General features: G+C 63.6%; 188 protein-coding genes, 2 tRNA genes and 1 pseudogene. 70 read left to right on the plus strand and 121 right to left on the minus strand.

Going from position 1 to position 186,819, the window contains the following annotated elements; all coding sequences use genetic code 11:
- Positions 1 to 188: 188 nt before the first annotated feature.
- From sbcB to icd, 5 genes are all read right to left on the minus strand, one after another.
- Positions 189 to 1,658: an exodeoxyribonuclease I gene (gene sbcB, locus AC1D1F_RS06105; protein ID WP_477697527.1), complete on the minus strand. Its 1,470-nt coding sequence runs from the start codon at positions 1,656 to 1,658 to the stop codon at positions 189 to 191.
- Positions 1,659 to 1,678: 20 nt separating this feature from the next.
- Positions 1,679 to 3,136 carry a cardiolipin synthase gene (gene cls / locus AC1D1F_RS06110; protein ID WP_477678791.1) on the minus strand — a complete coding sequence of 486 codons (1,458 nt, stop codon included), beginning with the start codon at positions 3,134 to 3,136 and terminating at the stop codon, positions 1,679 to 1,681.
- Positions 3,137 to 3,244: 108 nt separating this feature from the next.
- Complete coding sequence (gene clpA / locus AC1D1F_RS06115) at positions 3,245 to 5,581, minus strand: ATP-dependent Clp protease ATP-binding subunit ClpA (protein ID WP_477651965.1); 2,337 nt, start codon at positions 5,579 to 5,581, stop codon at positions 3,245 to 3,247.
- A 68-nt stretch (positions 5,582 to 5,649) separates the two neighbouring features.
- A complete protein-coding gene (gene clpS, locus AC1D1F_RS06120) occupies positions 5,650 to 6,021 on the minus strand; it encodes an ATP-dependent Clp protease adapter ClpS (RefSeq protein WP_477678533.1) in 372 nt (123 codons plus the stop codon).
- 168 nt (positions 6,022 to 6,189) lie between these two features.
- Positions 6,190 to 7,443 (minus strand): NADP-dependent isocitrate dehydrogenase, encoded by a 1,254-nt coding sequence (icd, locus tag AC1D1F_RS06125; protein ID WP_477651967.1) that lies wholly within the window; start codon positions 7,441 to 7,443, stop codon positions 6,190 to 6,192.
- Between the two features lie 203 nt (positions 7,444 to 7,646).
- On the opposite strand from icd, the gene AC1D1F_RS06130 reads away from it, so the two are divergent.
- On the plus strand, positions 7,647 to 7,976 hold the full coding sequence (locus AC1D1F_RS06130; RefSeq protein ID WP_477678534.1) for a cell envelope biogenesis protein TolA: 330 nt from the start codon (positions 7,647 to 7,649) through the stop codon (positions 7,974 to 7,976).
- A 93-nt stretch (positions 7,977 to 8,069) separates the two neighbouring features.
- Positions 8,070 to 8,564, plus strand: a complete 495-nt coding sequence (locus AC1D1F_RS06135) for a DUF192 domain-containing protein (RefSeq protein ID WP_477700673.1) — start codon at positions 8,070 to 8,072, stop codon at positions 8,562 to 8,564.
- Between the two features lie 80 nt (positions 8,565 to 8,644).
- Here AC1D1F_RS06135 and AC1D1F_RS06140 read toward each other — a convergent pair whose 3' ends face one another.
- Complete coding sequence (locus AC1D1F_RS06140; protein ID WP_477678536.1) at positions 8,645 to 9,226, minus strand: superoxide dismutase; 582 nt, start codon at positions 9,224 to 9,226, stop codon at positions 8,645 to 8,647.
- Between the two features lie 66 nt (positions 9,227 to 9,292).
- On the minus strand, positions 9,293 to 10,612 hold the full coding sequence (xseA, locus tag AC1D1F_RS06145; protein WP_477697240.1) for an exodeoxyribonuclease VII large subunit: 1,320 nt from the start codon (positions 10,610 to 10,612) through the stop codon (positions 9,293 to 9,295).
- A 344-nt stretch (positions 10,613 to 10,956) separates the two neighbouring features.
- Here xseA and AC1D1F_RS06150 point away from each other — a divergent pair, with 344 nt between their 5' ends.
- From AC1D1F_RS06150 to adk, 6 genes are all read left to right on the plus strand, one after another.
- Positions 10,957 to 11,595, plus strand: coding sequence for a MotA/TolQ/ExbB proton channel family protein (locus AC1D1F_RS06150; RefSeq protein ID WP_436154481.1), 639 nt, complete (start codon positions 10,957 to 10,959; stop codon positions 11,593 to 11,595).
- On the plus strand, positions 11,592 to 12,020 hold the full coding sequence (locus AC1D1F_RS06155) for an ExbD/TolR family protein (protein ID WP_477679100.1): 429 nt from the start codon (positions 11,592 to 11,594) through the stop codon (positions 12,018 to 12,020). Before AC1D1F_RS06150 ends, AC1D1F_RS06155 begins: the two co-directional genes overlap by 4 nt.
- Before the next feature lie 50 nt (positions 12,021 to 12,070).
- Positions 12,071 to 13,102 (plus strand): tetraacyldisaccharide 4'-kinase, encoded by a 1,032-nt coding sequence (gene lpxK / locus AC1D1F_RS06160; protein WP_477697239.1) that lies wholly within the window; start codon positions 12,071 to 12,073, stop codon positions 13,100 to 13,102.
- A complete protein-coding gene (locus tag AC1D1F_RS06165) occupies positions 13,083 to 13,265 on the plus strand; it encodes a Trm112 family protein (RefSeq protein WP_477651974.1) in 183 nt (60 codons plus the stop codon). The genes lpxK and AC1D1F_RS06165 overlap by 20 nt, the downstream gene beginning before the upstream one ends.
- On the plus strand, positions 13,262 to 14,020 hold the full coding sequence (kdsB, locus tag AC1D1F_RS06170; RefSeq protein ID WP_477679101.1) for a 3-deoxy-manno-octulosonate cytidylyltransferase: 759 nt from the start codon (positions 13,262 to 13,264) through the stop codon (positions 14,018 to 14,020). Before AC1D1F_RS06165 ends, kdsB begins: the two co-directional genes overlap by 4 nt.
- Positions 14,021 to 14,212: 192 nt before the next feature.
- A complete protein-coding gene (gene adk / locus AC1D1F_RS06175) occupies positions 14,213 to 14,869 on the plus strand; it encodes an adenylate kinase (RefSeq protein WP_477678652.1) in 657 nt (218 codons plus the stop codon).
- A 43-nt stretch (positions 14,870 to 14,912) separates the two neighbouring features.
- Here adk and AC1D1F_RS06180 read toward each other — a convergent pair whose 3' ends face one another.
- Positions 14,913 to 16,598, minus strand: coding sequence for a M14 family zinc carboxypeptidase (locus AC1D1F_RS06180; RefSeq protein ID WP_477678653.1), 1,686 nt, complete (start codon positions 16,596 to 16,598; stop codon positions 14,913 to 14,915).
- Positions 16,599 to 16,670: 72 nt separating this feature from the next.
- Positions 16,671 to 17,618 (minus strand): asparaginase, encoded by a 948-nt coding sequence (locus tag AC1D1F_RS06185; protein ID WP_477678654.1) that lies wholly within the window; start codon positions 17,616 to 17,618, stop codon positions 16,671 to 16,673.
- Positions 17,619 to 17,752: 134 nt separating this feature from the next.
- Here AC1D1F_RS06185 and lexA point away from each other — a divergent pair, with 134 nt between their 5' ends.
- The 3 genes from lexA to AC1D1F_RS06200 all read left to right on the plus strand — a co-directional run bounded on the left by lexA (position 17,753) and on the right by AC1D1F_RS06200 (position 20,154).
- Positions 17,753 to 18,457, plus strand: coding sequence for a transcriptional repressor LexA (gene lexA / locus AC1D1F_RS06190; protein WP_436154473.1), 705 nt, complete (start codon positions 17,753 to 17,755; stop codon positions 18,455 to 18,457).
- A 132-nt stretch (positions 18,458 to 18,589) separates the two neighbouring features.
- Positions 18,590 to 18,961: a hypothetical protein gene (locus AC1D1F_RS06195; RefSeq protein ID WP_477678655.1), complete on the plus strand. Its 372-nt coding sequence runs from the start codon at positions 18,590 to 18,592 to the stop codon at positions 18,959 to 18,961.
- Between the two features lie 185 nt (positions 18,962 to 19,146).
- The gene (locus tag AC1D1F_RS06200) at positions 19,147 to 20,154 is read left to right on the plus strand and encodes a D-2-hydroxyacid dehydrogenase family protein (protein WP_477651980.1); all 1,008 of its coding nucleotides are present in this window, start codon (positions 19,147 to 19,149) and stop codon (positions 20,152 to 20,154) included.
- 41 nt (positions 20,155 to 20,195) lie between these two features.
- Here AC1D1F_RS06200 and AC1D1F_RS06205 read toward each other — a convergent pair whose 3' ends face one another.
- Positions 20,196 to 22,265: a type IV pilus assembly protein FimV gene (locus AC1D1F_RS06205; RefSeq protein WP_477696391.1), complete on the minus strand. Its 2,070-nt coding sequence runs from the start codon at positions 22,263 to 22,265 to the stop codon at positions 20,196 to 20,198.
- 36 nt (positions 22,266 to 22,301) lie between these two features.
- Here AC1D1F_RS06205 and AC1D1F_RS06210 point away from each other — a divergent pair, with 36 nt between their 5' ends.
- The 5 genes from AC1D1F_RS06210 (at position 22,302) to AC1D1F_RS06230 (ending at position 28,057) form a co-directional block, all read left to right on the plus strand.
- Complete coding sequence (locus AC1D1F_RS06210; protein WP_477696392.1) at positions 22,302 to 23,822, plus strand: 3-hydroxyacyl-CoA dehydrogenase; 1,521 nt, start codon at positions 22,302 to 22,304, stop codon at positions 23,820 to 23,822.
- 150 nt (positions 23,823 to 23,972) lie between these two features.
- Positions 23,973 to 24,752, plus strand: a complete 780-nt coding sequence (locus tag AC1D1F_RS06215) for an oxepin-CoA hydrolase, alternative type (RefSeq protein WP_477678207.1) — start codon at positions 23,973 to 23,975, stop codon at positions 24,750 to 24,752.
- A 149-nt stretch (positions 24,753 to 24,901) separates the two neighbouring features.
- The gene (locus tag AC1D1F_RS06220) at positions 24,902 to 25,627 is read left to right on the plus strand and encodes a Crp/Fnr family transcriptional regulator (protein WP_431096232.1); all 726 of its coding nucleotides are present in this window, start codon (positions 24,902 to 24,904) and stop codon (positions 25,625 to 25,627) included.
- Positions 25,628 to 25,646: 19 nt separating this feature from the next.
- Entirely contained in the window at positions 25,647 to 26,744 is a 1,098-nt protein-coding gene (locus AC1D1F_RS06225) for a phosphotransferase (protein ID WP_477700674.1), read from the plus strand.
- 53 nt (positions 26,745 to 26,797) lie between these two features.
- Complete coding sequence (locus tag AC1D1F_RS06230) at positions 26,798 to 28,057, plus strand: acyl-CoA dehydrogenase family protein (RefSeq protein WP_477678970.1); 1,260 nt, start codon at positions 26,798 to 26,800, stop codon at positions 28,055 to 28,057.
- A gap of 4 nt (positions 28,058 to 28,061) precedes the next feature.
- Here the strand turns inward: AC1D1F_RS06230 and AC1D1F_RS06235 are convergent, their stop codons facing one another.
- Positions 28,062 to 28,748, minus strand: coding sequence for a hypothetical protein (locus AC1D1F_RS06235; RefSeq protein ID WP_477678971.1), 687 nt, complete (start codon positions 28,746 to 28,748; stop codon positions 28,062 to 28,064).
- A 56-nt stretch (positions 28,749 to 28,804) separates the two neighbouring features.
- On the opposite strand from AC1D1F_RS06235, the gene AC1D1F_RS06240 reads away from it, so the two are divergent.
- The 3 genes from AC1D1F_RS06240 to AC1D1F_RS06250 all read left to right on the plus strand — a co-directional run bounded on the left by AC1D1F_RS06240 (position 28,805) and on the right by AC1D1F_RS06250 (position 30,292).
- The gene (locus tag AC1D1F_RS06240; RefSeq protein ID WP_477696395.1) at positions 28,805 to 29,509 is read left to right on the plus strand and encodes a glutathione binding-like protein; all 705 of its coding nucleotides are present in this window, start codon (positions 28,805 to 28,807) and stop codon (positions 29,507 to 29,509) included.
- A gap of 132 nt (positions 29,510 to 29,641) precedes the next feature.
- A tRNA-Arg gene (locus AC1D1F_RS06245) sits at positions 29,642 to 29,718 on the plus strand.
- Between the two features lie 133 nt (positions 29,719 to 29,851).
- Complete coding sequence (locus AC1D1F_RS06250) at positions 29,852 to 30,292, plus strand: response regulator (protein WP_477651988.1); 441 nt, start codon at positions 29,852 to 29,854, stop codon at positions 30,290 to 30,292.
- 62 nt (positions 30,293 to 30,354) lie between these two features.
- On the opposite strand, the gene AC1D1F_RS06255 is transcribed toward AC1D1F_RS06250, so the two are convergent.
- A tRNA-Pro gene (locus tag AC1D1F_RS06255) sits at positions 30,355 to 30,431 on the minus strand.
- A gap of 154 nt (positions 30,432 to 30,585) precedes the next feature.
- Here AC1D1F_RS06255 and AC1D1F_RS06260 point away from each other — a divergent pair.
- Genes AC1D1F_RS06260 through AC1D1F_RS06270 form a run of 3 tightly spaced genes read left to right on the plus strand, consistent with a single transcriptional unit; the run spans position 30,586 to position 32,996 of the window.
- Positions 30,586 to 31,089, plus strand: a complete 504-nt coding sequence (locus AC1D1F_RS06260; RefSeq protein ID WP_477675903.1) for a C4-dicarboxylate ABC transporter substrate-binding protein — start codon at positions 30,586 to 30,588, stop codon at positions 31,087 to 31,089.
- The gene (locus AC1D1F_RS06265) at positions 31,086 to 32,561 is read left to right on the plus strand and encodes a TRAP transporter large permease subunit (RefSeq protein WP_477675902.1); all 1,476 of its coding nucleotides are present in this window, start codon (positions 31,086 to 31,088) and stop codon (positions 32,559 to 32,561) included. The genes AC1D1F_RS06260 and AC1D1F_RS06265 overlap by 4 nt, the downstream gene beginning before the upstream one ends.
- Positions 32,562 to 32,609: 48 nt before the next feature.
- A complete protein-coding gene (locus AC1D1F_RS06270) occupies positions 32,610 to 32,996 on the plus strand; it encodes a DUF488 domain-containing protein (RefSeq protein WP_477675901.1) in 387 nt (128 codons plus the stop codon).
- Between the two features lie 72 nt (positions 32,997 to 33,068).
- On the opposite strand, the gene boxB is transcribed toward AC1D1F_RS06270, so the two are convergent.
- From boxB to AC1D1F_RS06285, 3 genes are read right to left on the minus strand one after another with little or no spacing between them, the layout of a single operon-like run.
- Positions 33,069 to 34,493 (minus strand): benzoyl-CoA 2,3-epoxidase subunit BoxB, encoded by a 1,425-nt coding sequence (boxB, locus tag AC1D1F_RS06275; RefSeq protein WP_436154460.1) that lies wholly within the window; start codon positions 34,491 to 34,493, stop codon positions 33,069 to 33,071.
- 9 nt (positions 34,494 to 34,502) lie between these two features.
- A complete protein-coding gene (gene boxC / locus AC1D1F_RS06280; RefSeq protein ID WP_477675904.1) occupies positions 34,503 to 36,197 on the minus strand; it encodes a 2,3-epoxybenzoyl-CoA dihydrolase in 1,695 nt (564 codons plus the stop codon).
- Between the two features lie 22 nt (positions 36,198 to 36,219).
- Positions 36,220 to 37,116 (minus strand): helix-turn-helix transcriptional regulator, encoded by an 897-nt coding sequence (locus AC1D1F_RS06285; protein WP_477675899.1) that lies wholly within the window; start codon positions 37,114 to 37,116, stop codon positions 36,220 to 36,222.
- A 136-nt stretch (positions 37,117 to 37,252) separates the two neighbouring features.
- On the opposite strand from AC1D1F_RS06285, the gene AC1D1F_RS06290 reads away from it, so the two are divergent.
- The 11 genes and pseudogenes from AC1D1F_RS06290 to AC1D1F_RS06340 all read left to right on the plus strand — a co-directional run bounded on the left by AC1D1F_RS06290 (position 37,253) and on the right by AC1D1F_RS06340 (position 46,897).
- Positions 37,253 to 37,744, plus strand: a complete 492-nt coding sequence (locus AC1D1F_RS06290; protein ID WP_477675898.1) for a flavodoxin domain-containing protein — start codon at positions 37,253 to 37,255, stop codon at positions 37,742 to 37,744.
- Between the two features lie 94 nt (positions 37,745 to 37,838).
- Positions 37,839 to 39,416: a benzoate-CoA ligase family protein gene (locus AC1D1F_RS06295; RefSeq protein WP_477675897.1), complete on the plus strand. Its 1,578-nt coding sequence runs from the start codon at positions 37,839 to 37,841 to the stop codon at positions 39,414 to 39,416.
- Between the two features lie 191 nt (positions 39,417 to 39,607).
- Positions 39,608 to 40,795 carry an ABC transporter substrate-binding protein gene (locus AC1D1F_RS06300; protein ID WP_477696397.1) on the plus strand — a complete coding sequence of 396 codons (1,188 nt, stop codon included), beginning with the start codon at positions 39,608 to 39,610 and terminating at the stop codon, positions 40,793 to 40,795.
- A 106-nt stretch (positions 40,796 to 40,901) separates the two neighbouring features.
- Positions 40,902 to 41,528: a LysE family translocator gene (locus tag AC1D1F_RS06305; RefSeq protein WP_477675895.1), complete on the plus strand. Its 627-nt coding sequence runs from the start codon at positions 40,902 to 40,904 to the stop codon at positions 41,526 to 41,528.
- A gap of 8 nt (positions 41,529 to 41,536) precedes the next feature.
- Positions 41,537 to 42,400 (plus strand): branched-chain amino acid ABC transporter permease, encoded by an 864-nt coding sequence (locus AC1D1F_RS06310; protein ID WP_477675894.1) that lies wholly within the window; start codon positions 41,537 to 41,539, stop codon positions 42,398 to 42,400.
- Entirely contained in the window at positions 42,397 to 43,425 is a 1,029-nt protein-coding gene (locus AC1D1F_RS06315; RefSeq protein ID WP_477675893.1) for a branched-chain amino acid ABC transporter permease, read from the plus strand. The genes AC1D1F_RS06310 and AC1D1F_RS06315 overlap by 4 nt, the downstream gene beginning before the upstream one ends.
- Positions 43,418 to 43,936: pseudogene (locus AC1D1F_RS06320) on the plus strand (ABC transporter ATP-binding protein); the annotation flags it as partial. The gene AC1D1F_RS06315 and the pseudogene AC1D1F_RS06320, both read left to right, overlap by 8 nt.
- 138 nt (positions 43,937 to 44,074) lie before the next feature.
- Positions 44,075 to 44,167 carry an ABC transporter ATP-binding protein C-terminal domain-containing protein gene (locus tag AC1D1F_RS06325; protein ID WP_477651161.1) on the plus strand — a complete coding sequence of 31 codons (93 nt, stop codon included), beginning with the start codon at positions 44,075 to 44,077 and terminating at the stop codon, positions 44,165 to 44,167.
- Positions 44,167 to 44,898, plus strand: coding sequence for an ABC transporter ATP-binding protein (locus tag AC1D1F_RS06330; RefSeq protein ID WP_477675891.1), 732 nt, complete (start codon positions 44,167 to 44,169; stop codon positions 44,896 to 44,898). Before AC1D1F_RS06325 ends, AC1D1F_RS06330 begins: the two co-directional genes overlap by 1 nt.
- A gap of 27 nt (positions 44,899 to 44,925) precedes the next feature.
- A complete protein-coding gene (locus tag AC1D1F_RS06335) occupies positions 44,926 to 45,774 on the plus strand; it encodes a DMT family transporter (protein ID WP_477675890.1) in 849 nt (282 codons plus the stop codon).
- Between the two features lie 136 nt (positions 45,775 to 45,910).
- Positions 45,911 to 46,897 (plus strand): Bug family tripartite tricarboxylate transporter substrate binding protein, encoded by a 987-nt coding sequence (locus tag AC1D1F_RS06340; protein WP_477675889.1) that lies wholly within the window; start codon positions 45,911 to 45,913, stop codon positions 46,895 to 46,897.
- Positions 46,898 to 46,904: 7 nt separating this feature from the next.
- Here the strand turns inward: AC1D1F_RS06340 and AC1D1F_RS06345 are convergent, their stop codons facing one another.
- Positions 46,905 to 47,747: an IclR family transcriptional regulator domain-containing protein gene (locus AC1D1F_RS06345; RefSeq protein WP_477696399.1), complete on the minus strand. Its 843-nt coding sequence runs from the start codon at positions 47,745 to 47,747 to the stop codon at positions 46,905 to 46,907.
- Positions 47,748 to 47,859: 112 nt separating this feature from the next.
- Here AC1D1F_RS06345 and pobA point away from each other — a divergent pair, with 112 nt between their 5' ends.
- The gene (gene pobA / locus AC1D1F_RS06350; protein ID WP_477696400.1) at positions 47,860 to 49,029 is read left to right on the plus strand and encodes a 4-hydroxybenzoate 3-monooxygenase; all 1,170 of its coding nucleotides are present in this window, start codon (positions 47,860 to 47,862) and stop codon (positions 49,027 to 49,029) included.
- Between the two features lie 30 nt (positions 49,030 to 49,059).
- Here pobA and AC1D1F_RS06355 read toward each other — a convergent pair whose 3' ends face one another.
- The 4 genes from AC1D1F_RS06355 to AC1D1F_RS06370 are packed head-to-tail and all read right to left on the minus strand — an operon-like array spanning position 49,060 to position 50,481.
- Entirely contained in the window at positions 49,060 to 49,389 is a 330-nt protein-coding gene (locus AC1D1F_RS06355; protein ID WP_477675886.1) for a TfoX/Sxy family protein, read from the minus strand.
- Between the two features lie 55 nt (positions 49,390 to 49,444).
- A complete protein-coding gene (locus tag AC1D1F_RS06360) occupies positions 49,445 to 49,645 on the minus strand; it encodes a hypothetical protein (protein ID WP_477675885.1) in 201 nt (66 codons plus the stop codon).
- 22 nt (positions 49,646 to 49,667) lie between these two features.
- On the minus strand, positions 49,668 to 49,883 hold the full coding sequence (locus tag AC1D1F_RS06365; RefSeq protein WP_477675884.1) for a helix-turn-helix domain-containing protein: 216 nt from the start codon (positions 49,881 to 49,883) through the stop codon (positions 49,668 to 49,670).
- Positions 49,884 to 49,911: 28 nt separating this feature from the next.
- Positions 49,912 to 50,481 carry a DUF2975 domain-containing protein gene (locus tag AC1D1F_RS06370; RefSeq protein WP_477675883.1) on the minus strand — a complete coding sequence of 190 codons (570 nt, stop codon included), beginning with the start codon at positions 50,479 to 50,481 and terminating at the stop codon, positions 49,912 to 49,914.
- Between the two features lie 209 nt (positions 50,482 to 50,690).
- Here AC1D1F_RS06370 and AC1D1F_RS06375 point away from each other — a divergent pair, with 209 nt between their 5' ends.
- Positions 50,691 to 51,629: a CoA transferase gene (locus AC1D1F_RS06375; RefSeq protein ID WP_477700675.1), complete on the plus strand. Its 939-nt coding sequence runs from the start codon at positions 50,691 to 50,693 to the stop codon at positions 51,627 to 51,629.
- A gap of 16 nt (positions 51,630 to 51,645) precedes the next feature.
- Here AC1D1F_RS06375 and AC1D1F_RS06380 read toward each other — a convergent pair whose 3' ends face one another.
- The 4 genes from AC1D1F_RS06380 to AC1D1F_RS06395 all read right to left on the minus strand — a co-directional run bounded on the left by AC1D1F_RS06380 (position 51,646) and on the right by AC1D1F_RS06395 (position 57,154).
- Complete coding sequence (locus AC1D1F_RS06380; RefSeq protein ID WP_477675882.1) at positions 51,646 to 52,551, minus strand: DMT family transporter; 906 nt, start codon at positions 52,549 to 52,551, stop codon at positions 51,646 to 51,648.
- A gap of 232 nt (positions 52,552 to 52,783) precedes the next feature.
- The gene (locus AC1D1F_RS06385) at positions 52,784 to 53,740 is read right to left on the minus strand and encodes a TraB/GumN family protein (protein WP_477675881.1); all 957 of its coding nucleotides are present in this window, start codon (positions 53,738 to 53,740) and stop codon (positions 52,784 to 52,786) included.
- 48 nt (positions 53,741 to 53,788) lie between these two features.
- Positions 53,789 to 54,634 (minus strand): hypothetical protein, encoded by an 846-nt coding sequence (locus tag AC1D1F_RS06390; protein ID WP_477675880.1) that lies wholly within the window; start codon positions 54,632 to 54,634, stop codon positions 53,789 to 53,791.
- Positions 54,635 to 54,763: 129 nt separating this feature from the next.
- Positions 54,764 to 57,154 (minus strand): YgiQ family radical SAM protein, encoded by a 2,391-nt coding sequence (locus AC1D1F_RS06395; protein ID WP_477675879.1) that lies wholly within the window; start codon positions 57,152 to 57,154, stop codon positions 54,764 to 54,766.
- Between the two features lie 157 nt (positions 57,155 to 57,311).
- Between AC1D1F_RS06395 and AC1D1F_RS06400 the strand changes: the two genes are divergently transcribed.
- A complete protein-coding gene (locus AC1D1F_RS06400; protein WP_477675878.1) occupies positions 57,312 to 57,728 on the plus strand; it encodes a DUF2784 domain-containing protein in 417 nt (138 codons plus the stop codon).
- On the opposite strand, the gene AC1D1F_RS06405 is transcribed toward AC1D1F_RS06400, so the two are convergent.
- From AC1D1F_RS06405 to AC1D1F_RS06445, 9 genes are all read right to left on the minus strand, one after another.
- A complete protein-coding gene (locus AC1D1F_RS06405) occupies positions 57,719 to 58,063 on the minus strand; it encodes an antibiotic biosynthesis monooxygenase family protein (RefSeq protein WP_477675877.1) in 345 nt (114 codons plus the stop codon). The two genes, AC1D1F_RS06400 and AC1D1F_RS06405, sit on opposite strands and share 10 nt — an antisense overlap.
- Positions 58,064 to 58,106: 43 nt before the next feature.
- A complete protein-coding gene (locus AC1D1F_RS06410) occupies positions 58,107 to 59,285 on the minus strand; it encodes a cytochrome P450 (RefSeq protein ID WP_477675876.1) in 1,179 nt (392 codons plus the stop codon).
- A gap of 63 nt (positions 59,286 to 59,348) precedes the next feature.
- A complete protein-coding gene (gene fahA, locus AC1D1F_RS06415) occupies positions 59,349 to 60,620 on the minus strand; it encodes a fumarylacetoacetase (protein WP_477696403.1) in 1,272 nt (423 codons plus the stop codon).
- A 30-nt stretch (positions 60,621 to 60,650) separates the two neighbouring features.
- The gene (gene hmgA, locus AC1D1F_RS06420) at positions 60,651 to 61,958 is read right to left on the minus strand and encodes a homogentisate 1,2-dioxygenase (protein WP_477679142.1); all 1,308 of its coding nucleotides are present in this window, start codon (positions 61,956 to 61,958) and stop codon (positions 60,651 to 60,653) included.
- 24 nt (positions 61,959 to 61,982) lie between these two features.
- Positions 61,983 to 62,444 carry a MarR family winged helix-turn-helix transcriptional regulator gene (locus tag AC1D1F_RS06425; protein WP_477679143.1) on the minus strand — a complete coding sequence of 154 codons (462 nt, stop codon included), beginning with the start codon at positions 62,442 to 62,444 and terminating at the stop codon, positions 61,983 to 61,985.
- 43 nt (positions 62,445 to 62,487) lie between these two features.
- Positions 62,488 to 63,462 (minus strand): Bug family tripartite tricarboxylate transporter substrate binding protein, encoded by a 975-nt coding sequence (locus tag AC1D1F_RS06430; protein ID WP_477696404.1) that lies wholly within the window; start codon positions 63,460 to 63,462, stop codon positions 62,488 to 62,490.
- A 49-nt stretch (positions 63,463 to 63,511) separates the two neighbouring features.
- On the minus strand, positions 63,512 to 63,706 hold the full coding sequence (locus AC1D1F_RS06435; protein WP_477675380.1) for a hypothetical protein: 195 nt from the start codon (positions 63,704 to 63,706) through the stop codon (positions 63,512 to 63,514).
- A gap of 17 nt (positions 63,707 to 63,723) precedes the next feature.
- The gene (locus tag AC1D1F_RS06440) at positions 63,724 to 65,367 is read right to left on the minus strand and encodes an FAD-dependent oxidoreductase (protein WP_477675379.1); all 1,644 of its coding nucleotides are present in this window, start codon (positions 65,365 to 65,367) and stop codon (positions 63,724 to 63,726) included.
- Positions 65,368 to 65,476: 109 nt separating this feature from the next.
- The gene (locus tag AC1D1F_RS06445; RefSeq protein ID WP_477652026.1) at positions 65,477 to 65,938 is read right to left on the minus strand and encodes a CHRD domain-containing protein; all 462 of its coding nucleotides are present in this window, start codon (positions 65,936 to 65,938) and stop codon (positions 65,477 to 65,479) included.
- 181 nt (positions 65,939 to 66,119) lie between these two features.
- Between AC1D1F_RS06445 and ku the strand changes: the two genes are divergently transcribed.
- From ku to AC1D1F_RS06470, 5 genes are all read left to right on the plus strand, one after another.
- On the plus strand, positions 66,120 to 67,046 hold the full coding sequence (gene ku / locus AC1D1F_RS06450; RefSeq protein WP_477675378.1) for a non-homologous end joining protein Ku: 927 nt from the start codon (positions 66,120 to 66,122) through the stop codon (positions 67,044 to 67,046).
- Positions 67,047 to 67,073: 27 nt separating this feature from the next.
- Positions 67,074 to 69,722 (plus strand): DNA ligase D, encoded by a 2,649-nt coding sequence (ligD, locus tag AC1D1F_RS06455; protein ID WP_477675377.1) that lies wholly within the window; start codon positions 67,074 to 67,076, stop codon positions 69,720 to 69,722.
- 144 nt (positions 69,723 to 69,866) lie between these two features.
- Positions 69,867 to 70,154, plus strand: a complete 288-nt coding sequence (locus AC1D1F_RS06460; RefSeq protein ID WP_477675376.1) for a hypothetical protein — start codon at positions 69,867 to 69,869, stop codon at positions 70,152 to 70,154.
- A gap of 59 nt (positions 70,155 to 70,213) precedes the next feature.
- Positions 70,214 to 70,471, plus strand: coding sequence for a hypothetical protein (locus AC1D1F_RS06465; RefSeq protein ID WP_477700676.1), 258 nt, complete (start codon positions 70,214 to 70,216; stop codon positions 70,469 to 70,471).
- A 261-nt stretch (positions 70,472 to 70,732) separates the two neighbouring features.
- Positions 70,733 to 71,056, plus strand: a complete 324-nt coding sequence (locus AC1D1F_RS06470) for a hypothetical protein (RefSeq protein WP_477675374.1) — start codon at positions 70,733 to 70,735, stop codon at positions 71,054 to 71,056.
- A gap of 100 nt (positions 71,057 to 71,156) precedes the next feature.
- Here the strand turns inward: AC1D1F_RS06470 and AC1D1F_RS06475 are convergent, their stop codons facing one another.
- Together AC1D1F_RS06475 and AC1D1F_RS06480 are read right to left on the minus strand one after the other, a co-directional pair.
- Positions 71,157 to 72,140 (minus strand): ferritin-like domain-containing protein, encoded by a 984-nt coding sequence (locus AC1D1F_RS06475; protein WP_477675373.1) that lies wholly within the window; start codon positions 72,138 to 72,140, stop codon positions 71,157 to 71,159.
- Between the two features lie 185 nt (positions 72,141 to 72,325).
- Complete coding sequence (locus AC1D1F_RS06480) at positions 72,326 to 73,054, minus strand: glutathione S-transferase (protein ID WP_477675372.1); 729 nt, start codon at positions 73,052 to 73,054, stop codon at positions 72,326 to 72,328.
- Positions 73,055 to 73,263: 209 nt separating this feature from the next.
- Here AC1D1F_RS06480 and AC1D1F_RS06485 point away from each other — a divergent pair, with 209 nt between their 5' ends.
- Positions 73,264 to 73,608: a MoaF N-terminal domain-containing protein gene (locus AC1D1F_RS06485; protein ID WP_477675371.1), complete on the plus strand. Its 345-nt coding sequence runs from the start codon at positions 73,264 to 73,266 to the stop codon at positions 73,606 to 73,608.
- Between the two features lie 3 nt (positions 73,609 to 73,611).
- On the opposite strand, the gene AC1D1F_RS06490 is transcribed toward AC1D1F_RS06485, so the two are convergent.
- Positions 73,612 to 74,280, minus strand: a complete 669-nt coding sequence (locus AC1D1F_RS06490) for a DsbA family oxidoreductase (protein WP_477675370.1) — start codon at positions 74,278 to 74,280, stop codon at positions 73,612 to 73,614.
- A gap of 253 nt (positions 74,281 to 74,533) precedes the next feature.
- Between AC1D1F_RS06490 and AC1D1F_RS06495 the strand changes: the two genes are divergently transcribed.
- Both AC1D1F_RS06495 and AC1D1F_RS06500 read left to right on the plus strand, forming a co-directional pair.
- Positions 74,534 to 76,489: a PhoX family protein gene (locus AC1D1F_RS06495; RefSeq protein WP_477675369.1), complete on the plus strand. Its 1,956-nt coding sequence runs from the start codon at positions 74,534 to 74,536 to the stop codon at positions 76,487 to 76,489.
- 172 nt (positions 76,490 to 76,661) lie between these two features.
- Complete coding sequence (locus AC1D1F_RS06500) at positions 76,662 to 77,711, plus strand: Ldh family oxidoreductase (RefSeq protein WP_477675368.1); 1,050 nt, start codon at positions 76,662 to 76,664, stop codon at positions 77,709 to 77,711.
- A gap of 18 nt (positions 77,712 to 77,729) precedes the next feature.
- Here AC1D1F_RS06500 and AC1D1F_RS06505 read toward each other — a convergent pair whose 3' ends face one another.
- The 3 genes from AC1D1F_RS06505 to AC1D1F_RS06515 all read right to left on the minus strand — a co-directional run bounded on the left by AC1D1F_RS06505 (position 77,730) and on the right by AC1D1F_RS06515 (position 80,823).
- Positions 77,730 to 79,220: a tripartite tricarboxylate transporter permease gene (locus AC1D1F_RS06505; protein ID WP_477675367.1), complete on the minus strand. Its 1,491-nt coding sequence runs from the start codon at positions 79,218 to 79,220 to the stop codon at positions 77,730 to 77,732.
- A gap of 51 nt (positions 79,221 to 79,271) precedes the next feature.
- Positions 79,272 to 79,745 (minus strand): tripartite tricarboxylate transporter TctB family protein, encoded by a 474-nt coding sequence (locus AC1D1F_RS06510; protein WP_477675366.1) that lies wholly within the window; start codon positions 79,743 to 79,745, stop codon positions 79,272 to 79,274.
- 85 nt (positions 79,746 to 79,830) lie between these two features.
- Positions 79,831 to 80,823, minus strand: a complete 993-nt coding sequence (locus tag AC1D1F_RS06515) for a tripartite tricarboxylate transporter substrate binding protein (protein WP_477675365.1) — start codon at positions 80,821 to 80,823, stop codon at positions 79,831 to 79,833.
- 487 nt (positions 80,824 to 81,310) lie between these two features.
- On the opposite strand from AC1D1F_RS06515, the gene xylF reads away from it, so the two are divergent.
- From xylF to AC1D1F_RS06540, 5 genes are all read left to right on the plus strand, one after another.
- Positions 81,311 to 82,327 carry a D-xylose ABC transporter substrate-binding protein gene (gene xylF, locus AC1D1F_RS06520; RefSeq protein WP_477675364.1) on the plus strand — a complete coding sequence of 339 codons (1,017 nt, stop codon included), beginning with the start codon at positions 81,311 to 81,313 and terminating at the stop codon, positions 82,325 to 82,327.
- 98 nt (positions 82,328 to 82,425) lie between these two features.
- Positions 82,426 to 83,613 (plus strand): sugar ABC transporter permease, encoded by a 1,188-nt coding sequence (locus tag AC1D1F_RS06525; protein ID WP_477675363.1) that lies wholly within the window; start codon positions 82,426 to 82,428, stop codon positions 83,611 to 83,613.
- 1 nt (position 83,614) lies between these two features.
- Entirely contained in the window at positions 83,615 to 84,412 is a 798-nt protein-coding gene (locus AC1D1F_RS06530) for an ATP-binding cassette domain-containing protein (protein ID WP_477675362.1), read from the plus strand.
- Between the two features lie 15 nt (positions 84,413 to 84,427).
- Positions 84,428 to 85,624: an ROK family protein gene (locus AC1D1F_RS06535; RefSeq protein WP_477675361.1), complete on the plus strand. Its 1,197-nt coding sequence runs from the start codon at positions 84,428 to 84,430 to the stop codon at positions 85,622 to 85,624.
- A 90-nt stretch (positions 85,625 to 85,714) separates the two neighbouring features.
- On the plus strand, positions 85,715 to 85,885 hold the full coding sequence (locus AC1D1F_RS06540) for a hypothetical protein (RefSeq protein ID WP_175456022.1): 171 nt from the start codon (positions 85,715 to 85,717) through the stop codon (positions 85,883 to 85,885).
- Between the two features lie 217 nt (positions 85,886 to 86,102).
- Here AC1D1F_RS06540 and AC1D1F_RS06545 read toward each other — a convergent pair whose 3' ends face one another.
- Together AC1D1F_RS06545 and AC1D1F_RS06550 are read right to left on the minus strand one after the other, a co-directional pair.
- The gene (locus tag AC1D1F_RS06545; protein ID WP_477675360.1) at positions 86,103 to 86,777 is read right to left on the minus strand and encodes a hypothetical protein; all 675 of its coding nucleotides are present in this window, start codon (positions 86,775 to 86,777) and stop codon (positions 86,103 to 86,105) included.
- Between the two features lie 124 nt (positions 86,778 to 86,901).
- Positions 86,902 to 87,417 carry a MarR family winged helix-turn-helix transcriptional regulator gene (locus tag AC1D1F_RS06550; RefSeq protein ID WP_477675359.1) on the minus strand — a complete coding sequence of 172 codons (516 nt, stop codon included), beginning with the start codon at positions 87,415 to 87,417 and terminating at the stop codon, positions 86,902 to 86,904.
- A 61-nt stretch (positions 87,418 to 87,478) separates the two neighbouring features.
- Between AC1D1F_RS06550 and AC1D1F_RS06555 the strand changes: the two genes are divergently transcribed.
- Positions 87,479 to 87,883 carry a GFA family protein gene (locus tag AC1D1F_RS06555; RefSeq protein WP_477675358.1) on the plus strand — a complete coding sequence of 135 codons (405 nt, stop codon included), beginning with the start codon at positions 87,479 to 87,481 and terminating at the stop codon, positions 87,881 to 87,883.
- 31 nt (positions 87,884 to 87,914) lie between these two features.
- On the opposite strand, the gene AC1D1F_RS06560 is transcribed toward AC1D1F_RS06555, so the two are convergent.
- Positions 87,915 to 89,078, minus strand: a complete 1,164-nt coding sequence (locus tag AC1D1F_RS06560) for an acyl-CoA dehydrogenase family protein (protein ID WP_477696405.1) — start codon at positions 89,076 to 89,078, stop codon at positions 87,915 to 87,917.
- A 132-nt stretch (positions 89,079 to 89,210) separates the two neighbouring features.
- Between AC1D1F_RS06560 and AC1D1F_RS06565 the strand changes: the two genes are divergently transcribed.
- From AC1D1F_RS06565 to fabG, 3 genes are read left to right on the plus strand one after another with little or no spacing between them, the layout of a single operon-like run.
- Positions 89,211 to 90,419, plus strand: a complete 1,209-nt coding sequence (locus AC1D1F_RS06565; protein WP_477696406.1) for an acetyl-CoA C-acetyltransferase — start codon at positions 89,211 to 89,213, stop codon at positions 90,417 to 90,419.
- Positions 90,420 to 90,424: 5 nt separating this feature from the next.
- Positions 90,425 to 92,572, plus strand: a complete 2,148-nt coding sequence (locus tag AC1D1F_RS06570) for a 3-hydroxyacyl-CoA dehydrogenase NAD-binding domain-containing protein (protein WP_477696407.1) — start codon at positions 90,425 to 90,427, stop codon at positions 92,570 to 92,572.
- Between the two features lie 46 nt (positions 92,573 to 92,618).
- Positions 92,619 to 93,362 carry a 3-oxoacyl-ACP reductase FabG gene (gene fabG / locus AC1D1F_RS06575; RefSeq protein ID WP_477678550.1) on the plus strand — a complete coding sequence of 248 codons (744 nt, stop codon included), beginning with the start codon at positions 92,619 to 92,621 and terminating at the stop codon, positions 93,360 to 93,362.
- A 43-nt stretch (positions 93,363 to 93,405) separates the two neighbouring features.
- On the opposite strand, the gene AC1D1F_RS06580 is transcribed toward fabG, so the two are convergent.
- The 14 genes from AC1D1F_RS06580 to AC1D1F_RS06645 form a co-directional block, all read right to left on the minus strand.
- Positions 93,406 to 93,804 carry a hypothetical protein gene (locus AC1D1F_RS06580; RefSeq protein WP_477696408.1) on the minus strand — a complete coding sequence of 133 codons (399 nt, stop codon included), beginning with the start codon at positions 93,802 to 93,804 and terminating at the stop codon, positions 93,406 to 93,408.
- A gap of 100 nt (positions 93,805 to 93,904) precedes the next feature.
- On the minus strand, positions 93,905 to 94,894 hold the full coding sequence (locus tag AC1D1F_RS06585) for a hypothetical protein (protein ID WP_477678548.1): 990 nt from the start codon (positions 94,892 to 94,894) through the stop codon (positions 93,905 to 93,907).
- A 76-nt stretch (positions 94,895 to 94,970) separates the two neighbouring features.
- Positions 94,971 to 96,497: an ankyrin repeat domain-containing protein gene (locus AC1D1F_RS06590; protein WP_477696409.1), complete on the minus strand. Its 1,527-nt coding sequence runs from the start codon at positions 96,495 to 96,497 to the stop codon at positions 94,971 to 94,973.
- Between the two features lie 92 nt (positions 96,498 to 96,589).
- Positions 96,590 to 97,336, minus strand: a complete 747-nt coding sequence (locus AC1D1F_RS06595; protein ID WP_477678545.1) for a hypothetical protein — start codon at positions 97,334 to 97,336, stop codon at positions 96,590 to 96,592.
- A 69-nt stretch (positions 97,337 to 97,405) separates the two neighbouring features.
- Positions 97,406 to 98,800, minus strand: a complete 1,395-nt coding sequence (locus tag AC1D1F_RS06600) for a tetratricopeptide repeat protein (RefSeq protein WP_477678544.1) — start codon at positions 98,798 to 98,800, stop codon at positions 97,406 to 97,408.
- A gap of 22 nt (positions 98,801 to 98,822) precedes the next feature.
- Complete coding sequence (locus AC1D1F_RS06605; protein ID WP_477700677.1) at positions 98,823 to 99,551, minus strand: hypothetical protein; 729 nt, start codon at positions 99,549 to 99,551, stop codon at positions 98,823 to 98,825.
- Between the two features lie 113 nt (positions 99,552 to 99,664).
- Positions 99,665 to 100,069: a hypothetical protein gene (locus AC1D1F_RS06610; RefSeq protein WP_477700686.1), complete on the minus strand. Its 405-nt coding sequence runs from the start codon at positions 100,067 to 100,069 to the stop codon at positions 99,665 to 99,667.
- Positions 100,041 to 101,594: an ankyrin repeat domain-containing protein gene (locus tag AC1D1F_RS06615; protein WP_477700678.1), complete on the minus strand. Its 1,554-nt coding sequence runs from the start codon at positions 101,592 to 101,594 to the stop codon at positions 100,041 to 100,043. Before AC1D1F_RS06615 ends, AC1D1F_RS06610 begins: the two co-directional genes overlap by 29 nt.
- Positions 101,595 to 101,732: 138 nt before the next feature.
- Positions 101,733 to 102,263 (minus strand): DUF4124 domain-containing protein, encoded by a 531-nt coding sequence (locus AC1D1F_RS06620; RefSeq protein WP_477700679.1) that lies wholly within the window; start codon positions 102,261 to 102,263, stop codon positions 101,733 to 101,735.
- A 124-nt stretch (positions 102,264 to 102,387) separates the two neighbouring features.
- Positions 102,388 to 102,858: an SRPBCC family protein gene (locus AC1D1F_RS06625; RefSeq protein ID WP_477697506.1), complete on the minus strand. Its 471-nt coding sequence runs from the start codon at positions 102,856 to 102,858 to the stop codon at positions 102,388 to 102,390.
- Between the two features lie 236 nt (positions 102,859 to 103,094).
- On the minus strand, positions 103,095 to 104,009 hold the full coding sequence (locus AC1D1F_RS06630; RefSeq protein WP_477697507.1) for a helix-turn-helix domain-containing protein: 915 nt from the start codon (positions 104,007 to 104,009) through the stop codon (positions 103,095 to 103,097).
- Positions 104,010 to 104,040: 31 nt separating this feature from the next.
- Complete coding sequence (locus AC1D1F_RS06635) at positions 104,041 to 104,415, minus strand: hypothetical protein (RefSeq protein WP_477679150.1); 375 nt, start codon at positions 104,413 to 104,415, stop codon at positions 104,041 to 104,043.
- Complete coding sequence (locus tag AC1D1F_RS06640) at positions 104,412 to 104,972, minus strand: hypothetical protein (RefSeq protein WP_477700680.1); 561 nt, start codon at positions 104,970 to 104,972, stop codon at positions 104,412 to 104,414. Before AC1D1F_RS06640 ends, AC1D1F_RS06635 begins: the two co-directional genes overlap by 4 nt.
- 54 nt (positions 104,973 to 105,026) lie before the next feature.
- Positions 105,027 to 105,335, minus strand: a complete 309-nt coding sequence (locus AC1D1F_RS06645) for a hypothetical protein (protein WP_477679220.1) — start codon at positions 105,333 to 105,335, stop codon at positions 105,027 to 105,029.
- 421 nt (positions 105,336 to 105,756) lie between these two features.
- On the opposite strand from AC1D1F_RS06645, the gene AC1D1F_RS06650 reads away from it, so the two are divergent.
- A complete protein-coding gene (locus AC1D1F_RS06650) occupies positions 105,757 to 105,996 on the plus strand; it encodes a hypothetical protein (protein WP_477697509.1) in 240 nt (79 codons plus the stop codon).
- Between the two features lie 29 nt (positions 105,997 to 106,025).
- On the opposite strand, the gene AC1D1F_RS06655 is transcribed toward AC1D1F_RS06650, so the two are convergent.
- The 8 genes from AC1D1F_RS06655 to AC1D1F_RS06690 form a co-directional block, all read right to left on the minus strand.
- The gene (locus AC1D1F_RS06655) at positions 106,026 to 107,903 is read right to left on the minus strand and encodes a PAS domain-containing hybrid sensor histidine kinase/response regulator (RefSeq protein ID WP_477697510.1); all 1,878 of its coding nucleotides are present in this window, start codon (positions 107,901 to 107,903) and stop codon (positions 106,026 to 106,028) included.
- A 268-nt stretch (positions 107,904 to 108,171) separates the two neighbouring features.
- Positions 108,172 to 108,579: a GNAT family N-acetyltransferase gene (locus tag AC1D1F_RS06660; protein WP_477678312.1), complete on the minus strand. Its 408-nt coding sequence runs from the start codon at positions 108,577 to 108,579 to the stop codon at positions 108,172 to 108,174.
- 118 nt (positions 108,580 to 108,697) lie between these two features.
- On the minus strand, positions 108,698 to 108,973 hold the full coding sequence (locus AC1D1F_RS06665; RefSeq protein WP_477678311.1) for a hypothetical protein: 276 nt from the start codon (positions 108,971 to 108,973) through the stop codon (positions 108,698 to 108,700).
- Positions 108,974 to 109,007: 34 nt separating this feature from the next.
- Positions 109,008 to 109,388 carry a RidA family protein gene (locus tag AC1D1F_RS06670; RefSeq protein ID WP_477678310.1) on the minus strand — a complete coding sequence of 127 codons (381 nt, stop codon included), beginning with the start codon at positions 109,386 to 109,388 and terminating at the stop codon, positions 109,008 to 109,010.
- A 98-nt stretch (positions 109,389 to 109,486) separates the two neighbouring features.
- Positions 109,487 to 109,864, minus strand: a complete 378-nt coding sequence (locus AC1D1F_RS06675) for a hypothetical protein (RefSeq protein ID WP_477678309.1) — start codon at positions 109,862 to 109,864, stop codon at positions 109,487 to 109,489.
- A gap of 67 nt (positions 109,865 to 109,931) precedes the next feature.
- Entirely contained in the window at positions 109,932 to 110,396 is a 465-nt protein-coding gene (locus AC1D1F_RS06680; protein ID WP_477678308.1) for a hypothetical protein, read from the minus strand.
- 124 nt (positions 110,397 to 110,520) lie between these two features.
- Positions 110,521 to 110,748, minus strand: a complete 228-nt coding sequence (locus AC1D1F_RS06685) for a hypothetical protein (RefSeq protein WP_477678307.1) — start codon at positions 110,746 to 110,748, stop codon at positions 110,521 to 110,523.
- Positions 110,749 to 110,787: 39 nt separating this feature from the next.
- A complete protein-coding gene (locus AC1D1F_RS06690; RefSeq protein WP_477678306.1) occupies positions 110,788 to 111,657 on the minus strand; it encodes an AraC family transcriptional regulator in 870 nt (289 codons plus the stop codon).
- Positions 111,658 to 111,730: 73 nt separating this feature from the next.
- Between AC1D1F_RS06690 and AC1D1F_RS06695 the strand changes: the two genes are divergently transcribed.
- The 4 genes from AC1D1F_RS06695 (at position 111,731) to AC1D1F_RS06710 (ending at position 114,465) form a co-directional block, all read left to right on the plus strand.
- Positions 111,731 to 112,090 carry a cupin domain-containing protein gene (locus tag AC1D1F_RS06695; RefSeq protein WP_477700681.1) on the plus strand — a complete coding sequence of 120 codons (360 nt, stop codon included), beginning with the start codon at positions 111,731 to 111,733 and terminating at the stop codon, positions 112,088 to 112,090.
- An 80-nt stretch (positions 112,091 to 112,170) separates the two neighbouring features.
- Complete coding sequence (locus tag AC1D1F_RS06700; protein ID WP_477696647.1) at positions 112,171 to 113,154, plus strand: bifunctional helix-turn-helix transcriptional regulator/GNAT family N-acetyltransferase; 984 nt, start codon at positions 112,171 to 112,173, stop codon at positions 113,152 to 113,154.
- 145 nt (positions 113,155 to 113,299) lie between these two features.
- A complete protein-coding gene (locus AC1D1F_RS06705) occupies positions 113,300 to 113,875 on the plus strand; it encodes a chromate transporter (protein WP_477696646.1) in 576 nt (191 codons plus the stop codon).
- Positions 113,872 to 114,465: a chromate transporter gene (locus tag AC1D1F_RS06710; protein WP_477652069.1), complete on the plus strand. Its 594-nt coding sequence runs from the start codon at positions 113,872 to 113,874 to the stop codon at positions 114,463 to 114,465. Before AC1D1F_RS06705 ends, AC1D1F_RS06710 begins: the two co-directional genes overlap by 4 nt.
- A gap of 19 nt (positions 114,466 to 114,484) precedes the next feature.
- On the opposite strand, the gene rlmB is transcribed toward AC1D1F_RS06710, so the two are convergent.
- Complete coding sequence (rlmB, locus tag AC1D1F_RS06715) at positions 114,485 to 115,243, minus strand: 23S rRNA (guanosine(2251)-2'-O)-methyltransferase RlmB (RefSeq protein ID WP_477675305.1); 759 nt, start codon at positions 115,241 to 115,243, stop codon at positions 114,485 to 114,487.
- 198 nt (positions 115,244 to 115,441) lie between these two features.
- Here rlmB and AC1D1F_RS06720 point away from each other — a divergent pair, with 198 nt between their 5' ends.
- Both AC1D1F_RS06720 and AC1D1F_RS06725 read left to right on the plus strand, forming a co-directional pair.
- On the plus strand, positions 115,442 to 116,320 hold the full coding sequence (locus tag AC1D1F_RS06720; protein WP_477675306.1) for a c-type heme family protein: 879 nt from the start codon (positions 115,442 to 115,444) through the stop codon (positions 116,318 to 116,320).
- Between the two features lie 40 nt (positions 116,321 to 116,360).
- Complete coding sequence (locus tag AC1D1F_RS06725; RefSeq protein WP_477675307.1) at positions 116,361 to 118,661, plus strand: protein kinase domain-containing protein; 2,301 nt, start codon at positions 116,361 to 116,363, stop codon at positions 118,659 to 118,661.
- Positions 118,662 to 118,675: 14 nt separating this feature from the next.
- Here AC1D1F_RS06725 and AC1D1F_RS06730 read toward each other — a convergent pair whose 3' ends face one another.
- On the minus strand, positions 118,676 to 119,392 hold the full coding sequence (locus AC1D1F_RS06730; protein ID WP_477675327.1) for an ABC transporter ATP-binding protein: 717 nt from the start codon (positions 119,390 to 119,392) through the stop codon (positions 118,676 to 118,678).
- Positions 119,393 to 119,450: 58 nt separating this feature from the next.
- Between AC1D1F_RS06730 and AC1D1F_RS06735 the strand changes: the two genes are divergently transcribed.
- From AC1D1F_RS06735 to AC1D1F_RS06745, 3 genes are read left to right on the plus strand one after another with little or no spacing between them, the layout of a single operon-like run.
- A complete protein-coding gene (locus AC1D1F_RS06735; RefSeq protein WP_477675308.1) occupies positions 119,451 to 120,143 on the plus strand; it encodes an arylesterase in 693 nt (230 codons plus the stop codon).
- On the plus strand, positions 120,140 to 121,207 hold the full coding sequence (gene mnmH, locus AC1D1F_RS06740; protein ID WP_477675309.1) for a tRNA 2-selenouridine(34) synthase MnmH: 1,068 nt from the start codon (positions 120,140 to 120,142) through the stop codon (positions 121,205 to 121,207). Before AC1D1F_RS06735 ends, mnmH begins: the two co-directional genes overlap by 4 nt.
- On the plus strand, positions 121,204 to 122,301 hold the full coding sequence (locus tag AC1D1F_RS06745; RefSeq protein ID WP_477696644.1) for an SMP-30/gluconolactonase/LRE family protein: 1,098 nt from the start codon (positions 121,204 to 121,206) through the stop codon (positions 122,299 to 122,301). The genes mnmH and AC1D1F_RS06745 overlap by 4 nt, the downstream gene beginning before the upstream one ends.
- Positions 122,302 to 122,432: 131 nt before the next feature.
- Here AC1D1F_RS06745 and AC1D1F_RS06750 read toward each other — a convergent pair whose 3' ends face one another.
- The 22 genes from AC1D1F_RS06750 to AC1D1F_RS06855 form a co-directional block, all read right to left on the minus strand.
- Positions 122,433 to 122,618, minus strand: a complete 186-nt coding sequence (locus AC1D1F_RS06750) for a hypothetical protein (RefSeq protein ID WP_477652077.1) — start codon at positions 122,616 to 122,618, stop codon at positions 122,433 to 122,435.
- A gap of 81 nt (positions 122,619 to 122,699) precedes the next feature.
- Positions 122,700 to 123,878 carry a PLP-dependent transferase gene (locus AC1D1F_RS06755; protein ID WP_477675311.1) on the minus strand — a complete coding sequence of 393 codons (1,179 nt, stop codon included), beginning with the start codon at positions 123,876 to 123,878 and terminating at the stop codon, positions 122,700 to 122,702.
- Between the two features lie 184 nt (positions 123,879 to 124,062).
- The gene (locus AC1D1F_RS06760; RefSeq protein ID WP_411877599.1) at positions 124,063 to 124,587 is read right to left on the minus strand and encodes a phosphoribosyltransferase; all 525 of its coding nucleotides are present in this window, start codon (positions 124,585 to 124,587) and stop codon (positions 124,063 to 124,065) included.
- A gap of 84 nt (positions 124,588 to 124,671) precedes the next feature.
- Positions 124,672 to 126,015 (minus strand): adenylosuccinate synthase, encoded by a 1,344-nt coding sequence (locus AC1D1F_RS06765; protein ID WP_477652079.1) that lies wholly within the window; start codon positions 126,013 to 126,015, stop codon positions 124,672 to 124,674.
- A 53-nt stretch (positions 126,016 to 126,068) separates the two neighbouring features.
- Entirely contained in the window at positions 126,069 to 127,259 is a 1,191-nt protein-coding gene (locus tag AC1D1F_RS06770) for an ATP phosphoribosyltransferase regulatory subunit (protein ID WP_477675312.1), read from the minus strand.
- A 117-nt stretch (positions 127,260 to 127,376) separates the two neighbouring features.
- Positions 127,377 to 127,565 (minus strand): DUF2065 domain-containing protein, encoded by a 189-nt coding sequence (locus AC1D1F_RS06775; protein ID WP_477675313.1) that lies wholly within the window; start codon positions 127,563 to 127,565, stop codon positions 127,377 to 127,379.
- A gap of 6 nt (positions 127,566 to 127,571) precedes the next feature.
- On the minus strand, positions 127,572 to 128,474 hold the full coding sequence (gene hflC, locus AC1D1F_RS06780; protein WP_436154375.1) for a protease modulator HflC: 903 nt from the start codon (positions 128,472 to 128,474) through the stop codon (positions 127,572 to 127,574).
- 11 nt (positions 128,475 to 128,485) lie between these two features.
- Entirely contained in the window at positions 128,486 to 129,910 is a 1,425-nt protein-coding gene (hflK, locus tag AC1D1F_RS06785) for an FtsH protease activity modulator HflK (RefSeq protein WP_477696643.1), read from the minus strand.
- Between the two features lie 57 nt (positions 129,911 to 129,967).
- Complete coding sequence (gene hflX, locus AC1D1F_RS06790; protein WP_477675328.1) at positions 129,968 to 131,149, minus strand: GTPase HflX; 1,182 nt, start codon at positions 131,147 to 131,149, stop codon at positions 129,968 to 129,970.
- Positions 131,146 to 131,397, minus strand: a complete 252-nt coding sequence (hfq, locus tag AC1D1F_RS06795) for an RNA chaperone Hfq (protein WP_007871209.1) — start codon at positions 131,395 to 131,397, stop codon at positions 131,146 to 131,148. The genes hflX and hfq overlap by 4 nt, the downstream gene beginning before the upstream one ends.
- Positions 131,398 to 131,466: 69 nt before the next feature.
- On the minus strand, positions 131,467 to 132,810 hold the full coding sequence (der, locus tag AC1D1F_RS06800) for a ribosome biogenesis GTPase Der (RefSeq protein ID WP_477675315.1): 1,344 nt from the start codon (positions 132,808 to 132,810) through the stop codon (positions 131,467 to 131,469).
- Between the two features lie 30 nt (positions 132,811 to 132,840).
- On the minus strand, positions 132,841 to 133,995 hold the full coding sequence (bamB, locus tag AC1D1F_RS06805) for an outer membrane protein assembly factor BamB (RefSeq protein WP_477684465.1): 1,155 nt from the start codon (positions 133,993 to 133,995) through the stop codon (positions 132,841 to 132,843).
- A complete protein-coding gene (locus AC1D1F_RS06810; protein ID WP_477675317.1) occupies positions 133,992 to 134,684 on the minus strand; it encodes a YfgM family protein in 693 nt (230 codons plus the stop codon). Before AC1D1F_RS06810 ends, bamB begins: the two co-directional genes overlap by 4 nt.
- Positions 134,685 to 134,777: 93 nt before the next feature.
- The gene (gene hisS / locus AC1D1F_RS06815) at positions 134,778 to 136,127 is read right to left on the minus strand and encodes a histidine--tRNA ligase (RefSeq protein ID WP_477675318.1); all 1,350 of its coding nucleotides are present in this window, start codon (positions 136,125 to 136,127) and stop codon (positions 134,778 to 134,780) included.
- Between the two features lie 5 nt (positions 136,128 to 136,132).
- Positions 136,133 to 137,407, minus strand: coding sequence for a flavodoxin-dependent (E)-4-hydroxy-3-methylbut-2-enyl-diphosphate synthase (gene ispG / locus AC1D1F_RS06820; protein ID WP_477696650.1), 1,275 nt, complete (start codon positions 137,405 to 137,407; stop codon positions 136,133 to 136,135).
- Positions 137,408 to 137,409: 2 nt separating this feature from the next.
- Complete coding sequence (locus tag AC1D1F_RS06825; protein WP_477675319.1) at positions 137,410 to 138,435, minus strand: RodZ domain-containing protein; 1,026 nt, start codon at positions 138,433 to 138,435, stop codon at positions 137,410 to 137,412.
- A complete protein-coding gene (gene pilW, locus AC1D1F_RS06830) occupies positions 138,428 to 139,246 on the minus strand; it encodes a type IV pilus biogenesis/stability protein PilW (RefSeq protein ID WP_477675320.1) in 819 nt (272 codons plus the stop codon). The genes AC1D1F_RS06825 and pilW overlap by 8 nt, the downstream gene beginning before the upstream one ends.
- Entirely contained in the window at positions 139,243 to 140,391 is a 1,149-nt protein-coding gene (gene rlmN, locus AC1D1F_RS06835) for a dual-specificity RNA methyltransferase RlmN (RefSeq protein WP_477675321.1), read from the minus strand. The genes pilW and rlmN overlap by 4 nt, the downstream gene beginning before the upstream one ends.
- Before the next feature lie 80 nt (positions 140,392 to 140,471).
- A complete protein-coding gene (ndk, locus tag AC1D1F_RS06840; RefSeq protein ID WP_122956648.1) occupies positions 140,472 to 140,897 on the minus strand; it encodes a nucleoside-diphosphate kinase in 426 nt (141 codons plus the stop codon).
- 127 nt (positions 140,898 to 141,024) lie between these two features.
- Positions 141,025 to 142,647, minus strand: a complete 1,623-nt coding sequence (locus tag AC1D1F_RS06845) for a pseudouridine synthase (protein WP_477696642.1) — start codon at positions 142,645 to 142,647, stop codon at positions 141,025 to 141,027.
- 3 nt (positions 142,648 to 142,650) lie between these two features.
- Positions 142,651 to 143,472: an SMC-Scp complex subunit ScpB gene (gene scpB, locus AC1D1F_RS06850; RefSeq protein ID WP_477675323.1), complete on the minus strand. Its 822-nt coding sequence runs from the start codon at positions 143,470 to 143,472 to the stop codon at positions 142,651 to 142,653.
- Positions 143,473 to 143,593: 121 nt separating this feature from the next.
- The gene (locus AC1D1F_RS06855; RefSeq protein ID WP_477675324.1) at positions 143,594 to 144,628 is read right to left on the minus strand and encodes an RluA family pseudouridine synthase; all 1,035 of its coding nucleotides are present in this window, start codon (positions 144,626 to 144,628) and stop codon (positions 143,594 to 143,596) included.
- A gap of 17 nt (positions 144,629 to 144,645) precedes the next feature.
- Between AC1D1F_RS06855 and AC1D1F_RS06860 the strand changes: the two genes are divergently transcribed.
- Entirely contained in the window at positions 144,646 to 145,470 is an 825-nt protein-coding gene (locus AC1D1F_RS06860; protein WP_477696641.1) for an outer membrane protein assembly factor BamD, read from the plus strand.
- Here the strand turns inward: AC1D1F_RS06860 and AC1D1F_RS06865 are convergent.
- The gene (locus tag AC1D1F_RS06865; RefSeq protein ID WP_477696640.1) at positions 145,433 to 147,439 is read right to left on the minus strand and encodes an ATP-dependent DNA helicase; all 2,007 of its coding nucleotides are present in this window, start codon (positions 147,437 to 147,439) and stop codon (positions 145,433 to 145,435) included. The genes AC1D1F_RS06860 and AC1D1F_RS06865 overlap by 38 nt on opposite strands.
- Positions 147,439 to 147,642 (minus strand): DUF465 domain-containing protein, encoded by a 204-nt coding sequence (locus tag AC1D1F_RS06870; protein ID WP_092125858.1) that lies wholly within the window; start codon positions 147,640 to 147,642, stop codon positions 147,439 to 147,441. The genes AC1D1F_RS06865 and AC1D1F_RS06870 overlap by 1 nt, the downstream gene beginning before the upstream one ends.
- Positions 147,643 to 147,726: 84 nt before the next feature.
- Between AC1D1F_RS06870 and AC1D1F_RS06875 the strand changes: the two genes are divergently transcribed.
- Positions 147,727 to 148,512 (plus strand): PP2C family protein-serine/threonine phosphatase, encoded by a 786-nt coding sequence (locus tag AC1D1F_RS06875; RefSeq protein ID WP_477678823.1) that lies wholly within the window; start codon positions 147,727 to 147,729, stop codon positions 148,510 to 148,512.
- On the opposite strand, the gene AC1D1F_RS06880 is transcribed toward AC1D1F_RS06875, so the two are convergent.
- The 14 genes from AC1D1F_RS06880 to AC1D1F_RS06945 form a co-directional block, all read right to left on the minus strand.
- Positions 148,501 to 149,163, minus strand: a complete 663-nt coding sequence (locus AC1D1F_RS06880; RefSeq protein WP_477678824.1) for a hypothetical protein — start codon at positions 149,161 to 149,163, stop codon at positions 148,501 to 148,503. The genes AC1D1F_RS06875 and AC1D1F_RS06880 overlap by 12 nt on opposite strands.
- The gene (gene zapE / locus AC1D1F_RS06885; protein ID WP_477696639.1) at positions 149,160 to 150,263 is read right to left on the minus strand and encodes a cell division protein ZapE; all 1,104 of its coding nucleotides are present in this window, start codon (positions 150,261 to 150,263) and stop codon (positions 149,160 to 149,162) included. Before zapE ends, AC1D1F_RS06880 begins: the two co-directional genes overlap by 4 nt.
- A gap of 19 nt (positions 150,264 to 150,282) precedes the next feature.
- Complete coding sequence (gene lpdA / locus AC1D1F_RS06890) at positions 150,283 to 151,713, minus strand: dihydrolipoyl dehydrogenase (RefSeq protein ID WP_477696638.1); 1,431 nt, start codon at positions 151,711 to 151,713, stop codon at positions 150,283 to 150,285.
- An 8-nt stretch (positions 151,714 to 151,721) separates the two neighbouring features.
- Entirely contained in the window at positions 151,722 to 152,225 is a 504-nt protein-coding gene (locus tag AC1D1F_RS06895) for a hypothetical protein (RefSeq protein WP_477696637.1), read from the minus strand.
- Positions 152,225 to 153,502 (minus strand): 2-oxoglutarate dehydrogenase complex dihydrolipoyllysine-residue succinyltransferase, encoded by a 1,278-nt coding sequence (gene odhB / locus AC1D1F_RS06900; RefSeq protein ID WP_477676846.1) that lies wholly within the window; start codon positions 153,500 to 153,502, stop codon positions 152,225 to 152,227. Before odhB ends, AC1D1F_RS06895 begins: the two co-directional genes overlap by 1 nt.
- 51 nt (positions 153,503 to 153,553) lie before the next feature.
- Positions 153,554 to 156,442 carry a 2-oxoglutarate dehydrogenase E1 component gene (locus AC1D1F_RS06905; RefSeq protein WP_477696636.1) on the minus strand — a complete coding sequence of 963 codons (2,889 nt, stop codon included), beginning with the start codon at positions 156,440 to 156,442 and terminating at the stop codon, positions 153,554 to 153,556.
- A gap of 267 nt (positions 156,443 to 156,709) precedes the next feature.
- A complete protein-coding gene (gene soxB / locus AC1D1F_RS06910; protein WP_477676844.1) occupies positions 156,710 to 158,428 on the minus strand; it encodes a thiosulfohydrolase SoxB in 1,719 nt (572 codons plus the stop codon).
- 75 nt (positions 158,429 to 158,503) lie between these two features.
- Positions 158,504 to 159,163 (minus strand): sulfur oxidation c-type cytochrome SoxX, encoded by a 660-nt coding sequence (gene soxX, locus AC1D1F_RS06915; RefSeq protein ID WP_477676843.1) that lies wholly within the window; start codon positions 159,161 to 159,163, stop codon positions 158,504 to 158,506.
- Between the two features lie 31 nt (positions 159,164 to 159,194).
- Positions 159,195 to 160,001: a sulfur oxidation c-type cytochrome SoxA gene (gene soxA, locus AC1D1F_RS06920; RefSeq protein ID WP_477700682.1), complete on the minus strand. Its 807-nt coding sequence runs from the start codon at positions 159,999 to 160,001 to the stop codon at positions 159,195 to 159,197.
- A gap of 61 nt (positions 160,002 to 160,062) precedes the next feature.
- Positions 160,063 to 160,374, minus strand: a complete 312-nt coding sequence (gene soxZ, locus AC1D1F_RS06925; RefSeq protein ID WP_477676841.1) for a thiosulfate oxidation carrier complex protein SoxZ — start codon at positions 160,372 to 160,374, stop codon at positions 160,063 to 160,065.
- 36 nt (positions 160,375 to 160,410) lie between these two features.
- Positions 160,411 to 160,878, minus strand: coding sequence for a thiosulfate oxidation carrier protein SoxY (soxY, locus tag AC1D1F_RS06930; RefSeq protein ID WP_477676840.1), 468 nt, complete (start codon positions 160,876 to 160,878; stop codon positions 160,411 to 160,413).
- A gap of 127 nt (positions 160,879 to 161,005) precedes the next feature.
- The gene (locus AC1D1F_RS06935) at positions 161,006 to 162,148 is read right to left on the minus strand and encodes a c-type cytochrome (RefSeq protein ID WP_477676839.1); all 1,143 of its coding nucleotides are present in this window, start codon (positions 162,146 to 162,148) and stop codon (positions 161,006 to 161,008) included.
- The gene (gene soxC / locus AC1D1F_RS06940) at positions 162,135 to 163,475 is read right to left on the minus strand and encodes a sulfite dehydrogenase (protein ID WP_477676849.1); all 1,341 of its coding nucleotides are present in this window, start codon (positions 163,473 to 163,475) and stop codon (positions 162,135 to 162,137) included. The genes AC1D1F_RS06935 and soxC overlap by 14 nt, the downstream gene beginning before the upstream one ends.
- The gene (locus AC1D1F_RS06945; protein WP_477676838.1) at positions 163,475 to 163,879 is read right to left on the minus strand and encodes an ArsR/SmtB family transcription factor; all 405 of its coding nucleotides are present in this window, start codon (positions 163,877 to 163,879) and stop codon (positions 163,475 to 163,477) included. The genes soxC and AC1D1F_RS06945 overlap by 1 nt, the downstream gene beginning before the upstream one ends.
- Positions 163,880 to 164,135: 256 nt before the next feature.
- On the opposite strand from AC1D1F_RS06945, the gene AC1D1F_RS06950 reads away from it, so the two are divergent.
- From AC1D1F_RS06950 to AC1D1F_RS06960, 3 genes are all read left to right on the plus strand, one after another.
- Positions 164,136 to 165,470 (plus strand): surface lipoprotein assembly modifier, encoded by a 1,335-nt coding sequence (locus AC1D1F_RS06950; protein WP_477676837.1) that lies wholly within the window; start codon positions 164,136 to 164,138, stop codon positions 165,468 to 165,470.
- 26 nt (positions 165,471 to 165,496) lie between these two features.
- On the plus strand, positions 165,497 to 166,939 hold the full coding sequence (locus AC1D1F_RS06955) for a FecR family protein (RefSeq protein WP_477676836.1): 1,443 nt from the start codon (positions 165,497 to 165,499) through the stop codon (positions 166,937 to 166,939).
- A 67-nt stretch (positions 166,940 to 167,006) separates the two neighbouring features.
- Positions 167,007 to 168,362 (plus strand): FecR family protein, encoded by a 1,356-nt coding sequence (locus AC1D1F_RS06960; RefSeq protein WP_477676835.1) that lies wholly within the window; start codon positions 167,007 to 167,009, stop codon positions 168,360 to 168,362.
- 10 nt (positions 168,363 to 168,372) lie between these two features.
- Here the strand turns inward: AC1D1F_RS06960 and AC1D1F_RS06965 are convergent, their stop codons facing one another.
- Complete coding sequence (locus AC1D1F_RS06965) at positions 168,373 to 169,380, minus strand: glycosyltransferase family 4 protein (RefSeq protein ID WP_477696634.1); 1,008 nt, start codon at positions 169,378 to 169,380, stop codon at positions 168,373 to 168,375.
- A 52-nt stretch (positions 169,381 to 169,432) separates the two neighbouring features.
- On the opposite strand from AC1D1F_RS06965, the gene AC1D1F_RS06970 reads away from it, so the two are divergent.
- Complete coding sequence (locus tag AC1D1F_RS06970; RefSeq protein ID WP_477700683.1) at positions 169,433 to 171,601, plus strand: O-linked N-acetylglucosamine transferase family protein; 2,169 nt, start codon at positions 169,433 to 169,435, stop codon at positions 171,599 to 171,601.
- Here AC1D1F_RS06970 and AC1D1F_RS06975 read toward each other — a convergent pair.
- From AC1D1F_RS06975 to AC1D1F_RS06985, 3 genes are all read right to left on the minus strand, one after another.
- Positions 171,598 to 172,647 carry an XdhC family protein gene (locus tag AC1D1F_RS06975; RefSeq protein ID WP_477676831.1) on the minus strand — a complete coding sequence of 350 codons (1,050 nt, stop codon included), beginning with the start codon at positions 172,645 to 172,647 and terminating at the stop codon, positions 171,598 to 171,600. The two genes, AC1D1F_RS06970 and AC1D1F_RS06975, sit on opposite strands and share 4 nt — an antisense overlap.
- 63 nt (positions 172,648 to 172,710) lie before the next feature.
- On the minus strand, positions 172,711 to 174,858 hold the full coding sequence (locus AC1D1F_RS06980; protein WP_477676830.1) for a xanthine dehydrogenase family protein molybdopterin-binding subunit: 2,148 nt from the start codon (positions 174,856 to 174,858) through the stop codon (positions 172,711 to 172,713).
- An 11-nt stretch (positions 174,859 to 174,869) separates the two neighbouring features.
- Entirely contained in the window at positions 174,870 to 175,334 is a 465-nt protein-coding gene (locus tag AC1D1F_RS06985) for a (2Fe-2S)-binding protein (RefSeq protein WP_436154339.1), read from the minus strand.
- A gap of 333 nt (positions 175,335 to 175,667) precedes the next feature.
- Here AC1D1F_RS06985 and AC1D1F_RS06990 point away from each other — a divergent pair, with 333 nt between their 5' ends.
- Positions 175,668 to 177,341, plus strand: coding sequence for a hypothetical protein (locus AC1D1F_RS06990; protein WP_477700684.1), 1,674 nt, complete (start codon positions 175,668 to 175,670; stop codon positions 177,339 to 177,341).
- A 49-nt stretch (positions 177,342 to 177,390) separates the two neighbouring features.
- Here AC1D1F_RS06990 and AC1D1F_RS06995 read toward each other — a convergent pair whose 3' ends face one another.
- The 13 genes from AC1D1F_RS06995 to AC1D1F_RS07055 form a co-directional block, all read right to left on the minus strand.
- On the minus strand, positions 177,391 to 179,301 hold the full coding sequence (locus AC1D1F_RS06995; protein ID WP_477697316.1) for a propionate--CoA ligase: 1,911 nt from the start codon (positions 179,299 to 179,301) through the stop codon (positions 177,391 to 177,393).
- Positions 179,302 to 179,332: 31 nt separating this feature from the next.
- On the minus strand, positions 179,333 to 180,310 hold the full coding sequence (acuI, locus tag AC1D1F_RS07000; protein ID WP_477697317.1) for an acrylyl-CoA reductase (NADPH): 978 nt from the start codon (positions 180,308 to 180,310) through the stop codon (positions 179,333 to 179,335).
- 173 nt (positions 180,311 to 180,483) lie between these two features.
- Positions 180,484 to 180,897: an SgcJ/EcaC family oxidoreductase gene (locus AC1D1F_RS07005; protein ID WP_477700685.1), complete on the minus strand. Its 414-nt coding sequence runs from the start codon at positions 180,895 to 180,897 to the stop codon at positions 180,484 to 180,486.
- A 55-nt stretch (positions 180,898 to 180,952) separates the two neighbouring features.
- Positions 180,953 to 181,348 (minus strand): NAD(+)--rifampin ADP-ribosyltransferase, encoded by a 396-nt coding sequence (gene arr, locus AC1D1F_RS07010; RefSeq protein WP_477676824.1) that lies wholly within the window; start codon positions 181,346 to 181,348, stop codon positions 180,953 to 180,955.
- Positions 181,349 to 181,532: 184 nt separating this feature from the next.
- The gene (locus AC1D1F_RS07015) at positions 181,533 to 182,003 is read right to left on the minus strand and encodes a hypothetical protein (RefSeq protein WP_477676823.1); all 471 of its coding nucleotides are present in this window, start codon (positions 182,001 to 182,003) and stop codon (positions 181,533 to 181,535) included.
- Positions 182,004 to 182,600: 597 nt separating this feature from the next.
- A complete protein-coding gene (locus tag AC1D1F_RS07020; RefSeq protein WP_477676822.1) occupies positions 182,601 to 183,026 on the minus strand; it encodes a hypothetical protein in 426 nt (141 codons plus the stop codon).
- A gap of 15 nt (positions 183,027 to 183,041) precedes the next feature.
- Positions 183,042 to 183,404 (minus strand): hypothetical protein, encoded by a 363-nt coding sequence (locus AC1D1F_RS07025; protein ID WP_477676821.1) that lies wholly within the window; start codon positions 183,402 to 183,404, stop codon positions 183,042 to 183,044.
- A 189-nt stretch (positions 183,405 to 183,593) separates the two neighbouring features.
- Positions 183,594 to 184,097 (minus strand): anthrone oxygenase family protein, encoded by a 504-nt coding sequence (locus AC1D1F_RS07030; protein ID WP_477676820.1) that lies wholly within the window; start codon positions 184,095 to 184,097, stop codon positions 183,594 to 183,596.
- 84 nt (positions 184,098 to 184,181) lie between these two features.
- The gene (locus AC1D1F_RS07035) at positions 184,182 to 184,262 is read right to left on the minus strand and encodes a DUF2059 domain-containing protein (RefSeq protein ID WP_477676848.1); all 81 of its coding nucleotides are present in this window, start codon (positions 184,260 to 184,262) and stop codon (positions 184,182 to 184,184) included.
- A 9-nt stretch (positions 184,263 to 184,271) separates the two neighbouring features.
- Positions 184,272 to 184,766 (minus strand): hypothetical protein, encoded by a 495-nt coding sequence (locus AC1D1F_RS07040; protein ID WP_477697318.1) that lies wholly within the window; start codon positions 184,764 to 184,766, stop codon positions 184,272 to 184,274.
- A 57-nt stretch (positions 184,767 to 184,823) separates the two neighbouring features.
- On the minus strand, positions 184,824 to 185,156 hold the full coding sequence (locus tag AC1D1F_RS07045; RefSeq protein WP_477679217.1) for an energy transducer TonB: 333 nt from the start codon (positions 185,154 to 185,156) through the stop codon (positions 184,824 to 184,826).
- A 29-nt stretch (positions 185,157 to 185,185) separates the two neighbouring features.
- Complete coding sequence (locus AC1D1F_RS07050) at positions 185,186 to 185,809, minus strand: isochorismatase family protein (protein WP_477679216.1); 624 nt, start codon at positions 185,807 to 185,809, stop codon at positions 185,186 to 185,188.
- A gap of 28 nt (positions 185,810 to 185,837) precedes the next feature.
- Complete coding sequence (locus AC1D1F_RS07055; protein ID WP_477679215.1) at positions 185,838 to 186,461, minus strand: TetR/AcrR family transcriptional regulator; 624 nt, start codon at positions 186,459 to 186,461, stop codon at positions 185,838 to 185,840.
- Positions 186,462 to 186,819: the final 358 nt, after the last annotated feature.

Raw genomic sequence — 186,819 nt, forward strand, 5'->3', positions numbered from 1 at the left:
CCGCCGTAGTCGAGCACCGCAGGTTGCCCGAAGCGAAGCGTAGGGACCCAGACTGCGGGTCGCCTTTTCTTTGGTGACTTTCTTTTKGCGAAGCAAAAGAAAGTTACTTGCTGCCGGGCAACCCCCGGCCAGCAGAACTTAGAAGAGAGAACAGAGGGAGCGGCGCCTGCCGGCGCAAGACCCGGCACCTAAACCTCTGGCGCCACAAACTCCGCATATTCATAAAGCGAGCCCAAAATCCCTTCCCCCCGTTCGTCGGCAGTTTCCGAGAGCGTGTCGATCCGCGCGAACAACGCATCCACATTGCGCGCCCCGCCCTCGCCTTCGAGCAGCCAGGCGACGCGGTGCGCCTCCCAGCGCTCGGCGTCCTCGGGCGACAGGGTCTCGGGGAAATTGCGGGCGCGGTAGCGGAACAGCATTTCTTCGAGCCTGTCGTCGTCAAAACCGGTTCGGCTGTGGGCGAGTTCTGCGGGCGATAGCGCGCGCAGCTGGTTCAGGCGGCGCCGATCGGTGTTGTTGATGAAGCCGCCGTAGAGGTCTTCATCGACGTCGGGCGTGCCTTCTTTGGGGCGCTGAAAGACTTCCGGCCAGATGGCGCTCATGTCGGGCAGGCCGGCGGCTTTTTCGGCGTTGCGCAGGGCGGCGTCTATGTCCACGCCCCACTGGGCCGCCATCTCGGGCGTCAGGGTGGCGAGTTTGCGCACCACCATGGGCGACTTGTTGAGGTGCACCGACTTGATGGGCAGGCGCTGCACGCCCTCGGGCAGGTCGGCGGATTTGCTGAAGAGGCGCTGGCGCAGCGTGGCGACGTCCAGCAGCGGCAGCTCGCTGGGGTCTTGCGACAGGTCCCAGGCCAGCAGTTCGTTCTTGTTGGTGGGATGGGTGGCCAGCGGCCACATGACGCCCAGGCAGCCGCGCTCGGGCGGGAACATGCCCGAGATGTGCAGAAAGGGCTGGGCCGTCTGCGGGCTGGTGGGCAGGCCGAGTTCGGCGGCGACGCGGTCCTTCTTGTGCAGGCTCAAGGCAAAGTCGAAGAGCTTGGGCTGCGCCTGGCGGATCAGCCGGGCCAGCGCGATGGTGGCGCGCACGTCGGACAACGCATCGTGCGCCGCGTCATGCATCAGGCCGTTGGCGCGCGCCAGGTCTTCGAGCTTGAAGCTGGGCCGGGTCGCCTTCGGGTCGTCGGGAAAGCGCTCGTCGGGCTTGCGCGGCCAGGTGATGCCTTCGGGCCGCAGCGCATAGGCCATGCGCACCACGTCCAGCAGATCCCAGCGGCCGCAGTCGTTCTGCCACTCGCGCGCATAGGGGTCGATGAGGTTGCGCCAGAACAGGTGGCGTGTGACCTCGTCGTCAAAGCGGATGGTGTTGTAACCCACGCCTATGGTGCCGGGCTCGGCCAGCACGGCCTCGATGCGGGCGGCGAATTCGTGCTCGGCCACGCCGCGCTCCAGGCACAGCTGCGGCGTGATGCCGGTGAGCAGGCAGGACTCCGGGTCGGGCAGATAGTCGTTGGCGGGTTTGCAGTAGAGCATCAGCGGCTCGCCGATTTCATTGAGTTCGGCGTCGGTGCGTATGCCGGCGAACTGCGCGGGACGGTCGCGCCGGGGGTTGATGCCGAAAGTCTCGTAGTCGTGCCAGAGAAAGGTGTGGGAGGCCATGAAGCTTCTCGGAAGGATGGTTAAAGCAAGGGGGAAAACAGCCGCGCGGTGGCGTCGGCCAGCCGTACCAAAAAGCGCTGCGGCCTGTGGGCGCGCACGGCGGCGGCGCTGCGCAGGTCGGTTTCAAACTGCTCGGCCAGCGGCCCGGCCAGCGCCGGGCCGTAGACCACCGCCATGACCTCGAAGTTCAGGCGGAAGCTGCGGTTGTCGAAGTTGGCAGTGCCGGCCATGGCGCAGTGGTCGTCGACCACCAGGGTCTTGGAGTGCAGCATGCGGGCCTTGTATTCCCAGACCTTGACGCCGGCGGCGATCAGCTCGTCGTAGTAGGAGCGCGCGGCGGCGCTGACGATCAGGCTGTCGCTGCGGCGCGGCACCAGCAGGCGCACGTCGACGCCGCGCAGTGCGGCGCTGGTCAGCGCCATCAGCGCGGGCTCGCCGGGCACGAAGTACGGCGTGGTCAGCCAGGCGCGCTGGCAAGAGGCGTTGATGGCCGCCACGTGCATGCGGTGTATGGGCTCCAGCGTGGTGTCGGGCCCGCTGGTGACGATCTGCACCGGTATCTCGCCGGCCTCGGCTTCGGGCTGCAGCCGCGGCAACAGCTGCGGCAAGGCGCGCTGCCCGTCGTTCAGGGACTCGCCGGTGGTATAGGCCCAGTCCTCGAGGAAGGTGGTCTGCAGCCAGCGCACGGCGCTGCCTTCTATGCGCAGGTGCACATCGTGGTAGGCGTCGCTGCGGGTGCGCCGGTCTTCTTCGTCGGTGATGTTGACGCCGCCGGTAAAGCCTATGCTGCCGTCGCAGACCACGATCTTGCGGTGCGTGCGGTAGTTGGTCACCGGGCGCAGCCGCCGGCCTATGCGGGTGTCGTGGAAAAACGCGACCTGGCCTCCGGCGGCCAGCAGCGGCGCCAGGAAGCTGCTGCCCAGGCGCTTGGAGCCCAACGCGTCGACCAGCAGCCGCACCGTGACGCCCTCCCCGGCTTTTTGCACCAGCAGGTCGCGCAGCTGGGTGCCGATCTGGTCGGGCTCGAAAATGTAGTACTCGAGGTGGACGTGGTCGCGGGCCTCGCGCACCGCCTCGAAGATGCGGTCAAAGGTGCGGGCGCCGCCCGAGAGCAGCTCGACCGAGGTCGCGCTGGATACCGGCAAGCCGCAGGCGGCGGTGCCCAGCGCGGCCATCTGCCGCAGGGCCGCGGGCGCCATTTCCGCGGCCTCGCGCAGCAAGGCCAGGTCCGCGCCCGCGCGCTCGCCGGCACGGCTGCGCAGGCGCTTGAGACGCTGCTTTTTCAGGCGCTGGGGCCCGAGGAAGTAATAGACGACAAAGCCCGCGAAAGGCAGCAAGGCCAGCGACAGTATCCAGCTCATGGTGGACACCGGGGCGCGCTTTTGCATCACGATCCAGATGGACAGCACCGCGATGTAGGCGCTCCAGGCCAGGGAAAGGCCGGTTTTCCATTCGGAGCTGAGTTCGGGAAGCGTCAAGACAGGATTTGAAGGGGTTGGCGGCGCTGGCGGGCATGAAAAAAGGCCGATAGCGTGATGCTACCGGCCTTTTGGGTGGGTGCTGAAAAATCAGCGCCTGCCAAGCCCTCAGTTGGTCTCAGCCGCTTCGGCTTCGGGTTTGGCCTTGCCCTCTTTCTTGGGCAGCGGCTGGATGTCGAGTTCGACCTCGCCAGTTTCCACGCCTTTTTCGTCGGCCGTCACTTTCATGTCGACCGTGAGGCGCCCGCCGTCCATCAGGCGGCCGAACAGCAGTTCGTCGGCCAGGGCGCGGCGAATCGTGTCCTGGATCAGGCGCTGCATCGGGCGTGCGCCCATCAGCGGGTCGAAGCCCTTCTTGCCGAGGTACTTGCGCAGCGTGTCGGTGAAGGTGACCTCAACCTTCTTCTCGGCCAGCTGGGTCTCGAGCTGCAGCAGGAACTTGTCAACCACGCGCAGGATGACGGTTTCGTCGAGCGCCTTGAAGCTCACGGTCGCATCCAGGCGGTTGCGGAACTCGGGCGTGAACAGGCGCTTGATGTCGGCCATCTCGTCGCCGGACTCGCGCGGATTGGTAAAGCCGATGGTCGCCTTGTTCATCGTCTCGGCACCGGCGTTGGTGGTCATGACGATGATGACATTGCGGAAATCGGCCTTGCGCCCGTTGTTGTCCGTCAGCGTCCCGTGGTCCATGACCTGCAGCAGCACGTTGAAGATGTCCGGGTGCGCCTTTTCGATCTCGTCGAGCAGCAGCACCGCGTGCGGCTTCTTGGTGATGGCCTCGGTCAGCAAGCCGCCCTGGTCGAAACCGACGTAGCCCGGGGGCGCGCCTATCAGGCGGCTCACGGCATGGCGCTCCATGTACTCGGACATGTCGAAGCGGATCAGCTCAATGCCCATGATGTAGGCCAGTTGCTTGGCGGCTTCCGTCTTGCCGACGCCCGTGGGGCCGGAGAACAGGAAGGAGCCGATGGGCTTGTCGTCCTTGCCCAGGCCCGAGCGCGCCATCTTGACGGCTGACGAAAGCACGTCGAGCGCCTTGTCCTGGCCGAAGACCACGCTCTTGAGGTCGCGTTCCAGCGTCTTGAGCTTGCCGCGGTCGTCGTTGGAGACGTTGGCGGGCGGGATGCGGGCGATCTTGGCCACGATCTCTTCGACCTCGGCCTTGGTGATGATCTTCTTGCGTTTGGACGCGGGCAGGATGCGCTGGGCGGCGCCGGCTTCATCGATCACGTCAATTGCCTTGTCGGGCAGGTGGCGGTCGTTGATGTACTTGGCGCTGAGCTCCGCCGCGGCCTGCAGGGCCGCCACGGCGTACTTGACGCTGTGGTGCTCTTCAAAGCGCGACTTCAGGCCCTTGAGGATGTCCACGGTTTCCTGCACCGTGGGCTCGACCACGTCGACCTTCTGGAAACGGCGCGACAGGGCCGCGTCTTTTTCGAAGATGCCGCGATATTCGGTGAAGGTGGTCGCGCCAATGCACTTGAGCTGGCCCGAGCTGAGCGCGGGCTTGAGCAGGTTGGACGCGTCCAGCGTGCCGCCCGAGGCCGCGCCGGCACCGATCAGGGTGTGGATCTCGTCGATGAAGAGGATGCCGTTGGGCTTGTCCTTCAGCGCCTTGAGCACGCCCTTGAGGCGCTGCTCGAAGTCGCCGCGGTATTTGGTGCCCGCGAGCAAGGCGCCCATGTCGAGCGAATACACATTGGCTTCGGCCAGGATCTCGGGCACGTCTTTTTGCGTGATGCGCCAGGCCAGGCCCTCGGCGATGGCGGTCTTGCCCACGCCGGCCTCGCCGACCAGCAGCGGGTTGTTCTTGCGGCGGCGGCAGAGGATCTGGATGACGCGCTCGACCTCGTACTGGCGGCCGATCAACGGGTCGATCTTGCCGTCCTTGGCGAGCTGGTTCAGGTTGACGGTGAACTGCTCGAGCGGAGAGGCCTTTTCGTTCTTCTCGGCGCCCTCTTCGTTCTCGGCCGCGCTCTCGCCGGCCTTGGCGGGCTCGGGCGGATCGCTCTTCTTGATGCCGTGGGCGATGAAGTTCACCACGTCCAGGCGGGTGACGCCCTGCTGGTGGAGGTAATACACGGCGTGCGAGTCTTTCTCGCCGAAGATGGCGACCAGCACGTTGGCGCCGGTGACTTCCTTCTTGCCGTTGCCGGTGGACTGCACGTGCATGATGGCGCGCTGGATCACGCGCTGGAAGCCCAGCGTGGGCTGCGTGTCGACATCATCGGTGCCCGCCACCTGCGGGGTGTTGTCCTTGATGAAGTTGGCGAGCGACTTGCGCAAATCGTCGACATTGGCGGAGCAGGCTCGCAGCACTTCGGCGGCACTGGGGTTGTCCAGCAAGGCAAGCAGGAGGTGCTCAACGGTGATGAACTCGTGGCGCTGCTGGCGCGCCTCGACAAACGCCATGTGCAAGCTGACTTCTAATTCCTGGGCAATCATTGATCTTCCTTTCGGCTTGCTTGGGTTACTTAACTGACTTATAGCTCGAATATTGGCCGGATTTGCAATTATTCAATGGGCTCGCTGACACACTGCAGCGGATGGCCGTTCTTGCGGGCGGCTTCGGTGACCTGGTCGACCTTGGTGGCGGCCACATCCCTGGAGAAAACCCCGCAGACGCCTTTGCCGTCCAGGTGGATCTTCAGCATGATCTGCGTGGCGGTTTCCCGGTCCTTGTTAAAAAACTCCTGGATCACCACCACCACGAACTCCATGGGGGTGTAGTCGTCGTTGAGCAGGACGACCTGGTACATCTGCGGCGGTTTGGTCTTTTGCGGCCGGCGCTCCAGCACGACCGAATCCCCTCCGTTGTCCGGCCTGACGGCTGGTACCGGATGCTGCACCGGAGTGTTTGGGGTTTTGGGAGACTTGGTTGCCATGGAATTCATTCTAGCCACCGATATAACCCAGTGCGCCTGTTAGGGAAATTGGTGGCGGGAACGCGACATTCAAGCGTGATTTTTTGCTTATTTCGCGGACATGAAAAAACCGCCTCGGGATTGCTCCCGGGCGGCTTCAGAATAGAGGGCTGGGCCCGCTTAGGCGCTTTACATGTGGTCGATCATGACCTGGCCGAAACCGGAGCAGCTGACCTGGGTCGCGCCTTCCATGAGGCGGGCGAAGTCATAGGTGACCTTCTTGGACTCGATGGACTTTTCCATCGAGCTGATGATCAGGTCGGCAGCCTTGGTCCAGCCCATGTGGCGCAGCATCATTTCGGCCGAGAGGATTTCGGAACCGGGATTGACGTAGTCCTTGCCGGCGTACTTGGGCGCCGTGCCGTGGGTGGCTTCAAACATCGCGACGGTGTCGCTCAGGTTGGCGCCGGGGGCGATGCCGATGCCGCCGACCTGGGCCGCCAGCGCGTCGGACACATAGTCGCCGTTCAGGTTCAGGGTGGCGATCACGCTGTATTCAGCGGGGCGCAACAGGATCTGCTGCAGGAAGGCGTCGGCGATGCTGTCCTTGACGGTGATTTCCTTGCCGGTCCTCGGGTTCTTGAACTTCATCCATGGGCCGCCGTCGATTTCCACCGCGCCGAATTCCTTCTTGGCCAGGGCGTAGGCCCAGTCACGGAAGCCGCCTTCGGTGAACTTCATGATGTTGCCCTTGTGCACGATGGTCACGCTGGGCTTGTCGTTGTCGATAGCGTACTGGATGGCCTTGCGCACCAGGCGCTCGGTGCCTTCGCTGGAAACCGGCTTGATGCCGATGCCCGAGGTGTTCGGGAAGCGGATCTTCTTGACGCCCATCTCGTCCTGCAGGAACTTGATGAGCTTTTTGGCCTTGTCGCTGCCGGATTCGAATTCGATGCCGGCGTAGATGTCTTCCGAGTTCTCGCGGAAGATGACCATGTGGGTCTTTTCAGGCTCTTTGACCGGGGAAGGAACGCCCTTGAAGTACTGGATGGGGCGCAGGCAGACGTAGAGGTCGAGTTCCTGGCGCAGCGCGACGTTCAGGCTGCGGATGCCGCCGCCCACGGGCGTCGTCAACGGGCCTTTGATCGAGACGACGTAGTCGCGCACGGCGTGCAGGGTTTCTTCGGGCAGCCACACGTCGGGGCCGTAGACCTTGGTGGACTTTTCACCGGCAAACACTTCCATCCAATGGATCTTCTTCTTGCCGCCATAGGCTTTGGCAACAGCAGCATCAACCACCTTCAACATGACCGGCGTGATGTCGGCACCGGTGCCGTCGCCTTCGATGAACGGAATGACGGGTTCGTCAGGGACGTTCAGGGAGTTGTCGGCGTTGACAGTGATTTTCTGGCCTTGGGAAGGCACCTTGATGTGCTGGTACATGTAGGAAAGTCTCCGGTGAGCGCTGAGGCGTGGAAGGTACGCCCTGTAGCAGTTAGGTAAAAACCCCTAAATTCTAGCCGTAAATCCAGGGAGCAAAAGAATTTGGGGGCTTGTGTCAACGGCCGGGGAAGGGGCTCCGTTACGGTAGGGCCTCCGAGAAGTTCGGGGTATTTTTTCCAATAACGTTATCAAGGAAATTCCAAATGAACAAAATCCTCGCTGCTTTGATCGCTGGCCTCTTCGCCGTTGGTGCATACGCACAAGCTCCTGCTGCCAAGCCTGCTGCCGCTCCCGCTGCTGCAGCCGCTCCAGCACCTGCTGCCGCTCCCGCCGCAGCTGCCAAGGCTGAAGCCAAGCCAGCCAAGATGACCAAGGAAGAAAAAGCTGCCGCCAAGGCCGCCAAGAAAGAAAAAGCCGCTGCTGAAAAGAAAGCAAAAGCTGAAGCCGCCGCAGCCAAGAAAGCTGAAGCCGCTGCCGCCAAGAAGGCAAAGGCTGACGCCGCTGTCGCCAAGAAAGCTGAAGCCAAGAAGTAATTCCTGGTGACTTCGGTCAAAATGCCCGCCGCGTGCGGGCATTTTTATGCGCGTCGTTTATGCTGGCAGATCAACTTCATGCGTGGTGACTTTATGTTTTCCAAACCTGGCGCCCATTCTTTGGGCAAGGTATTCCAGATCCTGGCCAGCGCCTTGGCCCTGGCCGCCCTGCTCTCCCCGCTGCGCGCTTCGGCCCAGGAGGCGCCGCAGATGAACCTGCAGCGCGTCAAGCTGTCTGCCGGCATGCACCTGATTGATGCACAGGTGGCCCTTACGCCCGAGCAGCGGCAAATCGGCCTGATGTTCCGCAAGGAGATGCCGCACCAGGAAGGCATGATCTTCGTGTTCGAGCAGCCCAGCCAGCAGTGTTTCTGGATGAAAAACACCTTGCTGCCCCTAACGGCGGCATTCGTGGCGGACGACGGCACCATCGTGAACCTGGCTGACATGAAGCCGCAAACCACGGACCCCCATTGCTCCGCCAAGCCGGTGCGCTACGTCCTGGAAATGAACAAGGGCTGGTTTGCCCAGAAGGGCATCAAGGCCGGCAGCAAGCTGGGCGGGCCCCCGTTTGAAGCCAGGCGCTGATTTTTCCGCCTGCCCGAAAGCAAAAAAAGCCGACTTGAGGTCGGCTTTTTTACGGGCGCTGAGTGCGCCGGCAGCATCAATCAGGCGAAGTTGGCTTCCGCGAAACTCCAGTTGACCAGGTTGGACAGGAAAGTTTCAACGAACTTGGGGCGCAGGTTGCGGTAGTCGATGTAGTAGGCGTGTTCCCAGACGTCGACCGTCAGCAGAGCTTTGTCGGCGGTGGTCAGCGGGGTGCCGGCCGGGCCGGTGTTGACGATGTCCACCGTGCCGTCGGCCTTCTTAACCAGCCAGGTCCAGCCGGAGCCGAAATTGCCCACGGCGGACTTGACGAAAGCCTCCTTGAAGGCGGCATAGGAGCCGAATTTGGCGTTGATGGCCGCAGCCAGCGCGCCGCTGGGTTCACCGCCGCCGGCGGGCTTCATGCAGCTCCAGAAAAAGGTGTGGTTCCAGATCTGGGCCGCGTTGTTGTAAACGCCGCCGCTGGATTTTTTGACGATCTCTTCGAGCGTCATGGCTTCGAACTCGGTGCCTTTTTGCAGGTTGTTGAGGTTCACCACGTAAGCGTTGTGGTGCTTGCCATGGTGGTACTCAAAGGCTTCCTGGCTGTAGTGCGGCGCCAGCGCGTCGATCGGGTAAGGGAGTGGTGGGAGCTTGTGTTCCATGATTTTCCTCGTGGTGATGAATAAACTGTTATTCGGTTGTGAACGCTGTCTGGGCCATTGTAAAAACTAAATCAGGCGGCGCGCCGTGACGGTCAAATCGACCTCGCCGCCGGCAAGGGTAGCGCGCACGGGCTGGCCTTCATGCGTCGTCTCGGGGCTGGTGATCGGCTGGCCCTGCAGATCGGCCAGCCAGGCATAACCGCGCTTGAGGACCAGTTTCGGGTCCAGCAATTCCAGCCGCAATTGCGCGCGTTCCAGGCGCTGCCGGCCGCGCCGCAGGCTGCCCTCCACTTCGCGAGGAAACTCGCTCGCCAGGGACTGCAGCTTGAGCCGCTCGTGCTGCAGGGCAGAGCGTACGGCGTGATTCAGGCCCTGCCCCAAACCGGCCAGGCGCGCATGCTGGCGAGTCACCAAATGTGACGGCCGGCTGACCCGGGACGCCGCCCAGTCCAGGCGCTGGTTGTGTGATTGCAGCTGACGGTCCACGCCGTTCTGCAGGCGCGACAAGGCCAGATCCAGTGCGCTGAGCCAGGTGCTTTGCGGCTGCGCGCACAGCTCGGCAGCAGCGGTGGGCGTCGGCGCGCGCACGTCGGCGCAAAAGTCGGCGATGGTGAAGTCGGTTTCATGGCCCACGCCGCTGACCACCGGCACCGGCGAGGCCACGATGGCCCGCGCGAGCTGTTCGTCATTGAAGGCCCACAAGTCTTCCATAGCGCCGCCGCCGCGCACCAGCAGCAGGACGTCAACCCGGTCCTGGGCGCGCCTCTGGTAGGCCTTATGGAGGGCCTCGCGCAATTCGCCCGCAGCCTGCGCGCCCTGCACGCTGGCCGGGTAGACCACCACGGGGATGTGCGGCACACGCCGCTGCAGCGCGCTCACCACGTCATGCAGGGCCGCGGCGCCCAGCGAGGTGACGACGCCGATCGCACGCGGCAACAGGGGCAAGGGGCGCTTGCGGCCCTGCTCGAAAAGGCCCTCAGCCTCCAGCTTGGCCTTGAGCTGCAGGAACTGCTCGAACAGGTTGCCCTGCCCGGCCTGACGCATGGATTCCACCACCAACTGCAGCTCGCCGCGCGGTTCATACACGCCCAAGCGGCCGCGCAGCTCCACCAGTTGGCCGTCCCGCGGGGCGAAATCGAGCAAACCGGCCGCGCGGCGAAACATGGCGCAGCGGATCTGGCCCTGCTCATCCTTGAGGGAAAAATAGCAATGGCCGCTGGCCGCCCGCGAAAACCCGCTGATTTCGCCCTGCACCGCTACCGGGTTGAAGCGCGCCTCCAGGCTGTCCGCAATCGCGCGCAGCAGGGAGCCCACCGGCCAGATACGCACACCCGCCTCGCGTCCGGCCGGAAACGGCCTCTCGGGACGCGCCGCTGGCTCAAACACGGCCAAACCCCTTGATTTCGCGGGGGCAGTACTCCACAGAGCGCCGTCCCGCATGGGTGAAAGACCCTGTTCCCTGCGGATGACGCGATAAATTCGTGTAACTCATTGATTTTGAATAACTTAATTCTGCTCAAATTTTCATCGTTTTGTCATATTCACGATTTGACGCGGCTTGGCGGGCGCACCGCCCTCACTTGCTCACAAAGTTATCCACAACTTCTGTGGGCTACGTCTGACAAAAACCGGATATTGAAAACATTCGTGGTGGATGCGCCGCGCATCGCGCGGCGCTGCAGTATCTGTAAGCCATAATCCACCACAAATTATCTGCTTGGAGATGTGCATTGTTTTCGATCATACAAGCCGCAGGCTGGCCGATCTGGCCCTTGGTTGCCTGTTCCGTCTTGGCTCTCGCCCTGGTTATCGAGCGTTTCACCAGCCTCAAAATCCGCAAAGTCGCGCCCCCCAAGCTGCTTGACGAAGCCATCACCGTCTCCCGCGCGTCCATTCCTTCGCCCGACGTCGTCGCGCAGCTCGAGCAGAACTCGGTGCTCGGTGAAGTATTGGCCAGCGGCTTTCGCGCGCTGAACACCAACCCACGCATCAGCGAGGACGATCTGCGCTCCATCCTCGAAGGCGCCGGGCGCCAGGCGGCGCACAAGCTGGAGCGCTACCTCGCGGCCCTGGCGACCATCGCCTCCGCCGCCCCGCTGCTGGGCCTGCTGGGCACGGTGATCGGCATGATTGAAATCTTCGGCTCCCAGGCGGGCGGCGGCGGTGTCGGCGGCGCGACCGGCGGCAACCCGGCGCAGCTGGCGCACGGTATTTCGATCGCGCTCTACAACACGGCTTTCGGCCTGATGGTGGCCATTCCAGCGCTGATCTTCTGGCGCTATTTCCGGGCCCGCGTGGATGGCTACCTGCTGAGCATGGAACTGGCCGCCGAGCGCTTCGTCCGCCACCTCAATACTCTCCGCAAATGAACTTCCGCCCGCATCCCCACGACGAACCGGAGATCAACCTGATCCCCTTCATCGACGTGCTGCTCGTGGTGCTGATCTTCCTGATGCTGTCCACCACCTACAGCAAGTTCACCGAGCTCCAGGTCAAGTTGCCGGTAGCCGACGCCGAGCAGCAACGCGACTATCCCAAGGAAGTCATTGTCGCGGTGAGCAGCGACGGCCGCTACATGGTGAACAAGACCCTGGTCGAAGGCCGCGGCATCGAGGCGCTGGGCACCGCGCTGGCCGAGGCGGCCAAGGCTGGCAAGGAGAGCGTCATCATCATCAGTGCCGACGCCAGCGCCACGCACCAGGCGGTCATCACCGTCATGGAGGCGGCGCGCCGCCAGGGCCTCACACAAATCACTTTTGCCACACAGAGCGCCGCGATGGGCGGGGCGAAATAAGCCCCTGGCCACTCCCGGCCGCAACAGCCGCCCTCCCCCGCGAAACGGCCGTGAAACACCTTCTGCAGAACGCCTGGCTCACCCGTGGGGCGCTGGCATGCCTGCTCTGGCCGCTGGCTCAGCTATACGGCCTGCTGGTGCGCCTGCGCCGGGCCCTGTACCGCCACGGCCTCCTGCGGTCCGAGCGTTTCAAGGTTCCCGTTGTGGTGGTCGGCAATGTGGTCGCCGGCGGGGCCGGCAAAACCCCCTTGGTAATCGCCCTTGTCAGGCATCTCCAGGCGCGGCATATTGCGGTGGGCGTGGTGTCGCGCGGCTATGGGCGCTCCGGTTCGGACTGCGTCGAGGTCACGCCCACCGCGCCGCTCGCGCAAACCGGCGACGAACCGGCCCTGATCCACAGGCTGACCGGCTTGCCGGTTTTTGTAGCGGACAAGCGCACCGAAGCACTGCGGGCCTTGCTGGCCGTCCACCCCGAGACGGCCGTGGTGCTGTGCGACGACGGCCTGCAGCATTACGCCCTGCAGCGCGACATCGAAATCGCCGCATTTGACGACCGTGGCGCCGGCAATGGCTGGCTGCTGCCGGCCGGCCCGCTGCGCGAACCCTGGCCCGGGCGCAAACGTCATGGCCTGGACCTTGTGCTCCATACCGGGCAAAAACCCGCCTTCGAAGGCTTCACCTCCAGCCGGCAACTGGCGGAAGACGCCTGGTCACCCGGCGGCGACCGGGTCGCGCTGGCCGGCTTGCGCGGCCGGCCGGTGACGGCGCTGGCGGGCATCGCCAATCCACAGGCGTTTTTCGGCATGCTGGAGGACCGCGGCCTGACGCTGGAAGCCACCATCACCCTGCCCGACCACCATGTCTTCAGCGAGGCCGACCTGGCTGGGCTGCGAGGCCGGACCGTGCTGTGCACCGAAAAGGACGCCGTCAAGCTGTTTGCCCTGCCGGGCGCCGCCGGGTTGGACCTGCTGGCCGTGCCCCTGGTGTTTTCGCCTGAACCGGCCTTTTTCGCCGCCTTTGACGCACTGCTGGCGCCCCTGCTTTCTCCATTACCATCGAAACATGGACACCAAACTGCTTGAATTGCTGGTCTGCCCCGTGACCAAAGGCCCGCTTGACTACGACCGGGAAAAACAGGAACTGCTCTCCCGCAGCGCCCGGCTGGCTTACCCCGTGCGCGACGGCCTGCCCGTGCTGCTGGAAAGCGAAGCACGCACCATGACCGACGAAGAGCTGGGCCTGTGAGCTTCACTGTCCTGATCCCGGCCCGGCTGGCCTCCACCCGCCTTCCCAACAAGCCGCTGGCCGACATAGGCGGCGCCCCCATGGTTGTGCGCGTTGCCCAGCGCGCCATGCAAAGCGCGGCCTTGCGCACCGTCGTCGCAACCGACAGCCAGGAAATCATTGAAAGATGCGCGTCCTTCGGCGTCTCGGCCGTGCTGACCCGCGTCGACCACCCCAGCGGCAGCGACCGGCTGGCCGAAGCCTGCGGCGTGCTGGGCCTGGCGGATGAGGACATCGTGGTCAACGTCCAGGGCGACGAGCCGCTGATAGCCCCGGCGCTGATCAACGCCGTGGCGAGCCTGCTCAACGAACGGCTCGACTGCGCCATGAGCACTGCGGCGCACCCCATAGGCCAGCTGGCCGACCTGCAGAACCCGAACGTGGTCAAGGTGGTGCTGGATGCCCGCCACACCGCGCTCTACTTCAGCCGCTCACCGATTCCGGCGGGCCGCGACTTCGCCGGCCAGGCCTGGTGGGAAACCGGCAGCACGCTGCCCAAGCCGCTGCGCCATGTAGGCATCTACGGCTACCGCGTGGGTTTTCTGCGGGAGTTTCCCCGCCTTCCCCAGGCGCCGCTGGAGCAGCTCGAGCAACTGGAGCAGCTGCGCGCCCTGTGGCATGGCCACCGCATCGCCGTGCACATCACCGACGACGCGCCCGGCCCGGGCGTCGACACCGCAGAAGACCTGGACCGCGCCCGCAAGCTGTTTACCTGAGCGCGCCTTCCCGCCGGGAAGCCCTTGCCTGTAAGGTGCTGTCAGGGGTGCATGCTATCCTTGGGAAAAACGCAAGTGGAAGGCCTGCAGGACGCGCTGGCAACCCTTCACACCTGCCCCAAGCAACCCCATCGGTAACCGGCGCGCCGGCCCGGGGTTGGCTTCACGAATTCATAAAATCCGAGGACATCCATGAGACTGATATTGTTGGGCGCGCCTGGCGCGGGCAAGGGGACGCAAGCGACCTTCATCTGCCAGAAGTACGGCATCCCCCAGATTTCCACCGGCGACATGCTTCGCGCGGCCGTCAAGGCCGGCACACCTCTGGGAATTGAAGCCAAAAAAATCATGGATGCCGGCGCGCTGGTCAGCGATGACCTGATCATCAACCTCGTGAAGGAACGTATTGCCCAGTCCGATTGCGCGAAGGGCTTTCTGTTCGACGGTTTCCCTCGCACCATCCCCCAGGCCGACGCGATGAAGTCGGCGGGTGTCAAACTCGACTATGTGCTGGAAATCGACGTGCCCTTCGAGGCCATCATTGAGCGCATGAGCGGACGCCGCTCGCACCCCGCCTCGGGCCGCACCTACCATGTCAAATTCAACCCGCCCAAGGTTGAGGGCAAGGACGATGTGACCGGCGAGCCGCTGATCCAGCGCGAAGACGACAAGGAAGAAACCGTGCGCAAGCGGCTGGAGGTCTACAGCGCCCAGACCCGCCCGCTGGTGGACTACTACTCCGGCTGGGCCAAGGTCGCGCCCGACGCCGCACCCAAGTACCGCGCCATCAGCGGCATGGGCACGGTAGACCAGATCACGGCGCGCGCCCTCGAAGCTCTGTCCGCTTAGGCCCTCGCAGGTTCACAAAAAAGCCGTCTTCCGACGGCTTTTTTCATGGGCGCTCAAAAATCGACAGCACCGGATAGCGGCGCCATTGCGGCTCGGCGTGGCGCGCGCAGTTCTCGAAGATAAAGCCCAGGACCTGCTGGGGATCCGACAACAGTTGGGGGTTGGCCGCCTTCCACTGCTCAAAACGCGCGCGTAGCGCAGGCTCGTCCTTGAGCAGCTGCAGCGCCAGGTCTTCGAAGACGTAGTCCGAGAAATGCTCTTTCTTTTCGAGGATGCTGTTGAAAAATCCCCAACGGAAGAAGCTGTCGTGCGCCTGTGGCTCTAGCGTTTCGACGGCATAACGGGCCTTGTCCTGGTCCAGCGGCACCCACCAGTCGCCGGCCTGCAGTTCGACGGCCTCCAGGCTGGTCTCCAGCCTGACCTCGTCATGGAACATGTGGCCTTCATAGGCGCCGGCGCGGCTTTGGACGCTCTTGATACGGCTGACCTGAGCCTGAACCGTGCGGGCTGCGCCCAGGCGCTCCATACGAACGCCATTCCAGTCCAGGCGTTCAATCACGGCGCGCCAGGCTTGCGGGACGACGTAGGCCAGGGGCGCGGGCACGGAAACTTCTTCCGAGAAGTGCGTGAAGTAGTCGATCTCGCGCTCCCAGGGCTGGTCTCTGTCGTAAGACAGGCGCTGGTAGTCGCCCAGCAAGCTGGGCGAGCGCAGCGCTGCATAGCCCTTGAAACGCAGGCGCGAGCGGCGGGTTTCATCGAGCTTCCAGCGGACAGGCCAATGCGTCCTGCCGCCCGCCGCTTGCCGGGCCTGCCGCCGCAGCGCCTGGATCTCCGGCGCGTTCGCCACCGTGAACGCCAGCGTCACATCCAGCAGCGCGCGCATGGACTCATAGCGATCCTTGAAGGGCTTGAGCATATGGGTCTCGGGCATGAAGCCTATGGTGTGGTTCAGCGCCGCATAGCCGGTCGAGAACCGCGGCACCTCCAGGAAATCGGCAATCCCCTGGTCCGGGCTCACATGCACGGGATTCACATAGGGACAGGTCGGCCAGCCGCGCGCCTCCATGCCCTGGTAAATCACCGGCAGCATGCGCTCCCGCAGGAACGCGCCCAGGCCGCCGCCCAGCTTGTCGGCCTGGGTGTGGATCAGCGTCATGGTGTAGCTGTAGTCAGCGCCGTTGGAAGTGTGGGTATCAACCATCACGTCCGGGTCCCAGGCCGTGAAGAAGCGGTTGAACAGCTGCGCGTTGAGGCTGTCGCACTTGATGAAGTCGCGGTTCAGGTCGAGGTGCAGGCTGTTGCCGCGAAAGCCGAAGGCCTCCGGCCCGTCCTGGTTGACGCGGCTGGCATCACCACGGTTGCAGCTGCCGTCGACGTTGTAGACCGGGATGAACAGGTAGACCGTGCTGCCCAGCGCGGCCAGGCGCTCGGGCTCCAGGCACAGGTCGCGCACCAGCGCCATGCAGGCATCTACGCCTTCGGGCTCGCCGGGGTGGATGCCGTTGTTGTTGAAAAAGACAGCGCGCCCCGCTTGCCGGATCTGCTCACGGTCAAACACGCCGTCGGCGCTCACGATGCCCGCGTGGAGGGGCACGCCGGCGTCGGAAACGCCAATCTGCGAAAACTGCAGGACGCCGGGGCAGCGCAGCGCCAGCGCTTCGTAAAACCGGATGCAGGCATCCCAGGTCGTGGTCTGGTTCTGGTTGCCGAGTTCGTACGGGGTTTGCATGGAAGGTCGTCCGCGAAAGTTCAAAAGGAATGGGGTGGAACCCGGTGCGCCAGCGCTACCGGGCTCGGGTGATCAGGCCAGCAGTTGCAGGATCAGTTGGACCCTGGCCTTGACCGGGCTCAGGCCTTCTGAATCCGGAATTGCGTCAGCCGGGGTCGGCAGCACCCGTCCGGCGGTACAGCGGCTGGCGCGAATGACCTTGACGCCCGCGGCTTGCGCCTTCAGCAAGGCAGCCTCCAGTTCGTGGTGCAGGCTGCCGTTGCCGGTGCCGGCCACCACCAATCCTTGCACGCCCTGCGCCTGCAAGGCCTGCACGATGGCGCCGCCGGCGCCGGCATGGTTCATGAGGATTTCGACACGGGGCACGGCGGTGCTGGCCAGGCTGGCGATGGTTTGTGCAGCGGCCTGCGCGCGGCCCGCCTGAGCTTGCTGCCAACTGCGCAACTGCCTCAGCCGCCCTTCCTCCACATAGCCGATGGGTCCGGCGTCGCCCGAACTGAAAGGGTCAAGCCGGTAGGTATGCGCCTTCTGGACGTCCGCCGCACCGTGGACGACGCCGGCGCACACCGCGACCACGCCCTGCGCTCCCGCGTGGCGCGCCACGGCCACCGCATCCAGCAAGTTTTGCGGCCCATCAGGAACCAGCGCCGTGGCCGGGCGCATTGCGCAAGTCAGCACCACGGGTTTGGCCGGCGCCAACAGCGCTTGCAGAAAAAAAGCGGTTTCCTCCAGCGTATCGGTGCCGTGGGTGATGACGATGCCCTGGACGTCGGGCTGCGCGAGGTAATGGCTGACGCGCGCGGCCAGCTTGGCCCACACCGCAAAACTCATGTCCTTGCTATCAACCTGCGCCACCTGCTCCGTCAGCACGGTGCCGGCCTGCGCCAGGGCGGGGATGGCGGCCAGCAACTCCTCAACGCCCACCTGGGCGGCGGTGTAACCGATGTTGTCCGACACACTGGCAGCCCGGCCGGCGATCGTGCCGCCGGTGCCCAGAATCACAATATTTTGAGGATGCATGGAAAGTGATCTTGCAATCTTTTAAAAACTGGATGAAAATACAGGTACTGGATATTAAAACAGGTCGACGGCAGGCAAACGGTTTGCAGCCCTCAACTCTGCCTTTAACTCTGAAGAACTATAGGAGTCCCGCCATGAGCATCCTCGCTGATTTCCCGCATTTTCCCTCCGAAGGTCCCAAGCTCACGGCGCGCCAGCAACAAATCCTGGAACTGATCCAGAGCGCCATTGCCCGCACCGGCGCACCCCCAACCCGCGCCGAAATCGCGAATGAACTGGGTTTCAAGTCCGCCAACGCCGCCGAAGAGCACCTGCAGGCGCTGGCCCGCAAAGGCGTCATTGAACTCGTCAGCGGCACCTCACGCGGCATACGCCTGCGCGGCGACACCCTGCGTTCCATCAACGAATCGCGCACCAAACAGTTTTCCCTGCCGTTGCAAAGCCTGGCCCAGCTCGCCCTACCTTTGGTAGGGCGGGTTGCTGCTGGCAGCCCGATTCTCGCGCAGGAACATATCGAGCAAACCTATTATTTTGAAAGCAGCCTGTTCCAGCGCCAGCCCGACTACCTGCTCAAGGTTCGCGGCATGAGCATGCGCGACGTCGGCATCATGGACGGCGACCTGCTGGCCGTCAAACAGGCCAAGGAAGCCAAGAACGGCCAGATCGTCGTGGCCCGTCTCGGCGATGAAGTCACCGTCAAACGCTTTCGCCGCAACAAGAATCTGATCGAGCTTTTGCCCGAAAACCCCGACTTCAACATCATTGTGGTCGAGCCCGGTGAGCCGTTTGAACTCGAAGGCCTGGCCGTCGGTTTGATACGCAACACCATGCTGATGTAAGCCTTCCAATCCGGCCACGCACCAGGTGGCGGGCGTTTGGCTGTATGGCCAACACCCTGGTGCAGCGGCCCTGCCGGCTGTAGCCGGTCCGAAATCCTGCCTGTGTAAACCTCTCTCATACAGGAGTTCATCATGGGAATCGTCAGTTTTTCACATTCACCCCTTCTGTCTCTCCTGCTGGCTCCCGTGCAGGCGCTGGCAGCCTGGTTTGTGCCCGCACAGCACAGCAGGGCCAGCCGTTTTTCCACACCTATGCGTGCCCAGCGCGCGGCCGGCCAGCTGGCATTACCTTTTTCCTCGGGTGTCGCCGTTGCGCCGCGCGAAGCCACCCAAGCCGGCAAGGCAAGGCCCCGCAACCCCACGCCCAGCCGCCTGCGCATCGTGCGCGAATTCGACGCCAATGTCGGCCCGGCTTGCGCCGGCCGCATGGTTATCTCCGGCCGCATGGCCGACGTCTGCGCGGAGCTTGAGCGCATGGCCCAGCGCGAGGCCGCCTTGCAATAGAAAGGCCCTGCCCGCTCTCGCCCGCTCTGAGGGGGCTATTTCCCGGCTGCGTGAAGGTCAATGAGCCCGCCCGGTGCGCCACGGCAGGACTGAAATGCCTCGACAGGTTTCCTTGCGATACAAAATGCAAGCATTCGGGTAGCCCTTCCCGCGAGGAAGAAAAATCTTGCAGGCACAATATCGGCATGAATATTGTGATCCTCGACGACTACCAGGACGCAGTGCGAAAACTGAACTGCGCTGCCAAACTTGAGGCCTACCCCGCCAAGGTCTACACCAACACCGTCAAAGGCATAGGCCAGCTGTCCGTCCGGCTCAAGGATGCCGACGTCATCGTCCTTATCCGGGAACGGACCCAGCTCAACCGGCAGGTCATTGAAAAACTCCCCAAGCTCAAACTGATCGTGCAGACCGGCCGCGTCGGAAGCCACGTCGACGTTGCCGCCTGCACCGAGCGCGGCATCGCGGTGGCAGAAGGCACCGGATCACCCACGGCGCCGGCGGAACTGGCCTGGGCACTGGTCATGGCCGCCATGCGCCGCATTCCCCACTACGTGGCCCACCTCAAGCACGGGGCCTGGCAGCAGGCGGGCCTCAAGTCGGCCTCCATGCCGCCGAATTTCGGCATAGGTTCGGTCCTCAAGGGCAAGACCCTGGGCATCTGGAGCTACGGAAAGATCGGGCAGATCGTGGCCGGCTACGGCCGGGCCTTCGGCATGCGGGTCATCATCTGGGGCCGCGATGCCTCGCGTGAACGGGCCCAGGCCGATGGCTACGAGATCGCCGACAGCAAGGCCGAGTTTTTTGAACAAAGCGATGTGTTGAGCCTGCACCTGCGGCTGAACGACGAAACGCGCGGCATCGTCACACTCGAAGACCTGTCGCGCATGAAAACCACATCCTTGCTGGTCAACACCTCGCGCGCCGAGCTGATAGAACCCGAAGCCCTGATTGCCTCGCTCAACCGCGGCCGCCCAGGCCTGGCGGCGATCGACGTGTTTGAATCCGAGCCCATTCTGCAGGGCCATGCCCTGCTTCGCCTGGAGAACTGCATCTGCACACCGCATATCGGCTACGTGGAGCAAGACAGTTATGAGCTCTACTTCGGCGCGGCCTTCGACAACGTGGTCAATTTCATCAAGGGCACGCCCACCAACATCGTGAACCCCGGCGCCCTGCAAGTACGGCGCTAGGTATACCTTGCCCCCAAGGCGGGGGCCGAAACCGCCGGGAACTAGGCGTTCCGGGCCGGTGCCGCGACCGGGCCATCGAGATCGAACTCGATGAGATTGCCGAAGTCTCCGGCTTCGGCCTCGGCGTCCATCGCTACGATGACCGGCAGCGGTTCAAGCGCGCCGCCCACGTCCTGGCTCAAGTCAATGTCCAGCCCCAGCCTCGGTGAAACCGGGGGCCGCGTCAGGTCGGGCGTCAATGCGATTTCCGTGGAAAGGGCAGCCGCCACAGCGCTGGGAACCACGGCGGCAAGCGGCGGAGGCGGTGCCTGAAACCGGGCTGACAAGGGCAGGATATTGGTCGGGCCAAAACTGGTCGTTTGCGGCAAGGCGGCCGGCACATCCAGGGCGGAAGGCAGAGCAGGCTCGCCGCCCTTCTCTTCCGGCTGTCCAGGGCGGGAAATAAGCTTCTTGGCAATGGAGTGAAGCAGCAGCAGTTCGCGATAAGCCGCAAGGCTGAAAACCTCGTTGCGCGAATCGGGCTTGCGGAAGATGGATTCTTCCAGGACGTCCAGCACCTTGGGCGTCGGCCACAGCGACTCAATGCGCGTGAGGGCCTCCACATAGAACTCCAGGCCGTGCGTGTCTATCGCATAGTCATCGAAGGCCGGCACCTGAGCATTGAACATCCGGTGGAAGTCCTTGCGCAATGCGTCATAGTCGTCCCTGCGTCCCAGGCTGTGGTAGAGGTCGAACAGGTCCAGATAGACCAGCGCGCTCGTCTCCACGTTGTCCATGATGTGCAGGCGCAGGACATCCACCGCCTTGTCGGGATGGCCCAGCGAGAGGAAAAAATCCGCCTGCTGCTGGACATCAAAAAGCTCTTCGGCATTGACGATACGGGGCATGCCGCTCAAGCCGCCCAGGCTGGGCAGGAATTCCGGGCGATCAGCAGATTCAGCCGGCCTGGACGCAGGCAGCTTGCGCGTGCTTTCGAAATGAAGCGCATCCAGGTCGAGGTCCACCACGGGCTTGGGCGGGCGCTCTTCGTGTGCCGGTTCAGTGCCGGGGTGCCCGGACGCCGGCCCTGCATAAACCGCAAAATCGCTCTGTCCATCATTCTTGTCCCACCAGGGACCATGGCTCAAGCGCAGCGCGTGCTGCCGGTTGCGCCTCCATAAAAAGCCGGCTGCCAGCAGCGCGAACAGCAGGACAGCGCCCAGGGCATACACCAGCCAGTTGCTGTAACGCTCCTGGCGCGCCTGCTCCAGCTGGCCCTGCAACTGCGTCACGACCTGTTCGGTTTTGCGGCTTTGCGCCAGCATGGCGGCCACGTCGGACTCCAGGGACTTGAGGCGCTGGCCGTCGCGAACTAGGTCTTGCGGCTGGGCATTCAAAGCCTGCCACAAGGCGGCTGCGGAGGCGCGTTGCTGGGCATCGGTGGAAGGCGGCGTCAGCAGTTCCGGCGATGAACGAAGCACCGGATCGCGTTCGACGGTGAGGTCAATCGGGGCCAGTTGCAGTCGTGCCCGCGATTGACGCACCGGCGCCGGAGGCTTGCCTGCCGCGCGGACCGGCGGTGTGGCCAGTGAAGAGGCCATCCCGGCGCGGGGTTCCGGCTTCGCCCTCGATGTCCCGGAGCGGGATGGCGCTGCCGGGCGAAACTGTACCGAGCTTGCCGCAGCCGCCGCTTGCGGAAGGACCGAAGGCATCGGGGCCATGTTGTCGCCCAGCATCTCGGCCAACAGGACGTACTTGCGCGAATTCTTTTGCTGGCACCCTTCGCGTGCATGGATCGTCACGACCGGCTCATCCAGCGCGGAAGTCGTGCGGATGCGAATCAGGATTTCACCAGCGCCGGCACCCGGCGAGATCGTGGTGCGTATCCTGTCAGGGAAAACCTGGCTGTCGCCGAAAAACACATCAGCGGACACGCAAGCGGAGCCGGAGTTTTCAGCGCCGTCCAGTTGCGCGGACAGGGTGACGTCGAGTGGGTGCCCAACGATGGCCGCGCCGCGCATGCGGCCCAAGGACGCGGCCAGGGTGTTGGCGGCAAGCCCCATCAGCAAAGCGCCAAGCAGGCATTTCAGGAACTTCTCGGCGACTTTCATGGGGTGCGCAAATTTTGCCATGCACCTCTAGCGAATACGCTCAGCCATAATTCGGGCATGAAAGTAAATTTCGCAAATGTGGGAATAGTTGGCACTGGTGCGATGGGGCGCGGCATCGCGCAGATCGCGGCGCAGGCCGGCAGCACCGTCAAGCTGATGGACGCGCAGGCGGGCGCCGCCGAAAAGGCGCGCGAAGCGATTTGTGCCCAATGGGACAAGCTGGTCGAAAAAGGCAGGCTCGACGCGGCCGTGGCCACCGGCCACAAGGACCGGTTGCTGCTCGCCGGCACGCTGCCCGACCTGGCGGGCTGCGACCTCGTCATCGAAGCCATCGTGGAACGCCTGGACGTCAAGCGCGCGCTGTTCGCCGAACTCGAAGCCCTGGTGCCCGCGAGCGCCGTGCTGGCCAGCAATACCTCATCGCTTTCAGTGACGGCCATCGCGGCGGCGCTCAAACATCCCGAGCGCCTGGCCGGTTTTCACTTCTTCAATCCCGTTCCGCTGATGAAAGTGGTGGAAGTGATCGCGGGCCTGAAGACCAGCCCCGCGGTCTGCGAAGGCCTGAGCCAATACGCGCGGCAGATGGGCCACACACCCGTGCAGGCGCAAGATACGCCCGGCTTCATCGTCAACCACGCCGGCCGGGGCTTCGGCACCGAGGCGCTGCGCATCGTCAGCGAAGGCATTGCCGATTTCGCCACCATAGACCGCATCCTGCGCGACCAGGCCGGCTTCAAGCTGGGCCCTTTCGAGCTGATGGACCTGACCGCGCTCGACGTTTCCCATCCCGTGATGGAGTCGATTTACCACCAGTACTATGAAGAAGCCCGCTACCGCCCCAGCGTGATCACGGCGCAGCGCCTGGCCGGCGGCATGCTGGGCCGCAAGACCGGCGAAGGCTTTTACCGCTATGTGGACGGGGCCATGCAGGTGCAGCCCGAGCCCCCTGTCCCCGAGGTTGCCGAACTTCCGCCGGTGTGGGTCTCGCCGCGGGCTTCGCGGCGCTCGGAACTGCTGCAACTGCTCAAGACCCTCGGCGCCAAAATCGAGACCGGCGCCTCTGCCTCGCCGCAGGCCCTCATGCTGGTCGCGCCACTGGGCTTTGACATCACCACGGTGGCCGTGGTGGAGCGCCTGGACCCGGCCCGTACCATCGGCATCGACATGCTGATCGACGACGCGGCCACCAAGCGGCGCGTGCTGGCCACCAATCCGGCCACACGCAGCGACATGCGCGACGCGGCCCATGCCCTCTTCGCCCGCGACGGCAGGGCCGTCAGTGTGATCCGGGACAGCGGCGGCTTCGTCACCCAGCGAGTGGTGGCCGCCATCGTCAACATCGCCAGCGACATCTGCCAGCAGGGCATCTGCAGCCCGAAAGACCTGGAAACCGCCGTGACCCTCGGGCTGGGCTATCCCATGGGCCCGCTGGCCATGGGCGACCGCTACGGCCCCACCAATGTGCTGGAAGTGCTGTTCAACATGCAGACCGTGTACGGCGACCAGCGCTACCGCCCTTCCCCCTGGTTACGGCGCCGCGGTGCGATCGGCTTGAGCCTCCTACACCAGGAAGAATGAAACACCCCCTTCGGATGCTCACTTCGTGTAGCACCTTCCCCCCTCCAGGGGGCGGCGCTTGCGGCCTGGCGAAGCCAGTTCCGCGGCCCCCACTGGCGTGGGAATCCCTCCTCCGGCGACCACACATTCTTTCGTATTGGAACAACTGACATGGCAGGCGCAATCAAAGGTACGAGTGAGGGCCAGACCCTTATCCTGACGATCAGCAACCCGGAGTTCAGGAATGCCCTGGGTCCCGATATTTATGCGGCGGGCATTGAGGCCTTGAACGCCGCCGAGAACAACCCCGACATCCGCAGCGTGGTCATCACCGGCGAGGGTGCCATCTTTTGCGCGGGTGGCAACCTGCAGCGGCTGCAGGCCAACCGCCGTGAAGCACCCGAGGTGCAGGCCCAGAGCATCGAAGGCCTGCACAACTGGATCGACTCGATACGCACCTACCCCAAGCCGGTGATTGCCGCCGTGGAAGGCCCGGCCGCTGGTGCCGGTTTTTCGCTGGTGCTGGCCTGCGATTTTGTGGTGGCGGCGGACAACGCCGTGTTCGTGATGTCCTACAGCACGGTCGCGCTGTCGCCCGACGGCGGCGGCAGCTGGGCCCTGGCGCGCGCCCTGCCGCGCGCGCTGGCCAGCGAACTGCTGATGACCGGCGAACGCATAGGCCCACGCCGCTTGCATGATCTCGGGCTGGTCAACCGCGTCACGGCCCCGGGCGAAGCCCTGGCCCAGGCCCTGCAGCTGGCCGACAGCCTCAATGCGCGCGCGCCGAACGCGCTGGCCAGCATCAAGGAACTGATCAACGACGCAGCCGGCAATACGCTGAACCAGCAGTTGGCCCGAGAGCAAGACCACTTCGTGCGCAACCTGCACGACGCCAACGCCGGTGAAGGCATAGACGCCTTCCTGAACAAGCGCACGCCGCACTACCGCTAGCCGGTCCTTGCGCGGGGGGCCCTGTCGCGGCCCTCCCTCGCCATTTCCCGGCCCCTCCGGCCGGGCGACACCCATGCGACAGCCCGCTGGCGCGGGGCGGGTCCCTCAAGCGACAATGGACGTCTTGTTAGTCACTCAAAAGACAGACCATGGACGATCCCATTCTTACGATAGAGGAACGAGAGGCCATTAATAACGGCCGCTGGTTTTCATCCCTGTCCCCATCCCTGAGGCACGACATACTTCGATGCGCCTACGTCAAACGCTACAAAGACGGCGAACTCATCAGCGCCCGCGGCGACGCGCCGGAAGAATGGATATCCTGCGCGCGCGGCGCCATCCGGGTGAGCTCGACCTCGATTTCGGGCAAGCAGGTCACCCTGACCTATGTGGAGCCCGGCATCTGGGTCGGCGACGTGGCGATCTTCGACGGGGAGCGGCGCACCCACGACTCCTATGCCCATGGCGAAACCACGCTGCTGTGCGTCTCGCGCGCCGACCTGCGCAAAATCCTGAGCCAGCATGTCGAGCTCTACGAAGCCCTGCTGCGCCTGCATGCGCGGCGCATACGGCAGCTCTTCGGCCTGGTGGAAGACCTCAACACCCTGCCCCTGCGCGCGCGGCTGGCCAAGCAACTGTTGCACCTGGTCCGCAGCTACGGTGTGCCCAGCCTGGCGGACAGCGGCGAAGTGCGCATCGGCCTGCAGCTGGCGCAGGAGGAACTGGCCCAACTGCTGGGCGCCTCGCGCCAGCGCGTGAACCAGGAACTCAAGTCCATGGAGCGCGAGGAAGCCATACGCATAGAGCCGGGCGGCCTGGTGGTGCGCAACCGCCAGGCCCTGATGCGCATTTCCGAAGCCGAAATCGACAAATAAACACACGGGGGCCAGCCCTTTGAGCACGAGCAATTTCGACCACTTTGTCGGCACTCGGGCCGTGTCCGGCGCGCACGCCTTTGACCTCGATGCGCTCACCGCTTACCTGGGCAGCCACCTGCCCGGCTTCAAAGGCCCGCTGACGGCGGAGATCTTCAAAGGCGGCCAGTCCAACCCGACCTACAAGCTGATCACGCCGGGTGCCTCTTACGTGATGCGCGCCAAGCCCGGGCCTGTGGCCAAACTGCTGCCCTCGGCCCATGCGGTGGAGCGCGAATTCAAGGTCATGCAGGGCCTGCAGGGTACCGACGTGCCTGTGCCCAAGATGTATTGCCTCTGCGAGGACGAGTCGGTGATAGGCCGCGCTTTCTATGTGATGGAGTTCGTCGAGGGCCGCGTGCTCTGGGACCAGTCCCTGCCCGGCATGAGCCAGGCCCAGCGCGGCGAGATCTACGACGAGATGAACCGTGTGGTCTCCGCCCTGCACAAAGTGAAATTCGCCGAGCGCGGCCTGGCCGACTACGGCAAGCCCGGCAACTACTTCGAGCGCCAGATAGGCCGCTGGAGGAAGCAGTACGCCGCCTCCATCACCCAGCCCATCGCCGAGATGGACAGCCTGATGCAATGGCTGCCCGCCAACATCCCGGCCGGCGCGCGCGACGACAGCATGGTCTCCATCGTGCACGGCGACTTCCGGCTCGACAACCTGCTGTTCCACGCGACCGAGCCGCGCGTGCTGGCCGTGCTCGACTGGGAGCTGTCCACGCTGGGCCATCCGCTGGCCGACTTCAGCTACCACTGCATGGCCTGGCACATCCCGCCCGGGGCCTTTCGCGGCATAGGCGGGCTGGACGTCGAAAGCCTGGGCATTCCCACCGAATCCGAGTACATACGCCGCTACTGCGAGCGCACCGGCCTTGCCACACCCGAGGCGCTCAAGGCCGACTGGAACTTCTACATGGCCTACAACCTGTTTCGCATCGCGGCCATCCTGCAGGGCATCGCCAAGCGGGTCGAGGCCGGAACAGCCTCCAGCGCCCAGGCCGTCAGCTCGGCCGCCGGCGCGCCGCTGCTGGCCAAAATGGCCTGGGGCTTTGCCCTCAAAAGCCAGGGCTGAAGCCTGCTCTTTTTCACAACAACATCGCCCCCCACATCCCTTCTGGAGATTTCATGGACTTCAACTACACCCCCAAAGTACAGGAACTGCGGGCGCGCCTGCTCAAGTTCATGGACGAGAACATCTACCCGAACGAGGCACGCTTTTTCCGCGAAATCGCCGAGAACCGCGCCAAGGGCAATGCCTGGGTCCCGACCAAACTGGTCGAGGAACTCAAACCCAAGGCCCGCGCCGCCGGCCTGTGGAACCTGTTTTTGCCGCACTCGCCGCGCGCGCCTGAAGGCCTGTCCAACCTCGAATACGCGCCGCTGTGCGAAATCATGGGCCGCGTGCCTTTCGCGGCCGAGGTCTTCAACTGCTCCGCGCCGGATACCGGCAACATGGAAACCATCGCCCGCTACGGCTCCGAAGCCAACAAGGACCAGTGGCTGGACCCGCTGCTCAAGGGTGAGATCCGCTCGGCCTTTTTGATGACGGAGCCCGAAGTCGCCTCGTCCGACGCGACCAACATCCAGTGCCGCATTGAGCGCGACGGCGACGATTACGTGCTCAACGGCCTCAAGTGGTGGTCGTCGGGCGCGGGCGACCCGCGCTGCGCGGTCTACATCGTCATGGGCAAAACCAACCCCGACGCCGGCCGCCACGAGCAGCAATCGATGATCCTGGTGCCGGCCAACACGCCCGGCATCACCGTGATCCGCCCGCTGTCGGTGTTCGGCTACGACGACGCGCCCCACGGCCACATGGAAGTGCGCCTGACCAACGTGCGCGTCCCCGTAGCCAACCTGCTGCTGGGTGAAGGCCGCGGTTTTGAGATCGCCCAGGGCCGCCTCGGCCCCGGCCGCATCCACCACTGCATGCGCAGCATAGGCATCGCCGAACGCGCGCTGGAGCTGATGTGCAAGCGCCTGAACAGCCGGGTCGCCTTCGGTAAGCCGATCGCCAGCCAGTCCGTCTGGCACGAGCGCATCGCCGAGGCCCGCTGCATGATTGAGCAGGCCCGGCTATTGACGCTCAAGGCCGCCTACATGATGGACACCGTGGGCAACAAGGTCGCCAAGGCTGAGATCGCGATGATCAAGGTGGTAGCGCCCAACATGGCCTGCCAGATCATCGACTGGGCCATCCAGGCCCACGGCGGCGGCGGCGTGTCCGACGACTTCCCGCTGGCCTATGCCTACGCCAGCCAGCGCACCCTGCGCCTGGCCGACGGCCCGGACGAGGTGCACCGCGCGTCGCTGGCCAAGCTGGAGCTGGCCAAGCACCTCCTGATGCCCGGCGAAGTCGAAATGCCCGTCACGCGCGGCGGCTGAAGCCTTACAAGGTCAGGTCGTTAGAGAGTCCGGCGATCGCCGACTCACAGGCCGTGGTGAAAATCAGCGCCGCATGCTCCAGCGTGGGCATGTCGGCCGGGGTGTACTGCATGCGCAAATAGGTTTTGCCGCGCAGCACCATCAGGATAAAAGGCACTTGCGCGTCGGGTGAAGGCTCGGGCCAGGACATCAACAACTCGACCAGTTGCGAGTCCAGCCACGCCAGTGCGTTGGAGCGATGGTCGGCCATCACCGCATAACGTTGCCAGAAGGGCTTGGGCAGGCTTTCCCAGCCGACTTCGGGGTACATGGCCAGCCAGCGCACCTCTTCGGGCATGCTGGGGTCGGCGGTGGTCTGCAGGGTGTCGGTATAAGCTTGGTAGGCGCGCTTTTCCAGCCCCTCCTTCAAGGCCCGGTTCATGACCAGGACCGTGACGTCGTCGTTGACCTTGACCTCGCCCCGGGCACGCAGTTCTTCGCCGCGGATGTAGTCGCGCGATGGGCTGCCGCGCTCCAGCTTCCAGGGCTTGCCGCCCACGTTGCCCTTGAGCGCAAACCCCTTGCCCTGCCCCATGCCGGTAAAGGAAAAGCCACGGGTGCCGGCCCATTCGGACACGGCCTCGTCGGACGCGGCGGCATCGCCGGCTTCCGCCTTACCCCCGACCAAGACTTTCTTCAGCCGCTCGAACATGGTTTTCGCTTTTCTCTTAAAGTGCAGCAAGCATCATAGTAGTCAAGGAAGTTCCAATGATCAATGTTTACTCATGGCCCACGCCCAACGGCCACAAAGTCCACATCATGCTGGAGGAATGCGGCCTGCAACTGGGCCGCGACTGGCAGGCCAACCCAATCAATATCGGCACCGGCGACCAGTTCAAGCCCGAATTCCTGGCCATCAGCCCGAACAACAAGATCCCGGCGCTGGTCGACCCGGTCGGCCCCGACGGCAAGCCCATCTCGGTGTTCGAATCAGGTGCCATCCTGCTCTACCTGGCCGCCAAAACCGGCAAGCTGCTGCCGAAAACCGACCGCCTGAAGTTCCAGGTGCTGCAATGGCTGATGTTCCAGATGGGCGGCGTCGGCCCCATGATCGGGCAGACTCACCATTTCCGGCAGTACGCGCCCGAAAAGATAGCCTACGCCATCAACCGCTACACCAATGAAACGAAGCGGCTTTACGGCGTCATGGACAAGCAGCTGGCCGGCAGCCGGTTCATCGCCTGCGACGAGTACAGCATTGCCGACATCGCCATCTTCCCCTGGCTGCGCAACTGGGAAAACCACGGCATAGACTGGATCGACTACCCGCACCTGAAAAAGTGGTTTGACCTGATCAGTGAACGCCCCGCCGTGCAGCGCGGCGTCAAGGTGCTGGCCGAGCTGCGCAGGCCCATCACCGACGACAAGGCGCGGGAAGTGCTGTTCGGCAAGACGCAGTACGAAAAGCGCTGAGAAAAGCGCTGAAAAGCGCTGGGTGGAGGCCGGCCGGCCGGGGTTGGCAGACCTCGATTGAAGGTATGATTCGCGACGAGCTGGAAACGGCGGCCGCCCCTGCGTGGCCTTGCCCCTGCTCCCACACACAAACTGCCCGTAGCTCAGTCGGATAGAGCATCAGCCTTCTAAGCTGAGGGTCGGGGGTTCGATCCCCTCCGGGCAGGCCAATTCGCGGCGTCAGTCGTACCCGCCCTTTCCCCCCGCGATCAACGAACTTCGCTTACACACCCTCGGAATCGGGGTATATAGTCGGGATTCGGCCCCGTGCAAAGGCCGGCAAGACCAAGGAGGCGAGAAAAGATGGCCAGACCAACCATGTTGCTGGTGGAGGACAACCCCGCTCACGTCGAGTTGACGTTGCTGACGCTGCAGGAAAACGGCGCCGACCATGAAGTCATCGTGGCCCGCGACGGCACGGAAGCCCTGGAATACCTTTTCTGCGAAGGTGCTTACAGCAACCGGCCCAACGACCATCCGCCGGAACTGGTCATGCTGGACCTGAATTTGCCTGGGATCAGCGGCGCGGAAGTCATGCAGCGCATGCGTGGAGACCCCCGCACTTTCTTCGTACCCGTCGTCATCCTGACCTCCGAGCCCAAATACTCGCCAATCGTGAAAGAGATTCAGGGCGGTCTTAACAGTTACGTACGCAAACCGCTGCATTTCCGGGATTTCCAGGAAAAACTGGAACAGGTGCGCGAATACTGGCGCACTTCTAACTTCGGGCCGCTCAAGTCCTGAGGGCTTCGCCGCCATGCGGACATGAAAAAGCCCACTGACGTGGGCTTTTTGCTGGGAAATGATGGTCGGAGTACAAGGATTCGAACCTTGGACCCCCTGGTCCCAAACCAGGTGCGCTACCAGACTGCGCCACACTCCGACTAGTCAAATATTATAGCCCGAACCCGCTACACTTTCCCGCGCCCCCTTCATTTTTTCCATTCACTGGATTACCCAATGAAATTTCGCCTCGCTGTCCAGCCTGATCAGCACCGGCCCGACGCAAAGGCTTGCCGCCGCAACTTTGGGGCCGCATGAGGATGGGGACCGCCGCCGCGGCCGCGTCCCAAGTCGACAAAGGACTGACGCGCCTGACTGCGGCATTCGCGCTGCTGGTGCTGCCGCTGGCGGCGCTGCTGTTGGCCCAGTGGCCGCTGCGTGAACTTGTGCAAGCCTACTCACGCCAGGCCAACGATGCGGCGCAGGTGCTGTTCGCGCTGTATGTGGCGGTGGCCGTGACGGCGGCCTCCAGAAACCACGCCCACCTGGCCTCCCTGCAGCCTCATCCGTCCGGCGCGCCCCGGCCGCGCTGGCATGCCTGGGCGCTACTGGCCTGTGTCATGCCCTGGGCGCTGTTCATGCTGTGGGCCGGCTGGCCGCTGGTTGCTGCCTCTGTAGCCTCTTTTGAGCGATTTGGCGAAACGCTCACACCGGGTTATTTCGTGATCAAACTCGCCATGGCGTTGATGCTCTTGCTGGTGCTGGCCGAAGGCCTGCTCGAACTCTTGCCGCACGGCCGTACGCCGGGCTCGCCATGAACCTGACCGGCCCGCTCGCGGGTGTGTGGATGCTGCTGGCGCTGGGCGCGCTGATTCTCGCCACCGGCCTGCCGGTCTGGGCCCTGCTGATAGGCGTCTCAAGCCTGTTCGCGGTGCTGGGCCTGGCGGCGGGCGCTTTCGACCTGCAAATCCTGCAAGCCCTTCCGGTACGCACCTTGGGGTTGCTTGAAAACGATTTGCTGCAGGCCATGCCGCTGTATGTGTTCATGGGTGTGCTGCTGCAGCGCCTGACGGTGGCCGACGCCCTGTACTCCGCGCTGCTGCGGCTGTTTCGCCCGCTGGCCGGCGCGCACGCCCTCTCGGCCCTGGGCGTAGGCGCCCTGATTGCGCCCATGAACGGCTCGGTCGCCTCCAGTTCGGCCCTGCTTTCACGCCTTGTTGCCCCGCGCATGGCGCACCTGGACACCGCGCGGGCCGTCTCCATCATCAGCGTGGCCGCCACCATAGGCGTGGTGGTTCCGCCCTCGCTGGTCTTGCTGTTGCTGGGCGATGCCATGCTGCTGGCACACCTGGAGGCCAGCCGGCTGCCGGGCTATATGCAGACAGGCCAGCGCATCATCAACACCCAGGACGTGATGCATGCGGCGTTGCTGCCTGCCCTGTGCGTGTTGGCGCTCTGGGCCGTAGTGGCCTGGCGCCAGGCCGGAAAACAGAAAGAACACCCGCCCCAACTCCCGGCCAGCCGCGCCCAGACTGCCGTCGCCCTGCTCACGGGCGGCACCATCGTCCTGCTGCTGGCCGGTGTCTTTACCGGAAAGCTCTACGCGGTGGAGGCGGCGGCAACCGGCGCGATGCTGCTGGTCGTCTCGGCCCTCCTGGGCCGCTCGCTGCCGGCGGCCGGCTGGCAGGCGGTGCTGGCTGACACGCTCAAACTCAGCGGCGCCCTGTTTGCGCTGCTGGTGGGCGCCACCACTTTCAGCCTGGTGTTTCGCGTATTCGGCACCGACCGCTGGCTTAACGGCCTGCTGCTGGGCTCCACGCTCCCGCCAGGGGTGACGGCGGCCTTGGTACTGTTGCTGGTCGCTTTGTGCGCCTGGGTGCTGGATGCATTCGAGATGATTTTTGTCATCGTGCCCATCGTCGCGCCGGCGCTGATCGCGCGCCTGGGCGACGCACAGCAGGCGGCGGTGCTGCTACTGTTGGTGCTGCAGCTCAGCTTCCTGATTCCACCCATGGGCTACGCCGTACTAATGGCGAGGTCCCGCTCGGGCCTGCCGGCCATTTCAAGCCGACGGCTGCTGGCAGCGCTATGGCCCATGCTGCTGGTGCAGGTGGCGCTCACGGTAGCGGTGTTCACTTTTCCGTTCACCGTGCACTGGCTGGATGCTCCCGCACCCGCGGCCTCCGCGCAGGCGCCCATGGCCGAAGATGAAATCGCGCGCCAGATGCGGGAGATGTCACGCGTAGAGCCACCCGAACCGGGTGCCGCCACCGCTCCGGCCGCGCCCTGAACCGCTTCAACAAAGAGCTTGTGAACGTTCGCAGAAAAGGAGACTGCAATGGCCATCAGAATCATCAGGCTGGGCACAGCCCGCAGCACCGACGAGGGTTTGCGCATAGGCACGGTGCGCAGGCCGCCGCGCGGCGTGCCCAAGGCCGAGTTCGCCTCGCAGGATTGGTACGACGTCTGGTACCCCAACCTCGCGCCCAGCGTGGAAACCATGAAGCTGGGCCAGAGTGTGGACTCCGACAAGGACTGGGCTGCCTTCAGCAAAAAATACCGCTCGGAAATGAACGAGCCCGACGCCAGCCGCAGCCTCGACCTGCTGGCGGCGCTGTCACACCGGGCGAACTTCGCGATGGGCTGCTATTGCGAAAACGAGGCGCGCTGCCATCGCTCGCTGCTGCGGGACCTGCTCAAAGAGCGCGGCGCCAAGATCGATTAGCCCCACGGTTGCTCACTGCGAGCGCCCGAGGCCTTGCAGTCCCGCGGCCCCGACCTGGCTTAAATCGCGCCTTTAGAGCTTTACGTATTCGTACTCGAGTGGATTGGCATTGATGCCGCGATCCGGCGGCGCAATCCAGGCGGCCATCTTGCCGGGTTCGGTGACGCGGTTCATCAGGCTTTTCACAAAAGCCGTGTCGGCCGGCGTCGGCAGCCACTGGTCTTTCTTCGCCTCGAAATCGGCGGCGCTGATCGGGTTGCCCAGCGGATCGGTGAAATTACCGGCCCAGGCGCCGACTTCGCGGCGAAAGCGCGTCGATGGCAAGGTGAGTTCAAAGTCCACGCCGGCGCGTTTGATGCCCATGTTCCAGCGTGTCACACCGACATTGCAGTCCTTGACGTATTCGAGGCGCGTGATTTCATTCATGCCGTTGCGGGTCGAAATCGTCTCGTTCTTGAGGCCGCCCTGCCCGTTCGGCACCACGATGCTCATCTCGGTTTCGAGTTCCACGTGGTCGGCGAACTTGGCTTCATCGGGCCGGCCCTTGATGCCATTGCTGAAGTAGTTGGCGGCATTCGACGAGGCTTCCGAGCCGAACAGGTCCAGCGACGAAGTGAACCAGAAGTTCATGAACTTCTGGATGGTGGGCAGGTCGATCACGCCGGCCTTGCGCAGCGTCGCGACGTCGTCGGTGTCCAGCTCCTTCATGACTTCCAGCGTGCGCTTGATAACGCGGCCCACGCCGGTCTCGCCCACAAACATGTGGTGGGCTTCCTCGGTCAGCATGAAGCGAGTGGTGCGCGCCAGCGGGTCGAAGGCGGATTCCGCGAAGGACTTGAGCTGGAACTTGCCGTCGCGGTCGGTGAAATAGGTGAACATGAAGAAGGACAGCCAGTTGTCCATGGGCTCGTTGAAAGTGCCCAGGATGCGCGGCTTGTCCGCGTCGCCGCTGTGGCGCATCAGGAGCTCCTCGGCTTCTTCACGTCCGTCGCGGCCGAAGTGCGCGTGAAGCAGGTAGACCATGGCCCAGAGATGACGGCCCTCTTCCACGTTGACCTGGAACAGGTTGCGCAGGTCGTACAGCGAAGGCGCCGTATGGCCCAGCAGGCGCTGCTGCTCGACCGAGGCCGGCTCGGTATCGCCCTGGGTCACGATGAGGCGGCGGAAGGTGGAACGGTATTCGCCGGGCACGTCCTGCCAGACCTCTTCGCCCATGTGGTCGCCAAAACCGATCTTGCGGCCCTCTTCCTTGTCGGCCAGGAAAATGCCCCAGCGGTAGTCAGGCATGGGCGTGTAACCGTAGCTGGCCCAGCCCGAAGCATCGACACCCACGGCGGTGCGCAAATAGACTTCCTTGGCTTTGAAGTCGCTGGGGCCCATCTCGTCCCACCAGTTCAGGAAGGCCGGCTGCCAGTGCTCCAGCGCGCGCTGGAGCTGGCGGTTTTCGCCCAGGTGGACGTTGTTGGGGATGAGGGCCTGGAGGTCTATAGAGCTCATGATGTTTCCTTAAATCCGTTTCCAATCGAACTTGGCTTTTTTGCCTGTGCCGAAGAGCTTGAGCGCGCCGTCCTCACCCACCGCATTCGGGCGAATGAAAATCCAGTTCTGCCAGGCTGAGAGACGGCCGAACACGCGCGTTTCCATGGTTTCCTTGCCGGGGAAGCGCAGCGAGGCTTCCATGCCGGTCATGGCGTCAGGCGAGAGCGAAGCGCGCTCTTCCAGCATGATGCGGATCTCGTCTTCCCAGTCGATGTCGTCGGGTGTCAGGGTCACCAGGCCCAGCGCCAGCGCCTGGTCGGCACGCAGCGGGCTGTCGCCGAGTTTTTGCAGTTGGGAAATCGTGGCGCTGTCTTCGCAGAAGCGCGTCTGCAGCCGCGTCAGGCCGTTGACGGCGGGAAACCAGCCGAAGTTGGCGGGGCTCAGTTGCAGCGCGGGCGCCGCATCGGGCGAATCCGGCAAGTCCAGCATATAGATGCGATCGCAAGCCAGGGCCAGTTCATAGAAGGTGCCGGCAAAACACGAGCCTGCGTCGACCAGCGCGATCAACGAGCGGCTGGTGACATCCAGCCGCGCCAGCGTGCGGCGCAACGCGCCCGTGGTTTCCTTCACCAGCCAGTGGTCTTTGAGTTTGGCCAGCACCTCGTCCATGCGGATGACCTGGCCGGCGTCGCCCGTGGTCTTGATGACCCAGGTGCCGACTTCGAGTTCATTGGTGCGCAGGTTCAGGATAGCGTCGTCAAGCTCGCGCTGCAGTTTGAGCGGGTACCAGTTAGCGCCGGCCGCTTCAATCGCTTCAGGTGTGGATTCAATCGCGCTTGCGGGCGCCTTCACCGTGACAGTGGCGATGCGCTTTTCGCGGTCGATCTGAGCGTCGACCAGACTGTAGTGGTAACCGGCGTCATCGATCAGGGCTTTGAGCGGCGTCAGTTCAATACCTTTGGCACCGGCACCTCGTGTTGACTGCGCGCGCAGCGCTTCGATTTCGGTGTTCAGCAAGTCGCCGAACTGCTGCGGCTTGGCATGGGCATCGATCAGTTTCCAGTCCTTGGCGCGGTCGGCGCGCACGCCTTCGGAGGTCGTGCAGAAAATGTCGGCCAGGTCGCGGCGCACCTTGCGCTTGTCGGTCACGCGGGTCAGGCCGCCGGTGCCGGGCAGCACGCCCAGCAGGGGCACTTCCGGCAGGCTGACGGTGGAGGAGCGGTCGTCGACCATGATGATGCGGTCGCAGGCCAGGGCCAGTTCGTAGCCGCCGCCGGCGCAGGCGCCGGTCACCGAGGCGATCGCCTTCAAGCCGTCATGGCGGGAGGAGTCCTCCAGGCCGTTGCGGGTTTCATTGGTGAACTTGCAGAAGTTGACCTTCCAGCCGTGCGTCGACAAGCCCAGCATGTAGATGTTGGCGCCTGAGCACCAGATCTTTTCCTTGCCCGACTCGAACACCACAACTTTGACGGCGGGGTGCTCGAAGCGCACGCGGTTGATCGCGTCGTGCAGTTCGATGTCAACACCGAGGTCGTAGCTGTTGAGCTTGAGCTTGTAGCCCGGCTTGATGCCACCGTCTTCGTTGATGTCGAGCTTGAGGCGCGCAACGTCGCCTTCCACGCTCAGCGTCCAGTGCTGGTATTTGCTGGGGTGGGTGGAGAAACTCACGAGCTCGCGCTCCTGGCCGGCTATGACCTGTTTGAATAAAAGCGGTTCTGTCATGGCGTTCATGGGGTGTCTCCGGTTAGGTCCGTTCGGCTTGTTCGCGGACGGTTGTTTTGGGAACGGCGCGTTCCAGGTCTTTGAGGCTTTGTTTCAGTGTGCGCGCGGCGGTATCGACCACGGCGTCAGCGCGGGCATAAAGCGCTTCCCGGCTTGAGAGGATGCGGCGAATGTCTTCCATCGCCTCGTCGGTCGCGCCGCGGGTCGTGTCAAAAGGCCGCATGTCGCCCTGGGCTACCACGCGGGCCATGTGCTCCTCGGGGCTGGCCTTGAGCCATACGCAATAAAAACGGCTTTGCAGCAGGTCGAAGGTCTCGCGCTCGCTCACGATGCTGCCGCCCGTGGTCATGACCACGCCTTCCGGGTGATCCTCGGCGATGCGGAACAGCGCGCGGCGCTCATAGCGGCGGTAGCCGGCCTGCCCGTGGAGCAACAGGATTTCGTTCATGCTGGTACCCGCCTCGCGCTCGATCTCACGGTCGAGTTCTATGAAAGGCACACCGCGCTCAGCCGCCAGCTGGCTGCCCAGCGTGGACTTGCCGGCGCCGCGCAGGCCTATCAGCGCCACGCGCTGCTCGCGGCCCAGCGCGTCGCTGAGGCCGAAAGTGCCGCCGAGCAGGCTGTAAGCCTGGTCCAGTTGGGCATCGTCCAGCCGCATCAGCAGGCCCTGCACGCGGGCCAGCGCCGGTCGCGGCGCATCCTGCAGCAGTTCCAGGATGGAAATATTGAGTGCGCGGGCCGCGGCTTCCAGGGAATTGATGGACACATTGCCCTTGCCGCTTTCCACGTCGGCCAGGAAACGCTCGCTCAGGCCCGAATCCGAAGCCAGCTGCTTGCGCGTCATGCCGCGGCGAGCACGCCAGGCGCGAACGCGGGCACCCAGTTCACTGAGCGTGGCTTTCGATTCCTGTTCAGACATGATTTCCAAGAGACACCTGTTTGAAAAAATTAGGCTTTATGCAACTTTTACCGTTGCGCCCCGCATTAATTGCAGTATACTTCACTTTAACTTGATGTAAAGCAGTTTATTGCATCTTTTTTCTGGAGACTTTTTGATGAAACTCAAAATCCTTGTAGGCACAATGACCAGCACCGCTGACTATGTCGCACAAGCAATCCAGATGGATTGTGCGGATTTGGTGAGTGATATTGAAGTCGAGCTGATGGATAACCTGGACATCAGCGTCTTTGATGCGGCCAAAGCCGAAGATGCACTTTATCTCATCTGCAGTTCCACCTACGGCTCGGGCGACGTGCCCGACAATGCCCGCGCCCTGTATGAGTCGCTGGGCGCCAATCCCCAATTCCTCGGCCACGTGCGCTACGGCGTCATCGCGCTCGGAGACCGTACCTATATGCAGACCTTCTGCTTCGGCGGCAAGAAATTTGACGAGCGGCTGCAGGACCTGGGCGCACAGCGCATCGGCGAGATCTGGTGCCATGACGCGAGCAGCGGCACCATGCCGGAAACAGAAGGCACCGAGTGGTGCCGCCAGTGGCTCACCAGTGCCCTGCAGACATCGGGGGCCAGCTCCGCCACCGCCTGACGCACAAGAAGAAAAAGAAATGACCCCGTAGCGCTTGATGAGCGTGCGCAAGCAGCTACCAAAACAAAAGACAAAAAGAGATCTGGAGACAAGCATGCAAACAAGCAGCGCCGACCATTCCGCAAGCCCGCCCCGGGTGACCATTCCGCGCGACTACAACGCGGCACACGACCTGCTGGCGCGCAACGCCACACGCCCCGGCAAAGTCGCCTTTACGGACGCGCTGAGCGGCGAACAGCTCACGTACGGCGAACTCACCGAGCAATCCCACCGTTTCGCCAACGCCCTGCGCGCCCAGGGTTTCGCCCCTGAAAGCCGTGTGCTGCTGGCCATGCTCGACACGCCGCAGTGGCCGGTCGCCTTCCTGGGCTGCATACTTGCGGGCGTGCTGCCCGTGGCGGCCAACACTTTGCTGACCACGCAGGACTTCGAATTCATGCTGCGCGACTCGCGCGCCCAGGGCCTGGTCGTCTCGCACGCGCTGCTGCCGGCTTTTGAGCCGCTGCTGGGCAAGATCGACCAGCTCAAGACGGTGATCGTTGCCGGCGTGGAAGAGTCCGCAGGACACACCACCATGGCCGCCCTGCTGCGCGCATCGGAGGCTACCCCCAGCATCGCGGCCACCTGCGCCGACGACGCCTGCTTCTGGCTGTATTCCAGTGGCTCGACCGGCGCGCCCAAGGGCACGGTGCACCTGCACAGCCACCTGGTCCAGACGGCGGAACTTTACGGCCGCGGTGTGCTGGGCATACGCGAGTCCGACGTGGTGTATTCCGCCGCCAAGCTGTTTTTCGCCTACGGCCTGGGCAATGCGCTGACCTTCCCGATGAGCGTGGGCGCCACCACGGTGCTGCTGCCCGCGCGGCCGGCGCCTGCCGATGTCTTCGCGCTGCTCAAAAAATACCAGCCGACGATTTTTTACGGCGTGCCCACGCTGTACGCCGCCCTGCTGGCCGACCCGGCGCGGCCGGCGAAATCCGAGTTGAGCCTGCGCGTATGCACCAGCGCCGGCGAAGCCCTTCCCGCCGAGATCGGCAGAAAATGGACGGCGCACTATGGCTGCGAAATCCTCGACGGCATAGGCTCCACCGAGATGCTGCACATCTTTTTGTCCAACCGGCCCGGCCAGGTGCGCTACGGCACCACCGGCCAGGCGGTGCCGGGCTATGCGCTGCGCATCATCGGCGACGACGGCCGCGAGTGCGCCGACGGCGAGATCGGCGAACTGCAGATCAGCGGCCCCAGCGCCGCCATCATGTACTGGAACAACCGCGCCAAGACCAAAGCCACCTTCGCCGGCGAATGGACCAAAAGCGGCGACAAGTACACACGCGACGCTGACGGCTACTACACCTACGGCGGCCGCAGCGACGACATGCTCAAGGTCGGCGGCATTTACGTTTCGCCTTTCGAGGTGGAGGCCTGCCTGATGACGCACGCGGCCGTGCTCGAGGTCGCGGTGATCGGTGTGGCCGATGCCGACGAGCTCGTCAAGCCCAAGGCCTATGTGGTGTTCAAGGCCGGCCAGAGCGCCACCATGGACGAACTCAAGGCCCATGTGAAGCAGCAGCTCGCGCCCTACAAGTACCCGCGCTGGATAGAGTTCGTCAACGAACTGCCGAAGACGGCCACCGGCAAGATCCAGCGCTTCAAGCTGCGCCAGCCGCGCTGACGCGCACCATGCACAAGCCCGCCGTGCGGCAAAAAACTCAAAAAAAATGCAGGCAGGCCCGAATCGGGCACAGCTATTGCTTTAGATCTAAACAATTCAACCCTCAATCTCGGGTTTTACACTAGGGCCGCCCACACAACGCACGCTTACTATTCGTCTAACTGTTTTCAGTCTCAACCAGGAGCTATTCCATGACCTCACGCCGTCTCATACTGACCCGCAGCGCCGCCATGATAGGTGCCGCCTCCACCGGCCTTTTGCTCCCCGAAATTGTGCGTGCGCAGTCCGCCAAGGTGCGTGTGGGTTTCATGTTGCCCTATACCGGAACCTTCGCCCAGCTCGGCGTGGCCATTGAAAACGGCTTTCGCATGGCCATCAACGAGCAAGGCGGCAAGCTCGGCGGCCGCGAGATCGAATACTTCAAAGTGGACGACGAGTCCGAGCCGTCCAAGGGCATTGAAAACGCCAACAAGCTGGTGCAGCGCGACAAGGTCGACGTGCTGGTCGGCACGGTGCACTCGGGCGTGCAGATGGGCATCCAGAAAGTCGCGCGCGACAGCGGCGTGCTGAGCCTGATCCCCAATGCCGGCGTGCACGCCGCCACGCGCAGCCTGTGCGCGCCCAATGTGTTCCGCACTTCCTTCACCAACTCGCAGCCGACCCGCGCCCTGGGCAAGGCCATGGTGGACCGCGGCCACAAGAAGGCCGTCTGGATCACCTGGAAATACGCCGCGGGCGACGAGGCGTTTGAAGGCTTCAAGGAAAGCTACACCGCCGCGGGCGGCACCATCGTCAAGGAGCTGGGCTTGCCCTTCCCGCAGGTCGAGTTCCAGGCCCTGCTGACCGAGATCGCCGCGCTCAAGCCTGACGCCGTGGCCTGCTTCTTCGCCGGCGGCGGCGCCGCCAAGTTCATCCGTGACTATGCGGCCGCCGGCCTCAAAGAGAAAATCCCGCTGTACGGTTCCGGCTTCCTGACCGAAGGCGTGCTCGATGCCGCCGGCCCCGCGGCCAACGGCATCATCACGACCATGCACTACAGCGACTCGCTGCCGACCCAGCGCAACGGCCAGTTCCGCCTCAGCTACGCCAAGACCTTCAAGATGCAGCCCGACGTTTACGCCGTGCAGGGCTACGACACCGGCCTGCTGCTGATCCAGGGCGCCAACGCCGTCAAGGGAGACCTGAGCAGCAAGCCGGCCCTCTACAAAGCCATGGAAGGCGCCGTCATCGACAGCCCGCGCGGCAAATGGACCATGAGCCGTTCGCACAACCCGGTGCAGGACATGTATTTGCGCGTCGTTGAGAACAAGGAAAACAAGGTGATCGGCGTCGCCGCCAAGGCACTCGCCGACTCCGGCGCCGGCTGCAAGATGGCCTGATCGCTTTAGTTTCAGCGCAATGGGAGGTCTTCAGGCCTCCCATTTTTTTGAACCATGCTGGCACGGACCATGCTGACGGGTCCTTACCGGTGCTATCTTCAGGCTCATGACGCTCACCACCTACCTCCTCTACGTCGCAGCCGTCGCGCTGCTGATCCTCACGCCCGGCCCGACCATGCTGATGTGCATGACGAATGCGCTCAACCACGGCCCGCGCAAGGCCATGACCTCGGTGGCCGGCAGCGTGAGTGCGGTGCTGTGCGTCATGCTGCTGTCGGCCATGGGCCTGGGTGCGTTGCTCGCGGCGTCCGAAACCGCCTTTACCGTGGCCAAGGTGATTGGTGCGGCCTACCTGATCTGGCTTGGGATCAAGACCTTCCGCAGCGAAGCGGCGGTCTTTGACCCGGCCGCCGGCGAAGCACCGGCCCAGCGCCGTTCGTTCTTCCTGCGCGGTTTTCTTGTCGGCGCCAGCAACCCCAAGGCCGTGCTGTTTTTCGCGGCCTTCTTCCCGCAGTTCCTGAACCCGGCCGCGCCCTTTGTGCCGCAGTTCGCCATCCTCGCCCTGACCTTCATGACGTTTGAGTTCACGGTGCTCAGCTGCTGCGCACTGGGTGTATCGCGCATCGCGCCGCTGCTGCGTTCCAGCCGGGCCGTGCGCTGGTTCAACCGGGTCTCCGGAGGCCTGTTCACTCTCATGGGCAGCCTCTTGCTGTTCACCCGTCGCCATACATGAACTGATTTATGGATCTCGCCAACTTCCTCATCCAGCTGCTCAACAGCGTCCAGTACGGCCTGCTGCTGTTCATGCTGGCCGCCGGCCTGACGCTGATCTTCGGCATCATGGGCGTCGTCAACCTGGCCCATGGCAGCTTCTACATGCTGGGGGCCTACCTCGCATGGTCGCTCAGCACGCTGACGGGCAGCCTGACGCTGGCCATCATCGGCGGCGCCGTGCTGTCGGTCATCTTCGGCCTGGCGCTGGAATGGCTGCTGTTCCGCCACTTCTACAAACGCGATCACCTGGACCAGGTGCTGCTGACCTTCGGCCTGATCTATATCTTTGAAGAGCTGCGCTCCATCCTCTGGGGCGACGACGTGCACGGCGTCACGATTCCCGAGCTGCTGAGCGCCTCGGTGCCGCTGACCGACAACCTTTCCTACCCGGTCTACCGCCTCTTCATGTCGGGCGTCTGCATCGCGCTGGCGCTGGGCTTGTACTGGATGATTTCGCGCACGCGCCTGGGCATGAAGATACGCGCCGGCGCCTTCAACCGCGACATGGCCGAATCGCTGGGCATCAACATCAAGCTGATCCATGCCGTGGTGTTCGCGCTGGGCGTGGGCCTGGCGGCCGTGGCCGGCATGATCGCCGCGCCGGTCGCCAGCGTCTACCCGAACATGGGTTCGCAAGTGCTCATCATGTGTTTTGTGGTGGTGGTGATTGGCGGCATAGGCTCGGTGCGCGGCGCGCTGATTTCCGCGCTGCTGGTCGGCCTGGTCGACACTTTCGGCAAGGTGCTGCTGCCTTCCATGGCCGGCATGCTGGTCTATATGTTGATGGCGGCCGTGCTGCTCTGGAAACCCGAAGGTCTGTTTAAACAATGAGCACGGCAAAAGCAAACCTCGAAATCCTGCCGCGCGGCGTGCAGGTTGCGCTTGGGCTCGGACTCATCGCGCTTGTGGCCTTCCCCTTCGTCGGCACCGACTTCTACACCCAGATGGTCACGCGCATGATGATCATGGCGATCTTCGCGATGAGCCTGGACCTGCTGCAGGGTGTGAGCGGCCTGGTGTCGCTGGGCCACGCGGCCTACTTCGGCCTGGCCGGCTATGCGCTGGCTTTCCTGACGCCCGCGGGTGAACCCGTGAGCCTGTGGTGGACGCTGCCGGTGGCTGTGCTGGTTTCCGGCCTGGCCGCGCTCATCATCGGTTTCTTTGTGGTGCGCACGCACGGCATCTACTTCATCATGGTCACCATGGCGTTTGCGCAGATGGTGTTCTACCTCTTCTTCGACAACAAGGCCCTGGGCGGCTCCGACGGGCTCTACGTCAACTTCAAGCCCAGCGCCGCCGTCTTCGGCTGGGTGCCCTTCGACCTGGACAGCAAGCTCACGCTCTACTACTTCACGCTGGGCGCGATGCTGGGGGTCTACGCCTTCCTGCGCCGCGTGCTCTGGAGCCCCTTCGGCCGCACGCTGGCCGGCATACGCGTCAACGAGCACCGCATGCGGGCCATGGGCTACGGCACCTTCGGCTACAAACTCTCGGCCTTCACGCTGGCCGGCGCGCTCGCGGGCCTGGCCGGTTACCTGTGGGGCACGCAGACCGGCTACATCAACCCCGAGCTCATGGGCTTTCACATGAGCGCGCACGCCATCATGATGGTCATCCTGGGCGGCATGGGCAACTTCGCCGGGGCCATCGTCGGCGCTTTCGCGTTTGAATACCTGCTGCATGTCTTCAAGGACCTGCCGCAAGTCGGCAGCGTCAACCTCGGCAAACACTGGCAGCTGTGGATGGGCCTCTTCATCGTGTTGCTGGTGGTTTTCGCGCCGCGCGGCATCCTGGGACTGGTCGAAAGATTCACCCAGCGCAAAGACAAGAACAAGGCGGAGGCCGGCCATGAGTGAAGTCCTCCTCAGTGCAAAAAACCTGACCAAGCGCTTCGGCGGCCTGGCTGCGGTCAACGATGTGTCAGTCGACCTCTGGCGCAACCACATCCACGCGGTCATAGGCCCCAACGGCGCCGGCAAGTCCACGCTGACCAACCTGCTCTCGGGCGATCTGCCGCCGACGTCGGGCACGGTGACGCTGGGCGGCCACGACGTGACCGGCTGGACGCCCGAAAAAATATCGGGCAAGGGCCTGGGCCGCAGCTACCAGAAGACCAATATCTTTTTGCCCTTCAGCGTCTGGGAAAACGTCAGGCTGGCCTCGCAGTCGCGCGCGCCGCATGCCGCGCACTGGCTCAAGCGAGCCACCAGCTTCGCGGCGGTCAATGCTCGCGCCGAACAGGCGCTGGAACTGGCCGGCCTGCAAAACCGCAAGCACAGCATCGCCGGCACCATCAGCCACGGCGAGCAGCGCCAGCTTGAAATCGCCATGACACTGGCCACCGAACCGCAGGTGCTGCTGCTCGATGAACCGCTGGCCGGCATGGGCGTGGCCGAGGCCGAGCGCATGGTCGCCCTGCTGCTGGCCATCAAGAAAGACCACGGCATCCTGCTGGTCGAGCACGACATGGACGCGGTGTTCACGCTGGCCGACAAGCTCACTGTGATGGTCAACGGCCAGGTGATCGCCAGCGGCACGCCCGCGCAGATAAGGGCCGATGCCGGTGTGCAGGCAGCGTATTTAGGCGAGGAACACTGATGAACGCCCCCGAGAAACAGATCGACATCCTGATCGCCGCCCAGGACATCAACACCTACTACGGCGCAAGCCACGTGCTGCGCGGCATTGACTTTCACGTCGCGCGCGGCGAAACGATTGGCCTCATGGGCCGCAACGGCATGGGCAAAAGCACCTTGCTCAAAAGCATCATGGGCCTGGTCAAGCCTCGTTCGGGCTCGGTCGCGATCAGCGGCAGGCCCATGACGGGCGCCCCGCCCTACGAAATCGCCCGCCTCGGCATCGCCTACGTGCCCGAAGGCCGCGGCATCTTCGGCAACCTCAGCGTGACCGAGAACCTCAAGATGGCGGCACGCGCCGGCACCCGGGGCCAGCGCGACTGGACCTACGAACGCGTGCTCGAGACCTTCCCGCGACTGAAGGAACGCCTGAACCACGGCGGCCAGCAGCTCTCGGGCGGCGAACAGCAGATGCTGACCATAGGCCGCGCGCTCATGACCAACCCGGATGTGCTGATCCTCGACGAGGCCACCGAAGGCCTGGCGCCGCTGATCGCGCGCGACATCTGGCGCATCTGCGGCCTGATCCGCGAAACCGGCATCAGCAGCGTGATCGTCGACAAGAACTGGAAGCACGTCACCCAGATCACCGACCGCAACGTGATCCTGGTCAAGGGCCAGGTCGTGTTTGAAGGCAGTTCCCCCGAACTGCATGCCAAGCCCGAGTTGCTGGCGCAATACCTGGGCGTGTGAGCCGGGAGTTGCCAGGGAGCGGCAACCATGAAGATATCACCGGCCACCTCGACACTGAGCCTCACCGTGCTGGCCATGCTCGCCTTTGCGGGCAACTCGCTCCTGTGCCGCCTCGCACTGCGCAGCACGCCGATTGACGCAGCCAGCTTCACGGCCCTTCGCATCGCTTCGGGTGCGCTGGTGCTCTGGCTTTTCATGTGGCGGCGTGGTGTCACGCCGACCGGTAACTGGCTGTCGGCCGGGGCGTTGTTCGTCTACGCGGCCGCATTCTCGCTGGCCTACGTAAGCCTGCCAGCGGCCACGGGTGCCCTGCTGCTGTTCGGCTCGGTGCAGCTTACGATGCTGGGCACCGGGCTGGCCCGCGGCGAGCGGCTGGGCGCCATGCAAAGCGCCGGCCTGGCAATTGCCGTGGCGGGCCTCATCGCACTGTTGCTGCCGGGCGCCGCCGCCCCAAGCTTGCCGTCGGCCATGTTGATGTTGCTGGCCGGCATCGCCTGGGCGGTTTATTCGCTGCGCGGAAAACACGCCGGTGACGCGACACGGGCCACCGCCGGAAACTTCCTGCGCGCCACGCCGCCGGCGCTGTTGTTGGCCGGCTTGATGTTCCCGCAGCTGATCTGGGATATGCGCGGGGCGGCATATGCCGTGACCTCCGGCGCGCTGACTTCCGGTGTGGGTTACATCATCTGGTACGCGGCGGTGAAGCGGCTTCCCGCCACTACGGCGGCCTCGGTACAACTGTCAGTGCCGGCCATCACCGCGCTGGGCGGTATCGCCTTTCTGGGGGAGCCGCTGGGCTGGACGCTCGCTGTCTGCTGCGCGGCCATTCTGGGCGGCGTCGCGCTGGCCGTGCGCCCTTCGCCGCCCAAAAGCTAAAGCAAGGCACGCAATTCCCGCGCCGCGCCAGGCGGGGCTGGTACACAACTTGCTCCGATTTTTCTGTCCGCTCCGCGGCACGCACCAGTGCGCCGACGACGGGCATGAAATCCCTTTCCCCCTCTGAAAGCAAGCCATGCCTTCCACCCGCGCTATCAGTCCATTTTTCCTGGCGGCCCTCTGCGCCGCGTCCAGCCTGTTCGCCACGCTGTCCCCGGCGCAGGACATCTACCCCAGCCGGCCGGTCAAGGTCGTCGTCGCGCTGCCGGCGGGGGGCAGCGTGGACATGGTGGCGCGGCAGATCAGCCAGCAGCTGACGGCCGACCTGGGCCAGCCTTTTGTAGTGGACAACCGGGCTGGCGGATCCGGCCAGATCGGCGTACCGGTGGTTGCAAAAGCGCCGCCGGACGGCTACACCCTCATGGTGTCGCCCGCGTCCTTCCTGACCACGAACAAGAGCATCTTCAAGACGCTTCCCTACAACCCCGAAACCGACTTTGTACCCGTGACCAAGCTGGTCAACCAGGCCATGGTGCTGGTGGTGCACGACAAGGCGAAATACGCCACCCCGGCCGACGTGCTGGCGGCGGCCAAAGCCAACCCCGGCAAACTAACCTATGCCTCCTCGGGCGACGGCAGCCCGCAACACCTGGCCGGCCTCATGTTTGAAAGCCGGACCGGCGTGAAACTGCTGCACATCCCGTACAAGGGCGGCGCACCGGCGATTACCGACCTTATAGGCGGCGTGGTGGACATGGCCTTTGCCCCGCTGCCGGAAGCGCTGCCGCACATCAAGTCCGGCAAACTGCATCCGGTCGGGGTGCTCAGTGAGAAGCGCGCCATTTCGGCGCCGGAGATTCCGACGCTGAAAGAAGGCGGCGTGAACAACGTGGTGCTGTCGGCCTGGATCGCCTTGCTGGCGCCCGCCAAAACGCCCCAGCCCATCCTGGACAGCCTCGGCAAGTCGGTAAAGGCCATGCTTCGCGGCGATGCCAAAAGCAAGTTCATTGAAATAGGCATGGAGCCTGCGGTCGACGAAAGCAAACCCCTGGGTCAGGTGATCTCGGAAGAGATCCGTATCCATGCCGACCTCGTGAAAGCGGCCGGGCTGGTACCGCAGTAAGGCTGGGCTAAAGCAGGGAGCGCAATTCCCGCGCCGCGTCCAGCAACAAGGGCAGCAATTCCTTCTGCAGCACCTCCACGCGCAAGCGCTGCGGCGAGGACACCACGTTAAGTGCGGCCACCGTGCGGCCCTGCATGTCGCGCAGCGGCACGGCCAGCGCGTGCACACCCAGTTCATGCTCCTCGCTGGCCAGGCAAAAGTCGTCCTGCCTCACCTGCTCGACCAGGGCCTTGAGCTTGCGCGGGTCGGTGGTGGTGTGCAGCGTCAGCCGCGCCAGGTTGCCGGTTTCGGTTTTCGCCTTGAGCCAGGCGCTGAACTCGCTCTTGGTCTTGGCGGCCAGCAGGATGCGGCCGGTCGAGGTGGCATGCGCCGGCAGGCGCGCCCCCAGGTGCAGGCCATACGCCAGCACCCGGGCCGGCGCTGCCTTTGGGTCGCCTGAGGACTTCCACTCAAAGCCGCTGCGCCCGATGATGACGATCTCGTCGCCGTCCAGCACCGCGACCGAAAACGATTCCTGTGCCTGGGCCGCGAGCCGGTTCAGCGCGGGCTGGATGGCGCGCGGCAGGCGCGCCGTTGCAAGGTAGCTTCCGGAGAAACGCAGCACCTTGGGCGCCAGCCAGAAATAGCTGCCGTCGGTTTCCAGGTAGCCCAGGTGTGTGAGCGTGAGCAAATGGCGGCGCGCCGCCGCGCGCGTGATGCCGGCGCGCTCGGCCGCCAGCGTGGCATTGAGGCGCTGGCGCTGCGTATCGAAGCTTTCCAGCACCGCCATGCCCTTGGCCATGCCTTCGATCATGTCGGCTTTGGCAATTGAAAAGGTGCCGGGTTTTGGGGCGGTTCGGGACGTGACCATTGCGCGATCATCGCACAAACAAGCCAAACATCGTGCAAAGCCGCCTTGCACCACTGGCCGGCTGGGGCTTCGCGACTTAACCTCAAAGCCAACAGATTCATGGGAGAACAACATGCGTGTACAGGTTGCCATCGTGGGCGGCGGCCCCGCCGGGCATTTGCTCGGCCAGTTGCTTTACAAGGCCGGCATCAACGCCATCGTGATCGAGCAGCGCAGCCAGGACTATGTGCTGGGCCGCATACGCGCGGGCGTGCTCGAGCAAGGCACGACCGACCTGCTCGACGAAGTCGGTGTGGGTAGCCGCATGCATGCCGAGGGCCTGGTGCACGGCGGCATTTCGCTAAGCTTCGGCGGCGACCACCACCGCATCGACCTGCAGCAGCTCACAGGCGGCAAAAGCGTCATGGTCTACGGCCAGACCGAGGTGACGCGCGACCTCATGAACGCGCGCGCCGCGGCGGGCCTGGCCACCGCCTACGAAGCCGAAAACGTCAGCCTGCATGACTTCGACGGCACGCGGCCCAAGGTGCGCTATGTGCAGCACGGCGTGGCGCACGAGGTCGAATGCGATTTCATCGCCGGCTGTGACGGCTTTCACGGCGTGAGCCGCGCCAGCGTGCCGCCCGGCGCGATGCAGACCTTTGAGCGCATCTACCCCTTCGGCTGGCTGGGTGTGCTGTCGGAAACGCCGCCCGTGGCCGACGAGCTGGTCTACAGCAACCACGCGCGCGGCTTCGCCCTGTGCAGCATGCGCAGCCACACGCGCAGCCGCTACTACGTGCAGTGCGCGCTGGATGACAAGGCCGAGCGCTGGAGCGACGACGCTTTCTGGGATGAGCTGCGCAGCCGCCTGGCGCCCGAGCTCGCCGAAAGCCTGGTGACCGGGCCATCGATCGAAAAAAGCATCGCCCCGCTGCGCAGCTTTGTGGCCGAGCCCATGCGCTTCGGCCGGCTGTTCCTGGCCGGCGACGCGGCCCACATCGTGCCGCCCACAGGCGCCAAGGGCCTGAACCTGGCGGCCAGCGACGTGCGCTACCTGGCCCGCGCGCTGGCCGGTTTTTACGCCGGCGACGAGACCGGCATCAACCGCTATTCAGAGACCTGTTTGCACCGCGTCTGGAAGGCCGTGCGCTTTTCCTGGTGGTTCACCTCGCTGATGCACCAGTTCCCCGATGGCGGGGAGTTCGGCCACAAGCTGCAGGAGGCGGAGTTGGATTATCTAATCCATTCACAGGCGGCATCGACGGCCCTGGCCGAAAACTATGTCGGCCTGCCGCTTTAAGCCAGCATTTTCGGGACGTGGCCGTTATGGTCAGGCGGTTCCCGCCGCACCGATGGCCTGCCGGGCCCAGACCAGCAGCTGACCCGGGTCATCGAGCAGTTCGGCGGGCGCGGCATAGTACTTCCGCACCTGGACCACACCGTTTTTTGTGGAATAGCTGAAGGGCTTGGAGCCCTTCTTCTCGTAGGCCGGCAGCGAACCCTCGTCCACCCGGAAGTACAAGGTGTTGCCCATGATCATGGCGAACTGGTTTCCACCGTGTTTCATCGCATGGCCGCCAAAGAACTTGCCATCGCGGATGTCTCCCAGCGGCGCCAGCAGTTCACGCACATAAGCGACGAATTCGGCATTTGCGCTCATGCAGTCCGCTCCGTTGCAGCGGCAGAAACTTCTTGTGTTGATTTCATGACAGCCATTATGGCGACGGACGCCTACCGCCCGCGATGCATTGCGGGTCGTTGAAAGTGGCCGGGTTGTTGCGGTCGCAGGGGATGCTGCAGTTGCTGGATCCGCGGCAGGCCGACTTGACGGACTCCTTCGCGGTCTGCTCCCAGTTGATATCAGCGCAGGCGCTGAGCAAAGCGGCCAGAGCCGCGGCAAGGGCAAGACGTTTCATGGGGAAGTTCCTGAACAAAAGATCAATGGGCGTCGTCAGGCCGGGAAACCAGCAGGTCCCCCGGCTGGCAATCGAGAAATTCGCAAATGCGCATCAGCGTGTCAAAGCGCACGCCCTTGACCTTGCCCTGCTTGAGCAGGGAGAGGTTGGCTTCGGTGATGCCGACGTAGGCGGCCAGGTCCTTGGACCTGGCTTTGCGTTCGGACAGCATCACATCGAGTTTGACGACGATGGGCATGCGCGGAAACGTGAGAAAGCGAAAAAAATCAGACGAACTGCGCGTTCTCTTCGGCCAGCGCCACAGCACGCGCCATCACGGCGGCGATCTGCCACACCATGCCGGCGAACAGCAGGGTCAGCAACTCGTTGCTGCCCAAACCCAGCGACAGCGCGCGCTGCCCGGCAGGCGCGCCCAGGGTTAGCACCACCGTGACCAGCGTGGATGCCAGCACTCCGGTGACCACCGACGCAAAAATGCCGGCGGCAAAACCGCGCAGGTATTTGACGGTGCGCAGGCTGAAATACTCGGCCTGCGAAAACCCCGAGAAGCAACGCATCGCGCAGACCAGGCCGTAGGACGCGCAGCACACCGGCAACACCCCCAGCAGCGCGGCCAGGCATTTTTGCCCCAGCGTGATGTCCATGGCGGCGGCCTGCGCGGCCTGTAGCGAGAGGCCCGCGCGCAGCAAAAGGCTGTCCACCGGCGTGCTCAGCAGGTGGTAGGCCACCGCCAGCGGCAGCGCCACCGCGAGCAAGGCGCAGGCCCAGGCCAGCACGCTGCTGATGCCCTGCACATCGGGCCCGGAGGGGGCCACGGGAGTTGCTGTGTGTTTCAAGGGAGCACCTCTTGTCTTGTGAAGAGGGCTTCAGTGTCTCAGAATAATTACTGTAAAACAATAATTAATATCTTTAAAACAGAAATTATTCGAACAATTTTGGGCACTTTAGCGACAACCCGCGCTATCGCAGGCAAAGGTTTGGGGTAAATTGCCTGCACACCGACAAGCCGGGCCAGCCTTCTCTTCACGCTTCTCCACCTCATTCAATGCCCACTTCCAAATCACCCGCCGCCCGCAAAACGCACTCCTCGCCCGCTCCTATCCAGCCGCTGAAAGGCGTCCGCGTCGTGAGCCTGGCACTCAACCTGCCCGGCCCGGCGGCGCTGATGCGCTGCCGGCAGATGGGTGCGAGCTGCGTGAAACTCGAACCGCCCGCACCGGCAGGCGCGTCGGCCGGCGCCTCGGGCGACCCGATGAAGCTCTACAACCCGAAGGCCTACACGGCGCTGCACAACGGCGTGCGCACCGCCACGGCCGACCTCAAAACTGAACGCGGCCAGGCCTTGCTGCACCGCGAACTCGCGAAGGCCGACGTGCTGCTCACCTCCTTCCGGCCGTCGGCGCTGGCCAAGCTGGGCCTGGGCTGGAAGGCGCTGCACCAGCAGCACCCGCAGCTAAGCCAGGTCGCCATCGTCGGCAGCCCAGGCGAGCGCGCCGAAGAACCGGGCCACGACCTGACCTACCTGGCCGAGAACGACCTGGTCACCGGGCTGGACTTGCCCGCCACGCTGTACGCCGACATGGGCGGCTCGCTGATGGCCAGCGAAGCCGTGCTGCAAGCCGTAATGCACCAGCGAAGCAAGGGCAAGGGCGCCTGTCTCGAGGTGGCTCTTTCCGCCGCGGCCGGCTACCTGGCCCTGCCGCGCAATTGGGGCCTGACGCAACCCGGCGCGGCCGTTGGCGGCGGCCATGCGGGCTACCGCCTCTACGCCTGCAAGGACGGCCGCGTCGCGCTGGCGGCGCTGGAGCCGCACTTCGCGGCCAGCCTGTGTGCCGCGGCTGGCGTCCAGGCCTCGGGCATGAAGGCCATGTTCGCATCGGCCACGCATGCGGCGATTGAAACCTGGCTCCGCGGCATGACGCGCAAGGAGCTGGACGCGCTGGCCGTCGAGAAGGACATTCCGCTGCACACGCTGGCGGCCTGAGCGCCCCTGCGCGAACTCACGAAGCCCGTCGCGCCAGCACCACCATCGCTGCTCCCAGCAGCAAGGCGCCCACGCCCTGCTGCGCGCTCAAGGGCTCGGCAAACAGCCAGGCCGCTGCGACGGCGGCCACCAGCGGCTCCACCAGCGTGCCTATCACCGTCGCGGTCGGCGACAGGCGCCGCGCCCCCCAGGCGAAGGCCAGGTAGGCGATCGACGTGGTGAAGATGCCGGTGTAAGCCACCTGCAGCCAGGCGGTGGTGTGCTGCGGCCAGGTCACGCCTTGCACGGCAGCCATGGCCAGCATCAGCAAGGCGGCCGCGCTCATGCTCCAGGCTGAGGCCGTGACCGCGGGAATGTGCGAGGGCATGCGCGCATTGCCCAGCACCACCAGCGAATACAGCGCGGCCGAAGCCAGCGACCAAGCCAGGCCGGCCGCGTAATGCGCCGGCAGGCTCAAACCCTCGCCTGGCATGGCGATCAGGCCCACACCCAGCAAGGCCAGGCCCAAAGCCAGCAGCAACCGGCCGCTGGCGCGCTCATAGCCGCGCAGCACCGATAGCAGCGCGACGATCACCGGCGCGCAGCAGATCGAGATCACCGTCGGCAGCGCCGCGCCTATATAGCCCATGGCGATGAACCAGCTCGTGACGTTGAGCGCCATGGCCAGGCCGGTGCCCACAACCAGCGCCTGGCCGCGACGCGGCAGTTGCCGCCATTGGGCGGTATGCGGCGCGACCGGCAACTGCCGCCAGTGCCACCACCACAAGAGCGGCAGGCCAAGCGCGAAGCGCGCCAGGGACAGGCTGTAGGGCGCCATGCCCCCGGCCATCACAGACTGGGCCACCAGGGCGCCCACGCCCCACAAGACGCCCGCAAGCAAGACACCGCCCCAGGCCAGGGTGGCCGATGTTTGGGTTTTCATGAAAATTCTCCGTCCGTGCGCCTGCCGCAGGCGGGGTCGCCGCGAAAAAAGCAGGCAGGCGCGTCAACTCAAGGCCGCGCGCCGTTCCGCCGGAACTGGCACGGCCAAAGGGCGCAGCCGGGCGTCAAGCCGGGTGCATCACAGAGCGACGGAGGGAGGAGAAAGCTGGAGTTGCATGCGCCGCATCTTAGCCGAACGATGTGCCGGCGACATCTGCCGCGAAGCAGCAGGTTCAGAACAGGCGTTCAACCTGGTAGCCGCGTGCCGCCATCAGGGCCGGAAGGCCTTGCGAGCCAGTCATGTGCATGGCCCCCACCGCGGCGAAAAGTTTTCGCCCCTCGCCATGGAGTTCATGGATGCGCCGCGCCAAGCCGGGATTGCGATCGTCCAGTGCCCTTTTCAGCAACTTTCGCTCGGCTTCGGTCCTGGCGCATTCGCACCAGGCCTTGTAGTTGTCGAGTTCGGCCAGATCAGCGGTCTCCCACACCAGGGCCACCTTGCGCAGCACCGGACGCAATCGGTCCGCCTCCACGTCATCGAGCCAATCGCGGACCATGGCTTCGACCTCGGTATCGTCCTGGGCAAAAATCCCCTGGAGCTGAAGCGCGACCGTCTCCAGGGACACCACCGGTCGTCCCACGCTCCGGGCTATCAGGGAAAGCATGATTTCGCTGCCGTAGCTGGGATCAAAGCCATCATGGCGAGCAGCCATGAATGTCAGCGTCAATGCATGCATTTCTGCCGGCCCCTGTCTCAAGACATCCTCCGGCAGGCATGCGGCCTCCCATAGTTTTTTCACGCGAGCCTGAAGTGCCGCAGGCAGTTTGCCCGGTCCTTTGGAAGCCAGTACGGCCGCCATCTCGCGCTGGACCGACTCGTCAAGCGGGTCAAGTTCCAGGGCCACCATGTCGGTTTGCTGCAGAGCCCGCTTGACCAGCGGCCCGGGCAGCACCCATTGCGCTTTGCCCACGTGGATGGTGCCGTAGAGATAGGAGGAGCGGCCGTCTTTGGTAATGCGCCAAAGCGGCCCGCGGTCACGGGCCTGCCTGGCCGCGGCATCAAACAGCTCCGGGGAAAACGGCTTGGCGGCCGGTGGGCAAACGGGCGCATCTGCCGCCACAGCGGTTTTGGCACCCAGCAGAAAAAACCAAACCAGGCACCATGCACTGCGTGCAAACCATCCCGTCATTGCATCTCCCTTTTTTGTGTCGGGCAAGTTTACAAGGATGGCATCCCATCAGCCTGGTGCCAACACGCCGCCTCGCGCGGGCCGCTCAAACACCTGCCGGACAAAGGCATACAGGGCCCATAGCAGCAGCAAGGGAATCACCAGGGTCTGCAGCACAAAGATCACGATGAGTTTGATGATGTGTTCGGTGGCCTGCTCTGCCGCGCGCTTGAGGTTCTCGAAATGCCGGCCCACGTCGCCGTTTTTCGCCAGCCAGTCTTTCATGCTGTCGACCAGGCCGCGGTTGTCGGGCGCGGCCGCGGCGGCGGGGTTGAGTTGCACGGCTTGGCCCGTCGCGCCGTCTATCAATTGCTGGCTGGCCGCGTAGTCGGCCGCCAGGAATTTTTGCCACAGCAGGTCGCTGCCCAGGGTCACCACCGGCACGGCAAAGCGCAGCATCAGCAAAATCACCAGCAGCCTGGACAGCCAGGGCGGCGCCCGCGACCTGCGCAGCTGGAACCACCACCAGCCCAGCGCCGCGGCGCTCAAGGCCAGTGACACCGGCCAGTAGCCGCCTATGCTGATCAGCGCCTTCTGGATGCCGAAGGCAACGCTGGCCGCCAGCATCAGGTGCGAGAACTGCTCCACGAGGTCGTTCACCGGGTCCAGGATTTGCCCGGGCGTGAAGGTAACGCCCACGCCAAAGGGCTGCACCGAGGCTTCGGTGCCCTGCGCGACCGAGATCACGGCATTGAGCAGGCGCGCCGTCGCGAAACTGACCAGCGCTCGCTTGAGGCCGGCATCGACCTGCCGCATGGCCGGCGCGTCCAGCGGGGCCAGCCAGGCACAGGCCGTGACGGCGGTCATGGTGAAAGCCACGAGCACTTTGCGTGCGATGGACCAGGAAATGGGCATGGCAATCGGCATGGATCTCCCCGTGGGGTTGTGGATCAGGAGCCTGCTGCGGCGATGCGCTGGCCGCCGAGGCACTGGGAAGCATCTTGCCAGAAAGGTGTGCGGCTGGCCGGGCTTTCGCCCGGCGCCCTAGCGGCTCTTGCGGCCGGAAGGCTTGCCGCCGGCGCCCTGCGCCAGCGGCGGCAGGCCGGTGTGGCGCGTCAGCAAACGGCCTTTGACCACCGGCGCGGCCTTGGCCGGGGCAGCGGTGCCCGTCGAGTTCTTGCGCCGCGCGCTGGTGTAGCTGCCGTCGGTCAGCGGCTGGAAGGTCGGGATCAGGTGGTGTTTGCCGTTGCCGATCAGGTCGGCGCGGCCCATGGCCTTGAGCGCCTCGCGCAGCACCGGCCAGTTGTTGGGATCGTGGTAGCGCAGGAAGGCCTTGTGGAGCCGGCGCCGGCGTTCGCCGCGCACAATGTCCACCGTCTCGCTGTCGCGCGTGATCTTGCGCAGCGGGTTCTTGTTGGTGTGGTACATCGTCGTCGCCGTGGCCATGGGGCTGGGGTAGAAGGTCTGCACCTGGTCGGCGCGGAAGCCGTTCTTCTTGAGCCAGATCGCCAGGTTCATCATGTCTTCGTCGCTGGTGCCCGGGTGGGCCGCGATGAAATACGGGATCAGGAACTGCTTCTTGCCGGCTTCGAGGCTGTACTTCTCGAACATCTGCTTGAACTTGTCATAGCTGCCGATGCCGGGCTTCATCATCTTGGTGAGCGGTCCCTGCTCGGTGTGCTCGGGCGCGATCTTGAGGTAGCCGCCCACGTGGTGCGTCACCAGCTCTTTCACGTACTCGGGGCTTTGCACGGCCAGGTCGTAGCGCAGGCCGGAGCTGATGAGGATCTTCTTCACGCCCTTCAAGGCCCGCGCACGGCGGTACATCTTGATCAACGGGTTGTGGTCGGTGTTGAGGTTGGAGCAGATGCCCGGGTACACACAGGAAGGCTTGCGGCAGGCGGCCTCGATTTCGGGCGACTTGCAGCCTATGCGGTACATATTGGCGGTGGGCCCGCCCAGGTCGGAAATCGCGCCGGTAAAACCCTTGACGGTGTCGCGGATCGCCTCGATCTCGCGGATCACCGAGTCTTCGGAGCGGCTCTGGATGATGCGGCCTTCATGCTCGGTGATCGAGCAGAAGGTGCAGCCGCCGAAGCAGCCACGCATGATGTTGACGGAAAAACGGATCATCTCCCACGCGGGAATCTTGGTCGCGCCGTCGTGGCTGCCGTTTTCGTCGGCATAACGCGGGTGCGGCGAGCGGGCGTAAGGCAGGTCGAAGACGTAGTCCATCTCGGCCGTGGTCAGCGGGATGGGCGGCGGCGTGATCCACACGTCGCGCGCCGTGGCGCCTTCGCCGTGGGCCTGCACCAGCGCGCGGGCGTTGCCGGGGTTGGTTTCGAGGTGCAGCACGCGGTTGGCGTGGGCATAGAGCACCGCATCGCTCTTGACTTGTTCGTAGGACGGCAGGCGTATCACCGAGCGGTCGCGCGGCGGGACCTTGATCTTGCCCTGCGCGGTGTGCACCGTGGACGGGAGGTTTGGGTTGGCCACAAAGGTCAGCGGCTTGATGGCCGGATTGGCTTGCGCCGCCGCTTTCGCCACAACGGGTGAACCCGCCGACTCGGCCTTGACCGCCACTTCAGTCGCCTCATCCTCACGCGCACAGGTCGCGCCCTGTTCGCGCGCCTGGTCGGAAATCATCAAATACGGGTTGACGTGTGCTTCAACCCGGCCCGGCGCATCGACACTGGTGGAGTCGATCTCGAACCAGCCCTGGGCGCTCTCGTCGCCGCTGCGGCGTATAAAGGCCGTGCCGCGCACGTCGGTGATGCTGGCGACCGGCTCTTTGGCGGCCAGGCGGTGCGCGATCTCGACGATGGCGCGCTCGGCATTGCCGTAGAGCAGCAGGTCGCACTTCGCATCGACCACCACGCTGCGGCGGACCTTGTCGGACCAGTAGTCGTAATGCGCGATGCGGCGCAGCGAGCCTTCAATGCCGCCCAGGATGATGGGCACGTCCTTGTAGGCCTCGCGGCAGCGCTGCGAATACACCAGCGCCGCGCGGTCGGGGCGCTTGCCGCCTATGTCGCCGGGGGTGTAGGCGTCGTCGCTGCGGATCTTGTGGTCCGCCGTGTAGCGGTTGATCATCGAATCCATGTTGCCGGCGGTCACGCCGAAAAACAGGTTGGGTTTGCCCAGCACCTTGAAGGGGTCGGCACTTTGCCATTCGGGCTGGGCGATGATGCCGACGCGAAATCCTTGCGCCTCCAGCATGCGGCCAATGACGGCCATGCCGAAGCTCGGGTGGTCGACATAGGCGTCGCCCGTGACCACGATGATGTCGCAGCTGTCCCAGCCAAGCGCGTCCATCTCGGCCCGGCTGGTGGGCAGAAACTTGGCGGTGCCGAAGCGGGCCGCCCAGTACTTGCGGTAGCTGGTCAGCGGCTTGGCGGCGCGCGTAAAGAAGGAGACGTCGACGGGGGCGTTCATGGGGGCTTTGGGTAACCCTCGATTGTAAGGTTTACCCTGAGTTGTGCCTCTTTATCCGGCATTTAAGCCCTACAAAGGCCTCACTACGGACCCCTAGCGTGGTTAAAGTGGCTCAGCGGCGACGGATTGCACCGCTTTTCACCTCCAAATCAAAGCCATGACCCCTTACACCGCCAGCTTGCTCGCCGACCTGATGTTGCTGCTGCACGCGGCCATCGTGGCTTTTGCCGTGCTGGGACAGTTGCTGTTCATGGCCGGCGGCCTGCGCGGCTGGGCCTGGGTGCGCAAGCTGTGGGTCCGGCTGGCGCACCTGGCGCTGATCGCCTTTGTGGTGCTGCAAAGCTGGCTGGGCCAGACTTGCCCCCTCACCCTCTGGGAACAGTCGCTGCGATTGCAGGCCGGGCAAGAAGCTTATGCCGAATCGTTTATCGAGCACTGGCTTTCAAGGCTGATCTTTTTCAACGCGCCGGCCTGGATGTTCGTCGTGGCCTACTCCGCCTTCGGCATGTTGGTCTTGCTGGGCTGGTGGTGGTGGCCGCCGCGCCGGAATCGCGGACCCCGAACTCAGCCGTGAACCTGCCGGCTGTCGGCAGGCGCTTCGTCGCGTTCGGTCATGCCGTAATCGCGCAGCACATGGGCCACACGCAGCCTGTAGTCCTCAAACACCCCGCCGCGCCCGCGGCTTTGCGCCTGGCGGTGGGTTTCCAGCTTGCGCCATTCCAGCACGGCGGCCTCATCGCGGAAGAAGGACAGCGACAGCAGCTTGCCCGGCGTGCTCAGGCTTTCAAAGCGCTCAATGGAAATAAAGCCGTCGATTTTTTCAAGCTGCGGCCTGAGCGCCGCGGCAATGTCGAGATAGGTCTGCTTCTGGCCCTGGGCGGGCAGCACTTCAAAAATAATCGCAATCATGGGGAGCCCTTTTTTTGCTGGACGAGATGATGTGATGGTGGCATCAAGCGGTGAAGACCGGAATCCGGGCATTCATGGACGGCCGGTAAGTCCAGCTGAACGACGCGGTGTCCTTGAGCCGCCCCGGCACCAGCAAGGCCCGGATGGCCGCCGCCGCGATCACGCATGCCAGCGCCTGGCCCGGGCACTGGTGCGCGCCATGGCCGAAGCCGGGTACCTCGCGGTCCGGGCGCTCCAGCAGGAACTCGCCGGGCCTGGCATTGCACGCGGGATCGCGGCCCGCGGCGGCCAGCACCAGCAAGACCACATCGCCGGCCTGCAGCGGAATGCCCGCGACCTCGGTGGCCTCGACCACAAAGCGGCGCGTGTTGTGGATGGAAGGGTCATAACGACTGACCTCATGGACCATCCGCAGCAACTGGCCGGGCTCGCGTTCCATGGCCTCCAGCAGGCCGGGCCGTGTGGCCAAGGCCGCGATGCTGTTGCCGATCAAACCCGCCGTGGCTTCATAGGTTTGCGACAGCAAGCCGACCGCATTGCAAAGCAGCGCCTGCGCATCGTGCCAGCCGGCCTGCGCCGCCTCCCGCTGCAGGCGCGCCAGCGCGCTGCCGGGCTGGGCCGCCGTCGCTTGCACCAGCTCCGCAAAGCGCGCGAGCAAGGCCGAAGCGGCGTCGCCGGCCGCCGCCAGTTGGGCCGGCGTGCTGAGCGGCGACAGGCAGGCGACAAAGTCGGCCATCCAGCGCGCCACTCGCGGCAGCTCGTCTTCGGCAAAACCCAGCAGGTCGGCCACGGCCATCACGGGCACCTCAAAGGCCCAGCGCGACAGTGCGGCGCCTCGCAAAGCGCCCTCCCCCGCGACTTGCAAGGCCAGCGCTTCCGTCCTGGCCTCCACGCGCTCCAGATCCACCGCCGCCAGAAACCGCTCCAAAGCCAGCTTGGGCGCGTCGTGCCGCAGGCCCTCGTTCATGCGCACCAGGTGGCCGAAGACCTCGCCGGCCGCCGAGCCGACGATGGCTGCCGGCACGGGCTCCGCGACGGGGCGCACACGGCAGGCCGGATTGCCCAGCACCTCTTTGACGCTCACGGCGCTGCTGGCGATCCAGAGTTTGCGCGGCGCGTCAAACACCAACGCCGGGCCTGCGGCCAGGGTTGCGTAATACGGATAGGGATTGCGATGGGCGGATGCCGCGAGGATGTTTTCAGGGTTGGTATCGAGGTGCATGGCCATTATTTTTGCCCCAAACACCGACCCTATGCTTCGCTCGCGGACGAAACGTGACCGCTTTTAGCGCGCCGGCAGCACTTGGCCCCAGCACTCGCCAAAACCGATGCGCTGGAAACCCTCGCGCTCGCACCAGGCACGCAGGATGACGGCGTCGCCGTCCTCGAGGAAGGTGCGCGTCTCGCCGTTGGACAGCGTCAAGGCGTTTTTGCCGCCGGCGCTGAGTTCCAGCAGCGAGCCGGCCTGCTCGGGCCGCGCACCAGACAAGGTGCCCGAACCCAGCAGATCGCCGGGCTGCAGGTTGCAGCCGTTGACGGTATGGTGCGTGAGCATTTGCGCCACCGTCCAATAGGCGTCGCGAAAGTTGGATTGCGACAGGCGCTCGGGTCCCTGGCTGGCGTCGCGCATGGCTTGCGTGTGTAGCCAGACCTCGAGTTCCACGTCCAGGCTGCCCTGTTGCCGGTTGCCCGGCGAGTCGAGGTAAGGCAAGGGCTGCGGGTCGCCCTCGGGGCGCGAAAAGGCCGCACGAAACGGCGCGAGCGCCTCCAGCGTGACGATCCAGGGAGAGATCGTGCTCGCGAAATTCTTGGCCAGGAAAGGGCCCAGCGGCTGGTATTCCCAGGCCTGCACGTCGCGCGCCGACCAGTCGTTGAGCAACACCATCCCGAAAGCATGGGCCTCGGCCTGCTCCATGCCCACAGCTTCGCCCAGCGCGTTGCCCTGCCCCACCAGCACGCCGAGTTCGAGCTCGTAGTCCAGGCGATGGCTGGGCCGCAAGACCGGCGCCTCCTCGTTCGGACCCTTGGTCTGCCCCAGCGGCCGCGGGAATTGCTGGCCGCTGACGCCAATGGACGATGCCCGGCCGTGATAAGCGATGGGCACCCATTTGTAGTTCGGCAGCAGCGGCGCGTCGGGACGAAACAGCTTGCCGACCGTGGTCGCATGGTGGATGCCGGTGTAAAAGTCGGTGTAGTCGCCGATGCGGCAAGGCAGGTGCAGGGTCACCGCATCCTGGGCGTGCAAAAAGCCCGACCACTCGCGCTGCTTCGCGCTGCCTTCAGTCAGGCCTTGCGAGATCGCGGCCCGCAGCGCGCTCATCTCCTGCGGGCTTGTCGCCATCAGCGCATTCATGTCGCTGACATGGACCAGCCCGGCCGCGCGCAAATCCAGCACCTGGTCGCCGATGGCGATACCGATGCGGCGCTCGCCCTGCGGCGTCAGGCTGTACGTGCCGAAAGGCAGGTTCTGGATGGGGAAGTCGGCGCCGGCCTTATTGGCGGAGGCTACCCAGCTGCGCAGCTGGGAGTCGTGGGTGGCATTCAGCGAATTCATCATGGTCGGCTTTGCAAAAATGGGTGGCAGGCATCAAGCCTTGAATTGGTCCTTGAGCCCGGCCCAGCAGCCGGCATAGGCGGTATCGAGCGAACCGCCGTCCATCGCATAGGCCGTGGGGATAAAGCGGTAGCGGCTTTCAAACATGAAGGCCAGGGTGTTGTCGAGTTTGTGCGGCTGGAGCTCGGCCGTGCTGGCTTTTTCAAACGCCTCGGTGTCCGGGCCGTGCGGCACCATGCAGTTGTGCAGCGAGGCGCCGCCCGGCTTGAAGCCTTCGGGCTTGGCGTCGTACTGGCCGTACACCAGTCCCATGAACTCGCTCATGAGGTTGCGGTGGTACCAGGGCGGACGGAAGGTGTTCTCGGCCACCATCCAGCGCGGCGGGAAGATCACGAAATCGCAGTTGGCCGTGCCCGGTGTGTCCGAGGGCGAGGTCAGCACGGTGAAGATGGACGGGTCCGGATGGTCGTAGCTGATGGAGCCTATGGTCATGAAGTGCGCCGTGTCGTATTTGCAGGGCACCAGGTTGCCGTGCCAGGCCACCACATTGAAGGGGCTGCGCGGCTGCTGCGCCGACCACAAACGGCCGCCGTACTTCTTGATGATCTCGTAAGGCTTTCCAGCTTCATCGGCGGCATCGAAGGCCGCCACGGGCGCCAGGAAATCGCGCGAATTGGCCAGGCCGTTGGAGCCTATGGGGCCGAGCTCGGGCAGGCGGAAATGCGCGCCGTAGTTCTCGCAAACATAGCCGCGCGAAGCGCCGTCGGGCAAGGCCACGCTAAAGGCCATGCCGCGCGGGAGCACGGCAATTTCACCGGGCTTAACGTCCATGATGCCGAGTTCGGTCGTCAGCACCAGCCGGCCTTGCTGCGGCACCAGCAGCATTTCGCCGTCGGCGTTGACCAATGCGCGCCGCGCCATCGACCGGTTGGCGACGTACATGTGCGCGGCAATGCCGGTCTGCGCATCGGCGTCGCCGTTGGCCGCCACGGTGCGCAGGCCGTCAACAAAATCCAGCGGCTGCGCGGGAATCGCGAAGGGGCTCCAGCGCAAAGGGTCGGGCGGCACGGCCACACCGCCCGCGGCGCCCGTGGTCCACTGCGGCTGCACATAAGCCTGGTAACCGCCCGCCACCACCGAAGGCTGGCGGCGGTAGAGCCAGGTGCGGCGGTTGTCGGCGCGCGGCGCGGTAAAGGCCGTGCCCGAGACCAGCTCGGTGTACAGATCGTGCGGCGCACGCTGCGGGCTGTTGCGCCCTTCAGGCAAGGCGCCGGCGACGGCCTCGCTGGCGAATTCATTGCCGAAGCCGGACTGGTAACGCAAGGTGGTCATCGTGTTCATTGAAGTCTCTCCAAAGTTCCCATGTCATTCTTCGCCGGTGTCTTCCACCGCGCCGCCGTCGGCCCTGGCCTTGGCGATCAGCCGGTCGAAAAAGCCGCTGAGCTGCTCGCGCTCGGCCGCGCTGAGCACGCCAAAGATGTCCTGGTTGCGCTGGCCCACCACCTGCATGGCGCGCTGCCAGGCGGCCTTGCCCTTGGGTGTCATGGTCAGCACCACACCGCGCCCATCGGTCGGGCTGGCGGCCTTGACCACCAGGCCCTGCTCGACCAGCGACTGGGCGGCGCGGCTGGCCTGGCCCTTGTTGAGGTTGGCTTTTTGCGCGAGGTCGTTGACCGAGAGCGGCGCGAAGGTGCCGACCGCCGTGAGGCAGCGGCCGTCGCTCATCGACAGCCCGGCCCCGGCCACATAGGCACGCTGGCTTTCCAGGTCGGTCAGCTTGTGCAGCAGGTGCAGGCGGTAGGTCAGGGTTCTGTCGAGCTTGATCATGTCGGTCTTCACCTTGGTGGCAGGGACTCCATTTTCAGTCCACTCAGTCCAGTTTGATGCCGCTGGCGCGTATGACCTGCGCCCATTTTTCGCGTTCGGCTTTGGCATAACCGGCCATCTGCGCCGGCGTGCTGGGCGTGGGTTCCAGGCCTAGCACCTGGAAACGCGCCTTGACAGGCGTGGAGTTCAGGGCGTCCACCAGCGTCTTGTTGAGCTTGGCGATCACGGCGTCCGGCGTGCCGGCCGGCGCGGCCAGGCCTTGCCAGGCGTAGGCTTCAAAACCCTTGAGGCCTTGTTCGTCCAGCGTGGGGATGGTCTCGAAGTTCTTCACGCGCTGCGGGCTCGCGATGGCAATGGCGCGCAGCCGCCCGGCATTGATAAAGCCCATGCCGCTGGCAGTGTCGACAAACATGAAAGGCACTTGCCCGCCCGCCACGTCCTGCACCGCCGGTGCGGCGCCGCGATACGGCACATGCACCAGGTTGAGGCCGGTCTTGCCGCGGAACAGTTCCGTGGCCAGGTGGTGCGGACTGCCGGCGCCCGGCGTGGCGTAGCTGACGCCGCCCTTCTGGGTCTTGGCCCAGGCCGTGAACTCGGCCAGGTTTTTGGCAGGCACGGCGGGGTTGACGACCAGGATCATCGGGAAACGCGCCAGCAGGCCTATGGGCGCCAGGTCTTTTTCAGCGCTGTAGCTGAGCTTGGTGTAGAGCGCCGGATTGGCCGCCAGCGTGGCGGTGTCGCCGGTCAGCACGGTGTAGCCGTCGGGTTTGGCGTGGGCCACGTAGTCGGCGCCGATGTTGGTCGCGGCCCCCGGCTTGTTGTTGATGATGAGAGGCTGGCCCAGGGCCTGGCCCATGGCTTCGGTCAACGCGCGCGCCACCACGTCGGAGCCGCCGCCCGCCGGGTAAGGCACTACCCATTCGATGGGGCGTGCCGGCCAGGTCTGCGCGGAAGCGGCGGTGGAGGCCAGCGCCAGTACGGCAAGCAGGCGGCGAAGGGAAGCGGGAAGGCGGTGCATGTTTTGTCTCCGTGAAATGGTTATGGGTGATCGGGAAGGGGTATCGGAATCAGGTGGCCGCCAGGCGCTCGGCCTGGGCGATCAGCGCCAGGGCTTCGCCGGCGTCGGGCTGGCGGCTCAGCAACGCGAGCGCCAGCGTGGCCAGCAGCAGTGGCGCCCTCGCCTCGCCGACACGGGCCGTGGCCTCCGCGAGCGCTGTATAGGCCTGGTCAAGGTCGCCGGTTTGGGGCAGTGTCGGGTTCATGGTTGTCTCCTCAATCATCAAGCTGGCCGCTGCTGGAAAGGCTTCAACGCGGAGGCAATTTCCGCGGCTGAGGCCGCCTTCCAGCGGCCCATGAGGTAGCCGTCGGGCCGCACCAGGAAGGCCGAGCCCTCACCAGCGCGGTAGCGCTCGCGGGCCTGGCCGAGCTCATCGAGCAGGACGTCATTGGCGGGCTCGCCCTGCTTGCCAATAGCGATCACCTTGACGGAAGCGGGGCCGTCCTGGCCGGAGGCCGCCAAGGCGGCGATGCCTTTTGGCAGTACGCCCTTCTCGCTGAAATACAGCAGCACAAAACCGCCACCGAAACACGATGTGAGATGAAGGTCGCCGTCCGCACCACGCAGCCTGGCCTCAGGTGCGGGCATGCCGGCGCGCGCACCGGCGCCGAAAGCGCTTTCCTGCGCGGCCAGGTTCAGCGGCGAGCCCACATATTCGACTGGAGTGGATTGGCGCGGGTTCAGCAGCGAGGCCACGGCGGCGTCCTCGGTCGCCAGGCGCAGCGCGGCTTCGCGCAACAGCTTGAAGCCGTGGTTGGGCGGCGCCATGAATTCGGTGCTCTTGGCGCCGTAACGGATGTTCTCGCGCGTGGCCTGCACGCGCTCGCTGGAATAACTGTCGAGCAGCGAATCCGCGGCGCGGCCCTGTTGCACCAGCGCCAGTTTCCAGGCCAGGTTGCCCGCATCGTCCAGGCCCGAGTTGAGCCCACGCACGCCGAAGATGGGCACCAGGTGGGCCGCGTCGCCGGCGAACAGCACACGGCCGTGGCGGTAGCTGGGCAGCGTCAGGCATTTGGCGTTGTAGATCGAAATCCACAGCGGCTCCCAAGGCTGGTCCTCGCCGATCATGGACAAATGGCTTTGCACGCGCGGCAGCACATTCTCGGGTTTGACCGCCTCGAGCGGGTCCTCGTCGTCGCGGATCTGGTAGTCGATGCGCCAGACGTCGTCGGGCTGGCGGTGCATCAGGATGGTGGAGCCGGGATTCGACGGCGGGTCGAACCAGGCCAGGCGCTCAACCGCGCGGCGGGTTTTCTGCACCACGTCGACGATCACGTAGCGACCCTCGTACTGTGTGCCTTCGAGCTGCAGGCCCAGCTGTTCGCGCACCGTGCTGCGGCCGCCATCACAGGCCACCACCCAGTCAGCCTGCACGGTATGCGTGCCGTCAGGCGCCTCGATATCCACCTGCGCGCCGCCGGCCTCGGGCCGCACCGCCGTCACTTTGCTGGACCAGCGCACGTCAACCAGGCCGGCCTGGGCCAGCGCCGCCTTGTGCGCGAACTCCTCGGCATAGAACTGCTGGATATTGACCATGGGCGCGAAGCGCTGCGTAGGCTCGCTGGGCATCTGGAAATGCAGCACTTCGCGGTCGCGGAAGTAGCTGCGCCCGCCCACCCATGACAAGCCTTTGTCCCCCAGCGCCTTGTCGGCGCCGACCCAGCCGAAAATTTCCTGCGAGCGGCGCGACATGCAGATGGCGCGGCTGCCGGCGCAATAACCGGCGTCGGCCTCCACCACCAGGCTGGCGACGCCGTGGCGCGCCAGCAAAGCCGCCAGCGTCATGCCCACCGGGCCGCCGCCGGCAATCAGCACCGGCACACGGCGCGGCCAGCCGGAAGAACCCGAAGAAAGAGGCGTTGTCACGATGCGCTTGTTCCGGTTGATTTATGGTTGCGATCGCAACTATAAACCCATCCGGTTGCGTCCGCAACCATTTATTCGACAACCTCCGTAGAGGCCGGGGAACCCGAATTTAGTTGCGCACCACCGTCATCTGGCCGCGCACTTCACCAGCGGGATAGGCCGCCGTATGAATATTGGCATACCACCGGCCTGCCATCAGGTCGGCGGCCTGGGCGGCTGTCAGCGTTGCGCTGCCGTCCATGGGACTGCTTGGAGGGCCGGCCCATCCCAGGGCAACGCCGGCGTTGGCGCCGATGGCGGCGGGGCCGTGAAAGTGCCCTGCCGTTGCAGGCCCGGTGAGACGGGTGTAGTTGACCTTCCAGCGAAGCAGGTTGGTGCTGGGGTCGAACACGGCATCGACCGAGCCGCTGCCGGGGCTGGCATTGGCGGGCACTTCATTGGCGCCGCGAAGCTGCGTGGTGAAAGCGACCAGGCTGGATTGCTTGTTCATCACACCGCAGCCGGTGATGGCGGCAGCGGCCACAGCCAGGGCGGCCAGGGACATTCGGGTGGCGGTACGGCGTGAAAGCATGGGTCGGCTCCTTGAAAAGTTGCAGCCGATTGTGCGTGTCGCACCGCGCCCGGACCCGTAGGACAAACCCCATGCGAACAGTCGGTTCCGGACGACGCCCCTACCCCACCGCGCGCCGACACATCCGCATGCGCGCGAGCCGGAGACTGTTGGGATAGTCATATCCGCAAGAAGGACACCCATGGCATCCCGCGTTCTATGGAAAGGCGCCATCAGCTTCGGCCTGGTCCACATCCCCGTCGCGCTGCATTCGGCCACCTCCGAAAGCGGCGTCAACTTCGACTGGCTGGACAAGCGCAGCATGGACCCGGTGGGCTACAAGCGCATCAACAAGCGCACGGGCAGGGAAATCACCAAGGAAAACATCGTCAAAGGCGTCGAATACGAGGACGGCCAGTACGTGGTGCTGTCGGAAGACGAAATCGCCGCGGCCTATCCCAAGACCACCCAGACCATTGAAATCGAAAGTTTTGTGCCCAACACCGAGATTCCCTTTGTCTACCTCGAGCGGCCCTACTACGTCGCGCCCATCAACAAGGGCCAGAAGGTCTATGCGCTGCTGCGCGACACCTTGCTGAAAACGCAGCGCGTCGGCGTTGCCCGCGTCATCATCCAGACCAAGCAGCACCTGGCCGTGCTGGTGCCCGCGGGCCCGGTGCTGGTGCTGAACCTGTTGCGCTGGGGCGCCGACATCCGCTCGATCGAAGAGCTGAACCTGCCGCCTGTGGGTGCCAAGGCCGCCGGCCTTTCCGACAAGGAACTGGCCATGGCCAAACAGCTGGTAGACGATATGACCGGCAAATGGGACCCGGAACAGTTCACCGATTCCTTCAAGGACGACATCATGGCGCTGGTCAAGCGCAAGGCCAAGGAAGGCAAACTGGAGAACGTGGTGCAGCCGGAGGAGTCCGACGAAACCGAAACCCGTTCCGGCGCCAAGATCATCGACCTGACCGAACTGCTGCAGCGCAGCCTGCGCAAAGGCGGCGGCGACGCGCCCAAATCCAAGCCGGCCGCCAAAACAAAGGCCTCCGCCAAAACGCCGGCACGCAAAAAGTCCGCGGCCAAAAGCGGCGCGCATGCCCCCGCCAGGCGGCGCGCCGCCTAGCCGGCCACTGCCGCGCAGGCCGACGACATGGGCACCCGCGATTCGCTGAAACACTACCGCGCCAAACGCGACTTCACGCGCACGCCCGAACCCGCGGAGGGCGGTGCACGTTCGGACAAGGCCTTGAGCTTCGTGATCCAGAAGCACGATGCCCGCAACCTGCATTACGACTTCCGCCTGGAGCTGCAGGGCGCACTCAAAAGCTGGGCGGTTCCCAAGGGCCCCAGCCTGGACCCGGCCGTCAAGCGCATGGGCATGCGCGTGGAAGACCACCCTATCTCCTACGCAGGTTTTGAAGGCAGCATCCCCGCCAGACAATACGGTGCCGGCGACGTGATCGTCTGGGACCGCGGCCTGTGGACACCGCACGGCGACCCGGCCAAAAGCCTGCGTCAAGGAAAACTGAAATTCGACCTGCACGGTGAAAAACTCAAGGGCGGCTGGACCCTGGTGCGCATGCACGGCCGCGGCGACGACAGCAAGGAACCCTGGCTGCTGATCAAGGAACACGACGAACACGCCCGCCCCGAAAAAGAATACGACGTGCGCGAGGCCCTGCCCAACAGCGTGCTCTCGGGCCAGCCCCTGCCTCGTGACGCCGCGGGAAAATCCGGCAAGGCGCCACGCAAGACGGCAACGAAGAAGGCCTCAGCCGCCTCAGCAAAAAAAGCCGCAGCGCAAACAGACAACGGTATTCCCGAAGGCGCCGTCAAGGCCAAACTGCCCGAAATACTCTCACCGCAACTCGCCACGCTGGTCGCGCGCCCGCCGGCCGACCCGCAGGGCTGGGCCTACGAGATCAAGTACGACGGCTACCGCCTGCTGGCCCGCATAGACGGGACCTCGGTCCGCCTCATGACGCGCAACGGCAATGACTGGACGCACAAGCTGCCCAAGCTGGCCCAGGCCGTGGCCGCGCTGGAAATCCCTTCGGGCTGGGTCGACGGCGAAATCGTGGTGATGAACGAGCGCGGCGTGCCCGACTTCGGCGCGCTGCAAAACGCCTTCGACCATGCCAGCACAGCCCGCATCCTCTACTACGTGTTCGACCTGCCCTACTTCGACGGACTGGACCTGCGCCAGTTGCCCCTGGCCCAGCGCCGGGAGCTGCTGTGCGCGCTGGTCACCCGCCATCCGCAGGAGACCATTCGCTTTAGCGACACGTTTGAGGAAACACCGCAAGACCTGCTGGAGTCGGCGCGGCAAGTCGGGCTCGAAGGTGTGATCGGCAAGCGCATGGATTCGGCCTATGTCTCGCGCCGCTCGCCGGACTGGATCAAGCTCAAGACCCAGCTGCGCCAGGAGTTCGTCATTGGCGGCTACACCGAACCCAAGGGCTCGCGCGCCGGCCTGGGCGCGCTGATGCTGGGCGTGCACAACGAGGACGGCGCGCTGAAGTACGCCGGCAACGTCGGCACCGGCTTCAATGACAAGGTGCTCAAGGACCTCAAGGCGCGGCTGCAGAAAATCCATGCGGAGCGCAGCCCCTTCGCAAAGCTGCCCGCCGGCGTCAAGGGCCAGTGGGTCAAACCGCGGCTGCTGGCCGAGGTCGCCTTCGGCGAATGGACCCACGGCGGCCACATCCGCCATTCGGTGTTCCAGGGCCTGCGCCGCGACAAGCCCGCCACCCACATCGTTCGTGAAAAACCCGCCGCCCTGCAGCGCGGCAAGAAAGGCGCCGCCGTGAACCCCGCGAAAAACCCCGCCAGCGAAAAACCCAGTGCCAAGGGCAGCCTGAAAGCCGCGGCAAAAACACCCGCCAAAGCCGCCCCGGCCGCGCTGAAATCCCTGCGCGTCACGCATGCCGACCGCGTGGTCGACAGCAGCACCGGCTTCACCAAACAGAACGTGGTCGAGCACTATGCGCAGGTCGCGGCTCTGATATTGCCGCATCTCAAGGCGCGGCCGACCTCGCTGGTGCGCGCGCCCTCGGGCATAGGCGGTGAGCTGTTCTTCCAGAAGCACGCCGAAGCCAGCTCGGTCCCGGGCATCAAATTGCTGGACCCCGCGCTGGATCCCGACCACGAGCCGCTGCTGGAAATCCCCACCACGGCCGCCCTGCTGGCCGCCACCCAGGTCAATGTGCTGGAGTTCCACACCTGGAACGCCACGACGCGCGCCATCCACAAGCCCGACCGCATGACCTTTGACCTGGATCCCGGCGAAGGCGTGGCCTGGCCGCAGATGCAGGAGGCCGCGCAGCTGGTACGCGCCTTTCTCGACGAGCTGAAGCTGTCCAGCTTCCTCAAGACCAGCGGCGGCAAGGGCCTGCACGTGGTGGTGCCGCTCAAGCGGCAGTACGACTTCGACACCGTCAAGGATTTCTCGCACGCGCTGGTGATGCACCTGGCCTCGGTGATCCCCCAGCGCTTTGTCGCCAAGAGCGGCCCTAAAAACCGTGTCGGCAAGATTTTCCCGGACTACCTGCGCAACGGTTTCGGCGCGACCACGGTGTCTGCCTGGTCGCTGCGCGCCCGGCCCGGGCTGGGCGTGTCGGTGCCCGTCGCCTGGGATGAACTGGATTCGCTGACCAGCGGCGCGCACTGGACGGCGCAAACCCTGGGCGCCCGGCTGGGCGTCGGCAACCGGCCCTGGGACGCCTACGAGGCCTCACGCAACAGCCTGACCGCCGCGATGAAACAGCTTGGCTTCAAGCCGCCGGCGCGGCGCGCCTGACACAGGGGATCGAACTGTCATCCACTTCCTACACCGGCAGGGCCAGCGGCCCGACATGGCCGGCCGCAAGCAGCCTTTAAATTGACCTTGTGGGGGTTCCAAACCTCGCATTTCGCATTCATCCACTCACTCAAGGAGACCTGTATGCCTTCGAACCAGAATGATCCGAAACGGAACAATCCCCAAGCCCAGGACAAACAGCAGCAACAAGGCCAGCGTAACCAGCCCGGCCAGCAGGACCGCCAGAACGTCAACCAGTCCAGCGATGCGCAATTGAACCAGGGCCAGGGCAACCAGCGCCAGGGGCAGCAAGGCCAGCACGGCAGCGCCCAGAACAACCAGCAGAAGCAGTCGCGCAACCAGTCCGAGCGCGATGAGAACATGGAGCCCCAGGACTCCGGCAGCCGGCAGTCGGGACGCAGCAACAGCTGATAGCGCTGTGGACCGCATTTCCCCAAAAGACAAGTAGAGGCCATGTGCCTCCGCTTTTTTTGCGCCCAGACAAAAGGGTTTGCGAGGCCCCCATGAACCAGCCCGATGAAATGGACCTGACGCTCTACCTGCAGACCGAGGGCCGCCGGCTCGCGGCGGAACTCGCGAAGCAGCGGGCCGCTCCTGCCTCCCGGCCCTCCTCTGCCCAGCAGCAATGCGCCTCGGCGCAGTCCGGTAGCCAGCGTCCCGCGCGCAGCCTCAGCGAAGCGCTGCAGCGCATGGGCGTGGCCGGCGCGCATCCGCGCCGCCGCCTGTAGGTCGCCGCCGCGACTTGCCCGCGGGCACTGGCCTTGCGCCTGCCCGCGTCCTATCATTCAGGCAGCGCACCCGCATGCGCCTGGAGACACCATGAAGCCCCTCTTGCCCTTCACACTGGCCGGCTTGCTGCTTTTGTCGGCTTGCCCCGATCCCAAATCGCCGAAGGCTCCTCCCAAAGTACCCGAGCCCAAAGCCGCTGTCGACTCGGCCCTGGCCCCACTGCCGGCGCAACCCGCAGCAGCACATCGCAACGCGCACGCATGAAGCCCCTCCGGTGCGCCTTCGTCCCCCTGTTCACGCTGCTGTGCGGCGCCTGGCTGGCCGGCTGCGCCGCCACCAGCGACCCTCTCGTGCAGCGCGTCACCGTCGAAGGCCGGACCTACCTGCTCAGCCCGTTGACCGCCGGGACCTGGACGGCCACGGCGCCAGCCGCGAGCCCCATTTCCACCACGCCTTCTGTGCGCACCGCCCTCCTGACAGCGATCGAGCAACGCTCTGGCTGCAAGGTCACCGATGCCGACTATTCACGCGGCGGCATGCAGCTGGATGCACAAGTGGATTGCGCAAGCCGCCTCAAAAATTAAGCGGACTCCGGCGAAAAAAAGGGGCAGCCTGCGCCGCCCCTGGTTTGCCGAGCCTCGAGTGCCGGCAAGAAACTTCAAGAACCTTCGTGAAGCCGGTGCTTTATTTCGATGCCTTTAATGCATCGCGCAGTGCTTTGACCTGGTCATGGTTGCGCTGCGCACCCCGGGCCTGGCGTTCCACCATCGCCCTGATCGACGACGGCAGGTTTTGTTTCAAGGCCTTGCGGTAGCGCGCCACGGCGGCGTCTTCGCCGCGCTCACATTCATTGAGCATGGCCTGGTCGCTGTAAGCACTCAGCGTTGCCCGCACGGACACCCATCCGCGGTGCAGCGCGCCGGCCATCGAGCCGCCGTCATCGGGCTTGCCGCCCAGCTGGCGTATCAAGGTCTGCAACTCCAGGCCCGCGGCCCGGCATTCGCCGGAATGGCGGTGCAGCAGCACCTTGATGTCCTCGGAGCGCGCGTGCTCGGCGCATTCGCGGAAACCGTACTCGCCGTCACGGCAGGATTCCAGCAGGTCGTTGAGCGTGTCGACGATTTCCTCGTCGTCCGCAACGCCGGCAGCGTCGGCGTTGCTGAGGCTTGTGTCGCTGCGGGAGGCAGCGGTTTCATAAGCGCTGACCTGGTCGTGCGCGCGGTTCCAGGCCGCGCGGCTGGCCTGGCGGGCCTGCGGCCAATCCAGGGTCGAACGTCCCCTGTAGGTATCCCAGCGGTCCGCCAGGCGCATTTCGGCCTCCTCGAACGAGCCGGGGTAATCGCGCCGTCCTTCCACGCCCAGCCGGTAGGCGGGCGCATAGTCGTCAAAGGGGCGGCCCATTTCGTAATAGGGCTCCAGCGTGTGCCTGTCGCGCCACAAGGCTTCCGCAGCCGTGGGATCCAGTGCTTCGGCGGCTTCCTTGCCGCCCATGCCACCGGCGATCGCACCAGCCACGCCGCCGACAACAGCGCCGGCGGGGCCGGCCACCACACCGGCGGCCGCGCCTGCGGCAACGCCGCCCATGGCCGCGCCTATGCCGGTGCCCACCGGATGTGAGCCGGGCTCCTTGCTGATCGGGTCAAGATTGGGATCGTGTTCTTTGGCCATGTGTATCTCCTTTGTCGAACGCGGGTTTGAAAGACGTCCGGGCCATTACTCTTCATCACCTGGCCGGACACTGGCCACCATGGTCTCGCGCGGTGCAAGGCCTCATGGTCAGGCAAGCACAGACAGGCATGTAGGAGAGCGCCGCGCGGAAATGCGCGCCGCTGGCGACCGTGAGCCGCACCCTTTCAGGCATCAAGCTCCGGGTAGCGGCGGAAGATGCCGTCCTCGTTGAAAGGGATGCGCCGCTCGCTCGCGAGGTAGGCGGCCACACGCCTGTGCTTCGCCACACCGTCATGCAGGTCCATCACCCGCGATGCATGGTTCAGGGCACGGCGGGCGGCCTTGGGAAAGGCATACAGCAGCCCTTCCACCAGCTGGAAAAGTGAAAGATCGGCATAGCTCAGGCGGCCGCCCACCAGGTGCGCATCACCGCGCGGGTTTCGCTCGAGCACGGTTTCAAACCAGGCCAGGAATTTTTTGATGCGCGCCGTCCTGAACTCCTTCGCGCGCCTGAGCGCTTCCTTCTTCTGGTCTTCGTAATAAAGGCCGGTGCCCACCGGGTGATGTGAGTCGTGCGCTTCGGCCACGATGTCGGCAATGGTGAGCTGGATCTGGTGCGTCCAGAGGCGGGCCGTTTCGCTTTTACCGACCAGGCCCAGGCGCGGGCCCAGGTACAGCAGGATGGCGGCCGACTGGCCGACGATGGTCTTGCCGTCGACCAGGAAAGGCGGCGCGAAGGGCGGATGCCGCACGCCGGCGTTTTCCATGAAGTAGGTCATCGCGGGAATGCCCTGCCCGTCTTCCTCGCAACCGCGCGCCACGTCCACATAGTCGGCGCCGGCGGCCTCCAGCGCCAGCCTGGCAAATTCGCCGCGCCCCTGGATGCCGGGCCAATAATGAAGTTCGTAAGGCATGAATGAAACTCCTGTGAGGGTCGTTTCATTCTGCGTGAAACCATGGCTTGAATCTACGGTAAATGCCGCTGCGTCCGCTTGTCCTACGAAGATTTCGCCCTCCTCCGACAAGCCGCCGCCAGGAGCGGAACTACGTTGAAGCTACGTCCATCCAGGCCTGCACGCTATAGCGCCCAAGGCTTGTTTCCGGCGTTATTTCTGGAGTTCCCATGACAGCCTCCACCCTCCCCGCATCCCTGCACGGCAAAACCCTGCGCTGGACCTTCAAGGACGGCCCGACACGGGGCCATACCTTTGAGCACACCTTTGCCGGCGACGGCTCCCTGACCTGGCGCGGCGCGGGCCCGGAGGCCAAAGACCACCACGAAAACGCCAGCGCCGCCGTGAAAGTGTCGGACGACGTGCATGTGGTGTCCTACCTCTCCAGGGAGAGCGGCTACACGCTGACGGTGGCTCTCAACCTCACGACCGGCCAGGCCATCGGTTTTGCTTCCAACGGCAAGGACTGGGTGCAGCAGTCGGGTACCTTCGAGGTCGTAGGCGCCAGCCGTTAGCCGTTAAGCACCGGCAGCGATCTGCCTCAAAGCCTGCTCAAACACTTCCACCGGTTGCCCGCCGGAAATCAGGTGGCGGTCATTGATGATGACGGCCGGCACCGAATGGATGCCCTGGGTCAGGTAGAACTGTTCGCGTTCGCGCACCTCGCGCGCGTACTCGCCTGAAGCCAGCACTTCCCGTGCACGGGCCTCATCCAGGCCTGCCTCCACAGCCGCCTTCACCAGCACCTCGTGCGAGGCCGGGCTCTGGCCGTCGGTGAAATAGGTTCTAAACAGCAACTCCTTGAGCGCCTTCTGCTTGCCCGCGCCTTCGAGCTCGGCCCAGTGCAGCAGCCGGTGCGCGTCAAAGGTGTTGTAGATGCGGCTGCGCCCGCCGCCGGGCTCGTCGGCCATGCTGAACTTGAAGCCGACCTGCGCGCCGCGGGCGCGTATGTTCTCGCGGTTGGCCTGAGCCTGCCCGGCCGAGATACCGTATTTCTGGGTGATGTGCTCGGTGATCTCCTGGCCCTCGGGCGCCATCTTGGGGTTGAGCTCAAAGGGTTGGAAATGCAGTTCGGCCTGGATGTCGCCGCGCACACGCTCCAGCGCCTGGTCCAGCGACTTCAGGCCAATCACGCACCAGGGGCAGGAAACATCGGACACAAAATCGATCTTGAGTTGGGTGGTCATGGGACTAGTCTTGGGAGTTGTTCTGCTTCTGCGTTAGCCGGATTTTGGCCCGCAATGGCTCAGCTTGCGGTGCGCCCCGGGATATTCAAGTACCCGATGCGTGGTTAATCCACGGGCGCCGCCGCAGGCCGGAGCCTTCTATGGCAGCTCGTTTCAAGAAACTGTCACACAAGCTTCCTAAGATTCCCGCAGCGCAGCATGACCGCAGCTTCGCGATCATCCCCACCTGAAGAAAAACTGGAAAACACCAATAATGTCCGACCTGGCCACCCCCTCCCTCCCGTCCCGCCGCACCGCCCTGAAGTTCCTGGCCACCGCGCCCATGCTGCCGCTGGGCGCCCTGGCCTCCAGCAGCCTGCTGTCGGGCTGCGCCACCAGCGGCCCCGCCGCCGCCGGCAATTACCTGTCTTCAAGCTTCACGTCCATGGCCGCGCCCTCGCTGGCCGACACGGCCGCCATGGCCACCACCACCGTGGGTTCCAGCCTCCAGGTCCGCCTCAAAGACAACAGCACGCAAAGCTACAAGCTCGCCTACCAGCCTTTCTTCGTCACCGGCGACATGGTGCCGGACGGCAAGGGCGGCACCATCCTGAGCGGCGGCTATGTGGACATCAACAACCAGCCCATCATCGACCGCTCGGTGCCCGGCAAGGAACGCCAGATGTTCTCCGACTCGCCCGACGGCACCTCGCTGCTGGGCCTGCCCAATGCCAACGTGCCCGGCGTCAAGGGCAAGGCGGTCTTCGCCGTCGTGCAGTTTGAATACACCACGCGCGACCAGGCCGGCGCAGATGCCTACGGCAACCTGCCCTCGCCCATCGCCGTGCTGACGCTGGACCAGGACCCCGCCACCGGCAAGCTCAGCCTCGTGAAGTACCACAACGTTGACATGTCCAAAGCGCACGGCCTGTGGATCACCTGCGGCGCCAGCCTGTCGCCCTGGAACACCCACCTCTCCAGCGAAGAGTACGAGCCCGACGCGCCTTTCGCCGCCGAGAGCGCGCAATTCAAGAAGTTCAGCAAGAACGTCTACGGCGACGAGACCAAAGCCAATCCCTACCACTACGGCCACCTGCCTGAAGTCACCGTGCACCCCGATGGCACCGGCACGGTCAGGAAGCACTACAACATGGGCCGCATCTCGCATGAGCTGGTCCAGGTCATGCCCGACAACCGCACCGTGCTGATGGGCGACGACGCCACCAACAGCGGCCTCTTCGTCTTTGTGGCCGACCGCGAGAAAGACCTCTCGTCCGGCACGCTGTACGTCGGCAAGCTGGGCAGCGGCTTCTCGGTCGACCCGGCCGCCGAAGGCGCGAAGATCTCCTGGATCAAGCTGGGACACGCCAGCAGCGCCGAGATCGAAAAGATGGCCGACACGCTCAAGCCGGCCGACATCATGACGGTGCTCAAGGCCGACCCGTCGGACGCCAGCTTCACCAAGGTGTTCTACGGCGGCAACGCCAACTGGATCAAGGTCAAGCCCGGCATGGAAAAAGCCGCCGCCTTCCTCGAAACCCACCGCTATGCCTACCTCATGGGCGGCAGCATGGGTTTTTCCAAGATGGAAGGCACGACCGTCAACATCAAGGACAAGGTCGCCTACTCGGCACTGCAGAACATGCAGGACTCCATGGTCAAGACCGGCAAAGGCTGGAACGCGGCCAGCGGCATCGCCCTGGACAAGGCCCTGATCGCCGGCGGCGTGATGATGCACAAGCTGGACGGCGGCCAGAAAGATCTGGGCGGCAACGCCATCAACAGCGAGTGGATGCCGGTGCACACCAAGGCCCTGCTGGTCGGTGAAGACATCGCCGCCGACGCGCTGGGCAACAAGGCCAACCCCAACAAGGTCTCCAACCCCGACAACCTGAAGTTCTCGGAAAAGATGCGTACCCTCTTCATCGGTGAAGACAGCAGCACCCACGTCAACAACTTCATCTGGGCCTACAACGTCGACACGAAACAGCTGTCGCGCCTGATGTCCATGCCCTCGGGCGCCGAGGCCACCGGCCTGCACGTGGTGGACGACCTGAATGGCTGGACCTACATCATGAGCAACTTCCAGCACGCCGGTGACTGGATCCCGGCGCTGCACGGCAAGGTGCAGGCCGTGCTGGACCCGCTGGTGCGCGCGAACTACAAGGACCGCTTCGGCGCGGCCGTCGGCTACCTCACCGCCGACCCAAGCAGCATCAAGCTGGGTTAAGAGCGGAGCCGCTCTGTTTCAAGAGCTGCGACTCATCTCACCACCGTTCGCCCTGAGTTTGCCGGAGCAATCCGGCAGCCTCAGGGCGAACTGCATTGGCAAGCCCTTCTTCCCTAAAATGCCTGCAAGCCCGCGGCGCATCGCCTGGGCACCACGGCCCAACGGGAACCCCATGCACTACCGCTACAACGACCTGATCCACTACGCCCAATCCCTGCTCACCGCCGCCGGGCTTGAGCCTGCCAAGGCCACAGCGGTTGCGGAAATCCTGGTCGAAGGCGACCTGATGGGCCACAACACCCACGGCCTGGCCCTGCTGCCGGGCTACCTCGGCGAACTCGAGTCAGGCTCCATGGAAAAACTTGGAGCGCCCACCGTGCTGGCCGACCGTCCAGCCGCGCTGACCTGGGACGGCCGCCGCCTGCCCGGCCCCTGGCTGGTGCTGGAAGCCATGGCGCTGGCCGCCGAACGCGCCGCCATCCAGGGCACTTGCACCGTGGTGATACGCCGCAGCCACCACATCGCCTGCCTGGCCGCCTACCTGAAACGCGCCACCGACAAAGGCCTGCTGATGCTGCTGACCTGCTCAGACCCCAACACCGCCAGCGTCGCGCCCTTCGGCGGGCTGGATGCGGTGTTCACACCCAACCCGGTCTCGGCCGGCATTCCCACGGGCGGCGTACCGGTGCTGATGGACGTCTCCACCTCGGCCACCACCAACGGCCTGACCAACCGGCTGCACAAGGAAGGCAAGCGCCTGCCCGCCGCCTGGGTCATGGACGGCCACGGCGCGGCCAGCGACAACCCTTCCGTGCTGTTTGAAGAACCCAAGGGCACCATCCTGCCGCTAGGCGGCATGGACTCCGGCCACAAGGGCTACGGCCTCACGCTGCTGGTCGAGGCCCTGACCGGCGGGCTGGCCGGCCACGGACGCGCCGACCCCAAGGAAGGCTGGGGCGCGACGGTGTTTCTGCAGATCATGGACCCGCGCGCCTTCGCCGGCCTTGATGCGTTTGAGCGGCAGACCGGCCACGTCGCCGACGCCTGCCGCGCCTCGCGCGCGGCGCGCGAAGGCACGGCCGTGCGCACGCCCGGCGAGAAAGGCATCGCGCTGGCCGCGAAGCAGAAGGAAACCGGCGTGGCGCTCTACCCGTCCATCCTGCCGGCGCTGGCCAACTGGGCCATCAAGCTCGGCGTGACGGAGCCCGCAGCCGCGAACTGAAGCGCGACGCGGCCGGGCTCAGGCCAGCCTGCGCCGCCGTAGCCGGCCCATCACCAGCGGCATGGTCCAGACCAGCAGCGTGACCACCGCCAGCGAGGCCGCGATCGGCCGGCTGACAAAGGCCATGAAGTTGCCGTCGGCCTTGATCATGGAGGTGATGAAGTTCTCCTCCAGCATGCCGCCCAGCACCACGCCCAGGATGGCGGGCGAAATCGGGAAGTCGTTTTCCTCCAGCAGGTAGGCGATCAGGCCGGCCACCAGCATCACGGCCACGTCAAACACCGAGTTGTTGATGGCGAAAGTGCCCACGATGCAGAACAGCAGGATGACGGGCATGAGGATGTTGCGCGGCACCTTGAGGATGTTCCTGGCTGCCTTGATGCACAGGATTCCCAGCGGAATCATGATGATGTTGGCCAGGATGAAGATCAGGAAAATCGCGTAGATGTTTTGCGGGTTGGTCGTGAAGAGCGTCGGCCCGGGGTTCATGTTTTTCATGTAAAGCACGCCGATCACGATGGCCGTGATGGAGTCGCCCGGGATGCCGAACACCAGCGCCGGTATCCACGCGCCGGCCAGCGCGCTGTTGTTGGCCGATCCCGATTCCACAATGCCCTCGACGTGGCCGGTGCCGAATTTTTCCGGCTCCTTTGAAAACTTCTTGCTCATTGCATAGGACATCCACGCCGCGATGTCGGCGCCGGCGCCGGGCAAGGCGCCCACCGCGGTGCCCAGCACGCTGCCGCGCAGTATCTGCACCGGGTATTTTTTTGCGAGGGCCCACTGCCCCTTGAGCACATTGCCCACCTGCTCCACCACCAGTTCGGCCGGGGGGCTGGTGTCGGCCACGTAGCGGATGATCTCCGAAATGGCGAACATGCCGATCATCATGGAAATCATGCCGATGCCGCCCATCATCTCGGCGTTGCCGAAAGTGAAGCGCGGAAAGCCGCCTGGGTTGTTCAGGCCGACGCAAGCCACCATCAGGCCCAGGAACAGGGAGATCACCCCCTTGAGCGGGCGGTCGGAGGTGATGAACACCGCGCAGGTCAGGCCCAGCAGGACCAGCCAGAAGTATTCGAAGGAGCTGAAGCGGATCGCGAAATCGGCGAGGGCCGGCGCTGCGACGATGAGCACCACGGTGCCGAACAGGCCGCCCACCGCGGAAAACACCAGGCCGGCGCCCAGCGCGACTTCAGCCTGGCCCTTGCGTGTCAGCGCGAAGGCTTCATCGGTGTACGCGGCCGACGCCGGCGTTCCCGGTATGCGCAGCAGGCAGCCCGGAATGTCGCCCGAAAAAATCGCCATGGCCGTGGCGGTCACGATGGCGGCCACCGCGGGCACCGGCGCCATGAAAAACGTCACCGGCACCAGCAGCGCGGTGGCCATGGTGGCGGTCAGGCCCGGAACGGCGCCGACAAAAAGGCCGTAAACGGCGGCGACCACCATCACCATCAGGGTGTAGGGTTCGAACACCATGAAGAAAGCCTGGCTCACTGCAGTCCACATAAGGGTCAGCTCCTGAAGCGTTGTTGCTGCGCGCGGGTTCCCGGGCGCGGCCTACCAGCTGTAGTTGACAAGAATGCCCCACGGCAGCGGCACACGCAGCAGCTTGTAAAACATGAAGTGAATGACCAGCGTGGTGACCGCGGCGACCAGCAGCGATTTGCCCAGGGGCACGCGCAACACGCAGAACATGGCCCAGAGGATGAGCGTGGCCGTGGGCAGAAAGCCCAGCTTTTCTACCGCGAAGATGTAAAACAGCACCGAAGCCACCAGCAGCACAAAGCCCGCCACATGCCGCGGGGACCGCGTCCAGTCGCCGGGCAGCACCCAGGGCGCTGCCTTGCGCGCACGCCAGCCGCGCACGATCAGGACCAGGCCGCAGACAAGAATGCTGGTGGCGACCAGTCCGGGAAACAAGGCGGGGCCCACCTGCTGGCCCGGGATCGTCGGGTAGGACTTGACCGTGAAGAGGACCAGCGCTCCGAGGATGGCCAGGACCAGCCCGAAGAAGGCGTCATTGATTTTCATGCGAAGGCTTTCGGGTCGGGCCGGAAACCGGGAAGGGCAAGCCCTCCGGCTTCCGCGCGTTGGAAATGCCGCGCCGCAAGGCGGCTTACTTGGCGATGCCCACGGCCTTCATCGTCGCGCCGAGTTCGGCATCCGACTTGGCCATGAATTTGGCGAAATCGTCGGGTCCCGCGTAGATCACGCCGAAGCCGCGGGTCGCCATGAAATCGGTGTACTCCTTGCTGGCCACGATCTTCCTGAGGGCCCCACTGATCTTGTCGCGCGCCTCTGCTGGTATGCCCTTGGGCGCGACGATGCCGCGCCACGCGGCCATGGTCCAGTCGCTGCCGGTCGCGGCCTTGAGCGTGGGCACGTTCGGGTACAGCGCCGAGGGCTTGTCGTTCATGATCACCAGGCTTTTGACCTTGCCGGCATCGATCAGCGAGCGCGCTTCTGGCAGCGACACCGGCGCGATCTCGACACCGCCGGCGATCATGTCCTGCAGGCCCGGGGCCGCGCCGTTGCTGGGAACCCAGGGCACCGCGGCCGGGTCGATTTTCTGGTCGCGCAGCATGCCCGCGATGGCCAGGTGCCAGATACCGCCCTGCCCGGTCCCGGACGCCTTGAACTTGCCGGGGTTGGCCTTGACGGCGGCCAGCAGGTCGTTGATGGTTTTATACGGCGCATCCGCCCGCACCTGCACGCCGGCCGGGTCGGCATTGACCAGGCCCAGCGGCGTGTAGGACGCACCGGAGAGCTCGGTCAGGCCTTGCCAGTGCATCATGCTGATCTCGACCGTGGCCATGCCGATGGTGTAGCCGTCCGCGGGAGCCGAGGCGATGGCGGCATGGCCCACCACGCCGTTGCCGCCGGTGCGGTTGACCACGGTGACCGGCTGGCCGAGTTCTTTTTCGAGCAGGCTTCCCACGATGCGGGCCGTGGCATCCGTGCCGCCGCCCGCGCCCCAGGGCACGATCAGCGTCACCGGGCGGCTCGGGTAGCCCTGCGCGGCAACCGGAAGCGCGGCGGCAGCCAGTGCCAGGCAGGCCGCTGCGCCGGCGGCGCGTGCAACAAAGGAACGACGGGAAGGGGCGAGCATCGATGTCTCCTTGGATGGCACGGGAGGGACCCGTGTGTTTTTGAAGTCACTCACTGAAGTCATTCACGCGGCAGGCAAGCTGCCTTGCGAAGCCGCTGACTCTAGAACAATTGCCATCCCGGGGCACTAGGGTGAACCATGGTAAACGTATGACGATTGACAAATGCTCACATCCCACCCTGCCCGCACTGGCCGGCTGGGCTATCAAGCACGGTGCGGCGAGCCGCTTGCCGCCCCCTGAAGCGCAGGTTTTTCGCAAGAGAACCGGCCGCTTAGCACCTTGGCATTACAGAAACTTTCCAAAACGCCCATGCAGCCTCGCATGCCGGGGGTTTCTCCCTAGACGCGGAATTTTTCAGCCTCCACATAATTAGTGCGTCGTTCAAACTAATTGCAAAGTGCTGCGTTTGCAGCGGAACGATGACCGGGATTCAGTTGAGTTTTAAAAACCACATGCCTGATCTGGGCAGAACCATCGGAGACACAAATGAAATTAAAAGCATCTCTTACTGCAATGGCACTCAGCCTGGCCGCCGCCGGCGCATTTGCGCAGGTGACGGTGGGCGTCAGCTGGTCCAACTTCCAGGAGGAACGCTGGAAAACCGACGAGACCGCCATCAAGACGCAGCTTGAAAAGCTGGGCGCCAAGTACATCAGCGCGGATGCCGCCGGCTCTCCCGAAAAACAACTGGCGGACATTGACGGGCTGATGGCCAAGGGCGCCAAGGTCCTGATCGTGCTGGCCATGGACAAGGACGCCATCCTGCCCGCCGTGAACAAAGCTACCAAGCAAAAAGTGCCGGTCATCGCCTACGACCGCCTGATCGAGGCGCCCGGCGTGTTCTACATCACCTTCGACAACAAGGAAGTCGGCCGCATGCAGGCGCGTGCCGTGTTCCAGGCCAAGCCCAAGGGCAACTACGTGATGATCAAGGGCTCCCCCACCGACCCGAATGCCAATTTCCTGCGCGAGGGCCAGCAGGAAATCATTGACGCCGCCGTCAAGAAAGGCGACATCAAGATCGTGGGCGAGGAATACACCGAAGGCTGGAAACCCGAAGTCGCGCAGAAAAACATGGAGCAGATCCTGACCAAGAACGGCGGCAAGGTCGATGCCGTGGTCGCCTCCAATGACGGCACCGCCGGCGGTGTCGTGGCGGCGCTGAGTTCCAAGGGCCTCAAGGGTGTGCCGGTGTCGGGCCAGGACGGCGACTTTGCCGCCCTGAACCGCGTGGCCCTGGGCACCCAGACCGTGTCGGTATGGAAAGATGCGCGCGACCTCGGCAAACAGGCGGCCAGCGCGGCCGTCAGCCTGGGCGCCGGCAAAAAAGTCGAAGGCGCGACCTCCTGGAACGGTGGCGAGAAAAAGGTGGCCCTGCAGGCTCAATTCCTCAAGCCCGTGCCTGTCACCCGCGACAACCTTGACGTGGTGGTGAAGGCCGGCTGGATCAAAAAAGAGGAACTCTGCAAGGGAGTCACCGGCAACGTTGCCGCCTGCAAGTAAGCAAGTAACACAGCTTTCAACCACCTGCTCCCCGTCCTGCGCAAGCAGGCAAGGCAACCGGCCCGCGGGTTGCCGGGGAGCACTGCACCCTCAAGACCATGCAACTTCCTGCCCGATTCCTGCACAACGCCGCCGTCGACTGGCGGCTGGTATTCATGGGGTGCGTGCTCGCCGTCCTGGCGGGCGTATTCCAGGCCCTGTCGGGCGGCATTTTCCTGTCGCCTGAAAACCTCTACAACATCGCCCAGCAAACCGCCGTGGTGGGCATCGTGTCCACCGTCATGGTCCTGATCATCGTGGCACGGCATATCGACCTGTCGGTCGGCTCGGTGATCGGTTTTGTCGGCGTCCTCATCGCCTATCTTCAATACACCCTGGGATGGTCCTGGCCGGCGGCGTCACTCGCCGGGCTGGCCGCGGCGCTGGTGGTGTCGGTGTACCAGGGGTGGCTGACGGCCATGCTGGGCGTTCCGTCTTTTGTGGTCACGCTGGGGGGCTTGATGTCCCTGCGCGGCGCGGCCTTTCTGGTGGCCGACGGCAAGACCCAGCCCGTCAGCGACGAAATATTTTTGCAACTCGGCGGCGGCTATGACGGCGGCATCGGGGTGACCGCCACCTGGGTCCTGACCGCATGCGTCAGCCTGGTGCTGGTGCTTCGCATGCTGTTGCGCCGCCGCGCCTCCACACGCCACGAGATGCCCAACCAGCCCGTATGGGTGGACGTATTGCTGGTGGCCGCACCTGTGCTCCTGCTGACCGCATTTGCCGCGGCCATGAACAGCTACCTGGTCCCCAACAAGGACGCGCCCCAGGGTATCCCGATCCCGGTGCTGATCTGGGCAGCCGTGGCGGTGGTGATGTCCTTCATCTCCCAACGGACCCGTTTCGGCCGCTATGTCTACGCCATGGGTGGCAACCCCGATGCCGCGGTGCTGGTCGGCATCCCGGTCAAGCGGGTCACGCTCATGCTGTTTGCCCTGCTTGGCGTGCTCATCACCATCGCGGCCATCGTGTCGGTGGCCCGCCTGAACGCTGGCACCAATTCGCTGGGCACCGGTATGGAACTGTTCGTCATTGCCGCCGCCGTGATCGGCGGTACCGCGCTGGCCGGCGGCAGCGGCACCATCATCGGCTCGGTGCTTGGCGCGCTCATCATGCAGTCGCTCGATAGCGGCATGCTGCTGCTGGATGTCTCCATCGGAAAACGCATGATCATCATCGGGCAGGTGCTGATTGTCGCGGTAGTCTTCGACGTGCTCTATCGCAAGTGGGTGCAGGAAAGCTGACATGCAAACCATGCAAACCACCCAAGCCACCACTGAACCCCTGGTCGAATTCAAGGACATCCGCAAGGCCTTTGGCGGCGTCCATGCCGTGGACGGCGTGAACCTGAACCTGTACGCCGGCGAGGTTGTCGCCGTGCTGGGCCACAACGGCGCCGGCAAATCAACGCTGATGAAAATGCTGGCCGGCGCTTTCCCGATCGATTCGGGCGAGATCCATGTGATGGGGCAGAAAGTGAATCTGCGGAGCCCGGCCGATGCGCAGCAGCAGGGCATCGAAACCATCTACCAGACGCTGGCCCTCGCCGACAACCTGGATGCCGTGGCCAACCTGTTCCTGGGCCGCGAAAAAATGACGGCGTGGAACACCCTGGACGACTACTTCATGGAGGCTCAGGCACGCAAGGTGTTCGGCCGCCTGAACAAGAACTTCACCAACATCCATACCCCGGTGCGGCGCCTGTCGGGCGGGCAGCGCCAGGTGGTGGCAATCTCGCGCGCCATCTATTTCAATGCCCGCATCCTGGTCATGGACGAACCCTGCGCCGCCCTGGGCCCGGAGGAGTCCGCCATGGTGGCCAGGCTGGTGCTCCAGCTCAAGGCCGAAGGCGTGGGCATTTTCCTGATCACGCACGACATGCAGGATGTCTTTTCGCTCAGCGACCGCCTCTCGGTGATGAAAAACGGCCGCATGGTCGGCACTTACCGCACGGCCGACCTGAACGAAGACCAGATCCTCGGCATGATCATCGCCGGCAAGCAGCCGGAAGGACGCGCGCAGGCGCCCCACCGCATCGACTGAACCATGCCAACGGCCATGAAAACCACAGGTGACCAGCAGCTCGTCAAGCGCATCAATCGCAGCGTGCTGATGCGCCTGCTGCGCAACCAGCCGGGCCGCTCGCGCGCGCAACTGGCCAACTACAGCGGCTTGACCAAGTCGACCGTCAGCCTGCTGGTGCGCGAACTCATCGACGAAGGCTGGCTCAGTGAAATCAGCATGGCCGCCGCCAATGGCGTCGGGCGGCCCTCCACTCCCCTGCAAATCGACTGCCGGTCGCGCGGCCTGATTGGCGTGGAAGTGGCGGTCGATACCTTGCGGGTAGCCAGCGTGTCGCTGCTGGGGCAGGTGCTGTGGTCAACGCAGGAGCCTTTGCGCAGCACCCGGCCGCAGGACGTCTGCAGCCGGATCGCCCAGCTCACGGTGACGGCCCAGGAGCAGCTGGTGTCGCGCGGCGCGCAACTCTCGGGTATCGGCATCGGCCTGCCCGGCGCGTTTGACGAGGCCACCGGCGTGGTCCGCTTTGCCCCCAACCTTGGCTGGCGCAACGTCGACTTTTTGCCGCAGATCACCCAGGCATTGGTGCATGCGGGCCTGCCCCCGGTACCGGTGCACGTACAAAACGAAGCCGACACCGCCGCGCTGAGCGAATACGAGTTTTCCGAAAACGACGGCAAGGACTCGCTGATTTTTGTGAGCTGTGATGTCGGCGTGGGCGCGGGCATCGTGCTCAACGACCGCTTGTTCACCGGCATGCGGGGCATGGCCGGCGAGATCGGCCACAGCGTTCTGGAACTCGACGGTCCCCCTTGCTCCTGCGGACGGCGCGGGTGCGCGGAGACCTTCATCGGTTCAGGCGCCCTGGGCCAGCTGGCGAATGTCGAACGGTCAGGGCACTACCTGGGCGTGCTGCTGCAAAACCTGTGGACCACCTTCGATCCCAGCGTGCTGGTGGTGGGCGGCTCGTCATGCCACCATTTTCCCGACATGGTGAAGGTTGCCCAGGAGACGCTGCAAAACTACGCCACCGCTGCCGGCGTCGCCGCTCCCACGGTGCGCGTCGCGCGTTATGGCTTGCTGGCCTCCGCGGTGGGTGCCGCCGCCATGGTGCTGCACCAGTACCTGCGCCCCATGCATCCGACCGGCCGCCTTGCGGGCAACGGCCAGCCTGCGCGGGACCCAGCGCTGCTCCAGGCGCCGCGCACCTCGGGCGAGCCAGCCTGCGCCCGGTAGGCCTGCGCTGACACGCATCGGCGCTTTTCCCCGATAAGGCGCCACGCGCCCGGCGCGCACAGTGAAAGCACTGCATTTCTGGAGAAGAAAATGTCTTTTGCGCTGTACATGCTCGGGTTCGTGATCTTCCTGGCCGGCGTCATCTGGGGCGCCGTGGAAGCCGGTGTGCCGCATCTCTACATCGGCATAGGCGCGTTGATCTTCCTGGGCATAGGCATCTTCAGCGCCGTGAGCCGCACGCGCAGCAAAGATCCGTCCTAGGAATCTGTCGGCTTTAGTTCCTCCCGGCTCTTCCGGACGATGAGGGTATTCGGGACAAGCTCTGTAGTCCAAACGAGAGCCTGACCCGATGAGCCGATTCGTCCCTGTTGACCGAGACACCTCCTGCCAGTTTTGTCACATGCCATAACTCTCCCGGTCACGATCCCGGAATCGCCGGTCACGTTGGGTCGAAATACGGTGGCAATGAAGTGGCGATTTAAGATCCCTGGGAGGAGCTGGCCGGCCGTGAAACGTCAGACGGTTTCAGTGTGGTCCTGCACTTCGTCCAGGTCTCAGAATCAAGATATTGCTTAAGGGTACGGACATCAGAAACCGGATGTCCGCCTCGTATGGCTTTCTCCGTAACGGAAAGAGTCTTCGGCTTTGGTTCGCTCGACTCCCCCCATTCAAGTGCCGTCAATAGATTTTGTGTGAGTTCGGACAGAATTTCACTTGACTGCTCAACCTCTTCCCAACCAACCGCTAGTTGCTTGAAAACTGCAACGTTATACGCAGCGGGGTTCGCTCTGCAGTAGTCTTCTGATTGGGCTTTCCCAACAATCAAGTAGATGCTGCCCTTAAAAAAACCAATTGAGAGCGGCCGTCCATAGCCTCGCGCGTGAGACTCCAGGTCTGTGCGCCATTCAATGCGCAAAGTGGATTGTGTCAACCGCTCATCGACGATGGAGCGGTACCCGTCAGCACTGATGTGCGGCCACACGTTGTTGCGCCGCAGCTTTCGATCCACTAGAACGCGCTGCCCAGTGTTTAGGACAACCTCTTCCTTGAAGGTCCAATACTCCGGGTTTTCACAACCCTGAAGCACCACAAGCATTACCAAGGACAAGCATAGACTTCGGGCGCAATTTAAAAATACCATGAAGGTGGACATACGGTTAAGAAGGGAGGTAAATCCCTGTGTTTTTCAATAGCTTAGGCCTCATCTTCGCTCATCATGTTACGTCGACAGCACAGCGCCTCCTCAACCAACGCATCCGCTTGAACCCAGGCGGCGGCTATTCCTGCGGCGCTTCCTGCGCCATCAAGGCCCGCTGCAATTGGCCCAGCACAGCGCTCGCCGCGAGCAGCTGGGCCTCATCCATCCCCGAAGCCAAGGCATTGGCCCATACTTTCTGGCCGGCCTGTATGGCCTGCAACGCCTTGCCGCCTTTGGGCGTAAGCCGCAGCAGTTTGGCGCGCGCGTGGGCCGGATTGTCTTCATAGGCGCAGAGCCCGCCCTCCACCAGCAAATCCGCCACGCGCTGCACGCTTTGCCGCGTGAGGTTCATGGCGCGCGCGATCTGCGCCACTGACAGCGGCGCGTCCTCCACCGCAGCCAGCACCTGCCAGCGTGACGAAGTCTGCCCGGCAGGCGCGGCCAGCGCGTCACCTGCCGCAATCAACAGGCCGTTGAGCTGCATCACCTGCACCACCAGCCAGCTCAGGGTGTTGGCGGCCGGCGTGCGCTCTACCGCTTCGTTGGCAACTCTTAATTTGACAGCATGCTGTCGTTTAACTATACTTCCAGACATGACAACATTCTGTCATATCCAGCCCACCCATACACCCGCCCGCCTGAAAGGAACTCCCGCCATGCTGAAAACCTACACCGGAAGCTGCCACTGCGGCGCCGTCCGTTTTGAAGCCGACATCGACCTCGGCAAGGGCACCGGCCGCTGCAACTGCTCCATCTGCACCAAGACCCGCAACTGGGGCACCATCATCAAGCCGGACGCCTTCCGCCTGCTGGCCGGCGAGAGCGAACTGAGCGACTACCAGTTCGGCACCAAAAGCGGCCATCATTTGTTTTGCAAGCACTGCGGCGTGCGGCCTTTCGGCCGGGGATATATCGAGCAGATTGGCGGCGACTATGTCTCCATCAACATCGCCGCCCTGGACAACGCCGAGCCGGCCGAGCTCATCGACGCACCCGTCAACTACTCGGATGGGCGCAACAACGCCTGGTGGAACACCCCTGCGGAGACGCGGCACTTGTAAGAGCGGCTCTTAGGCCATTTAAAACCGGGCGCTACTTCGCGCCCAGTCCCATGGCCCGCGAAATCACCTCTTTCATGATTTCGTTGGTGCCGCCGTAAATGCGCTGCACGCGCGCGTCGGCATAAGCGCGCGTGATCGGGTACTCCCACATGTAGCCGTAGCCGCCGAAAAGCTGCACGCATTCGTCCATCACCTTGCACTGCAGGTCGCTGCACCAGTACTTGGCCATGCTGGCGGTCGCGGTGTCCAGCTTGTCCTGCGCCACGAGCTCCACGCATTTATCGACAAACACGCGCGCCACCTGAACCTCGGTCTGCAGTTCGGCCAGCGTGTAGCGTGTGTTCTGGTAGCTGGCCACCGGCTGGCCGAAGACCTTGCGCTCTTTCACATAGGCCAGCGTCCAGTCGATTGCCGCCTGCGCCGAAGCCACCGCCGTGATGGCGATCTGCAGGCGCTCCCAGGGCAGCTGCTCCATCAGGCAGATAAAACCGCGGTTCTCATGCGCCTCGCCGCCCAGCAGGTTTTCCGCCGGTACCTTCACGTCGGTGAAGAACAGCTCCGAGGTGTCCTGTGCCTTCAGGCCCAGCTTTTTGAGCCGCTTGCCGGTTTCAAAGCCCGGCATGCCGCGCTCCACCAGCATCAGGCTGGTGCCCTTGGCGCCGGCCGCCGGGTTGGTCTTGGCCACCACGATGACCAGGTCGGCATGCCAGCCGTTGGTGATGAAGGTCTTGCTGCCGTTGAGCAGATAGCTGCCGTCGGGCTGCTTCAAGGCCGTGGTTTTCACGCCCTGCAGGTCCGAGCCGGCCGCGGGCTCGCTCATGGCAATGGCGCCCACCATCTCGCCGCTGGCCAGCTTCGGCAGGTACTTCTGTTTCTGCGCCTCGGTGCCGTAATGCAGGATGTAGGGCGCGACGATCTCGCTGTGCAAGCTGTAGCCAATGCCCGAGAAACCGCCGCGGCCCAGTTCCTCCATCTGGATCACCGAATACAGCTTGTCCGCGCCCGAACCGCCGTATTCCTCGGGCATGGTCATGCACAAAAAGCCGTTCTCGCCGGCCTTGTTCCAGACCTTGCGGTCCACGTAGCCCTGCTCCTCCCATTGCTCGTGGAAGGGCGCGATTTCCTTGTCCATGAAGCGCCGGAAGGCGTCGCGAAAGGCTTCGTGGTCGGTGCTGAAGAGGGTGCGTTCGATCATGGTGTCACCTGGGTAAGGCTGAGGGATAAGGCTGGGGAAGTATTTATACAAAGCGTCCGCTTTGTGAAATGAATATACTTCAACAGCCTCCCCTCCCGCATCCCCATCATCCCTGCCTTCCCGAGGAAAGCCATGAGCACCGAAGCCTTTATCTACGACGCCATCCGCACACCGCGCGGCAAGGGCAAAAAAGACGGCAGCCTGCACGAGGTCAAGCCCGTCAACCTGCTGGCCGGCGTGCTGGCCGAGCTGCAGCAGCGCAACGGCTTTGACACCGCCGCCGTCGACGACGTGGTGATGGGCGTGGTCTCGCCGGTCGGCGAACAGGGCGCGGTCATCGCCAAGGTGGCCGCGCTCAAGGCCGGCTGGGACTTCCGCGCCTCCGGCGTGCAGATCAACCGCTTTTGCGCCTCGGGCCTGGAGGCCGTGAACATGGCCGCGCAGAAAGTGCGCTCCGGCTGGGAAGAGCTGGTGGTGGCCGGCGGCGTGGAGAGCATGAGCCGCGTGCCGATCGGCGCCGACGGCGGCGCCTGGGCGCAGGACCCGGAAACCAACAGCGCCACGCTGTTCGTGCCCCAGGGCATAGGCGCCGACCTGATCGCCACGCTCGAAGGCTTCAGCCGCGCCGACGTTGATGCCTTCGCCCTCGAAAGCCAGCAGCGCGCCACCAAAGCCCGCGCCGCCGGCTATTTCGCGAATTCGGTCGTGCCGGTGAAAGACTTCCTGGGCCAGACCATCCTCGGCGAAGACGAATTCATCAAACCGCAGACCACACTCGAAGGCCTGGCCTCGCTCAAGCCCGCCTTCGACCAGCTGGGCGCCATGGGTTTTGACGCCGTGGCCTTGCAGCGCTACCCGCAGGTAGCACGCATCCACCATGTGCACCATGCCGGCAACTCATCCGGCATCGTCGACGGCGCGGCCGCCGTGCTGGTCGGCTCGGAAGCCGCCGGCAAGACCCACGGCCTGAAGCCGCGCGCCCGCATCGTGGCCGCAGCGCTCAGCGGCGCCGACCCGACCATCATGCTGACCGGGCCCATGCCCGCCACGCGCAAGGCCCTGGCCAAGGCCGGCCTCACGGTGGACCAGATCGATTTGTTCGAAGTCAACGAGGCCTTTGCCGCCGTGGTGATGCGCTTCATGAAAGAGATGAAGGTGCCGCACGACAAGGTCAACGTGAACGGCGGCGCCATCGCCATGGGCCACCCGTTGGGCGCCACCGGCGCGATGATCCTGGGCACGCTGGTTGATGAACTGCACAGGCGCAAGCTGCGCTACGGCTTGGCCACCTTGTGCGTGGGTGGCGGCATGGGCATTGCGACCATTGTGGAAAGAATCTGAACGCCATGAAGACCATCCAGTACCAGATCGAAGGCGGCATCGCCACCATCACCTTCGACGAGCCCGGCTCCCCCGTCAATACCATGTGCCGGCAATGGCAAGACGACCTCAGCGAAGTCACCGCCCAGGTGGTGAAAGACAAAGCCGGCCTCAAAGGCATCATCCTCGCCTCCGCCAAATCCACCTTCTTTGCCGGCGCCGACCTGAAGGCGGTCATGCGCCTCACGCCCGCCGACGCGCCCAAAGCCTATGCCGAAGTCGAGCGCGTCAAGAAAAACTTCCGCACGCTCGAAACCCTGGGCATCCCTGTCGCCAGCTGCCTCAATGGCACGGCGCTGGGCGGCGGCTGGGAGGTGGCGCTGGTCGGCCACTACCGCGTGGCGGTGGACGACAGCAAGACACAGTTCGGCCTGCCCGAGGTGACACTGGGCCTGCTGCCAGGCGCCAGCGGGGTGACCAAGATGACGCGCCACCTGGGCCTGATGGGCGCGCAGCCCTACCTGGTCGAAGGCAAGACCTTCAATCCGCGCCAGGCACTGGAGCTGGGCCTGGTGCATGAACTGGTGGCCGACGCCGGCGCGCTGCGCGCCAGGGCCCTGGCGTGGCTGGCCGCCAACCCGCAGGCGCAACACCCCTGGGAAGCCAAGGACTACAAAATCCCCGGTGGCACACCCGCCAACCCCAAGATCGCCGCGGCCCTCAGCGTCGCGCCCGCCATGCTCAAGAAGCAGACGCGCGGCCTTTACCCGGCGCCCGAGGCCATCCTGGCCTGCATGGTCGAAGGCACACAGGTGGACCTCGAGACAGCCTTGCGCATCGAGAGCCGCTACCTCGCCAGGCTCATGACCGGCACGAACGCCAAGGCCATGATCAACACCTTCTTCTTCAACATGAACGCCATCAAGAGCGGGCAGTCGCGCCCGCCGCGCGTGCCCAAGTTCCGGCCCAACAAGGTCGGCATCCTGGGCGCCGGCATGATGGGCGCGGGCATCGCCTACGCGCAGGCCAGCCGGGGCATCGCAACCGTGCTCAAGGACGTGAGCCAGGACAAGGCAGAGGCCGGCAAGGCCTACAGCAGCAAGATCACCGCGCCGCGCGTCGAGAAAGGCCGCATGACGGCCGCCGAACAAAGCGCCCTGCTCGCGCGCATCAGCGCGACCGGCCTGGCCGTCGACCTGGCCGGCTGCGAGCTCATCATCGAAGCCGTGTTCGAGCGCCGCGACCTCAAGGCCAAGGTCACGCAGGAGGCAGAACCCCTGCTCGCGCCCGGCGGCTTCTTTGCCTCCAACACCTCGACCCTGCCCATCTCCAGCCTGGCCACGGCCAGCGACCGGCCTGAGAAGTTCATCGGCATCCACTTCTTCAGCCCGGTCGACAGGATGAAGCTGGTCGAGATCATCCGCGGCCAGCAGACCGACGACGAGACCGTGGCCCGCGCCTTTGACTATGTGCAGGCCCTGGGTAAGATCCCCATCGTCGTCAACGACTCGCGCGGCTTTTACACCAGCCGCACCTTCGGCACCTTTGTGATGGAAGGCGCGGCCATGCTGGGCGAAGGCATTCCCGCCGCCGCCATCGAGAACGCCGGCATCCAGGCCGGCATGCCCGTGGGCCCGCTGGCCGTGCTCGATGAAACCGCGCTCTCGCTGAGCGTGCACGTGCTGGACCAGACCCGCACCGACTTCAGCGCCGAAGGCAAAACCTACACCGCCACGCCCGGCGAACTGCTGGTCGAGCGCATGGTCAAGGAATTGCATCGCCCCGGCCGCGCGGCCGGCGGTGGTTTCTACGACTACCCGCCAGAGCCCGGTGCGAAGAAACAGCTGTGGCCCGAACTCAAGCCTTTGTTCGAGAAGCCCGGCGCTGCCTGGAATATCGAGGAACTCAAGGACAGGCTGCTCTATCGCCAGGCCGTGGAGACCGCCCGTTGCCTCAGCGAAGGCGTGCTCACCACGGTGCACGACGCCAACATAGGCTCCATCTTCGGCATAGGCTTCCCGGCCTGGACCGGCGGCGCCATGCAGTTCATCTATGGCATGGGGCTTGAGGCTTTTGCCCGGCACTGCGCGGAACTGGCCGCTAAATTCGGGCCCGGCTTTACGCTGAGCGACGCGGTCAAGGACGCGATACGCAAACACCAGCCGGTATATTGAGCGGCCTCACTCCCCCTCTCCCATTCACCTCAACTTTCTCCATTTCATGCCAAGACTCCACAACAAGATCAGCCTCATCACCGGCGCCGCCCAGGGCATAGGCCTGGCCACCGCCCTCAAGTTCGCGAAGGAAGGCGCCACCGTCATCGTCTGCGACGTCAGGCAGGCCGGCGTCGACGACGCCGTCAAACAATGCCAGGCCCTGGGGGCCCAGGCCGTCGGTTATGTGATGGACGTGACCCAGCGCGCCATGGTCGACGCCGTGGTCGGCAAGGTCAAAGACCAGTTCGGCCGCATCGATGTGCTGGTCAACAATGCCGGTATCACCCAGGACGCGCGCTTGCAGAAAATGACGCTGGAGCAGTTCGACAAGGTGATCGACGTGAACCTGCGCGGCGTCTTCCATTGCGCACAAGCCGTGGCCGACACCATGGTGGCCCAGGGCAGCGGCGTGATCCTCAACGCAAGCTCCGTCGTCGGCATCTATGGCAACTTCGGCCAGACCAACTACGCCGCCAGCAAATTCGGCGTGATCGGTTTCACCAAAACCTGGAGCCGCGAACTGGGCCCCAAGGGCGTTCGCGTCAACGCCGTCGCGCCGGGTTTTGTCGCCACGCACATCCTGGACACCATTCCAGAGAAAGTCCTCAAAGAGATGGAAGCCCACGTGCCCCTCAAGCGACTGGGCCAGCCCGAAGAGATCGCCAATGTCTACGCCTTCCTCGCCAGCGACGAGGCCAGTTATGTCAATGGGGCGGTGATTGAGGTGTCTGGGGGGATGTCGGTTTAGGCAAAGGCGAAACCGTTTGGGTACCCCAGCAACCAAACATCAACTAGTCACCTTTCAATACATAAACAGAAACGTCACCGTTATCGTTCAACAAAAGCTTCTTCTCAAAAAGTCGGGCATCCAGATGCTTGTATCTAATGCCCTCACTGTCTACGGCCTCCAGCGCCATCGTCAGGACCGAGCTTTCAACGGAATACTTGAAAGGCCACGCGCCCATGCCAGCCCTCCTTGAATGGAAATAAGTGCCGGTTCCATCCGCATGGAGCTTGATCACGACCTCCATGAATCCTTTGACACTTTTCTGATCAATCCACTCGCCATAAATTTCAGCCGCTAAATGAACTTCACTGGTGCTTGGCCAAAGCTCTCTCAATTCCTCCTGGCTCGGCGCTTTAATTAACTTGTTTGCGGCGTCTACGGTTTTTGACAAGATCGATGACATGGTTTTCTCCTAAGGTAATAAAACGGGTACGGGCCCGCAAACGATTCCAGATATACAGCCAGCAAAGGGCCCCTCGGGCCAGGAGCTGCCGCCCAGACTCCTAGGCATGACGTATCACGTGCAGTTCGAAAATCCAGTCATGAAGTCGTACATTCACGTTGATACCGCTGGACTCCCAATCAAACCAGCCAATCTCACTCAGGTCTTGGTTGTATCCAAGCTCGCGCAGTAAGTCCGTGAAGTGCTTGTGCATGCGCGCTTCCGGGAGTTCGGTGCGCAGCTCCAATTCAAGGCTCTGTTTGTTGCCTGGCGCGTTCCATATATTGATGCGCAACTGATCGTCCAGGTCACGCGCCGTCAATACTTTTCCCTCTATGCCAACCCGAAACTCATGGCCAGTCCAATCGGGCAGGGCCGCAATGTGGCTTATCAATTCCGCATAGGTGTGCCCCAGCATCTGGTCCAAACCAACGGCATCGATGAGGCCCATGGGAAGATCGGCAGGCAAGGCATCCACGAGCCCGCGCAAAGGTGTGCTGAGGAATGCCTTGTTCTCTTTTTGAACCTTGCGGCGCAGCTTTTCGTCCGCCTTGGGATCAATTCTCTGGCCCTCATCCAGCGGCTCATACGACGCGGTTTGCAAAACCCCCTGCGCATCGCAAACCCATTTGGCCATCCACGTGAAGCCCTTGCCGGCCGCTTCCAAGCCATCCACAGGCAGGCTGTGCAGCAGTGCCAACAGGTAGGCCGCCGCGTCGGCCGTGCCGTTGTCCGTGCCACCCAGCTCGACGCTGAGCTTCTTGCTACCGCTGACCTGCAGGTACGCGCTGGCATCTTCCAGAGCGCCGCATACCGCATCCAGAAATGGAACTCCGGCAGGGCCGTATTCCGAGCACGGCAGCAGCAGCGCGGCGACTAACGCGTGCGCCTCTTTTTTGCTGCTCGGTGCGCCATTGAGTGCCACGGTAACTATCTGCCGCACGGCGGCATAGTCATCCTCACCAAGTGCCGAGGCCAACTTGGCGATGAACTCGCGCGCGGGCTTCTCCGCGCTGGCGATTTTTATCTTGACGGTGAACTGCTCGGACATGTGGAAACCTGTTCCTGCGTGGTTGGCTGATGGAGCCGCTCAGGCCCCATCACTTCGAGTGAATAACTGTTGACGCCTACAACAAGCCGTATTGCTTGAAAAGAGCCTCCCAGGCCGCCGGATCAACGTCATCGCGATAGTTCATGGCCTGCTCAGCGAATGTCTCCGCCAATGGCTCGCCGCCTACCTCGTCCGGTATAGGCGCGCCCAGTTCCAGCAGCGTCCTGGCATTGTCAACGCGACCTTCCGTCATCGCTCGCCACAACGGGAAAATCGAATCGCCGTTGCAGAGCGTCACTTGCCCCAAGGTGGAGCCCAATTGATGGAGCTTTCTCAGCAGCGGAGCTGTTTCGCTGCGGCCCGAGATATAAACTGCAACCCGGTCCAGTGCTTCCACGCTGGACGCAATCTCGTTAATCAGGTGGTCAAGGAATACAAGATCGGTGTTCCCTCCGTCCCACGACTGAAACGGCTGCTCGTACAGCGGGAGGGGAGGGTCATCGCTACGCCCATTGACGCTTTTGACCTCGGAAAACCAGTCTATCGATTGCCGGTCATTCATCCACACAATCACATCCAGTGCAGCGTGCTCCACGGCGGTGCAGAGAACAGCCACCCTATCCTGATCTTGGTATTGTGTCTTCAGGGTATCAACGTCGTTGTGCTTCGCGGACTCGACCACGACTTCATCACGCGACAGGTTTTCATAGAACCCTTCAGGCGCGATCAACAGCGCACCCTGCTCCCTGAAAATCCGTGCGAGCAAGGAATATCCGTCACTCTCAAACGAGTGCCAAATGGGGCTGCCGCACTGGGTGACGGGATTCAGGTTGCTCTTGCACCTCTCAACGACCCACCGGCAGGTTTCGATGGCTTCGAATTCTGCTGATGACAGGACAATGTGCAATACAGTTTCGCCGTCGGTGTTGGTTTCATAGGGGTCGAATCCCAGAGCACAGAGCGCTTTCAACACTGGCAGGTTGCACCAATATGCCGCACGGATCGTGAGTGGCGCGGGATACTGTCCAATACGGCGATTTTCACGAATGACGCCTTGTTCGATTAAATACAGTGCAATAGTGGATGCCTCCCGGAGCATCAAGCCTTCGAGAATCTCGTCGTCAAGCGTTACTCTGGCCACGTCAATCTGAGGGATCAGAGCTTCGGCACGCTTGAAGTTCCTGTTGGCGAGCGCCCGCTGGAAGTCCGAAGTCGGGTCAGGTAGCGCAATGGACTGAAACTCTTTGAGAAAGATAGCTTTCTTCTTGGTCTGTTTTCCATCCGCATAGAGTTCGACCTCGTTGTAGTCGTCGGCTCCGACATGCAGTTTGACCATGTGCGCGCCGAGTTGGAAAAGGGCCGAAAGAATGGGCCTGTATTCCGAGCGATTCCCAGCATAAAACTGCACGCTCACTACATTCCGATAGCGCCGAAAGCGCTCCACGGAGAACTCATTGCGCGCGCCGGGCAGCGATGCGCCCAGGCTTTGAAGCACCTTGTCAAAATACGAGTCCGTCGCACCGAGTTGTGCAACGACTCTCTGGTCAAAGGATTCCGCATCTGCTTCCGCCTTGAACAGGATCTCCGCGCTGAAATCTTGCATCTTCTAGTCTTTCATGAGTGAGATAAAACGCAGGCTTGCCGAGAATCTGACGCTCTCGGGTGGACCCAGATATGCGTGAATCCCTGTAGGCCTCACTTGTGAGCGCGCCACCAGATCGACAGTTCCTGGGCGTCAGGCCGGTTCTGGATGGTGGTCATGACGTCCAGCAGCCGCTTTGCATAAGGTGGTGCATCGTCGGCAAACGAGTTGACCTGGGACTTGCTCAGCGTCCTCTCTCCGGTCAGGAAGTCGTGCGCGTTGCCGCACAGGCCGTGCACATCGCCCACGACCTTCTTATTGAGGCTCTTGAGGTGCCCCAGGCTCTCACCGAGATAGGCCACCTTCAGGGCCAGCATCAGCACGCCGTGGCGCCAGTACCAGAAGTCCTTGAGTTTCTCCTCGGTAGCGGTAGCATCGTGCACCAGGGTGTTGCCGTCATGGCCACTGTCGCCCCACTCACTCGAAACCGCCACCTCCTGGGGCTTTTTCTTGAACGACAGCAATTCACCCAGGGGCAGCAGCGCCTGCTGCTCGTACAGCGCCATGGCCCAGGTGCTGTCCTCGCCGCCGAATTTGACGAAGCCGCCGCTGCGCACGTAGGGCGCGAGCCGGTCCAGCAGCGCATACAGGTCTTCGTCGATTTGGTCCCAGCTGATGTTGGTGATGCGCAGCCCCGACCGGCTGCTGGTGACTTCGCAGAACTGTTGGGCAAGGTAGTCGGCCGCCGAGGTGGTGGCCGCATCCAGCAGGCCCTGCGCCCCCAGATCCTGGCGCATCTGCTTGGCTGCGGCGTGGCGGATGGTCAGGTCGATGTGTGTGACTTGTGCGTGTAGGCCCATGGTGCTTCCTTTCAATTTAGATCAGGTGGCTGATGGAGCCGCTCTGGCCCCATCACTTCGAGTGCATCACTACAGATACTTGAGAATCCAGGGCAAATAGTCTTTGCAGCGGCTGGATCCCAGGTCGGCCCCCATTTGTATGTAGTGCCTGGCTTTCTCCAGATCTTTGGGCCATTGTTTTTTGACTCGATCAAAGTGCGTGTAAGTGGTGCCCAGCAGCCACATGGCCTCCGTACTGCCGCGCTCTGCGGCCTGGATAAACAATTTCTCTGCTTTATTCGCGTCGCGCTCCAAGCCATTGACGTTATGCAAGCACAGCAAAGCCAGGATATGCAAAGCATCCGCGTCGCCTTGCGCGGCTTGCTCTTGCGCCAGAGCTTGCAGTTGCTTCCAATGGAATGCACTGGGGCTTATCCCGTCCTTGTACAGGGCGTAGATTCGCGCGATGGGGAGCTTTGCCAGATCGGGGAAGCGCTGTAGACGAAATGAAAACCGGTTCGGATGCAGTGTCAGCACGGCAGAAATATTTCCCGCCGCCCAATGCAGGCACGCGTATTGTTCATCGGTACCTGACTCACCCAAAACTTCACGATACAAAGGCTGCGTGATGGCTTGCTCAACGTGGGCCAGCGCAGCGGCGTAGTCAAAATTCCAGGAACCCAGTTGTTCATTGATGGAAATGATCTCGAACCCGTTGATTCGCCCCAGATGCGGGCTTTCCACTTCGTCTGGCGACAACAACGTCTTGCTCAACATCTCGAGATCAAAGCGATGATCCGAATACTGGGTATCGGTCTTCACCCGCTTTAATGCAGCAAGCTTGTCAATGATGTGCGAAAACGAATGCATCATCACGCCATCGTCCTGCAGCGATGACACCAAGCGATTGAAGTCGCCCCCCAACGTGTACTTGAACTGCTTGATGAGAAAACCGCAAGACGATTTCTCGGCGGCGGCATTGCGCTTTGCATAAACCTCTGCAGAGTCTTCGTCGCCCGGGAGCTTGTGCTTCACCAGCGTCAGCTTGGCATCATCCTGCGTCCACTTCGCGGACCAGCCGTGAAATGACTTAGCCGTCGCATCAAACGCGGTCACACCAACCGAAGCCAGCCATACCAAGAAGAATACGCAAAAGCCATCGGCATCACGGTCTGTTCCGTCCAGCTCCACGCGCAGTTTTTCGGCGCCATCGAGCACGACCTCCAACTCCGTGGCCAGGGTTGCCTCATGCAAGGCATCCACCACATTGAACTGATAACTGGTGTACGGGGCGTGCGGCAGGAAAATATCGGGTGGCAACTTGTCGGTCGTCAGCGCCGACTTGGCGAGCGAAGATTCCGATACCAATGCCAGCAAGGCACTGCCGTCCTTGCTGTTCACCGCCGCAGCAAAGCGCGAAAGTGCCCGCAGGGCTTCAGGGCTTACTTTTTTGGCCGTGATTTTTAAAGAGAATGATTCAGACATTGATAAGCCTGATTGACTTCAATTATTTGGGCTGACTCACATTGAATGTGTATTTATTCGCGCAATACAAAATGATGTTTTTCGGATTGCTCAGGCAAAGATAAAAGTTCTTTGCATTGCCTTGGGAGCTGTCACATGACTTCACGTCAATGGTGTCCCGGAGGGCGTTGAATTTTTTGTTGGCGTCGGCAAGCTCTTGCCTGGTGATGTATCCGTCATTAAAGTTGACTTCGCCCTGAAGCATGGATTGGTCCAGGAAACGCCAAGTGTCTTTGACCGCTTTGGGGCAACTCAATTCTTTGGCGTTCTCTTCGCCATTTTCGAACAGTGCCTTCGCCATTGCGGATGCCATGGCGGCGGTCTCTTCCGAGACTATTTTTTCTTTTGCATGCGGTTTGACATAGACCTCATCACTGACTTTGCGAAAGACGAATTCGATACCAATCACGGTGGCCTTCATGACCTGCTTATCGAGCTGGCTGATATTCACAATACCAGAATCAATTTCCAGCAAATGACCGTCGGTAATGTAGAAAACGGACGGACTCATGGAACGAATTTTTCCGTTCGCTGAATACGTCACCTGCGTCATGTGATTGCCGCTGAATTCCCATCGGTCGTCTACGTCATCGGAGGGGTTGCCGTTGTACGAGACAATTTTCCAACTACCTTTGAGGGAGCCTTCATTCACTTCGAGGGCGAACGCCGAGTTTGCCAATAGCACCAGCATCGCGGCGATAACTTTCAACATGATTTGTGTTCCTTAACAGGTTATAGGAGAAGAATAGTCGCGCATTGAGCGAGGCTTCTCGGCGCTGTTGCTCTTGATTTCTAGGGTGAATGATTCAGGCATGTGAGTCTCCTTCAGGGCCGACACAGCCGCTGAACTAAATCGTCTGACAATCCAGCATCTTTCAGCCCGTATTCGGAGCCATGAAAGACCAATCCCATCGCACGCAAAGCGATCGGCACCTCCGAGATGTTTGCGGGCACATCCTCCTTGTCGTGCCAGCGCACCCACAAACCGTTGCCCGAAAATAACTGTTCAAACGCCAGTGCTTTGATTTTGAGCAGCCCAAAGAACTCCAGTGCTTGCGCGCTGCGCCAGCAACTCAAACTGCGCCTGTATCTGTTCACGTGTCGCGCGATCAACAAACAGTATTGATAGCTGCGTTTCATTAAGGGACATACTTTTATCCTTGAAGCTTGAGCGAAATAATCCGAACCCGAATTCAGATGATCACAAAGGTTCAGCAAGTCGCGCTTCAATCGTCTCCAGCATGTTCACCGCATCCACCCCTTTGTTGCTGCGCTTGATGTGATATTCAAGCAGCGTCTTCGCCAACTCCAGGCGCGCTCGGGTGGGCGTCCAATGGGGCATGAGAATTTCCGCCGCGGCGATATGGCCTTCATCCAATGCCTTCAGCATGGGGTCATCGCTTTTTTGGCTCAACGCAGATTCATGGAGCTCAATGGCGTTGGGGTTGGCGCCGCGCTTGAGCAGCATGCTGACGAGTTCAACGTTTCCGTTCTTTGCCGCCTTGTGCAGGAGCGTTACCTTGTCGGTGCCAGTCGCGTTGACATTGCAACCAGCATCCAGCAGCAGTTCAACCACGTCGGTATGCCCATCGCTTGCCGCGCAAAGTATTGGCGGTGCAGGCCTGGAAAAATCATAGGGTGCAACTGGCGTATCCAGATCAAATCCCGCTTTTATCAGTGCCTTGATCTTGGCCAGGTCATGCCCGCGAATCGCCTTGTAAAGGTCGCGCGGCAGATCGCCCGTATAAGCGTCGGAGGGTGGGGAGGAAACCATACCCCGCGCCTTCAGGTAATCCACGGCGCCCTTGATGTATCCGAGCCTCCAGTAAAGATTCTCTCCATTCGCCAGCTTGACATTGAGATCCAGTCCCATCGAATCCGCAAAAGCGAGGAACGCTGGAATTTCTTCTTCGCTGTGCGTTCTGAGGTCGAGCAAAGCCGGCACGCCGTTGGCGTCCAGCGTGGAAGGATCTGCGCCATGCTCCATCAGCAGTTTGCAGGCGCCTTGACATCGATAAACGATCGCATAGTAAAGCGGTGTTTGCCCGGCAGCGTTTCGGAGTGTCAGATCCGCCCCGGCCTTGATCAGCATCTCGATGACGTCAGGCGATTCGTTGTTGATGGCGAGGTGCAGGGGCGTTCTGAACCCATCCTCTTTGATTCGCTTGTCAGGCGTCTGGACGTTCACATCCGCGCCTGCTGCGATCAACAGCTTGACGATGGGCTTCTTGTCCTTCAGGACCGCCACATGGATGGGGTACACACCGGGCCGCACCTCCTGGTTCGGGCTGATGCCTTTGGCCAGAAGTCGTTTGATCTCCGCCGACTTGCCTTTTTCCAGGGCCGTGATGAGGGCAAAGTCGTCATCGAACTCGGCCACGGCGGCCACAAACTCCGCCTCTTTCGCCTTGGCCTTGCCGATCCGAACCAGCTTGGTGACGCTGCCCGTTCGGCTGTCGTCGATGCTGGCGCGCAGGTGTGTGGCGCCCAATTCAATCAGCTCGCCCAGCAGCGTCTGGCTGTCCAGGCCCAGCTCCATGAACCGCAATTCCAGGCGCCTGCCAAAGCGTTCCAGGCGCTCGACGCGAATCTGTTCACCTGCATTCGCTTGCACGCAACGCAAACCCAGCGCCCCAAGGGCCTGGCTGGCGGCATCCCAGGCATCACCGGAAGCAGGCTTTAAAGCCTCCAGCCAGCGCTGGCTGGTAGCGTCGTCTTCAAAACAGAGGGTGGCAATCGTTCTTACTTCGGACATGGGGTACTGCTGGCGTTCATCTTGCTGTGAAACAGGGCATCTGGAGTTGCCTGCGTTTTATGGAGGCTGGTGGGGCCGGGAACTGCGCGCCGGGTCTGGGGCGGTCGATCAGGCCCATCAAAGTCGCGCAGCGCTTGCCTACTTGATGCACGCCGTGAAGTGGTTGTTGCCGTTGGACATGCATTGGTAGAAGGCGCGGTCCCTGCCCGTGGCGGACTGGCAACTGCCCAGATTGGTCTCAGCCTTGGCGCGACGAAGCCTGGCGGCGTTGTTGTCGTAGTCGGCCTGGGTGATGTAGCCGGTTTTCAGGTTCTTGGCACTCACTTCCAGCGCCGTATCCGCCTGGTCCTGCGCATTCCTGACCGCGCTGCTGCAGTCCAGCGGCACCTCTTTGCTGTCTTTGGTTCCCAGGGCCTTTTCCATGCCCTTGGCAAAGTCCTGCACGTCTTTGGGAACCTTTTTTGTGCCGTCGGCGTTGTACTCGGTGGCGCGCACCTTGCCGTTGTTGTCGCCGCCAAAACTGCTGTTGCTGTGCAACTTCAGTGGTTCGACGCTCTTTTCGGTGGCAGGCGGCTGTGCGCCGTAGTGGGTCTTGCCCTCGGCATCCACCCACTTGTAAACGCCCTGGGCGTGGCCCGGGGAGGTGGCGAACAGCAGAGCCAGGCTCATGCCGAGAAATTGGGGTCTGGTTTGCAAGCGCATGGTGGGGTCAAGATAAAAAATAAAATTCATCGGGAAAAAAAATCGCAGCGAAGCGTGGGCGGGCCTCCATGGCGCAAGGCCTCGCCATGTTTCAGCGAGCGGGTTCAGTCGCCAGGTTTTCGAGTTTTTGCTGCAACCGATTCACACCGATCACCGCCCTCTTGGTCATGACGCTCTTGAACAAAGGCAGGAGCGTGGCTTTGAATAGCAAGTTGTCGTTGCGACTGAGCATGCGCCATGTAACGCGACAGGAATCAGCGCCCCTTGCCTGAAATAGCATTTCCATTCTGGGCATCAAAGGCGAGAACTCGCCCTCTGTAATCAACACCTTGTTGGATTGGGCCTCTTGAACGCTGATTTTGATTTTTCTCTTGCCTCTGAGAGGGAGGGTGACTGTTTCCAGATATTCCTTGCCGCGCTGGGCGTGCTCAAGCGTGTTGGCTGACTCTATGAATAAAACACCCGGAAACCACTCGGCAAAATGCTCAAGATTTGTCGCGTATTGATACGTGGCCTCGGCCGATCTGGCAATGGTTACGGTCTGTTCAGTGAGTAGCTGCAATGCAATTCCAATTTTTCAAACCTATCGGGAGCCAACGCTGCTGCCCCACCCAACACAGCCGCAGAAGGAGGCATGACCGAACACCTTTATTCGCGGGGCAAACAAAAGCCTCGAATGTTACGGGGGTACGGGGATGCAGTCTTGAATCAAAACGACATTTCCGGTGAATCCAGTGGAGCTGGGTGCAACAGGAATTTCGGGCACAGATACACACCTGCGGGCGGGGTCCGGAGCGATCACCGCAGCTTCAGTGCCTGCCTCAAGCGGTAAGGCCAATAGGATTCCTGGGTTTCAATGGCGCGTTGCAGATCCGTTGGATTCAGTCCCGAGTAGCGTTTCACTTCCCGGCTCAAGTGCGCCTGGTCGGAGAACCCCATGGCAAGGGCGACATCCACCAAAGACCGGCCTCCAAACGCGTTGGAGCCGTGTCCCCGCGCCAATGTCGACTCCATGCGTACCAGCCCACGGATCGCACGCATGGGAAGTCCCAATTGCCCTTTAATGAGCCGCTCTCGCTGGCGCGTGCTTTGCCCCAGGGTTGAAGCGGAGGCACGCAGCGCCACCGCATCAACCCAGTCGTTGAACAAGGACAGGCCGTCCGGTGGCGTTGCCGCCGGCTGCGGGGAACGCACGGGCATCCAGCGAGGCGTTAAAAATGCTTCAATGATTTGAATGCGTTCCAGGTCATCACCGGCGTTCAGGACGGCAATCGCCATCTGCTGCCAGTCCTTGCCGAGCACGGTTTGTAAATTCCTGGCCTGATCCAGCAAACCGGCCACATTCAAATGTGTCAGTGCATGAAAGGCATCCGGAAAAATAGTCAATGAAAATCCAACAGCGGGGCCGTGGTTTTTCCAGACGCTGGGTTGCGTGCGGGGGCCGCGCAAGACAACCCGCCTTGACGACGGGGGCCAGTCGTCAACACCGATCTGCATTGATGATCGTCCACCGCGAATCAACCAGACAATACTGACCAGCGGAGATACCGGCAAATGGCTGAAGCTTTGTTTGGGACTCAGTTGGGCGTCCAGGGTGTCGCGCACCACATACGCACACACGCAATCCGCCAGCAAGGGCGAAGGCAGGAATAGCGACGTGCGCGTGCCGGGGTGTATTGCCCCGTCATCCACATCAAGAGGGTTTATTGCCATGTTCTGCATTCAACAACGAGGCGATCACCGCCTACAGTCCCCAGGAAAAACGGCCCGCGACCGGCTTCCCCTGAATCTGCAATATACCGGCGTCATTTCTGACGCTGAGGAAAAAATCCCCTGGCAGATGCGGATCTCCAGGATTGGTGAATCGGAGCAGCAACACCTTCTGCGTAGTGTCAAAGGCCTCGACCTTGAGGTGGCGCACAGGAATCTCCACGCTACGGGTGCTCCCAGGCATGGCAATGCTGAGGCCGGCAATGGACGGCCGGCTGTCGCCACCCACGACGATGTCCAGAAGATAGCCCTCGGCTTCGAATGAAACGGAGCTGGTGGCCAGTGCGGTGGCGCACGCGCTGATCGCTACGGCTGCTGCAATGAGGCGACGCCGCGCAAGCCCGGTCATGGCGATATCCCGTTCCTGGGCCCCTCAAGCGACGAGGCGTTGGCATCAGAAATCATCTTGCGAAAGCAAAGCCCAAGCAACAAGCCAAGCACCCCACCGACCAGGACGACAGAGCCAATCAGGGAAAGCCCGTGAAGCATGGGTGTCCCTAGGGTGCACAGAAAAAACGCGAGCGCCGATATTAAACTCGCCGTGCTGAAACAGATCGCAAAACGCGCCACCGGCAAGCGATAGGAGTGCGGGTAGTCACGGCCGACGAGATGGAGTATTTTCCAGGTGGCCACGGCCGCAAGCAAGGTCGACCCGATGGTGGCGAGCCAGACACCTCCCGCCAACGCCATCACCCACCACCAGAAGGCCAGAAAGATCGCGTTCCCAAGGCCCGAGGCCAATTGGGTTGCGCTCGGCCATCCCCAAGAGATCGCGCCGGAAGAAAATGCCTCGAGCGCCGTGAGGCAGGGCATCCACAGCAAGGGCCCGATACCCAGAAAGCACGCTGCAACGACTTTGAGGCTGGGCGGCCTGCGCGCATGCAGGTTCTGCGATCGATGAATCATGCAGGCGATTCTAGGCGCGCAGCCTGCGAATGGACTCCTCAGCCCTTCCCGCATTCAGTCGTTAAATTCACTCGGATGAATCGTCTCGTAGACATGGCCTTCGCAGCAGAACACCACCATCCAGAGTCCAAACTGATGCTGGGGATCTGCGGGTATCAGCTGGTTGAGTGCCTTCGCAACGGATTGTTTGAGCGCCGGATCAATGCCTTGCCCGTCCGGCGACGGCGTTTCAACCGTCAGCATCACCAGGGCCTCTTTTTCGTAGAGCTCAACTTGCGGGAAGGACCATCGGGCAGCCGTTGCCTCGACAAAAGCGGCGGCTACCTTTTCGGGAAGTTCCGGCTGGGAGGTAAAAGTACCCATGGGATGTGATGTGAGTCCGGCAACGCGACAAATCAGCGATGCCAGATGATGCTGCACAGCAAGGGCTCGTCAACAAGATCATAAGGAAACGGAACTTTTCACCGAAATTAGTTCCTGTTTTTTCGTTCAAAACCGGCTAGGGATCTTGACGGATTAATCCCAAACGAGCTGGGGAACTGCCACCGGGAAGGGAGCGTGCAAGGCCGGGCAACCCGCAAACGATGAATGCCCGGGGTTCGAACAACGCCACGGGCCCTCCCCTATTTGGGGGATATACCGGCCAGGGCCCTGCGCCCGTGACATATTCCGCATTCCCCATCCTGGCGTATCCCCCTCGGGAAACTACCCAGCGAAGGTGTGCAAAATGACATGGCGTGCCGGCGCCCGACCTGTCAGTATTCGGTAATCGTCAAGGAAACACATGCCCGCCGTTCTGACCACCCATTCGCCCCTTCCCGAAGCCCTTACCCTCGAGAACACCGGGCATGCCGACAGCTCCGCGCGTGAGCGCCGCTACAACAGCCTGATCGCCAAGATGGCCGCGCACCAGCAAGGCAGCGGCCCCATGCCGACGAGCGCGGAATTCGAGCAATGGAAAGAAGACGTCGCCTACAGCCTGGCCATGCGAAGGCTGCTGGCGGACGCACCCCTGCGCCACTAAGCCCGAGGCAGGCGACGGGCTCCCGGCAGTCAGCCGAGGCGCTGGATCAGGTCTTCCAGGGACTGGAAATCCACCGGCTTTACCAGGTGGCAGTCGAAACCGGCGCTCTGGGTCCGGTTCTTTTCGTCTTCATTGCCGTAGCCGGTGACGGCCGCGATCAGCATGCCGGCGCCGTGCGGCAAGCCGCGCAAACGGCCGGCGACTTCAAACCCATTCATGCCGGGCATGCCGATGTCAACCAGGGCGGCAGACGCTTCATAGCTTTTTGCGATCTCCAGCGCATCCGCTCCGTTGTAGGCGACCTTCGCCGAGTGTCCCAGCAGCCTGAGAATCTCCGCAAGGCTGTCAGCCGCGTCGCGGTTGTCGTCAATGACCAGGAATTTTTTCACGGGTGCATCGGTCGCCGCAGCCTTGTCCACACTTTTCCCGGGAATGGAAAACCTGAAGCGGCTTCCCTTGTCGGGGCCCTCGCTCTCGGCGCTGAGCACGCCGCCGTGCATTTCCACCAGGGACTTTGCCAGCGTCAAGCCTATGCCCAGGCCGCTTTCCTTGGCGGCGGACTGCATGTCACCCTGGGAGAACAACTCAAAAATCTGCGCGATCGCGCTTTTCGTGAGGCCCAGCCCGTTGTCTGCCACCTCGGTCCAGACCTGGGCGCCCTCCACCCAGCATCGCAGCGTGATACGCCCTCCCGCTGGGGTGTATTTGGCCGCATTGGTCAAGAGGTTCTGGATCACCTGGGTCAGCCGGATGCCGTCGGCGTCCACATAGACCTCGTCCTGCGGCAACTCCGCCGAAAAAGTGTGGTGCCTGGCGTCCATGATGGGGCGCATGGCCTCCGCGGACCGGCTCAGGACCTGGTTGTAGAGGAGGGTCTCCTTCTTGAGGCGTATCTTGCCCGTGCTCAGGCGCCCGACGTCCAGCAGGTCATCGACCAGCCGCGTCATGTGGGTCAGCTGGCGGTCTATCATCTCGCGGCTGTTTTTGACGACCGGGCTCGGCGAGGGCTCGAGCTGCAGGACGGTGACCGCGTTACGAATGGGCGCCAGCGGGTTGCGCAGTTCATGCGCGAGCATGGCCAGGAACTCATTCATGCGCCGGCTGGAACGCTCCAGTTCCTCCAGCCGCCGGCGCTCGGACATGTCGCGGGTGATCTTGGCGAAGCCGCGCAACTGCCCTTCGGCGTCCCGGATGACGGTGATGACGACATTGGCCCAGAAGCGGGAACCGTCCTTGCGGACCCGCCAGCCCTCTTCTTCCGCCCGGCCTTTTTCAAGCGCTGCCCGCAGCTCGTTCTCGGGCATGCCGAGCGCCAGTTCCTCGGGCCGGTAAAACAGGCTGAAGTGGCGGCCTATAGCCTCGGCCGCGCTGTAGCCTTTGAGGATTTGCGCACCCGTGTTCCAGCTCTGGATGATGCCCTCGGGATCGAGCATGTAGATGGCATAGTCCTGCACGCCCTCCACCATCAGGCGCAGCCGTTCTTCGCTTTCCCGCAGGGCCTGCTCGTGCCTGCGCCTTTCGGTGAGGTCGCGGGTCACCTTGGCGAAGCCCGCATGGCTTCCGTCCGGATCGGTCAGCGAGGTGATGACCACATTGGCCCAGAAACGCGAGCCATCCTTGCGGACCCTCCAGCCTTCATCCTCGAAGCGGCCGTTCTGTTTGGCGAGTTTGAGTTCCTGCTGGGGCCATCCGGTGGCCCGGGCTTCGTCCGTGTAAAACATGGAGAAATGCCGCCCCATCACCTCATCGGCGACGTAACCCTTGATGCGGGTCGCGCCGGTATTCCATGACACCACGTGGCCGCCCGGATCGAGCATGAAAATCCCGTAATCGACCACGGAATCGACCAGCAGGCGGAACCGTTCGATGCTGACTGAATCCACGGGAAGAACGGTAGTGAGGGTCATAGCGGTCAATCTCCTGCTTCGGCACTCCGCGCAGGTTCACGGCATGAAAATAAGGCTTGCTGCTGCGTACAAATACGGGCCCCCCAAGAGACCAGGGCAAAAAAAACCCCGGGCGGCCCGGGCCTCAAAACTGGTAAATCCAGAGGAGTGATGCGCGCCCCTCACAGGGCTCGCCACTTCAATATAGCCAAGCCGTTCGTAACATTGTGTAGGAGAACGCCGCATTCGCAGCGTGCGGCGATGCGGCCAGGCGAGCGACCGGAAAGTCTTATTGCTTTCGTCGTATGACGAAGGCATTGCCGGCCTGCTCAAACCCCAGCGCGGGATAGTAAGACATGGCATCGGGCGCCGAGAGCAGGATCAGGGACACCTGGTCCCCGATGATGGCTTGTGTGCGCCGGATCAGTTCCTTGCCGATGCCGGCGCCCTGGTATTTTTTGTCCACGGCGAGGTCCGACAGGTAGCAGCAATAGGCATGGTCGGTCAGCGAGCGGCTCAGGCCCACCAGCTCATTGCCCACCCATGCTGACAGCAGCAGACTGGGCGCGGAGAACATGCGGGCAATCCTCGGAAGGTCGGCCGTGGGACGCTTGATGCCTGATTGCTCGAAGACGCGCACGACGTCCACGGGATCAAGCGGGTAGTTGTGGCGGTATTCAACGGTGATGTTTGTCATGGTCAAGGGCCTGAAGTTTGACGTGATCGTTTTATCCAGCATCGGCCATCGCCGCAATAGACACTTTCAGCCCAAACGTTCCAGAACAGGCAGCTTCGCGCCCCGATGCGTTTCGGCATCACACCACGACAACATCGCCCCAGGCCAGCCCGATATACAGCCCGCCCCAGAGAAAGAACATGCCAATGGCAAACAGCACAAGGACTGCGGTGAACCGGTCGACAGCGGTCATCTCGATCCAGCCGCCATCTGTCAGAAGTTCCAGGAGTATGTCGACCCAACGCACGGGTCGCGTCCGGATTTCCGGCTCGTGCCTGGAAACCAGGACCTTCCAGGCCCCCACCAGGAACAGGCCGCCGATAAAGCAGCAGAGGACGGCGAAGGCGTCAATCATGAGGGCGGGATCAGCGCTTTTTTGAGCGAAGCGCTCAGGCCTCGGCAATCACCGCGATGGACACTTTGAGCCCTGGCACCCGAACCGGCAGCTTCGCGCCCTGCCGCGCGGGTGGGTTCACCGGAAACCACTTGAGCCACTCTTCATTCATGCCCGCGAAGTCGGCCTCTTCCAGGATGATGACGGTGGCGCTCACGACCTTGTCGAGGGAAGATCCCGCCGCCTTGAGGATCGCCGACACGTTGTGCAGGCACTGCCGGGTCTGCTCCTGGATGGTCTCGCCCGCAATCTTCCCGGTGGCGGGATCGTGCGGCCCCGTGCCCGAGACGAACACAAGGCCTGCGGCCCGCACCGCCTGGCTGTGGGTCGGTGGCGGGCTTGGAGCGTCGAAGGTTCGAATGATGTCTCTTGCCATGATTGTCATCCGTGTAGCGGGATGTTGAGGGGATGGACGGGACCAGGTCCCGCAACGATTCTAGGCGGCCGGCCTGCGGGTTGCCTCCCCACAATGGACTAGATCTTGAGGGGGTCAAGGTATTCATGCTTCAAGATGATCCGCGCCAGGCGATGCTCGAGGTAATTGACGGAAGGCTTCTTTCCATCCGACCTGAAAACAAAGTACTCGCCGTATTGATTCCTGGCATAAACAGTCAGGGCGTAAGTCGTGTTCTCACCGTTGCTGTGGTCTTCGTCTTGACGGACGACTACCGCGCTCCGGCCTTCAAATGCAAATCTCGGATCATTCGAGTGAACGGCACTTTCCTGAAACTGCCGCATTGCCACGTCGATGCGGCTTTCCCCCGAATGACGCCTTGCATACAGGGCATAAGCCGTAATTCCAAGCGCTGAAAGCAGAAACAGCGCGGCTGAGAAAAAGTTGGCGTCGTACATGAGCGGGAAAGCCACCTTGAAGTTGATTGACTGCCCAGCAGACTGCACGGAGCCTTACCGACACCGGTTAAAGCAAACTCTTATAAGACCAGCCAAAACAGGCGACACCACCCTTGCCCGCGGAAACACTGCCGTCCACCCAATCGCAGTTGGGGCCGCGCTGGTGCGACCTCACGCCCATGGCCGTGAACCTGGAAGGACGCGCCGGGTCGCGCGAAACCTCGGCTTGCAGAATGTCTCCGGGACTGAACCCCATGCCGCTCGGAACCAGCACCTTGCCCACCACATTGCGGCCGGAGACGGCGAGCGCCGCGTACTGGTTCTCCCTGGCCTGCAAGGACATGGCACACACGATATCGCGCCGCATACATGCGCTGCTGGCCAGGATATCGCTGTCAGGGACGTCCGACAGCGAGACCACCACGCCATAGACTCGCTCGCCGGCGGCCTTCTCCATGAATTCCGGCGAGGGCGGGCTCGCGCAGGCCGTGAGCAACACGGCCGCTGTAGCCGTGAAGAGAACTGAACGCATCGGCAAACTCCTCTCGAACCGTTTTCTGATGAATGGGAGCAATTCCTGCCGCGATTCTAGGGTCGCAGGCCGCAAACGGCCTCCTCACAATGAACCAGGGAATCAGGACAGGCAGCCCTGGCCGCTAGCTTTGATCCGGACGGCTTGACTCGCGTGCTTTTTCTTTGCGCATGGCGGCATCGACTATTTTCAGCAGCGGCATGACAACCCAGACTCCTGCGAAGACCGCATACAGGGACCACACCACGAAGAGCGCGCTTCCCCTTGCATGCGGTCCCTTATAGGCGATGACGGCCAGGCCGAGCAGTATCCAGCCGGCAAATGCAATAAGGAGACGTTTTCTTGCCGTCATGGGTAGATGACTGTACCGATATTTTCGCTTTTGCTCGCTTTATGCGCTGTCACCGGAAAGTCCCCCTGCAGACTTCATCTGCCGCAACCAGGCCCCTGGCGCCAGACCCACACTGCCCTTGAAGCGCCGGCTGAAATGGCTCTGGTCGGCGAAGCCGCAGGCGGCTGCGACCTCGGCCAGGCCCTGCCCGGCCAGCATGGCGGACTGGGCGCGTTCCAGGCGCACGGCGTTGAGATAGATATGCGGCGGCACGCCGAACTGCCGGGCGAAGGCGCGGGTCAGGTGCACGCGCGAGAGGCCGGCCTCGCGTGCGAGGGCTTCGACGGTGATGTCCTCGCCGTAGTGGCTGCGCAGGTAGTCGCGGATGCGGGCCATGCGGGCGGCGCCGGCGGCCTTGGTGTCGTCGCCCGCGCTGCGCCGTTCACCGTAGCGTTGCAGCAGCCGCACCAGCACATCACGCGTGAGCTCCTCGGCGCGCAGCGACTCCTGGGCCTGCCCGGCCGCGCCTATGGCCTGCGCCAGCGCGCGGCCCATGGCCGCGTCGCGCACCACGGGCTGGCGAAAGTAGGCGGCCATGTCGACGCCTGCCTCCTTGTCGCGGCATTCGTCGACCACCTGGGGCGCCACGTACAGCATGCTGTAGCCGAAACCCTCCTGCGTGCCGCGCTGGCCGTCGTGTGGCTCGTCGGGGTTGAAGAGGATGACGTCGCCGCGCAGGCTGGCGTGCAGCGTGCCGCCGCAATGAAAAGTCTGCACGCCGGAGGCGGTGACGCCTATGGAATAGGTTTCGTGGCTGTGGCGCTCAAAGCTGTGCTCGGTGAAGTGGGCCTTCATCTGCGTCACGCCGGCCAGGGCGCCCGGGCGAAAGTTTGCCCAGTCTTTGGCGGTGGTTTCCTGGGCATGGTGCATGAAACAATCGTACAAGACGCGGCGGGCACGGACAAGCAGACTCTCTTCTTTCATACACGCAAGAGGAATTTTCATGAAAACAGACGCCATAGACCTGCAGGCCAAGCTCGCGAGTTTTGAAGGCCACTGGCAGCCGCGCACCGTGAGCGAGTTCAACGGCCACGACGTGATGGTGGTCAAGGTCCAGGGTGAGTACAGCTGGCATTCGCACCCCGACAGCGACGACTTCTTCCTGGTGCTCAAGGGTGAGCTGCACATCGATATCGAGGGCCGGCCCACCGTGATGCTCAAGCCCGGCCAGCTCCATGTGGTGCCGCGCGGCGTGCGGCACCGGCCGCGCGCGGTAGAGGAAGCGCACTTGCTGCTGATAGAACCGACCGGCGCGCCCAACAGCGGTGATGCGGCGACGGCGGCGCCGCGGCGGGTGATCTGAGGCCGGATTGGCGCTACCCCGTCGGAGGGTAGAAACCCCAATTACTTGACTTTGTCAATTAATTGCTTGACGATAGCCGCATGGCCTCGTCAAACTCCCCTACCCTCCCCACTCCCCTCATTCCGGCGCCTTCCGCGCCAGCCGCCAGCACCGCCCACATCAAGGCGATCCGCGGTTTCAACCGCTTCTACACCCAGCGCATCGGCGTGCTCGACCCTTACCTGGGCAGCGAGTTCTCGCTGACGGAGGTGCGGGTGCTCTACGAACTTGCCCACCGCGACCAGCCGACGGCCACCGAGCTGAGGCGCGACCTGTCGCTGGACGCCGGCTACCTGAGCCGTATCCTGCGGCGCTTTGAAGGCAAGGGCTGGCTGGCGCGCGTGCCTTCGCCGGCCGACGCGCGGCAGAGCCTGCTCAAGCTGACGGAGGCCGGTCACTCGGCGTTCGCACCGCTGCAGCAGCAGTCGCGCGACGAGGCGGCCGCCCTGCTCGCGGCGCTGCCACCGCAAGACCAGCACAAGGTGGTGGGCGCGATGACCACGGTGCAGCGCCTGCTGGCCGGGCCCGACGAGGCCGCGGCGACGCGCACCGTCGTCTTGCGCGACCCGCAGCCGGGCGACATGGGCTGGGTGGTGCAGCAGCACGGCGAGATCTACGCGCGCGAATACGGCTGGAACAGCGAGTTCGAGGCGCTGGTGGCCGACATCGCGGGCAAGTACCTTAAGCACCACCGGCCCGACTGCGAGAAATGCTGGATCGCCGAACTGGACGGCGAGCGCGTGGGCGCGGTGTTCGTGGTGCGCAAGTCGGCCACGGTGGCGCAGTTGCGCATGCTGATCCTCACGCCTGGGGCGCGCGGACTGGGTCTTGGCGGGCGCCTGTCGGACGAATGCATCGCGTTCGCGCGCGCCAAGGGCTACAAAAAAATGGTGCTCTGGACCAACAGCTGCCTGACGGCGGCGCGCGCGATTTACGCCAGGCGCGGCTTTGAACTGGTCAAGAGTGAGCCGTATCAGGGTTTTGGTCATGAATTGGTTGGCGAAACCTGGGCGCTAAAGCTTTAGGCGTACAGGGCCGGAAGTTTCCAAGGCTTTGAGCGTTAGCCCTCGTGAATAACGAAGAGCGAGCTATTGTTTTAATAGCGGATGAAGCACCTCGGCTTCTCGCGGGCCGGCCGGGGCATGCGGTGCGCGCGGCGATAATGGGCGCATGAGCCCCCTGCCCGCGGAAGAGCGCCCGCAACCCAAATCCCTCACCGACCTCTTTGTTTCATTCACCCTGCTGGCCCTGCAGGGTTTCGGCGGCGTCCTCGCCGTCGTGCAGCGTGAGCTGGTCGAAAAAAAACGCTGGATGACGCGTGAGGAGTTCATCGAAGACTGGGCGGTGGCGCAAATCATGCCGGGCCCCAATGTGGTGAACCTTTCCTTGATGGTGGGCGGGCGCTACTTCGGCCTCAAGGGCGCGATGGTGGCGCTGGCCGGCATGTTGACGCTGCCGCTGGTGCTGGTACTGCTGCTGGCGGTGCTGTATGCCCAGTTCGCCGGCCATCCCGGCGTGGCGGGCGCGCTGCGCGGCATGGCCGCGGTGGCGGCCGGGCTGATCGGGGCGACCGGCCTCAAGCTTTTTGGCGCGCTCAAGAAGAACGTGCTGGGCCTGCGGCTGTGCGCGGGCCTGGGCCTGCTGTGTTTTGTGTCCATTGCACTGCTGCGCATTCCGCTGGCTTACGTGCTGCTGAGCCTGGGCTTCACGGCCTGCGTGCTGGCCTACCGCAGGCTCCAGCCATGAACGAACAACTGCCAACGCTGCACCTGGTTTTCGGCGCGCGGGAATGGTTCGACCTGTTCCTGCACTACCTCTCGCTGTCGCTGCTGTCGGTGGGCGGGGCCATCAGCACCGCGCCCGACATGCACCGTTTCCTGGTCGACAAGCAGCACTGGCTGACCGACGCGCAGTTCAACGCCTCCATCGCCATCGCGCAGTCAGCGCCGGGACCTAACGTGCTGTTCATCGCCTTGATGGGTTGGAACGTGGGCCTGAACGCCGGCGGCATGCTGACCGGGCTGCTGGGCGTGTTCCTGTCACTGCTCGGCATTTTGATTCCAAGCACCACGCTGACCTATACGGCGGCGCAATGGGGCCACCGCAATCGCGAACTGCGGGCGGTGCGCGCCTTCAAGCAGGGCATGGCCCCCATCGTGGTGGCCTTGCTGATCGCCACCAGCTGGATCCTGGCCGCCGCCAACGGCAGTTCGCTGAAGGACTGGCCGGTATGGCTGCTGACCGCCGCCTCGGCCGTCATCGTCTGGCGCACCCGCATCCATTTGCTGTGGCTGCTGGGCGCGGGCGCGCTGCTGGGCTGGTACGGGCTGGTCTAGGGCCCGTTAACGCCCGGCTTCAGGACGCCTGACGCCGCTGGCGCAAGGCTTCGTACAGACACACGCCGCTGGCCACGGACACATTCAGGCTTTCCACCGCCCCACGCATGGGGATGCTGACGAGTTCGTCGCAGGTCTTGCGCGTGAGCTGGCGCATGCCCTCGCCTTCGGCGCCCAGCACCAGGGCGACCGGGCCTTTCAAGTCCACGTCGTAAATGGTTTTTTCAGCATCGTCGCTGGTGCCTATGCACCAGATGTTGCGTTCCTTGAGCTCACCCAGGGTGCGGGCCAGGTTGGTGACCATGAAATAAGGCATGGTTTCGGCCGCGCCGCTGGCGACCTTGGCGACGGTGGCGTTGATACCGGCCGCATGGTCCTTGGGAGCGATCACCGCATGGGCGCCGGCGCCGTCGGCCACACGCAGGCAGGCGCCCAGGTTGTGCGGGTCGGTCACGCCGTCCAGCACCAGCAGCAACGGCTGGGCCGTGCCGGCTTCTTCGAGCTGCTCGAGCAGTTCGTCGAGTGACTTGACCTGGGCCAGCGCATCGACCCGGGCCACCACGCCCTGGTGGCCGTGGCTGCCGCACATTTTGGCCAGGCGCAGGCCGTCGGATTCGATCAGCCGTATGCCGGCCTCGCGGGCCCGGTCGGTGAACTGGCGCATGCGGGCATCGCGGCGCGAGGCGTCAAAAAACACCTCCAGGACGGACTTGGGGGAGGTTTTGATGCGGACGCCGACGGCATGGAAGCCAAAAAGGACTTTGGGGGTGGATGACATGCGGGGATTATCACTGCCAGGAGTCTGGGCGGCCCGGACTCTTCACCCCTCATTGACCACTCATTGGCATTACTACCGGTGCGCCAGGACCGACCGGCGGTCACAATGCGTGCTGGGTAAGACTAAAATAGTAACAATTTGTTGGCCGGCGCAGGCTGACGACGCTTCGCGACAAAAACATACACAAGTGGGGTCGTTATGGGATTGAGGCTTAAATTTAACCTGGTGCTGGTCGTGGTGTTCCTGGCCGGCTTCGGCGCCGCCGGGTTCATGTCGCGCCAGTTGCTGCAGGAAAACGCGCGTGAGGAAGTGCTGCGCAATGCGCGGCTCATGATGGACACCGCCCTCTCGGTGCGCGCCTACACGGTGGAGCAGATCAAGCCACACCTGGACAAGCAGCTCGAAGAGGTCTTCCTGCCGCAGACCGTGCCGGCCTATGCGGCCACCGAAACCCTGGGCAATATCCAGAAGAAGTACCGCGACTACGGCTACAAGGAAGCGACGCTGAACCCGACCAACCCGCGCGATCGCGCCACCGACTGGGAAGCCGACATCGTCCAGCAGTTCCGCCAGAACGCCGATTCGAAAGAACTCATTTCGGAGCGCGCGGCGGCCACGGGCCGGCTGCTCTACATTGCCAAGCCGATCCAGATTACCAACGCGGCCTGCCTGCAGTGCCACAGCGTGCCGGCGGCCGCACCGGCCAGCATGATCAAGATCTACGGCGAAGCCAACGGCTTCGGCTGGAAACACAATGAAATCATTGGCGCGCAGGTGGTGACGGTGCCCATGGAGATCCCCATCCGCAATGCCGAGCGCACGTTCAAGACCTTCATGGCCTCGCTGGCGGCGGTGTTTGTGGTGGTGTTCGTGGTGCTCAACCTGATGCTAAGCTGGCTCATCGTGCGGCCGATACGCCGCATGTCGCAGGCGGCCGACAAGGTCAGCACCGGCGACTTCGAGGTGCCCGAATTCGCGGACGGCGGCAAGGACGAGGTGGCCGTGCTGGGCAGCTCTTTCAACCGCATGCGCCGCAGCCTGGAAAAAGCCATGCAGATGATAGACCGCGGCGACTGAGACGCATCGAACTTCACGACCCCACGACGACCGCGCACGCATGACCGACCCTGAAGACAAGACCCGTACCCAGCCCGTGCGCCCCGACGGCGCCGCGCCGGCTGTCGTTGGCGACGGCGACGCGGCCGCGCTGATGCCGGGGCAGACGGTCTTTGAATACCGCATCGACAAAATGCTGGGCGGCGGCGGCTTCGGCATCACCTACCTGGCCCAGGACATCAACCTGCAGTTGCCGGTGGCCATCAAGGAATACTTTCCGGGCGAGCTGGCGGTGCGCGCGGCCGACCTGTCGGTCAGCGTGCGGTCCAGCGAAAACAAGGGGCAGTTCCAGTGGGGCCTGGAGCGCTTCCTCGACGAGGCGCGCGCGCTGGCGTCGTTTCGCCATCCCAACATCGTGCGGGTGCTGCGCTACTTCAAGGAAAACGGCACGGCCTACATCGTGATGGAGTACGAGTCGGGCGACCCGCTCAAGCGCTGGCTGGCCAAGCAACCCGCGCTGGACCAGCAGGGCCTGCTGAAGATCATCTACCCGCTGATGGACGGCCTGGAGGCCGTGCACAAGGTGAACTTCCTGCACCGCGACATCAAGCCGGACAACATCTACATCCGCGCAGACGGCACGCCGGTGCTGCTGGACTTCGGCGCCGCGCGCCGCGTCACCGGCAACCAGGACATGACCAACATCGTGAGCCCGGGCTTCGCGCCGTTCGAGCAGTACCACAGCAAAGGCCACCAGGGGCCGTGGACGGACGTCTATTCGCTGGGCGCGGTGATGTACTGGATGACGACCGGCCACAAACCCATGGAATCGGCTTCGCGCGTGCGCGAGGACAGCATGCCCAAGGCCGCCGACACCGCCAGCGCGGTGGTCTTCGGCGCGCCGCTGCTGCGCGCCATCGACTGGGCGATGACGCCCAACGAAAACCAGCGGCCGCAGGATGTGGCTGCGCTGCGCCAGGCGTTGCTGAGTTCGGACTTCGTGAAGACGCAGACGCTGCGCGCGGCCAGCGTACTGGCGCCCCCCACACCTGCGGCCCCGCCTCCCCCACCCGCACCCGCGCCGGCACCCGCCGAAAGCAGGACGACCACCGCCGCGCCGCCCGACAACGCCCTGCTCGCCTACGCCGCCAATACACAGTCCATCCCGCTCAACAGCGCCGAGAACCTGCGCAAGAACGTGCTGGGCACCATCATGTTCCTGGACCTGGTGTCCTACTCCACCTATTCGGTGGACCAGCAGGTGGTGGTCAAGGCGCTGTTCAACGAACTGATCACCAAGGCCATAGGCGGCGTGAAGGAGTCGTCGCGCATCATGATAGACACCGGCGACGGCGCGGCGATCTGTTTCCTCGGCGACCCCGAGGAGGCGCTGCAGTCGGCCCTGCTGCTGCGCGACCTGCTGGCGCAGAAGTACGGCCGCAAGCTGTCCCTGCGTGTGGGCCTGCACCTGGGGCCCATCCGCATGGTGTTCGACATCAACAACCGGGTCAACGTGGTGGGCGACGGCATCAACGTGGCCCAGCGCATCATGGACTTCGCCAGGCCCAACCAGGTGGTGGTCTCGCGGGCCTATTACGACGTGATCTCGCGCATCACCGACAGCGCGGCCGGCCATTTCGACTACCTCGGCCCGCACATGGACAAGCACCTGCGCTCGCACGAGATCTACGCGGTGCTGGACCCGAATGCCGCGCCGGCGGCAGCCGCGGCATCGCGCAACCTGGAGTTCGAGCACACGGCCTCGTTCGCCGCGCTGGCCTCGCTCACGCCGGAAATGGTGCACGACATCGAGGCCGAGCTGGCCAAGCTGATCGGCCCGCTGGCCCGGGTGCTGGTCAAAAAGGCGGTGCCGCGCACGGTGAGCGCCCAGGGCCTGCGCGACCTGCTGGCCGTCTCCATCCCCGACGCGACGGCGCGCGAGGCCTTTGCGCGACCGCGCAATGCCAGCATGCCCGTGCATTCGGGGCTGCATGGGGCCTCGGGTCCACGCACCGGCGCCACAAGCGCCATAGGTGCCACCACAGGTACGCCCAGCCGCCTGCATTCCATGCCGGTGTCCGGCCTGCGGCCCCAGGACATGAGCCGCCCCACGGGCCCGTCATCGCCGTCGGCGACCTCGACTTCCATCAACCTGCAGCATTTCAGCGCGGAACTACAGGCCCAGCTCGAACGCATGCTGAGCCTTTACATCGGCCCGCTGGCCAAGACACTGGTGCGCAAGGAATCGGCGCGCCACACCAGCCTGGGCGCATTGGCCAAGGCCCTGGCGCAGCTGATCGACAAACCCGACGACAGGGCGAAGTTCCTGGCCGCGGCGCAAAAACTGCACACGGGGCGCTGAAGCCCCGGGCAAGTTCAGGCCGAAACGACCCGGCCCGCGTCTATGGTGATGCGCCGCTCGCAGCGCGCGGCGATGCCCTGGTCATGGGTCACCAGCACCAGCGTGGTCCCGAGTTCACGGTTGAGCTCGAACATCAGCGACATGACGGTCTCGCCGGTGGCGAAATCCAGGCTGCCGGTGGGCTCGTCGGCCAGCAGCACCGCCGGCTGCACCACAAAGGCACGGGCCAGCGCCACACGCTGCTGTTCGCCGCCCGACAGCACCTTGGGATAGTGGCCCAGCCGCTCCCCCAGGCCGACCCGCTTGAGCATCTCGGTGGCCTGCGAGCGGGCGTTCCGGACGCCCGACAGCTCCAGCGGCAGCATGACATTCTCCAGCGCGCTCAGGTTGCCCATGAGCTGGAAGCTCTGGAACACAAAACCGACCTTCTGGGCACGCAGGGTCGCGCGGTCGTCTTCGCTGAGGGCGAACAAGTCCTGCCCGGCCAGCTTGACCGTGCCCTCGGTGGGGGTGTCCAGGCCAGCGATGATGGACAGCAAGGTGCTTTTGCCCGAACCCGAGGCGCCGACAATGGCGGCGGTTTCGCGCGCGGCGAGCGCGAAGTCAATATCGCGCAAAATGGCCAATGTGCCGGTGGAGTCGGTGACCGACTTGAAAACGTGCTCCACGGAAATAATTGATGCCTCAAGCTTTGCAGCCGCACCGGAAATGCCAGGCGCTGTGGAGGCCATGGAAGCATCATTCACGCCACTCACCGCGGGTTCAAACATGTCAGCCTTGTCAGAAAATATGAAATCCGACTTTACCAAGCTTGCCATCCAAACGGCGAGCCGCCTGGTAAAACCTTTGGCCGCGCTGCTCGCGGCCGCCTTGCTGGGCGCGGTGCCGGCCGCCCACGCGCAGGCGCCCGCCTCCGCCGCCCAGGCCACTACCGTGCTGGTCGTCGGTGACTCCCTGAGCGCCGAATACGGCCTCAAGCGCGGAACGGGCTGGGTGCCTCTGCTGGAAAAGCAGCTGGCTGACGAGAAAAAGAACGCCCGGGTCGTCAACGCCAGCATCAGCGGCGACACCACCTCGGGCGGCCGCTCACGCCTGCCGGCCCTGCTGGCGCAGCACAAGCCCGCCGTGGTGGTGATAGAGCTGGGCGGCAATGACGCCCTGCGCGGCCTGCCGCTGGACATGACCGAGCAAAACCTCAGCGCGATGACGCAGGCCGCCAAAAAGGCCGGCGCGCGCGTGCTGTTGGTCGGGATGCAGGTGCCGCCCAACTACGGCAGTGCCTACGCGGCAACCTTTTCGGGGCTGTTCACCAAGATCGCCAAGGCGGAAAAGGTCGCGCTGGTGCCGTTTTTCCTGAAAGGCATCGCGGACGCCACCGACCCGGTGGCCAGCTTCCAGGCCGACCGCATCCACCCCAACGAGCAATCGCAGGCCCGCATGCTGGCCAATGTGTGGCCCGAACTCAAGAAACTGATCAAGTGACGCTTGAACGTATTTCCGCCGAAGAAGCGCTTTCCGCGCTGGGCCGCTACTCCGACGTCATCGATGCCCGCAGCGAGGGCGAATACGCCGAAGACCATCTGCCCGGCGCGCTGAATTGGCCCAGCCTGCACGACGAGGAGCGGAAGATCGTCGGCACCAAATACAAGCAGATCAGCCAGTTCGAGGCCAAAAAACTGGGGGCGGCACTGGTGGCGAAAAACATCGCCGAACACATACAGCGTGACGTGCTCGACAAGCCACGTGAATGGCAGCCCCTGCTCTACTGCTGGCGCGGCGGCAAACGCAGCGGCTCGCTGGCGCTGGTGCTGGACCAGATCGGCTTCAGGGTCACGCTGGTGGACGGCGGCTACAAGGCCTTCCGGGCGGCGCTGCTGGCCGACCTGCCGCAACTGGCCGCGCGCCTGCGCTACCGGGTGGTCTGCGGCCCCACCGGCTCGGGCAAGACCCGGCTGCTGCAGGCCCTGGCAGACCAAGGCGCGCAGGTACTGGACCTGGAGGCGCTGGCCAACCACCGCAGCTCGGTGCTGGGTGCGATTCCCGGCGTTCAGCAGCCCAGGCAGAAAGCCTTTGACAGCGGCATCTGGTCCGCCTTGCGCGGCTTCGACCCGGCCAGGCCGGTCTATGTTGAAAGCGAAAGTAAAAAGGTCGGCAACGTGGCGGTGCCCGATGGCCTGATCGCTGCCATGCGGGCCAGCCCCTGCCTGCAGATCGAGCTTTCGGAGGACGAGCGCGTCGCGCTGCTGCTGGAGGACTATGCCTTTTTCGTGCAGGACATCGAACACTTCTGCGAACGCCTGGGCGCCTTGACGGAGGCCCGCGGCAAGGCCGTGGTGCAGGACTGGCAGGCGCGCGCCCGCGGCGGCGACGTGGCCTCTGTGGTCCGCGAACTGCTCACCCTTCACTACGACCCGGGCTATGCACGCTCCATGGAGCGCAACTTCAGCCAGTACCCCAAGGCCACGGCGCTCCGCGCGGCCGACCGGTCGAAGCAGACCCTGGGGGGGCTGGCGGAAGCGATTCTCAGGGAGGAGAAAACACCATGAAAAAAATCCTTGCCGCCATCGGTATCGCCCTGGCCGGGCTGGCCGCCTACCTGTGCCTGTGGCCGGTGCCCGTCGCGCCGCAAAGCTGGGAAGCGCCCACGGCACCCGGCTACAGCGGCCCTTTCGCCGCCAACAACAAACTCGCCAAGCTGAAAACCATCCCGCTGGGGGCCGAAGCAGGTCCTGAACATTTGGTAGTGGCCCGGGATGGAAAACTCTACGCCACGGTGGCCAGCGGCGCCATCCTGCGGATGAATCCCGACGGGAGCGGCCAGGAAGTGGTGGTCAACACCGGTGGCCGCGTACTTGGTTTTGATTTCGATGCCGCCGGTAATCTCATCGCCGCCGATGCGTTCAAAGGCCTGCTGTCGATTTCGCCGGACAGGAAAGTGACGGTGCTGGCGGACAAGTCCGGTGGCAGCCCGATTCTGTATGCCAATGCGGTGGTGGTGGCACGCAATGGCAAGGTGTACTTCAGCGACGCATCCACCCGCTTTGGGGCCCGGCAATGGGGCGGCACCTTCGAAGCCAGCATTCTCGACATCCTGGAGCAGTCCGCCACCGGCCGGGTCATTGAGTACGACCCGGCGACCCTAGCCACCCGCGTCGTGGCCAAGGGCCTGAGCTTTGCCAACGGCGTGGCCTTGAGCCAGGACGAGCGCTCGCTGTTTGTGGCCGAAACCGGCAGATACCGCATCTGGAAACTGCCGGTGGATGCGCGGGAACAGGACGTCGGCCAGCCCGGCAGCGGCCTCCAGCCACTTTTTGACAATCTGCCGGGCTACCCCGACAACCTGATGCGTGGCCTGGACGGCAAGGTATGGGTGGGCCTCGTCAAGCCGCGCAACCCGACGATTGACGGCCTGGCCCGCAAGCCCTTCATGCGCAAGCTCATACTGCGCCTGCCTCGCGCCTTGTGGCCTATTCCCAAGGCCTATGGCCACGTGGTGGCGTTCACGGAAGAAGGAAAAGTGGTGGCCGACCTGCAGGACCCGACAGGTGCCTATCCCGAAACAACCGCCGTGACGGAGACGGCGGACAGGCTGTATGTGCAAAGCCTGCATGCCAGGGAACTGGGCTGGTTACCTAAATAGACTGGCGATGCCGTCCGGCAAAAGCGCCGGCCATCAACAAAAAAACCCGGCAACACGCTGGGTGTTCCGGGTTTTCGAGGGGTATGAGCTGGTAACCGTTTACGCTCATCCTTCACTGGAAATTTGAAAGTTCAGGGCGCCGGGTCAGCGGGTGGCACGCCAGCCGGCGCATCGCCGTCATTGGGCGGCGCATCGTTCCCATCGTCAGCTACATCATCCGGCTTGCCCTCGGCCTTGCGCTTGAGCTTTTCTTCTTTTTTGCGTTTTTTCGCAAGCTCTTTCTGGCGCTTTTCGTAGGAATAGTTGGGAGTTGCCACTGCGTGCTTTCATCTGAATAAGTAAGCCTTACTGTACTGCATTGCCGCCACTGGATACCAGGCGTTTGCCCCGCTTTTGGATCAGGCTTTTTCCAGGGCCTGCGCAATGTCGGCCCGCAGGTCGGCGACGGCCTCCAGGCCTACCGAAAAGCGCACCAGGCCGCCTTTGTAGGGCCAGGGCGTGGTGCGTAGCGCCGGGATGTCGTACGGAGCGCACAAGCTCATGGGGCCGGCCCAGCTGTAACCTAGTTTAAAAAGTTTCAGGCTGTCACAAAAACGGTCCACCTGTGCCTGGGTGAACTCCGGCTTGAAGACGGCGCTCATGAGGCAGGCGGCACCGCTACAGTCGCGCTTCCAGACCTCATGGCCGGGCGATCCGGGCAAGGCCGGGTGCAATACGGTGGCGATCTGGGATTGGCCGGCCAGCCAGCCGGCCAGTTCCCGCGTGGCGGCGTCCTGGGCCGCGTAGCGCAAGGCCATGCTGTTAAGGCCGCGCAGCACCAGTTCGGCATCGTTGCCGCCTATGCCGTAGCCGACGCGCATGTGGCAGAAGTGGACCAGGTGGTGCAGCGCTTCGTCGCGCGTGACGACGGAGCCCATCAGCACATCGGCGCCGCCGCTGGGGTATTTGGTCAGCGCCTGGACCGAGATGTCCAGGCCGAGATCAAAAGCGTTGAAAGCCAGGCCCGCACCCCAGGTGTTGTCGAGCGCGGTCACGATGCCTGCGGGGTGGGTATCCTTGTGCGCCTTGACGGCAGCGACCAGCGCGGGCATGTCGGGGAATTCCAGCGTGATGGAGCCCGGCGCCTCTATCCACACCAGCCGGGTTTTCGGGCCCAGCTTGGCGGCCAGGTCGGCGGGGTTCATCGCGTCGTAAAAGCGGTGGGTGATGCCCCAGGCGGCCAGCTCGCCCTGCGCAAAGCTCTTGTTGGGCCCGTAGGCGTTGTCGGGAATCAGCAGCTCGTCGCCGGCCTTGAGCAGCGCCATGCCGACCAGCACCACGGCCGCCAGGCCGCTGGGCACCAGCGTGCAGTACTTGCCGCCCTCCAGGGTGGCGACGCGCTCTTCTAGCGTGAAGGTGGTGGGCGTGCCGTGCAGGCCGTAGGTGTAGCCGGTCTTGTGCTTCCAGTCCCGGCTGCGCAGCGCGGCGACGGTGGGAAAAGCGATGGTGGAAGCCTTGTAGACGCCAGGCGGAATCGCGTCAAACCCGGCGGGCGGCTTGTAGGGGTGGTGGATCAGGGTGGTGGAAATGTCGCTCATGACCGCATATTAACGGCAAGCTCAGAGGCTTGAAGAGCAGCAGAACAAAAGCCGCGCCCGTAAGGCCGTCCCCATCCAAGCAAGGGCCGCGGAATCGGCTTTGCCGGGCCGCAGGCGCAGCGGCCCCTTTCTCAGTGCGAGGGGCAGGGAGCTGCCGCAGGCTCGAAGTGAGCGACCGTGGGGGCTAAATCTTCCACTTCGCCATCAGCTGCGCCGGTGACAGCGAGTCATAGCCCTCAAACGGCTGGTGAATCCAGGGATTGGTGGGCAGCAGTTCGACCGAATAATCAGGCTGGAAAGTGGAAACACCCTTGGTCCAGATCACGGCGCTGCGCAGCTCGGTGATGGGCTTGTAGTTGTTCTTGAGCTGGTGGATCACGGCGTTGAGCGTGTGGCCGGAATCGGCCAGATCGTCGACCAGCAGCACCTTGCCGGCGATCTCGCCCTTGGGCGTTGTGATGAAGCGGGCGATGTCGAGGTTGCCCTGCGTCATGCCGGCATCGGCACGGTAGGAGCTGGTGGACATGATGGCCAGCGGCTTGTCGAAGATGCGCGACAGGATGTCGCCGGGGCGCATGCCGCCGCGGGCCAGGCACAGGATGGTGTCGAATTGCCAGCCGGACTGGTGGATCTTGATGGCCAGTTTCTCGATCAGGTTGTGGTATTCGTCATAGCTCACATAGAGATGCTTGCCGTCTTCTGTCAACATGGGTGGCGCTCCTGATGTATTCGCTGCCTGCGCCCGTTTCAGGGGGCGGCAGGCTGTTTGGCTAAAGCTGTGGCGGGTATCCGGTCAAGCGGCGGCGTAGGGGTTGCGCAGCAGGATGGTGTGGTCGCGGTCCGGGCTGGTGGAGATCATGTCGATGGGCACGCCGGTCACTTCCTCGATGCGGTGCAGGTATTTTTGCGCGGCCGCGGGCAGCTTGTCGTACTCCGTGACGCCGACCGTGCTCTGGCTCCAGCCGGGCATGGTTTCGTAGATCGGCTTGCAGCGCTCGATCTCTTCGGCACCCATGGGCAGGATGTCGGTGATGTGGCCGTCGAGTTCGTAGCCGGTGCACAGCTTGAGTTCGTCGATGCCGTCGAGCACGTCGAGTTTGGTGATGCACAGGCCCGACAGGCCGTTGACCTGGGCCGAGCGCTTGAGCAGCGCGGCGTCGAACCAGCCGCAGCGGCGGCTGCGCCCGGTGGTCACGCCTTTTTCGGCCCCCACGGTGCTCAGGTGGTAGCCCACGGTGCCGGGTTTTTCCCAGTCGAGCTCGGTCGGGAACGGCCCGCCGCCCACACGCGTGCAATAGGCCTTGGTGATGCCCAGGATGTAGTGCAGCATGCCCGGGCCCACGCCGGCGCCGGCAGCGGCATTGCCGGCCACGCAGTTGCTGGAGGTGACGTAGGGATAGGTGCCGTGGTCGACGTCGAGCAAGGTGCCCTGCGCGCCTTCGAAAAGCAGGTTGGCGCCGTCGCTATGCGCGTCGTTGAGTTCACGCGAGACGTCGGCCATCATGGGCTTGAGCAGTTCGGCGTGGCGCATGGCTTCGGCGTAGACGGTGTCGAAATCGATGGCCGGGGCATGCAGGTAGCCGGTCAGCACGAAGTTGTGCAGCTCCAGCAGGTCGCGCAGCTTGGCGGCGAAGCGGTCGGGGTATTTGAGGTCCTGCACGCGCAGCGCGCGGCGGGCGATCTTGTCTTCATAGGCGGGGCCTATGCCTCGGCCGGTGGTGCCGATCTTGGTGGTGCCGCCCTTTTCGCGGTAGGCTTCGCGCGCGATGTCGAGCGCGGCGTGGAAAGGCAGGATCAGCGGGCAGGCTTCGCTGATGCGCAGGCGCGAACGGACTTCAACGCCGGCTTTTTCCAGGCCTTCAATTTCCTCGAAAAGCTTGGCGGCCGACAGCACCACGCCATTGCCGATGTAGCACTTCACGCCGGGACGCATGATGCCGCTGGGGATCAGGTGCAGCGCCGTTTTGACGCCGTTGATAACCAGCGTGTGGCCGGCGTTGTGGCCGCCCTGGAAGCGCACCACGCCCTGAGACATCTCGGTGAGCCAGTCGACCAGCTTGCCCTTGCCTTCGTCGCCCCACTGGGTGCCCACGACCACGACATTGCGGCCCGCGTCTGCGGTTTGTTTGTTTGTCATCTTCAATTCTCGTTAAGGTGTGTTGGGATCAAGCCGGATGGGGCACGCGGCCCTCACGCGGCTTTCTTCAGGGGCTGGACCACCCATTGACCGGCAACCTGGGCCAGTTCGCGGTCGCAATCGAATTCATTGACTTCATGTTCATGGCCTGGCAGCACGCAAGCCACGGTTTCGCCGCCGGCACGCAGCCGGGCAATGGCCGCGCGCAGGCCGGCGTCTTCGCTCCACGGCGCGCGTATGGCGGCCTTCAGAGGCCGGGGCGGCAGCACGCTGACAAGCTCCTTCAGGTCCAGGCTGAAGCCGGCCGCCGGACGGTTGCGGCCGAACACGGCGCCGACTTCGTCATAACGGCCGCCGCGCGCCAGTTCGGCGCCCTGCCCGTAAATGGCAAAACGCGTGCCGCTGTAGTAGGCGTAGCCGCGCAGGTCGGCCAGGTCGAAGCTGACCTTGACTTCGCCTTTTTCGCCGCCGGTGTGGGCCGCCAGCCATTTGAGGTTTTGCAGCGCGGCCTTGAGGCCGGTCGAGGGCGGCAAGGCTTTTTCGGCTTCGGCCAGGACTTTCTCATCGCCGTAGAGCTGCAGAAGTGCCTTGAGGCCGGCGCGCGCTTCGGCGGAAATGCCGCTGCTCGGGCTGGCAGTGAGGCTGTCGAGCTCGCTCGCATCCTTGGCTGCCAGCGCGGTGTGGATGAGTGCCAGGGTCTTGCCGTTGACGGTGGCGCCGGCCAGCAGGCTGTTGACGATGCGCACGTCGGCCATGTCAACGCTCAAGGCGGTCACGCCAGCCGCTTTGAGGCCCTCAAGCGCCAGCTGCTGGGCTTCCAAGTCGGCTTCCAGCCCGGCATGGCCGTAGATCTCAGCGCCGAACTGCAGCGGCTCGCGGGTCGCGTGGGGGCGGTCTGTGCGGGTGTGCAGCACCGGGCCGCAGTAGCAGAGGCGGGCCACGCCGCTGCGATTGAGCAAATGGGCATCGATGCGGGCGACCTGGGGGGTGGTGTCGGCGCGCAGGCCCAGGGTGCGGCCGGAAAGCTGGTCGACCAGCTTGAAAGTCTGCAGGTCCAGTGCTTCGCCGGTGCCGGTCAGCAGCGACTCGAGGTGCTCGAGCAGCGGCGGCATGACCAGTTCATAGCCGTAGCTGCGGGCGGTGTCCAGGAACAGGCGGCGCAGCTCTTCGATGTGGCGCGCCTCGGAGGGCAGGACATCGGCAATTTGATCGGGCAATTGCCATGATGACGACCAGGCGGGCATTGTAATTTTCGTGGGCTGTTAAAAACAGCATTTTACCGGGCTTGAAGCCGGTTTTCGGCTTGCCGGAGACTGATAAGGCCCCCGGGACGAAATAGTGGTGCGGCTGTGAGGCGGAATTCAGGCCAGCACGGCCAGCAGGACCAAGCCCGCCGCGATGCTGCACAGCCCAAAGAAGCGGATCTGGCCGTTGCCCAGGGTGAGGATTTGCTCGAACATGCGGCGCCAGCCGCCGGGAGAGATGAAAGGCAACAGGCCCTCGATGACCAGCATCAAGGCCAGTGCCAGCCAGAAGGTGTTGCCGTCCACGCCGGCTTATTTTTTGGCCGGTGCGGCGCTGCCGGAGCCCGGGCCGCGCATCGCCTTGAAGAAGTCGGACGAAGGATCGAGCACCATCACGTCGCTTTTCTTGCTGAAGCTGGCTTTGTAGGCATCGAGGCTGCGGTAGAACTGGGCGAACTGCGGGTCGCGCCCGAACGATTCGGCATAGGTGCGGGCGGCTTCGGCATCGCCCTCGCCCTTGACCTTTTGCGCATCGCGGTAGGCGTTGGCGATGGTCACTTCGCGCTGGCGGTCGGCGTCGGCGCGGATTTTTTCGCCTTCTGCCAAACCGGTGGAGCGCAGTTCATTGGCCACGCGCTGGCGCTCTGCCACCATGCGCTTGTAGACGGAATCGGTGATGGCTTCCACATAGTCCACGCGCGTGATGCGCACGTCGACCACGTCCATGCCCCAGGGCTTGGCGCCCTGCACGGCCTGCAGCACTTCGCGCTTGACGTCGGCCATCAGCGCTTCGCGCTTGAGCGACAGCAGGTCCTTCACGGTGCGCTTGTTGATCTCTTCCTGAAAGGCGTTGCGGACCACGCGGTTGAGCTGGTTGGCGCCGGCTTTTTCATCGAGGCCGACGTTGCGGATGTAGTCGCTGGGCTGGGTGATGCGCCAGCGCACGTACCAGTCGATCACGACGCGCTGCTTTTCGGCCGTCAGCATGGGCTCGGCGTCGACGCTGTCGAGCACCAGCAGGCGCTTGTCGATGTAGGAGACGTTCTGGAACGGCGGCGGCATCTTGAAATGCAGGCCGGGTTCGGTGACCACGTCCTTGATCTGCCCCAGGGCGTAGACCACGCCGAACTGGCGTTGGTCGACCACGAATAGCGTGGAACTGAGCAGTGCCAGGAGGACCAGCAGCGAGGAAACAATAAATCCAACTCTATTCACGATCGTCTTCCTTAGCGTGTTTCACGGTCGCGCGAACGGGCGGAGTCGCGTGAACGGGCATCGAGGGGTGGCAGGCTGGAGGTGGGCGCGGCGGGCGTGGATGAAGAGGCCGAGCCGGGGATCAGCGGTGTTTCGCCGGGAACCGCGGCATCGCCGCCCTGGGAGCTCATCTGCATGATCTTGTCCAGCGGCAGGTACAGCAGGTTGCTGCCCTGGCGGGAGTCGACCAGCACCTTGGTGACGTTGGTATAGACCTGCTGCATGGTGTCGGTATACATGCGGTCGCGCGTGACCTGGGGCGCCTTCTGGTATTCGGCCAGCACCGAGCGGAAGCGCTGCGCGTCACCCTGGGCCTGTGCCACGATCTTGGCCTTGTAGGCTTCGGACTCTTCTTTCAGGCGCGAGGCGGAACCGACGGCGCGCGGGATCACGTTGTTGGCATAGGCCTGGGCGTCGTTCTTGGCACGCTCGCGTTCCTGGCCTGCCTTGAGCACGTCGTCGAAGGCCGACTGCACCTGCTCGGGCGGACGCACGCCGCTTTGCTGCAGGTTGATGCCAACGACTTCCACGCCGACCTTGTAGCGGTCCAGGATGGTTTGCATCAGGGTGCGCACGCGCGGGCCGATCTGGTCGCGCTCGTCGGCGAGTGCCAAATCCATTTTCATCTTGCCGACAACTTCGCGCACGGCGGTCTCGGCGGCTTGCACCACCGCGGCGGCCGGGTCCTTGCTCTCAAACAGGTAGGCGCGCGCGTCGTTCAGGCGGTACTGCACGGCGAATTTGATCTCGACGATGTTTTCGTCCTCGGTCAGCATGGCGGAGTCGCGCAGGCCGGTGGCCTTGATGATGACGTCGCGGCCGATGTCCACCGAACGGATTTGCGTGACCACGACGATCTCGTGGCGCTGGACCGGGTAAGGCAGGCGCCAGTTAAAGCCAGCGCCCACGGTGGAGTGGTATTTGCCGAACTGGGTGATGACGGCCTGCTGGCCTTCCTGGACGATGAAAAACCCGGTTCCCAGCCAGATCAGCGCGGCGACGCTGGCGATCAGGCCGACGCCGATGCCGGCGCTTTTCATGTCGGGCTGGAAGCCGCCGTTATTTCCGCCGCCTCCGCCGCCGTTGCCGCGGCCGAAACCGCCGCGATTGGGGTTGTTCTTGCCGCCGCCGAAAAGGCCGCCCAGCTTACGGTTGAAGTCGCGCCAGAGTTCGTCGAGGTCGGGGGGGCCCTGGTTGGGGCCCTGCCCTTGCGGGCGATTGGCGGGTCGGGTCGGCTGCTTGTCGTCCCGGGGTGCCTCGGGCTTGCTGTCGTCGGACGAGGCTTTGTCGTCGTCCCGGCCCCAGCGCGGATCATTGAGGTTGAACATGCCTTGGGCGCGATGCCTGAGCCGGCCTGGCAAGGTCGTCAAAGTCTGCAGCACGGGGTTCAGATTCATGGGATCAAACTCACTTTTTTTCATTACACCGACATTGTGCCTAATGAATTCGCCATATCAGGCAAGGTCCTCGGCAGTCAGGGGGATTTCCTCGGCCGGCGGGTTGGCCGCATAACCGGCCAGCAAGGCCCGCAGAAGCGGCAGGCCCTCGCCTGTCTGGGCGCTCACGAACACCCGTTCAACGCTGCGGCTGGAGCCCTCAAACGCGTCCCTGAGTTCGAACATGTCCTGCAGGTGCAGGGGGAAGTTGTTCTTTTCAATGGCATCCAGCTTGTTGAACACCAATATTTGCGGCACATCGGCCGCGCCGATCTCCGAGAGCACGCGCTGCACCTGTTCGATCTGCTCAAGGTAGTCGGGATTGGCGCCGTCCACCACGTGCAGCAGCAGGTCGGCATCGGCCGCCTCCTGCAGGGTCGCGGCGAAGGCGTCTATCAAGCCGTGCGGCAGGTCGCGGATAAAACCCACGGTGTCCGAGAGCGACACCGAACGCCCGGCATCGCCCAGGTAGAGCTGCCGCGTGGTGGTGTCCAGCGTGGCGAACAGCTGGTCGGCCGCATAGGCGCGCGCCTTGACCAGCGCATTGAAGAGCGTGGACTTGCCCGCGTTGGTGTAGCCCACCAGGGAAATCGTGAAGGAATTGCGGCGCTCGCGCTGCTTGCGCTGGGTCTGCCGCTGCTTCTTGACCTTGCCCAGGCGCTCCTTGGTGCGTTTGATGGCGTCGCCGATCATGCGCTTGTCGAGCTCGATCTGCTTTTCACCGGGACCGCCGCGCACGCCGGCACCGCCGGTCTGCCGCTCCAGGTGGGACCAGCGCCGCACCAGGCGCGTGGACATGTATTGCAGCCTGGCAAGTTCGACCTGCAACTTGCCCTCGTGGCTGCGCGCGCGCTGGGCGAAAATTTCGAGAATCAGCAGGGTCCGGTCGTTGACCGGCATGTCCAGGTGGCGCTCCAGGTTGCGCTGTTGCGCCGGGCTCAAGGACTGGTCGAACAAGACTTCGGTGGCACCGGTGTCCAGCGCCATCAGCTTGATTTCGTCGGCCTTGCCGCTGCCGATGAACAAGGCGGCGTCGGGCGCCTTGCGCTTGCAGGTGACGCGCGCAACCGGCTGCAGGCCCGCTGTTTGCGCGAGCAAACCCAGTTCCTGCAGGCCAGCATCAAAGTTCGGGAATCCGAGATCCACCCCGACAAGAAGCACAAGGGGTTTCGGGTTCACCGGAGCATTGAAAGAACTCAGCTGGCGGGGCTTTCTTCAGACTCGCTGGTCGCGAAATTCACCGCGCGGCCCGGAACGATGGTGGAGATCGCATGCTTGTAGACCATCTGGGTCACAGTGTTGCGAAGCAGGACCACGTATTGATCGAAGGATTCGATCTGGCCTTGCAATTTGATCCCGTTGACGAGATAGATGGATACAGGAACATGCTCGCGACGCAAGGTGTTGAGAAATGGATCCTGCAAGAGCTGGCCTTTGTTATTGCTCACGATATTTTCCGTGTTCAAAAGTTAATAGAACCTGACCTTACCACAGGGCGTGGGCCCGGCCATGTAGTCCTAGGCCGATTCCTTGTCCTTAAAGGGGTTGTGCGAGCTTTTCATCTGGATCCGCAGGGGCGTGCCGACCAGGTCGAACTCCTTGCGGAAGCGCCCTTCGAGGTAGCGTTTGTACGACTCGGTGACGTGCTCCAGCGAATTGCCGTGGATGATGATGATGGGCGGGTTCATGCCGCCCTGGTGGGCGTAACGCAGCTTGGGGCGGGACACGCCGGACCGCTGGGGCTGCTGGAATTGCACCGCCTCGAGCAGCAACCGGGTCAGCACCGGGGTGGACATCTTGCGGTTGGCCGAGGCATGGGCCTGCACGATGGACTTCCAGACCGGGCCCAGGCCCTGGCGCTTGATGGCCGAAATCGGATGGATGGAGGCGAACTTGAGGAAGCCCAGCCGGGTTTCGATGGAACGCTCCAGCAGTTCGCGCTGGTAGGAGTCCACCGCATCCGATTTGTTGACGGCCAGGACCACCGAACGCCCGCTTTCCAGGATGTAGCCGGCGATGTGGGCATCCTGGTCGGTCACGCCCTGGGTGGCGTCCAGCAGCAAGAGCACCACATTGGCGTTTTCAATGGCCTGCAGGGTCTTGACGACGGAAAACTTCTCGATGGCCTCGAAGACCTTGCCTTTGCGGCGCAGCCCGGCGGTGTCGATGAGCTCAAACTTCTGCCCGGCGCGTTCAAAAGGCACCGAAATGGCGTCCCGGGTCGTGCCGGGCAGGTCAAAGGCCACCAGGCGCTCTTCGCCCAGCCAGGTGTTGATCAGTGTGGATTTCCCGACATTGGGGCGTCCGGCCACGGCCAGGCGGATGACGGAGGGATCCTGAGGCTCGGCTTCTTCTTCCGGGTCGGGCAGCTTGAGCGGCGCCAGCGCCATGTCGACCAGCGAGCGCATGCCCTGGCCGTGCGAGGCGGAAACCGGCAGCACCTCGCCCAGGCCCAGCTCGAAGAACTCGGACAGCTGCACGCCTTCGGTCATGCCCTCGGCCTTGTTGGCCGTCAGCACCGTGGGCTTGCCCAGCTTGCGCAGGTATTTGGCGATGTCGTGGTCCTGCGCGCTGATGCCGGCGCGGGCATCGACCACAAACACCACCACGTCGGCCTCGGCGACCGCCTGCCGGGTCTGCTTGGCCATTTCCTTGTAGATGCCGGAGGCCGCGTCGGGCTCAAAGCCGCCGGTGTCGATCACGATGTATTCGTGGGGGCCCAGCTTGCCGTTACCGTAATGACGATCCCGCGTCAGGCCGGCAAAGTCGGCCACGATCGCATCCCGCGTCTTGGTCAGCCGGTTGAAAAGCGTCGACTTGCCCACGTTGGGGCGGCCGACTAGCGCAATGACAGGTTTCATCAATCAGTTTCAGGCAGGGCCTAAGGCCCTTTATTGGGGCTGGAAGCCGTAAATACCGCCGCCCTGGGTGACGGCAATCAGTGTGTTGCCGACCAGCACGGGGGTGGCCGCGATGGCGGTGCCGTCGGTGGGCAGGCGGTTGAGCAGGGAGCCGTCTTCACGCGACAGCAGGTGCACAAAACCCGAGAAGTCGCCGATGGCGATGGAACGCCCCACCACCACAGGTGCGGTCAGGCTGCGGTAACGCAGGCGGTCCGTGGTCCAGGCGCGTTCGCCGTCGGTGCGGCGCCAGGCAATCACGTTGCCGTCGGCTTCGGTGCCGAAGACAAAGCGGTCGTCGCCGTCCAGGCCCTGCACGCCGTTGGCGGGCTTGGTCCAGAGCAGGTTGCCGCGCGCGGCGTTGACGCAGCCGACGCTGGCCTGGAAAGCCCGCGCGCACACGACGTCGCCCTGCCGGCTGACGCGCCCGACCAGGTCGACCAGGCGTTCCACGTCATTGATGCCGCGCGGCGTCGCAATGGGAGCTTCCCAGCGGATGCTGCCGTTGGAAGGGTTCAGGCCGGCCAGGCGGCCGGCCAGGCCTACCACCAGGGTGTCGCCGACAGCCAGCATCACGCCGGACTGGCGCAGGATCAGGGGTTCGTTGGGGCGCTGCTGGGCCCAGAGCTTGCGCCCTGTCTGCCCGTCGAAGGCGGTAACCGAACGGTCCGCGGCCAGCACAAACACGCGCTCGCCGGCCACAAAAGGCGCGGTGAAAGCCTGGGCGCCCAACTTCTGGCGCCACAGCTCGCGGCCGCCCTGCAAGGCGACGATTTCATTGGCTTTGGTCACCACGGCCACGACTTTGCCGTCATTGCCGGCGCCCGCGGCCAGCGGTGTGTTCAGCGCAAGGCGCCAGACATCGCGGCCGGTCTGGGCGTCCAGCAGGGCCACGGTGCCATCGCCGCTGGCCACCGCCACGCTGTTGCCGGAAACTCCGGTCTGCAACGGGAAATTCACCTGGCCGACGCGCGTGGTCCAGGTCTGTCGGGCGGCCACCAAGGCCGTCACGGGCTGGAGCTCAGCGGGCTGGGGCTTGGCAGGGCCGCTGCCGAACATCGAGCATCCGCCCAAGGCGGCCACCAGCAGGATGAGGGCCGGTGTGCGCACGGCCTGGGCCAGGGGCCGGAAAGACGAATGGATCATTTCTTCACCTCGGGATTCGATGCGGGGGTTTCGGATTTGGCCTTGGCTGCCGGGTCTACGCCCAGCGCGTTGAGTTTGACTTCCACGAGGCGGCGGTACTCGGCGCGCTCGTCGAGGTCTTTGTAGGCCTTTTCGTATTCCGCCCTGGCTTCGGCTTTTTTGCCCTGGGCGGCGAGGATGTCGCCGCGGCGGTCAGCGGCCAGCGCCGTGAAACCCTTGGGGAAAGTGCCCGAAACCTGCTGGAGCGCTTCGTCATACGCCTTCTTTTCGAGCAGCAGGCCCGCCAGGCGCAGGCGCGCGATGGCTTGGTAACCCTCGTCGGAGGCTTTTTCGGCGACCCAGTTCAGGGCAGCGCGCGAGGAGTCGACATTGCCCTTGTCGTAATAAGCCCGGGCGGCCAGCAAACCGGCCTGCTGGGCATAAGCCGTGCTGCTGAAACGCTCTTTCATGTCCGCCAGGGAGCGGTCGATCCGGGTCGCGTCGCCCGACTGCACGGAGCGCTCGACTTCTTCGTACATGACCGCGGCCTGCGCCGCCTTGGTGCGCTCCCAGTACTGGTAGCCGGTCCAGGCCGCGAAAACGCCCAGCACCACAATCAGCGTCCAGGTGATCCTGTCACCGTACTGCTTCCAGAAGTGCTTGAGTTCGTCAAGCTGTTCCTGTTCTTCCAAATCGAGATGTTTTGCCATAAAAGTCTTCTTGTGCGGCCCGGTGACGGCGCGGATTGAGTTGGGGTGATTGTAGAGGCCCGAGGACATGCGCCCGCCGGCGCGTCCCGGTGTTCAGCCGCGCAAGGTGCCGGCCCAGGCCGCCACATCGGCCAGCGGCTGGAGTACCTGGGCTTGCAAGGCCTGGTCTTTTTCGCCGCGCAGATGTTTGACGGCCACGTGGCCCTGGGCGAGCTCGTCCGCGCCGAAAATCAGCGCATAGCGCGCGCCACTGCCGTCGGCCTTTTTGAACTGGGATTTCATGCTGCCCATGCCCTCCCCCGTGCCGCCGTGCATCTGCACCTTGATACCAGCGCCGCGCAGGGCTTCGCAGGCTGCCATGGCGGCGGGCAAGGCCTCGGCCGACGGCAGGATGGCGTAGGCGTCGGGCGCGTTTTCGGGCGGCAGCACGCCGACTGCTTCGAGCAGCAGCAGCATGCGCTCCACGCCCATGCCCCAGCCGACCGCCGGCGTCGGTTTGCCGCCCAACTGCTCAAACAGGCCGTCGTAGCGCCCGCCGCCGCAGACCGTGCCCTGCGAGCCGAGCTTGTCGGTGATCCATTCGAACACGGTGAGGTTGTAGTAGTCCATGCCGCGCACCAGGCGCGGGTTGATGCGGTAGGCCACGCCGGCGGCGTCAAGCACCGCGCGCACCGCGTTCAGGTGCGCGAGCGAGGCTTCGCCAAGGAAGTCCATCAGTTGCGGCGCCGCCTCGACGATAGCCTGCATGGCGGGATTCTTGGTGTCGAGGATGCGTAGCGGGTTGCTGTGCAGCCGGCGCCTTGCGTCCTCGTCCAACACCTCGGCGTGCGCCTCGAAGTGGGCGATCAGCGCGGCGCGGTGCGCCATGCGCTCGCCGGGCTGGCCCAGGCTGTTGAGTTCGAGCCGCACGTGCTCCATGGGAATGCCCAGGTCGCGCAGCAGCGCGCGGCACATCAGGATCTGCTCGGCATCCACGTCAGGCCCGGCAAAGCCCAGGGCTTCGACGTCGATCTGGTGGAACTGGCGGTAGCGCCCCTTCTGCGGCCGCTCGTGGCGGAACAGCGTCACCGCGGACCAGACCCGCATGGGCCCGTTGTACAGCGCGTTGTGCTCGACCATCGCGCGCACGATGCCGGCGGTGGCCTCAGGGCGCAGCGTGAGCTTGTCGCCGTTCATCGAGTCCACGAAGGAGTACATCTCTTTTTCGACGATGTCGGTGACCTCGCCGAGGCCGCGCACGAACAGCGCCGTCGGCTCGACGATGGGCGTGCGCACGTTGGCGTAGGCATAACGCGCCATCAGCGCGCGCACCTTGGCCTCGAACCATTCCCAGCGCGCCGATTCGGGCGGCAGGATGTCGTTCATGCCCTTGACGGCGGTGAGCTTTTCCGTCTTCGCCAAAGCGGGCTTCTCCGCCGTCGCGGCAGCTGTTTTTTCAACCATGGGTGTTAGACGGCCTCGGCGACGGCTTGCGTGCCAAAGCGTTTTTCAATGTAGTTTTCAACGATGACCTGGAACTCTTGCGCGATGTTGTCACCGCGCAGGGTCAGCTTTTTCTCGCCGTCGATGAACACCGGCGCGGCCGGTGCCTCGCCGGAGCCGGGCAGGCTGATGCCGATGTCGGCATGCTTGCTTTCGCCCGGGCCGTTGACGATACAACCCATCACGGCGACCTTGAGGCCTTCGACGCCGGGGTATTGTTCGCGCCAGACGGGCATCTGGGCACGCAGGAAGTCGTCAATCTGCTTGGCCAGTTCCTGGAAGGTGGTGCTGGTGGTGCGGCCGCATCCCGGGCAGGCCGTCACGCTGGGGACAAATGTCCGCAGGCCCAGCGCCTGCAGGATTTCGGAGGCGATCACGACTTCCTGGGTGCGGGCTTCGCCCGGCTGCGGGGTCAGGGAGACGCGTATGGTGTCACCCACGCCCTCCTGCAACAGGATAGCCAGCGCCGTGGCCGAGGCCACCGTGCCTTTGGTGCCCATGCCAGCTTCGGTCAGGCCCAGGTGCAGCGCGTGGTCGGTGCGCCGGGCCAGCTCGCGGTAGACCGAGATCAGGTCCTGCACGCCGCTGACTTTGCAGGACAGGATGATCTGGTTGCGGGCCATGCCCATTTCCTCGGCGCGCTGGGCTGAGTCCACCGCGGAGGTGATCAAGGCCTCATACATCACCTGGCGCGCGTCCCAAGGCACCGTGCGCTTGCTGTTTTCATCCATCAGGCTGGCCAGCAGTTCCTGGTCCAGGCTGCCCCAGTTCACACCGATGCGCACGACCTTGTTCCAGCGCATGGCGACTTCGATCATCTGGCCGAACTGGCGGTCACGCTTGTCGCCCTTGCCGACGTTGCCGGGATTGATGCGGTATTTGGACAAGGCCTCCGCGCAAGCGGGATAGTCGGTCAGCAGCCGGTGGCCGTTGTAGTGGAAATCGCCGATCAGGGGCACGTCGACGCCCATGCGGTCCAGCTGTTCGCGCACGTAAGGCACGGCCTGGGCGGCTTCCGGCGTGTTGACCGTGATGCGGACCATCTCGGAGCCCGCCAGCGCGAGTTCCTTGACCTGGATGGCGGTGCCTATGGCGTCCACCGTGTCAGTGTTGGTCATGGATTGAACGCGTACAGGCGCGTCGCCGCCCACGGTGACGATGCGCGAACCCCAGGCGACCTGCGCCTGGAGGGAGCGCCGCGCCTTGGGGAAGGCGGACTCGATAGGAAGGCAGGCCTGCAGCACTATTTCACCTCGAAGCGGGCAACGTTGTCCCTGGCGACCGCGTTCAGGTCAAAGGCCTGCCCGCGCACCTGCACCTGCGTAAGGTCGGCCTTGCCGACCACGGCGGCTAACGGCAATACGCCGGACGCGCCGGCGACCTCACCGGCCGTCAGGGTGCGGCGCAGCACGACCGTGCCCTTGGCGTCGGTCACTTCCACCCAGGATTCGCCTTTGGCGCGGAAAGTCACGATGCCCGCAGGCATCGCCTGCGAGGCGGCGGCCACAGGTGCCGGCGCGGCGGGTGCGACGACGGCCGGCGCGGGAGCAGCGACGGCGGCTGGCGGTGTAGGGCTAAGCACCGCCGGCGGCAGTGTCGAGAGAGACAAGGGAACCGTCGTCGAGGCGGCGCCCGCACTGGCAGCGGCAACAGGCGCGTTGGACTGTTCGGCCGGCTTGGCGATGTCGGCGAGGCCCGGGCCGGCGATGGCCACCGGCAGCGGTTTTCCGGCGTCGGCGCCGCCCGGCGGCATGGTGGTATCGGCGGTTTCCGTCTTGCTGCCGTCGTGCTTGACGGCCGGCAGGAAAATCAGGACCAGGGCTCCGAGCAGCAGGAGAAGTCCCGCCAGCACGGCCGGCCTGGAAACCTGGGTCCAGATCGACGGCCCGGGGCCCTCGCCCGGCGAGCGGAACGGGGCGTTGATGCCCGCGCCCTGGTAAGTCAACTTGGGTGCGCTGGTCTGGGGCAAAAGGCCCAGCACCGGGGCGGCGTCGAGTTTGAGGGTGCGGCACACGCTGGAGGCCAGCGCACGCACGAAAACGGCATCGGGCAGCAGGTCAAAGCGGTCTTGCTCCAGTGCTTCCAGTTTTTTTACGGGCACCTTGAGCGACACCGCCAGCGCGGCAATGTGCATGCCCGCCGCCTCCCGGGCCTGGCGAAGCAGGCCGCCCGCAGTCGCATCTGGCGCCGGCATGCCGCTGTGGCTGAAACCGGCAGGCGCCGCCTCACCCCCGAACTGCCCCGCTGGTGTCAGGTCAAGCTCACTCATTGAAAGAGCCCTTTTCATAGGCAGCCGCTTCGCGGGACTGCGCAAACCGCTTTTTCAGCTGGTCGCCCAGTTGCAGCACCGACTCCCGGTTGTTCAGCTTGCGCTCGGTCTTGATGCCCAGCCACAGGCTTTCGGCGTTGGCCAGGTCGCTGTTGTTGATGCGGCGGATGTAGAACTGGGCGCGTGTCAGTTCACCGCGCTCATACAAAAGATGGGCCAGGTTGTAACCGGTCACAGGATTGCCCGCGTCCAGTTCGTAGGACTGCATGAGGCTTTGCTCGGCCTCGGCGCGCTGCCCGGCACGCATCTGGCAGACCCCTTGCGTCATCAGCGTCTTGGCCCTGCCGCCATAGGTGGGATTGGACATCGCCTGGCCGAAAAAGCGCATCGCGTCGGCGAAGCGCGCCTGCTGGCACATCAGCCAGCCGTAGTTGTGGGCCACGTCCGCGTCGCGCGGATTCAGCGCCAGCGCGCGGCGAAAGCTGTCTTCGGCCATTGGAATGTCGTTGAGGCGCATGTACACCAGGCCGCGCAGGTTGTAGGCGTCGCCGAAGCTCGGGTCGGCCAGCAGCGATTGCTTGATTTCATCGAGCGCCACATTGGTCTGGCCCTGTTCGAAGTAGCCCGAGGCCAGCTCAAGCCGCAGCCGCGCACGCCGGCGCCCGTCGGGCTCGTCCGATTCGGTGACGATGTCGCTGCGGCCGCCGGAAGCCCCGACGGCGCCGGGGGCGCCCGGGTGGCCGGCGCATCCCGCCAGCATCACGACGAGCCAGCACACCGGCAACCAGATCACATTGGAGAGAAACCTCATACACCCATCCCCTTGGCCACAACGACTTTAATTCCCCCGAGCATACCTTGCCGCTGGGCGGCCATGCGCTGATCCACACCCGTGCGGTCCTGCACATCGCCCGCGAGCTGCCCGCAGGCCGCGTCAATGTCATCGCCGCGGGTTTTGCGCACGGTGGTCACGATGCCCGCATCCATCAGGATTTTTGCAAATGCGCTGACTTGCGGCATGTCGGAACGCTTCAGGCCGGAGGCCGGGAACGGGTTGAAGGGAATCAGGTTGAATTTGCAGGACAGGCCGCGCGCCGCGTGGGCCTGGACCAGCGACACCAGCTGGCGCGCGTGTTCGGGCTGGTCGTTCACGCCATCGAGCATGCAATATTCGAAGGTGATGAAATCACGGGGCGCCGAGGCCTGGTAACGGGTGCAGGCCTCCAGCAATTCCGCAATGGGGTATTTTTTGTTCAGCGGCACCAGGTTGTCGCGCAGCGCGTCTTCCGGCGCATGCAGCGAGACGGCCAGGGCCACAGGACAGTCCTTGGCAAGCCGGTCAATCATGGGCACCACGCCCGAAGTGGACACCGTCACCCGGCGCCGCGACAGGCCGTAGCCGTGGTCGTCCAGCATGACCTTGAGCGCGGGAAGCAGCTGCGAGTAGTTTTGCAGAGGCTCGCCCATGCCCATCATGACGACGTTGGAAATCACCCGCTCCTCGCGGCCCAGGTGCTGGCGCAGGAAGTGTTCGGCAAACCACAGTTGGGAGATGATTTCCCCGGTGGTCAGGTTGCGGCTGAAGCCCTGATGGCCTGTCGAGCAGAAACGGCAGCCGACGGCGCAGCCGGCCTGCGAGGAAATACACAGGGTTCCGCGGTCGGTTTCGGGAATGAAAACGGTTTCAATGACATCGCCGGCGCCGACGTCGAACAGCCATTTGATGGTGCCGTCGGCGGAGTCGTGGCGGGAGACAACTTTGGGGCCCTCGATATGGGCCGACTCGGGGAGCTTTTCGCGCAGGGACTTCGCGAGGTCCGTCATCTGCGTGAAATCGGTCGCCCCCTTCTGGTGGATCCAGCGAAAGAGCTGCGTGGCGCGAAAGCGCTTTTCACCGAGCCGCTCGCAGAAGGCGGCCAAACCATCCAGATCAAAATCAAGAAGGTTGGCCGTCATCGCAGCAGGCAGCCGGCTGAACCGCCCCAAGCAAGCGACGGCCCTGGAAAGGGGTAGCAAGGCATGGGGTCGGACATGGTTTAACGCGAGTAGACGTTCATGCCGGGGAAAAAGAAGGCGATTTCCACCTTGGCGGTTTCCGCGGCATCGGAACCGTGCACGGCATTGGCGTCAATGCTGTCGGCGAAGTCGGCGCGAATGGTGCCGGCGGCGGCCTTCTTCGGGTCGGTGGCGCCCATCAGGTCGCGGTTTTTCAGGATGGCGCCTTCGCCTTCCAGCGCCTGGATCATCACCGGGCCGGAAATCATGAAGGAAACCAGGTCCTTGAAGAAAGGACGCTCTTTGTGCACGGCGTAGAAAGCCTCGGCTTCGCCTTGCGACAGGTGAGCCATACGGGCAGCCACGACCTTCAGGCCGGCGGCTTCAAAACGCGCGTAGATCTGGCCGATCACGTTTTTGGCGACTGCGTCGGGTTTGATGATGGAGAGAGTGCGTTCGATTGCCATGAGAGTTCCTTAACTTGGATTTTTTGGATTTTTAAATTATTCAAAAATTGAATAAAGCCCATGATTTTAACCTGTGGGCTCTGCGGTTCAGATCAACCCTGTGATCCGGAGTGCTTCTGCGGAATGCTCAGCGGTTTCCGCCACGGTTTCCACCGCCGCGATTGCCGCCCCCGCGGTTTCCGCCACCGCCACCGCCACTACGGCGCTGGCCGCCGGCATTGTTACTGCCGCCCATGCCTGAGCCGCCGCCGCGGCGCTGTTGCCCCTGGCCCTGGCGTTGCCGCGTGAAAGTGTCCGCGCCGATGTAGCCAAACGAGGTTTTCATGGGATCGGGCTGAGCGCCGCCGGGAAGCTTGTCGCCGCGATCACCACGATCGCCGCGGTCATCACGCCGTTTTTGCCCCTGCATGCCGTTGCCCGGAGGCGGCCCGCTGCGGGGGCCGGGGCCGGCGTTGCCGCCCTGCCCCCGGCTTTTTCCGCCGCGGCGCCGGTTGCCCCGCGGCGCGGAGTCGTTGCGCGGAAGCGGCGGTTGTGAGTCATCGGGCTCCTGCTCGGCGCCGTCCTGCGGCGCGGCATTGGAGGCGTTCACATCGGCCGGTGGCGCCGCAAAGCGGTCACGCCCACCGCGCGGCCGCTCGTTCCGACGCGGGCCACGCCCCTGGCGCGCCTCGCCGCCCTCGCCGCCGGGCGCGCCTGCCTGCGGGCCTCCGGTAATCGCGCGCGCGCCAGCGCGGGATTCGGAGCGCGTCAGCGCGCTCGTCAAGGCCCAGATATCGCGCTCGTCCAGTTCGACAAACGCACCGCGCTTGAGGCCGCGCGGCAACACCATGGCGCCGTAGCGGATGCGGATCAGACGGCTGACGGCATGGCCGACGGCCTCAAACATGCGCCGCACTTCGCGGTTACGCCCCTCGGAAATGGTGACGCGGTACCAGCAATTGGCCCCCTCGCCGCCGCCGGCTTCGATGGAGCTGAACTGGGCGACGCCGTCATCCAGGGTCACACCTTCGAGCAGGCGCTTTTTCTCTTCATTGTTCAGGGCGCCCAGCACGCGGACCGCATATTCGCGCTCCAGGCCGAAGCGCGGGTGCATCAGCTTGTTGGCCAGTTCGCCGGAGCTGGTCAGCAGCAACAGGCCTTCGGTGTTCAGGTCGAGGCGACCCACCGATTGCCATTTGCCCTGGAACAGCTTGGGCAGGCGCCGGAAAACCGTCGGCCGGTTCTGCGGGTCGTCGTGCGTGACGACTTCACCCGTGGGCTTGTGATAGGCGATCACGCGCGGGGGCGGCGGGTCTATACGCACCCGGATCGGCTTGCCGTTGACCTTGACCGTATCGCCGAACTGGATGCGCTGCCCGATGTGGGCCGGCTCGGCATTGACGGAAATCCGCCCTTCCAGGATCAGTTGCTCCATCTCCAGGCGTGAGCCCAGGCCGGCCTGGGCCAGCACCTTGTGCAGCTTGGGGGTTTCGGGTTGCGGCGACAGCACGCGCTTGGGCGGTGCGAGGGCAACGTCTTCCTCGTCGGCGTCAAACTGCCCCGTCACCACGTCTTCGAACCGTATCGCCCCGACGGCGGGAGCGGCGTTGCGGCCCCTGGCGGGCCGCGGCGGCCGCACCGTGTCGGCTTGCGCCGGTGTGATCACCTCGGTAGCCTCCTGCACAAGCGGCTCCTGGGCCAGCGTCTTGGTCTGGTCTTCACCAGCGGGCACGTCCACGGGTTCGGAGGCGGGGGGATCTTGTTGGGTCATTTTTTACATTCGTGCGGGGAAATCGCCGTCGGCCTGGTCGGAGGGTTCGGAGTCACCGTCCTCGGTGGACTGCGAAAGCGGGGCCTCGGCGAGTACCTCCGCGAGTTCGGGCGCGTCAGCCGCTTCAGCGGTGCCGGCCGATTCGGGGGATTCCGGGGAGTCCGCCGATGCAGGATGTTCGCTTGCGTCAGCAAGCTCTTCAGCGGGAGCTGCGTCCTGCGCGGCAAGTTCCAGCCCCTGCAGTTGCGGCGCGCCATCCGCCAGCCCGGCCATGCCGAATTCGATCTGCTCGAGCATCGCGACCGGCGTGGAAGTGTTGCTGTCCATGACGGGAAGCTGGTCCAGCGACTCGACCCCCAGGTCGTCGAGGAACTGCCGGGTGGTCGCGTACAGCGCGGGCCGTCCCACGGTCTCCCGGTGGCCTATGACCTCCACCCAGCCGCGGTCTTCGAGCTGCTTGAGGATCATGCTGTTGATCGTCACGCCGCGAATGTCTTCCATGTCGCCGCGCGTCACCGGCTGGCGGTAGGCAATGATGGCCAGCGTTTCCAGCGTCGCTCGGCTGTAGCGCGGCGGTTTTTCGGGATGCAGCCGGTCCAGGTATTCGCGCATCTGGGGCCGGCTTTGAAAACGCCAGCCGGTCGCGACGTGCACAAGTTCAACGCCGCGGCCCGACCAGTCGTTCTGCAACTCTTCAAGCACCAGCTTGAGGCTGTCGGCTGTCAGTACCCCGTTGAACAGGACACCCATTTCACGCAGTGGCAGCGGTTGCTGCGCGCAAATAAGTGCTGTTTCGAGGACGCGCTTTGCATCCGTCGTATTCATGATTGTGGTCGTTCCGAAAAAGGGCGGAAAAAAAGGCCGGGAAAACGTGGGTTCGGCGCTAGTTCGCGCATGCATCCATGCGCAATCTCCCGTCAGGAGCCATGGTGCAGGTAGCTGGAAACTACTGAATTTGATTGTATATCAGCCCCAAACCGGCCACGGCGGCCTGGAGGTCGGCGGGGAGCCCGGATTTGAACTCCATGGCCTCGCCGGTCACCGGGTGCTCAAAGGCCAGCCGGCAGGCGTGCAGGCCCTGGCGGCCCAGCCCCGCCGCGGGCGCCCCGCCATAAAGTTCGTCGGACACCAGGGGATGGCCGAGAAACGCCATGTGGACCCGGATCTGGTGAGTGCGCCCCGTATGCAGCTTGCACCTCACCAGGCAGTGCTTGCCGGCGGTTTGCAGCAGCGAGACCACGGTGGAGGCGGTTTTGCCGGCGTTCTTTTCCAGGTCCACCACCGCCATGCGCAGCCGGTTGCGCGGGTCGCGGCCTATGGGGACGTCGACCTGGCGAGTCTTTGCGCCCTGCCAGGCGCCGTGGGCCAGGGCCACATACTCCCGGTTCACGTCGCGGGCGGCGATCAGGCCGACCAGCTGGTCCATCACGGTGCGCTGGCGGGCGACCACCATCAGGCCGCTGGTGTCTTTGTCCAGGCGGTGGACGATGCCGGCGCGCGGCAGGAACACGGCCTGCGGGTCGTGCGCCAGCAGCCCGTTGAGCAGGGTCCCGCTCCAGTTGCCGGGCGCCGGGTGCACCACCAGCCCCGCGGGCTTGTTGATCACCATCAGGTGAGCGTCTTCAAACACGATGTCCAGCGCCATGGCCTCGGGCTTGAAGGCCTGGCTTTGCGGCGTGGGCCGCAGTTCGATCAGGAGCTCATCGCCGGCCTTGACTTTGGCAGAGGCCTTGGTCGCCGGAACACCGCCCAGTTTGACCACGCCGGCTTCAATGAGTTGCTGGAGATAAGTGCGCGAGAACTCGGGCACAATGGCAGCCAAAGCGCGGTCAAGCCGGCTGCCGTGACTCTCTGCGGGAACCATCACCTGCCGCAATTCCATCTCGGCCGTGGTATCCCCCTCCTCCTGGGCTTCGTCCGGGACGTTTTCGGGCGCAGCAGCGGCCGATATAATTAATTTGCTTTGTTCTGAATCAGTCATCAAGAAGGTCGATTGCAATGTTTTCCACCAAATTATCGGTTGTTCCCAATGCAATGCCGCTTTTTGCAGCCGTTTGCGCACTGTCCTTCGTAATCGCCGGTTGCTCCAGCACACCGGCCCCCGACAAGACGGCCTCCTGGAGCCCCAACAAGATCTACGCCGAAGCCAAAGAGGAAGCGAGTTCGGGGGCCTACGACAAGGCCATTCCCCTGTACGAAAAACTCGAAGGCCGCGCGGCGGGCACGCCGCTGGCCCAGCAAGCCCAGCTCGAAAAAGCCTACGCCCAATACAAAGGCGGTGAGCAGCCCCAGGCCATCGCGACGCTGGACCGGTTCATGAAGCTGCACCCCGCCAGCCCTGCCTACGACTATGCGCTCTACCTCAAGGGCCTGGTGAACTTCAACGACAACCTGGGCATTTTTGGCTTCATCTCGCGCCAGGATCTCTCTGAACGCGACCAGAAGGCCGCCAAGGAATCGTTTGAATCATTCAGGGAACTGGTCACCCGTTTCCCCGAATCGAAGTACACCCCGGACGCCCGCCTGCGCATGAGTTACATCGTGAACTCGCTGGCGCAGTCCGAAGTGCACGTGGCGCGCTACTACTACTCGCGCGGTGCCTACGTGGCCGCCATCAACCGCGCGCAAAGCGCGATCGCCGACTATCGCGATGTGCCGGCCCTGGAAGAAGCCATCTACATCCTGTACAAATCCTACGATGCCCTGGGTATGGCCGAGCTGCGCGACGACACCCGCCGCATCATGGAGAAAAACTACCCCCAGAGCCACTTCATCACCAAGGGCTTCAAGTCTGCAGACAATCCCTGGTACAAGTTCTGGTAAGGGCGTCCAGCCTGTCCGCCAGTTCCTGCTCTGATGCCAGGCGGCGCATGGGCGGCAGCGCCCTCAGTAGGCGCTTGCCGTAGCCCATGGACGCCAGGCGGCTGTCACAGACCACCAGCACGCCCTCGTCGCTCTCGCGGCGTATCAACCGGCCCGCGCCCTGCTTGAGCGCGACAGCCGCTTCGGGCAGAAAATAATCGTTGAACGCGCTGCGTCCCTGTGACTCCAGTAATTTTGAGCGGGCTTCGGCCAGCGGGTCGTTCGGCGGCGGGAACGGCAGCTTGTCGATGATGACCAATTGCAGCGCGTCGCCGGGGACGTCTATGCCCTCCCAGAACGAGGCCGACGCCACCAGCACGCAGCCCTTGCCGCCGTTGGCGTTGCCCTCGCGGAAGCGCTCGATCAGCACGCGCTTGGGCATAGCGCCCTGCACCAGTACCTCCATGTCGGACGATTCCTGGAAGGCTTCCCTGAGCGCATCGCCGATGGTGCGCAAGGCCCGTAGCGTGGTGGTCAGCACCATGGTGCGGCCGCCCAGGCGTCGCGACCACCTGGCGGCAGATTCGGCCACCTTCACGGTGTGGGCGGGGTCGCCCGGTTTGGGAAAAGCCGGCGGCACATAGAGCGCGGCCTGGCGTTCGTAGTCAAAAGGGCTGCCCACCCGCAAGACCTCGGCATCCTCCAGCCCGCAGGGCTGGGTGAACCAGCTGAGCTTGTCATCGTCGCCCAGGGTGGCTGAGGTGAATATCCAGGTTTTATCGGCGCCGGTCCCGCCGCCCAGCACCTTGCTCTTGACGGCCTTGGAAATATCCAGCGGAGATTCAACCAGCCGCAGCTGGGTGCCCACGTCGGCCCAACGCACACAGCCCGGTTCGCAAGCATGGACAAAGCGCCGGGCGCGTTCAGCCAGCTCGGCGGCGCGTTCATGCAAACGGACGAAATCGGGGGCGATCTCGCTGACGGTATCCAGGGCGGCGCAGGCCTGCTCACAGGAAGCATGAACGGCTTGCAGCGCGCCGTTCCACTCGTCCGCATCCAGGCCTTCGGGGCATTCATCCACCCACCTGAGCTTGGTTCCGGGGTACTGCTTGCCGGCGCACAGCCGTAGCTCGCGCGCGGCATGCTCGACGGCGGATACCACCTCCTGCCAGTCAACCAGCCCGCGGGCCAGTTGCAGGCCGGTGGCCAGCATGTCCCTCGCGAAATCCAGCAGCTGTCCGGTGGTCAGGTTGGTGCCCAGGAATTGCACGCCGGTTTCGTTGAGCTGGTGCGCTTCATCGAAGATCGCGATGCGCACCGACGGCAGCAGTTCGGCCACACCGGACTCACGCACCGCCAGGTCGGCAAAAAACAGGTGGTGGTTGATCACCACCACGTCGGCCGCCATGGCCTCCCTGCGGGCCAGGTTCACATGGCAGGCGCGAAATCGCGGGCATGGGGCGCCCAGGCAGTTTTCGCGCGTGGAGGTCACCAGCGGGATCATGGGGGAGCGTTCGTCCAGCCCCGGCAGCTCGGCCAGGTCGCCGGTGCGTGTCACCTTGGACCACTCCTCGATCCTGGCCAGGGCGCGCACCGAGACGCCGTCGGGCAAATAAGCCTCCTGGCGAGCCATTTCCATGCGGTGCAAGCAGAGATAGCTGGCTCGCCCCTTGAGCAAGGCCGTGCTTACGGGCAGCCCCAGCGCTTCGACCAGGCGCGGCAGGTCGCGGCCGAAGAGCTGGTCCTGCAAAGCCTTGGTCGCGGTCGACAGCAGCACGCACTCGCCACTCAGCAGGGCCGGGACCAGGTAGGAAAAAGTTTTACCAACGCCGGTGCTGGCTTCGACCACCAGGGGATACGCCCCCTCGATGGCGCGTGCCACGGCCAGGGCCATCTCGGTCTGCCCACCGCGCGGCCTGAAATGCTCAGCCGCCCGCGACAGCACACCGCCGGGGGCAAAAGCCTCTTCGACTTCAAGCGCAAGCGTCATCAGGCGGGCTCGGGGGGATCCAGCGACAGCTCGAGTTGAGCGATCTGGTCACGCAGCTGCAGGCGCCGCTTTTTGAGGCGCCTGAGCAGCAGTTCGTCGATGGGCAAGGAGTGCGCCGCAATGTCTACCAGGGCATTGAGGTCCGCGTGCTCCATTTTCAGTTCGATCAGCTGCCGTTCCGGGGAATGTAAATTTAAGTCCAAGGTTTTTTATCCGTACGCGCTGCTTCGCTTGATAATACGTCGATTGCGACCATAAATCGAGCCTCGCGCCCGAACGACCACACAATGTCCAAAGGTTATCGAATCACCGCCTCCACCGGTATCCACAAAGGAGATCGGGACTACCAGCAAGACCAGGTCAACCTGTTCAGCCACTCGCGGATTCCCGGCTGCATGCTGGGCATCGTGGCCGACGGCATGGGAGGACGCAGCGGCGGGCGCAAGGCCTCCGACCAGGTCATGCTGACCACCAAGCAGCTGTTTGACCGCTATGACCCCGCGACCGATGACGCCCCCGCGATGCTCAAGCAGATCGTCGAGGAAGCGCACATCGTGATCAAGCTCACCGCGATCTCGGCCGAACAGGAACCGCACAGCACGCTGGCGGCTTTCCTGATCAACCCGGGCGGCGACTGCCACTGGGTGCATACCGGCGATTCCCGCATCTACCATTACCAGGGCAGCAAGCTGGTGCATCGGACGGTCGACCATTCCTACGTGCAGACGCTGGTCGACAAGGGCGAGATTACCGAGGACGAAGCCAATGTCCATCCCCAGTCCAACATCCTGATGGGCTGCCTGGGCACCGAAGAAGCGCCGCCCATCACGCACCACTTCATCCCCCAGTTGCGCCCCGAAGACGTGCTGCTGGCCTGCAGCGACGGCGTGTGGCACTACTTCAGCGCCAGCGAAATGGGCTCAGCCCTGTCCATGCTGTCGCCTCGTGAAGCCACCGAATTCCTGATCCAGAAAGCGCGCTCCCGCGCGCGGGGCGGCGGCGACAACCTCTCGCTGGTGATCGTCAAGCTCGAGCCACTGGCCCCTGAGCCCCCTGCCCGCCTAGTTGGGTAAAGGCAGGGACTTGGCCGGCGGCTTGGTCTGCTTCAGGCGGTCGCTTTCGTGCTGGGCTTTGCGCTCCTGCGCTTCCTTTTGGCGCTCACTCAATTTCTTGGCTTCGGCGGCCGCCGTAGCCTGCTTGTCAGCCCTGCCCTGGGATTTTTCCTGGCTTCCCTTTAACCGGGCGGCGCTGGCGTCGCTGTTGCCTTGCTCACCGGCTTTGGCGGCAGCGCGGTCTTCGTTCTTCTTCTTTTCCCGCTCCAGGCGCGACTGGTAATCCGCCGCGGCTTTGGCTCGCTGGTCCGCGGCTTCCTGCTGCTTCTCGGGCGACGATTTCTCTTCGGTCTTGCGAACCTGCTCGGCGCCCCTGATGCGGCGCTCTTCATCGTTGAGCAGGATCTCCTGCCGTCGCAGGTCGCCCATCGCCTCGCGCCGCCGCTCGTTGATCTTCCCCAGGCAGCTGTTGACGGCGAATTTTTTATAGCACTCCGCATCTTCGGCCAGGAAACCCGCTTCGAGCCGCGCGCGATCCGCGTTGATCCTGGCGCGATCGGCGTCAATGCTGCGCGGCGCTTCGGCGGGCGCGGCCGGCTCCTGCACCGCGGGTTGCGCGCCCGCAAGCACGCCCAGGGTGGCGATAAAGCATGCGACGGCGAATTTTTTCATGTGAGGGTCGTATCCACGTTTCGGCGTTCAAGCGCCAGGAATTCCTTCGACTGCATTTCGTTGAGCCGGGAGACGGTGCGAGGAAACTCGTGCACCAGCGGCCCCTCGGTGTACAACGCCTCCGGAGGCACTTCTGCCGACATGATGAGCTTGACCCGCCGGTCGTACAACACATCCACCAGCCAAGTAAAGCGCCTCGCCTCGGAAGCCATCCGTAACGGCATGTAAGGCACGTCGCTCAAGAGCACGGTATGGAACTGGGTCGCGATCTCCAGGTAGTCGTTTTGCGAGCGCGGGCCGCCGCACAGCGTCTTGAAGTCGAACCACACCACCCCGCCCGCCTTGCGCCTGGCCTGGATCTGCCGGGCCTCGATCTGCAGCACCGGGTTTTCATCCTGGGACTCCGCCAGCGCGTTGAAAGTTTCCGTCATTTCGGCATCGGCCTGGGGGCCCAGCGGCGTGTGGTAGAGCCTGGCCTGCTCCAGGGTGCGCCTGCGGTAGTCGGTGCCGTTGTCGACGCTGATGACTTCCAGGTTGGCCTTGAGCAGTTCGATGGCCGGCAGCACGCGGTCGCGATGCATGCCGTTCGGGTACAGCTCGTCCGGGTGAAAGTTGGAGGTAGTGACAAAGCCGACGCCGTTCTCGAACAAGGCCGACAGCAGGCGATGAAGAATCATGGCGTCGGTGATGTCGGCCACGTGGAACTCGTCAAAGCAGATCAGGCGATAGCGCTTGGCCATGCGCCGGCCGAGTTCGTCCAGCGGGTTCGCCGTGCCCTGCAGGTCCTGCAGTTCACGGTGCACCTCGCGCATGAACTCGTGAAAATGCAGCCGGACTTTCCGACGCAGCGGAACGGCGCCGAAAAAACAATCCATCAAAAAGCTTTTGCCGCGCCCGACGCCGCCGTACATGTACACGCCGCGCGGAATGTCGGGCCGGTTGATCAGCTTCTTGAAAGCATTGGATCGCTGCTCCTTGAAGTTGGCCCATTCCGAGGCACAGCGCTCCAGCGCCTCGACGGCGCGCAACTGCGCGGGGTCGCTTTGATAACCCCGCGCCGCCAGTTCAGCGTCGTACGCCGCGCGTACCGGTTGAGTCACGGACCCGTGCCCGGCCAGATCAGAAGTTCAGCGTGCGCTTGTCCACCGCCAGCGCGGCTTCCTTGGTCGCCTCGCTCAGCGACGGATGCGCGTGGCAGATGCGCGCGATGTCCTCGCTGCTGGCGCGGAACTCCATGGCGACCACGCATTCGGCGATCAACTCGCTGGCGAAAGGCCCGACGATGTGCACGCCCAGGATTTCATCGGTGGCGGCGTCGGCCAGCATCTTGACCATGCCGGTGGTATCGCCCAGCGCCCGCGCACGGCCGTTGGCCATGAAGGGGAAGGTGCCGGCCTTGTAGGCGCGGCCGGCGGCCTTGAGCTGCTCTTCCGTCTGGCCCACCCATGCGATCTCAGGGTTGGTGTAGATGACCCAGGGAATCGTGTTGAAGTTGACGTGGCCGTGCTGGCCGGCGATGCGCTCGGCAACCGCCACGCCCTCTTCCTCGGCCTTGTGCGCCAGCATGGGGCCGCGCACCACGTCGCCGATGGCCCAAACGTTGGGCAGGTTGGTCTTGCATTGGTCATCGACCACCACCGCGCCGCGCTCGTCGAGCTTGAGGCCCACGGCTTCCGGCGCCAGGCCGATGGTGTTGGCCACGCGGCCGATGGAAACGATCAGCTTGTCGACCTCCAGCGCCTGCGCCTGTCCCTTGGCATCGACATAGGCGACCGACACGCCCTTCTTGGCGGACTTGATCTCGCCGACCTTGACGCCGAGTTCGATCTTGAGGCCTTGCTTGGTGAAAGCCTTGTGGGCTTCCTTGGCGATCTGCTGGTCCACCGCGCCCAGGAAGGTCGGCAGGCCTTCGAGCACCGTCACCTCGGCACCCAGGCGGCGCCACACCGAGCCCATTTCAAGGCCGATCACGCCGGAGCCGATCAGGCCCAGCTTCTTGGGCACCGCGCCTATGCGTAGCGCACCGTCGTTGGACAGGATGTTTTCCTCGTCGAACGGCGCGCCAGGCAATGCGCGGGCATTGGAGCCCGTGGCCACGATGATGTGCTTGCCGGAAATGGTTTCCTCGGCGGCGCCGGCGACCTTGACGTCATACAGGCCGTCCTTGGCGGTGGCAAAAGAACCGCGGCCGTGGAAGAAAGTCACCTTGTTTTTCTTGAACAGGTAGACGATGCCGTCGTTGTTCTGCTTGACGACGGTGTCCTTGCGGCCCAGCATCTTCGCGACGTCCAGGCTCAAGCCCTTGATCTCGATGCCGTGGTCGGCGAAGTGATGGCCGGCCTGCTCGTAATGCTCGGACGACTGCAGCAGCGCCTTGGAGGGAATGCAGCCCACGTTGGTGCAGGTGCCGCCCAGGGCGGGACCGCCCTTGGCGTTTTTCCATTCGTCGATACAGGCGACGTTAAAACCCAACTGGGCGGCGCGAATGGCGGCAATGTAGCCGCCGGGGCCGCCGCCGATGACGATGACGTCGAATTGTTTAGTACTCATCAATATTCTCACTTCACTTTACGAAATGCCGGACTGTGTATGCCGGCAGGTGAACCAAAAGCAAACAAATAACCTGACTCGCTGACCGTCGGATGCCATGAAGAGCCATTCTCCCGAAACTTAAGCGCTACCTTGGTCGGCACGCGGCATAACATCGGCATGGGCCAGCCTTCACGGATACACCGGATCGAATCTAGCGGCATGTTGTCGCTGAACAGGTGCCCCACATCCTCTCGACTCATTTCGCGCCAGGTTTGGGAGACCACCACATCATCGGGTGCGCTCCCTACAGCTCTTACAGTCCACTGCCCCTGCCCTGCGTCGGAAATGGTCAGCCGCTTTATATCGGTGAGAAGGTAACCCTTGGTAGGTACTTCCTCAAACTCGCCCGCAAAACCATCCTCAGTGCGAACCGACGCACAGCCTGCAGCCAGGCAAGCAGCAAGAATTGCCAGGATGACGCGCGCGGAAAACCCTCCTGACGCGCCTTCACTGGCTTTCTCCTGTTTCATCAGATATCAAACAGCAGGCGGGCCGGATCTTCCAGCGCTTCCTTCATGGCCACCAGGCCCAGCACGGCTTCGCGGCCGTCGACGATGCGGTGGTCGTAGCTCATGGCGAGGTAGTTCATCGGGCGCACCACGATCTGGCCGTTTTCGACGACGGCGCGATCCTTGGTGGCGTGCACGCCCAGGATCGCGGACTGCGGCGGGTTGATGATGGGGGTGGACAGCATGGAGCCGAACACACCGCCGTTGGAGATCGAGAAGGTGCCGCCGCTCATTTCTTCAATGCCCAGCTTGCCGTCGCGCGCCTTGGCGCCGTATTCGGCGATCTTCTTTTCGATGTCGGCAAAGCTCATCTGGTCGGCATTGCGCAGGATGGGCACCACCAGGCCGCGCGGCGAACCGACGGCAATACCGATGTCGAAATAGCCGTGGTAGACGATGTCATTGCCGTCGACCGAAGCGTTGAGCACCGGGTACTTCTTCAGCGCATGCACAGCCGCCTTGACGAAGAAGCTCATGAAGCCGATCTTCACGCCGTGTTCTTTTTCGAACTTTTCCTGGAAGCGCTTGCGCATTTCCATGACCGGGGCCATGTTGACTTCGTTGAAGGTGGTCAGGATGGCGTTGGTGGCCTGCGATTGCAGCAGGCGCTCGGCGATACGCGCGCGCAGGCGGCTCATGGGCACGCGCTGCTCGGGGCGCTCGCCCAGGTCGGCGGGCTTGGCCGAGGGTGCAACCTGCGGCAGGGCCGTGGTAGGCGCACCCGTGGGGATGGCCGCAGCGGCAGGCTTGGCGCCGCCGGCGGTCGCGCCGAGGACGTCGCCCTTGGTGACGCGGCCGTCCTTGCCGGTGCCGGGCACGGAGCCGGCAGCCAGGTTGTTGTCGGCCATCAGCTTGGCGGCGGCGGGCATGGGAACGCCGGCCATGGAGCCACCCGCAGCAGCAGCAGCGGGAGCGGCGGCCGGGGCCGGCGCAGAGGCTGCCGCGGCAGCCGGTGCGGCTGCAGCAACGGCCGCAGGCGCGGCGGCGCCCGCCTTGCCTTCGGTGTCGATACGGGCGATCACCTGGTCGGACACCACCGTGCCGCCGTCGGCGACCACCAGTTCGGTCAGTACGCCGGCCGAAGGCGCGGGCACTTCGAGCACGACCTTGTCGGTTTCGATCTCGATCAGGATTTCATCCACGGCGATTGCTTCACCGACTTTTTTCTTCCACTGCAGCATGGTGGCCTCGGCCACGGACTCGGACAGCTGGGGGACTTTGACTTCTACGATAGCCATGTTGTTTCTTTCGTGTGCGTTCTAGTGTTCTGTGTTGCGGGAAGGCCGGCCTTACTTGGACAGCACAAAGCCCTTGAGCTTGCCGAAGGCGCCCTCCACCAGCGCTTTTTGCTGTTCCTGGTGCAGGTGCGAGTAACCCGCTGCCGGCGAAGCCGAGGCGGCACGGCCCGAGTAGCCCAGCTTCTGGCCGTCGAGCATGTTTTCGTGGATGTAGTGCTGCACGAAGAACCAGGCGCCCTGGTTTTGCGGCTCGTCCTGGCACCACACGATGTCGGTGGCGTTCGGATAGCGTTTCAGCTCGGTGGCGAAGGCTTTGTGCGGGAAGGGATAGAGCTGCTCAACGCGCAGGATGGCCGTATCGTCAGCGCCCTTTTCCTCGCGCTTCTTGGCCAGGTCGTAGTAAACCTTGCCCGAGCAGGCGATGATGCGCTTGACCTTGTCGGCCTTTTTGTTGATCTCTTCCTTGTTCTCGGGAATCACCGTCTGGAAGCTGCCCTTGGTGAACTCGCTCAAGGGGGATGCAGCATCCTTGGCGCGCAGCAGCGACTTGGGCGTCATGATGACCAGCGGCTTGCGCAGGTTGCGCACCATCTGGCGGCGCAGCACGTGGAAGATCTGGCTGGCCGTGGTGGGCTGCACCACCTGCATGTTGGTGTCGGCCGACAACTGCATGAAGCGCTCCAGGCGAGCCGAGCTGTGCTCGGGGCCCTGGCCTTCGTAGCCGTGCGGCAGCATCAGCGTGATGCCGTTGACGCGGCCCCACTTCACTTCACCGGAGGCGATGAACTGGTCGATCACGACCTGCGCGCCGTTGGCGAAGTCGCCGAACTGCGCTTCCCAGATCACCAGCGTGTTGGGGTCGTTGGAGGCGTAGCCGTATTCGAACGCCAGCACCGCCTCTTCGGACAGGATGGAGTCGATGACAACGAACGGGGCTTGGTTGTCGGCCACGTTCTGCAGGGGCACGTAGGTGCCGGTGTCGAACTTTTCACGGTTCTGGTCATGAATGACGGCGTGGCGGTGCGTGAAGGTGCCGCGGCCGCAGTCTTCGCCCGACAGGCGCACCGGGTAGCCGCTGGCCACGAGCGAGGCGAAAGCCATGTGCTCGCCCATGCCCCAATCCACAGGGATGTCGCCGCGGCCCATGGCGGCGCGGTCGTCGTATACCTTCTTGACCAGCTGGTGCGGCGCCACGGTGCCGGGGATGGCAGTGATCTTGTCGGCCAGGCGCTTCCACTCGGCCATGGGGATGGCGGTGTCGCCCGCGTCGGTCCACTTCTTGCCGAGGTACGGCGTCCAGTCGACCGCGTACTTGCTCTTGAAGTTGGTCAGCACCGGGTCGAATGTGCTCTTGCCGGCATCCAGCGCCGCGCGCGTGGCCTTGACCAGGTCGTCGCCCAGCGTGTCGCCCATGCCTTGGGCCGTGAGCTTGTCGGCATACAGCCTGCGCGTGCCGGGGTGCTGCGCGATCTTTTTGTACATCAAAGGCTGGGTCAGCGCGGGCGTGTCCTGCTCGTTGTGGCCCAGTTTGCGGAAGCAGATGATGTCGACCACGACGTCCTTCTGGAACTCCATGCGGAATTCAAGCGCGAGCTGGGTGGCCAGCACGACGGCTTCGGGATCGTCGCCGTTGACGTGCAGCACCGGCGCTTCAATCATCTTGACGACGTCGGAGCAGTACAGCGTCGAGCGGCTGTCGCGCGGGTCGCTGGTGGTGAAACCGATCTGGTTGTTGATCACGATGTGCACCGTGCCGCCCGTGAAGTAACCGCGGGTTTCGGCCAGCGCCAGCGTTTCCATGACCACGCCCTGGCCTGCGAAAGCCGCGTCGCCGTGCACCAGCACCGGCAGCACCTGCAGGCCCTTGGGGTCGGCGCGGCGGTCCATGCGGGCGCGCACCGAGCCTTCGACCACGGGGTTGACGATTTCCAGGTGCGAAGGGTTGAAAGCCAGCGTCAGGTGGACCGGGCCGCCGGGGGTGGTCACGTCGGAGCTGAAACCCTGGTGGTATTTGACGTCGCCGCTGGGCAGGTCTTCGGGGGCGGTGTGGTCGAACTCGGCGAACAGGTCGGCCGGGACTTTGCCCAGGGAATTGACCAGCACGTTGAGGCGGCCGCGGTGGGCCATGCCGATCACGATTTCCTGCACGCCCTTGATGCCGCCCGACTGGATCAGCTCATCCATGCTGGCGATGAAGCTTTCGCCGCCTTCGAGCGAGAAGCGCTTCTGGCCGACGTACTTGGTGTGAAGGAAGCGCTCCAGGCCTTCGGCGGCCGTCAGGCGGTCCAGGATATGGAGCTTCTTTTCCTTGGCGAAATTGGGCTTGCTGCGAATCGATTCGAGCTTTTGCTGCCACCAGCGCTTGTGGTTCTGGTCGGTGGCGTACATGTACTCGGCGCCGATGGTGCCGCAATAGGTCTCGCGCAGCGCGTTCATGAGCTCGCGCAGGCTCATGGTGTCTTTGCCGAAGAACGTGTTGCTGGTGTTGAACACGGTTTCCTGGTCGGCGTCGCTGAAGCCGTAGAACGACGGCTCCAGTTCGGGAATCTTGTCGCGCTCGGCGCGCTTGAGCGGGTCCAGGTCGGCCCAGCGTGCGCCGACGTTGCGGTAGGCGGCGATCAGTTGCTGGACGGCGGTGCGCTTGCGGCCCATTTCGGAGTCGGCGCCGCTGGCCACGACAACCTTGGTCTGGCCTTGTTTGGCGCGTTCGGCGAAGGCGTTGACGACCGGCAGGTGCGGAACGTCCTTGGCATTGCTGCCGTCGACGGCGGGAACGTGCTGGAGTGCGTCGAAATACTCGCGCCAGTTGTCAGGCACGCTGCCGGGGTTGGCGAGGTAGTTTTCGTACATCTCTTCGACATAGGGCGCATTGCCGCCGAAGAGATAGGTGTTGCCTTGATAGGCAGAATAGACGGACGATGCCGTCGGGTTGGAACTCATTACGCTGACCTCCGTTTCCCTTTGGGAAACATTAGCTGGCCACAACAGGATATGGCTGGTTGATTAACCTTCCGCAACACGGCTGGACCGATTAGCGGATGCGACTGTGGCAGGAAGGGCCTTCAGAAACAACCCAGATTGTGCCACCGAACTGTGACAGCCGAAAGACCATGCCATGCCCATTTCGAATAGGTCATGTCTTTTACATGGCTCACATACCTTCACATGCCCGGCCTTGACAGCTGTTTGACAGATTGGGGCGAAAGCTCAGGCGGCAAGGCCCGGGTTGCCGGCCACGCCCACCAGCTTGGGCGTATTGGGTTTGACGGGCTTGATGACCTTCTGCGTCTTGAGGTAGCTTTCCACCACCTCCCAGACCGGCGGGCCGGCGTTTTTGCTGGCTTCGGCCACCGGCGCCCAGCCGGCCACCTTGTAAGTCTTGCCGGCCTCAATCAGCTTGCCGCCCAGGCGCATGTCCTGGATGCGTTCGCCCATTTTTGCGCCGGGCTCGCAGGTGTAGGTGAGGCCGCCCACGCGCACCATGTCGCCGCCCTGCTGGTAATACGGGTCGGGATTGAAGAGGTTGTCGCCCACGTCTTCCAGGATGGTCTTGATCATGTCGCCGCGCATGTCGGTCAGCGTGGTCCAGGGATAGCTGATGGCGGTCTGGTCCATCACATGCTCGCGCGTGATGGCCTGGCCGGGCAGCAGCGAGGTGCCCCAACGGAACCCCGGCGAGAACGCGATGTCGGCGCCGCGCACCTTCATGAGCGCGTCGAGGATGAGCTGGTCGAAGCTGCCGTTGAAATTGCCGCGGCGGTACAGCGTGCCTTCGGTCACCGCCAGTTTTTCATCGAGTTTGGCGGTGTAAGGCGCCCTCACCTTCGCGATCAATTCGTTCATGGCCGCATCGGCCGGCAACAGATTGGCGAAGACCGGCAGCAGCCGGTAGTTGAAGCCGGCCACCTTGCCGCCCTTGACGTCGAGGTCCAGCACGCCGAGGAACTTGCCGTTGCTGCCGGCATTGGTCACGATGGTCTGGCCGCCGGGGTTTTTGACGATGACGGGCACCGGCACGCCGTCATGGGTGTGGCCGCCCAGGATCGCATCGATGCCGGTGACGCGCGAGGCCATCTTCAGGTCCACGTCCATGCCGTTGTGGCTCAGCAGCACCACGGCCTGGGCACCCTTGGCGCGCGCCTCGTTCACGGTTTCCTGCATCTCGCTTTCGCGGATGCCGAAAGTCCAGCTGGGCGTGAGCCAGGCCGGGTTGGCGATCGGCGTGTAGGGAAAGGCCTGGCCGACGATGGCCACCGGCACGCCGTTCATTTCCTTGATCACATAAGGCTTGAACACCGGGTCGCCGAAGTCGCTGGTCTTGACGTTCTGGGCAATGAAATCGATCTTGCCGGCGAAGTCCTGCTCGACGATCTTCTTGATGCGCTCCTCGCCGTAGGTGAAATCCCAGTGGCCCGTCATCACGTCCACGCCCAGCAGTTTGGCCGCATCGACCATGTCCTGGCCTTGCGTCCAGAGCGCCGTGGCGCTGCCCTGCCAGGTGTCGCCGCCGTCCAGCAGCAAGGCGCCGGGGCGGCCGCCCTTGAGCTGCTTCACCAGCGTGGCGAGATGGGCGAAGCCGCCCACCTTGCCGTACTGGCGGGCCGCCCGCTCGAAGTCGAGGAAAGTCAGCGCATGGGCTTCGGGCGTGCCCGACTTCAGGCTGGCCGCCTTGAGCAGGTGTTCACCGACCAGGTGCGGCGCCTGCCCGCGCATGGCGCCCACGCCCAGGTTGACGGAAGGCTCGCGGAAATAAGTCGGCAGCAGCTGGGCATGGCAGTCGGTCATGTGCAGCAGGTGCACATTGCCGCTGCGCGGCAGCTCGTACAGGCCGGCGGCCTGGGCCGCACCGGCCTCACGCTGCAGGGGAAAACCGGCGGCCAGGGCGGCGGCCATGACACTTGCGAACTCGCGGCGGGAGAGATTCATGGCGTTGGACATCCTGCCCGGCGCGCCAGGCATGTTTTCAGGTTGCAATCGATCCGGGCGCCGGAGCGCGGCGGGTTACTTGTTGACGGGCGAGTTCGGGTCGAGCAGCAGCGCCATCACGTCGCGGATCTGCTGCTCATTCAGGATGGACGCGTGGCCGAACCTGGGCATGTCGGAACAAGCGTTGTAGGCCTTGGCGTTCCACAGCTTGCCCCAGGTGTAGTCGACGATGGGCTTGCTCTCGGGCGAAGCGGGATTGCTCACGCCGCGCAACTTGCCGTAGTTGTAGAGGCTGGGGCCTATCGAGCCGAAGGACAGCTCGGCTTTGCTGATCTGGTGGCAGTTGTAGCAGCTGCCGCCGTTGGCTTCGCCGGGCTTGTCGCTCCAGGTCAGGCCGCGGCCGTTCTGCGCGATTTTTTCGCCTTCGCTCCAGTTGCCGAGGTACTTGCCGTCCGAAGGCAGTTTCACGGTCTGCAGGTTGGCCTCTTCAATCGATTTGGCGAGTTTTTCGTCCAGCGGCTTGCCGGCCGCTTCCGAGCAAGCCTGGTTGGAGGCGTCCAGCGTCAGCCGGTCCATCTTCGCGATGCCCTGTTCGCGGAAGGAACTCTTGAGCACCTGCTGCGTGGCTTCATCGACCTGCTGGGCCGTGGGTGCGGTGGCGCAGCTGGCCAGGAAAAAGGCGGCGAAAACCAGGCCTGCCGCGGACAGCGCTGCTTGTGTGTATGACTTGTTCATGTGGATTTTTCCCAGTACCGGACTTGAGGGATTAACGTTTCAGGGCGGGCGCGATCGACACGCCGCCCTTGCTGTTGACACCCATGTACACGCCCAAGGCGATGGTGGCGTCGGAGGCATAACCCGGAAACGGGAAGCGCTGCTGCCGGTAGCAGTCGTTCAGGCGGCGCTGCATACTCCACAGGTCGCCGCTGGAGACGCGGTAGGCCGGCCAGGCGCCGAAGCCGTTGCCGGCGCCGGGCTGCTTTGTCAGGTTGGGCAGGTCCTGCAGGCGCACGCGCTTGTTGTCCTCGCCGTGGCAGGACGCGCAGGAAAAATCGTAAGGGCCGCCGCGAAGGTAAAACACCTTCTTGCCCACTTCGTACATCAGCTTTTCCTTGGCATGCGACTGCGGCACGTTAAACGCCATGTCGCGCGACTCGGCCGAGAGATAAGCCACCAGCGATTCAATCGATTTCTGCTCGCCGGCGCCGAAGGGGGTCTTGGCGATGTCGGCGGCGCTGAAGCCCTGCAACTGCTCCATGCAGGTCAGCAGGCGCGACTCCAGGTCCTGCACGCGTTGGGTATCGGCAAAGAAACGCGGCAGCTCGACAAAAGCGCCCTTGACCACGCCCGGGCCCTTGCCCAGGTCGCATTTTTCCAGCGAGGCGTTTTTCGGGCCGCGCGCCTGTTTCCAGAGGGTCTCGCCCTTGGCTTCATACAGCTCGGCGGGGTTGCCGTCGGCCAGCATGGCGCGGTATTCGGCAATGCCTTCGGCCGTGCTTTTCTGCGCCGCTGCCGGCMGCGGCAAGGTGGCTATCGCGGCCAGGGCCGCCAGCCCGAACAGGCTTGATTTCATCGTGGTCTCTCCTCAAATATCGTTGTGGGCGGCCGGGGCCGCGGCGCGAAAACCGGCGAACTCAGGAGATGACGGCCTCGTCGGTCCGTTTGTCGCCGTGATTGTCGGTCCAGCTGACCGCGATCTTGTCGCCGGCCTTGCCGCCCTTGAAGCTGAACTGCACAAAAGGGTTTTTGGACACGGCCGTGCCCCACTGGGCGCTCATCACGGTCTTGCCGTTCCAGGTGGCGTTGATGTTCTGGATGAACCAGGCCGGCACGGTCGTGCCGGCGGCGTCCTTGCGCTGGCCGCTTTCCATTTCATGGCTCACGAGCACACGCACCGTGGTTTTATCGCCTTGGGCCTGGGCCCGGATTCGCATTGGATCTGACATATCTTGTTCCTTTCAGTCGTTTGGGTGTTGCGAGGCTCAGCCGCCGCAGCCGCCCAGAGTCACTTTGACTTCTTTCACGGCATAAAAATATTTGTCACCGGCCTTGGCCAGGGCATAGACATTGGAGGACTGGCCCATCTTGATGTTGGTCGAGACATTTGCGTCGGTGCCGGCCGGGATGTCGAACATGGCGGCCAGCGCGCTGGGGTTCTTTTCGACGACGAGGGCGATCTGCGTCGTGTTGGCGATGTTGCTCTGCGCGCCGACGCGCACCACGCTGCCGTTTTCGGCGATTTCGGGCGCCTGCAGCAGCAGGTCCTTGCTTTCGACCGGTGCACTGGTGGCACCCATGGCCTTGGCCACGTCGGCCAGGGACTTGCTTTCAAAAGCGGCTTTGTTCCAGCCCGGGGCGTTTTGCGCATAGGCCGGGTTCAGGCCCGAAGCAGCCGCCAGCGCCAGCGCCGTGGCGCCGGAACTGCTGGCTAAAAAATCACGACGTTCCATGGTTGAACTCCTCTGTATATAACTTGAATGTCTTTAAAAACTTGGTCCGATTGGACACAAAACCGCAAAACTCCGGGAGGGTATTTCTCCCAGCATCCTTCAAAAAAGCACTGCCAGTCCGCAGGCCCTACTTCGCCGCGCCCTGCACCAGCCATTGGGAAATCTGGGCCGACTCCGCCGCGCTCAAAGCCTGCGGCGGCATCGGGATCGCACCCCAGGCGCCCTGCCCACCGGCCTTGATTTTGCCCGAGAGGTAATTCACCGCATCGGCGCGGTCCTTATATTTGTTGGCTATATCCTTGAACGAAGGACCCACCAGTTTGTTGTCCATCCCGTGACAGGCCAAGCAGGCATTTTTCTGCAAAAGAGGCATCACGGACGCCGAGCCGGAAGCGGCCGTCTTCACCACGGCGGCCACAGGGGCCGTCGCGACAGGCGCGCGTTCCGCCTGGGCCATGACCACGCCGGATTTTGCCTCGGCGGCCAAAGCCGGCCGTGTCGTATCCACACCGCGGCTTTGGCCCACCAGGCGAGATTGATCGGCCAGGTTGCCATGGGCGTTGCGCGCATAGTCCGGCAAAAAGCTTTTGACCACCACCTCGGCCTTGCAGTTCGCCATGCAGCTGGACCCTTGCACGTCAGGCTTTGCCGTGCCGCCCAGCTCCTTGCCGGGCCACATCGCGTGCGCCGTGGTCATGCCGTTGCGGTTGGGCAGGCGGGCCTGCACCTCGCGGATGTTGGCGTCCGACAGCGTGAAGTCTTCCGGCAGCACATTGCCCAGGAACAGGATGTAGGCCGTCGCGGCATAGACCTCGTCGGGCGTCAGCGTCTTGGGTGCGGTCCAGGGCATGGCGCGGTTGATGTAATCCCACAGCGTCGACAGCGTGGACACCTTCATCAGCGTGGTGCGGTTGGGCTGGTTGGCGCCCGGCATCAGGCCGTCAACCCGGCCGCTCTTGATGTCCTGCGCCGTGGTGCCGCCGGCAATCGGCGTGAACACCTCGGACGACTCGGCAAAACTACCGTGACAGGAAGCGCACTGCGCCTCCCACAGCACTTCGCCCTGCCGCACCGTGCCCTGCCCCTTGGGCAGGCCCTTGAAATCGGGCCGCACGTCGATGTCCCAGGCCTTGACCTCGGCAGGCGTGGCGGTTCTGCCGACGCCGGCCAGCGCCGCCTGCCGCGTGGCCGGCTGCGCCTGCGCAAAACCTGAGGCCAGGCCGGCAAGCACCAGCAGCAGCGTGAATGGGGCGTGCTTAAACCTGGACATTTTTCACCTCGCCGTTTTCTGCCAGCGCCCAGGACTGGATGGCGTTGTTGTGATAAATGCTGCGCGAGGCGCGCACCTTGCGCAGCTCGCTGTAGGTCGGCTGGACCTGCCCGGTTTCGTCCACCGCGCGGCTCTGGAAAATCGCCGGCTTGCCGTCCCAGACGAAGTCGGCGTTAAAGCGCGTGAGGCACTTGGCCAGTACCGGCCCTTCGAGCCGTGCCTGCGTCCAGTTGCGCCCGCCGTCCACCGAGACGTCGACCCGGCGTATCTTGCCGCGCCCGCTCCAGGCCAGGCCCGTGAGGTTGTGAAAGCCCTTTTGCAGCAGCACCTGCCCGCCGCTGGGCGAGGTGACCACACTTTTGACTTCCTGGATGCTGGTGTACTGCCGGTGCAGGCCGCTGGGCTGCAGGTCGACATAGTGAATGGTTTCGTCCTTGGCGCCGTAAGGCATGTCGCCCACCTCGATGCGGCGCAGGTATTTGATCCAACTCACGCCCTGCACGCCGGGCACGATGAGCCGCAGCGGATAGCCGTTTTCGGGCCGCAGCATTTCACCGTTCTGCCCATAGGCGACCAGCACCTCGCCGCTCATCACCAGGTCCATGGGAATGGTGCGCGTCATGCCCGAGCCGTCAGCACCTTCGGCCAGGATGAACCTGGCGCGCTTGAGGTCGGCGCCGCAAAGTTCCAGCAAGGTGCGCAGCGGCACGCCGGTGAATTCGCTGCAGCTGAGCATGCCGTGGGTGTACTGCACCGTCGGCACCGCGGCATTGCCCCACTCCATGCCCGTATTGGCGCCGCATTCGATGAAGTGCATGCGGCTCACGCTGGGCAGCCGCATCAATTCGTCCATGTTGAAAACCATGGGACGCTTGAGCATGGCCTCGTCCGAGCCGTTGAGCATCAGCCGGTGTTTGGAGGGATCGATGTCCCACCAGCCCTGGTGGTGGCGCTCAAAGTGCAGGCCGCTGGGCGTAATGATGCCGAACAAGCCCTGCAGGGGGCAAAAACTCACGCTGGCCTGGCTGACACGCGTCAGGCCCGGGCTTTCGCGGCGTTGCAGGTTTTTCTCGAATTCGCTCGGCAGGCCGTAAGGGCGCGCCGCCACCGGCTGGCCCAGGCCCTTGCTATGCGGCGGAAGGTTCAGGATTTCGGGCTCGCCTTCGACAGCCGCGGCGCCTTGCGCGGCGGCCCGGCCCGCGGCCAACGTGCCGGCTGCGGCGGCGAAAGCGCCGGCCAGAAAGCCGCGGCGCCCGGCCCGCACCTCGTGTATCTGCTCGCGAGAAAGAAAGTTCTCAGGCGCGCGCTGAAGGAATCGGTTCAACATCATGGCTGGCGTCTTTCGGTTAAGGCGTCCTGCGTGCCGGAGCGCGGCGACAGGCTTTGCGCCGGGGGCAGCGCGCCCGGCTCGTCCAGTTCGATGGCGATCTGGGTGCAGACGCTGCGGCACAGCGCCACGGCTTTTTCGCTTTGCACGCGGTAAATCACCTGGGTGCCTTCCTTGCGCTTGGCCAGCACGCCGGTGCGGTACAGCACGGCCAGGTGCTGCGAAAGGTTGGGCTGCGTGGTGTCGATCTCGGCCAGCAGCTCGTTGACGGATTTTTCACGCTCGCACAGGGCGCTCAGCACGCGCAGGCGCATCGGCGTCGCGAGTACACCGAACAGCTCGGCCGCCAGTTCAAACACCCGGCCCCGTTCAACCTGGGCACTGGCCTGGATCATCTCGTCCATAGTGACTTCTTCTTAATATAAGCGATGGCTAATATTATTCATCCAAACAAGGGAGCTTTCCTCCGTGATTACCCTTGGTAGCCTCCTGAAACTGGTGAATATCACCAAGCCGGTGCCAAAGGTCCCAAAAGGTGTTGCCGCAATGCACTCCGCCCCTCTGTAGCAGGTGTAATAAAACCCTGAAAGTCATGCCTCCGTGATATAAAACTTTTGTTACTTACGGGTTGTTACCTGGGAACTTTATAAAATAATACTTATGTATTCAAAACACAGATTTCTCTCGGGCGGCATCCTCTTCCTGTTTGCATGCCTCCTAAGCGGCCTGGCACATGCGGAAGTCGACGCACTGGTCACCAATGCACGCACCCTGCTGGACCAGAGCCAGGCACAGAAAGCCTTCGACCTGCTGGAGCCGCAAGAGGCCGCGCGCGCCGGTGATCCGGACTTCGACACGGTGCTGGGCATCGCAGCCAACGAAACCGGCCAATACACCCGCGCGGTATTCGCCCTGGAGCGGGTGCTGGCGGTGCAGCCCGCCAATTCAAGGGCACGCGCCGAACTCGGCCGCGCGCTGTTCTCCGTCGGCGACACCAAGGCCTCCCGGCAGGTGCTGCTGGAGACCAAGCAGGACAACATCCCGGCCGAAGCCGCCGCCACCATCGACCAGTTCCTGCAGGCCATAGACCGGACGGAAGAAGCCGCCCGCTCATCGGTCAAGCCCTTCATCGAAGCCAGCATCGGCTACGACACCAACATCAACAGCGGCCCCGGCAATCCCAATGTGGCCGTGCCCGCGTTCGGCGGCCTGATTTTCACGCTCAACAGCGCCGGCGTCGAAACCAAGGATGCCTTCGCCAGCCTGGGCGGCGGCCTGTCGGCCCGCTACGTGGTCGACCCGCGCTGGTCGCTGATCGGCAACATCTATGGCAATGCGCGCGTCAACGCCAAGTACAACGACTTCAACACCGGCCAGGTGGACCTCAATTTCGGCGCCAGCTACCGCTACGACAAGCACGAATTCTCGGGCGTCGTCCAGGCCGGGACCTACACCGTCGCCGGCTCGCGAGCCCGTGACCAGCAAGGCCTCGTCGGCGAATGGACCTACCGCATCGACGGTTTCCGCCAGTGGAGCAGCTACATCCAGTGGGGCGACCTGAGCTACCCCGGCCAGTCGCTGCGCGACGCCACGCGCACGGTGATCGGGACCTCGTATGCCCATGCCTTCCGCGACAGCAACATCGTCGTCTTCGGCGGCGCTTACGTCGGCAAGGAAAAAGAGCGCGCTTCGGGCGTCCCGCACCTGGGCCATGACCTTGTCGGCGTTCGCACCGGCATCCAGAAAACCCTCTCGGATGCGTTGGCGCTGTTCGGCAGCCTCGCCTATGAAGACCGCAAATACGGCGGCACCGACCCGCTCTTCCTCGTCACCCGCCATGACAAGCAGTGGAACCTGAACCTGGGTCTGAACTGGGTGCCCGCCAAACTGTGGCGCGTCACGCCCCAGCTGGCCCTGACCTCGGTGAAGTCCAACGTCGTGATTTCCGACTACAACCGCAGCCTGTTCTCGGTCACGGTGCGCCGCGACTTCTGACCGGCTTGCCGGCCAATAACGCCCCCATGAAAACAACACGGAAATTCCCGCTCAAGCGAGCCGCCCTCTCGATGGTGATCGCCTCGGCGTTTCCTGTCCAGGCCATGGCCGCCGGGTCGGCCGGGGTAGCCCAGTTCATCGCCGGCGACGTCAATGTGCAGCGAGCGAACGGAAAAACCGAGGCCCTGGCCAAGGGCAAACCGCTTGAAAGCGGTGAATCCATCCTGACGGGCAACGCCGGCCGGGCCCAGGTCCGCTTTTCCGACGGCGGCCTGGTGTCCCTGCAGCCCAACACCGACTTCAAGATCGCCAATTACGTCGACGAGGCCGACCCCAAGCAGGACCGCTTCCTGGTCGACCTGCTGCGCGGCAGCATGCGGGCCATCACCGGCCTGATCGGCAAACGCAACCGAGAAAACTACAAGGTCACCACCACCACGGCCACCATCGGCATACGCGGCTCCGGCTTCAGCGTGGGCTACAACTCCGACGGCTCGCTGGGCATCACGACCGAGCTGGATGCCATCGAGGTCTGCAATGCCGGCGGCTGCGTGGGCCTGACGGCCGGCGAATCGGTGCGCGTCATCAACAGCTCCGAGGCGCCTGTCCGCACCAATGTGCGGGCCAATGTGCCCACGCCACCGCCTACCCAGGAAGTGGCCGTGGCCGGCAACCAGACCACCTCCGACGGCAAACCCGCCATTGTTCCTCCGCCCGCCGCGGCGCCGGCGCCCGTCAAACAGGTGTTCACCGACCTGGCCGCGGCGGTTGCGTTCACCAATCCCTCGACCTCCAACTCGGCGGTCGAAAGCTACTACCCCGAAGCCGGCACGGCCGTGCTGACCAGCTTCCTCAGCGGGAAACCGATCGACTTCGACAGCGTCGACAGCCGCAACGTCCGGACCCAGTTCCGCAGCACGCCCGGCCTCACCACGATGGAAAAGGGTGCGCTGGGCATACCAACCGATGCCGACTTCGTCGGCTGGGGCAGCTGGGTGACAGGGCAAAAAATCGTGGCGGGCTCGACCACCGCGATTGAATCGGTTCACTTCGTGATGGGCCGGCCGACGCCGCTGGCCCAGTTGCCGGCCGACAACATGCAGGGCACCTACCAGTTTGCCGGCGGCACCGCCTTTTCAAGCCTGCTCGGTGCAGGCCAGCTTGTCGGGGGTTCGCTGGTCGCCAACTTCGGCGCCTACGGTGCGGGCCAGGGCTATGGCAGCCTCAACCTCACCACGCGCTTCGGCGGCAACGACTATGGCGTCAGCAGCGAGCTGGACATCAACAACGCCAAAATCACCAACAACTCGGGCGCGAATGTCACCGGTTTTTTCACCGGGAACAATGCCAGCCGTGCCGCGCTGGTCTACAGCACGCCCTCCGCTACCGGTGCAGGCGCCAACGCGGGACAGGTTTCCGGTGCGGCCGTTTTCCAGCAAAGCACCCTGGTCCTTCGACCGCCCCTGTGAGCAGAGCCGCCCTTAGTTCAGCAAGCCAGCCCAGCGCGAAGCCTAAAAAATCCCCGGAGAAACCGCCATGACCTCAAACTTCAAGCTCCAACACACCGTCCTGGCCATGGCGTTAGCCGCCATTTACCCGCTGCAAGCCTCGGCCGCGCCCTCAGCCGGCGTGGCCCAGTTCATCGTGGGCGATGTCAGCGTCCGCCGAGCCGACGGCGGCACCGCACCGCTCACCAAGGGCAAGGACATCGAAAGCGGCCAGGCCATCCTGACCGGCGCCAGCGGCCGCGCACAGGTGCGTTTCACCGACGGCGGGCTGGTGTCTCTGCAGCCCAACACCGAGTTCAAGGTCGCCAACTATGTCGACAAAGCCGATCCCAAGGAAGACCGTTTCCTGGTCGACCTGCTGAGCGGCAGCATGCGGGCCATCACCGGCCTGATCGGCAAGCGCAACCGCGAAAACTACAAGGTCACCACCACCACCGCCACCATCGGCATACGCGGTTCCGGCTTCAATGTCGGCTACAACCCCGACGGCTCGCTGGGCGTGACGACAGAGCTGGACGCCATCGAGGTCTGCAATGCCGGTGGCTGCGTGGGCCTGACGGCCGGCGAATCGGTGCGGGTCATCAACAACACCGATGCGCCCGTGCGCACCAATGTGCGGGCACCGGTGCCAACCCCTCCCCCGACGCAGGATCCTGTAGTTATAGGCAACAACCCCGACCCCGCAGGCCCGGGCGGCATCATCAACAAGCCCACACCCGTCCCCACCCCGCCAGTCAACACCGGCACCTTCACCAACCTCAAGGTGGCGGCGAGCTATTACGTCCCCCTGGTCTCCGGGCCCGGGCCCCAGGTTGGCCCCGTGGTGGCGACCTCCGCGACCCTGGATCTCGGGAAAGTCACGGACTTCACCAGCGGAAGCAACGTTTTCAAGCCGACCGTGGCCAATAGCTTCGGTTCGGCCGGCACCATCGCGGCCGGCGACTTCATCGGATGGGGTACCTGGACGACAGCCACGAAAAACAGCGGGACGAACCTAGCGGATCTCCACTACATCATCGGCCAGCCCACGGCGGTCATGCCCACCACCACCGGCATCGCCACCTACACCCTGATCGGCGCTACGCCGGTCACCGGCTATACCAGCCCCAGCGGGCCGGCGACCGCCATGGGAACGCTCACCTCCGCCTCGATGGCGGTCGATTTCACCAACAGCAAGCTTGGCGTGACCATCAACACCACCCTGGGCAACATCAGCGTGGGAAGCGTCATCGCGATTTCCGGCGCGCAATTCATCTACAGCTCCGGTACAGGCATCTATGTCAACGGATTCTTCACGGGTGTCAACGCCAACCGGGCAGGCCTGGTCTACACCGGGCCGGGTTCAACGATTTTCTCCGGTGCTGCGGCCTTCCAGGCACCGTGAGCCCGGCGCCTCAGCGCAAATAGAATTCCAGGTCGCGCGCTATAGCTTCGGGGCCATGGGTGGCAATCGCCTGATGCATCGCGGCCTCACCGACACGGCGACAGAGTTCAGGCGATTCGCTGAGCGCGATCAGGCTATCGTAGGCTTGCTCCTGGGACTTCACGAGAAAGCCCGATGTGCCATGCACCATCATCTCCGCGTAGCCGCCTGTCTCGTGCGCCACCACCGGCAAGCCCGCCCCCATCGCCTCCAGCACCACGCGGCCATAAGCCTCGATGAACAAGGCCCCCGTCCGGTAGAAAACAGCATCGAGTGAGCCGTAAAACTCCGGCATGCTTTGCGTTCCGGCCGCCAGCAGTTCAATGCCCGCCACCCCGCCCAGCCCCGGCGCCAGGCAGGTGCCGCCCATGATGCGCACCCGGATGCCCCTGCTGGCAAGCATCCGGTAGAGGCTCAGGTCGTCCGGGCTGTGCTTCTCGAGCAGGTCACGGCTGGCACGCCCGACCGTAAAGGGCCCCGGCTTCCGCGTTGCCTCGAATCGTTTTTCAGCCACCCGCAAGAAGGGCTCCAGGTCCAGCATGCTCGGTATCACACGGCCCGGCAGCGCGGCGCTGCGCCGCACAAAATCCGACACGAAAACGATCTCGGGATCGAGCCCGGTTGATTCGCGCACACCCTCGACGATGGCGAAAAGCTGCCCCTGGTTGGAAAGATTGTGGAAAAGAACAATGCGCTTGAAGCGCGTGTACTTGAGCCAGATCCCCGGCTGCAGATGCACGCCGCCGATCAGCAGCGTGCCGTCTTTGGGAAACTGCTGCGCGAAAGGCTGAACCGCGGTAATGCCCTCGCGGGCATAAGCCGGGTGCACCGGCACGTCGGACCACAGCTTGACCGGGCGCCTGCCGGCCAGAAGCCGCCCGAGGTCCAGCAGTTCCCGTTCCGCGCCGGTATATAGCTCACCGAAGCGTCCCAGCAAATGCAGGGGCGCGGCTGGGGCGCTGGCGGACGGATCAGTCATTGACCCGGATTATCCCCGGGGCCGGCACAGGCCGGTGCCACATAATCCCGACATGCAAGATAGCCGACCAGCCGCGCCCGAACAGCCCCCGCTGCCTGCGGCCGCCACAGGCCATGGCGACTGGATGTTGCGCGGCGCACAACTGCATGCGGCCGGCCAGCTTGAACAGGCGCTCTTCGCTTTTGAGCAGGCCCTGGCGCTGAGCCCGCAGGACGTGAATGCCGCGTCGGCCTGCGCGACCTTGCTGAGCCTGCTCGACCGGCCCACGGCTGCCTACAGGACACTGCTGTCGGTGGAGGCCCGGCTGATGCAGGATGCCGACGGCGCGGCCAACCTCGCGATCACGGCCGAAGCCTGCGGCGACCTGGCCAGGACCGATGCCGCTTATGCCAGGGCCCTGCAGCTTGACCCGGCGCACCCGCGCTCACTGAACAACGTCGGCATCCTGGCCGCGGGGTCATCGCGCTGGGACATCGCGATCGGCCTGGCGCAAAAGTGCGCGGAGCTGCAACCCGGCCATGCGCCCTACCATGCCAATCTTGCCGAGTATCTTTCAGGCGCGCGGCGCTATGCCGAGGCCCTCGACGTGGTGACCGCCGCCCTGGCCCAATTCCCTCTCGACAGCGAACTGCGAATACGCCACATCGTCCTTCTCGCCTTCCATGGCGAGCTTAAAAAAGCGGACCTGGCCCTGGCCGGCCTCGACGGCGAAGCGCGCCTGCTTTTTGAAAAATTCCTGTCGAAACTCGATATCCCGGACAAGCTGTACGACCGCACCATCAGCCACGCGCACAAGCTCATGCTTCAGCCGCCCGACGCGTTGCAGATCCATCTTGACCAGGCATTCCGCGGCCTGTCGGCAGGCGACTGGCGAAACAACGACCAGCTCACCACCCTGCTGCGTGCCACCCTTGAAAAAAATGCCGCCACCGGCCTCGGCCGCTACTGGGGTGACGCGCCGTTTTACGGCCTGCTGCTGGATTTGCGGGACGACGAGCTGGCGCAGATGCACAGCGAATCCATCCCCGTGCTCGACGCCCGGCTCAAGGCATCGTTGCCGGCTTTTACAAGGCGGCGAAAACCCGTCGCCGGGCAAGACGACCGCATCCGCGTGGGCTTGGCCGTGCAAAGCCTTCATGATTCGCGCCMGCTGCTGGCGCTCACCCAGCAGCTGGCGCGACATGACGCCTCGCGCTTTGCCATCCATGTCTACGCCTTCACGCTGCGGCCCGGTACCCTGCCGGCCGACTCGCTGCGGCCTCACGCGGCAAGCGTCAGCGAAATCGGTCATATGGCGGCGGCGGAAGCCGCCGGACGCATGCGGCTGGACCAACTGGATATCTATATCGAAATGGCTTCGGATTCGCCCTGGAGCCGGCAAGACATCGCGGCCATGCGGGTGGCGCCGGTGCAATTGCGCCAAGCCGGCCTCTACCAGCGCCATGTGCCCGGGCATTGGGACTACAGCCTGTCGGATCGCTTCGCCCATCCAGACGCCGCCGGGCTTTCACAGGACGGTGCCATCGTCCGCCTGCCGCATGGCTGCTGGCTGGCAAGCGCCGGCAGGCAGGCGCCCGGGCGCACCCTCTCGCGCGAAGACGCGGGGCTGCCCACCGACGCGCTGGTGCTGGCTTCATTCCTCGCGCCGGCAGGCATCGATCCGCACAGTTTTTCCGTGTGGATGAAAATCCTGCGCGGCCTGCCCGATGCCGTGCTGTGGCTTCCCCGCTGCGGCGCGGCGGCGATCAACCTGGCGCGGGAAGCTCAGGCGGCCGGTGTGGGGCCGGCCCGGTTGCTTTTTTCGACGCCCATGGATAGAGGCGAGGCACTGGCCGCCATGCGGCATGCCGACCTGTTTCTGGACACCTTGCGGCTCAATGCCGCGCAGGGCCTGGAAGACGCCTTGCACCTCGGCGTACCGGCGATCACCTGTGCCGGCAACCGCCCTGCATCACGCCTGGGCGGCAGCATCCTCCATGCCGCCGGCCTTGCGCAATGTGTCCTGGACAGCCCCGAAGCCTATCGGGCCGAAGCGGTGCGCCTGGGGCGCGACCCCGGTGCGTTGCAAACCTTGCGGGAACACGTCGAAGCGGCTGCCGCCGGCGCACCACTGTTCGACCTGGCGGCACGCGTGAAGGATTGGGAAGCGGCCTGGACGGTCATGGCCGAGCGCTCACGCGCAGGCTTGCCGCCGGCCGCCTTCGATGTAGCTTCTATCTAAACGGCAGGCTTGCCAGCCGGCACGGGCAATTCACACACCTCGCCCGTGGGCGCAAGGCCGGCCTGCGCCTTGGCTTCGGCGATGCCCACGGCGCGCGGCAAGGCCACCTGGTTCTTCACCGCCGTGAGCTCGGCCAGGATGGAAATCGCGATCTCGGGCGGTGTCTTGCTGCCGATATAAAGGCCTATGGGGCCGTGCAGCTTGCCCAGTTCTTCTTCCGTCATATCGAAGTGTTCGGCCAGCCGTTCGCGGCGGCGCTGGTTGTTCAGCCGCGAGCCGATCGCGCCCACGTAAAACGCCGGCGAACGCAGCGCCTCCATCAACGCCAGGTCGTCCAGCTTGGGGTCGTGCGTGAGGGCGATCACGGCGCAGCGCGCGTCCAGCTTCATGGCTTGCACCACGTCGTCGGGCATGCCGGTGGCCAGTTCCACGCCCTCGACCTGCCAGCTGTCGCGGTACTCTTCGCGCGGGTCGCACACCGTCACGGCGTAGTCCATGCCCTGCGCGATCTGCGCCACAAAGCGCGACAGCTGCCCCGCGCCAATGACCAGCAGGCGCCAGCGCGGGCCGTGCAAGGTCACCAGCGCGGCTTCCGACACCTGCATGGACTGTGTGGGCTGGGCCGTACTGAGCGTCACCGCGCCGGTATGCAGGTCCAGACGGCGCGCCACCAGCTCGCCGGCCTGCAGGCGCCGCAGCAATTCCTCGATGCGGCTGTCCGTCGACAGCGGCTCAATCGCCAGTTCGATGGTTCCGCCACAGGGCAGGCCGAAGCGGCGCGCCTCGTCGGCCGACACGCCGTAGGTGACGATGGCCGGCCGCGCACGGTCCAGGCCCTCACGCCGGGCCCGGTCAATCATGTCGTCTTCAATGCAGCCGCCCGAGACCGATCCCACCACCCGGCCGTCCTCGCAGATCGCCAGCATGGAGCCTTCGGGCCGCGGGCTGGAGCCCCAGGTCTTGAGCACGGTGACCAGTTCGCAGCGCAGGCCCGCGGCCAGCCACTGCGAGCAGGTTTTCAGAACTTCGAGGTCAATGTTGTCCATGCGCCGGATGCTAGCAGTCCATGCTCATCTCTGCCTCGATCCCGGCGCCAACCCCATATCTCGTCAGGCTTTGGCCAGGTTGTCATTGAGCGGCAGCGTACGCACCCGCTTGCCGGTGGCCGCGAACACGGCGTTGGCCACCGCCGGCGCCACCAGCGCCGTCGCCGGCTCGCCGATGCCGCCGGGTTTTTCGGTGCTGGGCACCAGGGTGATGTCCATCACCGGCGACTCATGCATGCGCAGCACCGGGTAGTCGCCGAAATTGGTCTGCTGTACCCGGCCCTTGTCCAGCGTGATCTGGTTGTTCAGCGCGGCCGAGAGGCCAAAAATGAGACTGGACTGGATCTGCGCCTGCACCGTGTCGGGATTCACCATGCGGCCCAGGTCGGCCACCACCGTCATCTTGTGCACCGTGACCTGGTTGTCCTTCACCGACACCTCGGCCACCTGGGCCATATAGGTGTCATAGCCCTCCATCAGCGCGATGCCGCGGCTGCGGCCGGCCGGCGCCGGCGTGCCCCAGCCGGATTTCTCGGCTGCCATCTTCAGCACATTGGCAAAGCGCGGCTGCTTGTCCAGCAGCGACATGCGGTAGGCATACGGGTCCTTGCCCGCGGCCAACGCCATTTCATCGACAAAACTTTCGTTGGCGAAAGCATTGAGCGCATGGCTCACCGAGCGCCAGTAGCCCGCACGCAGCCCGGTGTCGTGGATCACCAGGTCGTACTGCGTATTGGGAATGTCGTAAGGCATCACGCCGGCTTCGGCCATGAAAGGGTCCAGCGTGTCCTTGGGCAGGCCGAAGGCGCGCTGCGTGATGGACTGCGAGGTCACCTTGAAGTTAAGCGCCACCGGCTTGCCGTCGGCCCCCAGGCCGGCGGAGAGCTGGTTGACGGCCATGGGCCGGTAGAAGTCATGCGTGGTGTCGTCCTCGCGGCTCCAGAGCAGCTTGACGGGCTTGCCCACCGCCTTGGAGATCTGCGCCGCCTGCACGATGAAGTCCAGCTCCAGCCGGCGGCCGAAGCCGCCGCCCAGGAAGGTGGTCTTCAGTGTGATGTCTTCCGGCTTGATGCCCAGCGCCGCCGCCACACTGCCTTCCGCGCCCTGCTGGAACTGCGTCGGGCCTATCAGCAGGATCTTGCCGTTCTTGTAGTCGGCCGTGAAGTTCATGGGCTCCAGCGTGGCGTGCGCCAGCAGCGGCGACACGTACTCGGCCTTCAGCGTCTTGGCCGCGCCCTTCATCGCGCCCGCCGCGTCGCCCTTGGCCGGCACGATGGGAATCACCTTGCCGCTATCGGCCGCCTTGCGTATGCCGTCCAGCATGCTGGCATTGCTGATGGCCGCGACCGGGCCTTCGTCCCACTGCACCGTGAGGGCCTGGCGCGCCTTGAAGGCATGCCAGTAGCTGTCAGCCACCACCGCCACGCCGTCGGGAATCTGCACCACGTCGATCACGCCCGGCATGGCTTTGGCCTTGGTCGCGTCAAAACTGGTGACCTTGCCGCCAATCACCGGGCATTGCTGCAAGCTCGCGTAGACCATACCCGGCAGCTTCACGTCAATGCCAAATTCGGCCGTGCCGTTGACTTTCATCGGCGTATCCAGCCGCTTGGTGGGCTTGCCGATGACGGTGAAATCTTTCGGGTCTTTGAGCGCCACTTTCTCGGGCACCGGCAGCTTCGATGCCGCCTCGGCCAGGGAGCCGTAAGTCGCCTTCTTGCCCTTCGGGCCTGTGACCATGCCGTTTTCGGCCTTGAGCGTCGACGCATCCACATTCCACTTGGCCGCCGCCGCCGACACCAGCATCATGCGCACCTGCGCGCCGGCAATGCGCAGCTTCTCCCAGCCGTCGCGCACCGAGGTCGAGCCGCCCGTGATCTGCGCGCCCAGCAAGGCGTTGGTGTAGACCTTGCCCGGCGGCGCGATCGCGACCTTGACCTTGCGGATGTCGACGTTGAGCTCTTCGGCGATCAGCATGGGCATGGAGGTGTACACGCCCTGCCCCATCTCGGAGCGGGCCGACAACAAGGTGATGGTGTTGTCGTCGGCAATGTGCACCCAGGCGTTGGGCGTGTAAAGCGTGCCGGCGGCCTGCGCCGACGGTACGCCCAGCGTGACGCCCAGCATCAGCCCGCCCCCCGCAACCGTCAGGGCCGACGAGGTCTTGAGGAAGGTGCGGCGGTTCGGAGAAATCAGTGAGGTGATGGTCATGATGGTTCTCCTCAGGCTTTACGCAGGGTGGAAGCGGCATCCTTGATCGCCGCCTTGATGCGCGGGTAGGTGCCGCAGCGGCAGATGTTGCCGCTCATCGCGGCGTCGATGTCGGCGTCGCTGGGATTTTTGTTGCCTTGGAGCAGCGCCGCCGCGCTCATCAGCTGGCCCGACTGGCAGTAGCCGCACTGCGGCACGTCATGCTTGATCCACGCCACCTGCAGCGGGTGCGTGTTGTTGCGGGATAAGCTTTCAATCGTCGCCACCTTCTGCCCCGCCGCCGCCGACAGCGGCGTCTGGCAGGAGCGCACCGGCTTGCCATTGAGGTGCACGGTGCAGGCGCCGCACAAGGCGGCGCCGCAGCCGAACTTGGTGCCGGTCATGCCCAGTTCATCGCGTATCACCCACAACAGGGGTGTGTCGGGCTCGGCATTGACGGAAACGGCGCGGCCGTTCACGTTGAGTTTTGTTGTCATCGGGGTCCCCTTTGTTGAATCTCTGTCTGTCATCACAGGATCGGGCAGGCCCCCAAGTCAGCTACTACCCGAAGGCCTTGCGGGACTCATGCTACGGCTGGGCTTTGGGGGGTATCCGGGTAGAAACCCTTGGGTGAAACAAAGTGTCGAGAAGATTTCTCAAGATGAGACAACAGATTACTTGATCCCAACTCACCAAATTAGAGGAGGCGCTCCTGTTGGGCTTCTTCTAGACTGAACAAACCTTCTCAGCAGTCCCGCCTGGGGACTACGAGTCCATCTGAATGTTGGCAGCGACACCAGTTAATTTATTAACCTAAAGAGTGAATACATATGCTTGGCCAAGTCAAAAAAGATACGAAAGAGCACGTTACCCCGATAGCAGCGAAGCTTAAAGAAGGCCGCTCTGTAATTCGACCTGTTAGTCAAGTCACACTTCGCCTAAAACCAATAGAGGGGAAAGATCGCTACGCATCTACTGTGGACAGCATTTTGCGATGGATGGCTCAACGCGCAGGAAAAACTCTTCCTAACGATGCGTGGCAGCGCAGATCTTTTGAGCTATCGGACATTGGTGCGCAGAGAACTGCAGCAGTGGCCTTAGTAGAGCCTCGCTATTGGGCTGCAAGACTTGACGACGCTGACAAAATCTTCCCTTTGAGGACCTGGATAACAGAAATAGGTGTGGGGATAGATTCAGATGGAGACACGCTTTTCGGAGCTCGATTAGTTTGCGCCAATAGAGGAGCCGAGGTCGCCTTTGATCGATCTATCCCTGGTTTTGTAAAACAAGTTATCACAGCAGGTCCGGCTGAACTCAATGGTCAACTACTGAGTAAACAGGTAAGGTTGCTAACTTCCGAGGATGAAATTGACGACCTCGTTCGCTTAATGGAGGACCCGAGACGCCATTGCGACGTCATCATTTTCTCGCTGCCGGAGAACTCCCTCGATGTGAAAGACGCCGCTGCCTCAGTGAAAGCTGTTCATGACGGGACCTTAGGCTCAACTCATGTATTTGCGATAACAGGAGCAGCAAGCTTCTTTCTCACGGACAGGGTTGGGCGAGAACTCTCAGTTTTTCATCGAGGGGTAAGAACATATCGCCCTGGATTTCGCTCTTGGATCGATCAGCCCTCCAATCATCCACTCGCTCTGTCACATCGCATCGTCGATTGGCCGGGAGGCGGTGCGCAGGCATTTGAACGCTGGTTAATCAATCAATCCCTAGCGAATACAGTTTATGGAATTGATAGAGAAAGAGAATTACCGGGATTCAACGCAGTTCGCCAGCACGCGGCAATGGCCGAGCGAAAAAATCTAAAAGAAGCTGGTGGATCTGATGTGGAGTTGCTAAAACTTTTTGAGCAGGATAACGACCAACTAAGAAAAGAACTCCAAGAGCAGAAGGAACAATATGACGGCCTTCTGGCCACTGCGGACACTGAAAGAGAGATGGCAATTCAAGATGCCAACGCTGCGCGCTCTCTGGCGCTAGAACGCCTAAACAGAATTCGGCTACTAGATCAACGCTTGGCAGAAATTTCGCAGAAGCCCGTCATCGCCATCCCAGAGTCACTCAACCTCTTTGAAGATTGGTGCAAAGAGCATCTCGTGGGGTCTGTAGAAATGACCAATCGAGCATATCAAGGCATCCGAAAATCGAACTACCACGATCCGCAATTCATCTATCGTTCGCTGCTCTTGCTTCGTGATTTTTATGTACCAATGAGGATCGACAACAGCGCTGAGCGTCGTCAACTCTACGAAGGCGCATTGGCGGATCTCCAGCTAGAAGAGAGTTCTACTGGAGAAGGAGTCAAGTACGCTGCAGATTTGTATTCGGTTCAGTATGGCGGTAGCCGAAGGTCCCTGGACAGACATCTGAAAGGCGGCGATTCGCGAGATCGTAGATACGGCTTCAGGCTTTATTTTTTCTGGGATGACGACGAGCAGATAGTTGTGGTCGGATGGCTTCCATCGCATCTCGACAATCGAGGGAGTTAGGGTGGATAAACATCATCGGCACTTTGACACAGTTTCTCTTTTCCAACTCTCACCCCGCCACCCGATCCCGAATCTGCTGCAAAGCCGCCGGATCATCCATGGTCGTCAGATCCCCCGCATCCCTGCCCTCGCATACCGCCTGGATCGCACGGCGCAGCATCTTGCCGCTGCGGGTCTTGGGCAGGGCCGTCACAAAAAGCACGCGCGACGGCCGTGCGACCGCGCCTAAATCGCCGTCCACGCGTTTCATGATTTCGCCTTCGAGCTTGAGGGCGGCCGCGCTGTCGGTAAGCACGGTGGCATCCCTGGGCACGGCAAAGGCCATGGCCACCTGGCCTTTGAGTGCATCGGCTACGCCGACCACGGCTACTTCGGCCACCTGTGCGTGGCCTGAAATGCTCTCCTCGATCTCACGTGTGCCCAGGCGATGGCCTGCCACATTGATCACGTCGTCGGTGCGGCCCAGGATGAAAAAATAGCCGTCTTCGTCGCGTATGCCCCAGTCGAAGGTGCTGTAAACCATCTTGCCGGGCACACTCTTCCAGTAGGTGTTGACGAAGCGCGCATCGTCCTTCCAGATGGTCTGCATGAAGCCCGGCGGTGTCGGGCCCTCAATCACCACCACGCCTTTTTCGTTGGGCTGCGTCAGCTCTTCGCCGGTGGACTCGTGCAGGATCTTGACCTTGTAGCCGTACATAGGCACGCCGGGGCTGCCGAAGCGGCTGGCTTTCTTTTCAACGCCGTTGGCGATGGTGATGATGGGCCAGCCTGATTCGGTCTGCCAGTAGTTGTCGATGATGGGCACGTTCAGGCCCTCGCTGATCCAGCGCGCCGTGGGTTCATCGAGCGGCTCGCCGGCCAGATACAAGGCGCGCAGGCTGGAGAGGTCGTGTTTTTTGAGCAGGGCCGGGTCCTGCTTTTTGAGCACGCGCACGGCGGTGGGCGCGCTGAACATGCCGGTGACCTTGTATTTTTCGACCAGGCTCCACCAGATCGCGCCGTTGGGCTGCTGGTCCATGCCTTGCGTGGGCAGGCCTTCATACATGATGGTCGCCATGCCGGCGATCAGCGGGCCATAGACGATGTAGCTGTGGCCCACCACCCAGCCGATGTCGCTGGTCGAAAAATAGGTTTCACCGGCGCGGCCGTCGAAGATGTGTTTCATGCTGGCGGCCAGCGCCACGGCATAACCGCCGGTGTCGCGCTGCACGCCCTTGGGCTTGCCGGTGGTGCCGCTGGTGTAGATGGTGTAGCTGATGGCGGTGGAGTCCAGCCATTCGCAATGCACCTGGGCGTGCAGGTATTTGGCGCGCAGCGTCTCCCAATGCAGGTCGCGGCCGGCCACCATGGGCATGGGCGCCAGGCCGCGGTCGACCAGCAGCACGGCTTCGGGCTGGTGCTTGGCCAGGCGGATGGCTTCGTCGAGCAAGGGCTTGTACGCCACCACCTTGCCGCCGCGCGAGCCGGCGTCGGCGCTGATGATCACGCGCGGCGCGGCGTCGTCGATGCGCGAAGCCAGCGAGCCGCTGGCAAAACCGCCGAACACCACGCAGTGGATGGCCCCTATGCGCGCGCAGGCCAGCATCGCAAAGGCCGCTTCGGCAATCATGGGCATGTAGATCAGCACACGGTCGCCCTTGACCACGCCCATGGCCAGCAGGCTGGCGGCCATGCGCTGCACTTCGGCGTGCAACTCACGAAAGGTGTAGGTTTTTTCAATACCGGTTTCGCTGGAGACGTAAATCAGCGCCGCCTGGTCGGGCCTGTCCTTGAGGTGCCTGTCCACCGCGTTGTGGCACAGATTGGTCTGCCCGCCCTCAAACCACTGGGCAAACGGCGGCTTGTCGTCGTTGCAGACGCGGGTGAAGGGTTTGTGCCAGTCGATCAGCTTGGCCTGCTCGGCCCAGAAGGCCTCGGGCTGGTCTATGGACTGGCGGTAGAAATCTGCGTAGCTCGTCATCGCTTGTCTCCGTTTTTAATTTTTAGATTCTTCAGATTTTGACGACTACACGGCCGCGCACCTTGCCCGACATCAAGTCGGCCGCTTTTTCTGCGGCTTTCGCCATCGGAATCTCCTCCAGCATGGTTTCGAGCTTCGCGGTGTCCAGGTCTTTTGCCAACCGGTCCCAGGCCTGTTGGCGTTTGGCCAGGGGCGCCATCACGCTGTCAATACCGGCCAGCGTCACGCTGCGCAGGATGAAAGGCATGACCGTCGCGGGGAAATCCGCGCCCTGCGCCAGGCCGCAGGCCGTCACCACACCGCCGTAGCGCGTCTGCGCGCAGGCGTTGGCCAGCGTGTGCGAGCCGACCGCATCAATCACACCCGCCCAGCGTTCTTTTTGCAGCGGCTTGCCGGGCGCAGACAGTTCAGCCCGGTCAATCACGCTGCCGGCGCCCAGTTGCTTCAGGTAGGCCTCCTCGCTGGCTTTGCCGGTGGCGGCCACCACGGTGTAGCCCAGCTTGGCCAGCAAGGCCACGGCCACGCTGCCCACACCGCCGGTGGCACCCGTCACGAGCACTTCGCCGTCGCCGGGCTTCACGCCGTGCTGCTCAAGCGCCAGCACGCTGAGCATGGCGGTGTAGCCGGCCGTGCCTATGGCCATGGCCTGGCGCGACGTGAAGGCCGCCGGCAGCTTAACCAGCCAGTCGCCCTGCAGGCGCGCGCGTTCGGCCATCAGGCCCCAGCGCGTTTCGCCGACTCCCCAGCCGTTGTGCACAAACCGGTCGCCGGCCTTCCAGCCCGCATGCGTCGACTCCAACACGGTGCCCGCACCGTCAATGCCCGCGACCATGGGCCAGTTGCGCACCACCGGCCCTTTGTTGGTGATGGCCAGGCCGTCCTTGTAATTGAGGGTGGAGTATTCGACCTGCACCAGCACATCGCCGGCGGGAAGCCGGGCCTCATCGGTATCGGTCACCGCCGCCGAAAAACCGGCGTCGGACTTGCTGAGCAGAAGGGACTTGAACACGGCGTTGTCTCCAGTGGATTGTTGTTTCAGGTGCCGGAAAACGATGGAAAACCAGCAAAACTGAATTCTTAATTATGGATAACGGGCTTTCAGGAGGCTGATGGCGCCTCCAAGGACGCGGAATTCATGACAAGTTTCGACTGAGGAGGATGCTCTGCAGGTTCAAGCGTGCGCTAGTCCCGCAAGATCGCCTCCCCGGTCCGCGGGTTGACAAGGGTCACGTTCTCAAGCGCCCGAATGCGCCAGGTATCGTGCTGTCTCGTCAACACGGCAAGGATCAGCGTATCCACCACGTGTGGCCCGGCCGGGTGGACGGCGCCGGCAGCCAGGCGACTCCAGAAATGGATGACCGCAGCCCCGTCGGCAATAAGGGAGATATCGATCAGCTCGTTCTGGAGCGTGGAGTCGCGATAGATGGTTTCGTGAATCGGAACGTGGAGTGCCACGATCTCTTCAACGCCCCGGACATAGTGCCCAAAGCGATTCACGAAGCTTGCGTCGGGGTCGAACAGCTCACCCAAAGCCACCATGTCGTGCGCATTCCAGGCATCTTGAAAGGCGCCCGGTGCATCTTCAGGTTTTTTCATCTTGGTCATGTCCTATTGCCACGACTGGGACGCCGTTTTACAGCGGCGTCTCCCATCAATTGATGATTTTGCCCATGCCATTCTCGATACGGGCTCTCAGTTGTTGAATGAACTCTGGGTCATAGAGTTCCCAGCTTTCGAGTTCGCCAACAATTTTTAAAGGCAGCCTGCTTCGATAGGACCGCGTCGGGTTGCCCGGGAACTTCTTGCCTGTCACGTTGGGATCGTTCTCGAACTCTCCCGTCGGCTCAACAATGTAGACCCGCGGCCTGCCGCAGCCTTTGGCTATTTCCGCGGCAAGCCCGGCGCCTTTGGGAATGGCGGTGAAATAAATGTGATTCATCACGACGCTTTCGTCGTAGTTCGATGTAAAGCCTGAACTCAGCAGGTCGCCTGGCTGCAATTCGGCTTTCGTGCCATGAAAAAAAGGGCCTGTGTCCAAAGCTGCCATAAGTTGTCAGGTGAAAACGGGGGTGATGTTGTGCCCCCAGTTCAGGTTCATTTCGCGGCGATCAGCGCAGGACCGACATCCATGCCGTCGTAGGACGCCAACCCATGTTTCTCAGCGAACTAGCGGCGGAGCCGCTTCCTTCCGTTGTGGGGAGCCCACACAGGAAGAGTTAGGCATTCGGCACCTACTTCGTGGAGTAAGTGTCGAGGAACTTCCCGACGAAATTACCTTCCTCCGTTCCGTCGGGCTTGGTAATGAGCCAGTCGATCATCGCCGCCTCCTGAAAAGAATACACATCGCCGCGGCGGAAACCTTCAACCAGCTCGATGTCACTCCATATCTTTCCTGTAACCAAGCCGTTGCGAATGCTCTGTACCGCAACAAAGACCTGCTCCACGTTTCCCTTCCTGTCGGAGAGGCGCGTAGTGAGAAAGAATGAATGACCTCTCGGGAGCCCGGCAAGGAACCGCTGCTTTGCCTGTGGATATGAGGCCTTTGCTTGAGCAACGTACGGCGCAATTGCTTTCTCCATGCGCGCCGCCGATTCGGCGCGAACAGGATTGTCTTTCGGAGCGTTTGGCGCCAACGAAGGATCGGCGGCGAGACTGCAGGTTGCCAGCAGCCCGAGAAGCGCGGAGACAAAAGCGTGTTTCATAGTGTCGATGGATTGGTGGTGCCTGGCGTTTGACTTAAGCGGACCGCCTTGGGCTGGTCCGCTTGAAGAAAGAGTCAGCCGCCACCGCACTTCACCCCCGAACAGGACTCGTGAATGGGCACTGAAACCCCGCACCGTGACCGGACAGCTTCATCGATCGCAAGCATACCCGGGTAAAGGGTATCGATGGTGCTTTGAGGTGGCGTGCAGTTGAGGCAGCCGTAGCTGTGATGGTAGGTAGCGGAGCCATCGTGGCGCGCCACAAAATAGAGATTGCTCTTGATGTCTTTGTATTCGTACCAGAATCGATGCACCTGATCTGGCCTTTCAATTCCGTGAAGCGTCAGCGGTCGGCTACCTAACTCCCAGGAATAGCTGACGTTCCTTACACCCTCAACGGATGAGACGGCGTCCTGGACGCACCGGGCTGGCGGGGCCGAGGGCATCGGGTCGGTGTAGCGCGCAACGCCATGTATGTGGTCGCAGCCGGTAGCAAGCGCTGAGATGGCCAGGAGCAAGACTCGCATCTGCGGCGTCGAACGTTTAAGAGGAGAGGCGTGACCCGACTTGCAGGGATACGCCTTGTCGATCGACCTATTAGCCGGCATGAGTGAGTTCCCCTCGAAAACTAACACGCGTACCGACATGAAGTTGAAAGGCCATCTCCGTCGACACGTTGATCTTCCCGCCCTCGTCATTAATTTGGCAAATGAATTCATCCGCTGCTGCTATTTCAGATACAACTCCAAAGACCACCGTGTGCGGAGATTTGGCGATTGGCTGAAAGAAACTCAGTTGCCTGTCGATGGACTCAGCGCTCACTTTGGTCACGAACACGAGCTTGACCTCGACATCGATGTCATGTCCTGCCAAGTAAGTTTGGCAACGCTCCTGGCCGGTCATGTACTGCGTCGGCACCGGCACGGAAAATGCCATGCGCGCCCCGGTACCGCGCAGTTCGACGAGAACCGTGCGCTCGCACCCGTCAGCTTGCACATCGACAATTTGGCCTACAAGCTGCATCGGCTGCCGTGCCGGCTAACGGATGAAAGGGACTTCCCCGTCCCAAGTGTCGAGGCCATACTCTGCCGTCATATTGAGAACGCGATAACCGTGCACTTTTTTCTCCTGCGGCCTGGTAACCAGAACGAGGTAGACGTTCTTCACCCCCCAGTTGAAGAGAATGTGGCAAAAGTGGTTGAGATCATTCATGTAGACGAAGTGAATGTCTATGTCCTCACGGGTGGTTGGTAACGAAAGCTGTTGAATCAGCTTATCCATGACCTCGCCAATCGGAAATGGATGATAAGAATTGTCCTCGGCCTCAATTAGGCGCATTGGCGTGGCCATGGTGGCAACGTATTGCTCATGCGTGAGCTCTGGGCACTTCATGGCGAGCATGCGTAGGAGTTTCTGCAGGATTGACGTAATTTAGACCCCAAACCGTGCGGTATAACTTTGCGGCCGCAGTTTAACTTGACCATCGAATCCCTGCAGAACCTCTTGTTTATCGGAACCTCAACAAACATTTGTATTTTTAGCATGGCTTGAAGCAACCCGCCGAACTTTCGCCAGCGCACTCCCTTTCGCCTATACACCGCCCGGAAACCGGATCAGCGGATACATCAGCAATACCGCCGCGATCAGCGCCGCCAGGGTGCGCACATGGTTCCACATCGTCCAGCCGGCCACATAGCCGCGCCAGAAACCGGTGGCCTCCGGGCTGGCCGGGTCTTGCCGCGCCAGCGCGTTGTTTCGCGGCACATTAAAAACCATGGTGACGCCGAAAGTGCCCACGATATAGAACAGGCTTCCCACCACAACGCAAAGCGCGCCAGCCGCTTGCCAGTGCATCACAGCGTAGACAAGAAGCACGGCGCAGGCTAGCGCGGTACCCATGAAGAGTCCCAGGAAACCCGGGTTGAGTACCACGACATTGATGGACTGCATGGCGGCAATGCCCGAGGGCGGGCTGATGCGGGCCAGGGCACCCATCACGAAGCTGGAGAACGCCAGGAAAATGCCGGCGATGAGCGCGCAGCCCAGGGCCGTGAGAAAGGTCAGCGCAAAGAGCCAGGTGTCAGCAGCCGGCATGGAATCCTCACAATCGGTGCGAAATCGAGGAACTACTGTAATGCCGCGGGGCAATGGCGACAACCGTGCGCGACCGCCCGGCAACTACCTCACGGCACCTGCGGGGTCGCGGTGAAAGGCAATCAGCCCATCGATCTCGTCCTGGGTAAATGTTTCCTGGTAGATCGGAACGTACTATCTGAAAGCTTCGAGCTCCACACCATTGGTCGCTCCCATAAGGCCGAAGATCAACACATGTTCGGAAGTGGCTCTGAACTCCTTCCATCCGGGGATGGGTTTCGCAAGAACGACCAGGCTTCCCCGGGGCACTCGGCAAAGAGCGAAGTACGGCAGGAGTTGGTACGTTCCTTCTCCAGGTGAACTTAGCGTCGCAATGCAAACGGGCGGAATCGGCACTGACCGATCCACCCTTAAAAGTTGGGAAGGATCGACGCGATAGAGCTGGGCTTTCCGATCATCGTCGCTGCGAATTGTCTTGGGCGCATCGGCTTTTTTTGACATCGCCAGGCCCCAGCCGTCTCCCATCTTTGACACGGCATAGATCGTTGAATCCTCTTCGCCAGCCAGTCGGTAGTTGCCGGTAAATGGGTCGTTCGCCGGCTGGGACGCGCAACCGAGCAAAGTAGCCACAGCGAGCGAAATCGCAAAGCGCGTGTAAAGGTCCTTCATTGACGTCCTTTGCCTGTTGTTGAAACCCACCGCCTTACCCGTACCCCGTTGAATCGCTCATTTCAAGGCGTACTCGATCGGCAGGGTTACCCACGAATCCACGGCGCGGCCCCAGCGGGTTCGTGCGGGGTTGAATTTGAATTGCTTCATGGCCGCCACCGCAGCAGCATCCAGCCTGTCAAAGCCTGAACTTTTGTGAAGCCGCACCTCGCCAGGTTCACCGCTCGCCAGCACCCGCACTCGTAATATCACACGGCCCTGCTCCCCAAGACGCCTGGAGACGGCGGGATATTCAGGACTGGGTGAACTTGCCTGGCTCACAGGCTGCACGATTTCGCCGGTGGCGCAGCCCGCAAGGAGTGTAAAAAGAAGAAGCCAGAGTATGCGCATGGTGTGGGCAGCTTGAAAGCCGGCCCGCCTCACTTCACCAGCCCCAGCACATCCTTGAACGCCTCATGCTCGGCCGTGCGCAGCCACTCAAACGCCACCATCTCGGTGGTCACCAGTTCGGCGCCGTTGCCGGCCAGGCGGTCAAAGGCGGCGTCGCGGTTGCGTTCGGTGCGCGAGCTGCAGGCGTCGGTCACGACCCAGACCTCGAACTCTTCTTCCAGCAGATCGAGCGCGGTCTGCATCAGACAGACATGGGCTTCGCAGCCGGCGATGACGATGGTGCTCCTGCCCTCCTCCGGCTCGGGCGCGGGTTTTTGCAAATGTTTGGGCAGGCTGCGGGCGTTGCCGCCGGCCTGCGCCTTGCGCACGGGCGGGCGCAGCAGGTCGACGAGGCCGTCGGCGACGGCGCTGAAGGACATCTTGTCCAGCGTGCGGCCGCCGGCGGCGGCGATGGCGGCTTGCAGCTCAGGCGCGAGAGGGCCCAGCGAGCCGGGGTTTTCGGCCGTACCCCAGACCGGCACCTCCAGCAGTTTGGCCATACGCGCCAGCTTGAGTGCATTGGCCAGCACCAGGCTGTTTTCAAAAATGGCGGGCATGAGGCGGGACTGGTAGTCCACCAGCACCAGTTGGGAGTCGTCGGCATCGAGCAGCATGGAAATTCCTGGAAAAAATAAAAGCGGATCAGGCCGGGGCGTAGCGCAGGCGCTCCACCAGCGTGATCAGGTAGGCGTCAAACAGCAGCGTCGCGTCCTGGCCGAACATGCGTATGCGCCCGGTGTGCTGAAGCAGCAGCAGGCCCACGCCGTGGGAGAACAAAGCCGTATTTTCACGCAAGGCGTCTTCGGCGTTCAAACCCATAGCCTGCAACGCGCCTTCGCACGGCCGCAACGCGTCGTGCAGGCGGTCATTGAGATGGAAGTTCAGCTCGGCCGTGAGCCCGCGCGGGCGCATGCCCTGCATCAGGTAAAAGCCCAGGTCCAGGTCGCGCGGGTTGGCCGCGAAAAAACCGAACCAGGCGCCGGCCTTGGCCTCCAGCAGGTCGGCCGGCTCGGTGCAGCCTGTGCCGGCCCCATGCACCGCGGCATTCAGGCGCTCCAGCGACTCGGCCAGCAAGGCGCCATAGATCGCCTCCTTGCTTTCGAAGTAGGAATAAATGGCGCCGGCGGTGTAGCCGGCCTCCTTCGCGATTTCACGGATGCTGGCGCCCTCCATGCCCAGGCGCTCGAACACCGCGCGGGCCGCGTCCAGCACGCCCCTTCGGCGTGAATCGCTTTGGGCTTGTTGGCGGTCTAGTCGGGCTTGCATTTGTCAAATGTAAAGGCAAGCCTTGCCGGGGTTTTGGTGAAAATTAACGGATGTTTTTTATTTTGAACGTTGTTAGATATTTGGAAGATATTTAGAACTTTTTTGATGGCTTGAGGTGTTTTTGGCGAGTGCGCTCGCTGCTGAGGCTTGCTGGCCGGGGATTGCCCGGCAGCAAGTAACTTTCTTTTGCTTCGCCAAAAGAAAGTAAGCAAAGAAAAGGCGACCCGCAGTCTGGGTCCCTACGCTTCGCTACGGGCAACCTGCGGTGCTCGACTACGGCGGGGTCTCGCGCAAACTCGCCTTCGGCTCAAACAAGCGCGATCCCTGATCCGCCTACGTCTGCGCTCCTCGGCCCAGC

It is taken from the genome of Polaromonas sp. P1_H6 (assembly GCF_056405195.1).

What these genes read in the sequence shown, in the direction of transcription:
- sbcB (WP_477697527.1), bottom strand. Translation starts at nt 1,658, where the DNA reads ATGGCCTCCCACACCTTTCTCTGGCACGACTACGAGACTTTCGGCATC.
- clpA (WP_477651965.1), bottom strand. Translation starts at nt 5,581, where the DNA reads ATGATTGCCCAGGAATTAGAAGTCAGCTTGCACATGGCGTTTGTCGAG.
- clpS (WP_477678533.1), bottom strand. Translation starts at nt 6,021, where the DNA reads ATGGCAACCAAGTCTCCCAAAACCCCAAACACTCCGGTGCAGCATCCG.
- icd (WP_477651967.1), bottom strand. Translation starts at nt 7,443, where the DNA reads ATGTACCAGCACATCAAGGTGCCTTCCCAAGGCCAGAAAATCACTGTC.
- AC1D1F_RS06130 (WP_477678534.1), top strand. Translation starts at nt 7,647, where the DNA reads ATGAACAAAATCCTCGCTGCTTTGATCGCTGGCCTCTTCGCCGTTGGT.
- AC1D1F_RS06135 (WP_477700673.1), top strand. Translation starts at nt 8,070, where the DNA reads ATGTTTTCCAAACCTGGCGCCCATTCTTTGGGCAAGGTATTCCAGATC.
- AC1D1F_RS06140 (WP_477678536.1), bottom strand. Translation starts at nt 9,226, where the DNA reads ATGGAACACAAGCTCCCACCACTCCCTTACCCGATCGACGCGCTGGCG.
- AC1D1F_RS06155 (WP_477679100.1), top strand. Translation starts at nt 11,592, where the DNA reads ATGAACTTCCGCCCGCATCCCCACGACGAACCGGAGATCAACCTGATC.
- AC1D1F_RS06165 (WP_477651974.1), top strand. Translation starts at nt 13,083, where the DNA reads ATGGACACCAAACTGCTTGAATTGCTGGTCTGCCCCGTGACCAAAGGC.
- adk (WP_477678652.1), top strand. Translation starts at nt 14,213, where the DNA reads ATGAGACTGATATTGTTGGGCGCGCCTGGCGCGGGCAAGGGGACGCAA.
- AC1D1F_RS06180 (WP_477678653.1), bottom strand. Translation starts at nt 16,598, where the DNA reads ATGCAAACCCCGTACGAACTCGGCAACCAGAACCAGACCACGACCTGG.
- AC1D1F_RS06185 (WP_477678654.1), bottom strand. Translation starts at nt 17,618, where the DNA reads ATGCATCCTCAAAATATTGTGATTCTGGGCACCGGCGGCACGATCGCC.
- lexA (WP_436154473.1), top strand. Translation starts at nt 17,753, where the DNA reads ATGAGCATCCTCGCTGATTTCCCGCATTTTCCCTCCGAAGGTCCCAAG.
- AC1D1F_RS06195 (WP_477678655.1), top strand. Translation starts at nt 18,590, where the DNA reads ATGGGAATCGTCAGTTTTTCACATTCACCCCTTCTGTCTCTCCTGCTG.
- AC1D1F_RS06200 (WP_477651980.1), top strand. Translation starts at nt 19,147, where the DNA reads ATGAATATTGTGATCCTCGACGACTACCAGGACGCAGTGCGAAAACTG.
- AC1D1F_RS06205 (WP_477696391.1), bottom strand. Translation starts at nt 22,265, where the DNA reads ATGGCAAAATTTGCGCACCCCATGAAAGTCGCCGAGAAGTTCCTGAAA.
- AC1D1F_RS06210 (WP_477696392.1), top strand. Translation starts at nt 22,302, where the DNA reads ATGAAAGTAAATTTCGCAAATGTGGGAATAGTTGGCACTGGTGCGATG.
- AC1D1F_RS06215 (WP_477678207.1), top strand. Translation starts at nt 23,973, where the DNA reads ATGGCAGGCGCAATCAAAGGTACGAGTGAGGGCCAGACCCTTATCCTG.
- AC1D1F_RS06220 (WP_431096232.1), top strand. Translation starts at nt 24,902, where the DNA reads ATGGACGATCCCATTCTTACGATAGAGGAACGAGAGGCCATTAATAAC.
- AC1D1F_RS06230 (WP_477678970.1), top strand. Translation starts at nt 26,798, where the DNA reads ATGGACTTCAACTACACCCCCAAAGTACAGGAACTGCGGGCGCGCCTG.
- AC1D1F_RS06235 (WP_477678971.1), bottom strand. Translation starts at nt 28,748, where the DNA reads ATGTTCGAGCGGCTGAAGAAAGTCTTGGTCGGGGGTAAGGCGGAAGCC.
- AC1D1F_RS06240 (WP_477696395.1), top strand. Translation starts at nt 28,805, where the DNA reads ATGATCAATGTTTACTCATGGCCCACGCCCAACGGCCACAAAGTCCAC.
- AC1D1F_RS06250 (WP_477651988.1), top strand. Translation starts at nt 29,852, where the DNA reads ATGGCCAGACCAACCATGTTGCTGGTGGAGGACAACCCCGCTCACGTC.
- AC1D1F_RS06260 (WP_477675903.1), top strand. Translation starts at nt 30,586, where the DNA reads ATGAGGATGGGGACCGCCGCCGCGGCCGCGTCCCAAGTCGACAAAGGA.
- AC1D1F_RS06265 (WP_477675902.1), top strand. Translation starts at nt 31,086, where the DNA reads ATGAACCTGACCGGCCCGCTCGCGGGTGTGTGGATGCTGCTGGCGCTG.
- AC1D1F_RS06270 (WP_477675901.1), top strand. Translation starts at nt 32,610, where the DNA reads ATGGCCATCAGAATCATCAGGCTGGGCACAGCCCGCAGCACCGACGAG.
- boxB (WP_436154460.1), bottom strand. Translation starts at nt 34,493, where the DNA reads ATGAGCTCTATAGACCTCCAGGCCCTCATCCCCAACAACGTCCACCTG.
- boxC (WP_477675904.1), bottom strand. Translation starts at nt 36,197, where the DNA reads ATGACAGAACCGCTTTTATTCAAACAGGTCATAGCCGGCCAGGAGCGC.
- AC1D1F_RS06285 (WP_477675899.1), bottom strand. Translation starts at nt 37,116, where the DNA reads ATGTCTGAACAGGAATCGAAAGCCACGCTCAGTGAACTGGGTGCCCGC.
- AC1D1F_RS06290 (WP_477675898.1), top strand. Translation starts at nt 37,253, where the DNA reads ATGAAACTCAAAATCCTTGTAGGCACAATGACCAGCACCGCTGACTAT.
- AC1D1F_RS06295 (WP_477675897.1), top strand. Translation starts at nt 37,839, where the DNA reads ATGCAAACAAGCAGCGCCGACCATTCCGCAAGCCCGCCCCGGGTGACC.
- AC1D1F_RS06300 (WP_477696397.1), top strand. Translation starts at nt 39,608, where the DNA reads ATGACCTCACGCCGTCTCATACTGACCCGCAGCGCCGCCATGATAGGT.
- AC1D1F_RS06305 (WP_477675895.1), top strand. Translation starts at nt 40,902, where the DNA reads ATGACGCTCACCACCTACCTCCTCTACGTCGCAGCCGTCGCGCTGCTG.
- AC1D1F_RS06310 (WP_477675894.1), top strand. Translation starts at nt 41,537, where the DNA reads ATGGATCTCGCCAACTTCCTCATCCAGCTGCTCAACAGCGTCCAGTAC.
- AC1D1F_RS06315 (WP_477675893.1), top strand. Translation starts at nt 42,397, where the DNA reads ATGAGCACGGCAAAAGCAAACCTCGAAATCCTGCCGCGCGGCGTGCAG.
- AC1D1F_RS06325 (WP_477651161.1), top strand. Translation starts at nt 44,075, where the DNA reads ATGGTCAACGGCCAGGTGATCGCCAGCGGCACGCCCGCGCAGATAAGG.
- AC1D1F_RS06330 (WP_477675891.1), top strand. Translation starts at nt 44,167, where the DNA reads ATGAACGCCCCCGAGAAACAGATCGACATCCTGATCGCCGCCCAGGAC.
- AC1D1F_RS06335 (WP_477675890.1), top strand. Translation starts at nt 44,926, where the DNA reads ATGAAGATATCACCGGCCACCTCGACACTGAGCCTCACCGTGCTGGCC.
- AC1D1F_RS06340 (WP_477675889.1), top strand. Translation starts at nt 45,911, where the DNA reads ATGCCTTCCACCCGCGCTATCAGTCCATTTTTCCTGGCGGCCCTCTGC.
- AC1D1F_RS06345 (WP_477696399.1), bottom strand. Translation starts at nt 47,747, where the DNA reads ATGGTCACGTCCCGAACCGCCCCAAAACCCGGCACCTTTTCAATTGCC.
- pobA (WP_477696400.1), top strand. Translation starts at nt 47,860, where the DNA reads ATGCGTGTACAGGTTGCCATCGTGGGCGGCGGCCCCGCCGGGCATTTG.
- AC1D1F_RS06355 (WP_477675886.1), bottom strand. Translation starts at nt 49,389, where the DNA reads ATGAGCGCAAATGCCGAATTCGTCGCTTATGTGCGTGAACTGCTGGCG.
- AC1D1F_RS06360 (WP_477675885.1), bottom strand. Translation starts at nt 49,645, where the DNA reads ATGAAACGTCTTGCCCTTGCCGCGGCTCTGGCCGCTTTGCTCAGCGCC.
- AC1D1F_RS06365 (WP_477675884.1), bottom strand. Translation starts at nt 49,883, where the DNA reads ATGCCCATCGTCGTCAAACTCGATGTGATGCTGTCCGAACGCAAAGCC.
- AC1D1F_RS06375 (WP_477700675.1), top strand. Translation starts at nt 50,691, where the DNA reads ATGCCCACTTCCAAATCACCCGCCGCCCGCAAAACGCACTCCTCGCCC.
- AC1D1F_RS06380 (WP_477675882.1), bottom strand. Translation starts at nt 52,551, where the DNA reads ATGAAAACCCAAACATCGGCCACCCTGGCCTGGGGCGGTGTCTTGCTT.
- AC1D1F_RS06385 (WP_477675881.1), bottom strand. Translation starts at nt 53,740, where the DNA reads ATGACGGGATGGTTTGCACGCAGTGCATGGTGCCTGGTTTGGTTTTTT.
- AC1D1F_RS06390 (WP_477675880.1), bottom strand. Translation starts at nt 54,634, where the DNA reads ATGCCCATTTCCTGGTCCATCGCACGCAAAGTGCTCGTGGCTTTCACC.
- AC1D1F_RS06395 (WP_477675879.1), bottom strand. Translation starts at nt 57,154, where the DNA reads ATGAACGCCCCCGTCGACGTCTCCTTCTTTACGCGCGCCGCCAAGCCG.
- AC1D1F_RS06400 (WP_477675878.1), top strand. Translation starts at nt 57,312, where the DNA reads ATGACCCCTTACACCGCCAGCTTGCTCGCCGACCTGATGTTGCTGCTG.
- AC1D1F_RS06405 (WP_477675877.1), bottom strand. Translation starts at nt 58,063, where the DNA reads ATGATTGCGATTATTTTTGAAGTGCTGCCCGCCCAGGGCCAGAAGCAG.
- AC1D1F_RS06410 (WP_477675876.1), bottom strand. Translation starts at nt 59,285, where the DNA reads ATGCACCTCGATACCAACCCTGAAAACATCCTCGCGGCATCCGCCCAT.
- fahA (WP_477696403.1), bottom strand. Translation starts at nt 60,620, where the DNA reads ATGATGAATTCGCTGAATGCCACCCACGACTCCCAGCTGCGCAGCTGG.
- hmgA (WP_477679142.1), bottom strand. Translation starts at nt 61,958, where the DNA reads ATGAACACGATGACCACCTTGCGTTACCAGTCCGGCTTCGGCAATGAA.
- AC1D1F_RS06425 (WP_477679143.1), bottom strand. Translation starts at nt 62,444, where the DNA reads ATGATCAAGCTCGACAGAACCCTGACCTACCGCCTGCACCTGCTGCAC.
- AC1D1F_RS06430 (WP_477696404.1), bottom strand. Translation starts at nt 63,462, where the DNA reads ATGCACCGCCTTCCCGCTTCCCTTCGCCGCCTGCTTGCCGTACTGGCG.
- AC1D1F_RS06435 (WP_477675380.1), bottom strand. Translation starts at nt 63,706, where the DNA reads ATGAACCCGACACTGCCCCAAACCGGCGACCTTGACCAGGCCTATACA.
- AC1D1F_RS06445 (WP_477652026.1), bottom strand. Translation starts at nt 65,938, where the DNA reads ATGCTTTCACGCCGTACCGCCACCCGAATGTCCCTGGCCGCCCTGGCT.
- ku (WP_477675378.1), top strand. Translation starts at nt 66,120, where the DNA reads ATGGCATCCCGCGTTCTATGGAAAGGCGCCATCAGCTTCGGCCTGGTC.
- ligD (WP_477675377.1), top strand. Translation starts at nt 67,074, where the DNA reads ATGGGCACCCGCGATTCGCTGAAACACTACCGCGCCAAACGCGACTTC.
- AC1D1F_RS06460 (WP_477675376.1), top strand. Translation starts at nt 69,867, where the DNA reads ATGCCTTCGAACCAGAATGATCCGAAACGGAACAATCCCCAAGCCCAG.
- AC1D1F_RS06470 (WP_477675374.1), top strand. Translation starts at nt 70,733, where the DNA reads ATGAAGCCCCTCCGGTGCGCCTTCGTCCCCCTGTTCACGCTGCTGTGC.
- AC1D1F_RS06475 (WP_477675373.1), bottom strand. Translation starts at nt 72,140, where the DNA reads ATGGCCAAAGAACACGATCCCAATCTTGACCCGATCAGCAAGGAGCCC.
- AC1D1F_RS06480 (WP_477675372.1), bottom strand. Translation starts at nt 73,054, where the DNA reads ATGCCTTACGAACTTCATTATTGGCCCGGCATCCAGGGGCGCGGCGAA.
- AC1D1F_RS06485 (WP_477675371.1), top strand. Translation starts at nt 73,264, where the DNA reads ATGACAGCCTCCACCCTCCCCGCATCCCTGCACGGCAAAACCCTGCGC.
- AC1D1F_RS06490 (WP_477675370.1), bottom strand. Translation starts at nt 74,280, where the DNA reads ATGACCACCCAACTCAAGATCGATTTTGTGTCCGATGTTTCCTGCCCC.
- AC1D1F_RS06495 (WP_477675369.1), top strand. Translation starts at nt 74,534, where the DNA reads ATGTCCGACCTGGCCACCCCCTCCCTCCCGTCCCGCCGCACCGCCCTG.
- AC1D1F_RS06500 (WP_477675368.1), top strand. Translation starts at nt 76,662, where the DNA reads ATGCACTACCGCTACAACGACCTGATCCACTACGCCCAATCCCTGCTC.
- AC1D1F_RS06505 (WP_477675367.1), bottom strand. Translation starts at nt 79,220, where the DNA reads ATGTGGACTGCAGTGAGCCAGGCTTTCTTCATGGTGTTCGAACCCTAC.
- AC1D1F_RS06510 (WP_477675366.1), bottom strand. Translation starts at nt 79,745, where the DNA reads ATGAAAATCAATGACGCCTTCTTCGGGCTGGTCCTGGCCATCCTCGGA.
- AC1D1F_RS06515 (WP_477675365.1), bottom strand. Translation starts at nt 80,823, where the DNA reads ATGCTCGCCCCTTCCCGTCGTTCCTTTGTTGCACGCGCCGCCGGCGCA.
- xylF (WP_477675364.1), top strand. Translation starts at nt 81,311, where the DNA reads ATGAAATTAAAAGCATCTCTTACTGCAATGGCACTCAGCCTGGCCGCC.
- AC1D1F_RS06525 (WP_477675363.1), top strand. Translation starts at nt 82,426, where the DNA reads ATGCAACTTCCTGCCCGATTCCTGCACAACGCCGCCGTCGACTGGCGG.
- AC1D1F_RS06530 (WP_477675362.1), top strand. Translation starts at nt 83,615, where the DNA reads ATGCAAACCATGCAAACCACCCAAGCCACCACTGAACCCCTGGTCGAA.
- AC1D1F_RS06535 (WP_477675361.1), top strand. Translation starts at nt 84,428, where the DNA reads ATGAAAACCACAGGTGACCAGCAGCTCGTCAAGCGCATCAATCGCAGC.
- AC1D1F_RS06540 (WP_175456022.1), top strand. Translation starts at nt 85,715, where the DNA reads ATGTCTTTTGCGCTGTACATGCTCGGGTTCGTGATCTTCCTGGCCGGC.
- AC1D1F_RS06545 (WP_477675360.1), bottom strand. Translation starts at nt 86,777, where the DNA reads ATGTCCACCTTCATGGTATTTTTAAATTGCGCCCGAAGTCTATGCTTG.
- AC1D1F_RS06550 (WP_477675359.1), bottom strand. Translation starts at nt 87,417, where the DNA reads ATGTCTGGAAGTATAGTTAAACGACAGCATGCTGTCAAATTAAGAGTT.
- AC1D1F_RS06555 (WP_477675358.1), top strand. Translation starts at nt 87,479, where the DNA reads ATGCTGAAAACCTACACCGGAAGCTGCCACTGCGGCGCCGTCCGTTTT.
- AC1D1F_RS06560 (WP_477696405.1), bottom strand. Translation starts at nt 89,078, where the DNA reads ATGATCGAACGCACCCTCTTCAGCACCGACCACGAAGCCTTTCGCGAC.
- AC1D1F_RS06565 (WP_477696406.1), top strand. Translation starts at nt 89,211, where the DNA reads ATGAGCACCGAAGCCTTTATCTACGACGCCATCCGCACACCGCGCGGC.
- AC1D1F_RS06570 (WP_477696407.1), top strand. Translation starts at nt 90,425, where the DNA reads ATGAAGACCATCCAGTACCAGATCGAAGGCGGCATCGCCACCATCACC.
- fabG (WP_477678550.1), top strand. Translation starts at nt 92,619, where the DNA reads ATGCCAAGACTCCACAACAAGATCAGCCTCATCACCGGCGCCGCCCAG.
- AC1D1F_RS06580 (WP_477696408.1), bottom strand. Translation starts at nt 93,804, where the DNA reads ATGTCATCGATCTTGTCAAAAACCGTAGACGCCGCAAACAAGTTAATT.
- AC1D1F_RS06585 (WP_477678548.1), bottom strand. Translation starts at nt 94,894, where the DNA reads ATGTCCGAGCAGTTCACCGTCAAGATAAAAATCGCCAGCGCGGAGAAG.
- AC1D1F_RS06590 (WP_477696409.1), bottom strand. Translation starts at nt 96,497, where the DNA reads ATGCAAGATTTCAGCGCGGAGATCCTGTTCAAGGCGGAAGCAGATGCG.
- AC1D1F_RS06595 (WP_477678545.1), bottom strand. Translation starts at nt 97,336, where the DNA reads ATGGGCCTACACGCACAAGTCACACACATCGACCTGACCATCCGCCAC.
- AC1D1F_RS06600 (WP_477678544.1), bottom strand. Translation starts at nt 98,800, where the DNA reads ATGTCTGAATCATTCTCTTTAAAAATCACGGCCAAAAAAGTAAGCCCT.
- AC1D1F_RS06605 (WP_477700677.1), bottom strand. Translation starts at nt 99,551, where the DNA reads ATGTTGAAAGTTATCGCCGCGATGCTGGTGCTATTGGCAAACTCGGCG.
- AC1D1F_RS06615 (WP_477700678.1), bottom strand. Translation starts at nt 101,594, where the DNA reads ATGTCCGAAGTAAGAACGATTGCCACCCTCTGTTTTGAAGACGACGCT.
- AC1D1F_RS06620 (WP_477700679.1), bottom strand. Translation starts at nt 102,263, where the DNA reads ATGAGCCTGGCTCTGCTGTTCGCCACCTCCCCGGGCCACGCCCAGGGC.
- AC1D1F_RS06630 (WP_477697507.1), bottom strand. Translation starts at nt 104,009, where the DNA reads ATGGCAATAAACCCTCTTGATGTGGATGACGGGGCAATACACCCCGGC.
- AC1D1F_RS06635 (WP_477679150.1), bottom strand. Translation starts at nt 104,415, where the DNA reads ATGACCGGGCTTGCGCGGCGTCGCCTCATTGCAGCAGCCGTAGCGATC.
- AC1D1F_RS06640 (WP_477700680.1), bottom strand. Translation starts at nt 104,972, where the DNA reads ATGATTCATCGATCGCAGAACCTGCATGCGCGCAGGCCGCCCAGCCTC.
- AC1D1F_RS06645 (WP_477679220.1), bottom strand. Translation starts at nt 105,335, where the DNA reads ATGGGTACTTTTACCTCCCAGCCGGAACTTCCCGAAAAGGTAGCCGCC.
- AC1D1F_RS06650 (WP_477697509.1), top strand. Translation starts at nt 105,757, where the DNA reads ATGCCCGCCGTTCTGACCACCCATTCGCCCCTTCCCGAAGCCCTTACC.
- AC1D1F_RS06655 (WP_477697510.1), bottom strand. Translation starts at nt 107,903, where the DNA reads ATGACCCTCACTACCGTTCTTCCCGTGGATTCAGTCAGCATCGAACGG.
- AC1D1F_RS06660 (WP_477678312.1), bottom strand. Translation starts at nt 108,579, where the DNA reads ATGACAAACATCACCGTTGAATACCGCCACAACTACCCGCTTGATCCC.
- AC1D1F_RS06665 (WP_477678311.1), bottom strand. Translation starts at nt 108,973, where the DNA reads ATGATTGACGCCTTCGCCGTCCTCTGCTGCTTTATCGGCGGCCTGTTC.
- AC1D1F_RS06670 (WP_477678310.1), bottom strand. Translation starts at nt 109,388, where the DNA reads ATGGCAAGAGACATCATTCGAACCTTCGACGCTCCAAGCCCGCCACCG.
- AC1D1F_RS06675 (WP_477678309.1), bottom strand. Translation starts at nt 109,864, where the DNA reads ATGTACGACGCCAACTTTTTCTCAGCCGCGCTGTTTCTGCTTTCAGCG.
- AC1D1F_RS06680 (WP_477678308.1), bottom strand. Translation starts at nt 110,396, where the DNA reads ATGCGTTCAGTTCTCTTCACGGCTACAGCGGCCGTGTTGCTCACGGCC.
- AC1D1F_RS06685 (WP_477678307.1), bottom strand. Translation starts at nt 110,748, where the DNA reads ATGACGGCAAGAAAACGTCTCCTTATTGCATTTGCCGGCTGGATACTG.
- AC1D1F_RS06690 (WP_477678306.1), bottom strand. Translation starts at nt 111,657, where the DNA reads ATGCACCATGCCCAGGAAACCACCGCCAAAGACTGGGCAAACTTTCGC.
- AC1D1F_RS06695 (WP_477700681.1), top strand. Translation starts at nt 111,731, where the DNA reads ATGAAAACAGACGCCATAGACCTGCAGGCCAAGCTCGCGAGTTTTGAA.
- AC1D1F_RS06700 (WP_477696647.1), top strand. Translation starts at nt 112,171, where the DNA reads ATGGCCTCGTCAAACTCCCCTACCCTCCCCACTCCCCTCATTCCGGCG.
- AC1D1F_RS06705 (WP_477696646.1), top strand. Translation starts at nt 113,300, where the DNA reads ATGAGCCCCCTGCCCGCGGAAGAGCGCCCGCAACCCAAATCCCTCACC.
- AC1D1F_RS06710 (WP_477652069.1), top strand. Translation starts at nt 113,872, where the DNA reads ATGAACGAACAACTGCCAACGCTGCACCTGGTTTTCGGCGCGCGGGAA.
- rlmB (WP_477675305.1), bottom strand. Translation starts at nt 115,243, where the DNA reads ATGTCATCCACCCCCAAAGTCCTTTTTGGCTTCCATGCCGTCGGCGTC.
- AC1D1F_RS06720 (WP_477675306.1), top strand. Translation starts at nt 115,442, where the DNA reads ATGGGATTGAGGCTTAAATTTAACCTGGTGCTGGTCGTGGTGTTCCTG.
- AC1D1F_RS06725 (WP_477675307.1), top strand. Translation starts at nt 116,361, where the DNA reads ATGACCGACCCTGAAGACAAGACCCGTACCCAGCCCGTGCGCCCCGAC.
- AC1D1F_RS06730 (WP_477675327.1), bottom strand. Translation starts at nt 119,392, where the DNA reads ATGGCCTCCACAGCGCCTGGCATTTCCGGTGCGGCTGCAAAGCTTGAG.
- AC1D1F_RS06735 (WP_477675308.1), top strand. Translation starts at nt 119,451, where the DNA reads ATGAAATCCGACTTTACCAAGCTTGCCATCCAAACGGCGAGCCGCCTG.
- AC1D1F_RS06745 (WP_477696644.1), top strand. Translation starts at nt 121,204, where the DNA reads ATGAAAAAAATCCTTGCCGCCATCGGTATCGCCCTGGCCGGGCTGGCC.
- AC1D1F_RS06755 (WP_477675311.1), bottom strand. Translation starts at nt 123,878, where the DNA reads ATGAGCGACATTTCCACCACCCTGATCCACCACCCCTACAAGCCGCCC.
- AC1D1F_RS06760 (WP_411877599.1), bottom strand. Translation starts at nt 124,587, where the DNA reads ATGTTGACAGAAGACGGCAAGCATCTCTATGTGAGCTATGACGAATAC.
- AC1D1F_RS06765 (WP_477652079.1), bottom strand. Translation starts at nt 126,015, where the DNA reads ATGACAAACAAACAAACCGCAGACGCGGGCCGCAATGTCGTGGTCGTG.
- AC1D1F_RS06770 (WP_477675312.1), bottom strand. Translation starts at nt 127,259, where the DNA reads ATGCCCGCCTGGTCGTCATCATGGCAATTGCCCGATCAAATTGCCGAT.
- hflK (WP_477696643.1), bottom strand. Translation starts at nt 129,910, where the DNA reads ATGAATCTGAACCCCGTGCTGCAGACTTTGACGACCTTGCCAGGCCGG.
- der (WP_477675315.1), bottom strand. Translation starts at nt 132,810, where the DNA reads ATGAAACCTGTCATTGCGCTAGTCGGCCGCCCCAACGTGGGCAAGTCG.
- bamB (WP_477684465.1), bottom strand. Translation starts at nt 133,995, where the DNA reads ATGATCCATTCGTCTTTCCGGCCCCTGGCCCAGGCCGTGCGCACACCG.
- AC1D1F_RS06810 (WP_477675317.1), bottom strand. Translation starts at nt 134,684, where the DNA reads ATGGCAAAACATCTCGATTTGGAAGAACAGGAACAGCTTGACGAACTC.
- hisS (WP_477675318.1), bottom strand. Translation starts at nt 136,127, where the DNA reads ATGGTTGAAAAAACAGCTGCCGCGACGGCGGAGAAGCCCGCTTTGGCG.
- AC1D1F_RS06825 (WP_477675319.1), bottom strand. Translation starts at nt 138,435, where the DNA reads ATGAGTGAGCTTGACCTGACACCAGCGGGGCAGTTCGGGGGTGAGGCG.
- pilW (WP_477675320.1), bottom strand. Translation starts at nt 139,246, where the DNA reads ATGAGGTTTCTCTCCAATGTGATCTGGTTGCCGGTGTGCTGGCTCGTC.
- rlmN (WP_477675321.1), bottom strand. Translation starts at nt 140,391, where the DNA reads ATGACGGCCAACCTTCTTGATTTTGATCTGGATGGTTTGGCCGCCTTC.
- ndk (WP_122956648.1), bottom strand. Translation starts at nt 140,897, where the DNA reads ATGGCAATCGAACGCACTCTCTCCATCATCAAACCCGACGCAGTCGCC.
- AC1D1F_RS06845 (WP_477696642.1), bottom strand. Translation starts at nt 142,647, where the DNA reads ATGACCCAACAAGATCCCCCCGCCTCCGAACCCGTGGACGTGCCCGCT.
- scpB (WP_477675323.1), bottom strand. Translation starts at nt 143,472, where the DNA reads ATGAATACGACGGATGCAAAGCGCGTCCTCGAAACAGCACTTATTTGC.
- AC1D1F_RS06855 (WP_477675324.1), bottom strand. Translation starts at nt 144,628, where the DNA reads ATGACTGATTCAGAACAAAGCAAATTAATTATATCGGCCGCTGCTGCG.
- AC1D1F_RS06860 (WP_477696641.1), top strand. Translation starts at nt 144,646, where the DNA reads ATGTTTTCCACCAAATTATCGGTTGTTCCCAATGCAATGCCGCTTTTT.
- AC1D1F_RS06865 (WP_477696640.1), bottom strand. Translation starts at nt 147,439, where the DNA reads ATGACGCTTGCGCTTGAAGTCGAAGAGGCTTTTGCCCCCGGCGGTGTG.
- AC1D1F_RS06875 (WP_477678823.1), top strand. Translation starts at nt 147,727, where the DNA reads ATGTCCAAAGGTTATCGAATCACCGCCTCCACCGGTATCCACAAAGGA.
- AC1D1F_RS06880 (WP_477678824.1), bottom strand. Translation starts at nt 149,163, where the DNA reads ATGAAAAAATTCGCCGTCGCATGCTTTATCGCCACCCTGGGCGTGCTT.
- lpdA (WP_477696638.1), bottom strand. Translation starts at nt 151,713, where the DNA reads ATGAGTACTAAACAATTCGACGTCATCGTCATCGGCGGCGGCCCCGGC.
- AC1D1F_RS06895 (WP_477696637.1), bottom strand. Translation starts at nt 152,225, where the DNA reads ATGAAACAGGAGAAAGCCAGTGAAGGCGCGTCAGGAGGGTTTTCCGCG.
- odhB (WP_477676846.1), bottom strand. Translation starts at nt 153,502, where the DNA reads ATGGCTATCGTAGAAGTCAAAGTCCCCCAGCTGTCCGAGTCCGTGGCC.
- AC1D1F_RS06905 (WP_477696636.1), bottom strand. Translation starts at nt 156,442, where the DNA reads ATGAGTTCCAACCCGACGGCATCGTCCGTCTATTCTGCCTATCAAGGC.
- soxB (WP_477676844.1), bottom strand. Translation starts at nt 158,428, where the DNA reads ATGAATCTCTCCCGCCGCGAGTTCGCAAGTGTCATGGCCGCCGCCCTG.
- soxX (WP_477676843.1), bottom strand. Translation starts at nt 159,163, where the DNA reads ATGAACAAGTCATACACACAAGCAGCGCTGTCCGCGGCAGGCCTGGTT.
- soxZ (WP_477676841.1), bottom strand. Translation starts at nt 160,374, where the DNA reads ATGTCAGATCCAATGCGAATCCGGGCCCAGGCCCAAGGCGATAAAACC.
- soxY (WP_477676840.1), bottom strand. Translation starts at nt 160,878, where the DNA reads ATGGAACGTCGTGATTTTTTAGCCAGCAGTTCCGGCGCCACGGCGCTG.
- AC1D1F_RS06935 (WP_477676839.1), bottom strand. Translation starts at nt 162,148, where the DNA reads ATGTCCAGGTTTAAGCACGCCCCATTCACGCTGCTGCTGGTGCTTGCC.
- soxC (WP_477676849.1), bottom strand. Translation starts at nt 163,475, where the DNA reads ATGTTGAACCGATTCCTTCAGCGCGCGCCTGAGAACTTTCTTTCTCGC.
- AC1D1F_RS06945 (WP_477676838.1), bottom strand. Translation starts at nt 163,879, where the DNA reads ATGGACGAGATGATCCAGGCCAGTGCCCAGGTTGAACGGGGCCGGGTG.
- AC1D1F_RS06950 (WP_477676837.1), top strand. Translation starts at nt 164,136, where the DNA reads ATGTATTCAAAACACAGATTTCTCTCGGGCGGCATCCTCTTCCTGTTT.
- AC1D1F_RS06955 (WP_477676836.1), top strand. Translation starts at nt 165,497, where the DNA reads ATGAAAACAACACGGAAATTCCCGCTCAAGCGAGCCGCCCTCTCGATG.
- AC1D1F_RS06960 (WP_477676835.1), top strand. Translation starts at nt 167,007, where the DNA reads ATGACCTCAAACTTCAAGCTCCAACACACCGTCCTGGCCATGGCGTTA.
- AC1D1F_RS06965 (WP_477696634.1), bottom strand. Translation starts at nt 169,380, where the DNA reads ATGACTGATCCGTCCGCCAGCGCCCCAGCCGCGCCCCTGCATTTGCTG.
- AC1D1F_RS06975 (WP_477676831.1), bottom strand. Translation starts at nt 172,647, where the DNA reads ATGGACAACATTGACCTCGAAGTTCTGAAAACCTGCTCGCAGTGGCTG.
- AC1D1F_RS06980 (WP_477676830.1), bottom strand. Translation starts at nt 174,858, where the DNA reads ATGACCATCACCTCACTGATTTCTCCGAACCGCCGCACCTTCCTCAAG.
- AC1D1F_RS06985 (WP_436154339.1), bottom strand. Translation starts at nt 175,334, where the DNA reads ATGACAACAAAACTCAACGTGAACGGCCGCGCCGTTTCCGTCAATGCC.
- AC1D1F_RS06990 (WP_477700684.1), top strand. Translation starts at nt 175,668, where the DNA reads ATGCTTGGCCAAGTCAAAAAAGATACGAAAGAGCACGTTACCCCGATA.
- AC1D1F_RS06995 (WP_477697316.1), bottom strand. Translation starts at nt 179,301, where the DNA reads ATGACGAGCTACGCAGATTTCTACCGCCAGTCCATAGACCAGCCCGAG.
- AC1D1F_RS07005 (WP_477700685.1), bottom strand. Translation starts at nt 180,897, where the DNA reads ATGAAAAAACCTGAAGATGCACCGGGCGCCTTTCAAGATGCCTGGAAT.
- arr (WP_477676824.1), bottom strand. Translation starts at nt 181,348, where the DNA reads ATGGCAGCTTTGGACACAGGCCCTTTTTTTCATGGCACGAAAGCCGAA.
- AC1D1F_RS07015 (WP_477676823.1), bottom strand. Translation starts at nt 182,003, where the DNA reads ATGAAACACGCTTTTGTCTCCGCGCTTCTCGGGCTGCTGGCAACCTGC.
- AC1D1F_RS07020 (WP_477676822.1), bottom strand. Translation starts at nt 183,026, where the DNA reads ATGCAGCTTGTAGGCCAAATTGTCGATGTGCAAGCTGACGGGTGCGAG.
- AC1D1F_RS07025 (WP_477676821.1), bottom strand. Translation starts at nt 183,404, where the DNA reads ATGCTCGCCATGAAGTGCCCAGAGCTCACGCATGAGCAATACGTTGCC.
- AC1D1F_RS07030 (WP_477676820.1), bottom strand. Translation starts at nt 184,097, where the DNA reads ATGCCGGCTGCTGACACCTGGCTCTTTGCGCTGACCTTTCTCACGGCC.
- AC1D1F_RS07040 (WP_477697318.1), bottom strand. Translation starts at nt 184,766, where the DNA reads ATGAAGGACCTTTACACGCGCTTTGCGATTTCGCTCGCTGTGGCTACT.
- AC1D1F_RS07045 (WP_477679217.1), bottom strand. Translation starts at nt 185,156, where the DNA reads ATGCGCATACTCTGGCTTCTTCTTTTTACACTCCTTGCGGGCTGCGCC.
- AC1D1F_RS07050 (WP_477679216.1), bottom strand. Translation starts at nt 185,809, where the DNA reads ATGCTGCTCGATGCCGACGACTCCCAACTGGTGCTGGTGGACTACCAG.
- AC1D1F_RS07055 (WP_477679215.1), bottom strand. Translation starts at nt 186,461, where the DNA reads ATGCAAGCCCGACTAGACCGCCAACAAGCCCAAAGCGATTCACGCCGA.